The following is a 230,686-nucleotide window of genomic DNA, read 5'->3' as shown; positions in this document are numbered from 1 at the left end:
GGAGGCGGCAAGGGCAGTACTGCTGAGCACCAGGCTCAGCAGTAGGAGAAGAAAAGCACGCACGGCAGGGGTTCTCGGGTTAGTCGGCGAGCGGGGCGCTGTCGCCAGGTTGCGGCAGGGCGATGGCCAGCGGCTGACCCAGACGGGTTTTGCTTTCCGCTTCCAGGCTTTCAGCCAGTTTTACGCGGCCAGGCGCGAACAGGTTGATCACCGTTGAGCCCAGTTTAAAGCGGCCCATCTCCTGGCCTTTCAGCAGCACAATCGCGCCGTCATGCTCGGCGGAGGGATAACGCCAGCGTTTGATCACGCCTTCACGCGGTGGCGTGATGGTGCCGGCCCATACGGTTTCGATACTGCCGACAATGGTCGCACCAACCAGAATCTGTACCATCGGGCCGTGATCGGTATCAAAGACGCAGATCACGCGTTCATTGCGCGCAAACAGGTTAGGGATATTGCGCGCCGTGAGCGGATTCACCGAGTAAAGATCGCCTGGCACGTAGATCATTTCACGCAAAATGCCGTTACAGGGCATGTGCACACGGTGATAGTCGCGCGGTGCGAGGTAAGTGGTCACAAACTCACCGTCGACAAATTTCTCAGCCAGATCGTCATTGCCAGCCAGCAGCGCCTGCAGCGTGTAGTAGTGACCTTTGGCCTGGAAGATCTGATCGCCGGCGATGTGGCCCAGCTGGCTGATGGCACCGTCAGCGGGCAGCGCCAGCAGTGAGGCATCCGGATCAATCGGGCGCGCGCCCTCTTTCAGCGGACGCACAAAGAAGTCGTTGAAGGTGCGGTAGCTGCCGGTATGCGGTTTGCTGGCTTCCGCCATATCGACTTTGTAGAACCAGACAAAAATGTCGATGACCGCTTTGGTCAGCCAGCCACCACGGCGACTGGCACCCCAGCCGGCGAGTTCGGTCAGCGCCTTTTTAGGCAGAATATGATTCAGGCCGAGTTTTAAACGATCGAACACCGTTGCCTCCTGGCGAATAACATGTGGTTTAGACAAAAAGGGGGCGGATTGTAACAGCGCCCCGGTCGGTTGGCGAATGTGCCGTTGTACGCGTTAATCTTCGCTGGCGGAAAAGTTTTTACGCGTTTTTACCTGCGCCATGCTCTCCAGAATGCGGTGGTAGTTATCGAAGCGCGAAATGGCAATCAGGTCATTCTCTACGGCTTCGCGGATGGCACAGCCGGGATCGGTATCATGCTTACAGTCGCGGAACCGGCAAGCCCCGAGAAATTCACGAAATTCGACAAATCCGCGCGTGATTTGTTCCGGCTCCAGATGCCACAAGCCGAACTCGCGCACGCCCGGTGAATCGATCACGTCGCCGCCGTGCGGGAAGTGATACAGACGCGAGGCGGTGGTGGTGTGCTGGCCGAGGCCGGAGACGTCCGACACATCATTCGTAAGAATCTCTTCCCCGGCCACATCCAGACCCAGCAGCGTATTCAGCAGACTGGATTTGCCGACGCCCGATTGTCCGGCAAAGATGCTGACGCGGCCGGTCAGCGCCGCTTCCAGATCGCGCAGGCCATCTTTGGCATGGCTTGATACCATCAGCACGCGATAGCCGATATGGCGATAGATATCCATCTGCTCGTCAACAAAGGCACGGCCTTCCTCATCCAGCAGATCCGTTTTATTCAGCACCAGCAGCGGTTCGACGCCCAGCGTTTCGCTGGCAACCAGATAGCGATCGATAATGTTCAGCGACAGCTCCGGCAGGATCGCCGAGACGATAATGATCTGATCGATGTTGGCGGCGATCGGTTTCACGCCGTCGTAAAAATCCGGGCGCGTCAGCACCGTCTGCCGCTCATGCACCGCCTCAACGATGCCTTTTCCGCCGCTTTCGCCGGCCGGACGCCACACCACGCGGTCACCGGTGACCAGCGAGCGGATAGTGCGGCGGATATTGCAGCGATGCACCGCGCCTGCGCTGTCTTCAACATCGGCATGCATGCCAAAGCGGCTGATCACCACGCCTTCAGCGGCTTCACCAAACAGGCTGTCATCCGGCTCCGGCTTTTCGTTCCGCTGCTGCAGACGGCGCTGATGATTAGCGCTGACGCGACGTTGTTGACCCTTCGACAGTTTATTTTTGCTCACGCATCCTCTCAGGCTTTCGCCAGGCTTCGCCCCGCTGGGCAAAACGTCTATGATACACCTTAAATTAGGCTAATGACGACTTTGGCAACGGGCGGAACATGCATGACAGCTGGAAATGAAAACAATCTGATTTGGATCGACCTGGAAATGACCGGGCTCGATCCGGAGCGCGATCGCATTATTGAGATCGCCACCCTCGTCACCGACGCCAACCTGAACATTCTGGCGGAAGGGCCGGTGCTGGCCGTGCATCAATCTGATGCCCAGCTGGCGCTGATGGACGACTGGAACGTGCGGACCCATACCGGCAGTGGGCTGGTGGATCGCGTTAAGGCCAGCCCGTTTGACGATCGCGCCGCGGAACTGGCCACGCTCGATTTTCTGAAGCAGTGGGTGCCGGCGAACGCTTCGCCTATTTGTGGCAACAGCATCGGCCAGGACCGCCGTTTTCTGTTTAAGTACATGCCTGAGCTGGAAGCCTATTTCCACTATCGCTATCTGGACGTCAGTACGCTGAAAGAGCTGGCGCGCCGCTGGAAGCCGCAAATTCTGCCGGGCTTTAAAAAAGCCGGTACGCATCAGGCACTGGACGATATCCGGGAGTCCGTCGCCGAGCTGGCCTACTACCGCGAGCACTTTTTGCAGCTTTAATCTGCAGCGGGTGCGCAGGAAATCATCAGGTTGCTGATTAAAGCAGCAATCGCGCAGAAAGCGCAAAATTTTGCTTTTGAACGCTTGCGGCGGAAAGGATTTCTCGTATAATGCGCACCCCGTACCGATGAAGAATTTGCAACGGTACGGACGCAGTAACAGCAACATGTTGCGGGAATAGCTCAGTTGGTAGAGCACGACCTTGCCAAGGTCGGGGTCGCGAGTTCGAGTCTCGTTTCCCGCTCCAGATTGCACAGCAGTACCAGAATCAATGTGCCAGTGTGCAGCATGCGCAACAGCCGTTAACCCGGCATGAGCCCAGGCAGCCAGCATACTGAGTTCAGTGATGATGCGGGAATAGCTCAGTTGGTAGAGCACGACCTTGCCAAGGTCGGGGTCGCGAGTTCGAGTCTCGTTTCCCGCTCCAGATTTTACAGTACACCATCCAAATCACGGATTGCGTCACCGGCAGTATCGGTTAAGACTCAAAGCCGAAGATTATGCGGGAATAGCTCAGTTGGTAGAGCACGACCTTGCCAAGGTCGGGGTCGCGAGTTCGAGTCTCGTTTCCCGCTCCAGATTTTCATATTCACTATTGTTATTTGCTCACGGGCACCTTCAGACATAAAACAGCTGCACGCTTTGCTTCGTTTAGCGGTTGGTTTATCTGGAATGTTTGCACACCGCGTTCGCCTGAGCCGGTCGGTAACCTTATGCCGTTATCAGCCAGGTTATCCACAGCGCGCACGTAACGTGTCCACGGTGTTTTACCCTATCTGCAAAACCGTTTTGAACAGAGTTATCCACAGGCTCTGGACTGACCCCTGCGCGCTATTCCACACATATTTATTTACAGCTATTGCCTAACCTGCTGTATTTAATATCTTTTAAGCTGTTTCAGCTTATTAGCGAAGCGCGTAGACGAAATAATGATCCTCGTCATTGATCGGTGACATAATTTTATTCACAGCATGTGGAAAAGGATAATATCCTGCTTCGCTGTACAATCACGCATCACGGGGCAGGCCTTTTTCGACGGCGCGCACCAGCCGCTGTTTCTGTGCAGGCTGCACCTCAATCGCCTGCGCGGCACGCTTCTGTAACTGCTGCGCAATCGCCCAGTCGATGTGCTCGTCCAGCAGCGGATGCTCGCCACGCCGCAGCGTAAGTGCCGCTACGTTATCCTCTGACCACGGTGCGTTGCCCAGCGCGACGGCCACATTGCGCAGCCAGCGCAGGTGACCAATTCGCCGGATAGCAGAGCCTTCCGTCACCCGCAAAAACTTCGCCTCGTCCCACTGAAACAGATCGATCAGCTGCGGCGCATGCAGCACGGCGCGCGGTGAAAAATCCGGCTCATCCGTCAACTGCCCATAGCGGTTCCACGGACAAATTAGCTGACAATCGTCACAGCCGTAGATGCGGTTGCCAATCAGCGGACGCAGCGCTTCGGGGATGGCGCCTTCCAGTTCGATGGTGAGGTACGAAATACAGCGCCGCGCATCCACCACGTACGGCTCCACGATGGCGCCTGTCGGGCAAATGGTCATGCAGGCCACGCAGCGCCCGCACTGCTCCTGCTGCGGCAGGTCCACCGGCAGCGGCAGATCGATCAGCAGTTCGCCGAGGAAAAACCAGGAGCCGGCTTCGCGATTCAGAATCAGCGAATGCTTGCCTGTCCAGCCCAGGCCGGCTTTCGCGGCGAGCGGGCGTTCCAGCACCGGTGCGGAGTCAACGAACGGACGAAAATTCAGTTCGCCGCAGTGCGCCTGAATCATTTCCCCGAGCTTTTTCAGTCGATTGCGCAATACTTTGTGGTAATCGCGACCCAGCGCATAGCGGCTGACATAACCCAGCTGTGGATTTTTCAGCGTGCTGGCAAACGCGGCTTTGGCTGGCAGATAGTTCATGCGAACGCTGATCACGCGCAGCGTACCGGGCAACAGTTCATGCGGACGCGCACGCATCATGCCGTGGCGCGCCATCCAGTCCATTTCGCCGTGATATTGCTTCTCCAGCCACGCCTGCAGCTTCGGCTCTTCGGCACGCAAATCTGTGTCGCAGATGCCGACCTGCTGAAAACCGAGGTCGCGCCCCCACTGTTTAATGTGTAGAGCGAGCTGTTCAAGATCGAGAGGGTATGACATGAGAAACCAGGCAATTGAAGCAAACGCGCGCAGTTTACCACACTCTGTCTGGCCTGCGCAGGCAATGGCGCAGCTGGAACGCGAGGCGGCGGATAGCCTGGGGCTGACCCTGTATGAACTGATGCAGCGGGCCGGACAGGCCAGTTATGAGCTGGCGCGGAGGCTGTGGCCGCAGGCGCAGCACTGGCTGATCCTGTGCGGACACGGCAACAACGGCGGAGACGGCTACGTGATTGCGCGCCTGGCGCAGGCCGCGGGTTTACAGGTAACGCTGCTGGCCTGCACAGGCAACAAGCCGCTGCCGGAAGAGGCGGCCCAGGCACGCGACAGCTGGCTGGCCGCCGGTGGCGTCGTTCATGCGGCGGATGCGGCGTGGCCGGAATCGGTCGACATCATTGTCGATGCCCTGCTGGGCACCGGTCTGAACCGTGCGCCCGCCGCTCCTTATGCCAGCCTGATTACCCAGGCAAATGCGCATGCCGCACCGGTGCTGGCGGTGGATATCCCCTCGGGTCTGGTTGCCGCCAGCGGCACGGCACCTGGCGCTGCCATCGTGGCCGACCACACCCTGAGCATGATCGCCCTTAAGCCCGGTCAGCTAACCGGCAAAGCGCGTGCCCATGTCGGGCAGTTACACTGCCATGCGCTGGGCCTGGAGCGTTTTCTGGCCGGAGAAACCGCCCCGATCAGACGTGTTGATGCCACCAATCTGGCCGGCTGGCTGCCGGTGCGTAATGCCACAGCTCATAAAGGCGACTTCGGCAAACTGCTGGTCATCGGGGGTGACAGCGGCACCGCCGGTGCCATTCGCATGACGGGCGAGGCGGCGCTGCGCACCGGTGCCGGACTTGTGCGCGTGCTGACGCATGAAGATAATATTGGCCCGATACTCACTGCGCGACCGGAGCTGATGGTGGATGCGCTGCACGCCGATCGGCTGGACCAGGCGCTGGAGTGGGCGGATGTGATTGCTATCGGGCCGGGCCTCGGCCAGCGTGACTGGGCGCAGAATGCGCTGAAAAAAGTCGCCGCCAGTAAAAAGCCGATGCTTTGGGATGCGGATGCGCTGAACCTGCTGGCAATCAATGCGGATAACCGTCAGAATCGCATCATTACGCCGCATCCTGGCGAGGCTGCGCGCCTGCTGGGCGTTAACATCCATGAGGTGGAAAGTGACCGCTTACAGGCGGCACAGACGCTGGCGAAGCGCTACGGTGGCGTGGTGGTACTCAAAGGTGCGGGCACGGTGATTGCCAGTGCGGCGGGCGAGATGGCCATTACCGATGCAGGTAATGCGGGCATGGCCACCGGCGGCATGGGCGATGTGCTGAGCGGCATTATTGCGGCCCTGCTGGGCCAGAAGTTATCACTGTTTGACGCAGCCTGCGCCGGCTGCGTGGCGCACGGGGCAACGGCAGATGCGCTGGCGCGACAGCGCGGCACGCGCGGCATGTTAGCCACTGATTTGTTCGAACTGCTGTGGCAGTTTGTTAATCCAGAGATGATCCAACAATAAAGCATGAAGACCTGTGTTATCCCTTTGCCCGATGAGGCGGCAACCCTGAATCTGGGTGCACAATTAGCCCGCGTTTGCAGCAGCGCGATGGTGATCTACCTGTATGGCGATCTGGGGGCGGGAAAAACCACCTTCAGCCGCGGTTTTCTGCAGGCGCTGGGCCACCAGGGCAACGTAAAAAGCCCGACCTATACGCTGGTGGAACCGTACGAACTGGGTGCGCGCACGCTGTATCATTTTGACCTCTACCGGCTTGCCGATCCGGAGGAGCTGGAGTTCATGGGGATCCGTGACTACTTCAGCGGCGATGCGCTTTGTCTGGTTGAGTGGCCACAGCAGGGCGCAGGCATCCTGCCAGAGCCGGATCTGGCGCTGAGCCTGCGCTATGCCGGCACGGCGCGGGAAGCGGAAGTGTCAGCGCTTTCCGCCCGGGGTGAACAGGTGCTGCAGCAGTTCACACAGGGCAGGGATGCGGTATGACGGCACGGATAAAAGGCCTGCTGCTGGCCGCGCTGTGCCTGTTTTCTGCCTCATCCCTGGCCGCTACGCTGCGCGATATCAAGGTAGAGAACGGCGACAGCCAGGCCACTGTGACGCTGAGCTTTAACGGCCAGCCGGTTTATGGCTTCTTTCCGCTGCACAACCCGAATCGTGTCGTGCTGGATATCCGGCAGAGCGGGGCTATTCAGGGCCTGCCGCTTAACTTCAGCGGGCAAAACATTGTCCAGCGCATTCGTAACAGCCAGCCGAAAGATAAGCAGAGTATCCGCCTGGTGTTTGAGCTGACTCAGGCAGCAAAAACCCGCGCCACAACGCAGCGCGATGGCGATCAGTACCGCGTGGTGTTTACCCTGCGTGGCACTCAGCCGGCAGGGCGTAGCACAGCTGCGGCCCCGGTCTCCAGCGCGCGGCAGAGTGACAGCGCGGTGAGCAGCCAGGGCAATCCGTTTAATGCCAGCCCGGTCACCGCCGTCACCAGCAGCAACACCACGGTGCGGCCGGGTAGTGCAGTGGCGCGCAATGACGCGATCATTGTGGCGATTGACGCCGGGCACGGTGGTCAGGACCCTGGCGCGACCGGGCAGCGCGGCCTGCATGAAAAAAATGTCACTATCGCCATTGCGCGCAAGCTGAAAGCGCTGATGGAGCAGGACCCGATGTTCAGACCGGTGCTGACGCGTAACGGTGATTACTTTATTTCGGTGATGGGGCGTTCAGACGTTGCGCGCAAAGAAAATGCTAATCTGCTGGTCTCTATTCACGCCGATGCCGCCCCCAATCACTCTGCCACTGGCGCATCCGTCTGGGTGCTGTCGAACCGCCGGGCCAACAACGAAATGGCTAACTGGCTGGAGCAGAAAGAGAAGCAGTCAGAACTGCTGGGCGGGGCGGGCGATCTGCTGGCCAACAGTCAGGCCGATCCTTACCTGAGCCAGGCGGTGCTTGACCTGCAGTTTGGTCATTCTCAGCGCGTGGGCTATGACGTGGCAGTAAAAGTGCTGCAGCAGCTGCGTGGCATTACGCCGCTGCACAAACGGCTACCGGAACATGCCAGCCTGGGCGTGCTGCGTTCGCCGGATATTCCTTCTTTACTGGTTGAGACCGGGTTTATCAGTAACCTGGCGGAGGAGCGGCTGCTGGGCAGCAGCGCGTATCAGGAAAAAATTGCGCAGTCGATTTATAAAGGCCTGCGCAACTATTTCCTTGCGCATCCGTTGCAGTCGGTCCCAAAGGAGGAAAACCGGCCGCTGGACAGCGCACCAGCGGTTAGCGTGGCCAGCAACCCGGCCAGCGGTACCGTACACTATACCGGCGCAACGCTGCGCCATACGGTGACCCGCGGTGAAACGCTCTCCGGTATCGCGGCGAGCTATGGCGTCAGCATGGCGACCCTGCGCGACCTCAATAACCTGAAGCGGGACGTGGTCTGGGTAGGGCAGCGGCTGAAAGTGCCGGCCCGCTCCGGCGTCAGCAGTACCGCCAGTGCCAGCCGGCCAACGCGTCATAAAGTGGTGCGCGGTGATTCACTGACGGCGATTGCGGCGCACTATGGCGTCAGCCCGAAAGCCATCATGCAGGCGAACAATATGAAGTCGAGCAATGTGATGCTGGGGCAAAATTTAAAGATTCCGCAGTCCTGATGATGGGCTGCCTGCAGCCCATACGTTACGAGGAACCGCCATGCCAATACAGATTTTACCGCCGCAGCTGGCGAATCAGATTGCCGCAGGCGAAGTGGTGGAGCGTCCGGCCTCGGTCGTCAAAGAGCTGGTGGAGAACAGCCTCGATGCCGGTGCGACCCGCATTGACATTGATATTGAAAAGGGCGGCGCAAAGCTGATCCGTATCCGCGACAACGGCTGCGGCATTGCCCGCGATGAGCTGGCTATGGCGCTGGCGCGTCACGCCACCAGTAAAATCGCCTCTCTGGACGATCTGGAAGCCATCGTCAGCCTGGGGTTCCGCGGCGAAGCGCTGGCCAGTATCAGCTCCGTGTCGCGGCTGACCCTCACCTCACGCACCGCCGAACAGCAGGAAGCCTGGCAGGCCTATGCGGAAGGGCGCGATATGGCGGTCACGGTGAAACCGGCGGCGCACCCGGTGGGGACATCGCTGGAAGTGCTCGATCTGTTTTACAACACGCCCGCCCGCCGTAAATTCATGCGCACCGAAAAAACCGAATTCACCCATATTGACGAAGTAGTACGGCGTATCGCACTGGCCCGCTTTGACGTGGCGATTTCACTGACGCACAACGGCAAGCTGGTGCGGCAGTATCGTGGCGTCAGTCAGGAGGCACAGCGCGAGCGGCGGCTGGGGGCGATCTGCGGCACCGCCTTTATGCAGCATGCGCTGCGCATTGACTGGCAACATGACGATCTCGCCCTGCGCGGCTGGGTGGCGGACCCTGCCGGTTCGCGGCTGGTAAGCGACCTGCAGTACTGCTACGTGAATGGCCGCATGATGCGCGACAAGCTCATCAACCACGCGATTCGCCAGGCGTATCAGACCCAGCTGGGAGACGACCAGCAGCCCGCGTATGTTCTTTATCTGGAGATCGATCCGCATCAGGTTGATGTCAATGTGCATCCGGCAAAACACGAGGTGCGTTTTCATCAGTCGCGGCTGGTGCATGACTTTATCTGGCAGGGCGTGATGAGCGCGCTGCAGAGTTGCGCGCCCGCAGAGCGGCCGCTGGCGCGGGCCGAAGAACCGGCTGCGCAGTGGCAGCCGGAGAACCGCCAGGCGGCCGGCGGCAACCATTTTGCTCAGCCGCCCGGCACGTCGCGCAGCAGCGCTGGCGACACCAGCACCAGCGGCGGTCACCGCAGCGGCAGCAGCGCGGCCTGGCAGCATAAGGAACCGGGCTACCGCGCCCGGGAAGGTGCCGCTTATCAGCAGCTGCTGCAAACGCCTGCCGCAGAGGTGCCGCGCGCCGCTGCGCCGCAGCCTGCCCCCGCGGCGGTGCCTCAGCCGGCACCGCGCGATGTTCCGCTGGCCGCGCACGCGCAAAGCTTTGGCCGCGTCCTGAGTGTGATTCAGGAGCGCTATGCCCTGCTGGAACGGGGCAGCAGTGTGCAGCTGCTGTCGCTGGCCGTGGCGGCACGCTGGCTGAAACAGGCCCAGCTGCAGCCGGGCGAAGCGGGGCTGAAACCGCAGCCGCTGCTGATTCCGGTGCGGCTGAAAATCGCCCAGGAAGAGCTGCGCGTGATAGACACCCGGCACGCGTTGCTGAGCCAGATGGGCATTGATTTACAACGGGAAGGTCAGCATGTGACCCTGCGCGCCGTGCCTTTACCGTTACGAACACAAAATTTACAAATCTTGATTCCAGACCTGTTAGGCTATCTCGCCCGGCACCAAGAGGTTTCTGCTGTTGCGCTGGCTCAGTGGCTGGCGCGGCGTGAAGAAGCAGAAGAACCTCACTGGAATCACTCGCAGGCGATTGCGTTGCTGGCAGAGCTGGAACGGCTCTGTCCGCATCTGCTGAAGTCGCCGCCTTCTGGTCTGATACAGACCCTGGATATTGAGAGCGCGATTACCGCGTTGAAGCATGAGTGAACAAAACCAGGCTAGCCGGCCAAAGGCAATTTTTTTGATGGGGCCAACCGCCTCCGGCAAGACGGCATTAGCGATTTCGCTGCGTCAGCAACTGCCGGTGGAACTTATCAGCGTAGACTCTGCCTTAATCTATCGCGGGATGGATATTGGTACGGCGAAGCCGTCAGCAGCAGAGTTAGCGCAGGCGCCCCATCGTTTGCTGGACATCCGCGATCCGTCAGAGGCGTATTCTGCCGCTGAGTTTCGTCGTGATGCGCTGGCTGAAATGGCGGAAATTACCCGAAACGGTAAGATTCCGTTGCTTGTTGGTGGAACCATGCTCTACTTCAAAGCGTTGCTTGAAGGATTGTCGCCGCTGCCCCCGGCCGATCCGGAGGTGCGTCAGCAGATAGAGCAAAGGGCGGCGGAAAAAGGGTGGGAAGCCCTGCACCGCCAGCTGTGTGAAATCGATCCGGTCGCCGGTAGTCGTATTCATCCGAATGATCCGCAGAGACTTTCGCGAGCACTGGAAGTTTTTTTTATTTCGGGTAAAACTTTAACGGAACTGACAAAAACGTCCGGTGAAGCGTTACCCTACGAGGTGTACCAGTTTGCCATCGCTCCGGCGACGCGCGAACTGCTACATCAACGCATTGCGATGCGTTACGACCAGATGTTAGCGTCAGGCTTTGAAGCGGAGGCTCGTGCCCTGTTTGCACGAGGTGATTTGCATACGGATATGCCTTCCATTCGTTGTGTGGGTTATCGTCAGATGTGGTCTTATCTGGCTGGCGAAATCGATTACGACGAAATGGTTTATCGGGGAATTTGCGCCACCCGGCAGCTCGCAAAACGCCAGATGACCTGGTTACGCGGCTGGCATGACGTCCACTGGTTAGACAGTGACGCGCCAGCGTCAGCGCGTGATGCGGTGCTTCAGGTAGTTAGTGCGCAGCAGGGATGATTGTGTACAATTGGTCCGTTATCGTGCGCAAATTTTTACGCAGTTTTTCTGAACCACGGTTCTTAAAGTAATAAACAACAAGCATATAAGGAAAAGATAGAATGGCTAAGGGGCAATCATTACAAGACCCGTTTTTGAACGCACTGCGTCGTGAACGTGTACCGGTTTCGATTTATCTGGTCAATGGCATTAAGCTGCAGGGACAGATTGAATCCTTCGATCAGTTCGTCATTCTGCTGAAAAATACGGTAAGTCAGATGGTGTATAAGCACGCCATCTCAACAGTGGTTCCTTCTCGTCCGGTTTCGCACCACAGCAATAACGCGGGCGGCAGCGGTGGCAGCAACTACCACCACGGCGGAAGCAATCAGAGCGCTCAGTCGCAGCCACAACAGGACGGCGATAACGCAGAATAATTTTGCGTTGCCGTAAAGCCAGGGCTGGGGAGCGATAAACGTTTTCCCGTCCTGGTTATTTTATTTTAGCGAGGTTATAGCTTGTTTGACCGTTATGATGCCGGTGAGCAGGCCGTACTGGTACACATCTGGTTCTCCCAAGACAAAGAGCTGGAGGATTTGCAGGAGTTTGAAACTCTTGTCTCTTCTGCGGGCGTCGACGCGCTGCAAGTGATTACCGGCAGCCGTAAAGCGCCACATCCCAAATATTTTGTCGGTGAAGGAAAGGCAGTTGAAATTGCCGATGCGGTAAAAGCGAGTGGAGCATCGGTCGTTTTATTCGATCATGCCTTATCGCCTGCTCAGGAACGCAACCTTGAACGTCTGTGCGAATGTCGCGTTATCGACCGCACCGGCTTAATTCTCGATATTTTCGCCCAGCGCGCCCGCACCCATGAAGGGAAACTGCAGGTCGAGCTGGCACAGTTACGCCATCTGGCCACCCGCCTGGTACGCGGCTGGACCCACCTTGAGCGCCAGAAAGGCGGTATCGGCCTGCGCGGTCCGGGTGAAACTCAGCTGGAAACCGACCGTCGTTTACTGCGTGGCCGAATCAGTCAGATTCTTTCCCGCCTTGAGCGCGTGGAAAAACAGCGCGAACAGGGACGCCAGGCGCGCGCCAAAGCGGACGTGCCAACGGTCTCGCTGGTGGGTTACACCAACGCCGGCAAATCCACCCTGTTTAATGCGATCACGTCAGCCAATGTGTACGCCGCCGATCAGCTTTTCGCAACGCTCGATCCTACGCTGCGTCGCCTGAATGTGGCAGACGTCGGAGAAGTGGTATTGGCCGATACCGTCGGCTTTATTCGTCATCTGCCGCACGATCTGGTGGCGGCGTTCAAAGCCACGCTGCAGGAAACCCGCCAGGCTACGCTGCTGCTGCATGTGATTGATGCCGCTGATATCCGCGTCAATGACAACATTGACGCAGTCAACGAGGTGCTGGCCGAGATTGAGGCCGATGAAATTCCGGCGCTGCTGGTGATGAACAAAATCGATATGCTGGACGGATTTGAACCGCGTATCGACCGCAATGAAGAAAACCTGCCGGTCCGCGTCTGGCTCTCGGCGCAGAACGGTATTGGCCTGGAGCTGCTCTGGCAGGCGCTGTCTGAGCGGCTGGCCGGAGAAGTGGCGCAGTATGATTTACGTCTGCCGCCTGAAGCGGGCCGCCTGCGCAGCCGCTTTTATCAGCTGCAGGCGATTGAAAAAGAATGGAATGAAGAAGATGGCAGTGTGGGTTTGCATGTGCGTTTGCCGATCGTTGACTGGCGCCGTCTGTGTAAGCAGGAGCCGTCGCTAACCAGTTATATTGTTTGACCGTTGCCCACTCATTTACCCGAAAACGTGCCCGGCACGCGGTAGGGTAAACTTATATAAAATAAATGGAGTAGAGACATGGCGTGGAATCAGCCCGGAAATAACGGACAGGACCGCGACCCGTGGGGAAGCAGCAATAACCAAGGCGGCAACTCTGGGGGAAATAAAGGAGGTCGCGATCAGGGGCCTCCTGATCTGGATGATATCTTCCGTAAGCTGAGCAAGAAGCTCGGCGGACTGGGCGGTGGCAAACAGAGCGACAATGGTCAGCGCAGCGGCGGCAGCGGTGGCAAACTGGTTGGCATTGTAGCCGTTGCAGCGGTCGTCATCTGGGCGGCCAGCGGTTTCTACACCATCAAAGAAGCGGAACGCGGCGTCGTGACGCGTTTCGGCAAATTCAGTCATCTGGTTGAGCCTGGCCTCAACTGGAAACCAACCTTTATCGATCAGGTGCGTGCGGTAAACGTGGAAGCAGTGCGTGAACTGGCGGCCTCGGGCGTGATGCTGACTTCAGACGAAAACGTCGTGCGCGTGGAAATGAACGTGCAGTATCGCGTCACCGATCCCGAGCGCTATCTGTACGCCGTGACCAGTGCCGATGACAGCCTGCGTCAGGCCACTGACAGCGCGCTGCGCGGCGTGATTGGCCGTTCCACCATGGATCGCATTCTGACTGAAGGCCGTACCGTGGTGCGCAGCGATACCCAGCGCGAAATCGATGAGACGATTCGCCCGTACAACATGGGCATCACGCTGCTGGACGTCAACTTCCAGGCGGCGCGTCCGCCGGAAGAGGTCAAGGCGGCGTTTGACGACGCGATTGCTGCCCGTGAAAACCGCGAGCAGTACGTGCGTGAAGCCGAAGCCTACGCCAATGAAGTGCAGCCGCGGGCGAATGGTCAGGCACAGCGTATCCTCGAAGAGGCGCGTGCGTATAAAGAGCGCACCGTACTGGAAGCGCAGGGTGAAGTGGCGCGTTTTGCCCGTCTGCTGCCGGAATACAAAGCGGCACCGCAAATCACCAAAGAGCGTCTCTATATCGAAAGCATGGAGCGCGTGCTTAGTCATACCCGTAAAGTGCTGGTAAATGATCGCAGCAACAGCCTGATGGTGCTGCCGCTCGATCAGCTGCTGCGCGGCGGCCAGAGCGGCAATGCCCGCGGCCAGAACAACACCAATCTGATGAAATTACCGTCTTCGCCGGGCAGCAGTGCCAGCCGTAATGACGCTTCATCTTACAGTCCGGACAGCATCATGGATCAGCGTCGCGCGAATGCGCTGCGCAACGATACCCAGCGCGAAGGGAGGGAGTAATCGATGCGTAAGCCAATCATCGCCGTAATTATTGTAGTGCTGGTGGTGCTGTACGCGTCACTGTTCGTGGTGCAGGAAGGCCAGCGTGGCATCGTGCTGCGCTTTGGTAAGGTTCTGCGTGACAGCGAGAACAAACCGCAGGTGTACGCGCCGGGTCTGCACTTTAAGATCCCGTTTATTGAAACCGTCAAGTCGCTGGATGCCCGTATCCAGACCATGGATAACCAGGCCGATCGCTTCGTCACCAAAGAGAAGAAAGACCTGATTGTGGATTCCTACATTAAGTGGCGCATCAGCGATTTCAGCCGTTACTACCTGGCGACCGGCGGTGGCGATGTTTCACAGGCAGAAGTGCTGCTGAAACGTAAGTTCAGCGACCGTCTGCGTTCTGAAATGGGGCGGCTGGATGTGAAAGACATCGTCACCGATTCCCGTGGCCGTCTGACCACCGACGTGCGTGATGCCCTGAACACCGGCAGCGCGGGCAACGATGATGAAGTGCAGACACCGGCGGCTGACGATGCGATCGCCAGTGCGGCGGCGCGCGTAGAGCGCGAAACCAACAGCAATGAACCGGCGCCAAACCCGAACAGCATGGCGGCACTGGGTATTCAGGTAGTTGATGTGCGCATTAAGCAGATCAACCTGCCAACCGAAGTTTCTGATGCCATTTACAACCGCATGCGCGCAGAGCGTGAAGCAGTAGCGCGCAGCCAGCGTTCACAGGGTCAGGAAGAGGCAGAAAAACTGCGCGCCCAGGCGGATTATCAGGTGACGCGTACGCTGGCAGAAGCCCAGCGTCAGGCACTGATTACCCGCGGTGAGGGGGACGGTGAAGCGGCCAAACTGTTTGCAGATGCATTCAGTCAGGATCCCGATTTCTATGCCTTTATCCGCAGCCTGCGCGCCTATGAAAGCAGCTTTGCTGATAATCAGGACGTCATGGTGCTGAGCCCGGACAGCGATTTCTTCCGCTATATGAAAGCGCCGACTAACGCCGCGCGCTAAGACCTGTTATAACCTTGAGGCCGACACTGTTGTCGGCCTTTTTTTTGGGAAAATGCAATGAACACAACCATCTGGATGGCGCTGGCGCTGGTATTAGTGCTGGAGGGATTAGGCCCGATGTTACTGCCGCGTCTCTGGCGCCGTATGATCCTATCGATGGCGCAGTTGCCCGACCGTATTTTGCACCGTTTTGGTGGCGGGCTGGTGGTGGCCGGCGTGGTGATCTACTACATGCTGAGCACGCATGCCGGCAGCTGACCGCAAAATATCTGGCTGGTGCCGGCTAAATTGTGTCTCGCTTCGCCGGGGATACCAACATATTGTGAGCTGCGCAAAACCCAGGCAAAAAACAGCGCAATCGTGTGCTAAAAGTGCTGAAAGTGTGAAAATCCGATGGTAGAATCCATTTTTAAGCAATCGGTGATTTTAGAAAATGGGTAAGAACGTCGTCGTACTGGGCACCCAATGGGGTGACGAAGGTAAAGGTAAGATCGTAGACCTTCTGACTGAACGCGCGAAATATGTTGTGCGTTACCAGGGTGGCCACAATGCAGGCCATACACTTGTCATCAACGGTGAAAAAACCGTCCTCCACTTAATTCCCTCTGGCATCCTGCGTGAAAACGTCACCAGCATCATTGGTAATGGTGTTGTGCTGTCGCCTGAAGCACTGATGAAAGAGATGAACGGTCTGGAAGCGCGCGGTGTGCCGGTACGTGAACGTCTGCTGATCTCTGAAGCCTGTCCGCTGATTCTGCAATACCATGTGGCAATGGACCTGGCGCGTGAAAAAGCGCGCGGTGCCAAAGCGATTGGCACCACCGGTCGCGGTATCGGTCCGGCCTACGAAGACAAAGTTGCCCGTCGCGGTCTGCGCGTCAGCGACCTGTTTAACAAAGAAACCTTTGCGGTGAAGCTGAAAGAGATCGTTGATTTCTACAACTTCCAGCTGGTGAACTATTACAAAGAAGATGCGGTTGACTACGAAAAAGTGCTGAACGATGTGCTGGCAGTGGCCGACATCCTCACCGGCATGGTGGTTGACGTATCTGAACTGCTGGACGGCGCGCGTAAGCGTGGCGATCTGATCATGTTCGAAGGTGCACAGGGCACGCTGCTGGACATCGACCACGGAACTTATCCGTATGTGACCTCCTCTAATACCACAGCAGGTGGCGTGGCAACGGGTTCCGGTATCGGTCCGCGCTATGTCGATTACGTGCTGGGTATCGTGAAGGCTTACTCTACCCGTGTGGGTGCGGGTCCGTTCCCGACCGAACTGTTCGACGAGACCGGCGAGTTCCTGTGTAAAAAAGGCAATGAGTTCGGTGCCACGACCGGACGTCGCCGCCGCACCGGCTGGCTGGATGCCGTTGCCGTGCGCCGTGCCGTGCAGATCAACTCCCTCTCTGGCTTCTGCATGACCAAACTGGACGTGCTGGACGGCCTGAAAGAAGTGAAAATCTGTGTGGGCTACCGCATGCCGGATGGCCGCGAAGTCACCAGCACGCCGCTGGCGGCAGAAGGCTGGGAAGGCATCGAGCCGATTTATGAAACCCTGCCGGGCTGGAGTGAAAACACCTTTGGTGTTAAAACACTGGAAGGCCTGCCGCAGGCAGCGCGTGACTATATCAAACGTGTTGAAGAAGTGACCGGTGTGCCGATTGATATTATTTCTACCGGCCCGGACCGTAGTGAGACTATGATTCTGCGCGATCCGTTCGACGCATAATAACGCTCCTCAGGCCGGACACTGTCCGGCCTCTGTTTATCTGCTCTTTGATTCCGCTCACTCTATTTTTTCCGGCAGAAATGGTTCGCTGCGGAAAAAAGCGCTCCGGGTTCTCCACACTGGTTTATCATCTTGTTAATCGAAGCGTGCTAACACAGCGCAATAACAACAAAATCGATGATTCACTGAGGTAGATGTGCAGCTAACGAGTTTTACCGATTATGGTCTGCGCGCGCTGATTTACATGGCGACGTTGCCAGCAGGCATGCAGACAAACATTACCGAAGTCACCGATACCTACGGGGTATCGCGTAACCATATGGTTAAAATCATCAACCAACTTAGCCGGGCTGGCTTTGTCGCCGCGACACGCGGTAAAAACGGCGGAATTCGTTTAGGCATGGACCCGGAACACATCGTGATTGGCGACGTGGTGCGAAAAATGGAACCTTTACAGCTGGTAAACTGTGAAGAGTGTGCCATCACACCGGCCTGTCGTCTGCGCAGCGTATTGAATAATGCCGTACAGTTATTCCTGAAAGAGCTGGATAACTATACGCTGGCCGATCTGGTGCAAAACAACGATTCGCTATACCACATTTTATTGTCCGAACCGCCGGTGGCAATCCAAAATAAATGACATCGGAGGAACCGTAATGTCAAAAGATCCTTTTCAGGATAGAGAAGCTGAAAAATACGAAAACCCTATTCCCAGCCGCGAGTTCATTCTGGCGCTGTTAGAAAAACGTGAGAAACCGGCGAGCCGCGAAGAGATCGCCGAGGCGCTGAATATCACCAGCGAAGATCAGCTGGAGGCGCTGCGCCGTCGCCTGCGCGCGATGGAGCGCGACGGGCAGCTGGTGTTCACCCGTCGTCAGTGTTATGCCCTGCCGGAGCGGCTGGATCTGCTGCGCGGTAAAGTCATTGGCCATCGTGATGGCTACGGCTTCCTGCGCGTGGAAGGGCAGAAAGACGATTTCTACCTGTCAGCCGAGCAGATGAAGTTCTGCCTGCACGGCGACGTAATTCTGGCGCAGCCGGGCGGGGCCGATCGCAAAGGCCGGCGCGAGGCGCGCGTCGTGCGCGTGCTGGAGCCGCGCAACAGCCAGATTGTGGGCCGCTACTTTACGGATGCCGGTACCGGTTTTGTCGTCCCGGACGACAGCCGCCTGAGCTTTGACATCCTGATCCCCCAGGATGACACGCTGAATGCGCGTATGGGCTCGGTGGTGGTGGTTGAGATTATGCAGCGCGCCACGCGCCGCACCAAAGCCATCGGTAAAATCACGGAAATTCTCGGTGATAACATGGGCACCGGTCTGGCCGTGGATATGGCGCTGCGCACCCATGAAATTCCGCACGCCTGGCCGGAAGACGTTGAGAAAGAGATTTCGAAGCTGAAAGAGCAGGTCCCGGAAGCGGCGAAGAAAGGACGCGTCGATCTGCGTCAGCTGCCGCTGGTTACCATTGATGGCGAAGACGCCCGTGATTTCGATGATGCCGTGTACTGCGAGAAAAAACGCGGCGGCGGCTGGCGTTTGTGGGTCGCTATCGCGGATGTCAGCTACTACGTGCGTCCGGGCACCGCGCTGGATACCGAAGCGCATCAGCGTGGCACCTCGGTCTATTTCCCGTCGCAGGTTGTGCCAATGCTGCCGGAAATTCTGTCCAATGGTCTGTGCTCGCTGAATCCGCAGGTGGATCGCCTCTGCATGGTGTGTGAGATGACCATCTCCGCCAGCGGCAAGCTCACCGGCTACAAGCACTACGAAGCGGTGATGAACTCCCATGCGCGCCTGACGTACACCAAAGTGTGGAACATTCTGCAGGGCAACCCGGAGCTGCGCGAGCAGTACGCTGCGCAGGTTAAACATCTGGAAGAGCTGCACCGTATGTATCAGGTGCTGGAGACAGCGCGCGAGCAGCGTGGCGGTATCTCATTTGAAACCGAAGAAGCGAAGTTTATCTTCAACGCAGAGCGCCGTATTGATCGCGTTGAGCGCACAGTGCGTAACGATGCGCACAAACTGATTGAAGAGTGCATGATCCTCGCCAACATCGCCTCTGCGCGCTTTGTGGAGAAGAATCAGGAGCCGGCGCTGTTCCGCGATCACGATCGTCCCAGCGAAGACAGCATCACCAGTTTCCGCACGGTGCTGGGCGAGCTGGGTCTGAGCCTGCCGGGCGGCAGCAAACCGCAGCCGATCGATTACGCTGACCTGCTGAAGCAGATCGCCGATCGTCCCGATGCGGAAATGCTGCAAACCATGCTGCTGCGCTCCATGAAGCAGGCGGTATATGACCCGGAAAACCGCGGCCACTTTGGTCTGGCGCTGGCCTCGTATGCCCACTTTACGTCGCCGATTCGCCGCTATCCGGATCTGCTGCTGCACCGCGCCATCAAGTATCTGCTGGCAAAAGAGCAGGGAACGCTGAAAGGCAACACCACGCCGACCGGTGGCTACCATTATGATATGCAGCAGATGCTGCAGCTCGGACAGCACTGCTCCATGACTGAACGCCGCGCCGATGAAGCAACGCGTGATGTCGCTGACTGGCTGAAGTGCGATTTCATGCAGGATCAGGTCGGGAACATCTTCAACGGTGTGATCTCCAGCGTTACTGGCTTCGGCTTCTTTGTCCGCCTTAACGATCTGTTTATTGATGGCCTGGTGCACGTCTCCACGCTGGACAATGACTACTATCGTTTCGATGCGGTGGGGCAGCGGCTGATTGGTGAATCCGGCGGTCGCACCTACCGGCTGGGCGATGCCGTGGAAGTGCGTGTGGATGCCGTGCATATGGATGAGCGCAAAATCGACTTTGCGCTGATCTCCAGCAAGCGCGTGCCGCGTGGCGAAGGTAAGACCGCGCGTGAACGGGAAAAACGCGGCGGTAAACCGGCAGGCAAGCGTCGTCGTGATGCCGGACGAAAAGGCAACTTTGAGCCGGATGCCGCTTTCCGCAGCGAGAAAAAGAAACCCGCTGCGGAGAAAACCGAGAAAAAAAGCAAAAAAGTCTCGGAAAAAACCCGTAAAATCGCCGCCGCCACCAAAGCTAAGCGGGCCGCGAAGAAAAAAGCCAGCGAGGCGTGATCGCCGACCTCAGCACGCGGCACCGCTGCGGCTGAGTGCCGCAATTTGCAGGGGGCGCATGCGTGCGCCCTCTGACATCGGTTGCAGAATTCATTGATAGTTATCCAACCTTGAGCAAAGTAATGAGCGAAATAATTTTTGGCATTCATGCCGTGCAGGCGCTGCTGGAGCGCGATCCCCAGCGTTTCCAGGAAGTGTTTATTCTCAAAGGCCGCGACGATCGACGCCTGCAGCCCCTGATCGCGGCACTGGAAGCTCAGGGCGTGGTCATCCAGCTGGCGAATCGCCAGTGGCTGGATAGTCAGGTGGAAGGCGGCGTGCATCAGGGGATCGTGGCGCGCGTGAAGCCGGGTAAACATTATCAGGAAGGCGACCTGCCGGATCTGCTGCAATCGCTGGAAAAACCGTTTTTGCTGATCCTTGATGGCGTGACCGATCCACACAACCTCGGTGCCTGCCTGCGCAGCGCGGATGCTGCTGGCGTGCACGCGGTTATCGTGCCGAAAGATCGCGCTGCCCCGCTCAACGCCACGGCGAAAAAAGTGGCCAGCGGCGCGGCAGAGAACGTCCCGCTGATTCGCGTCACCAACCTGGCGCGCACCATGCGTCTGCTGCAGGAGTACAATGTCTGGATCGTCGGCACGGCCGGTGAAGCGGACCACACGCTGTATCAGAGCAAGATGACCGGCCCGATGGCGCTGGTGATGGGGGCGGAAGGAGAAGGGATGCGGCGTCTGACGCGTGAACACTGCGACGAGCTGATCAGCATTCCGATGGCCGGTAGCGTCTCTTCCCTTAACGTTTCCGTGGCAACCGGCGTGTGCCTGTTCGAAGCGGTACGCCAGCGCCTGGCGTGATCCGCGCCGCAAAACGTTTGCCGTACCAGGCATAACAATACAGCCGCTCCATACTTATACCCTGATAATTCAGACTGCAAAGGTTGTTCTGCAGTCTGAAGAATGACGGGAGAGGAGCGTTTATGACCTGGTCCACGCACAATGTTGTTAATCAGCCACATCCACTCAGCAACAGCAATCTGTTCACCCGTGACGTCGCCCTGTGCGAGGCCGTAGCCCGTGAAGGCGCGGGCTGGGATCGCGAATGGCTGGCTTCTGTTGGCCTGCAGCTGGGCAGTGCTGAATCCCTCGAACTGGGCCGCCTGGCCAACGCACAGCCGCCGGAACTGCTGCGCTACGACGCGCGCGGCGAACGCCTTGACGAAGTGCGTTTTCATCCGGCCTGGCATCTGCTGATGCAGGGCGTGTGCGCCAGCCGTCTGCACAATCTCAGCTGGCAGCCCGACGTGCCGCCCTGCGCCATGGTCGCGCGCGCGGCGCGTTTTATTCTGCATGCGCAGGTCGAAGCCGGCTCGCTCTGTCCGGTTACCATGACGCACGCCGCGATTCCTCTGTTACAAACGCATCTGCCGCCGCCGTATGCCGGCTGGCGCGACAGCCTGCTCAGCGATCGCTATGACGCCCATCATGTGCCCGGCTCGCAAAAACGCGGTTTGCTGATTGGCATGGGAATGACAGAGAAACAGGGCGGGACGGATGTGTTGAGCAACACCACGCGCGCTGAGCCGCTTGGTGCGCGTGGCCCCGGCGAGGCGTACCGCATTACCGGGCATAAATGGTTTTTCTCGGTGCCGCAGAGCGATGCCCATGTGATCCTGGCGCAGACGCCGCAGGGCATAAGCTGCTTCTTTCTGCCCCGCCTGCTGCCGGATGGTACGCGCAACGCCATCCGCCTTGAACGGCTGAAAGACAAACTCGGAAACCGCGCCAACGCCAGCGCGGAAGCCGAGTTTCAGGACGCGATTGGCTGGCTGATGGGCGAAGAGGGAGAAGGCGTAAGGCTGATCCTGAAAATGGGTAGCATGACGCGTTTTGACTGCGCGCTGGGCAGTCATGGCCTGATGCGCCGCGCGCTGGCGATTGCATTACATCATGCCCGACAGCGGCAGGTCAGCGGCAGAAGTCTCAGCGATCTGCCGCTGATGCGTGCCGTGCTGGCGCAGCATGCGCTGCAGCTTGAAGGGCAGACCGCACTGCTGCTGCGGCTGGCGCGTGCCTGGTCTGCGCCGGCCAGCGAGCATGAGCGGCTTTACGCCCGCCTGTTTACGCCAGCGGCGAAGTACGGACTGTGCAAGGCGGGCATCCCCTTTGTCGCCGAAGCAATGGAAGTGCTGGGCGGCATCGGTTACTGCGAAGAGAGTGAGCTGCCGCGGCTGTATCGCGAAATGCCGGTCAACAGCATCTGGGAAGGGTCGGGCAATGTCATGTGCCTTGATGTACTGCGCGTGCTGAAGCGTCAGCCCGGCGTGCTCACCATGCTGCATGACGAATTCGATGCGGTGAAAGGCTGTAACCGTCATTTCGATCGCCGCTGGCGGCAGCTGCGCCTGCAGCTGGCGCGTCCGCAGGAAGCGATGGCGCGCGATCTGACGCAGGATCTGCTACGGCTGGCTGAAGCCGCTGTACTGCTGAAAGTGGCGGAACCGCCGCTGGCAGACAGTGGATGTGCCCGGCTGCTGGATGCGCGCGGGCAGCGTGTGCTGAGCGAGGATCTCTGCAGCCGTTTACTGCTGCGTGCCAGCGCGGCCTAAAGGGGCGCCATACAGAATGGCAGTGGCGTACCACTGGCCCGGCAGCGTGGTATCGTCCAGCATCACAATCTGGTAATAGACTGCACCCGCCTGACTGGCGCGCGCGGCGATGGCGCGCTGGACATCGTCCGGGGAACCGCGTGAGGTGGCGGTAACATTGCCCAGTTTTGGCAGGCCAGCGCTTTGCGCCCGGGTGATCTCCTGCGCCTGCTGCGCGGGCGGCGGAGGCGGTTGCGGCGTGGTGTGCAGTGCGGCACAGCCGCTCAGCAGCAGGCTCAGGATCAGCAGAAGAGAACGCATGGCAGCTCCGGAAAAAGGAAGATGACTTAAGTGTAAGCCATCTTCCGATCCGCATTAGTCGTTAAGACGGAAAATGCTGACCAGCTGGGTCAGGTGATGGCCTTTCTGACTCAAATGGTGGGCCGTGCTCTCGGACTGGCTGATCATATCGCTGCTCTGATGCGTGGCCTGGCTGATGTGGTTCATCGCCAGGTTAACCTGACCAATGCCCGCCGCCTGCTCCTGCGCGGCAATGTTGATTTCACCCATCAGGGTTTTCACCTGCTCAATATGGCTGACAATGTGGTTCATGGCATCGCGCGTTTGCTCCGACAGCGCATGGCCGGCCGCGACTTTATCGATGGAGCTGGCGATCAGCCCGTCGATCTCTTTTGCCGCATTGGCGCTGCGCTGTGCCAGCGCCCGTACTTCCGCTGCCACCACCGCAAAGCCTTTACCGTGCTCGCCGGCACGCGCCGCTTCGACGGCAGCGTTCAGCGCCAGAATATTGGTCTGGAAGGCAATCGACTCAATGACTTGGGTGATATCCGCAATGCTTTGCGACGCGACGCGGATCTCAGACATGGTCTCTACCGAGCGGGCAACGGTAGTGCCGCCGTGGCTGACGGTGCTTGCTGCCTCGCTGACCAGCGCCATTGCCTGGCGCACGTTGGCTGCCGTCTGCGCGACGGTGGCACCAAACTGCTCCATACTGGCCGACGTCTCCTCAACGCTGCTGGCCTGTCGCCCAATCTGTTCACTGATGCTGGAACTGCCGGCGGCAATGCTGTCGGTGCCGCTGCTGATATCGCGGGCCGCCACGCGTACCTGGCTGACCACTTTTTCCAGACCGTCACCGATGCCGTTGATCGCGCCGACCAGCTGACCAATCTCATCATGACGGCGTGAATCGAGGTGCGCCTGCAGATTACCCGCCGCGTACTGCTCCGCCAGGTGAATAACCTGCTGCAGCGGACGGGTAATGGCGCGGCGGCTGTACAGCACAAAGCCCACGGCGAACAGCAGCACCAGCACCAGGCCGGTGACCATAAACAGGTTACGACTATGGTTGATTGGCGCCAGCAGGCTGGCGCGGCTTACCTCACCCGCGATGATCCAGTTCCAGCCCGGCAGTTGCTGCCAGGCCAGCAGACGCGTTTCGCCCTCGTGCGTAATCTCCAGCAGGCCGGCCGGCTGCGTCAGTAACTGCTGCTGCACCTGCGCATCCCAGTCCGGCAGCTTGCCCTCATTGTGCTTATCAAACAGGTATTTGCCCTGACTGCTGCCCGGAGTGCCGTTCAGGACAAAGAAGCTGCCGCTGTCGCCCAGACGGCGCGCCAGCACTTTGTCGCGCATCAGCGCATACTGATTGTCGATTTGCACGCCGACAAACAGAATGGCAATCACATTGCCGCCGTCATCTTTTACCGGCTGATACTGCGTGATATAGCGGTGCCCGAACAGCGTGGCGAGGCCGCGGTAGGTTTCGCCCTTGCTGACGCTGCGCCAGGGCGCGCCGCTGGCGTCAAGCTTTGTGCCGATCGCACGGCTGCCATCCTCTTTTTTCAGCGAGGTGGCGATGCGGATAAAGTCTTCGCCATCCCGGACGAAAATCGTGGTGACCGCGCCAGTACGATCAAAAAAATCATCCACGGCCACCTGGTCGAGGTTCAGTGTTTTCAACCCGGCGCGCAGCGTAGGCGTGCTGAAGTCACCCACCTGAATACGCGCACTCTCGTCACGGCTAAAGCGTTTGGGTAAAAAGCTCTGGAACAGCCGGGTGTAATTTGCCACTTCTTCAGACAGGGTGGCGTTGAACATGGTGGCCATTTCATTAATGCCCAGCACCTGGTTTTGCATATCGTCAATGGCCAGCTGTTCCAGCTGACGTGCTGCGTTATGGCTCAGGGTTAACGTCAGGGCAAACAGCACAATTGCCACGCTAAGAGACGTCAATACAGACAGCTTAATTCCGAGACCCATGGCGCTGAGAGAAAGACGCTTCATAAAGTACCTTTTAATAAAATTGGAGGGATACCGGATCAACGGCAGAAAACGGCAAAGGTTTAGTCCGGCGTTTCGCAGGATGGCAGGGGGAAGCCGCTCGCATTTTCAGGTGCAGTACGTACACTGAGAACAGTGATAATGATTCTCAACGGAGACGGTATGATTGAACTGGCAACGGAGCGTCTGGCGGGCATTGAATGTATTCATGCGGCGCCGGCCGGACAGCGACAGGCACGCTTACCCACGCTGCTGTTTTACCACGGCTTTACCTCTTCGAAAGAGGTCTACAGCTATTTTGCGGTGGCGCTGGCGCAGGCCGGTTTTCGGGTCATTATGCCGGATGCCGATATGCACGGCGCGCGCTACAACGGCGACAGCGACCAGCGCATGACGCACTTCTGGGAGATCCTGCAGCGCAATATCGACGAAGTGCCACAGCTGGAAGCTGTTCTGCATGAAAAAGAGTGGGTGGCCGAAGGACGTTTTGCCGTGGCGGGTGCATCAATGGGCGGCATGACGGCGCTGGGCGCTATGGCGCGCTATCCGCAGATTCAGAGTGTTGCCTGCCTGATGGGTTCGGGCTCGTTTATGACGCTCAGCCAGACGCTGTTCCCGCCGCTGGTGGCGCACACGCCCGCGCAGCAACAGGCGCTGGCGAACCGGCTGGCACCGCTGGCCGCTTATGATCCCAGCCAGCAGCTGCCGCAGCTGGCGAACCGGCCGCTGCTGCTGTGGCACGGTGAAGCGGATGAAGTGGTGCCCTTCGCCGAAACGGAGCGGCTGGTGCGTATGCTGCGGGAGGCGCAACTGGACAGCAGGCTGACATTTTTGTCAGAAAAGCAGACTGGCCACAAAATTACGCCGTCAGCGCTTAACGCGCTGGTCAGTTTCTTTAAGCATCATCTGTAACCCTAAAACGGGCTGGCGCATAAACACCACCAGCCCGTGACGTCAGGCCCGATCACAGCTGTGATGACAAGCGATCGGCGGCGTTGAGGGGCGTGCTGACGGGGTGACTGCTGTCAGGCGCATCCAGCCGGTTAACATAGACATAGCCTGAAGCCGCTTTGCTGCTGTTACTTCTCATCTGCTGCGCATAGTCAGCGGTGCTGGCAAGAGCGGGGGTAGACAGGAAGAGACCCAGTAAAGTGGCGATAATGACCGTTTTCATAATCGACTCCTCACTCCAGGGATAACACTCTCCGGCACAGCCGGTCACAGGGATCGTTGTGCCTGAGGTTATTTTAGTTGTTTACCCGCGCGCTGCCAGCGCGTCCGCCTGAACACCCTCTTCAGTGATTTTGAACAACCTGTCGCTAACGCCCTGAATCGGAAGGCGTAGCACGAAATGCACCCTGTGCTGGCACGGCCGCCGCGATTTAACGCAATGTGCGCTTGAGTTTCCTGGCGGACGCCAGTATGATTACGCGTCAATTTTTCAGCTGCATTCAGAGGTGCGTGATCACTGTGTGATTCACCGCCTTCAACGTTCCTTGCTTCCGTGGGCCGCAGCTGACCCTGACAGGAGGCTGAATAATCCGTAAGGAGCTATCGATGCGTCATTACGAAATCGTATTTATGGTCCATCCTGACCAGAGCGAACAGGTTCCGGGCATGATCGAGCGTTACACTGGTGCTATCACTGGTGCTCAGGGCACGATCCACCGTCTGGAAGACTGGGGCCGCCGTCAGCTGGCTTACCCAATCAACAAACTGCACAAAGCACACTACGTTCTGATGAACGTAGAAGCGCCGCAGGAAGTGATTGACGAGCTGGAAACTAACTTCCGCTTCAACGACGCCGTTATCCGCAGCATGGTTATGCGCGTTAAGCACGCGGTAACTGAAGCTTCTCCGATGGTTAAAGCGAAAGACGAGCGTCGTGAGCGCCGCGAAGACTTCGCTAACGAATCGGCAGAAGACTCAGATGCTGGGGATTCTGAAGAGTAATCCACGATGACGGCAAATCGGCTGCGCCTGTCGGGCACTGTGTGCAAGACGCCAGTTCGAAAAATCAGTCCGTCAGGGATTCCACACTGCCAGTTCATGCTTGAGCATCGTTCTGTGCAGGAGGAGGCCGGTTTTCACCGGCAAGCCTGGTGTCAGATGCCGGTGATTATCAGCGGCAGCGTTCATCAGGCGATTACTCAACATATAACGGTCGGCATGCAACTCACGCTCGAAGGTTTTATCAGCTGCCATCAGGCACGCAATGGCCAGAGCAAACTTGTGTTACATGCCGAGCAGATTGAATTGATAGATTCTGGAGACTAGCCAAATGGCACGTTATTTCCGTCGTCGCAAGTTCTGCCGTTTCACCGCGGAAGGCGTTCAAGAGATCGATTATAAAGATATCGCAACGCTGAAAAACTACATCACTGAAAGCGGCAAGATTGTTCCAAGCCGTATCACTGGTACTCGCGCTAAATACCAGCGTCAGCTGGCTCGTGCTATCAAGCGCGCGCGTTACCTGTCTCTGCTGCCATACACTGATCGTCATCAGTAATTGGCAACTGTCCACACACGACTTTAAGAGGATAAGGTAATGCAAGTTATTCTGCTTGATAAAGTAGCAAACCTGGGCAGCCTGGGTGATCAGGTTAACGTTAAAGCGGGCTACGCTCGTAACTTCCTGGTTCCACAGGGCAAAGCTGTTCCTGCTACCAAGAAAAACGTTGAATTCTTCGAAGCGCGTCGCGCTGAACTGGAAGCCAAACTGGCTGACGTTCTGGCTGCTGCTAACGCACGTGCCGAGAAAATCAACGCACTGGGCACCGTTACTCTCGTTTCCAAAGCTGGCGACGAAGGTAAACTGTTCGGTTCCATCGGTACCCGCGACATCGCTGACGCCGTAACGGCTGCTGGCGTTGACGTAGCGAAGAGCGAAGTTCGTCTGCCGAACGGCGTTCTGCGCACCACCGGTGAGCACGAAGTTGACTTCCAGGTTCACAGCGAAGTCTTCGCTAAACTGGTTGTGAATGTAGTTGCCGGGTAATTCCGTTACCGGGTAATGCGAAAACGCCGGCCTTGTGCCGGCGTTTTTGTTTCCGGCGTTTACTGCGCGCGGATAAAGCTGCCGTCTGGCTGGCGGGTGAACAGCACGGGTCCATTACTGCCATCCACCGTTAAGCCTGTTACCACACCCTGCGCATTCTGCCGGATCTTCACCTGCTGACCACTCTGCAATGCACTCAGCGGCTGTCCGTCGCCTTCCACGCGCGCCATCGCAAACACATCATTCACCGGCAGGTTATTATCGCGAAACAGCTGCGCCAGCGTCTGGCCGGTGGCAACGGTATAGCTGTGCCAGGTTCCCTGCGCATCGCTTTTTGGCTGCGCGCTGTTTTGCGCTGACGATGCGTTATCGTAAATCTCAGCCTGCATGGGCACCGATTTGCCGGCGTTGTCAGCCGGACGCTCTACCGGATACTGCGGCGTGCTGGCTGGCCAGAGAAAGGCCAGCAGCATCACCAGCAGGGCGATCACAATACCGCGGCGATGAAGCGGCGGCAGCGGGTCCATCCAGCGCACGTCATCCAGCAGATGCCAGACGCGCTGCAGAGGGCCGGGCAGGCGCGATGGGGTCTCAGAAGCCATTGATGAATCCTCCTCGTGAGCAGCCGGCGGGGGTGTCGCGGGCAACCAGCGTTGTAACCTTGATAAAAGCGTACGCGGTGTGCGCGTCCTGCGGCGGCGTGGGGCAATCTGGCCCATGTTTTCTCTCTTGTTTTACAGTATGGGCAATGCGCAAAGGAAGTGCCTGCCAGCATTGAAAAATTTGACCGGGGTATTGTTTCTGTTTCGCCGGGAAATGTCATCCGTAGCGCGTGAGATTTTACGCCAGCCGCCTGCGCTGTTATGCTGCCGTTTCAATTTTTCTCCGGGATTAAGGAATCAAGATGACGACCCCTTCATTTGACAGCGTCGAATCACAAGCAAGTTACGGTATCGGTTTACAGGTTGGTCAGCAGCTGCAAGAGTCTGGACTGCAGGGTCTGCAGCCAGAAGCACTGCTGGCGGGCCTGCGCGACGCGCTGGAAGGGAACTCACCGGCGGTTCCGGTTGATGTGGTGCACCGTGCGCTGCGCGAAGTGCATGAGCGCGCTGAAGGCGTGCGCCGTGAGCGCGTGGAAGCGATGGCGGCAGAAGGGCAGAAATTCCTGGAGCAGAATGCCCAGCGCGAAGGCGTAAGCAGCACCGAATCCGGCCTGCAGTTCAGCGTGATCACCCAGGGCGAAGGCCCGATTCCATCGCGTCAGGATCGTGTGCGCGTGCACTACACCGGTAAGCTGATTGATGGCACCGTGTTTGACAGCTCCGTTGCCCGCGGCGAACCGGCTGAGTTTCCGGTCAGCGGCGTGATCGCCGGCTGGATTGAAGCGCTGACCCTGATGCCGGTAGGCTCAAAGTGGGAGCTGGCGATTCCGCACAACCTCGCCTACGGTGAGCGTGGCGCAGGCGCGTCCATTCCGCCGTTCAGCACCCTGATCTTTGAAGTGGAGCTGCTGGAAATTCTGTAAGCCTGTCGGGCGGCGCAAGCCGCCCTGTTCTTCACTTCGGCTGTAAATCCACCTGCCAGAGCGCAAAACCTGCCTCATCGCTGCCGACCGCCTTCATCGGATAATCCGCGTGCTGCGCAATAAACTGCGACGCTTTGCTGCCGGGCGCCGTCTCAAAACGAATATCCAGCGGTGTCTCGCTGTGAATCGGCGCCAGACGCCAGTTATGATCGGCCTGCGGCCTGACTTCGCCGTGCGCCTTGGTTTCGCTGCTGATATACGCGGCCACCACCGCGCGGTTCTCATCCGGGGAAGCAAAGGCCACGTAGCGATCGCCGGTGCCGGCAAATTTGCCCCCGTAAGCGCGGTAATTGTTGGTGGCGACAAGGAAAGTCGCCTGCGGGTCAACCGGTTTGCCCTGCCATAACAGCGCCGTGATGCGCGATGCCTGCGGGTTGATCAGCTTGCACTCCGCATCGTAGCGCGCGGGCTGCGTGACGTCGATCTGGTACTGCACACCATCAATCACATCAAAGTTGTAAGTGCGGAAATCCCAGTTGATCAGCGACTGTGGCCGGGTGGCGTGAGGATCAATCTGATTAAACTGCGCGGCCGAGCACTCCAGCCACTCTTTCACCTGCGCACCAGTGATCTTCATCACCACCAGCGTATTCGGGTAGAGATAAAGATCGGCGGCATTGCGGAAGGTCAGCTGACCTTTTTCCACTTCGGTATAGCTGGCGGGATCGTTATGGCGTCCGCCGGCTTTAAACGGCGCAGCAGCAGAGAGCACCGGCAGGCGGCTGAGGTCCGGATCGCCCTGAATAAAGTGCTCAACGTAAGCGCGCTGGGCATTGTTGACGATCTGCACCGTAGGGTCGTCCTGCACCAGCGACAAATAGCTGTACATCACATCGGCGGAGCGTCCGATGGGTTTTGCCACAAACGCCCGGGTGGCGCGATGATCCTGCGCCAGCACTTTTATCAGGCTGGCATCTTCCGCGGCCAGCGACTTTTTCGCCACGCTGTCATAGACAGGGCGCGCTTCGGCTTTCCCCTGCGTGACCTGCCATTGGCCGCCGGCGTTGCTCAGCACCAGATCGACCACCCCGAGGTGATCGCCCCACATGCCGGGCATCACCGCCGGGATGCCGTTCAGCGTACCCTGCGCGATATCCGCGCCCGGGATTGCAGCGAAATCTTTGCCGGGAAACACGGCGTGCGCATGGCCAAACATAATGGCATTGATGCCGGGCACCTGGCTCAGGTAGTAAACCGAGTTCTCGGCCATGGCGTGATAGGGCTCACTGCTTAAACCGGAGTGCGGTATAGCGATGATTATTTCAGCACCTTTTGCGCGCATTTCCGGCACATAGCGCTTCGCTGTTTCCGTTATGTCATCAACGTGCACTTTTCCCTGCAGATTATTGCGATCCCACACCATAATCTGCGGCGGAACGAAGCCAATATAGCCAATTTTTACCTTGTGCGTCTGGCCGTCGCGATCGATCACGGCGGTTTCCCGGATCAGATAGGGCGTAAACAGCGGTTTTCCGCGCTTTTCATCGATAATATTGGCGTTGATATAGGGGAAGTGCGCGCCGGCCAGCGCTTTTTGCAAATAGGGCAGGCCATAGTTAAATTCATGATTGCCGAGGTTGCCCACGGTGTAATCCAGCGTATTCAGCGCCTTGTAGACCGGATGCACCTCACCGTTTTTCAGCCCTTTCGCCGCACTGTAATCGCCCAGCGGGCTGCCCTGAATAATGTCGCCATTGTCCACCAGCACGCTGTTTTTGGCTTCCGCCCGCGCCTGCTGAATCAGCGTGGCGGTGCGTACCAGGCCGAATTTTTCAGTCGGCGTGTCTTTGTAATAGTCGAAGTCCATCATATTGCTGTGCAGATCGGTGGTTTCCAGAATACGTAAATCCACCGTGGCGGCCTGGGCAGAGGCAGCGCTGATGCACAGCGCCAGTAACGGGATGCGGGCTTTGAACATGGCCTGTTCCTTGTTCGTTCAATGGGCCTCTCAAAATAATGTAAAACCGTGACAAATTATCACTTCAATATGTGATGGCATTCGCGGTTTTACCTCTTTCTGCTGCCCGGTGCGGATTCAGCATCGCGCCATAGCCGCCTGCAGCAATCTATGGTATTGATAATAAAACAAATTGCCGGCGCAGCGGCCACAGCAGCAGGCGGGCTTAGCACAACTGCTAAAATGTCTGAAGATGAGCTGCAGGTGTCTGACCGGCAGAATCAGCGGAAAGGAGGTGAAGTATGCTAGATAACATTTGCCAGCTGGCGCGTGAGGCAGGCGACGCCATTATGCAGGTTTACGCGGGCGCAGCGCCCATGGACGTGACGCGGAAGTCGGACGATTCACCGGTCACGGCTGCCGACCTCGCGGCGCATAAAATCATCGTACAGGGACTGCAGGCGCTGTCGCCGGATGTGCCAGTGCTGTCGGAAGAGGATCCGCCGGGCTGGGAAGTACGTCAGCACTGGCAGAAATACTGGCTGGTCGATCCGCTGGACGGCACCAAAGAGTTCATCAAGCGTAACGGTGAATTCACGGTGAACATCGCCCTGATTGAAAACGGCAAACCGACGCTGGGCGTAGTCTATGCGCCGGCGCTGGGCGTCATGTATTCCGCGGCAGACGGCAAGGCGTGGAAAGAAGAGGGCGGCCATAAAATCCAGATTCAGGTGCGTGAAGCCCGTCCGCCGCTGGTGGTTGTCAGCCGTTCGCATGCGGATAAAGATGAAGAGCTGAAAGAGTATCTTTCCCAGCTGGGCGAGCATCAGACAACGGCAATTGGCTCATCGCTGAAATTCTGCCTGGTGGCGGAAGGAAAAGCGCAGCTTTATCCGCGCTTCGGGCCCACCAATATCTGGGATACCGGTGCCGGCCATGCGGTGGCCGTCGCGGCCGGAGCACACGTGCATGACTGGCAGGGCCGCACGCTGGATTATGCGCCGCGCGAATCGTTCCTCAACCCGGGCTTCCGCGTGTCGCTGTTTTAAACCGCGGTTGCGGTATGACGCGCAGCGGCCGGACAGCATCGCCGCTGCGCATTGTACGTGACTGGCGCCTTAGTTTTTCAGCAACGTCTGCAGCAGCGTCATGGCCTGCTGCACCTCTTCCTGCGTCAGCGCACCGTCTTTGGCAAAGCGGACGTGGGCCGTTTTATCCAGTACAACGATCGCTGACCCGCCTTTTTCCAGCTGCCAGGCTTTGCGCGCGCTGCCGTTGCTGTCGATGATGAACTGCGACCACGGATACTGCTTCTTATTGCTCTCAATACTGCTGCGCACAAACATGCCGGTGCCTGGAATCGCATCATCTGTATTCACCACGGTCGTGGTCTGATAGCGGTCATGCGGCAACTTTGCGGCTTTGATGGCTTCAATCAGCGCGGCATTCTGCTCTTTAGCCGAGGAGCGTCCGGCAATATGTAAAATCACCCGCACTTTGCCGCTGAGCTGCGCGCTGTTCCACGGCTGATAGCTGAATTTATCCTGCTGCCAGAGCAGCTCACCTTTATCATTAATGCCTACTGCCGGCACGCGTTCACCGGTTTTAAACGCATGCGCAGAGGCAAGCGTGGGAATGACGAATGCCAGGGCTAACAAAGAGCGTGCCAGACGCATGTGATTCTCCTTAGTGATCCGACCAGTTATTCATGATTCTGCAATATTAAGCGCGGATGATGCGCCTGTCGCGGTGAGAGAGCAGCTTTGCTATCCATGCCACAATTCTGTAACCCATGAAGGTTTATACTGGATTATGTGGCCGTCATGACAGACTTATCTGTAATGATGTGTCAATTCAGTAAAAAATCCATGATTCCGGCACGCAGGCACCGATTCATGTTCTATATTTATGCCTCATTTGCGCTTCATGAGTTCGTACCCCTTTTGGCAACGGCGAAGCGTATTACATCTGTTCAGGAGTTAAACAGTATGAAGATCTTCCAGCGCTATAATCCGCTGCAAATTGCGAAATATGTAAAGACGCTATTTAAAGGAAGGTTGTACATCAAGGACGTTGGCGCGTTTGAGTTCGATAAAGGCAAAGTTATGTTGCCGCGCGTCAAGGATAAACAGCATCTCAGCGTGATGTCAGAAATCAATCGCCAGGTGCTGCGGCTGCAGGCCGAGTACAACTAAGCAGTAACAGAAAGGGCGCCAGCAGGCGCCCTCAATGTTTGCGCAGCACGTCAATCGCACCGCTTACCGCTCTGGCTGAATTAAGACGCCGGATTCTCCTGATCTTCTGTCGCGCTCCGGGTCATATTCAGCACCGGGGGACGATCGTCAATGCGCGTCACCAGCAGCTGATCGATGCGATAGCTGTCGATGTCCACCACTTCAAATTTGTACCCGGAGAACTTCACGAAATCGGTACGTTTGGGGATCTTACGCAGCATATACATCATGAAGCCGCCAATGGTCTCGTAGTTGCCGGACTGCGGGAACTCGTCGATATCCAGCACGCGCATCACGTCATCAATCGGCGTACCGCCTTCTACCAGCCATGAATTCTCGTCGCGCGCGACAATCTGCTCTTCCAGCCCCTGGCCGACCAGATCGCCCATCAGCGTGGTCATCACGTCATTCAGCGTGATAATGCCCACCACCAGCGCGTATTCGTTCATGATCACCGCGAAATCTTCACCGGCGGTTTTAAAGCTCTCCAGCGCTTCCGACAGCGTCAGCGTGTCCGGCACAATCAGCGCGGAGCGAATCTGTACGCCGCTGTTCAGCGTCATGCTCTGGTTGCCCAGCACGCGCAGCAGCAGCTCTTTTGAATCCACGTAGCCGACAATGTGGTCGATATCGCCATCGCAGACCAGAAATTTCGAGTGCGGATGCCGGGCGATTTTGGTTTTCAGGCTGGTTTCATCTTCATGCAGATCAAACCAGACAATGTTTTCGCGCGAGGTCATCGACGACGGTACGGTACGCGATTCCAGCTCAAACACGTTTTCAATCAGTTCATGTTCCTGCTTGCGCAGCACACCAGCCAGCGCGCCGGCTTCCACCACCGCATAGATATCATCAGAGGTGATGTCATCTTTACGCACCATCGGCAGTTTAAAGATGCGAAAGAAGACGTTTGCCAGGCCGTTGAACAGCCACACCAGCGGGCGGAAAACCAGCAGGCAGAAGCGCATCGGATTGATGATGCGCAGGGCGATCGCTTCCGGTGCAATCATGCCCACGCGCTTTGGCGTGAGATCGGCGAACAGAATGAACAGACTGGTGACAATCGTAAAGGAGCAGATAAAGCTAAGCTGGTCGGCCAGTTCGGGTGCCATGAAGCGATTAAACAGGCCACTGAAAGCCGGTGAAAAAGCGGCATCGCCGACGATACCGCCGAGGATGGCCACCGCATTCAGGCCAATCTGCACCACGGTGAAGAACATGCCGGGCTGTTCCTGCATCTTCAGCACGCGCTGTGCATTGATGTTGCCTTCATCGGCCAGCAGTTTCAGTTTGATCTTGCGGGCGGCCGCCAGCGAGATCTCCGAAAGCGAAAAAAATGAACTGATCACAATCAGTAAAAGAATGACAAGCAGACTATCGAGCATAAAAGATCCGTTGGGTTAATAACTTGTCATTTTTGGCCTGGGCAGCGCGAAGAGGGCGTACTTCCGGTACTCACCAGTCAAACAGGGCTATCCGTGCCAAAAATGTCTGCGCCAATTCGACAAGGTTACGTTAACGTCGGGGCAGAAATGAATGCAGGCGAAGCCTGCTGGTCGCTGATTATAGCAGCAGCGCTTATCCTGCCGCCAGAGGCGCGATGTTCCGGCCAGGATTAATCCGAGTGGGCAAGCGGCGCCAGCAGAAGCGCAGCGTCGCGGTTGTATCGTTCCGCCTATTTGCCGACAATGGTGGCCGATTTGGCTTAGTGTCAGTTTTACGCAGCCGCTCGCAGAAAAGAGCGGCTATGCTGATGGGTACGCACGTCGTGGTGATACCCTTTACACCAGATTTTATGCCCCTGCGGAATGGGGGCAGGCATTATGAACAGGAGTACGCGTGCCGCGATTTCATGCTTATTGTCTGGCCAGCCTGCTGCTTGCTGCACCTGCCGTTGAGGCGGCAAAAGTGCGCCTGCAACTTGAGGGCCTTACCGGGGATTTACAGAAAAACGTCCGCGCGCGCTTGTCGACAATTGGCAGCGACGAGGTGTCAAACGATGGCCGCTTCCAGGCACGCGTTGCCGAAGCGATCAAAGAAGGCCTGCGCGCGCTGGGTTACTACGAACCACAGATCGACTTTGAATCGCGTCCGGCACCGCCCCAGGGCGGCCGCCCGGTACTGATTGCCCATGTCAGCGCGGGTGAGCCGGTGAAAATTGGCGGCAGCAGTATCGTGGTGGAAGGCGCTGCGAAAGACGATCCCGACTATAAAGCCTGGGTGAAACAGGGCACGCCGAAAGTGGGCTCCCAGCTTAATCACGGCGCTTACGATAAATTCAAAAGTGGTTTTTCCAACCTCGCGCTGCGTAACGGCTATTTTGATGGCGAATTTAAGCAGAGCCAGCTGGGCGTCTCGGTTGAGCGGCGCGAAGCGTTCTGGGATATCGATTACGACAGCGGCCCGCGTTACCGTTTCGGTGACGTCAGTTTTGTTGGCTCCCAAATCAACGAAGCCTATCTGCGTAATCTTGTGCCGTTTAAACAGGGCGATCCTTACAGCTCACGCGATCTGGCTGAACTGAACCGCCGCCTGTCGGCTACCGGCTGGTTTAACTCCGTGGTCGTGGCGCCGGAGTTTGATAAAGGCCGCGCCACCAAAGTTCTGCCGCTTAGCGCGGCAGTGTCACCGCGGGTGGAAAACACCATCGAAACCGGTATTGGTTACTCCACCGATGTCGGCCCGCGCCTGAAAGGCACCTGGAAAAAGCCGTGGATTAACGACAGCGGCCACAGCCTGACCTCCAGCGCCTATATTTCTGCGCCGGAACAGCAGCTGGACTTCGGTTATAAAATCCCGCTGCTGAAAAATCCCCTGGAGCAGTACTACACCTTCTCCGGTGGCCTGAAGCGCACCGATCTCAACGACACCAAATCCGATACCACCACGCTGGGCGTGGCGCGTAACTGGGACAGCAGCTCCGGCTGGCAGCGTGCCGTTAACCTCAAGTGGAGCCTCGATCACTTTACTCAGGGCAGCGTAACCAATACCACCATGCTGCTCTATCCGGGCGTCAGCCTGAACCGCACCCGTTCCCGCGGCGGTCTGATGCCAACATGGGGCGATTCGCAGCGCTATTCAGTGGATGTCTCTGACACCACCTGGGGTTCCGACGTCGATTTCCTGATCCTGCAGGCGCAGAACGTCTGGATCCGCACGCTGGCCGATAAACACCGCTTTGTGGCCCGCGGTACGCTGGGCTGGATCGAAACCAACAACTTCGAAAAAGTGCCGCCGGACCTGCGTTTCTTCGCCGGGGGCGACCGCAGTATTCGCGGCTACAAATATAAAGATGTGTCGCCACGCGACGAAGACGGCAAGCTGACCGGCGCGTCCAAAATGGCGACCGGCTCGCTGGAGTATCAGTACAACGTCACCGGCAAATGGTGGGGCGCGGTGTTTGTAGATTCCGGCGAAGCGGTAAATGACATCAAACAAAGTAATTTTAAAACCGGCGCGGGTGTAGGCGTGCGCTGGGCTTCACCGGTCGGACCCATCAAGTTCGATATCGCGCGGCCGATTGGCGATGACAAGGAGCACGGGTTGCAATTTTATGTCGGACTGGGGCCTGAACTATGAAGTTGTGGAAAAAGGTCCTTACAGGTGTCGTGATTTTTCTGGTGCTGCTGATCGGCAGCGTGGCGTTTCTGATTGGCACAACGCCAGGCCTGCATCTGCTGCTGAAGGGGGCCGATCGCTGGGTGCCCGGCCTGGCCATCGGCAAGGTTGAAGGGGGCTGGCGCGATCTCACCCTGAGCGGAGTGAAATATGAAATGCCGGGCGTCAGCGTGGATGCCGGGCGCTTCCATCTGGCGCTGAACCTCAACTGCCTGCTGCACTCGGCGGTCTGCGTGAACGACCTGGCGCTGCAGGATGTCAGCGTGGTGGTGGACAGCAAAAAAATGACGCCGTCCACGCCGCCGCCGGAAGAGGAGAGCGGCAGCACGAATCTCAGCACGCCCTATCCCATTACCCTGCGCCATGTCGGACTGCATAACATTAGCGTGAAGGTCGATGATACGGCAATCGCGCTGGGCGATTTTACCAGCGGTCTGCAGTGGCAGGATCGCGCGCTGACGCTGACGCCCACGCATATCCAGAGCCTGCTGATCGCGCTGCCGAAAGCGGCCAAAGTGGCAGAAGAGCAGGTGGTGCAGCCGAAAGTGCAGCAACCGCAGCCGGAAGAGAAGCCGCTGGGTGAAACGCTGCAGGCGATGTTTGCCCAGCCGCTGCTGCCGGCGCTGCCGGATTTCCGTCTGCCGCTGGATATCACCGTGCAGGATCTGCTGGGCGAACAGCTGCGTGTGACCGGCGATACCGATATTACGCTGACGCGCCTGCAGGTGAAGGCGCAAACCACCGATCGCCATCTGCAGCTGCAAACCTTTGACGTGGATTCGCCGCAGGGACAGCTGAATGCCAGCGGTGAAGCGCAGCTGGCCGACAACTGGCCGGTGAGCATGGTGCTGAACGGCACGCTTAACGTGGAGCCGATCAAAGGCGAGAAGATCAAACTTAACCTCAGCGGCGCGATGCGCGATACGCTGAAGCTGGATCTGAATCTCTCCGGCCCGGTACGTGCCCGGCTGGCGGCGGCAGCGCAGCCTGCGGTGGCCGGTCTGCCGCTGTCGCTGGCGCTGACCAGCCCACAGCTGCGCTGGCCACTGGCCGGCCCGGTGCAGTATCAGGCTGACGATCTGGATTATCAGTTCAAAGGCAAAGCGACGGACTACGTGATGACGCTGCGCACGGCGGTGAAAGGCGAGTCCGTACCGCCTGCCACCCTGACGCTGGACGGCAAAGGAAATGTGCAGCAGTTCAGCCTTGATAAGCTGCGCATAGCGGCCTTGCAGGGGCACGCCGATCTCACCGCGCTGGTGGACTGGAGTAAAGCCATCAGCTGGCGCAGTGAGCTGACGCTGGCGGGCATCAACACCGCGAAGCAATACCCGGACTGGCCGGCGAAGCTGGACGGCAAAATAGCTACGCGCGGCAGCCTGTATGGCGGCAGCTGGCAGCTCAGCGTGCCGCAGCTGGAACTGAAAGGCAACGTGAAGCAGAACGCCGTCAGCGCACACGGCTCCCTGACCGGCAACAGCTATAACCAGTGGCATATTCCCGGTATCAACCTCGCGCTGGGCCGCAACCAGATTGACGTCAAAGGTGACCTGGGCGATGCGCTTAATCTGGATGCCAGCATTGATGCGCCGCATCTGGACAATGCGCTGCCCGGTCTGGGCGGCGTGGCAAAAGGGACGCTCAAAGCGCGCGGCACGCTGCAGGCACCGCAGCTGCTGGCCGATCTTACCGCCAGCGGTCTGCGCTGGCAGCAGCTGCAAATCCGCCGCGTTATGCTGCAGAGCGACGTGAAATCCAGCGATCAGGTGGCCGGTAAGCTGCAGCTGCGCGTGGAACAACTGCAGCAGGATGCGCTGAAAGTCAGCCTGCTGACGCTCAACGCTGACGGCAACGAGAAACAGCATCAGCTGAAACTGAACGTGCAGGGCGATCCGGTCTCCGGTCAGCTGGCGCTCAGCGGCAGTTTTGATCGCCAGACGCAGCGCTGGCAGGGCACGCTGAATAATACGCGCTTCGATACGCCGGCAGGTGAATGGCGCCTGACGCGCGCCATGGCGATTGATTACCTCAATAGCCGGCAGACGGCCACCCTTGGTCCGCACTGCTGGCAGAACCCGAACGCGCAGCTGTGTGTCCCGGAGCCGATTGAAGCGGGCCCATCCGGTCATGCGCATGTGGTGCTCAACCGCTTTGATCTGGCGATGGTGAAACCGTTCCTCCCCGATGCCACCCGGCTCAGCGGCGTATTCAGCGGCGATGCGCGCGTCAGCTGGAAGGCGGATGGCGGCCTGCCGGAAGGCGCCGTGTCGCTCAAGGGTAACGGTGTAAAAGTGCAGCAGAACGTACAGGGCAATACGCTGCCGGTTGCGTTTGACACGCTGAATCTGAACGCGGCGCTGCGCAACGGGCGCGCCCAGCTCGACTGGCTGATTCACATCGTCAATAACGGCCAGCTGAGCGGCAACGTACAGATTGCTGACCCGCAGAACCGCCGCCAGCTGTCGGGCACCATCGGGATCCGCGATATCTCTCTGGCGATGCTCAACCCGGCGCTGTCGCAGGGCGAGAAGGTGCAGGGCCGTCTGAACAGTAACCTGCGTCTGGGCGGTTCGCTGCAGCAGCCGCAGGTGTTTGGTCAGCTGGGGCTGAGCGAGGTGAATGCGCAGGCAAGCTTTATGCCGGTGACGCTGACCTCCGCTAACCTCAACCTGGTGTTCAATGGGATGAGCTCGACACTGAATGGCCTGATTCAGACGCAGCAGGGCAATCTCAACCTTGGCGGCAACGCTGACTGGAGCCAGCTGAACAACTGGCGCGCGCGCGTCACCGCTCAGGGCAGCCGCATCCGCGTCACGGTGCCGCCGATGGTGCGCATGGATGTATCACCGGATCTGGTCTTCGAAGCGACCCCGGCCGCCTTCAATCTCGACGGCAAAGTGGATATTCCGTGGGCGCGTATCACCGTGCAGGAAGTGCCGGAAAGCGCGACGGGCGTCTCCTCTGACGAAGTGATGCTGGACGAAAATCTGAAGCCGATTAAGCCGAAGACCGCTGCCGTCCCGATCAACAGCAACCTGATCATCCACGTCGGCAACGATGTACGGCTCTCTGCCTTTGGCCTGAAAGCGCGCCTGAATGGCGATCTCAAACTGGTGCAGGACAAAACCGGTCTGGGATTAAACGGACAAATCAATATTCCCTCCGGCCGCTTCCATGCGTATGGTCAGGATCTGATTGTGCGTAAGGGCGAGCTGCAATTCGCCGGTCCGCCGGACCAGCCGTACGTTAACCTGGAAGCGATCCGTAATCCGGACGCCACCGAGGATGGCGTCACGGCCGGGCTGCGCGTTACCGGGCTGGCTGACGAAACCAAAGCGGAGGTGTTCTCCGATCCGGCGATGTCCCAGCAGGAAGCGTTATCGTACCTGTTACGCGGTCAGGGACTCAGCAGCGACGGAGACAGCAACGCGTTAACGTCGGCGCTGGTGGGTCTGGGGGTTGCACAAAGTGGTCAGGTTATGGGTAAAATCGGCGAGACGTTTGGCGTCAGTAACCTTGCGCTTGATACCACGGGTGTGGGCGACAGTCAGCAGGTGCAGGTGAGTGGTTATGTACTGCCGGGTCTGCAGGTGAAATACGGTGTTGGCATATTTGATTCACTGGCGACGCTCACCCTGCGTTATCGCCTGATGCCCAAGCTCTATTTGGAAGCCGTGTCAGGTCTCGATCAGGCACTGGATTTGCTCTATCAGTTTGAGTTTTAGCAATGCGAATAATTGTCTACGGCAGTTTACGGCGCAAACAGGGAAATAGTCATTGGATGACCAATGCGCAATGGCTCGGCGACCATCAGATTGAGGGGTTTGAACTCTACAATCTGGGTCACTATCCGGGCGTTATCGAAGGTGAAGGCACCGTCTACTGCGAGGTTTATCGCATTGATGCCAGCACCCTCGGCGAGCTGGATGCTTTGCGCAGCAAGAACGGCGAATATAAGCGACAGCTTATCCAGACGCCTTACGGCAGCGCGTGGCTGTATGTTTATCAGCGTTCCGTTGCCGGACGCACCCGCATCGCCAGCGGCGACTGGCTGATGCGCGATAACGAAACAGAAACATAAATAAAAACACCGCCCAAAAGGCGGTGTTTTTTTATCAGCCTGTCACCCCGGCATACGCAGCCCGACAGGATCGCCAGGCCGCCGCCGGAAAGCGGCTTATTTCTTCTGAGCGCGCTCGAAGGAGGAGATGATTTCAGCTTTGGCCGCTTCTGCGTTATCCCAGCCGTCAACCTTCACCCATTTGCCTTTTTCCAGATCTTTGTAGTGCTCGAAGAAGTGGGTGATCTGCGCTTTCAGCAGTTCTGGCAGGTCGTTCACATCTTTGATGTGATCGTACTCTTTGCTCAGCTTGGTGTGCGGAACGGCAACCAGCTTGGCATCTTCACCAGACTCGTCAGTCATTTTCAGCACGCCAACCGGACGGCAGCGAATCACTGAGCCTGGCTGCAGCGGATACGGGGTCGGGACCAGAACGTCAACCGGGTCACCGTCCAGCGACAGGGTGTGGTTGATGTAACCGTAGTTGCACGGGTAGAACATGGCGGTAGACATGAAACGGTCTACAAACAGGGCACCAGACTCTTTGTCCACTTCATATTTGATCGGATCGGCGTTGGCCGGAATCTCGATCACGACATAGATATCTTCTGGCAGTTCTTTACCTGCAGGCACCTGGTTCAAACTCATCTGGCTTTCCTTCATTAGTCATAAGTTGAGTGACGGCTATTATAGCCAACTGACTCCGAAAGTATGCCCCCTTTTTGGCGTTTCGGAATGCTCCAGATGGCTACTTAGCCGTGACAAACAGCGAGACGATCCCGGCGGCAATCAGCGGTCCGACCGGTACCCCGCGAAAGAAGGCAACGCCAATCACCGTACCAATCAGCAGGCCGCCAATTACCGAAGGCTGTACGCTCATAAAACTGACGCCGCGCCCACCCAGCCAGGCGACAAACACCCCAACCACAATGGCCACGATGGACTGCCAGTTAGCGAAGGACTTCAGCAGGGACGAGGCCGGCAGCGTGCCGCTGGCCAGCGGGGCCATCACCGCAACGGTAAGAATAATAATGCCAATCTGAATCCCCTGTTTTTCCACGTACGGGAAGAACTGCGCCAGCGGGGTCAGCTTAATTGCCAGCAGGATCAGAATGGAAATGGTTACCGCGCTGTTATGGACGAAGTAGCTGAGGAGGGCGAGGCAGACCAGAATCAGGGTTGAGGCATAAGCAGCCATGGTTTCTCCGTTAATTATGAGCGCGCTGATGATGATCAGCGCGAAGCGTTTTTCACGCCCTCATTTATCAACAATCATCCGGATTGGTGCAACCGCCTTTGCGCAGAGATTGCAACGTCAGCGCCTGATTACGTACCAGGCTGACCTGCCCGGCGCCAATATTCAGTGCCGCCACGCTGCCCTGCGTACGGCTAAAATAGCTGACGCTGGCATCGCGCCAGCTGTCGCGATAAGTCAGCCAGGCGCGCTGGGCCTGCCGCAGTTTGTCTTTGGGTTCACCGGTTAACGTTTTCATTAGCCCGGTGTACTGCGCGTTCATCTCTTTATCCCAGGCTTGCGTGGCGGTGCTGTAACACTGCGACATGCCCGCCGTGCTGGATTCTCTGTCCAGGCACTGCTGCAGCTGTTGATCGATAGGGTGTTGCTGCGCCAGCGCCAGTGAGCTGGCGAACAGGGCGGCAACCGGCAGCCATTTTTTCATCCTCTGATTCCTTTTATTCCGTTAGCGTAAACATGCATCGCGCTGAAGCGTACGCGATTGTCAACGCATTGACCATCAACGTCAGGTAAAGTTTCCCTCTGTCACTGCCGATAATCTCACCGTTTCAGGGTTACAGGATTCTCCCTTTTTTAAAGCACACGGGAATTATCATGATCAAACAGTTATCGGTACGGAATGGGATACGCGCTTTACTGACTTTTATGACGCTGCTGCTGTTGCTGGTCAGCGGTATGGGCATTTATGCCATTAACGCCGGCAATCAGTCGCTGGATACCATTAACCGCATTCAGGGCATTGAGCTGAACAAGCTGTATCAGAGTCGCTCAGAGATGATGCGTGCACGCGCCAACGCCGCACTGGCGGTGCGGAAAATTGAAATTGGCCTGCTGGACGAAGGCGCGGCGATCACGCAGCAAGCGCAGGCCGCGGTCGAGAACTCGCACCAGCTGTTTAAGGCGTTTATTGCGGCGGGCACCGTGACCACTCGCGGTAAAACGCTGGCGGACGCGATCGCAACCTCCTATGCCGCCTATGACAAACAGGGCATTGGCCCGATGATCACCGCGCTGCAGCGTCAGTACACCGACGAATATTACCAGGTGCTGGAAGGCAACCAGTCAAAACTGGCGTCGGACTATTCCAAAGCGGTAGACGATTTCAGTCAGTATGCCGATCAGGTTTCCGCCGCACGTCTGGCCGAAGCGGCGCACAATGAAACGCTGATGAAAATTCTGATTGGCGTGGCGATGACGCTGACCGTGCTGCTGATTGTGCTGTCCTGGCAGCTGCTGCGCCGCCTGCTGATTGCGCCGCTGAACGAGGCGGTCAGACATCTGGAGCAGATTGCGGCAGGGGATCTGTCACAGCCGCTGCCAGAGCCGGGCCGCAATGAAATTGGTCGCCTTAACCAGGCGCTGGCAGATATGCAGATTGCGCTGCGCCACTCGGTGAGCCAGGTGCGCGAAGCCAGCCTGCAGATTGATGTGGGCAGCCGCGAGCTGGCCGCGGGCACGGTGCATCTTTCGCAGCGCACCGAGGAATCGGCCGCTTCGCTGGAGCAGACGGCGGCCAGCATGGAACAGCTCACCGCCACGGTGCGTCTCAATGCCACCAATGCGCAGCAGGCTAATCAGCTGGCCAGCAGCGTGTCGGATACCGCCGATCGCGGTGCCGAAGTGGTGAGCTATGTCATGGAAAAAATGCAGGAGATTACGCAAAGCGCCCATCGTATTGCCGACATTCTTGGCGTGATTGATGGCATTGCTTTCCAGACCAATATCCTGGCGCTGAACGCCTCCGTTGAAGCTGCCCGCGCCGGTGAGCAGGGCCGCGGCTTCGCCGTGGTGGCAAACGAAGTCCGTACGCTGGCCGGACGCAGCGCCACGGCCGCTAAAGAGATCCGTGCGCTCATCAGCGAATCGCAGACGCGGGTGCAGGAGGGCAGCGATATGGCAACGCGCGCCGGCGAAACCATGGATGAGATCTCCGGTGAAGTGATGCGCGTTACCGCCCTGATGAAAGAGATTTCTATCGCATCGGAAGAGCAGAGCCGCGGCATTGAGCAGGTTAACCAGGCGGTAACGCAGATGGATGAAGCCGCCCAGCAGAACGCGGCACTGGTGGAGCAGGCCAGCGCCGCCACGCAGTCGCTGGAAGCGCAGTCACAGCAGCTGCAGGCCTCTATGGCGCAGTTCCGCGTCGCGGCGGGCTAAACGGCGGCGGCGTGAGGAAAAAACCGGGCATCCGGCAGCGGCGGCCCGGCAACGCACGCGGTCTTTCAGACAGCCGGGCGCGGAAACGCCAGGATCATGGCGGCCAGCTGGTCATCTTCGGCGAGGAAATAGGCGGCGGGCACATCCAGCACCTGCGCCAGCAGCTGCAGCGTCAGCAGATCGGGCTTATGCACGCCCAGTTCATAGCGATTGATGCGGGCACTGGCAGAAAACTCTTCAATACCGGCGGCAATACCCAATGCTTTCTGCGACAAACCCTTTGCCAGACGCGCTTGTTTCAGGCGTCGGCAGAACGTGTGCTGCAGCGAGGAGGTCGGTTTCATGGCGACGAGAATCGTAGATTTACCGCTTGTCAGATACTACGAGTAACGTAGTATCGTTACTGGAATGGATAAGCGGACAAAGGAGAGTGCGCGTGGATAATGCAAAAAAAGACTGGCATCCTGCGGATATTATTGCCGCGCTGCGCAAGAAGGGCACAACGATGGCAGCAGTGTCGCGTCAGTCAGGATTATGTTCCACCACGTTAGCGAATGCGCTGGCGCGCCCGTGGCCAAAAGGAGAAATGCTGATCGCCGCGGCGATTGGAATTCCCCCGGAGGAGATCTGGCCCAGCCGCTATTTTGCGGAAAATGGCGAGCGGATTAACCGCCAGGTACGCATCCGCAACCAGATAACAAAAAGCCCGCACTGAGGCGGGCTGAAGGCAGAAGCGCAGGCGTTACGCCTGATGATCTTCCGGATACTCACGAATAAAGCGCTCAACGTCATCGACCATCGACTCGTTACCGCAGAAGAACGGGCAGCGCTGATGCAGCGTTTCCGGCTGAATATCGAGGATACGGTTTTTACCGTCGCTGGCCTTACCGCCGGCCTGCTCAGCAAGGAATGCCATCGGATTGCACTCGTACAGCAGACGCAGCTTGCCTTTTGGATGGCTGGCGGTGCTTGGGTAGAGATAGATGCCGCCTTTCAGCAGGTTACGGTGGAAATCTGCCACCAGTGAACCGATGTAGCGGGAGGTATAAGGACGTTTGGTTGACGCATCCTCTTCCTGACAGAACTTCAGGTATTTTTTCACGCCCTGCGGGAAGCGGATGTAGTTTCCTTCGTTGATGGAGTAGGTATAGCCCTTCTCCGGGAAGGTCATGCGTTCATGGCTGAGGCAGAACACGCCCAGCGACGGATCGTAAGTAAAGGCATGCACGCCCACGCCGGTGGTGTACACCATCATGGTAGAGGAACCGTATACCACGTAACCGGCCGCCACCTGTTTGTGACCCGGCTGCATGAAATCCGCTTCAGTAATGGGCGTACCTGGCTCGCTGATACGGTGGTAGATCGAGAAGATGGTACCGACGGAAACGTTAACGTCGATGTTTGAAGAACCGTCCAGGGGATCCATTAAAACGACGTATTTGCCATTCTCCGATCCTTCAAAGATGACGAATTCATCTTCTTCTTCTGAAGCAATACCGGCAACCACACCGCGCGCTTTCAGGGCGGCTTTCAGTTTCTCGTTAGCGAAGAGGTCCAGCTTCATCTGCTGCTCACCCTGGACGTTTTCCACGCCGCTGGCACCCAGAATATCCACCAGACCCGCTTTGTTAATATCGCGGTGGATGATTTTCGCGCCCAGCTTGATGGAAGAAATCAGCGCCGTCAGTTCACCTGTGGCGTGAGGAAAGTCGTGTTGCTTCTCGACGATGAATTCGCCTAACGTTTTCATAACACATTCCCTGAATCTACGATGGAGTGGCAGCAGCTGTAACAAACTGCCAACGTATGCGTACGCAGTTTAGCCGATTGAACTTCAAAAACCATAGTCCTAATCCGTTTCTTCCCTTCTGACTCGGCGTTACACTGTGCGCCGAACTTTTGAGTAATGGATCTCTTTATGCGTATTCACATCCTTGGGATTTGCGGCACTTTCATGGGCGGACTGGCAATGCTGGCGCGCTCGCTGGGACACGAAGTGACCGGTTCAGATGCCAACGTTTACCCGCCGATGAGCACGCTGCTGGAGCAGCAAGGCATTGAATTAACAGAAGGTTATGATGCCGCCCAGCTGGACCCGCAGCCGGATCTGGTGATTATCGGTAACGCCATGACGCGCGGCAATCCCTGTGTGGAAGCGGTCCTGGAACGCAACATTCCTTACCTGTCTGGCCCGCAATGGCTGCACGATTTCGTGCTGCGCGATCGCTGGGTGCTGGCGGTGGCCGGCACCCACGGTAAAACCACCACAGCCGGCATGGCAGCGTGGATTCTTGAGGCCTGCGGCCTTGAACCGGGCTTCATTATTGGTGGGGTACCGGGAAACTTCGACGTTTCGGCAAAATTAGGAAAAAGTCCATTCTTCGTGATTGAAGCGGATGAGTATGACTGTGCGTTTTTCGACAAGCGTTCCAAGTTCGTGCACTACTGCCCGCGTACGCTGATCCTCAACAACCTTGAGTTCGATCACGCCGATATCTTTGACGATCTGCGCGCCATTCAGAAGCAGTTCCATCACCTGATCCGCATTGTGCCGGGCCAGGGCCGCATCCTGCTGCCGGAGCACGATCACAATCTCAAACAGGTGATGGCGATGGGCTGCTGGAGCGAGCAGGAGACCGCCGGCGATAACGGCCGCTGGCAGGCGAAAAAGCTGACGCCGGATGCCTCACGCTGGGAGATCTGGCTGGATGGCGAAAAAGCGGGTGAGGTGAACTGGTCGCTGGTCGGTGAACACAACATGCACAACGGCCTGATGGCGGTGGCTGCCGCCCGGCATGTTGGCGTGCGCCCGGCCGATGCCGGCGACGCGCTCAGCAGCTTTATCAACGCACGGCGTCGTCTGGAGCTGCGCGGGGAAGTCAATGGCATAAAAGTTTACGACGACTTCGCTCACCATCCGACGGCGATCCACGCCACGCTGGCAGCGCTGCGCAGTAAAGTCGGCGGTCGGGCGCGCATCCTAGCGGTGCTGGAGCCGCGCTCAAACACCATGAAAATGGGCGTCAGCAAAAACGATCTCGCGCCGTCGCTGGGACGCGCCGATGAAGTGTTCCTGTTCCAGCCGCATCACATTCCGTGGCAGGTGTCTGACGTGGCCGAGGCCTGCATTCAGCCTGCCCACTGGACGGCAGATATTGATACGCTGGTGGAGATGGTGGCGAAAGCTGCGCAGCCCGGTGATTCGATTCTGGTGATGAGTAACGGCGGCTTCGGTGGTATTCACCAGAAGCTGCTGGATCGGTTAGCGTAATAAAGGAAGGGCCGCGCTGGCCCTCATCCCGTCTCGCGCGCCTGCGGGAGACGCTCGGGGTGAGGGCAGTCGCGGGCGGCGGCGTTACGCCTCGGCCAGCTCGCGCAGATACTGGAAGATCTGCCGGGCAGATTTCGGTGGCTTGCTGGCCGCTTTCTCTTTCTGCGCGTTGCGGATCATACTGCGCAGCTGCTGACGGTCGGCGTGCGGATAGAGGTTCAGCACTTCCGCCACCGCATCATCGCCTTTTTCTATCAGACGATCGCGCAGTTGCTCCAGCTTGTGGAACAGCGCAACCTGCTGGTTGTGACGGTTTTTCAGCTTATCCAGCGCCTGGCGGATCGGCTCTTCATCACGCTGACGCAGCATCTTGCCGATCAGCTGCAGCTGGCGACGACGGCCTTCCATCTTAATGCGCTGTGCCAGTTCAATGGCGGCACGCAGATCCTCGTCGAGTGGGATCTTATCCAGGGAGTTTTTCCCCAGCTCTACTAACTCGGCACCAAGGCGTTTCAGCTCTTCAGCGTCGCGTTTAATTTCGCTCTTGCTGACCCAGATAATCTCTTCATCTTCTTCCTGATTATCGGGCACATCGTCGAGCCAGTCTTCGGGTTGCCTGGTCATATCTTGGCTCCTAAAAAAAAGAGGCTAATCCTACCAGTTTATCGGACGACTGCGAAATTGTTCTCTGAGTCTGATAGACTCACTACATTCATACTTAAGATTAGACGGCAGGTCGATGAACGTATCTACTCAGGTTGCAGAACAACGTAAAGTGTTAGAACAGGCTGTCGCGCAGGCGCTGGAACTGGCGAAAGCCAGCACCGATGGAGCAGAAGTGGCGGTCACGAAAACCACCGGCATCGGTGTCAGTACCCGCTACGGCGAAGTGGAAAACGTCGAATTCAACAGCGATGGTGCGCTCGGTATCACCGTCTATCATCAGAACCGCAAAGGCAGTGCTTCCTCTACCGATCTCAGTCCGGATGCCATTAAGCGCACCGTGCAGGCGGCGATCGATATCGCGCGTTACACCTCTCCCGATCCTTACGCCGCGCCGGCGGACCGCGATCTGCTGGCCTTTGAAGCGCCGGATCTGGATCTCTACCATCCGTGGGAGATCGACGCCGATCGCGCCATTGAGCTGGCGGCTCAGGCTGAGCAGGCCGCGCTGCAGGCGGACGCGCGCATTACCAATACTGAGGGCGGCAGCTTCAACAGCCACGTCGGCATTAAAGTCTTCGGCAACAGCCACGGTATGCTGCAGAGCTACTGCTCCAGCCGCCATTCGCTGTCGGCTTCGGTCATTGCTGAACAGAACGGGGATATGGAGCGCGATTACGCTTACACCATTGGTCGTTCCATTGCGGATCTGCAGAGCGCCGGCTGGGTGGGCGCGGAGTGTGCCCGCCGCGTGCTGGCGCGTCTGTCGCCGCGTAAGCTGCCGACCATGAAAGCGCCGGTGCTGTTCGCGCCGGAAGTGGCCACCGGCCTGTTTGGCCATTTGGTGGGCATGATTGCCGGCAGCAGCGTTTATCGCAAATCCACTTTCCTGCTGGATGCGCTGGGCAAACAGATTTTCCCGTCGTGGCTGAGCATTGAAGAGAAGCCGCATCTGCTGAAAGGCCTGGCCTCTACGCCGTTCGACAGCGAAGGCGTGCGCACTGAAGCGCGTGACATCATTAAAGACGGCGTGCTGCAGAACTGGCTGCTGACCAGCTATTCGGCGCGCAAGCTGGGACTGAAAAGTACCGGCCATGCCGGCGGGATTCATAACTGGCGTATCGCGGGTCAGGGCCACAGCTTTGACGATCTGGTAAAGCAGATGGGACGCGGTCTGATCGTGACAGAGCTGATGGGTTCCAGCGTCAGCGCCATGACCGGTGACTACTCGCGCGGTGCCGCCGGTTTCTGGGTGGAAAACGGCGAGATTCAATATCCTGTGAGCGAGATCACAATTGCCGGTAACCTTAACGATATGTGGCGCAATATGGTAACGGTGGGTAACGACATTGAAACACGCAGCAATATACAATGCGGTTCGGTGCTGCTCCCGGAGATGAAGATCGCCGGACAATAAGTCATCGTCTGATGAAAGCAGCCCGGGAGGCTGCTTTTTTTTCGCCCGATAATAATTAAAAGGAACACGTTATGCGTAAGCATCTGATTGCCATGTTGTCTCTGTCGTTACTGTTCTCCTCTGCCAGCGTCTTTGCGGCCGATCTGGAGCAGGATATGGATACGCTGAAAGACGGGCTGAGCGTGGTGAAGAAGACCACCAATGCTCAGGAAATGCAGACTGCCCTCGGTAAGATGCGCGCCGCGGCTCAGGATGCCAAAAAATCCACGCCGGACCGTCTGGAAGGCAAAGCGGCCGACAGCGCCGAAATCAAAGATTACCATGCCGGTCTTGATTCGCTGATCGCGCAGATTGATGTGGTCGATCAGCTGGCGAAAGCCAACAAGCTGGATCAGGCCAAAACCGAAGCGAAAAAACTGGAAGAGATTCGCAACGTCAACCATAAGAAATTCCGCTGATTTCTGAGGCCAGCCGCCGGGCTGGCCTGCCTGCTGCGCTGTCCGGCGCACACTTCGCCGTTCTCCTGCGATAAAACCTCTGCTTTGCCCGCCTGAACGCCTGTGATTGCACGCATCGTGCATCCTGCGATCTGGCGCACCCGTGCCCGCGTGATTTCCACTTTCAGGTGGAAAAGTTGCGTCTCCAAACCCGTTAGCGGAAAGCGTAATTTCTTTTCAACGCGAATTATCTGTAATTGTCCGCTGTAACAGGAGTAACGAGGTGAGGAGTGATGCTGTCCCCCTGAAACCAGGCGCACCGGAAGCGATTCAGGCGCTGGCAGATAACGTGCTGTCCCGGATTGCGGCGATCTATGCCGCCCACCATATCGAAGCCAACGCCGTGCAGCAGCAGATGCTGGCTGCGCACGTGCGGGCAATGGCGGCACGCTCTCTGACCGGCGAAGCGCTACCGGACGTCGACGCCGACCTGTTTGAGGACATCCCGCCCGCCACGCTGGCGCTGGCGCAGGAGGTGGTCGATCTGTTTGGCAATCTGCCGGTGGAAGAAGCCTGGCTGCTTTCGGTACATATCGAAGTGGCGAAATCAAACGAAGCATGATCACAGAGGAGTGGCACATGGTAACGGTAGTGATTGGCGATCGCCTGGGTAAAGGCCAGAAAGTGGCCGCAGGCATTGAGAAAGCGGGTGGCCGGGCAGTGGTGGTGCCGGGCGTGGCGGCGGATATGAAACTGGGGGATGTGATGAAAGCGGAAAACGCAGACTTCGGCATCTCCTTCTGCGGCAGCGGCGGCGCTGGGGCGATCACCGCGCAGAACAAATATGGCTATAAAGCGAAACACGGCATGCGCTCGGTGGACGAGGGCGTAACCGCGATCAACGAAGGCGCCACCGTACTCGGCTTTGGTTTTATGGATAAAGAGGAACTGGGTGAGCGCCTGGTGCAGGCCTGGAACAAGAAGCACGGCAGTTGAGTATGAAACAGCAATATCAGACGCAGGTCACCGTGCAGGGCAGCGGCGACAGTAAAGCCAAAGCCTTCGCTGATGCGCTCAGCAAGGTGCAGCAGCAGGTGCTGCGGACCAGCCAGAAGATCCTGCTGCGCATCGAACCGCTGGATGTGCGGGTGCTGCGCGCGCAGGAGCGGGTGCGCACGGAGAAATTTCTGTTTTTCTTCCTCGCGCGTGAACGGCGGCACTACAGCGTCGAACTGGACATCACTGTCAGCGTCACCGTGATCGACACCGAAGAGGTGGCTTTCACGGCGGCACCCTGAATGACGACGGCCGGCACGCTGCACCGGCTGCGGGCGAACCGACCGGCTGCCGGCGGCAACGGCCCGCGATACCCGCACCGCGCGCCTGCAGCCTGCCGCGTCAGGCCAACCATAACGACAACAAGGGTCACAGCATGTTTCTAATCATTTTGTTTAAGTCGTTGATCATCGGCGGACTGGTCGGCGTGGGCGTCGGTGCCGGTGCCGCCCGCATGTTCCACGCGCCAGTCACCCAGGGCATGGGCGCGTTTCGTACGCTGGGTGAGCTCAACGCCTGCGAGGGCGATCCGGCTTCGCATTTCTCCTTTGGGCTGGGCTTTTTCTTCAACGCCTGGGCTTCTTCAGTGGCGGCCGGTTCCTTCACGCAGGACGTTGACCACCGCATCCTGCCGAACTGGGGCGCAGCCGCGCTGATGGTGAAAAACCGTAACGTCGCGGAAACGCTGCACAACCCTAAGCGCATGGCGATTGCCTGCGGGATCATCGGCATGATCGTGGTGGCCTTTTTGAACAGTACTGCATCGGCGGTACCGGCCGCGCTGCAGGTGACGGCGGTAAAAGTGCTGGTGCCGGCTGCCAACCTGCTGGTGAACACCGTCATGCCGGTGATTTTCTGGCTGGCCGCGATTGATGCCGGCAAAAAATCCGGCTTCTGGGCCACCATCTTCGGCGGCCTGGCGCAGCTGATCATGGGCAACGCCGTGCCGGGCCTGGTGCTGGGCATTCTGATAGGCAAAGGCGTGGAAGAGAGCGGCTGGAACCGGGTTACGCGCGTGATGATGTTTGCCATTGTGCTGCTGTTTGTGCTGAGCGGCTTCTTCCGCGGCTTTGACATGAAGCTGCTGCAATCCTTCCAGCTCGGCATCCCTGGCTGGCTCGATATGATCCACAACAGCCTGAGCGGCAAATAAGGAGGCAGGCAGATGAACGAAAGCGAAAACAAAGGGTTCTGGTACGCCGACTGGTCATTTCCGATCTTTGTTGGCCTGCTGTCAGCCGGGGTCTTTGCCGGAACGCACATGTATTACCTGTATGGCATTGGCGCGTTTAACGAAGTGGCGTTTGTCTCCATGCTGCGATCCGGTATGGAAACCGGCGTCTATGGCGCGGTGGCGGCGTTTGGGGCCAGCTTCCTGTTCGCACGCATCATTGAGGGCTCGCTGGTGGGCATCCTGGATATCGGCGGGGCCATTCAGACCGGGGTTGGCCTTGGCGTGCCGGCGCTGCTGCTGGGGGCGGGCATTGTGTTTCCGGTGGCTAACTTTGCTGCCTCCCTGGCAACCGGGCTGGTCATCGGGGTGGCGATTGGCTACGTCATTATCCTTGCGCGGAAGTTCACCATTAACCAGAGCGACTCCACCTACGGAGCTGACGTCATGATGGGGGCCGGGAATGCCTCGGGCCGTTTTCTCGGGCCGCTGATTATCCTCTCAGCGATAACGGCATCGATTCCGATCGGACTGGGATCGCTGCTCGGGGCACTCCTGTTTTACCTGTGGAATAAACCGATTACCGGTGGCGCGATTCTGGGGGCCATGGTACTGGGCGCTTTCTTCCCGGTTTCGCTGTAAGCGACAGGGCGGGTGATGCATGCCCACAATGGAGGCTTTTATGTTTGACCTGATTTTGCGCCGTGCGCGGTTATGCGATGAACAGCTGGCTGACATCGCCCTCCGGCACGGCAAAATCGTGGCGGTTGGTGACGTGCAGGGGACCGCGCAGCAGGAGCGCGACCTTGGCGGGCGTTACTATGTCAGCGCCGGCTGGATCGACAGCCATGTGCACTGCTATCCGCATTCACCGATTTATCACGACGAAGCCGATGCCATCGGTGTGGCCCAGGGAGTGAGCACGGTCGTGGATGCGGGCAGCACCGGCGCTGACCATATCGACGATTTCTGGCAGCTCACCCGATCCGCCATCACCGATGTGCGCGCGCTGATCAATATCTCACGCACCGGCATCGTGACGCAGAATGAGCTGGCCGACATGGCAAAAATCGACGGTGAGGCCGTGGTGCAGGCGGTGCAGCGCCGGCCGGAATTTATCATCGGCCTGAAGGCGCGGATGAGCAGCAGCGTGGTGGGCGAAAACGGCCTTCAGCCGCTGGTGCGCGCCAAAGCCATTCAGCAGGCGGCAGGCCATCTGCCGCTGATGGTACACATTGGCAATAACCCGCCGGTGCTGGAAGAGATCGCCGCGCTGCTGACGTCAGGCGACATTATTACCCACTGCTTCAACGGCAAGCCAAACCGCATTTTATCGCCGCAGGGCACCCTGAAGGCGGCGGTCAAACAGGCGATTGCGCGCGGCGTGAAGCTGGATATCGGTCATGGCAGCGCCAGTTTCAGCTTTGCGGTGGCGCGGCAGGCGATTGCGCAGGGCCTGCTGCCCGACACCATCAGCTCGGACATTTACTGCCGCAACCGTCTGCACGGGCCGGTGCACAGCCTGGCTCACGTCATGTCGAAATTTCTCAGCCTTGGCATGACGCTGCCGCAGGTCATTGCCTGCGTGACTGACCACGCCGCGGCGAACCTGCGCCTGCACAGCAAAGGGCGGCTGGCTGAAGGGTACGACGCCGACCTGACCATTTTTACCGTCAAAGAGGAAGCCCGGCCGTTCACGGATGCAGAGGGTGAGCGGATCACGGGTGCGCAACAGCTGCTGCCGCTGGCCGTCGTTATCGCGGGCCAGTGGCATCTTACCGATGAAGGGAAAGCCAATCATGTCTTCGATTTATGAAAAATATGGTCTGAAACAGGTGATCAACGCCTCGGGGCGCATGACCATCCTCGGCGTCTCCACACCGTCTGACGATGTGGCAGAGACCGTGCGTTACGGCCTGAGCCACTATTTTGAGATGCAGGATCTGGTGGATAAAACCGGAGCTTACATCGCCAGGCTGCTGGAGGTGGAGAGCGCGGTGGTGGTGTCATGTGCCTCGGCCGGCCTTGCACAAAGCGTGGCGGCGGTGATTGTCAAAGAGGATGACTGGCTGCGGGATAACCTGCACGCTGCACCGCTTAGCGTGCCGCACGACATCGTGATGCCAAAAGGCCACAACGTGAATTACGGCGCGCCGGTTGGCACCATGGTGGCGCTGGGCGGCGGACGTCTGGTGGAAGCCGGTTACAGCAATGAGTGTTCACCGCAGCAGCTGGCGGCAGCCATTACACCGAATACCGCCGCGCTGCTCTACGTGAAATCACATCACTGCGTGCAGAAAAGCCACCTTAGCGTTGAGCAGGCAGCGGCGGTGGCGCACCAGCACGGCGTACCGCTGATTGTGGATGCAGCCGCAGAAGAGGATCTGCAGTGTTACTACCGCATGGGCGCGGATCTGGTGATTTACAGCGGAGCCAAGGCGATTGAGGGGCCGGGCAGCGGTCTGGTGATTGGCCGCAGCCAGCAGGTTGCCTGGGTCAAACGCCAGAGCAACGGCATCGGCCGCGCCATGAAAGTGGCCAAAGAGGCCATTCTGGGCCTGACGCAGGCGATTGAAAATTATCAGCTCAAAAGCAAAACCGGCGGTGCGGAGATGGTCACGCACATGACACCATTTATCGATAACCTCAATACGCTGCCAGGCGTGACCGCGCGCGTGGTGTGGGATAGCGCCGGGCGCGATATCGCCCGGGCTGAAATCGCTTTTGATGAAGCGCTGACCGGCTGGCCGACCGGCGAACTGGTGCAGGCGCTGAAAAGCGGCGACATCGCTATCTACTTCCGCGGTTACAAGGCCAACGAAGGCATTATTGAGGCGGATGTGCGCAGCGTCAGCGCCGCACAGCTGCATACCATTTTCAGCCGCATTCAGGCGCTGCTGAATGAAGGAGGCCGGGCATGAATCTTTTCCCGAATTTTTATCAGGGCCGGCTGTGCCTCAACGTGCTGGCGGGTTCAAAACAGAATGCCAGGGACATCTGGCTGGCAGCCGAAGGGCACGTGCTGGTGGGCGTATTGTCAAAGCACTACACCACCACCGAGGCGGCGATTGCCGATATGCGCGACTACGCTGCGCTGACGGATAATGCGCTGTCGATCGGGCTGGGTGCCGGCGATCCGGCACAGTCCGCGATGGTCAGTGAAATTGCCGCGGCGCTGCAGCCGCAGCACGTTAATCAGGTGTTCACCGGCGTCGCGACCAGCCGGGCGTTACTGGGCCAACCGCACACTCTCGTTAATGGTCTGGTATCACCCACCGGCACGCCGGGACAGGTAAAAATCTCGACCGGGCCGCGCAGCGCGCAGGCGGCGGATGCCATCGTGCCGGTGGATACCGCCATCGCCATGCTGCAGGACATGGGCGGCAGCGCGCTGAAGTACTTCCCGATGGGCGGCCTGCAGGCGGTTGCAGAGTATCGCGCGGTGGCGGAAGCCTGTGCGCGACGCGATTTCTGGCTGGAACCTACCGGCGGTATCGATCTCACGAACTTTGCCGCGATCGTACGGATTGCGCTGGAGGCCGGCGTGAGCAAAGTGATCCCCCACGTTTACAGTGCGATCATTGACCGCGCCAGCGGCGAGACGCGCGTTGACGACGTGCGTCAGCTTCTGGCAACGTGCAGGGAACTGCTGTAATCACTCAGCCACAGGTGAGGTTCCGTGAGATTTCCTAATCAGCGCCTGGCGCAACTTTTTGCTGCGCTGCAAAACGAAACGCTGCCGCAGGATGAACTGGCGCGGCGCTTTTCGGTGTCAACGCGCACGGTGCGCACCGACATGACCGCACTGAATGCGCTGCTGGCGCAGCATGGCGCCCGGTTTGTGCTGGCGCGTGGCGCAGGTTATCAGCTGAAGATTGATGACGCATCGCGTTTCGGCCAGCTGCAGGCTGAGCGCGCCGCCCCGCTGCGGGTGCCGCGCACGGCGCAGGATCGCGTACGCTATCTGCTGTGCCGTTTTCTTACCGCCACCTATTCGCTCAAGCTGGAAGATCTCTCTGAAGAGTGGTTTGTCAGTCGCGCCACGCTGCAGGGCGATATGGCCGATGTACGCGAGTGGCTGGGACGCTACCTGCTGACAATTGAAACCCGGCCGCGCTATGGCATGAAGCTGTTCGGCAGCGAGGCGGCGATCCGCACCTGCCTGACCGACCTGCTGTGGCAAATTGATCAGGACACCCCGGACAGCCCGCTGCTGACCGTCGAAGCGCTTGACGCTGGCCTGCTGGCGCAGCTGCAGCCGCTGCTGCAGCGCTGCTTTACCGGCCATGCCATCCGCCTGAGCGATGAGGGTGAGCGCTATCTGCTGATTTACTGTGCCGTGGCGGTGCGCCGCATCAGCGAAGGCTTCCCGCTTAATGACCCCGGCGCGGAAGAGGTGGGGGCAGAGGTCCGCGCCGCAGCGCACCATCTGGTCACTCTGCTGCGTCCGCTGGTGGGCAAACCGGTCTCGCAGGCTGAGGAGAACTGGCTGCGGGTCAACATTGCCGCGCGGCAGATCCAGGCGCAGGCCCCCAGCACCATCAACGCCGATGACGCGGATGCGCTGGTTGATTACCTGCTGAGCTATATCAATACCCATTACAACTACCGGCTGCAGCAGGACGAACAGCTGCGCGCCGATCTGCTTACCCATATCAAAACCATGATTACCCGGGTGCGCTATCAGATTCACATTCCGAACCCGCTGCTCAGCAACATCAAGCAGCACTATCCAATGGCTTATGATGTGACGCTGGCTGCCGTGACCAGCTGGGGTAAATACACGCCCTATACCATCAGTGAAAACGAAATTGGCTTCCTGGTGCTGCATATCGGCGTCGGGCTGGAGCGCCATTACGATGTCGGCTATCAGCGGCATCCGCAGGTGCTGCTGGTGTGCGACAGCGGCAACTCCACGCTGCGCATGATTGAAGCGCTGCTGTTGCGTAAATATCCGCAGCTGGTGGTGACGGCGCGCCTGTCGCAGCGCGACTACGAGAGGCGTGACCAGGTGGAAGAGGATTTTGTGATTTCCACCGTGCGCCTGAGTGAGAAAAACAAGCCGGTGGTGGTCATGGCCCCGTTCCCCACGGAATTTCAGCTGGAACAGCTGGGTAAACTGGTGCTGGTGGATCGCACCCGACCTTATATGCTGGAGAAATACTTTGATGCGCAGCACTTTATGGTGCTGGACCAGCCGGTCGATCAGTCAGCGCTGTTTCAGCAGCTGTGCGCACAGCTGGAGGCGGAAGGGTATGTGGATAGCGATTTCTGCCCCTCGGTGGTGGAGCGTGAAGCGATTGTCAGCACGCTGCTCGGAGAGGGCATTGCGCTGCCGCACGCGCTGGGGCTGCTGGCAAAAAAAAGCGTGGTCTATACCGTGCTGGCCCCGCACGGTGTCAGCTGGGGTGATGAGACCGCCACGGTGATTTTTCTGCTGGCAATCAGCAAACGCGAATATGAAGAGGCAATGGCGATTTACGATCTGTTCGTCACCTTTCTGCGCGAACGCGCCACATCGCGTCTGCGCAACTGCCGGGATTTCGCCAGTTTCAAGGCCGTGGCGATGGATTGCCTCAGCCGGCTGTAAGCCGCGTCGCGGGGCCGGCGGCTTATCCGCGCTTCGTCAGCAGCCGCGGAATTTCGCGCAGGCACCAGGCTTTGGCCTCGCCCATGCTGTCCCGGCGCCATGCCATGATGATATCCACTTCGCGGGTATATTCGGCGCTCACCACGCGCAGGCGACCTTCAGCGATATCTTTCTCCACCAGCGGATAGGGCATGGTGGCCACGCCCAGTCCGGCCAGCAGCGCACGGCGTTTGTCATCCATACTGCTGACCGTCAGGCGCTGCTGTTTATCCAGCAGCTGTACCGTCAGCACCGGGCGCTCGCGCGCGGTGTCCGCCACGGCAATGCCGCGGTACTTGACGCGCGTGACTTCTGAAAGCGGCTCCGCTTCCTGATGAATCGGGTGATCGGGGCTGGCGACATACACGCTCATGATGCTGTACAGCTTGCGTGTGTTGATCTCGGTTGAGGCGCGGAAGTGCATATCCGGCGCAATCACAATATCTGCGCGTCCCTGTTCCAGCCGCTCCCAGGCGCCGGCCAGCACTTCGGTGATCAGGGAAATCTGCGTATTGGCTTTTTCGGACAGCTTCTCCACCAGCGGGAACAGCAGTTCAGTGGGAATCAGCGCTTCGGCAACGATGGTCAGGTGCGTTTCCCAGCCGCGAGCCAGCGCTTCGGCATCGGTGGTGAGTTTATCGGCCGCTTCCAGCAGCACGCGACCGCGCTCCAGCAGCATGCGTCCAACGTTGGTAAATTTCGTGCGGTGGCCGGAGCGGTCAAACAGCACCACGTCCAGCTCCTCTTCCAGCTTCTGCATGGTGTAGCTGAGGGCGGAGGGAACGCGGCCCAGTTCATCAGCCGCGGCGGCAAAGCTGCCGCGCCGGTCAATAGCATCCATCACACGTAAAGCTTCTAACGTTAGCGCGCGCTCTTTAGCCATACCGATTCTCTGTCAGTAAATTTGAATATGCCAGGCAGATTAACTGGCTAACAATCCGGCGTCCAGCCTTTTACCATTGACCCATAAAGCCTGTGGTCGATTCTGACCACGGTGCGTCGGAGGTAAATCATGATGACAACCCGCTGCGCGTCCGCATGTGGCCAGGCCGATTTCGGTTGGTTGCAGGCGCGTTACAGCTTTTCGTTTGGCCACTATTTTGACCCGCAGCTGATGGGATACGCCTCGCTGCGCGTCCTGAATCAGGAAGTGCTGGCGCCCGGCGCGGCATTTCAGCCGCGCACCTATCCGCAGGTGGATGTGCTGAATCTGGTCCTGCAGGGCGAAGCCGAATACCGTGACAGCGAAGGCAACCACCTGATCGCCCGCGCCGGTGAAGCGATGCTGCTGTCCACCCGTCCCGGCGTGACCTACAGCGAAATCAACATCAGTAAAGATCGCCCGCTGACGCGGATGCAGCTGTGGCTCGCTGCCTGTCCGGAGCGGGAAAACCCGCTGCTGCAGAAAATGACGCTGCCGGCGCAGACGCACCTGCTGCTGGCGTCGCCGGAGGGCGCGGAGGGAAGTTTGCAGCTGCGCCAGCAGGTGTGGGTGCATCAGATCACGCTGCAGCCGGGCGTCAGCCGTACGGTGCCGCTGCACGGTCCGCGCGCCTATCTGCAATCGATTCACGGCGCCATGAATGTTCAGGCTGGCAGCGCCAGCGAGGCGCAGCTCGGCTGCGGCGATGGCGCTTTTGTCAGTGATGAGCCGCAGATTACCCTGCAGGCCAGCACGCCGCTGCGCGCGCTGGTGATTGATATTCCGGTATAAAAAAGGCGGCCCGCAGGCCGCCGTCGCTGTTTTGCTGCAGTTTACTTCAGAATCGTAAACGCCGTGGTCACATGTTTGACGCCGCTCACCCGGCTGGCAATATCTGCCGCCGCGGTCGCTTCTTCCTGAGTCACCAGGCCCAGCAGGAATACCTCGCCATTCTCGGTGGTCACTTTGACGTTTGAGGATTTCACCTGATCGCTGCCCAGCAACTGCGAACGGATTTTGGTGGTGATCCAGGTATCCGATGACGAGGTGCCGAGGCTCACTTTCTGCCCGATACGAATCTCGTTGTACACTTCGGTCGCGCCATCCACGCCCATGGCGATCTGCTTCGCACGGCTGGCCAGGTCAGCCGACGGCGCTTGTCCGGTCAGCAGCACTTTGCCCTGATAGGCGGTCACGACCACGCGCGCCTGGTTTTTAATCTGGTCATCTTTTGCCAGCGCGTTGGAGACACGCAGCTCCAGCGTACCATCATCCACCTGCGTACCGACGGTACGGGGATCGGTGGCGGTCTTGGTGGCGACTGCCGCGCCGCCAGCCACCACCGCAACGCAGCCCTGCAGCAGCAGGGCCGTTAGCAGAATGGCGATAGCGTTCAATGCTTTCATTTGAGCTCCTTCAGTCATTCCTGGTGTGGGAACAAAGTGTTATCAATCAAATCGCACAGGCAGTTCAGCGTCAGCATATGCATTTCCTGAATGCGCGCGCTGCGATGTGACGGAATGCGAATTTCCACATCGTGCGGGCCAAGCAGGCCCGCCAGCTCACCGCCATCATGGCCGGTCAGCGCAACAATGGTCATATCGCGGGTAACCGCAGCTTCCACCGCTTTGACGATGTCACGGGTGTTGCCACGGGTGGAGATAGCCAGCAGCACATCGCCAGCCTGACCAAGCGCACGAACCTGCTTGGCATAAATTTCATCGTGCAGACGATCGTTACCAATCGCCGTCAGCATCACGTTATCTGCGCTCAGCGCCAGTGCGGGCAGGCTGGGGCGCTCGGTTTCAAACCGGTTAATCATGCTGGCGGCAAAGTGCTGCGCGTTGGCTGCGGAAGCACCGTTGCCGCAGCTGAGAATTTTGTTACCGTTCAGCAGCGACTGCACCAGCGTCATCGCGGCGCGGGAAATGGCATCGGGCAGCGCTTCGGCTGCGGCGATTTGCGTCTGAATACTTTCGGTAAAACACGCTTTAATTCTGTCCTGCACAAGACCACCTGGTTCTATCCATCGGCATTAAAGGCATCGGGCAGCCACTCCAGCTCGCACCCGGTAATGGCAATGATGTCAAAACGGCAATTCACCGTATCAAAACTGCCGCCGCGCGCCAGCAACCACAGGGCGGCCGCGCGCAGCAGCTTGTGTTGTTTCTGGCGCGTCACGCTGGCTGCCGCGCCGCCATAGCGCGCATTGCGGCGGTAGCGCACTTCAACAAATACCCAGCAATCAGCATCACGCATGATGAGGTCAATTTCACCACTGCGGCTGCGCACGTTACTGGCAATCCACTGCAGGCCAGCGCGCTCAAGATAGCCGCGCGCCAGCTGCTCCTGCTCAGCGCCAATGCGCTGGCGGTTTACTGCACCGGAACGATTTGTCCCTGACGGTACTGGTTCCATGCCAGCTTCCTGTTGATCACACAATCCGTGTCGGCGCTCAGCTTACCGGTATTGCCATCAATGGCGAAGCCAGGCACCTGACGCATCTGATTAAACTGATTCGCCAGCGTCCAGGCATCAATGCCCATCGCATAGAGGCGCACCAGCGAATAATCGTTATTAAAGCTGCGCGCCGCCTGCTGCATCAGCCCCGGATTAGCGCCGGACAGCAGCGGAATGTCGCTGAACTGCAGGCCGTCCATCTCCAGACGGAAGTCCGGGCCGGCACCGGCCTGCGCGCTGCGCGAGCTGGCGTACAGGGCGATGTTATTGCGGCTGCTGGTGCGCATAGCAATCATCGGTTTAATCAGCTGCAGCTCATCCTGGCTGGCAACGATGTACACCGCGTCCGGGCTGCCGCTGCTGGCGTCCGCCGCCGGCGTGCTGGTCTGCGGTGCCGGTATGTTCAGGCCTGCCGCCGCCACACTCTGCGCGGCGTCCGGCTGCACCGTCAGCGGGGTGCCGCTCAGCGTAATGCCCGCACCGCTGTTGATACCCTGTTTCAGCTCGGCAACGCCACCAAAGCGCTGCTGCAGCACGGTACCGCCGCCCAGCTTCTGCCACTCCTGCGCAAAGGCTTTACCGATACGGTCACCGTAGTTGCTGCGCGGAATCAGCAGCAGCGGCTGGCTTTTGCCCTGTTCATGGATATGGTGCGCGGCATCGCGCGCCTCGTCTTCAGGAGAAAGCGCAAAATAGCAAATATTCGGATGGTTCTGGATCTGCTCCGGCTCATTCAGCGCCAGCACGTTCAGCGTTGTCTGGCTGTTCGCCACCGCTTCCACGTTGCTTTTCAGCAGCGGGCCGACGACCAGCGTCGCGCCGTCCTGCTGCGCCTGCTGCATCACCCGAGCGATGGGCTGGTTGCTGGTGTCGTAGACCTTGACCTGTGCACTGCTGCTGGCTTGGGCGGTGGCCGGCGGCGTTGCTGAAGCAGGCTGCGCGGTTTGTGTCGGCTGCGCCGGCTGGGCTGGCGTCGTCGTGCTGGCAGCCGGGCTGGCCGCAGTGCCGGAGGCGGTCGCCGGCGTCTGCGCGGCTGCGGTGTCGGCGGCAGGCGCGGCAGGCTGCGCTGCCGGGGCGTTCAGCACACCGTTTTTCGCGTCGTTGAAGCCTTTCTGAATGGCGCTGGCAAACACCTGGGCCTGACCGTTCAGCGGCAGCAGCAGGGCGATAGTGCTGGTTGACGCGGCCGTGAAATTCTTCACCTGACTGAGCTGGGTAGGCAGCGTTTTCGCGCCCGGGTTTTGCGGATAGCGCGTCTGCCAGTCGGCAATCGCCGCTTTCAGCATTTGCGGATCCTGACTATTGGCGTGCCAGGTATTGAGCAGATCGAGCCAGCCCTGCAGCGTATTTTCGTCGGCGTTAATCACCAGGCTGTTGAGCTGATCCTGCGTCAGCTGCGTCAGCGCCTGCCAGGTGGCGTCGATATTGCTCTGGTGATCGGTGCCCTGCAGCAGCGGCTCCTGAGCAATATAGGCGCGCAGCAGCGCCAGCGAAGGACGATTTTGCGCGGCGGCGATCTGCAGGGCATAGAAGCGCACCTGCTGATCCTGCGACAGCGCAGCCGGTTTCACCTGGGTAAGCTGCTGCTGCGCGCCGCTGAAATCCTGCAGGGCAATCTGCATCTGCGCGCGCAGTAACAGCAGCTCCTGCTGTTGCGTATCAGACAACTGCTGCGGCAGCTGGCTCAGTTGCGTCTGCGCCTGAGGATACTTTCCTTCCTTCAGCAGGGCACGGATGGCAAGTAATTGCCAGTCGGTCTTGCTATCATCGCTGCTTTGCTGCGCCTGTTGCAGATAATAGTCAGACTGGCCAGTAGCAGGGCCCTGAATATTGACGTTTGACGTTTGCTGCGGTCCCTGACCACTACAGGCGGCTAAAATCAGTCCAGCGAGAAGAACAGGTACAAAGCGTCCTGCTTTATGACGTACGACTTTTGAAGGAAGCATACTGTATCCAGTGATGTTTTTTTCAAGATGCTCAATATTAAATCGGCAATTCGGATGAAACAATGAAACAACTCGATCGGGCAGAGATTTCTGCCAGCACGCTCTATATCGTTCCTACCCCGATCGGTAACCTGGGTGATATCACGCAGCGTGCGCTGACGGTGCTTGCCAGCGTCGATCTGGTCGCAGCGGAAGATACACGTCATACCGGGCTGTTGCTACAACATTTCGCCATCAATGCGCGACTGTTCGCACTTCACGACCATAACGAACAGCAGAAAGCCGAGGTGCTGTTAGCGAAGCTGCAGGAGGGCCAGAGCATTGCGCTGGTCTCAGATGCGGGCACGCCGTTAATCAACGATCCGGGCTATCATCTGGTGCGTCGCTGCCGTGAAGCAGGGGTGCGCGTCGTGCCGTTGCCAGGGGCCTGCGCGGCCATCACAGCATTAAGCGCGGCGGGGTTACCGTCCGATCGTTTCTGTTACGAAGGGTTTCTGCCGGCGAAAAGCAAAGGGCGCTGCGATACGCTGCGCGCGCTGGGCGAAGAGCCGCGCACGCTGATTTTCTATGAATCCACCCACCGCGTGCTGGACACGCTGCAGGATATGGTCAGCGTCTGGGGCGCCGAACGCTACGTGGTGCTGGCCCGCGAGCTGACCAAAACCTGGGAATCGCTACACGGTGCGCCGGTGGCAGATTTGCTGGCGTGGGTGCAGGAAGATGAAAATCGCCGTAAAGGCGAGATGGTGCTGATTGTGGAGGGCCATAAAGCGAATGAAGAAACGCTGCCAGCGGATGCGCTGCGCACGCTGGCGCTGCTGCAGAGCGAACTGCCGCTGAAAAAGGCGGCGGCGCTGACGGCAGAAATTCATGGGGTTAAGAAAAACGCCCTGTACAAGTATGCGCTGGAGCAGCAAGAGGCGTGACAAATGGCGGCGAATCGCCTATTATCCCGCGCCGAAGCTGACCAGACAGTCGCCGCTTTGTCGTCGTCCCTTTCGGGGGAGACGGGCAGAGGGGAGGAAAGTCCGGGCTCCATAGGGCAGGGTGCCAGGTAACGCCTGGGGGGCGCAAGCCTACGACCAGTGCAACAGAGAGCAAACCGCCGATGGCCCAGTAATGGGATCAGGTAAGGGTGAAAGGGTGCGGTAAGAGCGCACCGCGCGGCTGGCAACAGACCGTGGCACGGTAAACTCCACCCGGAGCAAGGCCAAATAGGGGTTCACATGGTACGGCCCGTACTGAACCCGGGTAGGCTGCTTGAGCCAGTGAGCGATTGCTGGCCTAGATGAATGACTGTCCACGACAGAACCCGGCTTATCGGTCAGTTTCGACTTTTTAAAAGACGCCCGCAGGTGAAGATCTGCGGGCGTTTTACGTTCTGCGCCAGGGCGACTGTCCACGACGCTTTTTATAAAAGAACGCGGCTTACCGGTCAGCGTCGACGCCTTAAAAGACGCCCGCAGGTGAAGATCTGCGGGCGTTTTACGTTCTGCGCCAGGAGCGACTGTCCACGACGCTCTTTATAAAAGAACGCGGCTTACCGGTCAGCGTCGACGCCTTAAAAGACGCCCGCCGGTGAAGATCTGCGGGCGTTTTACGTTCTGCGCCAGGGGCGACTGTCCACGACGCTCTTTATAAAAGAACGCAGCTTATCGGTCAGTTTCGACTTTTTAAAAGACGCCCGCAGGTGAAGATCTGCGGGCGTTTTACGTTCTGCGCTAGGGCGACTGTCCACGACGCTCTTTATAAAAGAACGCGGCTTACCGGTCAGCGTCGACGCCTTAAAAGACGCCCGCAGGTGAAGATCGGCGGGCGTTTTACGTTCTGCGCCAGGGCGACTGTCCACGACGCTTTTTATAAAAGAACGCGGCTTACCGGTCAGCGTCGACGCCTTAAAAGATGCCCGCAGGTGAAGATCTGTGGGCGTTTTACGTTCTGCGCCAGGGGCGACTGTCCACGACGCTCTTTATAAAAGAACGCGGCTTATCGGTCAGTTTCGACTCATTAAAAGACGCCCGCAGGTGAAGATCTGCGGGCGTTTTACGTTGTGCGGCAGAAAAGAGTTGTCGGCCCGGCAGTTCACCTCGCTTATTCACCGTCTGCGCCTGTTGTCTGTTTCATTCGAAAATGTGTCACAGCTGAACATGTTGTGACGGCGAAAGACTATTTATCCTGCCTCACGGTTATTACCCAACAGGAGAAAACGAGAATGCGTGATTTTTTAACAATACAGCCGCACAGAGCGACTTTTTCGACCGGGATGGAGGGTGAACAGCCGCCTGCAATGGCGTGCCATCAGGTGCAGGGGGTTACAATTGATTTGCTGGCGATGGATACCCCTGACGCTGCGCCAATCGGGTGCCGCAGTGGAGGGTTATTTTACCTGCACAGCGCGACTATCTCGTTAAACACTTCTTTGGCCGTCAGGTTTTCCCGCAGCGGCAGCCCATTACCCGCGCCGTTCAGGTTGCAGCATGAATCTGCTTAATGCGCGTCTTTCACCGGCGCAGCCCGGAAAAAACCATCCCGGCGTACTGGCCGTGGTGGTTGCCCTGTTTCTCGCTGCGGTGGACAGCACCATCGTCAGTACGGTGCTGCCGACCATCAGCCAGCAGCTGGGCCATCCGGCGCTCTGGCCCTGGGTCATGTCCGCCTTTTTACTGCCGGTCGCGCTGGTGGCACCGCTGGCCGGTGCGTGCGGTGACCGGTTTGGCGTCTCCGCCATGCTGAAAGCATGCCTGCTGATTTTTCTTGCGGCTTCGGTGCTGGCGGCGGTCAGCGCCACCATGCCGATGCTAATTCTGGCGCGGGCGTTACAGGGCATCGGTGCCGGCGGGATTATTGTGCTTTCCTATTCGCTGCTGGCAGAGCTGTTCGACGCTGAGCGGCGCGGCAGGATGCAGGGAATGCTCAGCGGCGTCTGGGGGCTCTCTGCCATCGCGGGCCCGCTGCTCGGCAGCGCGCTGTCAGCGGCGTTCGGCTGGCGGGCGATCTTCTGGCTGAATATTCCGACGGGCCTGCTGGCCATGGCGCTGCTGTTTGTCGCCCCGGCGGTCAGCAAACGGTCGGGTAAGGCGCGTCTGGACGTGCCGGGGCAGGGGGCGCTGATCGTGGCCGCCTGCTGCCTGCTGCTGCTGACCGCGCTGCCGGAAAGGGGCCCCGGCCCGATCGGCATACTGACAACGGGCCTGTTGCTGGGACTGCTGGTGCTGATCGCCCGCGTGCGGCGTCAGCCGGAAAGCAGCCCGATCCCGCTGCCGCTTTTTCAGCAGCGCAGGCTGTTTCCGATTCTTGTGCTGGTGCTGCTTTCCAGCGCCGGGCTGTATGCTGCCGTCACGCTGCTGCCACTGGCGCTGAGCCAGCAGACGATCGGCGTCCCGACCGGGCTGCTGGTGATGCTGGCGGCGCTGGGCTGGGTGGCGGGCGCGGCAGTCTGCGGTGCGAAGCTGGCGGCGGCGGGTTACCGACGCATGGCCGCCGGTGGCATGCTGCAACTGGCCGCGGGTGGCCTGCTGATGGCCTGGGCCATCGCGCAGCAGCAGCCGTGGCTGATGGCGACAGCGCTGCTGCTGATCGGTCTGGGTATGGGCTTTACCGCGACCACGACGCTGGTGCTGGCGCAGAACGCCGCGCCGCCAGAGCGCCTCGGCGCCTGGACCGCGACGGTGCAGTTTTTACGTAACCTCGGCGCGGCGCTGGGCGTCAATATTCTGGCGACGGTGCAGCTGCATCTGAGCGGCATCCGCGCTTTCCCAATCTGTTTTATTATTCTGGGCGTCAGTATGCTGGCAGGATTGATCTTTACCCTGTCGCTGCCCCGCGCTTACCCGGCGAAAAAGCCAGAAAACCGAACAGATGGATACCGTGACGTTAAACAATGATGCGCTGATTATTGAGCGTGTGCTGGAGCAAATCGCGACGAGGGAGAATGCCCCTCATCGCCATCCCCTGGGCCAGTTTGTGCTGGTTAAACATGGCGTACTGCATGGCCATACGCCAGAGCAGCACTGGCTGATGAAGCCGGGGATGGCGGTGTGGATCCCGCCTGACACCGTTCACTGGGGCAAAGCCTATAGCCGTGTCGATCTGACGGTACTCTATATCGCCCCGACGCTCTGCCACGGCTTAACTTCCCGGGTGAAGCTGATTGATACGTCATTTTTGATTTCTGCGCTGTGCGAGCGGCTGGCCGATACCCGCGCTCCGCTGTCGGACACGCGCCGCAACACGATGCTGCAGCTGCTGTTTGAAGAGATCGAAGAGAAGCCCGCCAGCAACCTTACCCTGCTGCTGCCGCAGGATGGGCGGTTGAAAAAAGTCACCGACAGCCTGATTGCCGATCCGGCACAGCGCCTGAGCCTGGCGGAGTGGGGACATCGCGTGGGGGCCACCGAGCGCACTCTGGCGCGCCTGTTCCGCAAAGAAACCGGGCTGCGTTTCACCGAATGGCATAACCGCCTGCTGCTGGCAGTCGCCTGGCAGGGACTGGCAGAGGGCGCTTCCAACGAGCAGCTGTCGATGATGCTGGGCTTCTCTTCCGGCGACTCATTCGGACACTGGTTCCGGCGCGTGGCGGATAGCAGGCCTGGCCAGATACGCAGGTATCTGCAGGACCAGCGGGCGAGTACCCTGACGTAACCGGACACACTTGTCCGTCTGGTTCGATAAGATGTGTTTTGTGAACATTTTTAGCGTCCTTCACCTCCGGTAAAGTAACTTCTGTACCTGAAATAACCGGAGAAAAGTGCAGTGAGTTACGACGTTATTAAACTGTTTCACGCCCTGGCAGCAGTCGCCGCGACCGGCCCGCTGCTCTTTGCACCCTGGCTTTCGGCGCGGCTTAAGCGCTGTCAGCCGGAGGGGGCCGCGCTGCTGCTGCAGGGGCTGGCGGTCACAGACCGCTATTACAACATCGCTGGCTGGGCATTGATGCTGAGCGGCATCGCCATGTTCTGGCTGTACGACTGGCACCGTCTTTTTCAGATCTGGTTTCTGCTGAGCGTGGCGATTTTCGTGATCGATTCGCTGGCAGAGAAGCGACTGCGTGACCCGGCCAGTGCCGCACTTGCCACGCTGCGCCCTGGCGATGCGGACTGGCGTACACAGGTGGCGCGCCTGCATAAAGCTGTGGTGGCGCAGATGATCTGCACCGCGGCCATTCTGCTGGTCATGCTGCTGCACAGTCAGCTGGCGATTAACCTGCTGACCCTCGTGCCTTTCCAGCGGGGAGTCGCCTGACCCGCTGACGGGCTGCGCATTATCGCGCGTTTCACCTCAGATGACGGATGCCGAAGCCACACCGCGTCGGCAGCCGGCCGGTAAAAAAGCCGGGCCCGTCCGTCGCCTGGCCGAAAGCGTGCGCCGGCGTCAGCCACCGTTAAAAGCGCGTTTTTGTGCGGGCACGACGCTGAGGCCGCTGTGCTGTGAAGCGGGCAAGCGTCGTGTCACGGATTATGACGGGCTCAGGCTTAATGCTTATTTGCGTTGCTGCGGCTGGCGATAAGAATAATGCCTTTCTGAAATCAGGAGGGTTAAATTAAAAAGCACAAAGCGTGCTGAAAGGCTTTTTGCCAGATGTTTTTTTACGCAGGCAGGATGTAATAAAGATGCGGGCATCCGTGTGCGTAAAGAAATGAAAATTCCGGAAAAACATGCTTTCATTATGCCAGAATATGCGCGTGTTTAACTACCGGAGACAATTTTTCATCCACAACGGGAAAAGCAACAACGTGGATAAGTTGTAAATGTATGGATAAAAAATTCGCCAGGGTGCGTCTTCCAGTTCCTTCTTTCTTCAGCCTTTCTTTCTGCCTGACCAGCGATCAGCACTGGCGCTTCGCGCTGTAGTCTCTTTCTCTCCTTTTTTATTTTTTATTTCCTGATGATTTACATGCCGTAAACCGGCGTGGATGGCTTTTATTTCTCATAAAGGAGAGAACGAATGCGGTACTGGATTTTACTGGCGCTGGCAATTGTGGCGGAAATAACCGGCACGCTATCGATGAAATGGGCCAGCGTAACCGGGGGCAGCGCCGGTTATTTACTGATGCTGTTTATGATTGCGCTGTCTTATATTTTTCTGTCGTTTGCCGTTAAACGTATTGCGCTGGGCGTGGCCTATGCGATGTGGGAAGGCGTGGGCATTTTGTTTATTACGCTGTTCAGCGTGATGTTATTTGGTGAGTCTCTGTCGCCGCTGAAAATTGCCGGTTTAATCACGCTGATTACCGGTATTGTGCTGATTAAAACCGGCACCCGCAGCCGTTGTGAGGTGAAGCATGGCAACCTTTAACTGGTTACACCTGGGCTGGCTGCTGCTGGCCGTGGTGCTGGAGATTGTGGCGAACATCTTTCTTAAATATGCGAACGGCTTCCGCCGGCCCCTGTACGGCCTGTTGTCGCTGGCCGGGGTACTGGCGGCGTTTAGTGCGCTGGCGCAGGCGGTAAAAGGCATCGACCTTGCGGTTGCCTATGCGCTGTGGGGCGGTTTCGGTTTAGTCGCAACGGTCGCGGCAGGGTGGATTCTGTTTGATCAGCGGCTGAGCCGCCGGGGATGGTGCGGCGTGGCGATGCTGTTAGCCGGCATGGTGCTGATTAAATTTGCCTGATGCGCACGGCACTGGCCCTCTTGCCGTAAGCAGGAAGAGGGCCAGGCAGCGGTATTATCCGCGGCCGTGCGGTTCATCCCAGTCAAAGGCCGGGCCAAGCGAGATAACGCCATTCGGATTGATGGTTTTGTGGCTGCCGTAATAGTGGTGGCGAATGTGCGGCAGATTCACCGTTTCAGCAATACCCGGCATCTGATAGATGTCGCGCAGGAAACCGCTGAGATTGCGGTAATCACTGATGCGGTGGCGGTCACACTTAAAGTGCGTCACGTATACCGGATCAAAGCGTACCAGCGTTGTCCACAGCCGTAAATCCGCTTCTGTCAGCTGGTCGCCGGTCAGATAGCGATGCTGGCCAAGAATCTGCTCCAGCCGCGCCAGCGAATGGAACAGTGCGGTGACCGCTTCATCGTAGGCCGCCTGCGACGTCGCAAATCCGCTTTTATACACGCCGTTATTCACGGTGTCGTAAATCCAGCCGTTCAGCTCGTCGATTTGCGCCCGCAGTGCCACCGGATAGTAATCACCGGCCCGCGCGCCCTGAGCATCAAACGCGCTGTTAAACATGCGAATGATATCGGCCGACTCATTGCTGACAATGGTGTGCTGCGCTTTGTCCCACAGCACCGGCACCGTTACGCGTCCGGTGTAGTGTGGATCGGCATGCAGGTACAACTGGTATAAAAATGCATTCTGATACAGCGTATCTCCGGTCGCAGCCGGAAACGTGTCATCAAAGGTCCAGCCGTTCTCCAGCATCAGCGGATGCACCACGGAGACGGAAATCATCTCCTCCAGTCCTTTCAGCTTGCGCATCAGCAGCGTGCGGTGTGCCCACGGGCAGGCCAGTGACACATAAAGATGATAGCGATCGCGTTCTGCGGCAAACCCGGCTTTACCGTCAGGGCCGGCGCTGCCATCCGGCGTCACCCAGTTACGCCAGACGGCTTCACTACGCCTGAAGCGGCCACCGGTTGACTTCGTATCATACCAGGTGTCATGCCAGACACCGTCAATCAGCTGTCCCATAAGCCCTCCATAAAAAAACAGGGCGAGGAAAATCCCCGCCCCTGATTCAGTATATGTGCTGTGGCAACGCGTGTATGCTTAGCGTGCGGTTGCCGGCATGGCGCGCTGACGAATCAGGCGATCAATGCTGTAGGCACCCGGACCTACCAGACCCAGCACCAGGAAGCCCCCGGCAATAGAGAGGTTCTTCATGAACATCAGCTGGTTAACACCTTCCGCAAAGTTGCTGTGGAACAGGAATGCTGTCAGCAGCGTGAAGCCTGCGGTAAACAGGGCGGTAAAGCGCGTCAGGAAACCGAACAGAATCGCCAGGCCGCCACCCAGTTCCAGCAGAATGACCAGCGGCAGCAGAAAGCCCGGTACGCCCATGGATTGCATGTACTGCGCGGTGCCCGCATAGCCGGTCAGTTTGCCCCAGCCGGCCGTAATAAACAGGATGGTCATCAGTACGCGTGCCAGCAGCAGGCCTGAGTCTTCGAATTTTTTCATCATTTACTCCAACAGGATTTTTGATGCAGGCTGTTGGCCCGCGGTTTTATGTCCGGCGGTACCGCGATGTGCGGTTAACCGGGCTGATGGAGAAAGATAATAAGCGGGGCGTCGCCAGGTTGTAAGCGAGATAAACTGTCGATGTTATTCAGGAATACTGAAGGAACGAAACCGGATGGATAAGATCCGGTTTGAATAAGAGATTAGCGGGTCGCCAGGGTAGATTTGATCATGCGCCAGGTGCTCCACAGGCCAAAGCCTCGCTTGGCCCAGCGCAAAATGCGATTAGGGCTGCGCACTGACCAGATAGCCAGCGCACTGCTGCCAATCGCCAGATAGCGCCGCATACTCAGCAGCGTCAGCCAGCCACGATCGTAATGCGCCGTCCCGGCCAGCCAGTCACGCCGCGCTGCACTGAGATCGAGCCGCTGCTGCTGTACCTGGTTAAGCAGCTCGTGGATACGGGCCTCACGTTCGTGACGACTCATGAACGATGCTCCTCCAGCAATTTACGATCGGTATCCAGCTCTTTGCGCGTATGGCGCAGCAGCGTCGACTGACGGGATTTGCGTAGCGTCCACAGGCCGAAGATCAGCGCCAGCGCAAACAGCACGCCGGTGGTGACGGCGATCGCCATCAGCCGGTACTGCGCGTCTACTGCCCAGATGATCAGCACCATCAGGCTCATTAAGCCGAACGCGGTAAACAGCATGGTCAGACCCACCATGATCAGCATCTGAATCAGGTTGGCTTTTTCCTCTTCCAGCTCTGCAACCGCCAGCCGGACCCGGGTTTCGACCATACTGACCAGCGTGGTGACGACGCGCTGTCCAATGTTGAAGACCCCTTTGCCTGGGCCGTGGCTCTGACCGTCGCTCATATTAACGACGTGAAATCAGAATGCCGATCAACACGCCCACGGCTGCACCGATACCGACGCCGTGCCACGGGTTTTCACGAACATAATCGTCCGCTTTTTCCGCCGCTTCACGCGTGGTCTGCGCAAGGCGTTCGCCGGATTCGCCCAGACGTTCACGGGAACTTTCCAGTGCGCCGCGCGCTTTATGACGCAGCTTGTCCAGCTCCGATTTTGATTTGTCGGCTGAGCTGCTTAATACTTCTTCCAGGGTGTCAGCAAGGTTTTTCAGTTCTGCGCGCAGATGCTCAGAGGTGGTGTCTTTAGCCATGAAGTTCTCCATTACAGCAAGTTATTACGTCCGATTAGTAAGGCTCAGCCTGCAGCTTTTTCAGCGTGTGCTGCGCCTCTTCCAGCTTACGTTTGCGCTTGTCGATCTTGTCTTTGTCATCGCCGTCCTGGCGCTCTTCCTGCAGCTCGCGCTCGCGCTCGGCAACTTTGTGCTTTTGCGATTCGATGCGCTCAGCGTGGGCTGATTTCAGCTTCTTATCGGTGCAGCCCGCGCGAACCTCGGTTAACGCACGTTCCAGACCGGTGACCCGGCGCTGGTTATTGTGCTGTTTCGCCATCTCAATTTCGCGCTGGATGTCATGCTCTTTCTGCTGGCACAGGGACTCTGCTGCCAGCAGTGAACCGGAGAGAGAGAACAGCACCGCACTCAGCAGTAATTGATGTTTCATCAGGTATTTACCTTCCATTGTTGATGACCTGTCGCAAACCGGACAGGAGGGGCATCCCAGCTCGCGCTACCTTTAAGGATAGACAGCCGTCGAAAAAATTCAAAGAACACGCGGAGATAGCGGAGAATATCGGCCGTCTGGCGGGTGGCCAGACGGCGGGGATTAGCTGTAAGTGGGGCGGTTAGGATCAATCACCTGCTGTGAAGCCTGCGGGCCCGCTGCGACCACCAGCCCCTGCGGCAGCAGACGGCGCAGCACCTTCTGCGCGGCCAGGCTTTGCTCTTCATTTTCAAAATGAATAACCAGCGCGTCGCCTGCGGTTGTGATGCTCTTAATGTGCACCCCCTTCGCCGAAAGCTGCTGGTAGAGATAAAAGCCGTCCGGCAGGTTGGTGCCGCTCTGCGCCACGCGAATTTTTACCACCGTTTCATGCTGCATGACGCGAGGAACAAGGCAGACTGCCAGCAGCAGCAGCACGCCACCGCCCAGCCAGGGAAGAAATCGCCTGGGGAAACCACGAAAACGCCTCATTACTGTGATTTCCCATCCTGACCGGCCTGGCGCTTGCGCCACAATACCACCAGCGAACCCACCAGTCCTACCACCAGCAGCACCAGCGGCAACAGCATCAGGCAGAACATCAGCTCATCTTCATAGCGGCGGAAAAGCGGTGTTTTCCCCAGCGCGAAGCCGATGGTAGTCAGAATCACTACCCAGAGAAAGCCGCTGATCCAGTTAAAAAACTGAAAGCGCGCATTATTGAGGCCGGAAAGTCCGGCGATGGTAGGCAGCAGGGTACGCACGAAAGCGATAAAACGGCCAATCAGCAGCGCAGAGAGGCCGTGGCGATGAAACAGGCTGTGGGCGCGCTGGTGATACTGCGCCGGCAAGTGTGACAGCCACTTTTGCACTGTCGGCGTATTACCCAGCCAGCGGCCCTGAATGTAGCTTACCCAGCAGCCAAGGCTGGCACCGGTGGTCAGGATAAACAGGGTCATCGGGAAACTCAGGGTGCCTTTGGCGATCAGTACGCCAACCAGAATCAGCAGGCTGTCACCCGGCAGGAAGGCGGCCGGCAGCAGGCCATTTTCAAGGAACAGAATCATGAACAGCATGCCGTAAATGGCCCACACCAGGGTGGGGTCGGAGAGCATTTCGTAATCCTGCTGCCACAGGGCGTGCAGCAATGCTTTCAAAATATCCATCAATCATTCCCGAACATCATTGTTAAACGTGCCCAACAGGGCGCAGGCGCAGGCGAGGAAGAGTTATACATTTTAAGGTTTGCCGCCTGAGCAGGATTTCCCGGTTCCGTCCGGAAGTGAACGTTAAATCTGCAACTTTTTAATACCCTGTCGCAAAGGGTAAGAAAAGGGCGCTAACTGTAACAAAAATCATGGGGTACAGACAGTGTAAAGTCACTGCCGCACAGGAGTTTTACCTTTTGACGCCAGTGGTCCAAAGAGGCTTTACATGAGCTGACACTATTGCAGATTAACTGACTTTTGGCGCGGCTGGTGCCGCAGGGTTGCCGCAAACCGCCGTCGGCTCACGGCAGAATGACCGGATTTTCCGCAAACATGTAACGGTCGACGTTGAATTCAAAGTCATCGGCGGTGGCGTCAAACAGCATCTGTTTAGTATTTTCAAGATGCTGCCACATTGCCAGCTTGCTGGCGGCGGGATCTTTGCGCATCAGCGCACGGAGAATCTGGTCGTGATCGTCACACCAGCTGGTGATATGACGGGCGTCTATGTGCTCATGCAGCTTCAGCCAGTAAGGGTTATGCAGGCGGTGACGCCACATTTTTTCCACGATTTCGGCCAGCACGCTGTTGCGCGTGGATTGCGCAATGCGCACGTGAAACTCCATATCCCAGGCGGAATCGCGGGCATGGTCATCCGCACGGGCTTTTTCCTGAATGGCCAGCAGCGCCATAATATCCTGGGCGCTGACCTGCGTAGCGGCAAATTCGGCAACGTTACTCTCAATCAGCTGGCGCGCCTGTAAAAGTTCAAACGGGCCGTAGGCAGCAAATTCCAGCTGCGCCGGTGCCGCCGCCGGATGCTGCGGTTGGGCGCTGATCACATGAATACCGGATCCTTTGCGCACTTCTACATAGCCCTCGACCTCCAGCATGATAATCGCTTCACGCACCACCGTGCGGCTCACTTCGCGCTCTTCGGCGATCAGGCGTTCGGCGGGCAGTTTATCGCCCACGCGATAGGTCCCCGCCTCAATGCGGCGCTTAAGCTCGCTGGCGAGTTGTTGATAGAGACGTCGGGATTCGGTGAGATCCATTGCGCGCTCCGCAGTCGTGGTGAAAGTTGAGTTGTTATACCACTTCAGCGGGACGGAAGATACGGGCTGAGCTGAGCCAGCCCGGTGAGCTTAACTGCCAGCCGCAGCGGGTTCGGCCACCGCAGCCCGGTCCGGTTCGGATCGTATACCGGCTGATTCTTCAGCCGTGCCCGGATGATGCAGGCACCCGGCAGATTACCTGCCACCAGCACAGTAAACGGCGGAGTGATGCCTGTCCGCCAGTGCGGTGAGCTTAACTGCCAGCCGCAGCGGGTTCGGCCACCGCAGCCCGGTCCAGCTCGGATACCGGCTGATTTTTCAGCCGTGTCCGGATGATACAGGCGCCCGGCAGATTACTTGCTACCAGCACAGCAAACGACGGAGTGATGCCTGTCCGCCAGTGCGGTGAGCTCAGCTGCCAGCCGCAGCGGGTTTGGCCACCGCAGCCCGGTCCGGTTCGGATACCGACTGATTCTTCAGCAGTGTCCGGATGACACAGGCGCCCGGCAGATTACCTGCCACCAGCACAGTAAACGGCGGACCGCCAGTGCGGGGAGCTTAGCTGCCAGCCGCAGCGGGTTCGGCCACCGCAGCCCGGTCCAGCTCGGATACCGGCTGATTTTTCAGCACCGTCCAGATGACACAGGCGCCCAGCAGATCAAATACCGCCAGCGCAGCAAACAGCGGACTAAAGCCAAGCGTGTCCGCCAGCGCGCCTACCACCAGGGCAAACAGGGTGCTGGCAGTCCAGGCGGCCATGCCGGTTAAGCCGTTGGCGGTGGCCACTTCATTACGGCCAAACACATCGGAAGAGAGGGTAATCAGCGCGCCGGACAGCGCCTGATGGGCAAACCCGCCAATGCACAGCAGCCCAATCGCCACATACGGGCTGGTGAACAGGCCAATGGTGCCCGGGCCGATCATCAGGACAGCACCCAGGGTGACCACCATTTTACGCGAAACGATCAGATTGACGCCAAACCAGCGCTGAAACAGCGGAGGCAGATAGCCGCCCACAATACAGCCCAGATCGGCGAACAGCATGGGCATCCAGGCAAACAGCGCAATCTCTTTCAGGTTGAAGCCATACACCTTAAACATAAACAGCGGGATCCAGGCGTTAAAGGTGCCCCACGCGGGTTCGGCAAGGAAGCGCGGCAGCGCAATGCCCCAGAACTGGCGATTACGCAAAATCTGACGCGCAGACAGCTTGCTGTGGTTACCGGTCTGATGCTGCACCTCCTGGCCTGAAATAATGTAGTGACGCTCCTCGTCGCTGAGTTTGCTTTGCTGTTTCGGATGCTTATAGAACACCAGCCAGCACAGCGCCCACACCAGGCTGAGCACGCCGCTGATAATAAAGGCCATCTGCCAGCTGTGCGCCACAATCGCCCACACCACCAGCGGCGGAGCCAGCATCGCGCCAATGGAGGAGCCGACGTTGAAGTACCCCACGGCGACAGAACGCTCTTTCGCCGGGAACCACTCACTGCTGGCTTTCAAACCGGCGGGGATCATCGCGGCTTCTGCCGCACCGACGGCACCACGCGCCAGGGCAAAGCCGCCCCAGCTGCCGGCCATGGCCGTCGCGGCACAGAACAGCGCCCACAGCACGGCGAAAACGGCGTAGCCAATCTTGGTGCCAAGCATATCCAGCACGTAGCCGGCCACCGGCTGCATCACGGTGTAACACGCCGAATAGGCGGCCACGATATAGGAGTATTGCTGGGTGGTAATACCCAGCTGGGTTTCCAGCGTGGGTGCGGCTACGGCAATGGTGTTACGCGTTAGGTAACCCAGCACCGTACCGATTGTCACCAGCGCAATCATGTACCAGCGTAGCCCTTTAATCTTACGCATCATTAACCTCTTCCAGTTTGTCGTCCTGCTTGCCAGTTAATTAGTGGGTGCACCGGGGTGTCCCCATGAGCGGGCGGAGTGTCTCTTTAAGAGGTCGGCCAGCCGCGTGTTGTTATTAGCTGTGCCATTACCGCTGGCAACAATGAGGCGAGAGGTTAACTTGTTATACAACTTTATAATTTGAATGCCATCACAAAACCCCTGCATCGCCTGTGCGCTTGCTTTTAAAGCGGATAAAACAGCAGGTTAATGCAGGTTTACAGGAAAAGTCGTCCATATAGCCGCTGTAAAGCTGTCATTAATGTGAGCTGTATCGCAAACAATTTTGCCGTTTTTAAAAATTGGTATGATAACTTTCAGGTCAGAAGCCCACAGGCACCTAACATAAGGATGCAGGTATGTTACGTTTTATGAGTGAGGATTTTTTACTCGACACGGAGTTCGCCCGCCGTCTGTTCCACGATTACGCCAAAGACCAGCCCATTTTTGATTACCACTGTCATCTGCCTCCGCAGCAAATCGCTGAAAATTATCGTTTTGCGAATCTGTATGACATCTGGCTGAAGGGCGATCACTATAAGTGGCGCGCAATGCGTGCCAACGGCGTGCCGGAAGCGCTCTGCACCGGTAATGCCAGCGATCGTGAAAAATTTGACGCCTGGGCACGCACGGTGCCGCACACCATCGGCAATCCGCTTTACCACTGGACGCATCTGGAACTGCGTCGTCCGTTTGGCATTCAGGATGTGCTGCTGGATGAACGCAGCGCCGATCGTATCTGGCAGCAGTGCAATGCCCTGCTGGCGCAGGATGACTTCACGGCGCGCGGCATTTTGCAGCAGATGCGGGTGAAGATGGTCGGCACCACCGACGATCCGCTGGACGATCTGCAGTATCACCGTCAGTTAGCCAGCGATCCCGGCTTTACTGTCAGGGTGTTGCCAAGTTGGCGGCCGGATAAAGCCTTCAATATTGAACTGGACACCTTTGTGCCGTGGATTCAGCGGCTGGAACAGATCACGGATATCAGCGTGCAGCGCTTTGACGATCTGCGCCGCGGGCTGATGCAGCGCCTCGATCACTTCGCGGCACACGGCTGCAAAATCGCCGATCACGCACTGGACGTGGTGCTGTTTGCCGAAGCGGATGAGGCCACGCTGGACGGTATCCTGGCGCGACGTCTGCAGGGAAGGGCACCCTCGCCTGAAGAAACCGCGCAGTTCAAAACGGCGGTGCTGGTGTGGCTGGGCAGTGAATACGCCCGGCGCGGCTGGGCGCAGCAATACCATATTGGCGCATTGCGCAATGCCAACCGCCGCCAGTTTGAACGGCTGGGTCCCGACGTCGGCTTTGACTCGATCAATGATGCGCCGCTGGCGATACCGCTGGCACGGTTGCTGGATGCGCAAAACCGGGATAACGCGTTACCCAAAACCATTCTTTACTGCCTGAACCCGCGCGATAACGAAGTGCTTGCCACGATGGCTGGCAATTTTCAGGGAGAAGGGGAACCGGGCAAAATGCAGTTTGGCTCAGCCTGGTGGTTCAACGATCAGCTGGATGGCATGCAGCGCCAGATGACGCAGCTGGCGCAGATCGGCCTGCTGAGCCGCTTTATCGGCATGCTGACCGACAGCCGCAGCTTCCTCTCCTATACCCGCCACGAATATTTCCGCCGCCTGCTTTGCCAGATGATCGGTAACTGGGTGGCGCGCGGCGAAGCGCCGGCAGACGAAGCGTTGCTGGGACAAATGGTAGAAAACATCTGTTTCAACAATGCGCGCGATTACTTCGCTATCGCATCAGGAGTGTGAGGATGCAGCGGCTAAACCGGCACAACTTCCCGGGCGCGCACTACAGCGAACGGGTCATTCAGTTTGGTGAGGGGAATTTCCTGCGCGCCTTTGTTGACTGGCAGCTTGACTGGCTCAATGCCCATTGCGGCACCGATGCCGGTGTGGTGGTGGTACGGCCGCGTAATCGTGCGGTGGCAACCTCACTGAATCAGCAGGACGGTTTATACACCACCCTGATTCGCGGCCTCAACGAAAAAGGCGAGCAGGTCAGCGAAACCCGGCTGATTCGCAGTCTGAATCGTGAAATCCAGCCGGCACAGCAGTTTGAGGCATTCCTGGCGCTGGCACGCGCCCCGCAGATGCGCTTTGTGTTTTCCAATACCACCGAAGCCGGCATTACCTTTGCCGCGCAGGATCGGCTGACTGACCAGGCCGCTTCCACTTTTCCCGGCAAGCTGACGCAGCTGCTGTGGGCGCGCTTTGAACACTTTGCCGGGGCGGCCGATAAAGGCTGGCTGATCGTGCCATGCGAGCTCATCGATCATAACGGTGATGCGCTGCGCGCTGCGGTGCTGCGCTACATCAGCCACTGGCAACTGCCGCCGGCGTTTGCTGCCTGGGTTGACGATTGCTGTGTGTTTTATAACACGCTGGTGGATCGCATTGTCACGGGCTATCCCGGGGACGCCGAAGCAATCACTGCCCGGCTCGGCTATGAAGATCGCTACCTGGTTGCCGCTGAAGTGTATTCACAATTTGTGATTCAGGGGCCGGAAGATCTGGCACGTGAGCTGCAGCTGGATCGGCTGGCGCCCGCCGTGAAGCGGGTGAAAGACATCACGCCTTATAAAGCGCAGAAAGTGGCGATCCTCAATGGTGCGCATACGGCGATGGTGCCGGTCGCCTTTCTGGCCGGGCTGGACAGCGTGGGCGAGGCGATGGATGACCCGGCGATCGCCGGATTTATCGCGGCGCTGCTGCGGGATGAAGTGATTCCTGTGCTCAACCTGCCACGCGAGGAGCTGATCGCCTTTGCGCAGGCGGTGGAGCGGCGTTTCCGTAATCCCTTTATTCATCATGCGCTGCTGGCGATTGCGCTCAATGGCATGACGAAATTCCGCACCCGTCTGCTACCGCAGCTGCTGTTAGCGCAGCAGCAAACCGGCGAGTGGCCCGTGCGCCTGACGTTTGCCTTCGCGGCGCTGCTCGCTTTTTATCAGGGCGAACAGGGCGATCGGCACTGGCCCCTGCAGGATGATGAACAGTGGCTGCACTACTTTGCGCAGCAGTGGCCCGCCGTCAGGCAGAACCCGAACACCCTGGAACAGCTGGTGCACGGGGTACTGAGCAACAGCCAGCACTGGGGCGAAGATCTGACGCAGCGGCCCGGACTGGTAGCCGCCATCAGCCAGCACCTGCACACCATCACCGTCCACGGCATGCGGGCGGCGGTGACTCAACTGAGATAACGCTATGCAAGATGCAATAAAAATTCATTCACGCGATAACGTCGCCGTGGCGTTGCGCGATCTGCCTGCGCACGCCCGGGTTGAGATTGATCATCAGCTTATTACGCTGCAGCAGGCGGTGGCACGCGGGCATAAGTTTGCGCTGCAGCCGCTGGCCACCGATGCGCTGGTGATCAAATACGGCTTACCGATTGCGCACGCCACGCAGCCGGTTGCAGTGGGTGAATGCCTTCACTCCAGCAACGCGCGCACCAATCTGAGCGACGTCGACGACTACGACTATCAGCCGGCCTTCACCGAACTCCCGCCGCAGGCGGCCGATCGGGCGGTACAGATTTACCGCCGCGCCAGCGGTGAAGTAGGCATTCGTAATGAGCTGTGGGTGCTGCCCACCGTGGGATGCGTCAACGGGATTGCCCGCCAGATTGTGGCGCGCTTTCTGCAGGAGAGCGGCAACGCAGAGGGCATTGATGGCGTGCACCTGTTCAGCCACCCGTTTGGTTGTTCCCAGCTGGGGCAGGACCATGAAAACACCCGCACGATACTGCAAAATATGGTGCGTCATCCCAACGCCGGCGCCGTGCTGGTGATTGGTCTGGGCTGTGAGAACAATCAGGTCGATCAGTTTCGCGCCACGCTGGGCCAGGTTGACAGCCAGCGCGTGCACTTTATGGAGTGCCAGAAACAGGATGATGAGGTGGAAGCGGGGGTGGTGCACCTGCATGCGCTGTACCAGGCGATGCGCGCGGATCGGCGCGAGGCCGGCCGGCTCAGCGAGCTGAAATTTGGTCTGGAGTGCGGCGGTTCGGATGGCTTGTCGGGCATCACCGCCAACCCGCTGCTGGGCTGTTTCTCCGATCAGATGATCGCCAACGGCGGCACCACGGTGCTGACCGAAGTGCCTGAAATGTTTGGCGCTGAGCGCATCCTGATGAGCCGCTGTCGCGATGTCACCACCTTCGATAAAACCGTGGCGATGATCAACGACTTCAAGCGTTACTTTATCGATCACCAGCAGCCGATTTATGAGAATCCTTCACCGGGCAATAAAGCCGGCGGCATCACCACGCTGGAGGAGAAGTCGCTGGGCTGCACGCAGAAAGCGGGGCAGAGCCAGGTGGTGGACGTGCTGAAGTATGGCGAACGGCTGACTACCCCGGGGCTGAATCTGCTGAGTGCGCCGGGCAATGATGCGGTTGCAACCAGCGCGCTGGCCGCCGCCGGCTGCCATATGGTGCTGTTTACTACCGGACGCGGGACGCCCTACGGCGGCTTTGTGCCCACGGTAAAGATCGCCACCAATACACCGCTGGCAGAAAAGAAACCGCACTGGATCGATTTTAATGCCGGGCGTTTGCTGGAAGGAACCGACATGGCGGCGCTGCTGGTCGATTTTGTCGATCTGATCGTGGCAATTGCAAACGGTGAGCCCGCGCGCAATGAGGTCAATGATTTCCGTGAGCTGGCGATCTTCAAGAGTGGCGTCACGCTGTAATCGGCGTGACACGCAGCGGCGCATGGTGCGCGCCGCTGCGGCAGGTTATACGGCGGTACGCGGTGCGCGTTCCGCTTCCGCCTGGCAGACCGCGGCGGTAAACAGAATGTCGGTGGAGGAGTTCAGCGCCGTTTCTGCAGAGTCCTGCAGAACCCCGATGATAAAGCCGACCGCGACCACCTGCATCGCCAGATCGTTCGGAATGCCGAACATGTTGCAGGCGACCGGAATCAGCAGCAGGGAGCCGCCCGCCACGCCGGAAGCACCACAGGCGCACAGCGAGGCCACCAGGCTCAGCAGGATCGCCGTCGGCACATCCACCGCAATACCCAGCGTATGCACCGCCGCCAGCGTCAGCACGGTAATGGTGATCGATGCGCCGGCCATACTGATGGTCGCGCCCAGCGGAATGGAGACGGAATAGGTGTCCTCATCCAGATTCAGCCGTTTCGCCAGCGCCATATTCACCGGAATGTTAGCCGCGGAGCTGCGGGTGAAGAAGGCGGTAACGCCGCTTTCCCGCAGGCAGGTGAACACCAGCGGATAGGGATTGCGGCGGATCTTCTGCCACACCAGCATCGGGTTAATCACCAGCGCCATTACCAGCATACAGCCCAGCAGCAGCGCCAGCAGGCTGGCATATTCCCACAGCGCATCGAAACCGGTGGAGGCAAGAATGGATGCCACCAGACCAAAGATCCCCAGCGGCGCACAGCGAATCACACAGCGCACCACCCAGGTGACGGCATGGGAGGCATCGTTGAGAAAGGCCTTGCTGCCGGGGCTGGCGTGCCGGAATGCCAGGCCCAGGCCCAGCGCCCACACCAGAATGCCGATGTAATTCGCGTTCATCAAAGCATCAATCGGATTCGCCACCATGCTCATCAGCAGTCCGTGCAGCACTTCGGTGATGCCGGAAGGGGGCGTGATCTGCGTGGTGCCGGCATTCAGGGAGAGCGCCTGCGGGAATAAGTGGCTGAAGATTACCGCGACCACGGCGGCAAAGAAGGTACTGAGCAGATACAGCATAATGATAGGGCGAATATTGGTCTTCTGCCCCTGCTGATGGTTGGCAATCGAGGCGATCACCAGCACCAGCACCAGCAGCGGTGCGACCGCTTTCAGCGCCCGCACGAACAGCTCGCCCAGCAGGCCTACGGCTAACGCGGTATCGCGCGAAAACCACGCCAGCGCCACGCCAGCCACCAGGCCAATCATGATTTGTTTTACCAGGCTGCCTGCAAGCAGAGAACCCAGACGTCGGGAAAGGTTGTTTTGCATAGTACGGTCTTTTTATGGCGGTAATGAGTGTGGTGCGCGGATACAGCGCGCCTGACGGTTTGCCCGGCGGAGTATAAGGAAAAGTGTTAGCGAGAAAAGAGATAATTCTGTGCGTGGGCGTGGGATCGGTTTTTTGATCTGCTGATGATGGGAAGTGTGACAGACATATGAAAGGTGAAGATTGCAACTGGCAAAACAAAGCAGGGGCGATTAGCGCCCCTGCAGAAGATTATTGTGAGATGCCTTTCTGGTCATTCCTGCGGTTAACCCAGGCATTAATCAGCAGCGTACTGCCCAGAATAACGCCGACCACCGTTAGCGAAACGGCAACCGGAATGTGGTAGAACTCCACAATCAGCATCTTAATCCCGATAAACACCAGCACTATCGCCAGGCCATATTTCAGCATGGAGAAGCGCTCGGCAACGTTCGCCAGCAGGAAGTACATGGCGCGCAGGCCGAGGATCGCGAACAGATTCGACGTCAGGACGATAAAGGGATCGGTGGTGACAGCGAAAATCGCCGGAATACTGTCGACGGCGAAAATCACATCGCTCAGTTCCACCATAATCAGCACCAGCAGAAGCGGTGTGGCAAACAGGACACCGTTCTGGCGGGTAAAGAATTTTTCACCGTCGAGGTTATCGGTCATGCGCAGGTGCTTACGCAGCCAGCGCACCACCGGTTTATCACCGACCGCGCCGTCGTCCTCTTTGGCCAGTGCCATCTTAATGCCGGTGAACAGCAGAAAAGCCCCGAAGATATAGAGGATCCAGCTGAACTGCGTCACCAGCCAGCTGCCTGCAAAAATCATGATGGTGCGCAGCACAATGGCGCCCAGCACGCCGTAGATTAGGACCCGGCGCTGTAGCGTGGACGGGATGGCAAAATAGCTGAACAGCATCAGCCAGACAAAGACGTTATCCACCGCCAGCGCTTTCTCCAGCACGTAGCCGGTCAGGAACGCCAGCGTTTGTGTCGTGGCGACTTCACGGCCGGACGTACTGTCGAGATACCACCAGAAAGCGGCCGCAAACAGTAAAGAAACGGAGACCCAAATCAGCGACCAGACGGCGGCCTGACGGAAAGACATGGTTTGTGCGCCGCGACGCCCCTGTAGCAGGAGATCGATCGCCAGCATGATGAGCACGACAACCGCGAAGCTGACCCAGAGTAACGGTGTGCCTACAGTGTGCATAGTCGTATCCTGTGCAAAATAAAAAACGGCTAAGTCAGAAGACGTTAGCCGCTTTTTAACGCTGCAAGCAGATCTCGCCTTCCGGCAAGGTCTCACTTACAACACAGAATAGATCCGGGTTGCCTGATGACCGGATGCGTTAAGCATCGTAGTGACGATCAATCAGCGTAGAAGTTACTCCCCTTTGCAGCGGTCAACATACGTTCAATCGCCAGCGGATTCAATCGGACCGCCGAAATATTTTGCAATATTTACACTTCCTGCGCATCCGCCGGGAAGATCACGCCGGTCTGGCGACGAATCTCTGTCAGCAGCTGCGCGGTCACCCGTGAGATCGCCAGGGCCGGATGATCGACCGCGCGCGCGGCAACCAGCCGGGCAAAGGTTTCTGCTTCATACCGCATGGTGTTGCTGTGGTGCGGCCGGGTCAGATCCTCCGGTTCGCCATTGCGCGGTATCCATCGCAGCTGCTGGCATTCTGCGATTTTCTCAATAACCAGCGAGCCGGCTTCGCCCTGAATTTCACTGGGGATGGCCGAATCACTGACCTTGGAGTGCAGTAGCGTCACGTCAAAATCGCCATAGTTCAGCACCACCGTGCCGTGCGCGTCCACGCCGCTCGCCAGCAGAGCGGCGCTGGCACTGACCTGCTGCGGTGCGCCCCACAGCGTGACGGCGGCCGCCAGGCAGTAAAAGCCGATATCCATCACGGAGCCGTTAGACCAGCGCGGATTAAATGTATTGGGATTTTCCCCGTCCAGATAGCGCTGGTAGCGCGACGAGTACTGGCAGTAGCTGAACACGGCCTTGCGCAGTTTACCCACCTGCGGCAGCGCTTGTTGCAGCTGCAGAAAGGTCGGCAGCGAGGCCGTCTTAAAGGCTTCAAACAGGACAACCTGATGCGCCCGGGCGCAGGCGATCATCGCTTCGGCTTCCTTCAGGTTAGATGCCATCGGCTTTTCACATATCACATGCTTGCCGTGCGACATAAACAGCATTGCCTGTTCCGCATGCAGGGCATTCGGGCTGGCAAGGTAAACCGCCTCAATGTCGGGGCTGGCGGCCAGCGCCTCCAGTGAGGTAAAGGTGGCATCACAGGGGTAGTCAGCGGTGAAGGCATCCGCCTGCGCCTGGCTGCGGGAGTAAACGGCGCTGAGTTTCATTTTGCCGCTCTCGTGGGCGGCATCAATAAACTGACGGGTAATCCAGTTGGTTCCCACAATGGCAAAACGTATCACGGCCTGCTCTCCTGTTATCACAAAGCGGCAGAGTAGCATGCCCCTCCGGCGGTGCGGCAGCGGAGATTTGATCCTGCGATCCCCATTCCAATATGATGATGCGGCACAGAAGATTAACCAACGAGCGGGGACGCCGGGTGAGCGCAAGCAAACACGCACTGAACTGGACTACATTGCTGATCGCCATCCCCGTCGGGCTGGTGGCTTCGCTGGTCACGCTGGCATTTCGCGGCGTCATTGACCTGATCAACCATTTATTGTTTGGCAGCGATGGCGAAATTACCGTTGCCATGCACGTCTGGCCATGGGTTTTCTGGCCGCTGCTGGTAGGGGCCGGCGGATTGCTGGCCGGTACATTTTTACGCTATGCGGTAGCCATCGAGAAACAGGAGACCGTCCAGACGGACTACCTTGAAGTGATCAACGCCCGGCTGGATGCCGTACCGACCAAAACCTCGCTGTTCCGCGCGCTCTCGTCCATCGCCAGCATCGGCAGCGGCGCATCCATCGGGAAAGAGGGGCCCATGGTGCAGCTTTCCGCCCTGAGCGGCAGCCTGCTGGGGCGCTGGTTACCGAACGCCCTTAACCTGCGTAACAGCGATATCGTGGCGATGGCTGCCGCGGCGGGCCTGTCGTCGGTCTATCATGCACCGCTGGCCTCGGCGATTTTCGTGGCCGAAATTGCCTTTGGCATTTCGGCGTTACAGCGGCTGATTCCGCTGATCGTGGCGTCTGCGGTGGCCGTGATGACGATGTGGTCGCTGGGTTTCCGCAGTGCGCTTTATCCCCTTTCCGACGCGCTTTTCCGCATGGATGTCAGCAGCCTGTTGATGACCGTGATCATCGGCTTTGCCGCCGGCATGGCAGGATGGCTGCTGATCACGCTTATCGCCCGCAGTAAAGCGCTGTTCAGCAAGGTGCGCTCGCTGCCGCTGCGGCTGGGCGCGGGCGGATTCGCCGTGGGCTTACTGGCGCTGATCTCTACTGATATTCTGGGAAATGGCTATGAAGTGATTGTCAGGATTATTGGCGGACACTATCTGCTGGCCGGGCTGCTGGGACTGCTGGTGCTGAAGATGCTGGCCACCACACTGTCGGTGGGCTCGAATGCGGTTGGCGGTCTGTTTACCCCGTCCCTGTTAATTGGCGCGCTGCTGGGCGCGGCGCTGGCGCACATCGCGGGCGCGCTGCAGTTGCCGGTGGGCAATCCGCTACTCTATGCCGCCGTTGGCATGGCCGCTGTGCTGGCGGCGGTGAGCCAGGCCCCGCTGATGGCGATGCTGATGGTGCTGGAAATGACGCTCAACAGCAGCCTGCTGTTTCCGCTGATGATCGCCTCCGTACTGGCCTCAATGCTGGTGTATCGCCTGCAATCAGCCAGTACTTATCCGGTGGTCGGCAGCCACTTCAGCCGTTCAGAAGCCAAATATGATTTCGATAACATGCGGGTTGATCAGCTGATCATCCCCGGTGCAGCGCTGCAGCCGGATGAGTCGGTGGGCCAGGCGCTGGCGGTCAGCTCGCTCAAGCGCGAACGCTACGTGTATGTGATTAATCAGGCGGGGCAGTTCCTGGGTGTGGTCTCGATACACGAGATCGCGCGCAAGGTGCTGGCGCAGGAGATCACGCTGGATTCACCGGTGAGCAGCGTTATGGATGACAACTTTCCGTGCATTTTCCAGAACCAGAGCATGCGCGAAGGCTGGGAAGCCTTTGCCCGCGTCACGCTGGAGCGTCTGCCGGTGCTGAATAATCCGCAGGAGCGGCGCTTTCTTGGCGCGCTGACCAAAACCAGTCTGATTCAGAAAGCGCAGGAGTTTCTTTAAGCCGCGTTGCCGCGCAGCGCCTGGTCGGTCATCCACAGCCGGGCGTCAAACTCCAGCTGGTGATAATCGGGCTCCATGTGGCAGCACAGCTGGTAAAACGCTTTGCTGTGATCTTTCTCTTTCAGGTGCGCCAGTTCATGCACCACAATCATGCGCAGAAACGGTTCCGGCGCCGCCCGAAAGAAAGTGGAAATACGAATTTCCGCTTTGGCTTTCAGGTTGCCGCCCTGTACCCGGGAGATGGCGGTGTGCAGGCCAAGCGCATGTTTCATCACTTTGATTTTATTATCCCAGATCACTTTACTCACCGGCGGCGCGCTGCGCATAAAGCGATTTTTCAGCGCCTGCGTGTAGTCGTAAAGCGCCCGGTCGCTGACCACCGCGTGGCTATCGGGATAGCGCTGCTGCAGAAAGGCACCTAATCGCTGCTGATCGATCAGCACTTGTACCTGTTCGAGGAGGTTTTCAGGATAACCCTGCAGATAGATTAATGACATTGGGATTCCCGGCGAAAGACAGTATACTGCGCCCCCTTTTCAGGGCGAAAATCGCGCAAAGTGTACCACGCCGGAGATTCCATGAGCCAACTTGAACTGACCGATCGCACGCTGACGCTGCACCGTTTCCCGCCGATGCGCGAAGAGAGTCCGCTACAGGCGTGGGATGCCGCCGACGAATATCTGCTGCAGCAGGCACTGCCTGAAGGGCCGGTGCTGATTTTTAATGACAGCTTTGGCGCGCTGACCTGCGGGCTTAACGATCGTGAAATCTGGCACGTCAGCGACTCCTGGCTGAGCCAGCAGGCGGCGAAGCAGAATCTGCGCCTGAACGGCTTTGACGCAGATCGGGTACATTTCCTCGATAGCCTGGCGGCACTGCCGGCCGCACCGGCCGCTGTACTGATTAAACTGCCCAAAGCGCTGGCGCTGCTGGAACATCAGCTGCGCGCGCTGCGCAAGGTGGCAACGCCGGAGACGCTGATTCTGGCGGCGGGCAAAGCCAAAGACATTCACAGCTCCACGCTGCAACTGTTTGAGCGCATTCTGGGCAGCAGCAAAACCTCGCTCGCGTGGAAAAAAGCGCGTCTGATCTACAGTAGCTACAGCGCGCCTGCGCTGCCTGATGCGCCGGAAACCACCGTCTGGCCGCTGGACGATGCGCCGTACCAGATCCATAACCACGCCAACGTCTTTTCCCGCACTTCGCTGGATATCGGCGCACGATTATTTATGCAGCATTTACCGCATGATATTGACGGCGAAATTCTCGATCTTGGCTGCGGCAATGGGGTGATTGGCCTGCTGGCACTCGAACAGAACCCGCATGCGGACGTCCTGTTCTATGACGAGTCTTACATGGCGGTCGCTTCCAGCCAGCTGAACGTGACGGTCAACCGTCCGCAGGATCTGGCGCGCTGCCAGTTTCGCGTCAATAACGTATTGAGTGGATTCCCGTCCGATCGCCTGCATGCGGTGCTGTGCAACCCGCCGTTTCATCAGCAGCACGCGGTGACCGATCATCTTGCCTGGCAGATGCTGCGCGATGCGAAACGCTGCCTGCAGTATGGTGGCGAGCTGCGTATTGTCGGCAACCGCCATCTGGGGTATCACCAGAAAATGAAAAAGCTGTTTGGCAACTGCGAGCTGATTGCCTCCAACGCCAAGTTCGTGGTTCTGCGTTCGGTCAAGCTGCGCTGATTCAGATGCGCAGCGCCAGTTCGGTGGCCTGCGCAATGGCGCGGCGGGCATCCAGCTCCTGCGCCACATCGGCTCCGCCAATCAGCCGTACCGCTTTACCGCGGGCGGCCAGCTCATCCGCCAGCGTGCGCAGCGGTTCCTGCCCGGCACAAACCACAATGTTATCCACGGCAAGCGTCAGCGCTTCGCCCTGATGACGCAGATGCAGGCCGGCATCATCAATCTGCACATACTCCACATCGCCCCACATCTGCACGCCGTGCGCCTGCAAACTGGCGCGGTGAATCCAGCCGGTGGTTTTCGCCAGGCCTGCGCCGGGCTTGCCGGATTTACGCTGCAGCAGCCAGATCTGGCGGTCAGCGGGCTGCGGTTGCGGGCGAACCAGCCCACCGCGTGTCTGCAGACTGCGGTCAATGCCCCAGCGCTGATAGAAATCTTCAGGCTGGCCCGGCTGGTGCAGCAGATACTCAGCGGTATCAAAGCCGATGCCGCCGGCACCAATAATGGCCACGCGTTTGCCCACCGGCTTTTTCTCACGCAGCACATCAAGGTAGCTGAGGACGCTGGGATGATCGATACCGGGTATCGTTAACTGACGCGGCGCGATGCCGGTGGCGATAATCACGTCGGTCGCCGCGTCCAGCTCACCGGCAGTAACGCGGTGGTTGAGGTGAATCGTCACGCCCGCAGCGGCCAGCTGATGGCGGAAATAGCGCAGCGTTTCGCTGAACTCCTCTTTGCCGGGGATCTGGCGGGCGATATTGAACTGGCCGCCGATCTGCGCATCCGCCTCATAAAGCGTCACCTGATGACCGCGCTGCGCCGCCTGCAGGGCAAACGCCATGCCTGCCGGTCCGGCACCAATGACCGCCAGCGCTTTCGGCATCGCGCTGCGCGTTACCGGCATCTGCGTTTCATGACAGGCGCGGGGATTCACCAGGCAGGACGTCACCTTGCCGGCAAAAATCTGATCGAGACAGGCCTGATTACAGGCGATACAGGTGTTGATGGCCTCCGCCTGACCCGCCTGCGCTTTGCTGACAAACGCCGCGTCGGCAAGAAACGGACGCGCCATAGAGACCATATCCGCCACGCCGTCACGCAGCAGCGTCTCTGCCACCTGCGGATGGTTGATGCGGTTAGTGGCGATCACCGGGATGTTCACCCGCGCGCGCAGGCGCTGCGTTACCCAGGCGAAGGCGGCACGCGGCACGCGGGTAGCGATGGTGGGAACGCGGGATTCATGCCAGCCAATGCCGCTGTTAAACAGCGTCACGCCATCCTGCTCCAGCGCCGTCGCCAGCGCCAGCGTCTCATCCAGCGTGCTGCCGTTGTTGATCAGATCGATCATCGACAGCCGGAAAATCACAATAAAGTCGTCGCCTGCCGCGGCCCTTACCGCCTGCGTAACTTCACGCGCAAAGCGCTGCCGGCGGACCACATCGCCGCCCCAGCCATCGTCGCGCTGATTGGTGTGCGCCACCAGGAACTGGTTAATCAGGTAGCCTTCCGACCCCATAATTTCAACGCCATCGTAGCCCGCCTGTCGGGCGAGGCTGGCGCAGCGGGCAAAATCGGCGATGGTTTGCCGGATGGCGCTTTCGCTCAGGGCCTGAGGCGTGTAGGGGTTAATGGGCGCCTGCAGGGCAGACGGTGCCACCAGATCGCGCTGAAAGCTGTAGCGTCCGGCATGCAGAATCTGCAGGGCAATTTTGCCGCCCTGCGCGTGTACGGCCTCCGTCACTTCCCGGTGCCAGCGGCACTGACTTTCCGCTGTCAGCATGGCTCCGCCCTGTGCCACCACGCCCTGCGCGTTTGGGGAGACCCCGCCGGTGACAATCAGCGCAACGCCTTCCCGCGCCCGCTCAGCGTAAAAGGCGGCCAGCCTGGCCGCGCCGTCAGGGTGTTCCTCCAGGCCGGTGTGCATGGAACCCATCAAAAAGCGGTTTTTCAGTTGCGTGAACCCCAGATCCAGCGGGGCAAACAGGTGAGGGTAGTGATCGGTCATGATCGCTTCCTGGTAAGTGGTCGGATGAGTGAACTCTAGCGGGAAAAAAGCGGGATGGAAATGGCAGGCGTTCAGCCTGTGAGAAGCATCAAAAAAAGCAGGGCGGCAAGTCGCAGACGAAAGCATCGGACCGCTTTCGCCAGGCACGGGAAGAAACCTGCGCGCCCTGTAATGGCATGAAGATTCGGGCTAATACGTTAGCTCTGTAGTTGTTAATTCCTGTAAAACTCAATCCTGAGTTACTGTCCCGGGTAAGGACGCGAGTGATAATGCCACCGTACTCTTTTCATCCTCCGCAAGACTGGTCTTAATTTTCAGCAGGCGCCGTTGCGGCGTGCCAGCTCGATGATATCCACGAGGTTTTTCGATTCGAGCTTCTGAAAAATTTTCGTTTTATACGTGCTGATGGTTTTATTATTTAAGCCGAGTTCACCGGCAATGATTTTATTTGATTTTCCCTGCGCCAGCTGACGCAGAATTAATGTTTCACGTTCCGTTAAGCGTGACAGCATATCCTGCTCAGTGACATAACGCTGGCGGCGATCCAGAATATCGCCCGGCAGATAATTGACGTTATTGAATACGCAACCAATCGCGGCGATCAGCGTCTGGATAGGATCGTTCTTAGAGACAAATCCATTCGCGCCCTGGCTCAGTGACTGAATAAGCAGTGGGTTATTGCTGCTCTGACTGAGCAGAATGATCTTCATCCAGGTTTTCGATTTAACGATATCACGTAAAAAGGCAATGCCATTTTTCTCTTTGAAATCAGGGTCTAATATCAGGATGTCGATGTGATGGTGAATAACATCGTCAATGGCATCATTAATGGTGTTTGCCGTGCTGACATTATTAAAGCCATTCATTAATAATAAAGCCTGCACCCCGGCAGCAACCAGTCGATGCTCATCAACGATGAGAATTTTTGCATTAAACATATCTCTCCCTTTTACGACACCGCAATGAGGGTGCTGGCGGACATTATGTCCGGCAGGGCCGGGCAGCGAACCGAGAAATGTCTTGATAAGATTGTGTTTTTATTACAGCGGCGGAATATTAAGCCGGTTCTGTGCGAATAATATAAGTGTTCTGTTTAGTTGATTTATTTCTTCTTTAATTGCGGTAATTAACTCGCCGGGATCGCAGGGATCCTGACGATGCAGCTCCAGCCTGCGGCCCAGCGTGACAAGCTGCGTAGCGTTGAGCATGGCCGCGCCGCCTTTGATTTTATGGCCCAGCTGTGCAAGCGTTTCCGCATCGGTGGTGTGTTCCAGTGCGGCGAGCAACTGCTCATGACTTTCGCGGATGCTGTCGAGCAAAACGCGGCAGCTGGCGGGATCGTGTTGTGCCAGCTGCATCAGCAGCGGAGAAAATACCGGTAGTGCGCTGTCGGGCACCGGCCGCTCTGTTGCCGCTTCTGACGCCGCCGCCGATGCCGCTTCTGCGCTGCGTCGCGGACAATAGGTGATCTGCGCCAGCAGCGTATCAAGATTCAGCGGCTTAAACAGGCAGTCATCCATGCCGGCCTGCAGACAGCGCTGCATAATGTGCTGCTCGGCTGATGCCGTCAGGCCGTACAGTCTGACGGGCGGCAGCTGATGCTCGCGCTCATAGCGCCTGAGCGCTTCGGCGAACTGAAAACCGTTCATGCCCGGCATGTTGCAATCGGTGATGATCAAATCAAAGCGCAGCGGATCCTGCTGCCACAGTGAAAGCGCTTCTGCTGCACTTTCGGTGACCACCACCTGATGCCCCGCCAGCTCCAGCTGTTTACCCAGCAGCAGCCGATTCGGCGCATGATCGTCAATCACCAGCACCGCCAGCTTATCATTCAGCGGTGGCTGAGAAAGATGCGGCTGGGTCTGATCGCGCGGCTCGCCCGGCGGCGCGCGGAAATAGAACGAGAAGACGGAGCCTTCGCCCGGCGTGCTCTCCACGATCAGCTCGCCATCCAGCAACTGCGCCAGATTGCGGCAAATGCTCAGGCCAAGGCCGGTGCCGATCTGTTGCTGATGCCGCTCACCGACCTGTACAAAGGGTTCAAAGATGGCCTGCTGCTGCTCTTCGCTCATGCCGCAGCCTTCATCACTGACTTCAATGACAAATTCGCATCCCTCTTCGTCCTGCGCAATACCCTGCATCAGCACCACCGTGACGGTGCCGCGATCGGTAAATTTAATGGCATTGCTCAGCAGGTTAGAAAGGATCTGATTGATCATCAGCGGATCGGTTCTCACCCAGTAAGCGGCAATGTCCATCTCGACGCGTAGCGCAAGGCCCTTGCTCTCTGTCTTATTGCGAAACAGCGTGACGGCCTGATCGATCACATCCGGCAGATAGACATTCTCCGGCGTGGGCTGATACAACCCGGATTCGATCTTCGACAAATCCAGGATGTCGCCAATCAGCGATAACAGCGCGCGCGCTGAACTGTACGCAACGCGAATGTTCTCGGATAACGTCTCCTCCGGCTGCGAACGCGTTTCCAGTTCCAGCAGACCAATAATGGCGTGCAGCGGCGTGCGAATTTCATGGCTCATGCTGGCAAGGAACTCGCTTTTCGAGCGGCTGGCCTTATCGGCGGTATCTTTGGCCAGCTGCAGCTCCTCCAGCAGCGCGTTGCGTTCGGTAACGTCCAGCCAGCCTCCGATCACACCGGCTACGTCGCCCAGCCGGTCGCGAAAGGGCAGCGTCCAGTGGTAAAGGTGATAGGAGCGCTGACCAAACTCCAACTGGATATCGCGCATCACCGCTTCACCATTGAGCAGCGTTTGCTGATAGCCATCCTCAATACTGTGCACGCTGTCATTGTTGTCGGCAAACACATCCGACAAACGTTTGCCGATCACCGCTTCACGCGTAAAGTGCATAAATCGCAGATAGGCATTATTGCAATCCACCAGCCGGGTCTGCTTATCGCGAATGTACATCGCAACAGGTGAGTCATTGAACAGCGTGTGGGTGAAATTAAGCTGGTTTTTCAGCGCGTTCTCCGCCTGAATGCGCTGCTGAATCACTTTTCGCAGATGGTAATTCCACAGCAGCGTCAGCAGAATCAGCCCGGCGGAGACAATCACGATCAGCAGAATGGTTTGTTTATAGTTCTGCCATGAGGCACGTAAAAAAGGGCCTTCGGCCTGACGCCACTGCGCCTGAAGTTTGAACAGCGTTTCCGGCGGGATAGCCAGCAGGGCTTTATCCAGAATATCGATCAGCGTTTCATTACCCGGCGTGGTGCGCATCACAAAACGTGCCGGTTCCGCCCCCAGCGTTCCCTCTATGACCAGTCCTTCACTCCATGGATCGCGCAGGTGGTAGTCGGCGAAAATTTTAGGCAGCACCACCGCATCGGTTTTATGCGCCCGCAGCTGGCGCAGCGCATCCAGCGGACTTTGGCTTTCGCTCACCGACAGGTGCGGATAGTGCTGCTGCAGCCAGCTTTTCATCCGCGGACTTTTCATCATGATGGCGGAGCCAAAAGGAAAGGTATCACGGGCAATAAGCGTCTGCGGTGGCCGGTTGCGTATGATGACCCAGTGCGAAACCAGCCAGGGGCGCGTGACCTGCTGCGGCTGTGCTTCATCCGCCTGCTCCAGCATCGCCAGCGGCGACAAATGCGGCAGGGCTTCGCTGTCGGGCGCATCCGGCTCTTTCGGGGGTCGGTGGGTAATAAAGTGCAGCCCGGTCTGGCTGGCGATCAGCTCCAGCACATCCTGGGCCATACCGCGCTGTTCACCAGAGGGGGTGCGGCTGCTCAGCGGAGCCTGAGCCAGCGGAAGCTGCGTTGCAATACGGGTATGTGACTGCAGCCACAGCTCTTCATCAGCGGTCAGCGCCAGCGGGTTACGCTGCAGGACATGACGGGGATCGAGCTGCCAGCGTTTAGCAATCTGCAAACGCACGGACAGCGGAACCTGTGTCAGGGCCTGATTCACCGCATCAGTAAGGCGCGGATAACGCGGGCTGATGCCAAAGCTCACGTTCAGCGGAATTGAATGCTGATCCGGCCTGAGCGTCAGCGCACTGGCAAAAACATAGCGATTGAGATAATTAAGCGTTGTTGCGCTGCCCCACACACGGCTGGCCTGACCAAACACCGTGGCCGCCACGGCGTCATAGGCGGAAGGGAAGCGCATCAGCTGGGCGTTTTCATAGGTTTCTTCCAGATGCGGGCGCAGTGACGGCGGCCCGGCCCAGGCCATACGCGGCGGTAACTCCGCTGACAGGAAAACATTACGCGGATTTTTATCGCCGACCACGCTGTAGTCCAGCATCCAGGGGTCGCTGGCCAGCAGCAGCGCCGGTCGCACTGACGGCGCAGGGACAAAGATAGCCAGCATATGCATTTCACCGCGCAGCACCGCCTGCTGTGCCAGCTGATAGCTGGGAAAATGATACACCTCAACGGTCGATTCCAGCATGCTCTGCAGCAGAGAGAGATAATCCGCACTCAAACCCTCAAAGCGTCGCTTGTCAGTATCCATATACAGCGGCGGCTGCGGTTTGCCGCCGACAGCGACTTTAATGACTTTATGACGAAAGTCTGAGGCAACAGGCTCCGCTAACTGCAGCGTGGGTTGTGCAGTATCGTAACGCGCCAGCAGCTGTAATGGTTTCGGCGTGGCGGCTACGCCTGCCGAAAATAACAGGAAAATAAGGAATCCTGCAATTTGGGAAAACAGAACAGGATTAAACACAATATTTTTCCGAAACGTTAAAGGTATTAGTCGGCATAACGGAAGGTGAGTATATGACGATTTACTTTGTGCGCTTGATCTATTTAATCCCTGCTGTTATTTTGCGACCATTCTCAAGTTATTAGCGCATTATGGACTGTTTTTGCGCCATTTCTTACCGAAAATTGTCTATCTCTTTGTTTTTATTCATTGACCTGCCTTTAAGGTTGCCTTTCAAGACGATTCTTATGTGGTCACTTCATCAAGTTACGTCAGAATTTTCTCAGTTTTCTGGAGCGAACAGGATGAATTTAATGATGTCCTGAATAAAAAGAGAAGCGGAAAACAGCACGGCAATTAAGTAAATATTTTACGTATTTTTTAAATTTTAAGGCACTGCGCGGCTTTCGATATCACTGCCGGTTACCGAAGAATGTCATCAGGTCTTTTTAACTGGTGTGGTTATCAGTACTGGACAACATTAAGATTGCAATAAGGGAATGTTTTAAATGATCTATGCACATAATAAACAGGTGCGTGTCGCTGTCCTTGATGATCACCCGATGGTTCGTACCGTCTTTGAATTGTGTCTGAAACACGAGCCCGATATTCATCTGGTGGGAACCTGGTCTTCAAGCAATGAATTATTCAATCAGCTACGTAACACCACTGTGGATGTGCTGGTGCTGGATTTTCTGCTGGGCGAGCGGGAGCTCGACGGACTGGCGCTGGTCAAGCAGTTGCGTAACCACTATCCGCAGCAAAAGATTTTGATCTCCTCATCCATGGAGAGTCCGGCGATTGTCAAAATGGTACTGAGCGCGGGCGTAAAAGGCTTTATTGGTAAAAGCCATAATATGCAGGAAATTGTGCATGCCATTCGTCAGGTGGCGCAGGGGCGTCTGTTCCTGTCGCAGGAAGTGGCCTATGAAGTGGAAAATCTCTATGTCATGAGCGAAGACGCCATTACGGAGAATCTGGATTTCAGCAGCAAAGGCAATATGTATGAAAAGGTGAAAACCCTGAGCCCGCGTGAAGTGGAAGTGGTGCGCTGTTTCCTTGATGGGCTGAGCGTGTCACAAATTGCCGTCAAATTTAAACGCAGCCGCAAAACAGTCAGCGGACAAAAACAGTCAGCGCTGAAAAAACTCGGTCTGCGTTCTGATTCTGAATTGTTTAAATACAGCCATGATTTAATGTCGGGCAATTGAAACACGGCGTAAGGCCATATCCGGTCTTACGCGGGTTTGTTCGCTGGCGTCCTGCATAAGGCTGGCGACAGCGCAGTACCTCTCCGGCTTCACGTTCCCCGTAACAGCCTTTTCGTAACACGCTTTAGAGTGATGTTCATCACAGTTTTACCGCCGCAATCCCGCTGTGATAGCCCCCATCGCAACCGTACTGAATGGGGACGTTATGAATATCGAAACGCAATCCTGCGTTATCACGGGCAAACAACAGGTCAGCGTCACGCAGCAGCAGGTGGAGTGGGACGGCAAAGGCACGCTGGTGCGCATTACGCGCGGCGGCATCTGCGGCTCCGATCTGCACTATTACCAGGAGGGCAAAGTCGGCAATTTCGCCGTCAAAATGCCGATGATCCTCGGTCATGAAGTGATTGGCTATGTGGCTGAAAGCGATCATCCCGATCTCAAACCGGGCCAGAAAGTGGCCGTTAATCCGTCAAAACCGTGCGGCAGCTGCAAATATTGCCAGCGCAACCAGCAGAACCAGTGCACCAGCATGCGCTTTTTTGGCAGTGCAATGTACCTGCCGCATGTTGACGGCGGCTTTACGCAATACAAAGTGGTCGACAGCGCGCAGTGCGTGCCCTTTCCTCAGGAGGCGGATGAAAAGGTCATGGTGTTTGCGGAACCGCTGGCTGTCTGCATTCATGCCACGCATCAGGCGGGCGATCTGCACGGTAAACACGTTTTCATTTCCGGCGTGGGGCCGATTGGCTGTCTGATTGCTGCTGCCGCCAAAGCACGCGGCGCCGCATCGGTTGTCTGCAGTGACATCAGCGAACGTTCGCTGCGTATGGCGCAGCAGATGGGCGCGACAGCAACCCTTCATGCCGCCGACGGCGATTTCGCCCCTTATCTGGCGGACAAAGGTTACTTTGACGTTGCCTTTGAAGCCGCCGGTCATCCCGCCTCACTGCAGCGCTGCCTGGACGTCGTCTGCGCCCGCGGCACGCTGGTTCAGGTGGGCATGGGCGGGGCCATCCCGGATTTTCCCATCATGGCGCTGATTGCCAAAGAGATAAACCTTGTGGGGTCTTTCCGTTTTACGCACGAATTCAATACCGCCGTTGAGTGGCTGGCCGGTGGCGTGGTCAATCCGCTGCCGCTGTTCAGTGGCGAATACGATCTGCGTGAGATTGATGCCGCACTGCAGTTTGCCAGTGACAAAACCCGCGCGGCGAAGGTTCAGTTAACGTTTTAAGGAGCAGTGATGAGTCAGTTATTTTCTCTGACCGGGAAGCGGGTTCTGCTAACCGGTTCGGCACGCGGCATCGGCTTTCTGCTGGCGCGCGGGCTGGGTGAAGCCGGGGCGGAGGTGATTATCAATGCCACCACGCAGGAGGGGGCGGCGCAAAGCGCCGAAAAACTGCGCGCGCAGGGAATCAACGCGCGCGCAAAAGCGTTTGATGTCACGCAATCGCAGCAGGTACAGCAGGCCGTTGAGGAGATTGAAGCCGAATGGGGGCCGATTGATATTCTGGTGAACAACGCCGGCATTCAGCGCCGCCGCCCGTTTCTCGAGTTCCCGGAACAGGACTGGCATGACGTGATTGCCGTAAACCAGACGGCGGTGTTCCTGGTGTCGCAGACCGTGGCGCGCAACATGGTGACGCGTCAGCGCGGCAAAATTATCAACATCGGCTCCATGCAAAGCGAGCTGGGTCGCGACACCATCACGCCTTATGCGGCATCCAAAGGGGCGGTCACCATGCTGACGCGCGGCATGTGCGTGGAGCTGGCGCGGCACAATATCCAGGTGAACGCCATTGCACCTGGTTATTTCGTTACCGAGATGACGCAGGCGCTGGCAGACGATGCGGCCTTCACCAGCTGGCTGACCAAACGCACCCCCGCAGCGCGCTGGGGTAAACCGGAAGAGCTGATTGGCGCGGCGGTGTTCCTTGCTTCGGGCGCATCCGATTTCGTGAATGGTCATCTGCTGTTTGTCGATGGCGGCATGCGCGTCGCCGTGTAACGCTGGCGTGGCTGGCGTAAAACGTCGGCCGCGCCTACACCTTAATCACCCCTCTGTCTTCCTAAGGATAATAAAAATGCCAATAACCATCATTGTGCTGGGCGTGATACTGCTGCTGGTCCTGATGATTGTGTTCAAGGTTAACGGCTTCATCGCCCTGGTGTTTGTCTCGGCGGTGGTCGGTATTGCCGAAGGCATGACACCGCTGAACGTCATGGCTTCGATTCAGAAAGGTATCGGCGCGACGCTGGGCAGTTTAGCGATGATTCTCGGCTTTGGCGCCATGCTCGGGCGGCTGGTATCCGATACCGGCGCCGCGCAGCGCGTAGCGACCACGCTGATCGCCGCCTTTGGCAAACAGCGTCTGCAGTGGGCGCTGGTGGTGACCGGGCTGGTCGTAGGCCTGGCGATGTTCTACGAAGTGGGCTTTGTGCTGCTGCTGCCGCTGGTGTTTACCATCGTGGCTGCCGCCGGTCTGCCGCTGCTGTATGTCGGCGTACCCATGGTCGCGGCGCTTTCGGTAACGCACTGCTTTCTGCCACCGCATCCCGGTCCGACCGCCATTGCCACCATTTTTGGCGCGAACCTGGGCACCACGCTGCTGTACGGCATGATCATTACCGTTCCGGTGGTTATCGTTGCCGGGCCGCTGTTTTCCCGATTCCTTAAAAGCTTTGAAAAGACGCCGCCGGAAGGGCTCTACAACCCTAAAATCTTCTCCGACGCGGAGATGCCCGGCTTTGGCCTCAGCATTTTTGCAGCGGTGATTCCGGTGGTGCTGATGGCGATTGCGGCGGTATTCGAACTCACCACGCCCAAAGAGAATCCGCTGCGTCAGTTTTTCGAATTTATTGGCAATCCGGCGGTGGCGCTGTTCATTGCGGTGGTGATTGCGGTGTTCACGCTTGGCCTGCGCAACGGACGTAAAATGGAAGAGGTGATGGAGATGTGCGGCGAATCGATTGCCGCGATCGCCATGATTATCTTCATCATTGCCGGTGGCGGTGCATTCAAACAGGTGCTGGTTGATAGCGGCGTGGGCAATTACATCGCGGATATGATGAAGGGCTCGTCGTTGTCACCGCTGCTGATGTGCTGGACGGTAGCTGCAATGTTGCGTATTGCGCTGGGGTCAGCCACTGTGGCGGCAATCACCACCGCCGGGATCGTCACGCCGATCATCGCCGCCACGCATGCCGATCCGGCACTGATGGTGCTTGCAGTAGGCGCTGGCAGCGTCATCGCCTCACACGTTAACGATCCGGGCTTCTGGCTGTTCAAGGGCTATTTCAACCTCAGCGTGACGGAAACCCTGAAAACCTGGACGGTGATGGAAACACTGATCTCGATCCTCGGTCTCGGCGGTGTGCTGATCCTCAACGCAATCATTCATTGAGGGCGCAGGCTTCACAGGGAAGTGAAGCCAGTGTCATGCCCGGCGGCGAATCCATGAAAACCGCGACTGATAGCCGCTGGCAAAATGGGTGTTGTAGCGATAGCTCGATCCCGCCTCCGCCATACAATAGGTACAGACATTCAGCACCTCGATCTGCCGGTCCGGGATCCCGCACTGTAACAGTAATGACCGCGCCAGATGCGCTAAATCAAACCACACGCCCTGATGATGCGCCTGCGCCTGCGGCCGGACCGCCAGGGGGTTGTGCGGCTGTTCCGCTGACCAGCGCAGCGGCGGCAAATCCGCACGCGCTGCCATCTGCTGCACCCGGTCATGGCCCAGCTCATAGCAGCACGGGCCAATAGCCGGACCGATTGCCACAAAAAGTCCGTCAGCCCGGGCACCGCGCGTCAGCAGACCTTCGGTTGCGCTGTTCAGCACCCCGGCCAGCGTGCCCTGCAGTCCCGCATGCACTGCCGCGACCTGCCGGGTCAGCGGATCGGCAAACAGCACCGGCAGGCAGTCAGCGGTGTAGACCGCAACCGGCTGAGTATCATCAGCGATCACGCCGTCAGACTCACAGCTCTTGGGTGGCCGGTTTTGCCGCGCCGGCACCACGCGGGCGCTGTGGCGCTGCTGGCCGTACGCCGTCTCCGCAGGGGCGGGTTGTCCGGCAGGCTGAAACGCATAATCCAGCCATGTCAGCGTATCCAGCAGTGCTGAGCGCGGCCCGCGTGGCAGATAAGTGTCCATAAGTCTCTCCTGTGAACGGAAGGGCGCCTGGTGCTGCCCACAGCTTACGTTAACTGCTACATTTTTAAAGCTTTACAAAAACTGACGCTAACCCTTGAGGATAACAGGATGAAAAACACCACCTGGCTGGCCGCCTCTGGCCTGATTGCGCTGACACTTACTGGCTGTGCCCGGACACCGCACCCGCAGGCGCAGCAGCAGCTTAGCCAGCAATCGGTACTGGCACTGAACTGGTTTCAGCAATCCGGTGAGTATCAGGCGCTGAGCTGGCAGGCTTTCAACACCGCGCGTATGGCATTCGATCAGGCGCCTTCGTTAACCGGCAAACCCAAAGCGGTGATTGTCGATCTGGATGAAACCATGATCGATAACAGTGCCTACAGCGCCTGGCAGGCAAAACACAACCAGCCTTTTTCTGCGAAAACCTGGTCAGCGTGGACGCAGGCACGTCAGGCCACTGCCGTGCCGGGCGCGGTGGAGTTTGCCCGCTACGTCAACAGCCACGGCGGTACCCTGTTTTATGTCTCCAACCGTGACCAGAAAGATTACGCCGCAACGGTGGATAATCTCAACCAGCTGGGTTTCACCGGCGTCAGTGAGAAAACCGTACGCCTCAGCACCGGCAATTCCAATAAACAGGCGCGTTTCGATGCCATTAAAAACGCCGGTTATAACGTGGTGCTGTATGTCGGCGATAATCTGAATGATTTTGGCGGCGCGACCTGGCATCAGGGCAACGCGCAGCGCCAGCAGTTTGTCAGCCTTAACCATCAGCGTTTTGGCACGCAGTTCATCGTTCTGCCTAATCCGCTCTATGGTGACTGGGAGAGCGGCATGGCGGAAAATTACAATAAACTGACGCCGGAGCAACAGCTGCAGGTGCGGGAAGCGCATATTAAAGCGTGGAACGGTAAATAATTCGTCAAGCGAAATAGCGCCTGCGCTGGCCGGCGCTATTTTTTCTACTTCAGGTCCAGCGATATTTACGTTTCTGCGTAACTATTACTCTCCTTATTAATTTCCTGATCTCTCACTTAATAGCAGGCAGACTTTTAGCGGAATATCGCGTAACTGGCCGATACAGCCAGTGAATAACGCTATTCATAAATATTATAATTAAGATTATTCTCACCGTTAAGCCAGGGGTATATTTCATAATGCCCCGAAATTTTATCAATGAAACGTAGAGTTATCTTTTTAAGACAAGTGTGAGAAGCAAAGTTACATATTTAATTTATTGATTTTAATTATTAAATTATGAATTATCTTTTATTTCCCGACTGACATAACCTTGCATTTTATTGACATTATCTGAAGTTAATTTTACACAACAAGCCTGTTTCAACCCGCCGGAATATTTCAGGTGCATCCGCAAGCTTAAGTGTCTATAAACAATTTCTGTGAGGAAGCTCTGCTTTCCCCGCCTCTGACAGGTTCGCAGCCATTTTCACCCGGCGGCAACCCGCCCGCCTGCAGGAATTACGGATACAGAGAGAAGAGTATTGTGACGACCCTTAAACCCTTATTAGCGAAAAATCGCAGCTGGGCCTTACAGCGCCGCGCGCGTAATCCGGATTACTTTGCCCGCTATCTGCATCAGCAAAAACCGCATTCATTGTGGATCGGCTGTTCAGACAGCCGTGTCCCGGCGGAAGTGCTGACCGGTTCTCACCCGGGCGAGCTGTTTGTGCATCGCAATATCGCCAACATGGTGGTGCCGGATGACGACAACCTGATGAGCGTGCTGCAGTACGCCATTTTTTACCTCAATGTGCAGCGCGTTGTGCTGTGCGGTCACTATGGCTGCGGTGGCGTGCAGGCGGCGCTGGGGTTACCCGCCAGCCCGCTGGCGCGGGAAGAGTCTGCGCTCGCCAGACGCATCGCCGCGCTGCGCAGCGCGCTGCATCCGGCTCTGACCGCCAGCCAAAACGCGCAGGAAGATGAGAGCAGTCGCCTTAATCGCCTCGTGGAAGCGAACGTTATCGCGCAATTTGCCGGGCTGGTGGCCAGTGAACCAGTGCGCCAGGCGTGGCAGGCCGGGCAGGGACTGGATGTCTTCGGCTGCGTGTATGATCTGCAGTCAGGCCATCTGAAAGAGTTAATTCAGCAATCAGCAGAGGAAGTAAAGCCATGAATCTGAATACGCTGCGCCAGGATATTCCGGCGGGTCTGGTGGTTTTTCTGGTGGCGCTGCCGCTGTGTCTGGGTATTGCTCAGGCCAGCGGGCTGCCACCTTTTGCCGGTCTGCTTACCGGCGTGATTGGTGGCCTGCTGGTCACGTCACTGAGCCCGTCGCGGTTTGCGGTCAGCGGCCCGGCGGCGGGCCTGGTGACGATTGTCGTGGCATCCATTCAGACGCTCGGCAGTTTTTCTGCTTTTCTGACCGCGCTGGTTCTGGCGGGGCTGCTGCAGTGCCTGCTCGGACTGCTGCGCGCCGGACGCTTTATCTCACTGGTTCCGGGCAGTGTGATCAAAGGCATGCTGGCGGCCATCGGACTGCTGCTGATTATGCAGCAGATCCCGGTAGCACTGGGCACGACAGGCGATACGCCCTGGAGCGCGCTGATAAACGGGGCGTTCCGCTTCTCGGCCAGCGCCATGCTGGTTGCCGTCAGCGGCCTGCTGATTTTGTGGCTGTGGACCACGCCAAAGGTGAAAGCGATGAAAGGGCTGGGCTGGATCCCCGGCCCGCTGGTGGCGGTGCTGTTTGGCTGTGCAGCCACGCTCTGGGGCGATCGCCTGCTGCCGGGCGGAGAGCTGCCGCGTATTACGCTGCCGGCATTTGACAGCCTGTCGGCCCTGGTCGCCGGGCTGGAGACGCCGGACTGGCTGGCATGGCAAAACCCGTCCGTCTGGGTGGTAGCCATAACGCTGGCGCTGGTGGCCAGTCTGGAAACGCTGCTCAGTCAGGAGGCGCTGAAAAAACTGCGGCCGCAGCACCCGGCACCGTCACCCGATAAAGAGATGTTTGCACAGGGCATTGGCAATCTCACTGCCGGCTTTCTGGGCGCGATGCCAATTACGGCGGTCATCGTGCGCAGTTCGGTGAATGTCAGCACCGGGGCGCAAACCAAACTGTCGATTCTGATCCACGGCGTGCTGCTGCTGATCTGCGGGCTGTGGTTCAGTGCGCTGCTGAACACCATCCCGCTGGCCAGCCTGGCGGCGGTGCTGCTGTACACCGGTTATAAGCTGGCGACGCCACGTCTGTTTGTGGAACAGTTTCGCATGGGCGCACAACAGTTTATTCCGTTTCTGGCCACCATCGGCGGCATCATCGTGTTCGGGATGCTGGCGGGCATTGGTATCGGCATCGCCACGCAGATTGCGTGCAGCCTGTATAAGAGCCATCGCAATGCGCTGCAGCTGACGCGTTACGACGATCACTACGTTCTGCGGTTTCAGCAAAACCTGACGTTTATGCATAACCCGGCACTGCAGGGTCTGCTGGCTGAGATCCCGGAAAACAGCGTGGTAATCGTTGACCACGATAATGCGGAATACCTCGACCCCGATATCAAAGCGGTGCTGCAGGATTTTGGCGAAAGCGCGCCGGAACGCGGCATTCGCCTCAGTCAGTGGCCGGTGGCCGTGAAATAACCCCGCCGCGTTACCGCTGCTGCTCAAAAATCGGATATCCCGGATATCCGATTTTTTTATTTGCAGGGCATAATCACGGTGATGCTTTTCTGCCAGACGCTGCGCTGGCGACCGCTCGCACCGTTCAGGCGCAGAACAGAATAAAGAACGGATGCTTAATTACCGAATCATGGCACGGTTATTTCAGGTTTAATGGTTGCTGATGCCCGGAGCGGATGGCAGCGATTTCAGGTACAGGGTTCAGACGTATGCGCGTTAAGCTGTTCGAAGAGCAGAGTCTCAAAAAAAATACTCTTTCGCTGTTCCTCATCACGTTATTTTTCTGCTTTATGGGCAGCCACCTGCGCTTTCCGGAAGAATTGTCGCTGTTCTGGCCGGTAAATGCGCTGATCGCCGGGTTAATGGTACGCAATCCCTGGCTGCATAAAGCCTCCAGCTATCTGGTGTGCTTTGCCGCGATGGTGTTCAACGACACGGTCTTTTCCGGCTGGGCACTGCCTGCGGTCACCCTCAACGTGGCCAATATCCTGTTTACGCTGGTGGCGGTCAGTATGCTGATCAAGCCGCTGCAGTCCCCCTCTGCCAACAGTCAGGTATTTAACGCCATGCGCATTTTTCCAGCCTGTCTGCTGGGGGCGGCCACCTGCGCCACCTGGGGTGCCTGGGCGCAGGACATCGATTTCAACGCCCGTTTCGTGGTGGCGTGGGCTGACTGGTTCAGCGAGCAGTTTTCAACCGCGCTGATGCTGTTGCCGGTAATGCTGACGCGCCCGCTGCGCAGCGTGCCGCTGCGGACGCTGCTGCGAGCCGGCCAGTTACTGCCGCTGCTGGCTGTGCTGCTTTCGCTGCTGGGGGGCGCGCTGATCGGCGGGGCAGGCAGCCTGACATTCCCGGTGCCGGCGCTGATCTGGTGCGCCATCGTGCTGCCCATGCCGGTGACCAGTCTGATGATCCTGCTGACCGGCATTACCGAGATCGTGCTGGTTTCGCACGGCGTAATGAATATTCAGGGTGACGATTCGCTGTTGCCGATTGGCCACCTGACATCGGCGCGGCTGGGCGTGGCGACGGTGGCGCTCAGCCCGCTGCTGGTGGCTGTCAGCATGGACGCCATTCGCCAGCTCAATCATCGTCTGGCGTTACGCGCCAACTTCGATTTTCTGACCCAGCTGCTGTCGCGCTCCGGGTTATATGAACACCTGAGGCAAACGCCCTTTTCGCTGCAGCGCGAAGCCGGCGTGATGATGCTGGATGTCGACTACTTTAAAGCTATTAATGACAATTTTGGCCATGATGCCGGTGACGGCGTGCTGGAGGAGATTGCGCGTCGCATCCGCCAGGTGGTGCAGTCGCGCGGCCTGGTGTGTCGCTTTGGCGGAGAAGAGTTTGTGGTGGTGGTTTTCGACTGTGACCCGGCGTCGCTGTATCAGCTGGCAGAGTCGATTCGTCAGGCGATGGTGAAAGAGAAATTCTGGATTCAGGGCAACACTGTAACGGTCACCGCCAGTCTCGGGCTGGCGCGCGGCAGCCCCGCGGCGCATGAGCGCGAATGGCCGGCGGTGATTAACCGGCTGGTGTCAGCCGCCGACAAACATCTGTATGCTGCCAAACGCAATGGCCGTAATCAGACCGCCCCGGCGCTGGAGGCGCGCAGCACGCTGACGGACGTGGCCTGAACCCCTCCGCGCGCCGGTTATACGCTGCTTTTCAGCTGACGATTTTGCTGGTGACGCTGCTGTGCCAGCTCAATCAGTCGGGTGATTAACGCACTGTAGCTGAGACCGGCGGCCTGCCACAGCTTGGGATACATGCTGATGTTGGTAAAGCCCGGCAGCGTGTTGACTTCATTAACAATAATCTCGCCGTTTTCAGTGAGAAACACATCAACACGCGCCATGCCAAAGCACTCCAGCGCCTTGAATGCCTTAATGGCCACGGCGCGAATCGCCTCGCTGGCCTGGGCGTCGATTGCTGCCGGCACCACCACCTCCGCACCGCTTTCGCTGATGTATTTGGTGTCATACGAGTAGAAGGCATCGTGCACCACAACTTCACCGCACGGACTGGCTTCCGGTTCATCATTGCCCAATACCGCGCACTCGATTTCACGGCCTTTAATGCCCTGCTCAATCAGTACTTTGCGGTCAAAGGTAAAGGCCAGATCGAGCGCGGCCTCCAGGTCTGCCAGCTTGTCCACCTTGCTCACGCCCACTGAAGAACCCTGATTAGCCGGTTTAACAAACAGCGGCAGACCGAAGCGCGTCACCAGCGCCTGCGCATCCAGGCTGGCACGCTGCGCCTGTGTAATGCTCAGCCACGGTGCCACCTTCAGGCCGGCATCGCGCAGCAGGCGCTTGGTCACATCTTTATCCATGCTGACGGCCGAGCCCAGCACATCGGAACCGACAAACGGCAGGTTCGCCATGCGCAGCAGCCCCTGCAGCGAGCCATCTTCGCCCAGCGTACCGTGCACTATCGGGAAAATGACATCCAGCTGCGACAGCGGCTGAGCCTGCTGGCGGCTGATCAGCTGCTGTGATGCGCTGCCCGGCACCAGCGCCACGTTTTCACCAGAGCGGTTCAGGGCAATCATTGCCGGGTTTTCCGCATTGAGCAGAAAACCGGAGGCATCATTCAGATGCCATTCACCCTGTTTATCAATCCCCAGCAGCGTGACCTCGTATTTGGTCCGATCGATGGCTTCAAGGATGTTTTTTGCTGACTGTAACGACACTTCGTGCTCGGCTGATTTGCCACCAAACACAATTCCTACACGCTGTTTTGCCATTGCTTATTATCCGGTTGCAGTAAAGCGAACAGGTAAGATATCACGCGCCGTACGGCCCCGACAGCCTCGCTTTTCGCTCAGGCTGAACCGGCTGGCAGCGCCCGTTCTGACGCCTTTTGTCATGATTATTCATAAATAATCGTCAGCGTTTGAGACAAGTCTTGAACGGCCTCAATCCCGGCTTCTGTCAGAATTTTCCCAATTCTAAAAGTCTGCGGTGGGCGATGAGCCCGCCGCTTTTTGTCAGGTGTACAGGAGTCGGGAAATGGTCGACCAGAAGCAGAATGCAGTGGAGCAGGATGCGCGTTCTGTTGCTCGTATTGAAACTACGGTAGATGACACGCTGCTGAAAAGCGTGGCATGGATCTGCAAACACTATAAACGTGAAAAAAGCGAAGAAGCGCTGGTGGCCGGATTGCCAAAAGCCACGCTGCTTTCGCCATCGCAGGCCATGACAGCCCTGGAAAATGCGGGCATCACCGGCGGGATGGTAGAGCGCCGACTGCAGGATCTGCCGCAGCAGCTGATGCCAATGATCCTGCTGCGTAACGAAGGCGGTGGCTGCATTGTGCTGTCACGCCGCATCCATACAAACGAAGAGAATCAGCGCGAGCTGCGCTTCCAGCTGATTATGCCGGAAGTCAGCGAGGCACCGGTTGAGATGAGCCTTACCGATCTCAACGCCATTTACGCCGGTTTCGCCGTGATGGCCAAACCCACCGCCGTGGTGGATGAGCGCGCCAGTGAAATGCTGCCGGAAGTGAACGGCCACTGGCTGTTTACCACGCTGTGGCGCTATCGCCGCTACTACCGCAGCGCGGCGATTGCCGCCGTGCTGATCAACATCCTGGCGCTCTCCAGCATCTTTTTTACCATGAACGTGTACGACCGCGTCGTGCCAAATCAGGCGTTTGTGACGCTCTGGTCGCTGGCGATTGGCGTCACCATCGCCATGATTTTTGAAGCGGTGACGCGCTTTGTGCGGGCGCACCTGCTGGATATGGCCGGTAAAAAAGCCGATCTGGTGCTGGGCAGCCTGCTGTTTCGCCAGGCGCTGTCGATCCAGATGGAGCATAAGCCTGCTTCCTCCGGCACCTTCGCCAACCAGATCCGCGAATATGAATCGGTACGTGATTTTGTTGCCTCCGCCACGCTGGCTGCCATTTCCGATCTGCCTTTTATTCTGATGTTTGTTGGCGTGATCTTTTTCATCAGCGGCCCGCTGGCGATCATTCCGTTAATGATGATCCCGCTAATCATCATCGTCAGTGCAGTGATCCAGTGGCCGCTGGCCCGCATCATGAAGGAAAACCTGCGCGACGCCTCGCTGAAGCAGGGCGTGCTGATTGAATCCGTTGAGGGCATGGAAACGCTCAAAGCGGTCGGCGGCGAAGCGCATATGCAGCGGCGCTGGGAAAACTTCAGCGCCCTGCAGTCAGCCAACTCGATGAAATCGAAGCGCTATTCAACGCTGGCAACCGGGGTGGTCACCTTTCTGCAGCAGTTCCAGACGGTCATGCTGGTGGTAGCAGGCGTGTACCTGATCAACGAAGGCACGTTCACCATGGGGGCCATGATCGCCACCGTGATGCTGGCCAGCCGGGCAACCGGCCCGCTGGGGCAGGTGATTGGCCTGGCGGTGCGCTACCAGCAGGCGAAAGCCGCGCTGACCTCCCTGAATAAACTGATGGAGATGCCGGTCGATCGCGACAGCAGCAAAACCTATCTCACCGATCCGCCGCTTAACGGTGAAATTTCGCTGAGCAACGTCAGCTTCTCCTATCCGGCGCCGCCGATGAAGCCAAACCCGGAGATCCTCAAAGACATTTCCCTGACCATCAAAGCGGGCGAGCGCGTGGCGATCCTCGGCCGTATCGGCAGTGGAAAATCCACGCTGTTACGGGTGATGGCTCGCTTGTATCAGCCAGTGAAAGGGCAGCTTGCTGCGGACGGACTGGACGTAAACCAGATCGACCCGGCGGACTGGCGTAAAGCGGTTGGCTTTGTCGGCCAGGATGCGCGCCTGTTCTATGGCACGCTGCGTGAAAACGTGATGATTGGCCGCCCGGACGCCACCGCGAAGGAGCTGCTGCGCGTACTGAACCTGACCGGGCTTGATCATGTCGCCGCCCGCCATCCCAGCGGCATCAACCTGATGGTAGGCGAAGGCGGGGAAGGCCTGTCAGGCGGTCAGCGTCAGCTGGTTTCGCTGGCCCGAACCCTGCTGACGCGGCCGAAGGTGCTGCTGATGGATGAGCCGACCAGCGCCATGGACAGCATGACGGAAAACCAGTTCCTGGCGCACCTGAAGCGCGCCAGCGAAGGGCACACGCTGGTGGTGGTTACCCATCGTCCCTCCATTCTGGCGCTGGTGGACCGCATCATCGTGGTGGAAGAGGGCAAGATCGTTGCTGACGGCCCGAAAGAGCAGGTGCTGGCCGCGCTGGAAGGAAAAAATAAAGCCCGGGCGCAACCGCGTCAGGTAGCGGAGCAGGCAGCACAGGCCCCTGCGCCAGCAAACGATGCATCAGCCACGCCGGTGCAGCCGCAGGCGGATGCTGAGCCAGCGCAAGTCGCGGCAGAGGAGGCCGCAGTATGAGCAAATTAATGCCATGGCGTAATCGCGCCAGAACCCTTTCTGCGGCCGACGCAGAGTTTATGAATGACGTACAGGCCTCCCTGCTGGCCCAAACCACGCCGGGATCAAAGCTGGTGATGTGGATCATCATCGCCGTGCTGGGCGTTGGCCTGACGTGGGCGAACTATGCCCGGGTGGAAGAGATCACCAAAGGCGATGGCAAAGTGATTTCCCGCAGTCGCGAGCAGGTGATCCAGAGCCTGGAGGGCGGCATTCTCGCTGAGATGAACGTGCGTGAAGGTACGGTGGTGAATCGTGGTGATGTCCTGCTGAAAATTGACCCGACGCGTGCCCAGTCCAGCTATCGCGAAGCCCTGAGTAAAGTGATCGGTCTGAAAGGCAGCATTGCGCGTCTGCGCGCCGAGGCGTATGCCCAGCCGCTGGAGTTTGATGAGCAGGTCAGAAGCGATCCCGCCGTGGTGGCGCAGGAAACCAAAGCGTATGAATCACGCAAACGTGCGCTGGATGACAGCATCACTTCGCTGCAGCGCAGCTATGCCTTATCCATGCGTGAAATCCGCCTGGCGGAACCGCTGGCGGCCAAAGGATTACTGTCTGAAGTCGAGCTGCTGCGCATGCAGCGGCAGGCGAATGATATTCAGGCCCAGATTGTTGAGCGGCGTAACCGCTATCAGTCGGACGCTAACACGGAGCTGGCGCGCCTGGAGCTGGAGCTGAGCCAGGTCAGCGAGAACCTGATTGGCCGTGCAGACGTAGTGGAACGTACCACCATTACCGCACCCGTGCGGGGGACGGTAAAGAACGTGCGCGTCAACACCATCGGCGGCGTGATTCAGCCGGGCGAGCACATTCTGGAGATCGTTCCGCTGGAGGAGCAGCTGCTGGTCGAGGGCAAAATCCGCCCGTCTGATGTGGCCTTCCTGCGGCCGGGCTTACCGGCCAAAGTGAAAATCACAGCCTATGACTTTGCCATTTACGGTGGTCTGGATGGGCACGTGGAATATATCAGCCCGGATACGCTGAAGGACGATCAGAAGGCCGCTTCCGGACGTCCGGATGACACCTACTATCGCGTGTTGATCCTGACGGATAAAAGCACGCTGCATGCGGGTAATAAAGACCTGCCGATTATCCCGGGCATGATCGCTACGGTGGAAATCCGTACCGGCGAGAAAACCATTCTCGACTACCTGCTGAAACCGGTTCTCAAGGCTAAAGAAGCATTCCGCGAGCGTTAATTATCATGAAAAATAATAATCAGCTGCGCCGTACACCGGCGCGGCGTCTCTCTTTGCTTGCCGTTTGCATCACGATGGTGATGACACCTGCGATGCAGGTCATAGCGGATTCCACCAGTGAACTGATGATGTTTGCCGAAATGAGCGGCCATCGTCCGGCGACCCCTGCGGTTCCGGTGCAGCGCGCACCGACTGTTCGCGCGCCGGTGCAGACTTACGCACCGCCTGCCGTGCCGGTTGCGCCATCGCAGCCGCTATTCACGTCGCCGCCTTCTGCCGTGCCGGCGGCGGTACCTGCCGCGCCAGCGCGCGCGGTTGTCCAGCCGGTGCCGGAGCAGCCCGCGCCGGTATCCGCTGCGCCGGCTCATGCTTTTGTGCAGCCTGTACCGGAGCAATCCGCGTCAGTCCCTGCCGCGCAGTCGCACACGTTTGTGCAGGCTGCACCGGTGCCGTCCGCTACGCCCGGGCAACAGACGCAGCAGGGCGGTCGCTTCCTGACCGAAGCGCAGCGACAGCCAGCCCCGCCGCGCAGTGAACCGGTACTGCAGGCGGTACAGGCATTTACGCCGCCGCCCGCTACGCCGCGTCCGGTAAGTGACAACCGCGCCAGCACAACAGCCGGTTTTCGCTATGTCAGCCCGCCGCCAGCGGCGGCAGCCAGCACGACGATTGCGCAGTCGCCGGTCAGCCTGAGCGGGGGCAGCCGTGAAACCGTGGCAGAGAGCGAGTTACGCCAGAAGCTGCTCTCTGCCGTCCGGATTGCCTGGCGTATCAGCCCGGTGCTGAAATCCTATGTCGCGCAGACGGATGCCGCGCTGGCCAGCATTGATGAAGCCAAAGGGCAGCGCTGGCCGCAGCTGGATGTCGGTGCCAGTTCGCCCACCAAAGAGTTTGGCAGTGGCGTGAAAAGCCATGAAAAACAAAGCAATATCCCTTCACTCAGCGTCTCGGTGGCGACGAACCTGATCGACTTCGGTCAGACCAGCCGCACCATCGAGAGCCGTGAGCAGCGGGCCATTTCCGCGCAGCAGGCTGTTCAGGCACAGCGTGAAGATCTGGCGATGCAGGTCACCAATGCGCTTATTGAATGGAATAAACAGCAGCACGTCATCACCATCAGCCAGCAATTTGTGGCGCGCATGAAAGAGCTGACCACCATGCTAAGCGGCATTGTGCAGTCTGACGCCGGCCGCCGCAGCGAGCTGACGCAGGCGAAAGGGCGCCTGCTGCAGGCGCAGAGCTACCTGGAAAATGCCCAGTCACGCGCACGTGACGTAGAGATTACGCTGCAGCGCCTGATCGGCGATAACCGCATAACGCTGCCTGCCAGCCACCGCTGGGCGATGAATTTTGGCGATCTGCATCACCAGCTGGCCAGTCTGGACCGTCATCCACTGATCCTCCGGGCGAAAGCCGAAGAGCAGGCCGCGTTTAAAGAAGCTCAGGCGATTAAAGCCTCCGGCCTGCCTAAGCTGAACTGGACGGTGAATAAAAGTACGCGTGAAGACCAGCTGGGCCGGCAGCAGGCATGGCAGACCGGACTGAACGTCAGCTGGGGACTGTTCCGCGGCGGCTCGGTGACGGCGCAGGAAATTGCCGCCATCAAGCGCGCGGAAGCCAGCCGTCAGCAGGTGCAGGAGCAGCGGCGCGATCTGGAAAACCGCGTGCGTGCGGCAAATCAGGATGCGCATGCCACGGCAGAACGCGCAGAGCTGTATAAGAATCTGATTGCGGAGTCCGATCGCATTCGTAAAGACTTCTTTGATCAGTGGTATCACCTTGGTCGCCGAACGCTGCTGGACGTGCTGAGTGCGGAAAGCGATCTGTATAACAACCAGGTGAATGAGGTGAGTAACCGCTTCGACAGCTATGCCGCGATTCTGCGTGGCTACTCCAGCGCAGGCACGCTCAGTCGCTGGCTGACAACCGGACGCTGATAACCAACCCGCTGCGGCGGGTTCTCTTTTGCGGGCGGGCAGGACGTGCGGAGCAGCCCGCCTCTCCGTGGGGCGCCGCGCCAGCAGACAGGAAAATAGCGCACGTCTTCTGTTTGCTGGCGCGATCTGGCGAATGGATTGAAACCTTTTTACAGGATGAAATCCTGATATTTTTCGCGGTTCTCCACCAGGTAGCGGGGAAATTTCTCCACGCACAGTTCCTGTTTAATCAGCTTCCGGTCACGGTTCCACAGGTCTTTTGCGCTGGTGAGCGCGGCAACAATATGCGCTTTATTGTTCAGGTGCGGCAAATCGTATTCTGTGTGGGAAATGGAAGACATTTTTTCTGAAATACGCTCAGGGGTCATGATCCAGGAGAAATGCCAGCCTGCATTTTTAATCACCGAGCTGCGCAATTTAAACCAGTTGCGGCTGATAAAATGGTTATAGATGCCCGATTTTTTTATATTACGAAAAATCTCAGGCTGGCCACCAAAATACTGACGTAAATTGCGCATCCGGGTAGCGCGGGGCAGCCGGCACTGCCGTGCAGAGCCATCAGGATTAAACACCTGCAGATTAAACTGATAGTTATAAAATGGCATATGCAAAATCGTGCACAGCCGGCCGGGGTTGATGGTGTTAATGACATCCGGATTAAAGATTTCGTCAACGTCCGAAATCAGCACCAGATCGTTATCCTGCGCCTGTTCCAGCCCGCGCATTATCGCGTTTCGGGTCGCCGCCTCGTTGGCCCAGGCATCGCATTGTCCGTCTTTAAGCAGCGGCGGTTCATCGAAGATGACATAGATAATTTTGTCTTTGAACTCTGCATACTTATCTGCATCAAAATTCAAATTTTTAGGCTTACCGGTAAAGGTATGTGTTGATTCAACAATGACAAAACGATCGACCGCTGCGTTTAAGGTGTGCAGCCGGATATCCAGCAGCATGTCTTCGTCATAATATAAAAAACAGTCGTAAATCAACGTGCGTTCCTTTCGCTTTGATCATAATGAGGCTGGGTTGCCTGAACGTGGCATTATCATTCATTTCATGCCCGAATACCCGGGCGCGTTTAACATTGTGATATTGTCATCAAAAAAATTGCTGAGTAAAGCGGCGTAATGCATGGTTAAAAATCACTGATTCTGATGGCCCCGGTTGGGTTGAACCCGCGATCGGGCGATTATGAGTCCCATTTCTATGCGAGGGAAATAAGCAAATTACTGATTTTTAAGCTTTCTCTGGGCCGAATAGTAATGAAAAGTGGCACATAGCGTTGAGATCTGCTGCCACTTTGCTGCTATTGCTACACAAAAATTTATCTGGCTAAAATTCCCATACAGTCACAGTTGTGCAACTTCCTGTAGAGGGGGGCGAGACGCTCTTTAACATGCAAAATGAGTTCGTTTTCACTCATCTCAGAGGCTCTTGAATAAAATATTTGTATTGCTACGTCAACCAGTTCCCAATAGAAACTGGAGAGTATATTCGTTGATCTGGCGAAAGCTCCTGGCGGAAAATCTAAGCCTTTCCTGGTTGATGGCAGCTCAGCCTGTAATTTTTCAGTTATCGGCACCGCAAGGTTTTTCTTGCCTTTAGTTTTCACGTCGATGATTTGACTGGCGCGGATTTGTTTTCATCTTTCTGAGGTATATCCTCAATTTTTTTGTCAACTGTGGTCCTGAAAACGGGCCTGTAGTGAAGGTCTGAGATCTTCTTTCTGTCTTTTACGGGCTTTTTCTCTCGCCGCTCTCCCGATATCAAAGGCCAGTTAGAAAGTAGCTCTGAAAATATTTCCAGAAAATGATGCATTTACCTCTTCCTCCCTTTCGCTGATGCTGTGAATGGTAAGTTTTTTGATGGATTTTATCGTCCAATGTGTTGAATTAAAAATATAATACTCATGGTCAATAGGATAGGCAGCATAATGAAAATCGGGTCATTACCGCACTGCTCAGCGGCGATTTTCTTACAGCGATTTTTTTGAAACCGCCCGCCATTTCTGCATCATAGCGCCAGGCCTGTCGTTGGTAAACTGGTATAGCTATCGATTGATCAGATATCAGGATTGTAGAAATTTTACGATATGGAAACAATGTTGTTCGGCTTTAATAAACATTATTAGCTTTCTCATAGATTGACCAGAACTGCATAATTTTTTCTGCAAGCTAGTGCTCTGAAATTCTCGCAATCTTACATTTAAGCGCGACAGTTTTACTGTTAAATTTTAAGGGTATTCACCTATTCTTCAATGGCTAGTTCTGCCGCCATATACTAAGACATCGCAACCATATACAGGGCATCTTCCGATTGTGCATTCCCCGGCGACTGATAAATAATTTTTATTGTGGCTATTAATTCATTACAAAATTACTTCATCATCTTATATTATTAATATAGGTCTATTGGTGTATTTTTTAATGCGGAAATCATTTAAGGTAACCATTGCATTCTAAAAATCGGAAAATTAAAATTCCTCAGAATGCAGTCAAACAACTTTCGGCAAGATTACGCCCGCTTCATTTGAAAGCTAGTTATGAAAGATATCAGATTTTCATTAATACCATTTGTTATATTTTATATATATAAATGAAACGACAGTGATCCATAATAAGCTAAGAATTCCTGCATGGCTCGGGACGAATCGTATAAATACATATACGCCTGCCCCAATGATTGCGGCTGGTATCAAATAAAAAAAAGACTGGAGTAACCATACAATTGCACGTTTCATTTGCTTAAAATCTCATACAAAGCGTTTGCGATTTTTTCTTCGTTATTGTCTCCAGAATTTACCTGGTAAATTATTTCAGACATTTTAGGTTCAATAAGAAAGTAAAGCATTTCAATATTTTCCTTAGATAGAGCCTGGTAATATGAAGGATCCTGAAATTTAAGTCTGTTTGCGGCTGATGCGGCTACTTGTGCTTTTGCATAAAGTGTGGTCGCGTTTATGAACCACGTTGAGAAGGAGTTAACAAGCTGGATATGTTTTTTTTTGAAATCGGCGCTACTAAGCACCAGATTAGCCATTGTAAAAGAAAGAGCCAGTTTGCTGGTTTTCGTTGATGCATGCTCTGCTGCTTTACCTAACAATTTTTGAACGTGAGATATAAGATTATTGCTTTTTTCGTCTCCAAGCCTTGTTAAGGTTTTACGGAAGTAAATTTCAACCATATCCAGAGCTATATCCTTCCTTCTATATATCTCACCCAAAGAAAGGACTAATCTTTTATCCTCTCTCCAGGTATCACGACATGAACTACGATAATAATCATTTGGGACAAGACATGAGCCGTAATTGATAAGCCGCTGCCCACCAAGTTTTATTTTCTCAATAGTGGATATATGATCTGCATGGATGTCATTAAGTGAATTCGTTAATGCAACAGCTAATTTCTTGTTAGCCTGCATTTTTAATTGTAAATAGGGTTGTGACATAACTTCATTCCTTGTTGTATCATTTATCCAATTTTTGATCATGTTCGCCAGCGAGGGCAAGAAAGAAGATGGGCAAAACCAAAAAAACAATAATTTATGTTCCGGTGGTTATTATTTTCTTTCTAATTATACCGGAAGTGGTTCTTCGTATATTGACGCCTGAACAGCTAGCGAGGATGAGTGATTTTACGAGCTTAGGAGGACTCTTAAACCCTTTGCTCTCGCTAATAATTTTTCTCGGCATTTTCTCTATTTTTCTGGCTGTTCTCACTGTCTCCGCTGTGCGTAAAATCTATCACTTAAACTCCCGTTCTGAGAGTAAATGAAGCCAGTAACTACCTGTATAAGCCTCTTCAAAGCCATGCATTGAGTACATTCTGTTTCATGCGTTTTGCTCTCTCATTTTTTATGTCCTTGCCTGTTCTGGTGCGGTTTTGGTGATTGGATGCAGCTGCACGTTTATCGAGGCACAAACCAGTAAGTGGCGGGGATAGCATTGCGCGTTATAAAAAAGATGATGGCTGGCTGGCGGCATATGATGATTGGGAAAAACGCGCAAAATCATACTGGTCAATTATAAGGTAAAAACTGAGGGGACAAAAAGGGGACATCAAAAGAAGTAGATGGAAAAAGCAGATTCTAATTTCGAGTTTAATTATTTGATTTATAAGATTAAATTTGGTGGCCCCTGCTGGGTTTGAACCAGCGACCAAGCGATTATGAGTCGCCTGCTCTAACCACTGAGCTAAGGGGCCAGCGGAGCGGGGATTATAAAGTATCTCGGATGGGTGATCCAGCCTTCAGTATCCGGTTGGTGAAAATTAACGCAATCGCTGACCCATTGATCTCACAGCAAAAAATGCCGACCACCCGGTTTAAGTAGGCTGTTCCGGTACGCTTCCAGACGCTTTTGAGACCAGGCTTAGTCTGCGGCAAGTGGGCTAGACCTGCGTGACCGACAACGTGATTCAGGGCGGTGCGAAATTAATAAATATCCCTGTTGCACCGGGATATAGGGTGTTAACACCTGCAGAGCAGAGCAGAGCAGAGCAGAGCAGAGCAGAGCAGAGCAGAGCAGAGCAGAGCAGAGCAGAGCAGAGCAGAGCAGAGCAGAGCAGAGCAGAGCAGAGCAGAGCAGAGCAGAGCAGAGCAGAGCAGAGCAGAGTAAAGAGCAGGGCAGATCCAAAGCAGGGCAACTGTCCATGCGACCGATGAACAGCACTGTTATTTACCTGCCGCGGTGCATTGCATGAAAGCCGCTATAGTAAGGGGGCGTACCAGCATCAGGCTGCACGCCACTATCAGGGTCAGTAAACAGGGAGCAGGCTGAGAAAGGCATGAGCGATCACGATATTCGCGACATTATCGCGCCGGATTTACAGGTGCTGTTCTGCGGCATCAATCCCGGCAAATCATCGGCGCACACCGGGTTCCATTTTGCACATCCCGGTAACCGTTTCTGGAAGGTTATTCATCAGGCCGGCTTCACGCGCGAACAGCTGAAACCGGAGCAGGAGCAGCGGCTGCTGGAGACCGGTTGCGGTATTACTATGCTGGTCGAGCGGCCTACGGTACAGGCCAGCGAGCTGGCCGGCAATGAACTGCGGGACGGCGGTGAACGGCTGCAGCAGAAAATATTGCGCTATCAGCCGCAGGCGCTGGCGGTGTTGGGTAAAGATGCCTTTCAGAAGGCGTTCCGGCAGCGTAAGGTGGCGTGGGGCCAGCAGCCGCAAACGCTGGGCGAGACGCAGATTTGGGTCTTACCCAATCCCAGCGGGCTGAACCGAGCCTCGCTGGAGGAGATGGTAGCCGCCTACCGTCAGCTGTATGAGCAGCTGTCACACATAGCCTGAGGTAGAAGTGGCGGCATGCCGTCAGCGGTATGAGCGGCTGTCATACATAGCCGGAAAAGTGGGTGGCGGCATACCGTCAGCGGTATGAGCGGCTGTCACACATAGCCGGAAAAGTGGGTGGCGGCATACCGTCAGCGGTATGAGTGGCTGTCACACATAGGCGGAGGAGAGGGTAGCGGCATATCGCTAGCGGTATGAGTGGCTGTCACACATAGCCTGAGGTGGAGGTGGCGGCATGCCGTCAGCGGTATGAGCGGCTGTCACACATAGCCTGAGGGCCAGGATGTTCTGCGAGACATAAAAAAACCCCGGCAGGCCGGGGTTTTTTAACGGGATGACGCGGATTAATCGTCGAGGAAGCTACGCAGCACTTCGGAGCGGCTTGGGTGACGCAGCTTGCGCAGCGCTTTGGCTTCAATCTGACGAATACGTTCACGCGTAACGTCAAACTGTTTGCCCACCTCTTCCAGCGTGTGGTCGGTATTCATATCGATACCGAAACGCATACGCAGGACTTTCGCTTCACGCGCGGTCAGCCCAGCCAGCACGTCATGCGTGGCAGAACGCAGGCTCTCTGAGGTAGCGGAATCCAGCGGCAGCTCCAGCGTGGTGTCTTCGATAAAATCGCCCAGATGTGAATCTTCATCATCACCAATGGGCGTCTCCATTGAGATCGGCTCTTTGGCAATTTTCAGCACTTTGCGGATTTTATCTTCCGGCATCAGCATACGCTCTGCCAGCTCTTCCGGCGTCGGCTCGCGGCCCATCTCCTGCAGCATCTGGCGCGAAATACGGTTGAGTTTGTTGATAGTCTCAATCATATGCACCGGAATACGGATGGTACGCGCCTGGTCGGCGATAGAGCGGGTGATCGCCTGACGAATCCACCAGGTAGCATAGGTAGAGAACTTATAACCACGGCGGTATTCAAACTTGTCTACCGCTTTCATCAGGCCGATGTTGCCTTCCTGAATCAGATCGAGGAACTGCAGACCGCGGTTGGTGTATTTCTTGGCGATAGAAATTACCAGACGCAGGTTCGCTTCAACCATCTCTTTCTTCGCACGACGCGCTTTGGCTTCGCCGATCGACATACGACGGTTGATGTCTTTAACCTGTTCGATGGTCAGGCCGGTTTCTTCTTCAATCTGCAGCAGTTTCTGCAGCGAGCGCATCACATCTTCTTCGACGTCGCGCAGCTTCTCTGACCACGGCTTATTCATCGCCAGCGCCGCTTTGAACCAGCTCTCACTGGTTTCATTGCCGGTGAACAGGGTGATGAAGTTTTTCTTCGGCATTTTGCACAGTTCAACGCACAGCTTCATGATCAGGCGCTCTTGCGTACGCACGCGCTCCATCATTTCACGCATGTTGTTGACCAGGTAATCGAACTGCTTCGGTACCAGGCGGAACTGCTTGAACACTTCAGAAAGATTGTTGATCTCGGCTACGGCGTCAGCGTGGCTGCGGCCTTTGGCTTTGATAACGGTGCGCGTGACTTCGTACTGCGTACGCAGTTCAAGGAATTTCTCGCGCGCCAGTTCCGGATCGATAGAGTTATCGTCGTCTGAACTGTCGTCATCGCTCTCTTCGTCTTCATCTTCGTCGTCGTCGCGGTCTTCTTCAGAGAGCTCAGAACCTACGTGCGTTGCGGTAGGCGCGAGATCTTCTTCCGCGTTCGGATCGACGAAACCGGTGATCAGGTCAGACAGGCGCGACTCGCCGGCTTCTACGCGATCGTACTGATCGAGCAGGTAGGTGATCGCTTCCGGGTATTCGGCAACGGAGCACTGAACCTGGTTGATACCGTCTTCAATGCGCTTGGCGATGTCAATTTCGCCTTCGCGCGTCAGCAGTTCAACAGTACCCATTTCGCGCATGTACATGCGCACCGGATCGGTGGTACGGCCAATTTCAGATTCAACGCTGGATAATACCTGAGCGGCGGCTTCCGCGGCATCTTCGTCAGTATCGGCGCTGTTCTCATTCAGCATCAGATCATCGGCATCCGGGGCTTCTTCTACCACCTGGATACCCATATCGTTGATCATTTGGATGATGTCTTCGATCTGATCGGAGTCGACGATATCTTCCGGCAGATGGTCATTGACCTCAGCATAGGTCAGATAGCCCTGCTCCTTACCACGGGTGACAAGCAGCTTCAGCTGTGACTGCGGGTTTTGCTCCATAAGACGGTATCCACACTTCTGTTAATTAGATTGGTGTCGGTCGGCAGCGAGCCAACTATAACAGTGAAGGCGTTGTGTTTTTGCCGCTGCCTTCAACGCGGCCAGGGTTGCGACCCTTCATATATCGGCACTTAAGCCGCTTGAATGCGTTACGGGCCAGACGTAATCACCCTTGTATAACTGGCCGTGTCTGCACACGGGCGGCAATAAAACGGGCGGCAACGCCGGATGCCCTGATATCGGTACATTTCTCCGGCTTCGCTAAAAAACCGGGTACTGACAGGCCAGAAGGGCGGTGTAACATGCTCGTCCCTGCTGGCGGTTAAAATCTTATTTCTTTGCTAATGCCTGGCTTAAGGCCCAGAATTCGCGGCGTTCGGCGGCGCTGAGGCCCTCGGTGCGATCGCGTGCAATTAAGGCTTCGAGACGCTGTTCCAGCGCCGTGTCATAAATGCTGGCCAGAGAGTCCTGAAACACGGCTTCGGCCTCTTCATCCACTATCATGTGGTTCCAGGTAGCCAGTGTTTCAAGGGGCTGGCTAAATTCTGTCCCGCGATATAACTCTAGTAGCTGTCCCGTCGTCAGGCCAGGATTCCCGGTACAACGACTGACCAGCTCCATAAACAGCGGCAGGCCCGCCAGTTTTGACCCCTGCAGCCCGTCCAGCGTTGGCACCATAGCCGCGAACTGCGGATTCTGCACCAGCAGGGCGATCAGTACGCGCATGGTGGTGCGTTTTAACGGCGGTGCCGCAGGTGCCGCCGTGCTTTCCGCCTGTTTCGGCATCAGCTTGTCTAACTGGTTATCGTCCAGAATGCCAAGTTTATTACCCAGCGTCTGGCGCATATAAATGCGCAGCGTTTCGCCCGGTATCTGGCTGATCAGCGGCAGCGCCAGCGTCGCCAGTTTCGTCCGGCCATCCCGCGTGCTCAGATCGACCTGCGGCATCAGGCTGTCGAACAGAAACGTGGAGAGCGGCATTGCCTGCTCCATCCGCGCTTCAAACGCCGTTTTGCCCTCTTTGCGCACCAGCGTGTCCGGATCTTCGCCGTCGGGCAAAAACATAAAGCGTAGCTGACGCCCGTCATTCATGTAGGGCAGCGCGGTTTCCAGCGCACGCCAGGCCGCCTCACGTCCGGCACGGTCGCCATCGTAGCAGCAGATAACCGTGTCGGTGGAACGAAACAGCAGCTGGATATGTTCGGCAGTGGTAGAGGTACCCAGTGAGGCTACCGCATAATCAATCCCGAACTGCGCCAGCGCCACCACGTCCATATAGCCTTCCACCACCAGCAGACGTGCAGGCTGGGGATGATTTTTTTGCGCTTCATACAGGCCGTAGAGCTGGCGGCCTTTATGGAATATCGGTGTTTCCGGGGAGTTCAGATACTTGGGCGTGTCGTTGCCCAGCACCCGTCCGCCAAAACCAATTACGCGGCCCCGCTTGTCGCGAATCGGGAACATCACGCGATCGCGGAAGCGATCGTAGGTGCGGCCAGCGTCATTGCTGACCAGCATGCCCGCTTCCATCAGCGATTCGCGATCGTCCTTCTGCTGGCCAAAGCGTTTCAGCACGTTATCCCAGCCCGCCGGGGCATAGCCGATCGCAAAGTGATCAATCACCTGCTGGCTCAGCCCGCGCGTAGCGAGATACTGTTGGGCGGCTTTAGCCTGCGGATTACGCAGGCTCTGCTGATAGAAATCATCAAGGCCTTCCAGCAGCTGGTAGAGACTCTGGCGCTGATGGCGCTCCATCGGGCTGGGGCCATTACCGGCTTCGTATGGCACTTCCAGACCATGCTGCGTCGCCAGTTCTTCCACCGTCTCCACGAAATCCAGACGATCGTGATTCATCAGGAAATCAATGGCGTTGCCTTTGGCACCACAGCCGAAGCAGTAATAGAACTGCTTCTCACCGCTTACGGTAAAAGAGGGGGTTTTCTCGTTATGGAAAGGACAGCACGCGTGATAGTTCTTACCCTGCTTCTTCAGCTTTACGCGGGCATCGATAAGATCCACGATGTCCGTGCGGGCAAGTAAATCATTGATAAAAACGCGTGGGATTCGTCCAGCCATAAGCCCCGATTTTTCAGCTCATAAACGGCAACAAGCCGCGCTTCCTTTCGGAAAGCACGGCCTCTTACTTGACTCTGTCTGCGTTTAACACGCGGCGGAAGCGAACTTCCGAAAGAAATTAGTACAGACGAGTGCGGCGTGCGTTTTCGCGAGCCAGTTTCTTGGCATGACGCTTAACAGCAGACGCTTTAGCGCGCTTACGCTCGGTCGTTGGTTTTTCATAAAACTCACGACGACGAACTTCAGCCAGAACGCCTGCTTTTTCGCAGGAACGCTTGAAGCGACGCAGTGCTACGTCGAACGGCTCGTTTTCACGTACTTTAATTACCGGCATGTAACTCTCACCTCGATAAAATTCGGTTTTGCTGCTGACTGCGGCGTCAGCACATTTCAAAATGGTGCAGCATTTTACTCCAGGCGCGGCTGGCTTGTAAAGCACCATGGACAATTTAGAACCAACAGGAGCGTTTGCCTGTGCGGCTGCCGGTTTTTTCAGGCCCGGGAGTATAGCGCACTCTTTGTGCGACACAAAAACACTTTTTCGCGGGCAAAGTTGCGCTGGCGGTGATTCGCCTGTGCTACACTGCGCGCCGCAAGAAGAGGGTATGAAAGCTATGCGAGTTCTGGGTATTGAAACGTCCTGCGATGAAACCGGCATCGCGATTTATGACGATGCGTCCGGTCTGCTGGCGAATCAACTGTATAGCCAGGTCAAACTGCACGCTGATTACGGTGGTGTGGTGCCGGAGCTGGCATCGCGCGACCACGTGCGTAAAACCGTTCCGCTGATTCAGGCCGCAATGAAACAGGCGGGCCTGCAGGCAAACCAGATCGATGCGGTGGCCTATACAGCCGGTCCGGGTCTGGTAGGCGCATTGCTGGTCGGCGCTACTATCGGACGGGCGCTGGCCTTTGCGTGGAACGTCCCGGCGGTACCGGTGCATCATATGGAAGGCCACCTGCTGGCACCGATGCTTGAAGAGAATCCGCCCGCGTTTCCGTTTGTGGCGCTGCTGGTTTCCGGCGGTCACACGCAGCTGATTAGCGTGACCGGCATCGGTGAGTACACGCTGCTGGGTGAATCCATTGATGATGCCGCCGGCGAAGCCTTCGATAAAACGGCCAAACTGCTGGGGCTGGATTATCCGGGCGGCCCGATGCTGTCGCGGATGGCGCAGCAGGGCACGCCGGACCGCTTCCGTTTTCCGCGTCCGATGACCGATCGTCCGGGGCTGGATTTCAGCTTCTCCGGCCTGAAAACCTTCGCCGCGAATACCATCCGTGAACATGAAGGCGACGCGCAGGCGCGTGCCGATATTGCCCGCGCCTTTGAAGATGCGGTAGTGGATACGTTAATGATCAAATGCCGGCGCGCGCTGGAGCAAACTGGCTTTAAACGGCTGGTGATTGCCGGCGGCGTCAGTGCGAACCGCACGCTGCGGGAACGCATGGCGGAGATGATGACGGCCCGCGGCGGCGAAGTGTTCTATGCCCGTCCTGAGTTCTGTACCGACAACGGTGCGATGATCGCCTATGCCGGCATGGTGCGGCTTAAAGGCGGCACGCGCGGCGAACTGGGCGTGACCGTGCGGCCACGCTGGCCGCTGGCCGAATTACCGGCCATCTGAAAAGCAAAAACCGGCTTCGCGCCGGTTTTTTTATTTCTGCTTTTTCTTCCGCTTCCACACGCGGTTTTCCTGACCACGCCACAGGCGCTGAATATTGTCATGATGCCGCAGCAGTATCAGGCAGCTCAGCATGGAAACCGGGAAAGTAAACTGGGGCTTAAACCACCAGACATAAAACGGTGCTATCAGCGCGCTGACAATGGCACCGAGGGAAGAGTAGCCGCTCAGCAATACCGTCAGCAGCCAGGTGCCGGTCATCAGGCCGGTCAGGTCCCAGCCTATTGGCGCAATGGCCCCAAACGCGGTAGCAACGCCTTTCCCGCCGCGAAAACGAAAAAACACCGGATAAATATGACCCAGACAGGCCGCAATGGCCGTCAGGCCCAGATACATCGGCGTAACATGCAGTAGCCAGGCAATCCACACCGGCAGCATGCCTTTCGCCACGTCAAAAATCAGTACCGCCGCCGCCGCCGCTTTGCCGCCGATCCGCAACACATTCGTGGCCCCGGGATTACCTGAACCGGCGGTACGGGGATCGGGCAGACCCGCGAGTTTACAAACCAGGATCGCACTGGAAATCGAGCCGCAAAGATACGCGAAAATAATCATACCAAGCGCGATAGCACTCATAGCGTCGTACCGTTCCTTTTGGGTCGTTTTGTTCTCGATAAGCGTGGATAATACGCATAATCCGCCGGAAGTGGTATCCGGCTAAGCCAAAAACAGAGACTGTCATCATGGATATCGTATTTATAGAACAACTCACTGTGTTCACCACCATTGGCGTTTACGACTGGGAACAGGGCATGCAGCAGAAGCTGGTGCTCGATGTCGAAATGGCGTGGGATAACCGGCGGGCCGCGGTCAGCGATAATGTGGATGACTGTCTGAGCTATGCCGAGGTCACGGAGGCGATCCTGGCCCATCTGCAGGGGCAGCGTTTTGCGCTGGTTGAGCGCGTGGCGGAAGAAATCGCCGATCTGTTGATGAATCGTTTCAAAACGCCCGGTGTACGCATCAGAGTAGGAAAACCGGGGGCTGTAGCGCAGGCGGCGACGGTTGGCGTACGGATTGAGCGCGGGACTATTCCTAAATAAATTCTGCGTGATTGCCATCACAATGAAACCAAACCAAATTATGGTGTGTCTCAGCTGAGGCCGTTGCGTTAACGGGCAAGAAGTTACCGAAAATCCTAAGGTTTCCTTCAGCCACACGCAGGCATAATTTCAGGCGGTAGCACTTTGCGACCGCCTTTTTACTGTTTAAAACGGATAGAGGAAAAAATTTGATGGCAGACATTCATCAGCTATGGGTAGCTGCAATCCTGGGGATTGTGGAAGGCCTTACGGAGTTCCTGCCGGTCTCTTCCACAGGCCACATGATTATTGTTGGCCATCTGCTGGGGTTTGAAGGGGATAAAGCGGAAACCTTTGAAGTGGTGATCCAGCTGGGTTCTATTCTGGCCGTGGTGGTGATGTTCTGGCGCCGGTTGTTTGGTTTGATCGGCATCCATTTTGGTCAGGAACGTCACGAAGGCGTGGGCACCGGTAAACTGACGCTGATTCATATCCTGCTGGGTATGGTGCCGGCGGTGGTGATTGGTCTGGTATTGCATGACCAGATTAAAACCCTGTTTAATCCTATCAACGTGATGTATGCATTAGTGGTGGGCGGCCTGCTGCTGCTGGCAGCGGAATTCCTGAAGCCAAAGCAGCCGAAAGCCGTCGGCATTGACGATATCACCTATCGTCAGGCATTTATGATTGGTTGCTTCCAGTGTCTGGCGCTGTGGCCGGGCTTCTCGCGCTCGGGTGCCACCATCTCCGGCGGTATGCTGATGGGCGTGAGCCGCTATGCTGCTTCTGAGTTCTCCTTCATTCTGGCCGTACCCATGATGATTGGCGCGACCGGTCTGGATCTCTACAAGAGCATGGGCTTCCTGACAATGCAGGATTTGCCGATGTTTGCCGTCGGCTTTGTCACCGCATTCATTGTGGCACTGCTGGCAATTAAAGTGTTCCTTGAATTGATCAAGCGCATTTCGTTTGTGTCGTTCGCTATCTACCGCTTTATCGTCGCGGCAGCGGTTTACGCACTCTTCATGTAATGCCTGAGGCGCGGCCGGTTACGCTGGCCGCGCGTCAATCACCCCTTCCTGGACCGCCTGCACGCGACGTCGCGTCAGCTCTTCCCGCACTTCCAGCCCGGTGAAACCGGCAGCCACCACCTCTTTTGCTGAAACCGCCTGCGCCAGCGCAAATGCCCGTCGCAGATAATCGCCCTGTGGATACGCCATGGATTCAAGCGTTGCCCGTCCGCGTGCGTCAGCCTCGCTGGTCAGCGCCATTTTTTCTACGCGATCCGGTTTGCGCCAGGCATCAATGCGATCAAACAGCGCAACCAGCGCAGAAGCAGACTGCCGCTCAATGGTGTGTACGATGTCATGGAACTCGGTGACAACCAGCGCCAGATCGCGCACCGGATTCGGCACGCGCAGCCGCTGACACAGCGCCGCGACGATCGGCACGCCCGCCATACCATGCCCGTGATGGCTGGGCCACTTCTCCGGCGGCGTAAGCGCTTTACCCACGTCGTGAAATAGCGTGGCAAAACGCACATCAAGCTGGTCTGAGAGGGCAGCGGCCATGGTCAGCGTCATCAGCGCATGCACGCCGGTATCGATCTCCGGGTGCCATTTAGCGGGGGCCGGAATGCCATAAAGGTTATCGATTTCCGGAAACAGCACCTGCAGCGCACCGCAGTCGCGCAGTACCTGGAAATAGACCTGCGGATTGCGCGTCAGTAGCGCGTTTTCTGTCTCTTTCCAGACGCGCTCGGCGGTCAGCGCGCTCAGCTCACCGCTTTCCGCCATCTGGCGCATCAGCGCCTGCGTCTCCTCAGCGATGCGAAAATTAAGGTGAGCGAAGCGTGCGGCAAAACGCGCCACGCGGAGGACGCGGAGCGGATCTTCATTAAACGCTGCAGAAACATGGCGCAGGGTGCGCGCCGCCAGATCCTGCTGCCCGTGGTAAGGATCAATCAGCGTGCCGTCATCCGCCTGCGCGATGGCATTGATGGTGAGATCGCGGCGCTGCAGATCCTGTTCCAGCGTCACGTCAGGCGCGAACTGAGTCAGAAAGCCGGTGTAACCCTGGCCGTTTTTGCGCTCGGTACGCGCGAGGGCGAACTCTTCTTTAGTGTGCGGATGCAAAAAAACCGGAAAATCGCGGCCGACCTGCTGATAACCCTGCGCCAGCATGGCGTCCGGCGTGGCGCCAACCACCACCCAGTCTCTATCTTTTACCGGCAGGTGCAGTAAGGCATCACGCACTGCACCCCCGACCAGAAACGTCTTCACTCAACCACTCCAGAGGACTTTATTATTGCGCAGACAACGCGCCTGTTACGTCAATGTTACATGCTATCGCTAAATAGCGGACATGCCAAAAGGGGCATCTTACGATCCCCTTAAAGATAAACCTAAAACCGCGTGCTGGCTTAGTTCATCCAGCGATCGTTTTTTTTGCGGCGCGGCACCATGTGTGGCAACAGCAGACCCAGCAGCAGGCCCACACCCAGTACGCCACCGCCATACATGAACCACTGCATGATGATGGTGCGCTGTTTATCATCCAGCTGAACATTGGCCGCGCTGACCTTTTTCTGCGCAACAATCAGCTCATTTTTCAGCTTCTGATTTTCATCTTTCAGGCCGTTAATGGTGCTGTCACTGCTGGCCACTTTGTTCTGCATCTCAGCGGTGCGCTGATTCCAGCTGTTGTCGATGTTGGCCAGTTTGTCGGTGAGATCTTTCACCTGCTGCTCAAGCTGCGGCACGCGGGTGCGCAGGCTCGGGCTGGCGCTCAGCTGAGACAGCGGAATCCAGTTAGTTTTGCCTTCGGCATCGCGAATCTGCGCATACTGGGAATCACTGTTGGTTTGCAGCAGCGTGACTTCTTCACCAGCATTCAGCTTGCCTACCAGGCGATACTGATCGCCGGGGCCGCTGCGCACCCAGGTGGATAATTCGTCGGAGATGTAACGCTTTTCATCAGCCGCGTGGGCTGGCGCGATGGCGCTGAAAGCCAGCAAAGAGAGGGCGGCAAGGGTGATTTTTTTCATTCGATGTCGTTATGTCTAAATGGGCGTAAATTTACCGGCACAGTCTGGAGTCGCTTCGCATAAATCTGAATGAGAACTATCCTGGTCTCAATCCGGTGCGAAATGGGTCGTAAAAGCACAAGAAAGCAGAGACAGCGGGCTTGCGGTGCATTACTCTTCGCCAGATTAAACTCGTAAGTGCCAGCAGCGTATTGAATAAAAAATTATGACCATCGAAATCGAATTAAAGTTCATTGCCACTCCGCAAGCCGCCGAAAAACTGGCGGAAACCCTTGCCGCCTGGCCACATCAGCACAACGCCGCGCGCGAGCTGAGCAACACCTACTATGAAACAGACGATAACCAGCTGCGCCGCTGGGATATGGGGCTGCGCATTCGCGGTGTGGACGGGCGTTATGAGATGACGCTGAAAGCCGCAGGAAAAACGGTCGGTGGCCTGCATCAGCGCCCGGAATACAATGTTGATCTGGACGCCCCGCAGCTGGATATCGCCCGCCTGCCGGCAGATATCTGGCCCCAGGGCACCGACATTGCCGCACTGCAGCAGCGTCTGCAACCGCTGTTCAGTACCCACTTCCGTCGCGAAACCTGGCGGGTGACGTTCCGCGAGAGCGAGATCGAAGTGGCATTTGATTGCGGCGCAGTCGCGGCCGGTGAGCTGAGTGAGCCGCTGTATGAAGTCGAGCTGGAGCTGAAAAGCGGCCAGCGTGCTGACCTGCTGCAGTTTGCCGAAGCGCTGATCGCGATGGGTGGCCTGCGCCTGGGAAGCCTGAGTAAGGCAGCACGTGGGTATCAGCTGGCGCAGGGAAATCCAGCGCGTCCGGTGCGGCCGCTGCCGCTGCAGAACATTGCCGCCAAAGCCACGGTTGAGCAGGGCATGGTGCAGGCGTTCAGCGCTGCGCTGGCGCACTGGCAGTATCACGAAGAGGTCTGGCTGCGCGGCAATCCCGATGCAAAAGCGGGTGTGCTGGAGGCCCTGGAGACGCTGCGTCAGGCGTTCTCTTTATTTGGCGCGCTGGTGCCGCGCAAAGCAAACAGCGAACTGCGCCAGAAGCTTACCCGGCTGGAAGAGCTGCTGGCAGACAGCGGGATTGAAGCCGATACCGCCTGTTTCTCGTCAGTCTCAGTTGAAGCGCAGTTAGCGCTTACTCACTGGCTGGCAGAGTCGCTGTGGCAGCCCTGGCTGGATGAGAAAAGCAAAACCAAGCTGCAGGGCTCTTTCAAACGTTTTTGCGACATCATGCTGGGCCGCATCGGTGCGGATTTGAAAGAAACGTTTGCCGACGTACAGCTGTTTAATGAATTCCAGGACAAGGCGACGCGGCTCAACCGTCAGCTGCTGGCGGTGCACCTGCTGGCCGGCGCGTATCCGGCGGAAGAGGTGCATAGCTGGCTGGCAGGCTGGCAGGAGCTGCAGCACGCCATCCGCGAACAGCAGGAGCGGGGCCTGATCCCGCTGGCCAACATGGCCATACGCCAGCCGCCTTTCTGGCTGAGCAGCGGCGCAAAACGCTAAGCTGTTTCAATTCATCAGGGAGAGAAGATGATGTTACCGTTACCGGCGCTGATGCAGGCGCAGCTGGCCAGCGTGGCAGAACGACTCGCTCTGCCGCTGTCAGCGATAACGCCTGAGCAGGCGGGCGCGCTGACCTTCAGCGACTTTATCGTCGATAACCTGCAGCAGTATCCGCAGTGGTGGCAACAGTTACAGCAGCAGCCGCCGCAGCCGGAAGAGTGGCAGCAGTATGCGGCGTGGCTGGCTGATGTGCTGCAGACGGCCGACAGCGAAGCCTCCCTGATGCGCGAACTGCGCCTGTTCCGCCGGCATATGCTGGTGCGCATCGCCTGGATGCAGACGCTGGCACAGGCCAGCACGGAACAGAGCCTGACCCAGCTGAGCACGCTGGCCGAAGTGCTGATTGCCGCCGCGCGTGACTGGGTGTGGCAGGCGTGCTGCCGCGATTTTGGCACGCCCTGTAACGCCGCCGGCGAAGCCCAGCCGATGCTGATTCTGGGCATGGGCAAGCTGGGTGGCGGTGAGCTCAACTTCTCTTCTGACATCGATCTGATCTTTGCCTGGCCGGAAAATGGCGTTACCCGGGGCGGACGGCGCGAGCTGGACAATGCCCAGTTCTTTACCCGCATGGGACAGCGGCTGATCAAAGTGCTGGACCAGCCGACGGTCGATGGCTTTGTGTATCGCGTGGATATGCGGCTGCGCCCGTTTGGCGACAGTGGCCCGCTGGTGCTGAGCTTTGCCGCGCTGGAAGATTATTACCAGGAGCAGGGGCGCGACTGGGAACGCTATGCGATGGTGAAAGCGCGCCTGATGGGGGACGATCACGGTCACTGGAGTCAGGAACTGCAGCAGATGCTGCGGCCTTTTGTCTACCGGCGCTACATTGATTTCAGCGTGATCCAGTCGCTGCGTAATATGAAAGGCATGATTGCGCGGGAAGTGCGTCGGCGCGGCCTGCATGACAACATCAAACTCGGCGCGGGTGGCATTCGTGAAACCGAGTTTATCGTGCAGGTGTTTCAGCTGATTCGCGGCGGACGTGAGCGCTCACTACAGCTGCGATCCCTGCTGCCAACGCTACAGGCCATCGGCGACCTGGCGTTGCTGAATGAACGGCAGGTCACACATCTGCACGACGCTTACCTGTTTTTGCGTCGGCTGGAAAACCTGCTGCAAAGCATCAATGATGAGCAGACCCAAACGCTGCCCGCTGATGAGCGCGATCGGCAGCGTCTGGCCTGGGCAATGGGGTGCGCCAGCTGGTCCCTCCTGACCACACAGCTGGAACAGCACATGGCCGGCGTGCGTGCCATTTTTGACGAGCTTATCGGAGACGATGCGCCGGATGTGGACGATCAGCCCCAGCTGGCGGAGTTTGCCGGGCTATGGCAGGACGCGCTGGAAGAGCGTGACCTGATTCCGCTGGTTCCTCAGCTGAGCGACACGCAGCGACACGCGCTGTATCACGCACTGAACGATTTCCGCCAGGATGTCAGTCGCCGCACTATCGGCCCGCGCGGGCGGCTGGCGTTGGATCAGCTGATGCCGCGTCTGCTGAGCGAGGTGTGTCCGCGCCCGGACGCCGACGTGCTGCTGCAGCGTCTGACTCCGTTACTGCTGGGCGTCCTGACGCGTAGTACCTATCTGGAACTGCTGACAGAGTACCATGGCGCCCTGCGGCACCTGATTCGCCTGTGCGCAGCTTCGCCGATGGTCGCCAGCCAGCTGGCGCGCTATCCGCTGCTGCTGGATGAGCTGCTCGATCCCGCTACCCTCTATCAGCCGACAGCGACCGATGCCTATCGGGATGAGCTGCGTCAGTATCTGCTGCGTATCCCCACGGATGATGAAGAGCAGCAGCTGGAGGCGCTGCGCCAGTTTAAACAGGCGCAGCTGTTGCGCATTGCGGCAGCCGATATCGCTGAAACGCTGCCGGTCATGAAAGTGAGCGATCACTTAACATGGCTGGCAGAAGCGATTATCGAATCAGTGGTGCAGCAGGCATGGCAGATGATGGTGCAGCGCTATGGCCGCCCTTCGCACCTTACCAGTGACAGCGAGCGCGGTTTTGCCGTCATCGGTTATGGCAAGCTGGGCGGCTGGGAGCTGGGATACAGCTCTGATTTGGATCTGGTGTTTTTGCATGATTGTCCGGAAGGCGCTGAAACCGACGGTGAGCGGGTGATTGATGGCCGCCAGTTCTATCTGCGTCTGGCACAGCGCATCATGCATCTGTTCAGCACCCGCACTTCATCCGGCATATTGTATGAAGTCGATGCGCGGCTGCGTCCTTCCGGCGCGGCGGGCATGCTGGTCAGTACCTTTGCCGCTTTTGATGATTATCAGCGTAATGAAGCCTGGACCTGGGAGCATCAGGCGCTGGTCCGCGCGCGCATCGTGTTTGGTGAGCCGGCGCTGGGTGAACGGTTTAATGCCATCCGGCGCGGTATTCTCCGCCTGCCGCGAGAAGTGCATCGGCTGAAAACCGAGGTACGTGAAATGCGTGAAAAGATGCGTGCGCATCTCAGCAATAAACATAAAGGCCGCTGGGATATTAAAACCGACGAAGGCGGTATCACCGATATCGAATTCATCGCGCAGTATCTGGTTTTGAAGTCTGCCGCCAGCCAGCCGGCGCTGACGCGCTGGTCGGATAATGTGCGTATTTTTGAGCTGATGGCCCGTTACGGCATGATGCAGGAAGAGGAAGCCCAGGCGCTGACCCACGCCTATGTCACCCTGCGTGATGCGCTGCATCATCTGGCGCTGCAGGCGCTGCCGGGCCATGTGGAACCTGATGCTTTCGCCAGTGAGCGTGCCGTGGTGCATGCCAGCTGGCAGCGCTGGCTGGCAGCGGAAGACGCTGGCAGCGCAGAGTAAAGAACGCGCCGGGGCAGCGAAGCACCCGGCACGGCTATGCCCGCGGCGTTCTGCTGCGCTGGCCTGCGCCTGCAACTCGAAGTATGACGGCGGTATGGTATTATCCGCGCAATATTTTTGACTTTAGTCTGGAGTTCCTGGAATGAAAGTAACACTGCCTGCGTTTGGCAAGGCCGCTGTGCTGGTGGTCGGTGACGTCATGTTAGACCGCTACTGGTATGGCCCCACCAGCCGTATTTCACCTGAAGCGCCGGTGCCGGTGGTGAAGGTCGATACGATCGAAGAACGTCCCGGCGGTGCGGCTAACGTCGCCATGAACATTGCGGCACTCGGCGCTGAATCGCGTCTGATTGGATTAACCGGTGAAGATGACGCGGCGCGCGTGCTGAGTGAAACGCTGGCACAGGTAAAAGTCAGCTGCGATTTTGTTGCCGTTAAAAGCCATCCGACCATTACCAAGCTGCGCGTGCTTTCACGCAATCAGCAGCTGATCCGCCTCGATTTCGAAGAGGGATTCGAGCAGGTTGATCCGCAGCCAATTCACGATCGCATGCGTCAGTCGCTGAAGCAGGCCGGTGCGCTGGTGCTGTCGGATTATGCCAAAGGCGCGCTGGCCAGCGTGCAGACCATGATTCAGCTGGCGCGTGAAGCCGGCGTGCCGGTGCTGATCGATCCAAAAGGCACAGATTTTGAGCGTTACCGCGGTGCTACCCTGCTGACGCCAAATTTGTCAGAGTTTGAAGCGGTGGCAGGCAAATGCAAAACCGAAGAGGACATTGTCAGCCGCGGTATGCAGCTGATCGCGGATTATGAGCTTTCCGCACTGCTGGTTACCCGCTCTGAAAATGGCATGACGCTGCTGCAGCCGGGCAAAGCGCCGGTGCATCTGCCGACGCAGGCGCAGGAAGTCTATGACGTGACCGGTGCCGGCGATACCGTGATCGGCGTGCTGGCCGCCGTGCTCGCCGCGGGCGAAAGTCTGGAAGACGCCTGTTTCCTTGCCAATGCAGCGGCAGGCGTGGTGGTTGGCAAGCTGGGCACCTCTACTGTCAGCATCGTCGAGCTGGAAAATGCGATTCATGCGCGCCCGGAACGCGGATTTGGCGTAATGAGTGAAGCCGAACTGAAAGCGGCTGTCGAACTGGCGCGTCAGCGGGGGGAAAAAGTCGTCATGACCAATGGCGTGTTCGACATCCTGCACGCCGGGCACGTCTCTTACCTTGCCAATGCGCGCAAGCTGGGCGACCGGCTGATTGTGGCGGTAAACAGTGATGCCTCCACCAAACGGCTGAAAGGTGAAACCCGGCCGGTGAATCCGCAGGAAAACCGCATGATCGTGCTAAGCGCGCTGGAAGCGGTGGACTGGGTAGTGCTGTTTGAAGAGGACACGCCACAGCGTCTGATTGCTGAGGTGTTACCGGATTTGCTGGTCAAAGGCGGCGACTATAAGCCGGAAGATATCGCAGGCAGTAAAGAAGTCTGGGCTAACGGCGGCGACGTGCGCGTGCTCAACTTTGAAGACGGTATCTCCACCACCAACATCATCAAAACCATTCGCAGTCACTGAGAACAGGCAGCGGGAGGCGCTTACCTCCCGCCGTATCGGGCGACTTACTGTGGGGTGTCGATCTTGCCTGCCGGATCGGGCGTGATAATAGCCGGGGCGGGTGCGGCCGGGCTTTCACTCTCCAGCTTCGCCAGACGCTGCTCCAGCGCGGCCAGCTTCTCGCGCGTGCGCAGCAGTACCTGCGTCTGCACATCAAACTCTTCACGATTAACCAGATCCATGCGGGTTAACTGCGCCTGCAACACCTGACGAATTTTCTTTTCCACATCGTCGCCAAAGTCACGAATGCCTTTTGGCATCGCTTCATGGACCTGGCGTGCCAGTTGTTCAATTTTTTTCGTGTCGATCATGGTTATTTCCTGGTTACGGTGGCTGATAACAGCGCGTGTTCCGACTCAACAAGCATTAAGTGTAATGCCAGAAACGAAAAGGTTAAACCTGAAATCGGCGCCGCATGAAGTGCAAATGCATTTGCACTTTTGTTGATTGCCCGACCAGATGATTGGCGCTATAGTGATTTTGCTTATTCTCAGGGCGGGGCGAAATTCCCCACCGGCGGTAAATCAGCATCAGCTGAAAGCCCGCGAGCGCTTTCACCGCAAGGTGGAAGGTCAGCAGATCCGGTGTAATTCCGGGGCCGACGGTTAAAGTCCGGATGGGAGAGGGTAACGACATCAGCCGGGCGACTGCGCCCGCGTCACGTTATTGCCATGTGTATCTTCACGCACTCCTAAGCTCGCCCTGGTTCTGGTAACTCATATTTTTATAAGGTTTTTTACCATGAATCAGACGCTTCTTTCTGAATTTGGCACGCCGGAACAGCGTGTGGAACGTGCCCTTGAGGCGCTGCGCAACGGCCAGGGTGTTATGGTGCTGGATGACGAAAATCGTGAAAATGAAGGCGATATGATTTTCGCCGCCGAAACCATGACCGTTGAGCAGATGGCGCTGACGATTCGCCACGGCAGCGGGATTGTCTGTCTGTGCATCACTGAAGAGCGCCGTCAGCAGCTGGACTTACCGATGATGGTGGAGAACAACACCAGTTCATACGGCACGGGTTTTACCGTGACCATTGAAGCGGCAAAAGGCGTGACAACCGGCGTATCCGCGGCGGATCGTATTACTACCATCCGTGCCGCGATTGCCGACGATGCCCAACCCGCCGATCTGCACCGCCCCGGACACGTTTTTCCTCTGCGCGCACGCGAAGGTGGCGTTCTGACGCGCGGCGGTCATACCGAAGCCACGCTTGATCTGGTGACGCTGGCGGGTTTCAAACCTGCAGGCGTGCTGTGTGAGCTGACCAACGATGACGGCAGCATGGCTCGCGCGCCAGAGGCGATTGCCTTTGCGAAGCAGCATGCCATGCCCGTGGTGACCATTGAAGATCTGGTGGCTTACCGTCGTCAGCGTGAAACGCGCCAGGCCAGCTAACGCCGCACCAGCCGGGTTTGCAGTGGCAAAAAAGGCCGGATGCCAGAGCATCCGGCCTTTTTGTTTATCGCGTGGCATAGAACACGTGATTACCAATGGTGACCGTACGCTGAAAGGCATGGCGCCACGCGGGCTTTACGTTATGCGCGTGAAAATAGGTTGCGCCTTTCGTCACGTCTTTCAGCTCACCCTCCACGATACGCCAGGCCAGTGCTTTTGCCCGCTGCCAGCTGCGATCGTCGTGCGGTGGATAACGGTGAGGATGCTGCTTCAGAGACGTCCACGAGAACTGTTTTGGCGCATACACCACCGGACAGATCGCGTTAACATCCCAGTTGGCGCGATTCATGGTGACAGTGCCTACAGCAATTTGCCCCTTCACCGGTTCGCCGCGCGCTTCATGGTAAATGTTCATCGCCAGGCATAGAACGGCGCTTTGAATTAACATAACACTCCACGGCTTATAAGAATCGCGTGGAGTGTAGGCAGTCACCGTTTGCAGGTTAACAAGACCGGTCTCAAGTCAGATTTAAACGTTTCCTTTCCCTTATTTATCAGGCATTAACCCCTTTTTCAGACCTGTCGTCTCCTTAACCCGCACCGCTGGTTTGCAGCAGCGTCAGGCTCAGCCCCATGACGGTCATTCCGCACAAAACGCCATAGCTGGGGTTGTTGTGAGGATCGATCTCGCGCGCCAGCGGCATCAGTTCATCAACGGAAAGTGCCACCATGATACCGGCAACGGCCGCCATGATCGCCGCGATGGTTACCGGTGAGACAGCCGGCCCGAGCAGCGCGTACGCAAGCAGGCCACCCAGAATCTCAGCCATCCCGGAAAGACACGCCCAGAACAGCGCGCGGGCTTTCGATCCGGTCGCTGCATACATCGGACCCGCTACCGCCAGCCCTTCCGGCAGGTTGTGGATCGCGACGGCGAGCGCAATGCCCAGCCCCAGCTCCATATCGCTGCTGGCCGTCACAAAGGTGGCAATACCTTCCGGAAAATTATGCAGGCTGATGCCCAGCGTCAGCAGTATGGCCGTGCGTCGCAGGCTGGCAGGACGACGGTTAACGGCCATCAGATCCTGCGGATGCTGATGCGGCAGCAAGCGATCCATCGCAAAATAGCCCAGCAGTCCCAGCATAAACATGCCATAGCCCATGACCGGTAACATGCCGGCGGTATGCAGCGCAGCGGGCAGCATCTCCATCAGCGAAATCAGCAGCATAATGCCGGCGGCAAACCCGAGCGCAAACGCCAGCACGCGGTTGGAAGGCTTCTGGCCCAGTACGCCAAACAGCGCGCCAGCAAAGGTAGCCCCGCCAGCCAGCAGGGTTAACAATAAGGGAACCGACATCGCCATCTCCTTAATGATAATGATTCCCAGTTAACATATAGTTAACCCCATAAAATATCGAGTTATTTAGCGTAAAGTTGTGTCGGGGGAATCTTATTCAGTTTCCCTGACAGAGATCATCATGGTTATCCGCGTTTACGCTGCAGGGAAAGGGGGTATTGTGAGTGCAGATACGTCGCCTTATCTGAGGATGCACCATGAGCTCTGTTCGTATGCCAGCCCTGTTCCTGGGTCACGGCAGCCCGATGAATGTACTGGAAGATAACCGTTATACCCATGCATGGGAGCAGCTGGGAAAAAACCTGCCGCGACCACGTGCTATCCTGGCGATCTCGGCACACTGGTATACGCGCGGCACCGCGGTGACAGCGATGCAGAACCCGCGCACGATTCACGATTTTGGCGGCTTCCCGCAGGCGTTGTTCGATGTGCGTTATCCGGCGCCAGGTTCGCCGGCACTGGCGCAGCGCATTATCGATTTGCTGGCACCTCTCCCGGTACAGGCGGATCAAACATGGGGCTTTGACCATGGCGCGTGGGGCGTGCTGGCCCGGATCTACCCGGAGGCGGATATTCCGCTGGTGCAGCTGAGTATTGACGGCTCGCAGCCTGCTGCATGGCACTTTGAACAAGGCCGCCAGCTGGCCGCGCTGCGGGATGAAGGGGTGATGATTATCGCCAGCGGAAACGTAGTGCACAATTTGCGTATGCTGCGCTGGCAGGGCGCGGACAGCGTCTACCCGTGGGCAGAAAGCTTCAATCAATTTGTACGAGACAACCTGGACTTTTATGGCACTGCGGCGCAGCATCCGCTGGTGAATTATCAGCAGCATGAAGCAGCACTGCTGGCGAATCCGACGCCGGAACACTATCTGCCATTGCTCTACATTCTGGGGGCCCGCAGGGAAGAAGACGCCGTGACCATTCCGGTTGAAGGCATGGAGATGGGCGCAATCAGTATGCTGTCAGTTCAGGCAGGGTAAACGGCTAAGGCTACGCCGGAAGAAAAGGCTGTTGCCGGCAGGGAACGCTGGCGAGCCGGGGAACAGCCGATCGCCAGCGTAAGGGCACTATTCAATAAAGGTGTGCGGATAAAAACGTGACAGATCCTGAGTGATCAGCGCACGATCTTCACGCAGGCCGATACCGGCAGGCTGATCGTCAATCAGCCAGCTGCCAATCAGGGTATAGCTGTCACCAAATTTCGGCAGCGCGCAGAACTGCTGTACGATCATGCCCTCTTCGCCATAAGGGCCGTCTGCCCGCGCGATTTCCCTGCCATTTTCGATGATGGTAATGTTGGCTCCTTCACGGGAAAACAGCGGCTTAACCACATATTTTTCCAGCTGCGGTGCTGATGCATCATCGGCAAACCAGGCCGCCAGCAGGTTCGGATGATCAGGAAACATTTCCCACAGCAGCGGTAGCAGCGCCTTATTAGACAAAATGCTTTTCCATGCCGGCTCCAGCCAGCGCACGCCTGCATCTGCCAGCTTGGTGGAGAACACCTCACGCAGCATAAATTCCCACGGATAGAGCTTGAACAGGTTGCTGATGATCTGATCGTGCTGATCGGTAAACTGGCCTTTTTCGCCCAGACCGATCTCATCGATATACAGAAACTCGCCGGGCAGGCCGGCTTCTGTCGCGCAATCCTGTAAATACTGCACCGTGGCACGATCTTCTTCCGTGTCGCGGCAGCAGGCGAAATGCAGCCAGTTGAACCCGTGCTGCTGATGCAGGTCGGCAAAGCGCGCGATCAGTTTCTCCTGCAGGCTGTTGAATTGATCGCTGCCCGGCGGCAGTTTGCCGGCATTCAGCTGATCCTCCAGCCAGATCCACTGGAAAAAGGCCGCTTCGTACAGGGAGGTTGGCGTGTCGGCATTGTTCTCCAGCAGTTTGATCGCGCCCTGGCCGTCCCACGCCAGATCCAGGCGTGAATACAGCGAAGGCTGACGCTGCTTCCATGCGTCACGCACAAAATCCCAGGTGTGCTTTGGAATGCAGAACCGCGTCAGCAGCGCTTCGCTGTTAACCACTTTCTCCACCGCCTGCAAACACATCTGATGCAGTTCAGCCGTGACCGATTCCAGCTGCTCAATTTGTGCCAGCGTGAACTGATAATAGGCATCTTCACACCAGTAAGGTTCGCCATACATGGTGTGAAACTGGAAACCATATTCGGTGGCTTTTTCACGCCAGTCCGGACGTTCGCTGATAGCAATACGTTGCATGTGACGGTTTAACCTCCCAGCGAACGGCTGCCACTGCTGGTGGCGCTGCTGCGCTGCATGGTATTCTGCTTCGCCACGGTTTCACCAAAGCCACCGCGGGTGATAGTGGAGGTGGTAGCAGGTTTCGGCGCCATCGCGGTTTTCGGCACGTTCATGGTGCGGCCGGACGTGGCCGCGCCATAGTTTTTACCCGAAGCATCTACAAACTGCCCGTTTGCCGGACTGTTAGGCGTTTTCGGTGAGAACAACGGCTGCTGGGCAAAGCCCGCACCGCCGCCCATCAGCCGGCCCATCATGTAGCCCGCCATCAGCGGCATCCAGAAGCTGCCGCTCTGTTGCGCTTCCGCATTATGTGCCGTGGTGCCTGCACCGGCCTGTGCCGGCGTCTGCTGACACTGGTTCTCGCCAAATTCCGCGACGCAGTCTTCGCGTGTGGCGTATTTCGGCGCCGTGCGCTCCGCTTCTTTCAGCGCATTGTTATAGGCCGTTTTACACTGTGCGCTCTGGTCCGGATTGGCCTTCGCACAGTCATCAGCATTCTGATAAAGCGCGACTGTTTCATCGCTTTGTTCGCAGCCTGCCAGCATAAATACCGCAGTGACCGCCAGGGCGACTGGCGTTAAATGGCGTGCCTGCCAGCTTTTACGAAAAGCGGCATGGCGAATATTTTTAGTCCGTTTCATTATGTTCATCCTGTGCCCAAAGGTGGGGCTTAGGATAGGTGATGAGGGGTTGAAATTGAAGCGTGGAGCCGGAAGGGAGAAGGATCTTTACGTAGCTATACGTTGAAGTGCGAAAGGGGCTGCAGCCAGCCCCTGACGGAATTAATTCGCGAACGGATTTTTGCTGCTGCGTGCTGCCGCCGGACGCGGCTGCGCGGCTGCAGGTGCAGAGGCCATCGCCGGGCCATTATCCACGCGTGCCGCCTGCTGGCTGTTTTCCGGCGCCACGGTTTCCGGCGAAGTCGGGATCTCTTTGCCCAGCGTGCTGTTCAGCTGCTGCAGATCCTGCTCATTCAGCGTACCCAGCGCATATTTGATGTTCAGCTGGTTGATCAGGTAGCTGTAACGGGCGTTAGAAAGCTGCTGCTTCGCGTTATACAGGGTGGTGGTGGCATCCAGCACGTCCACGATAGTACGCGTACCAACCTGATAACCTGCTTCAGAGGCATCCAGTGAGCTTTGCGCTGAAATCACCGACTGCTTATAAGCTTCAATGCTGCTGATAGACGCATTCACGTTATTGAATGAAGAGCGCACTGTCTGCACCGCGCTGCGGTGCGCGCCTTCCAGCTGTTCGCTGGCGGCGACAAAGTTGTACTGCGCCTGTTTCACCTGTGAGGTCACGGATCCGCCGCTGTAGAGCGGCAGCGAGAAGCTCAGCCCCACCTGATTTGAACCGGTAATGGAATCGGTGGTGCCTGCGCTCTGGTTCGCGCGGCTGCCGCCGTATTTGCTGTTAGACAGGCCGGTTGACGCCGTCAGGTCCAGCGTCGGCAGGTGGCCGGATTCCGCAGAGCGAATCTGCTCACGGGCCAGGTCCTGGTTCAGACGCGCGGATAACAGGTTCAGGTTACGGCTTTCTGCCTGCTTCAGCAGGGAAGAAACCGCTTCCGGGCGGGCCGTTTTAAAGCGATCAATATTCAGCGAAGCGAGTGACAGATAATCCATGCCGGTGATCTGACGCAGGGACTCCACCGCGTTATCCAGATCGTTACGGGCCGTGACTTCGTTCGCCAGCACGGTGTCGTACTGCGCGCGGGCGTTCTGGACGTCAGTGATCGCCACCAGACCGACGTTAAAGCGCTGGGTGGTTTGATCCAGTTCGCGATAGATCGACTGTTTTTGTGCTTCTGCGTAAGAAAGCGTATCAATCGCCTTCAGCACATTAAAATAGGCGGTTGCGGTATTCAGGATCAGATCCTGCTGGGCAACCTGATAGGTGACATCCTGAATGCCGGCGGTTTTTTCCTGTAACGTCAGCGCGCGCCATTTCGACATATCGAAAATAGTCTGGGTCAATTGCAGTGAGGCGCTGGTCGTGTTGGAATGGAGGCCGCTGTTATCGCGGTAACCGCTGTTGTAAGTGTAATCTGCGCCCAGACCTAGCTGTGGCAATAACGGGCTGCGCGCTTCGTTAATTTTCTCAAAGGCAGCATCACGGTCAGCGGCGGAAGCACGCAGATCCGGGTTGCTCAGGCGCGCCTGCTGGTAGACCTGCAACAGGTTTTCTGCCTGGCTGGCAAGGCTGAATCCGCCCAGGCTCAGTCCAATAAAAAGTGGGAGCAGTTTTTTCATTTGCATTCCTTTTGATGCAGCCAAATGCATGTGTTGTGCTGCAGGTAAGCCCAAAAATAATCGCCGATTCTACAGAGGCGGCGTCAGAGATAAGTTGGCTGAACGTGCCTTCTTCCCCTAATTTACGTAAATAATTCAGAAAGAACCACTCGGACGGAGCACAAGGGTTGGCTTTTCTACGCTCCATCCCAATCTGCATAAGGAACCAGATGATGGCGGGCAAAAAAAATTCCCCTGTGACTTTCACAAAAAACGATGTAGAAATTATTGCACGCGATACCCGCTACGATGGTTTTTTTTCCATCGTCAGCTACCGCTTCCGCCATCGCCGTTTTAATGGCGAAATGAGCGGTGAAGTGGTACGCGAAGTTTTTGAGCGCGGACACGCTGCCGTGCTGCTACCCTATGATCCCCTGCGCGACGAAGTGGTGCTGATCGAACAGATTCGCATCCCGGCTTTTGATTCCAGCCCCACGCCCTGGCTGCTGGAAATGGTGGCTGGCATTATCGAACCCGGCGAAACGCCGGAGGCGGTGGTGCGTCGCGAGGCGATGGAAGAGGCCGGCCTCACCGTGGGCCGCGTCAAACCCGTTGTAAATTATTTAGCCAGCCCCGGCGGAACGTCTGAACGTTTGTCGGTGCTGGTGGGCGAAGTGGATGCCAGCCTGGCAGAGGGAAATCACGGGCTGGAGGAAGAGAATGAGGATATTCTTGTCCATGTGGTAAGCCGGGAACAGGCTTACCGCTGGGTGGAAGAGGGGATAATTGATAACGCGGCATCTGTCATCGCCCTGCAATGGCTGGCGTTGCACCATGAGAAACTACGAGAAGAGTGGAAGCTAAAATGAAACAGCGCTATATCCCTGACTTTCCCGAAATGATGCGGCTGTGCGAAACCAATTTCGCCCAGCTGCGTCGCCTGCTGCCGCGAAGCGATGAGGCAGGCGCGTCGGTGACATATCAGGTGAACGGCGCCAGTTACCGGCTGACGATTGAAGAGTCGACGCGCTACACCACGCTGGTGGAGATCCGCCAGGTTGCCCCCGCAGTCAGCTACTGGAGCCTGCCCTCCATGTCGGTCCGGCTCTACCACGATGCGATGGTGGCTGAAGTGTGTTCCACACAGCAGATCTATCGCTTTAAAGCGCGCTATGATTATCCTAATAAAAAACTGCATCAGCGCGATGAAAAACATCAGATTAACCAGTTCCTTGCTGACTGGCTGCGCTATTGTCTGGCGCACGGAGCCGTGGCGCTGCCGGTCTGCTGATAGCATATAATGCGATAACGGCGTGGAGATGAAGGAAACGCTTTGGATAGCCTGCTAACTCTTCCTGCGGCAAATGGGTCCGCTATCAGGATTTTGCAAATTACGGATACCCATTTATTCGCGGGAAAACATCAGTCGCTGCTGGGGGTCAACACCTGGTCGAGCTTTGATGCTGTACTGGACGCCATTGCGGCGCAGCAGCGGGAGTTCGATCTGATTATCGCCACGGGCGATCTTGCCCAGGACCACAGCGTCGAAGCGTATCAGCATTTTGTAGCGGGCATCGCGCGCCTGCCAAAGCCGTGCGTCTGGCTACCAGGCAACCATGATTTCCAGCCGGCCATGGTTGATACCCTGGCACAGGCCGGTATTGCCGCCGATAAACACGTTTTGCTGGGTGAGCACTGGCAGCTGGTGCTGCTGGACAGCCAGGTCTCTGGAGTGCCACACGGTATGCTGAGTGACTATCAGCTGGAGTGGCTGGAGAGAACGCTGCGTCAGTTTCCACAGCGCCACACGCTGGTGCTGTTGCATCATCATCCGCTAGCCTCCGGCTGCACCTGGCTGGATCAGCACAGTCTGCGCAATCCGCATCAGCTGGCTGCGGTGCTGCAGCACTTTCCGCTGGCGCGCCATCTGGTGTGCGGCCACATTCATCAGGAACTGGATCTCGACTGGCAGGGGCGTCGCGTGCTGGCGTCACCTTCCACCTGCGTTCAGTTCAAACCGCACTGCACAAATTTCACCATTGATACCGTTGCGCCGGGCTGGCGCTGGCTGACCCTGCAGGCCGATGGCGCACTGGAGACCGAAGTCAACCGGCTGCAGAGTGAGATGTTCCGGCCGGATCTGGACGCTGAGGGTTACTGAAGCATGGCGGCGCTGATCTACCTGCATGGCTTTAACAGCTCGCCGCAATCGGCGAAAGCAAGCCAGCTTCAGCAGTGGTGCCAGCAAAACCATCCGCACATTCATGTGATGGTTCCGCAGCTACCCGCTTTTCCCGCCGAAGCCGCCAGCATGCTGGAGGATCTGGTGATGGATCATGCCGGGGAGCCGCTCGGACTGGTGGGCTCTTCGCTGGGCGGTTATTTTGCTACCTGGTTGTCCCAGTGCTTTATGCTGCCTGCCGTGGTGGTCAATCCGGCGGTGCGGCCCTTTGAACTGCTGACGGATTACCTTGGCGAGAACCGGAATCCCTACACCGGCCAGCAATATGTGTTAGAGTCTCGCCACATTTACGATCTGAAAGTCATGCAGATTGACCCGCTGGAAGCGCCCGATTTGCTGTGGCTGCTGCAGCAGACCGGCGATGAAGTCCTCGACTACCGCCAGGCGCTGGATTACTACCGCGCGTGCCGCCAGACGGTCGAAGAAGGCGGCAATCATGCCTATATCGGATTCGAACGCCATTTTACGCAGATCATTGATTTTCTGGGATTAAACCCACTCTGATGCTGCGCAGTGGACTCCTTTTCCTATTGCTAATCAGACAGTTACGATGAGCCAATCAAGCTATAATGCCGATGCCATTGAGGTCTTAACCGGCCTTGAACCGGTGCGTCGTCGTCCGGGGATGTACACCGATACCACGCGCCCTAACCATCTGGGCCAGGAAGTGATCGATAACAGCGTCGATGAGGCGCTGGCGGGTCATGCAAAACGTGTGGAAGTCATTCTGCATGCCGATCAGTCGCTGGAAGTGATCGACGACGGTCGCGGTATGCCGGTGGATATTCACCCGGAAGAGGGTGTGCCGGCGGTTGAGCTAATCCTGTGCCGGTTGCACGCGGGGGGTAAGTTCTCCAGCAAAAACTATCAGTTCTCCGGGGGGCTGCACGGCGTTGGTATTTCCGTGGTCAACGCCCTGTCAAAACGCGTTGAAGTGACCGTGCGCCGCAACGGTGAAATCTATCAAATTGCCTTTGAAAATGGGGACAAAGTGCAGGATCTGGCGGTTATCGGCAGCGTGGGTAAACGCAACACCGGTACAAGCGTGCACTTCTGGCCAGACGAGCATTTCTTCGACAGCCCGCGCTTTTCGGTTTCACGTCTCAAGCACCTGCTGAAAGCCAAGGCCGTGCTCTGTCCGGGTGTGGAAATTGTCTTTAAAGACAAGGTTAATAACACCGAACAGACCTGGATGTATGAAGATGGCCTGACCGATTACCTGAGTGAAGCGGTGAATGGCCTGCCGGTATTACCGGAAAAACCCTTTGTCGGCAGCTTTGCCGGTGATGTGGAAGCGGTAGACTGGGCGCTGCTCTGGCTGCCGGAAGGCGGTGAACTCCTGACGGAAAGTTACGTCAACCTGATTCCTACCATGCAGGGCGGCACCCACGTTAACGGTCTGCGTCAGGGGCTGCTGGATGCGATGCGCGAGTTCTGCGAATACCGCAATATTCTGCCGCGCGGCGTGAAGCTGTCGGCGGAGGATATCTGGGATCGCTGTGCGTATGTACTGTCGGTCAAAATGCAGGATCCGCAGTTTGCCGGTCAGACCAAAGAGCGTCTCTCGTCACGCCAGTGTGCCGCTTTTGTCTCTGCGGTGGTAAAAGATGCCTTTAGCCTGTGGCTGAACCAGAACGTGCAGGCGGCAGAAATGCTGGCGGAACTGGCGATTGCCAGCGCGCAGCGTCGCATGCGCGCCGCGAAAAAAGTGGTGCGGAAAAAGCTGACCAGCGGGCCGGCACTGCCGGGCAAACTGGCCGACTGCACCGCGCAGGACCTGAACAAAACCGAACTGTTTCTGGTGGAAGGGGATTCTGCAGGCGGTTCGGCAAAACAGGCGCGCGATCGTGAATATCAGGCGATCATGCCGCTGAAAGGAAAGATCCTCAACACCTGGGAAGTCTCTTCGGATGAAGTGCTGGCCTCGCAGGAAGTGCACGACATTTCGGTGGCGATCGGCATCGATCCTGACAGCGAAGATCTGAGCCAGCTGCGTTATGGCAAGATCTGTATCCTCGCGGATGCGGATTCCGACGGACTGCACATTGCCACTCTGCTGTGCGCGCTGTTTGTGAAGCATTTCCGCTCGCTGGTGCAGCAGGGCCATGTCTACGTTGCGATGCCGCCGCTGTACCGCATCGACCTCGGCAAAGAAGTCTATTACGCGCTGGATGAGGATGAAAAAGAGGGTGTGCTGGAGCAGCTGAAGCGTAAAAAAGGCAAACCCAACGTACAGCGTTTCAAAGGTCTGGGCGAGATGAACCCGCTGCAGCTGCGCGAAACCACGCTTGATCCGAACACCCGCCGTCTGGTGCAGCTGACGGTGGAAGATGAAGATGTGGAGCAGACGCTGCGCGTGATGGATATGCTGCTGGCGAAAAAACGTTCTGAAGACCGCCGCAACTGGCTGCAGGAGAAGGGCGATCTGGCCGATCTGGAAGTCTGATATCGTTTAAGGGGCGCTGCAGCGCCCTTTTTTATCCGTCTGAATCTTCTCTGATGTACTTACCCCCGTTTACAGCGGCTGCAGGCGGTAAATCTGCGCATACTTCAGCGATTATGCAGGCAACCGGCGTGAAAACAGCGCGCAACAGAGGATACGTGAAAATTACCCTGGAAGAATTACGTGCCTGGGTTGCGGTCGTGGATACCGGCTCCATCACCGCAGCGGCAGAACAGCTGGAACAGACCAGTTCGGGCATCAGTCGTGCCCTGAGCCGGCTGGAAAGCAAACTGCAAACCACCCTGCTGCACCGGACGACGCGCCGCCTGGCGCTGACCGAAGAGGGGCTGGTTTTTCTGGATCATGCCCGGCAAATTCTCGCTTCCGTTGAGCAGGCCGAAGAGCATATTGCGCAGCGCCGTGATACCCCTGCTGGCCGGTTACGCGTTAATGCCAACACGCCCTTTATGCTGCACGTTATTGTGCCGCTGGTGGCGGAGTTTCGGCAGCGCTACCCCCATATTCAGCTGTCGCTTAATACCGATGACATCGTTATCGATTTACTGGAGCAGCAGACCGATATTGCCATTCGGATTGGCGAGTTGCGCGATTCCACGCTGCGCGCGCGCGTGCTGGGCAGCAGCGCCATCCGCCTGCTGGCCAGTCCGGCTTATCTGCAACAGGCCGGAATGCCGCAGTGCACCGAAGATCTGGCCGGTCATCAGCTGCTGGGATTCAGCCAGCTGGACGCGCACAATGTCTGGCCGGTGCGGCAGCCCGACGGCGAATTTTTACGCATCCAACCCGGATTATGTGCTTCCAGCGGAGAAACGCTGCGTCAGCTGGCATTAGCCGGGCAGGGCATCGTGCGCCTTTCTGATTTTGTCAGCCGTGAAGATCGCGCCAGCGGGCGTCTGGTGCAGGTGCTGGCAGCGGAAACGCGTGACATGCAGCTGCCTGTTCACGCCGTCTATTATCGTAACCAGTCTCTCAGCGCACGTATTACCTGTTTTCTGGATTTTTTACGCGAAAAAATTCAGGAAAATCAGCTGTTATAAGCCTATTTCAGCTAAATAAAACGCCTTTTTTCGCCACCCCCTCTCTGCTATTCCTTCTGTAATTCAAACAGTTAATTGAACCGTTAATTTACCGGTAATCCCGTAAATTATTTTTTTCTTACGGGACATTTCTTATGTCTCAGATTTCGCTGTTTTTGGAATATGTCGCCACTTTAGGCCTGCCTTCGCGGGCCAAATCAGGGAGATTGCCGTAATGCCTTACGGTTACGCGATCAAAAAACAGTGAATGAAAAGGGAATAACAATGAACGTTTCGCCCGTAAGTGTTGCAGTTATCGATAAAAAAACGATAACCAAAGCTGAAGTGCTGCGCGCCGGTAAAGAGGGTAAGGCGGTGAAAGTACAGGCCATTGCAAATGGCAAATATTTACTGAGTCAGGGTAATGATGGCATGGCACCGGAAAACATTACCGTCCGGCGTTCAGGCAAAAACCTGCTGGTGATGCTGGAGGGCCGTGAAGGCAGCGAGCCGGACCTTATTATTGAGGACTTTTTTGATAAATCCGGCACCCTGATTGGCAAAGCAGAAGACGGAAATATGCACGCTTACGTGTCTACTGACGGCGATGCTGAACATGAAGCGGCGGCGCTGGAAGACGGTGAAACCGCAGCGCTGGCGCTGAGCGAAGGCGTTGCAGACAGCGACAGCGGCTATGTACTGGCCAGCGGTTTTGAGTGGTCACCTGCCCTGATCGCGCTGGGCGGCCTGGCGGCGATTGCCGCAGCGGCAGGTCTGGGGTATCTGGCAGCAAAAGAACAGTATCAGGACGATCATCACAGCAATAGCAGCGGTAGCGAAGGTGGCGCGGGCGGTGGTTCGGGTGGCGAAGGCGGCGATGCTGGCGGCGATGCTGGCGGCGGAGAAGGCAGCGGTGGCGCTGGCGGTGGCGATGTAAAAAAACCCACCATCAGCGGTATGACGGATAACGTCGGGGATGTTACCGGCCCGGTGACCAACGGTGGCAGAACCGATGACACCACGCCGACTTTCGCCGGAACCGGCACGCCAGGCAACACCATTGAGGTGTGGGATGGCGAATCTAAAATCGGCGAGGCAAAAGTCAACGCTGACGGCAGCTGGAGCTTTACCCCGCAGAAAGCCCTGACTTCCGGCAAACACAGCATTGTGACTAAAGAACGCAATGACAGCGGTATAGTCAGCGAACCCAGCGAAAAATGGGAATTTACTGTCGATCTGACCGCACCAGCCCGCGGTACCATTGGCAGCATGGTAGACGATTCCGTCAGCCCGGCTCTGCCGATTGAGAAGAATGGTATCACCAAAGACAACACGCCAACGCTGGCGGGCAAAGCGGAAGCCAACTCCACTGTTCAGGTATGGGATAATGGCAACCTGCTGGGGACGGCGAAAACCGACAAAGACGGCAACTGGCGTTTTACACCGACAAAGCTGGAGGACGGTAAACACGATATCAGCGTCATTGTCGTGGATGAAGTCGGTAATAAATCCCTGCCTTCAGAGGCTTTCATTGTAGAGGTTGATACGGTCGCGCCTGAAAACAGCGGGATTGGTAAAATCACCGACAGCAACGGCGACCCGATTGATGACGGTTCAACCACGCAGGAGCCGCGCCCGACACTGGAAGGCACCGGTGAAGACGGCGAAACAGTGCTGATCATCGACAACGGTCAAATCATCGGTTCGGTAGTGGTTGAAGGCGGTACCTGGACCTATACGCCAGAGAGAGATCTGAGCAGCGGGCGCCATGAGCTGGAAACCGTAGTGCGCGATCAGGCCGGCAATGAATCTGCGCCCTCCGATAAAATTGTGATTGATCTGGATACCGGTGTTAATCCGGTAGACCCGGGCGAAGAGTTGCCGGATCCTGCCGTACCGGTTGCAGGCACTATCGGCACTATTTTCAAAGACAACAACCCTGGCGGCATTCCCGTACCGGTAGATAATAACGCCTCAAATGATGAAAGCATCCTTATCACCGGTACCGGTGTGCCAGGCGATGTCATCTTCCTGTATATGGTAGGTGTAAGTCATTCCTATGTATTCAGCACCACGGTAGGGGAGGATGGAAAGTGGGAGTACAGTACGCCGGATCTGCCGGATGACGTTTATGATATGCGCGGCGTATTTCAACGCGATGGTGAAATAATCGGTAAAACTGACGTATCCGTTATCGAAATTGATACCATTCCGCCGGAAATCCCGGATGTCGGTATCAGCAGCATCATTGAAGAGCTGTCTGTTATCGATCTTTTAGCGATTGAGGAAAACACGCTTTTTGCTGAAGAAAAAGGCGCAGAGGAAAATAGCGAAATCGACCAGGCGCGCCTGAGCGATATGGTCTTTGAGGAAGTGACGCCTGCGCTTTCAGCGAACGGTGTGGCGGTTCACGAAAATATCAGTGAAGCAGATTTATCGCTGCACTACACCACGCAGGATATTTAACGGATTAACTTAATAACATAAAGGGACATACAGGCGCACTGCGCGCCTGTGAATATATTATGAAAAAAATCTCTGCTTTTATTTTCGCGGCGGTAACTGGTGTATCCGCCGGTGCCACGCTGCACGCCCAGGCGGCAAATAATTTTGGCCAGACCTGGCATTCGATGTCCGCTTCCGCAGCCGATCAGGTGCGCATTGTGTATTATCGTCCGGTTGAAGCCATGGGCAGCCAGCCGGCCCATATTTATGTTGATGGCGAATTCCAGACGGCGTTGCTTGCTGGCGGCTATACCGTCTTTTGCCTGGCGCCAGGCGTGCATTCTCTGGGCAGTTTCGTCAACGATGCTCCAGCGTATGCGGGGAAACAAAAACAGCCGTGGCGGGACAGTCTGGCCGCTGGCAAAACCTACTATATTCGCGCCAGCCTGGATAACTCCGGCCGTCCGCTGGTGATTCCGGCAGAACAGGCACAGCAGGAGCTGGCGGGGACACGCCAGCAGACCCATCTGAAATCGCGCGCTTCTGCAGTAATAGCCTGTAAAGCAGGAACCATGCAATCTTATGACAACTATGCGTTTTCATCGGATCTGCTGTTCCGCTTCGGCAGCGCCAGCAGTGCAGACATTTCCCGTGAAGGGCGTGAGGCTATTGCACAACTGGCCAGCAGCCTGAAGACACCTTCAGCGGCACAGCGCCGTATCGTTGTCACCGGCTTTACCGATCCGATTGGCACGGAAGAAAGCAATATGCGCCTCGGGCAATTACGTGCTGATGCGATTAAACAATTATTAATTAATTATGGTATTTCAGCAGAGCTGATTACTGCCCAAAGTATGGGGGCAAGCCAGGTCAATAAACAGTGCGACGGGCCCCGGAAGAAACAAATCAGCTGCTATGCCAGCGAGCGTCGCGTCATTATCAGTGTTGAGAAATAAACACCTCGAAAGTGATTCCTGAAAACTAACGCAATGCCTCCATATTTTACCTGGAGGCATCTTTACGCCTGCTGTTTAGCGTTAGTGATAAAAGTAAATGGATGATTTAAGACGGGTCTCGTGTGCGATAAATCTCCGGTCTCAACATAATGAACGGGCTCAGAAGGATAGATCTGAGCGAATTAACCCAACATTAAAGGAATGAAAAATGGCGAATGAAATCGGTGACGTAATAGTTCTGAATTCTGGAAATAGCAGTGCTGCTATCAAGGGTACAGATGCAAAAAACCCGAATAGTCTGGTCCGCATTTATTTAGATGGCGTAGCGTACTCTGTGGTGACAGATGCAACAGGCGCCTGGTCTTTCACACCGGCGGGTGGCTGGGATGAGGGCCGTCATGTTGTCTCAATTGAAATTGTTGACCGTGCTGGTAACGTAGGCACACCGAAGTTCGAAATCGTTAATATCGATCTCACTGACCCGGCTAAACCGGAAATTTTCCGCGTTATTGCTGGTAATGATTACCTGACGCCGGGAGAGGCTACAGGTGAAAAAATGCCGGAAATTTCTGGCGTAGCGGATCCGAACGGTATCGTATACCTGTACGGTGGCGCGAATGGTGACACGCTGATTGGCTCGACCAAAGCCAACGCAATGGGCGCATGGACCATCACCCCCAACCTTACAGACGGCAAGCATACGCTGAATGTTAAAGTAAAAGACGCCGCTAACCGCGAAAGTGAAAGCTCAGACAGCTTCGTGGTGGATATCGCCAACGGGGTAGTAACGCACGCAGTAAAACACGTGACAGAAACCGCAGAAATCGCAGAAACCGCCACGCAGGCAGCAGAAATACAGGCTGGCGAGATCGGTACCAGCTCACTCCTCCAGCCAAGGCCTGTCTATAAAGACAGCATCGCCATTAACGCGCAGACAACCGCAGGCAACCTGGTTCAGGTGCTGTTTAACAATGCGGTCTACACCATCATCGCTGACGCAGAAGGGAAGTGGTCTTATAAAGCCGAAGATCTGAGCGAAGGCACCTATATTGCGCAGTTCCGTTATCAGGATCGTGCAGGTAACTGGGGCCCTGTTCAACAGCTGCTGTTTGAAGTGATGCCGCAGGAACCGGAAGCGCCACAAATCATGCGTGTAGTGGACGATGAAGGCGGGCTGGATTATCTCACGCCTTACAACTACACCAATGATAAAACGCCAACCCTGTCAGGCGTCGCGATGCCGGGCAGCACCGTGCACATTTTCGATAATAATATCGAGGTTGGCACCGTTGTGGCCGGTCCGGATGGGCGCTGGACCATGACGGTTTCGTTGAATGAAAACCTCATTACTCACAACCTGACGGCAAATTACGTTGATGTACACGGGAAAACCAGTAAGACGTCAGAAATCTTCAACCTGTCGCTGGATCTGACTACCCCAACGAAACCGGAAATCAGCGAAGTGCTGGATGACGAAGGCCGCGTTACCGGTCCGCTGAACTCTGGCGATACCACCGATGACACCACGCCTACTTTCAAAGGCATCGCGGATGCCGGTACCCTGGTGCGCATCTGGAATGGCACTGAGCTGCTGGGTAGCGCAGTCGCGGATTCGCGCGGTAAGTGGGAGATCGAACTCCAGCTGACGGATGGCGAAACCTACAACCTGGTGGTCGATTCCGTGGCAAAAGGCGGCAATGTTTCAGAACAGACCGATCCCTTTACGTTGAAAATTGACGCCAGCGTCCTGCCGCCAGCGGAAATTGGTGGAGTTTATAACAACAATGATTCCCAGCTGGTCGAGATCACCAATGGCGCTCAGACCAATGATAAAACGCCGCTGCTGAAAGGCACCGGGAATGATGGCGATATCGTACGTCTTTTTGTGGACGACAAGCTTGTTGGAACTGTCATTGTCGTAGATGGCAAATGGGAAATTGAAACGGATGAGCTGTCAGAAGATACTCACGAGCTGAAAGTGGAGATTGAGACGCCGGACGGCAAAGTTTCTCCGCCTTCTGATCCGTATATCGTCGTGGTAGATGTTACAGCGCCGGATAAACCGGAAAAGCCAGAAAAAATCATTGATGACGAAGGCGATGTGCAGGGTGAAATTGCCGAAGGCAAACCCACCGATGACAAAACCCCGACCATCGGTGGTTCCGGTGCCGAGCCGGGTGATACCGTTGAGCTGGTCATCATTGATGAAAACGGCAATGCGGGCCCGGCTATTGGTACCGCAATCGTTGACGAGAATGGCAACTGGACTGTCACGCCAGGCCAGGAGCTGGATAACGGCGAATATGACCTGGGCGTCGTGATTACCGATCCGGCGGGCAACAAGTCTGAACCGTCTGATCCGATCAAAGTCATCATTGATGATACCAAACCGGCCGATCTGACAAACTTTGATCTGTATGACGACGTGGGACCTGAACAGGGGATTATCACTGCGGGCGGCATCACAGACGATAAAAACCCAACGCTGAAGGGCACCGCCGCTCCGGGAACGTCGGTGGAGATTATCCTCAACGGTAACGTGATAGGTACAGCCACCACAGGCAGCGATGGCAAATGGAACTATGAGTTTACTAACCTGAGCGATGCCAGCTACACATTCGCGTTACGCCCGATCAGCGAAGCGGGTGTGAAAGGCGATATGACGGCACCGATTTCGTTTATTGTCGATACCACACCGCCGACCGCCGGTACCTTTGATGGTGTTTTTGAGAACAATAAAGGGAGCGAACAGCTTGTACCAGTAGTCGGAGGTGAGCGACTGACCAACGACGGTGACCTGATCCTGAAAGGAACCGGCGTTGCAGGCGATATCGTCATCATCTACAGCGACGCTGCGAAAACGCAGGAAATTGGCCGCACCACTGTCGACGCCCAGGGTAACTGGCGCTTTGAAACGTCTGAGCTGGTGCAGGACGGTGAGGATAAAACCATCCACCTGAGCGTTGCGATTCGTGATGCTGCCGGTAACCAGCTGGATATTCCAACCAGCTACGATATTCATATCGACCGTGAAGCACCAGAGATCCCGGACGTTGGTATCAGCTCTTTCGGCGAAGTGGAAGATCTGCAGGATCTGGCGTTCAGCGATGTGATGGCGCTGAACAGCGAAGGCCTGTTTATCGACAACGGCAAAACTCAGCTGGTAATCACCGGCAACGAAGGTGACGAAGTGAAACTGGAAGATATTCTGCCGGAAGGTGAGGATATCGCTAACTGGAGCCAGGCAAACGGCACGGTGACCGTGGCGGGCGTAGAGTATAACGTCTACCAGAACACCGCAGGTGACGCAGAAGTGCTGGTACAGAACAACCTGCAGGTTGAGCAGCACTGATCCCTGATTAAGCAGTAATAAAAAGCCCCGGTGTCACAACCGGGGCTTTTCTGTTAAAGCAATAAATTACTTCGCGGGTTCCAGCACCAGAATTTTGACGTCAACTACGTCATCTTTGATCACCGCACGGTGTGCATCCATATGCGGCATCTGCTGATGCTGCTCCAGATGACGCAGCGAGGACCACTGCTCCAGCATAAAGATCGAATCCGGAGAGTTCTGCTTCCACGGCACCTGCGCCTGATGGTCAACCAGCGCATCGTACTGATGGCAGCCATCCTCTTCGAGCACGACAGGAATCAGCTTGTTGATCGCTTCCAGCACGGCCTGACGACGGCCCGGTTTGACGCAAATTTCTGCAACCACAGTTAACATCATGCTTCCTTCTGTTTTTCCCGTTGTGCTTATAGTTAAGCAAAGATCGCGTTCAGATGCGTCCGATAACGCGCAATATCGCGCGGCACGTCCGGCAGTTTGATCACGTCGTTGCAGATAAAGGTCGGCAGACTTTCCATGCCAAGGAACTGGTTAGCCTTGTGGAAGTGCAGATAAAGGCCATCCACGCCCACGCCTTCAAAGAACTGCTGCGGATCGGTAAAGGCTTCCAGCGGCGCGTTCCAGGTCAGAGAAAGCATGTACTTTTTACCCTGAATTAATCCGCCTGAACCGTACTTTTTGCTGGCGTCACTGCGGGTGCGGCCATCGCTGGCATACAGGGCGCCGTGGCCTTCTGTGAACACTTCATCAATGTATTTTTTTACGGTCCATGGCTCGCCCATCCACCAGCCCGGCATCTGATAAATGATCACGTCGCTGTCGAGATATTTCTGCACTTCGTCTGCGACGTTATAGTCGCTATCCGCAACGGTGACCTGCACATCATGGCCAAGGTCGCGCAGCTGGCTGACGGCCACTTCGGTCAGCGTGTGGTTAAGTTCACCTTTAGAGTGCGCGAAGGTCTTACCGCCGTCGATAATCAAAATCTTACTCATAAAACGTTTTGCTCCATTCTTCGTTAATGGCCGGTACTGTACGCGCGTACGCGAGCGGGAAAAACGTGTGATTGATCACAAGACTTTTGCTTTTAACGCAATAATGGCGCGGTATATGAAACACTCTGTGCTCTAAACAACTCCGGCATAAGACACCATCCATGATGAAAACCCTGATTCTGAGTGTATTACTTCTGACAGCGGGCGCAGCGCAGGCGCAGTCCCGCCTTGATGACGTGCGGACCAGCAAGGCGCTGAAAGTCTGCACCACCGGCGACTACAAGCCTTACAGTTTTCTGCGCAGTGACGGGCACTACGAAGGGCTGGACATCAGCATGGCGCAGTCGCTGGCCGACAGCCTGGACGCGAAAGTCGAGTGGGTGCCAACAACATGGAAAACCCTGAGTGAAGATTTCGTGGCAAAACGCTGTGATATCGCGCTGGGAGGCGTCTCGGTCACGTTGAAACGTCAGCAGATTGCCTGGTTTGCGCAGCCGCTGGGCGTCGATGGTAAAATCCCGCTGGTGCGCTGTGCGGATAAAGATCGGTATCAGACGCTGGCGCACATTAACCGGCCATCGGTACGCGTGATTGAACCGGCAGGCGGCACCAATGAGGCCTTTGTCCACGCGCATCTGCCGCAGGCCACGCTGCAGCTGGCAGAAAATACCGGTATCTTTCAGCAACTGGTGGATAAGAAAGCGGATGTGATGATAACCGATGCTTCGGAAGCGCTGTTTCAGCAGCAGCACTACCCGACGCTGTGTGCCATCAATCCGGACAAACCGCTGCAGTACGGCGAGAAAGCGTACATGATCCCGCGTGATGACATGAGCTGGAAGCTATACGTAGATCAGTGGCTGCATCTGAGCACCGCCACCGGCGAATACGCGCAGATTGCCGCGCAGTGGCTGGGCGCGAAAAAATAGTTTCCGCGTGCTTAATCATGCCGCTGCGTGGTGTGCCGCCCTTCGCAGCGGCGCAGTATATTGCGCCATAAACCCTATTCCGCCCCCGCACCGCACGTGCCTGAGAAGCCCTGCTGCGGTATGGCGAATGACCGCGCGCTCATGCTGTTTTCTGCCACTGGCTGCAGGCGCGTGATGTCACGCCAGAGGATTCGCAACGCGCGCCGCGCGCCCTGTGACTAAATCGCACGGATAAGGTACTATCCTCGCCAAATGAGCGCCGGATGACCCGCCGTTGCGGGCCACGAAGTGAGGATGCAAGCTTAATGAGCGAATTGACGCAGGATGGTGCAGAGCGTCTTGCCCTGCACAAGTTTACTGAAAAGGCGTACCTGGATTACTCTATGTACGTCATCATGGACCGCGCACTGCCGTACATCGGTGACGGTCTCAAGCCCGTGCAGCGTCGCATTATTTATGCGATGTCAGAGCTTGGCCTGAACGCCAGCGCAAAATTCAAAAAGTCCGCGCGCACCGTGGGTGACGTGCTGGGTAAATACCATCCGCACGGCGACAGCGCCTGCTATGAAGCGATGGTGCTGATGGCGCAGCCCTTCTCTTATCGCTATCCGCTGGTTGACGGGCAGGGCAACTGGGGCGCACCGGACGATCCGAAATCCTTCGCCGCGATGCGCTACACCGAATCGCGCCTGTCAAAATATGCTGAAGTGCTGCTCGGCGAACTGGGCCAGGGCACGGTAGATTACATCCCGAATTTCGACGGCACGCTGCAGGAACCTAAAATGCTGCCGGCGCGTCTGCCCAATATCCTGCTGAACGGCACCACCGGGATTGCGGTGGGTATGGCCACGGACATTCCGCCGCATAACCTGCGCGAAGTCGCCGAAGCCGCCGTGCGCCTGATTGAAAAGCCGAAAACCACGCTGGATGAACTGCTGGATATCGTGCAGGGACCGGATTTCCCGACCGAAGCGGAGATCATTACGCCGCGTGAGGAGATCCGCAAAATCTACCAGAACGGCCGTGGCTCAATCCGCCAGCGTGCCGTATGGAAGAAAGAAGAGGGTGAGGTGGTGATCACCGCGCTGCCGCATCAGGTTTCCGGTGCGCGCGTGCTGGAGCAGATTGCCGCGCAGATGCGCAATAAAAAGCTGCCGATGGTGGAAGATTTGCGCGATGAGTCGGATCACGAAAACCCGACGCGGCTGGTGATTGTGCCGCGATCCAATCGTGTGGATCTCGATCAGGTGATGAACCACCTGTTTGCCACCACCGATCTGGAAAAAAGCTACCGCGTTAACCTGAATATGATCGGACTGGATAACCGTCCGCGGGTGAAAAACCTGCTGGAGATCCTGTCGGAATGGCTGGTCTACCGCCGTGATACCGTGACGCGCCGTCTGAATTATCGTCTGGAGCGCGTGCTGCGCCGCCTGCATATCCTCGAAGGTCTGCTGGTGGCGTTCCTCAATATTGATGAGGTCATCCATATCATCCGCAGCGAGGATGAGCCGAAGCCGGTACTGATGTCGCGCTTTGGCATCAGCGAAACGCAGGCGGAAGCGATTCTGGAGCTGAAACTACGCCATCTTGCCCGGCTGGAAGAGATGAAAATTCGCGGTGAGCAGGCTGAGCTGGAGAAAGAACGCGACCAGATCCAGGCGACGCTGGCGTCTGAACGGAAGATGAATAACCTGCTGAAGAAAGAGCTGCAGGCAGACAGCCAGACCTATGGCGACGATCGTCGTTCACCGCTGCACGAGCGCGAAGAGGCCAAAGCGCTGAGCGAAAATGAACTGGTGAGCGCTGAGCCGGTCACTATCGTGCTGTCGCAGATGGGCTGGGTGCGCAGCGCCAAAGGCCACGATATCGATCCGGCTGGCCTGAGCTACAAAGCGGGCGACAGCTATCGCGCGGCGGCACGCGGCAAGAGCAATCAGCCGGTGGCCTTTATCGACTCAACCGGGCGCAGCTATACGCTGGATCCGACCTCGCTGCCGTCGGCGCGCGGCCAGGGCGAGCCGCTCACCGGTAAGCTGACGCCACCACCGGGTGCGGTGATTGAACAGGTGCTGATGGAAGCCGACGATCAGAAGCTGCTGATGGCCTCTGATGCCGGCTACGGCTTTATCTGTACGTTTGCCGATCTGGTGTCGCGTAACCGCGCCGGTAAAGCACTGCTGACGCTGCCGGAGAATGCCAGAGTAATGACGCCGCTGGCGGTGCACTCCGGTGATGACATGTTGCTGGCGATTACGCAGGCCGGGCGCATGCTGATGTTCCCGGTGGCGGATCTGCCGCAGATGTCAAAAGGCAAAGGCAACAAAATCATCTCCATACCGCCAGCGGATGCCGCGAGCGGTAAGGATAAACTGCAGTGGCTGCTGATTCTGCCGCCGGGCAGTTCCATTACGCTGTATGTTGGCAAGCGCAAACTGATTATGCGTGATGACGATCTGCAGAAAGTGCGCGCCGATCGCGGCCGCCGCGGCAGCGTGTCGCGCGGGCTGCAACGTATTGACAGCGTGGAAGTGAACGCGCCCGCGCGGCCGAAAGCGGATGCCAGTGAAGAATAACGCCATTACAGGCGAAGGAATGCCTTATCTGAGGAAGCTATGTTATTAATTATACGGTCGATTATTGTCATCATTTATTCGATTCTGGTGTGTGTGTTTGGCAGCATCTGGTGTCTGTTTTCGCCGCGTAACCCGCGGCATGTTGCGACATTTGGCCATCTGTTTGGCCGCCTCTCTACCGTGTTTGGCGTAAAAGTCGAGCTGCGGAAACCGGCAGATGCCGCCAGCTACGGCAATGCGATTTATATCGCTAACCATCAGAACAATTACGACATGATCACGGCGGCCAATATCGTGCAGCCGACCACGGTGACGGTCGGGAAGAAAAGCCTGCTGTGGATCCCGTTCTTTGGTCAGCTCTACTGGCTGACCGGAAACCTGCTGATTGATCGCGATAACCGCGCCAAAGCACACGGCACCATTGGCGAGCTGGTGGCGCAATTCAAAAAGAAAAAGATCTCTTTCTGGATGTTCCCGGAAGGCACGCGCAGCCGCGGCCGTGGCCTGCTGCCGTTTAAAACCGGCGCATTTCACGCCGCCGTGGCCGCCGGTGTGCCGATCATTCCGATCGTGGTCTCTAACACCCACGACAAAATCAAACTGAACCGCTGGAAAAACGGCCTGGTGATCGTCGAGATGCTGCCGCCAGTGGACACCAGCCAGTTTGAAACCACTTCCGTGCGGAAACTGGCCACCCACTGCCGGGAAATAATGTCTGCTAAGCTGGAAGAATTAAACGCCGAAGTCGCCGAACGCGAAAAAAACGGTAAAATCTGACCGGCAAACCTGCGCAAGCTGCCGGGTGCACCTCAGGCTGCATCCGGCCGTTTTGCCTGCTCTGTTTGCGGGCGCAGATTCCAGTGCCGCCGTTGCGCCATTGACCGGCGGATACGGTGGTTTGCCCGCGCAGGTGCAGCTTTAATGCGCCCGCGGCCGTGACCCGACACGCAGCAATCCGCTTCGGGCGCCAGATACGATTAAAAAGAACAACATGGACACGGCGCTGTCGCGCCACGCTCAAAAGGTCTGAAGTTTTATGTCTTGCAGCAGACGTCAGTTTATTCAGCTTTCTGCCGGTGTTGCACTGGCGACCAGTGCTATGCCTTATGCCGCCCGCGCCGCCGCGCCGCCGGGTGATGTTCCTCTGCCGGTACCGCCCTTAATCGAATCGCGCCGCGGTCAGCCGCTGTTTCTGACGCTGCAGCGCAGCCACTGGTCGTTCAGCGGCAACAGCAATAAAGTGCCGGTATGGGGCATCAATGGCCTCTATCTGGGGCCGACCGTGCGCGTTTACAGCGGCGATGACGTTAAGCTGATCTACAGCAACCGGCTCAATGAGCCAGTGGCAATGACGGTCAGCGGACTGCAGGTGCCGGGCGCGCTGATGGGTGGCGCTCCGCGCATGATGTCGGCAGGCGTGGACTGGGCGCCGGTGCTGCCGATTCGCCAGAGTGCCGCCACGCTGTGGTATCACGCCAATACGCCAAACCGCATGGCACCGCATGTCTACAACGGCCTGGCCGGCATGTGGCTGGTGGAAGATGACATCAGCAAAACGCTGCCGCTGCCGAAGCATTACGGTGTCGATGACTTCCCGCTGATTATTCAGGATAAGCGGCTCGATAACTTTGCAACGCCGGTCTACAACCCGCCTGCGGACGGCGGTTTCCTCGGCGATACGCTGCTGGTCAACGGTGTGCAGAACCCGTATGTCGATGTGTCGCGCGGCTGGGTGCGGTTGCGCCTGCTGAATGCGTCAAACGCACGCCGTTTCGATCTCAGCTTCTCTGACAACCGGCCGTTTACGGTGATCGCCAGCGATCAGGGCTTCCTGCCCGCGCCGGTCGCGGTGCAGACGCTGTCACTGGCACCGGGCGAGCGCCGGGAAGTGCTGGTCGATATGTCGCAGGGCGATGAGGTGTCGATCACCGCCGGGACGGCCGCGGGCATTATGGATCGCCTGCGCGGACTGTTTGAGCCTTCCTCTATCCTCACCAATACCCTGGTGCTGACGCTGCGTCCCACCGGCCTGCTGCCGCTGGTGACCGATAATCTGCCGATGCGCCTGCTGGCAGACCAGATCCTTGACGGCGTAGCGGTACGCACGCGCGAATTCCGTCTGGGCGATAACGTGCCCGGCATCAACGGCGTACTGTGGGATATGAATCGCATTGATACCACTGTGCAGCAGGGCACGTTTGAGCGCTGGATCATTCACGCCGATCGTCCGCAGTCGCTGCACATTCAGGGCGTCATGTTCCTGATTAAGAGCGTTAACGGGGCGCAGTCGATGGGCGAAGATCGCGGCTGGAAAGATACCGTGTGGGTCGATGGCGATGTGGAACTGCTGGTGAGCTTCCCGCAGAGTGCGTCCGACCATTTCCCGTTTGTTTATTACAGCCAGACGCTGGAGCTGGCGGACCGCGGTACCGCCGGACAGATGGTCGTCAATCCGGTCGGCTGACGCAAACCCGCCCCGCAGCCGCAGAGGCAGGTAGAGGGGCGGGGTACACCGACGCTTATCCGTTAAACTCTTCCGGATTCGGACCCAGGCGCTTGCCCTGATCCAGCTTCGCAATCTCACTCACTTCGGCTTTATCCAGACGGAAATCAAACACCTGGAAGTTTTCGTGAATGCGTGAAGGCGTGACCGATTTCGGGATCACCACCAGGCCGCTATCCAGATGCCAGCGAATCACAATCTGCGCCGGCGTCTTGCTGTACTTCTTCGCCAGCTGTTTGATGATCTCCTGATCGAACACCCCTTCGCCGCCCTGTGCCAGCGGGCTCCAGGATTCGGTCTGAATCTGATGCAGGGCGTTCCATGCATGCAGCGTGCGCTGCTGCAGCATCGGGTGCAGCTCAATCTGGTTCACGACCGGGGTCACGCCGGTCTCGTCGATCAGGCGCTTCAGATGCACTTCGTGGAAGTTACACACGCCGATACTTTTGGCTAAGCCCTGCTGCTGCAGCTCAATCATCTTTTTCCAGGCCTCGACGTAGGTGTCTTTTTCCGGGCATGGCCAGTGCATCAGGTATAAATCCACCTGATCCAGCTGCAGTTTTTTCAGGCTGGTTTCCAGCGCCTGCTGGCCATTCTGCTGGTCATCATTCCACAGTTTGGTGGTAATGAAGATCTCCTCACGCGCCACATCGGTCTCCTGCAGCGCCTGGCCAACCGCCTCCTCGTTCTTGTAGATGGCGGCGGTATCAATGGAGCGGTAGCCAACTTTCAGTGCCTCAACAATGGCGTTACGCGCATCATCAATACTCGCCTGCCATACGCCAAGGCCCAGCTGCGGCATCATGTTGCCGTCGTGCAATTTAATAATCGGTTGATCTGCCATGGTTGCTCCTTATCTGTTGCAGTGACTTACCGTAGAAACGATGTGCTTAAGTCTAGACAACAAACTTAACCCGCGGATCATTGTGGCAGGGGCGGCGCACTTTCGCCCGGTGCATTTCTGCCGGAATCTTGCCTGATTCTCCAGCCAGGTGGAGATTTTTGCAGCGATACGGCACACTGCAGGCTTTGCCGTCAGGGAGAAAAACCATGCCGCACGACGCCCTTTGCCGCCAGCTGGCGCAGCGCGTAATTGCGCTGATGAGTCAGCCCCATAAGCCGCCGTGTGCGGTGGAACATGTCAGGCTGATTTACGCCTGCGATCCGCTGCCGCGCACGCCAATGATGTATCAGCCGGGGATTGTCATTCTGTTCCAGGGGCAGAAAACCGGCTATCTCGGCAGCACGGTGTTTCATTATGACGCCACCAAATACCTGATGATTACCGTGCCGCTGCCGGTGGAGTGTGAAACCAACGCCACGCCGCAGACCCCGCTGGCCGGAATGTGCCTTAACGTTGACACCGCCAGCCTGCAGGATCTGCTGATGAGCATGGGCGACGACGACCAGTTTCAGCCACAGCCGCAGACCTCCGGCATTCATTCCGCCTTTCTCAGTGAAGAGATGCTGTGCGCCGCTGAGCGTCTGCTGGATGTGATGGAGAAACCGCGCGATGCGCGCGTGCTCGGGCCGCAGCTGGTGCGGGAGATGCTCTACTACGTACTGACCGGGCCGATTGGCGGGGCGCTGCTGGCACTGGTCAGCCGTCAGACGCAGTTCAGTCAGATTGCCCGCGCGCTGCGCCGCATCGAAAATCAGTTTGCCGAAAGCCTGAGCGTAGAGATGCTGGCCGCCGAGGTGAACATGAGCGTGTCAGCGTTTCATCACAACTTCAAAGCGGTGACGCAGACCTCTCCGCTGCAGTATCTGAAGCGCTATCGCCTGCATCAGGCGCGGCTGCTGATGCTGCAGGATGGGCTGAAAGCCAGCGCGGCAGCGGTGCGCGTCGGCTACGAAAGCCCTTCGCAGTTTTCGCGGGAGTTTAAACGCTATTTTGGCGTGACGCCGGGGGAGGAGATCAGCCGGGCGCGTCAGGCATTGCCGTCCGCGCCGGTTGATGCGGCATAAGGCAGGCGAGCGGTGCCGCACCGCCTGAAGGGGATCAGGACGCCTTCTGACGCCGTTTCTTCCAGATCACCACAATGCTGCCCGCCAGGCCAATAAACAGCAGCGCAATCGGCAGCACCATCAGAAACGCCATCACCTGGTCTTCGTGCCGTTTGATAAACGGCACCTGGCTGATGCCATAACCCATCGCTACCACAATGCCGACCCACAGCACGCCGCTCAGCCAGTTGAACAGCTGAAAGCGGCCATTCTGCAGGCCGGAAATGCCCGCCATGGTCGGCAGCAGCGTGCGGACAAAGGCAAGGAAACGGCCCACCAGCAGCGCCATCAGGCCGTGACGGTTAAACAGATGCCAGGCCCGCTGGTGATACTGCGCGGGCAGATGCATCAGCCAGCTTTTGACCAGCTTCGTATTGCCCAGCCAGCGCCCCTGCAGGTAGCTCAGCCAGCAGCCCAGGCTGGCGGCGGTGGTGAGGATGACCATCGTGGGGACAAAATCCATCACGCCTTTTGCAATCATGGCCCCGGCCAGCAGCAGCAGACTGTCGCCCGGTAAAAATGAGGCGGGCAGTAAACCATTTTCCAGGAACAGCGTCAGAAACATCACGCCGTAAACAATCCATACGACTTCCGGATTGGCCAGCGCAGCAAAATCCTGATGCCACAGCGCCTGGACAATCTCATGTAAAACACCCATCAGCTATCCCATCGAGTCACAAGGCTTCTATGTTAACCCTCTGGCGCGGCGTATTCGTTGATCGCGAACCCGTCGTGCCGGATGGTTTATGTTTTGTTTATTATTTTACGCTTTCAGGCGCGCAAAGCCGGCTTTCAGGTCGTCCAGCAGATCGGTCACATGCTCTAATCCGATATGCAGCCGCACCAGCGTGCCGTCGAAATCAACGCCACCGGCCGGGCGAATCGCCGCCAGCTCTTCCGGCTGATTCGCCAGAATCAACGATTCATATCCTCCCCACGAATAAGCCATGCTGAAATGGTGGAAGTGATCGAGATAATTTGCCAGTTGTTCACGGCTAAGTTTTTCCTGCAGGACAAAAGAGAACAGCCCGCTGCTACCGCTGAAATCGCGCTGCCAGAAAGCGTGCCCCTTGCTGTGTTCCAGCGCCGGATGGTTAACGCGCGCCACTTCCGGCTGTGCGGCCAGCCAGTGCGCGACCTCCAGGGCGCTCTCTTCATGCTGACGCAGTCGCGTGCCCAGCGTGCGCAGGCCGCGGCTGGCCATATACGCCGTATCGGCATCCACCATCTGCCCCATCAGATAGGAGTTTTCACGCAGCTGCGGCCAGCAGCGTGCGTTCGCCACCGCGGTGCCGATCATGGCGTCGCTGTGACCGATGATGTATTTGGTGCCGGCCTGAATCGAGATATCAATATCGTATGCCAGCGCGTTAAACAGCACGCCGGCCGCCCAGGTATTATCGATCATGATGATGGCGTCCGGCGCTTTGGCGCGGACGGCAGCGACGATCGCCGGGATGTCCTGCACTTCCATCGTGATCGAGGCCGGAGACTCCAGGAACACCACGCGGGTATTGGGCTGCACTAATGCGCCAATTTCGCTGCCGATGCAGTGATCGAACCAGGTCGTGGTGACGTTGAGTTTGTGAAGAATTTTGCTGCAGAAATCCTGCGTGGGTTCGTAGACGGCACCGCTCATCAGAATGTGGTCGCCGGCTTCCACAAAGGCGAGGATGGCATTGGCGACGGCGGCAGCGCCGCACGGGTAGAGCACACAGCCTGCACCGCCTTCCAGCTCGGTCATCGCATCCTGCAGCGAGAAGTGGGTCAGGGTGCCGCGCCGGCCATAAAACAGTTCGCCGCTGGCGCGTCCGGCGGTGGCGCGTTTTTTATCCGCAACGGTATCAAACACCAGCGACGATGCGCGCTGGATGACGCTGTTCACCGCGCCCTGGGTGTAACGTTTGCTGCGTCCCGCACTGACCAGCGTGGTATCAATTTTTTTCGTTGCCATCACTGCCTTTCCTGACACGTCTTACAAAACATCCAACTTACCACGAATCGCCGTGCGGGGTTGAGCCTGTTTGCCGAATATCAGAGTGACGCCAGTCCGCAGGCCGGGCGGCACCGATCGCCACGCGCCATCAGCGCAGCCAGCCAGCTCACCGGCACGCTTACCCGCACCGCAGACAACCTTGCGCTGCGTCAATCCGGCGGCAACGGGTTTGTAAATAGTAATGAGAACCACTATCACTTCGCTGGTTTTCTTTGCTATGATCGGTGATTCAATCGTGAACTGTGCAACAGAAGTTGGAGACGCAGCGTGGTAGCCAGTGATTTGATGCAAACAGACCTGTCTGTCTGGGGCATGTATCAGCATGCCGATATCGTGGTGAAGATCGTGATGATTGGCCTGTTACTGGCCTCGGTCGTGACCTGGGCGATTTTCTTCGGCAAATACGCGGAGCTCAGCGCAGCCAGACGCCGTCTGAAACGTGAACAGCAGGCGCTGGGCGAAGTCCGCTCGCTGACTGAGGCGTACCGCGCGGCGGAAAACTTCAACAGCAACAGCCACAGCGCGGTTCTGCTGCGCGATGCGCAAAACGAGTGCGAACTCTCCGCCGGCAGCGAAGATCCTGACGGCATCAAAGAGCGCACCAGCTTCCGCCTTGAGCGCCGCGTGGCGGCCTTCAGCCGTCATGCTGGTCGCGGCAACGGTTTCCTTGCCACCATCGGTTCCGTTGCGCCCTTTGTCGGCCTGTTCGGCACCGTGTGGGGCATCATGAACAGCTTTATCGGCATTGCCAAAACCCAGACCACCAACCTCGCCGTGGTTGCGCCCGGCATCGCCGAAGCCCTGCTGGCAACCGCCATCGGGCTGGTCGCCGCCATTCCGGCGGTGGTGATCTACAACGTCTTTGCCCGCATGATCGCCAGCTATAAAGCGTCGCTGGGCGATGTGGCGGCACAGGTGATGCTGCTGCAGAGCCGCGATCTGGATCTCGGCCGGCTCGATACCGCGAAAGACGTGAACCGTCCGGCGGCGGCACAGAAGCTGCGTGCAGGGTAACCATTATGGCGATGCGTTTAAACGACGATACCGCGGGCGACGGTGAAATGCATGAAATCAACGTGACGCCGTTTATCGACGTCATGCTGGTGTTGCTGATCATCTTTATGGTGGCGGCCCCGTTAGCGACGGTGGACGTGCGCGTCAATCTGCCGGCCTCTACCAGCACGCCACAGCCGCGTCCGGAAAAACCAGTGTATCTGTCAATCAAAGCGGATAAGCAGATCTACATCGGCAATGATGCGGTAAGCAAAGAGACGCTGGTCAATGCGCTGAGCGCACAAACCGGCGGCAACAAAGAGACCACCATCTTCTTCCAGGCGGATAAGTCCGTGGACTATGCAACGCTGATGGCGGTGATGGATGAGCTGCGTGCCGCTGGCTACCTGAAGATTGGATTGATGGGAATGGAAACCGTGAAGCGCTGAGTGCGCACTGCGTATGCCTGACAGGCCGCTGAGACAGCGGCTTTTTTTATGGCGGTGACAGCCTGCCCGCCACACCCTTCCTGCGAACCCCTCTCCGCGCAATGTTAATGTCTTGTTACTTTTTGTCTTATGTTTGTAAACTGCAATGGTGAGCGCGATCACATCTATTCCTGGCGGAGCAGGCTACAACTGCCTGAAAAACCAGGAAGGATACTATGAGCGCGCAAACCTCTTTACAAAAGCCACCCCGCAGCGGGGCCAGAACCATCTTCAGCGTTACCAGCGGTAACTTTCTTGAGATGTATGATTTTATGGTGTTTGGCTATTACGCCACCGCCATCGCGAAAACCTTTTTCCCCGGTGACGATCCCTTTGCCTCACTGATGCTGACATTGATGACCTTCGGCGCGGGCTTCCTGATGCGCCCGCTTGGTGCCATCGTGCTGGGGGCGTATATCGACCACCACGGACGCCGCAAAGGGCTGCTGCTGACGCTGGGCCTGATGGCCCTTGGCACGCTGACCATCGCGCTGGTGCCAGGTTATGCCACGCTTGGTGCTGCCGCCCCGATCCTGATTCTGCTGGGCCGCCTGCTGCAGGGCTTTTCTGCCGGGGTAGAGCTGGGCGGCGTGTCGGTTTATCTGTCAGAAGTGGCGCCAAAAGGGCGCAAAGGGTTTTACGTCAGCTGGCAGTCCGGCAGCCAGCAGGTTGCGGTCATCTTTGCCGCACTGCTCGGTCTGGGCCTGAACCACCTGCTGGCGAAAGACGCCGTCACCGAGTGGGGCTGGCGTATTCCGTTTGTGGTGGGCTGTCTGATTGTGCCGTTCCTGTTCTGGATCCGCCGCATGCTGGAAGAGACCGAAGCCTTCAGCCAGCGTAAAACCCATCCATCCATGGGGCAGATTGTGCGCTCGGTGGGCCAGAACTGGGCGCTGGTGCTGGCGGGCATGCTGATGGTGGTGACCACCACGGTCATGTTTTACATGATCACCGCCTTTACCCCGACGTTCGGCAAAACCGTGCTGATGATGAGCGACAAGCAGAGCTTCCTCGTCACGCTGTTTGTCGGCATCTCTAATCTGTTCTGGCTGCCGGTCATGGGGGCGCTGTCAGACCGCGTGGGCCGTCGCCCGCTGCTGATCACCTTTACCGTCCTGATGATCCTCACCACCTGGCCGGTGCTGCACGGCCTGGTCGGGTCGCCCACTTTTGCGCATCTGGTGGAAGCCGAACTGTGGCTGTCGTTTCTGTATGCCAGCTATAACGGCGCGATGGTGGTGTATCTGGCGGAGATCATGCCGGCGGAAGTGCGTGCCTGCGGCTTCTCACTGGCGTACAGCCTGGCCACCGCGCTGTTTGGTGGCTTTACCCCGGCGGTGTCCAGCTACCTGATTCATGCCACCGGCGACAAAGCGATGCCGGGGGCGTGGCTGTCGTTTGCCGCCGTATGCGGATTAATCGGTACCCTGCTGATTGGCCGCATGGTGAAGCAGTATCAGGCCCGCCATCGCGCCGCGCCGGTCAGCGCTTCTCTGTAATTCCGCCGGTGGTTGCAGCGGTGCGCGTGACGGCGCGCCCTGCAACCCCAGGCCGCCCGCCTGCATAACTGCCACGCCTGTCCCCGGCTAAAACGCCACATCCACCACCACGCTGTCGCTGTAACTGCCCGCCGCCGGCGTGGCCTGCGTGGTAAGAATCTGCGCGGTATAGGTGAAGTTACGCGTCACGGTATCAGTGTTGAGCGAGGTAGACGCGCTACTGCTCCAGCGATCGGTGCCGGTGGGGCCCCAGCGCGCGGTGGTGGTGGTGCCCTTATAGATATCGTACGCCAGCCGGTTCGTGCCGCTCGCCATCTGGCGCGTCGTGCCGCTGTAGTAGCTGCCGTTGCTCAGCCCGACGGTATAACTGCTGCCTTTCGAGCACACCACATTAATCGTCTGCTGTACGGTAGCGAAACTGCCCACCAGCGGTGCGCTGCCGAAGCTGACGTTAGGCGCCGTGATGGTGGTGCAGTCATTAGTGACAACCATGTTAACGGTGATCGGCAGCGCCGTGCCGCTGCTGCTCTGTACGGTGCCAATACATGCTCCGGCCACGTTTGCCCCGGCGCAGACGTTATAGCTCACCGTCAGCGTCAGCGTCGTGGTGTAGCTGCCGGCGGCGATCACCTGTCCCGGCACGGTGCGGTAATAGAGCGGAATAGTGAAGTTCTGCGTGGTGCCCAGTCCCAGCAGCGCGGCCGAGTTGTAGGTATGCGCACTGCCCTGGCGCAGCTCAGTGGCGCAGCTGCTGTCGATGCACAGCTGAATCGGCACGTTATCGGTACCGCCCGCTGTCGCTTTCAGGGTGGCGCGGGTACCGCTCAGGTTGCTGGCAGTGGTGAAGGCGTAGGTCACGAAATCGCTGCCCAGCAGGCTCAGGGTGCCGGAGCCGCAGTTAACGTTCGTGTTGCCGGAGGTCGGCACCGCGGTCGACTGAATGTAGAAGGTGGTCTGCGTCCCGAAGCTCACCGCCGGTGCGGCGAGCGAACAGAGCGCATAGCTGCTGCCAGGCAGCAGAAACAGCAGTAACAACAGCAGTTGTCTCATGGTGTGATCCCTGACTGAGAAGAGGTGGCCGCACCTGCCGGCGCTGGCGGCAGCGCACAGGTCAGCGGGCCGTAGGTGTGCAGTGCTTTGGGCTGGCCGTCGGCAATGCGCAGCGTAGTGGTGCAGCGGCGGCCATCCGGCGTCACGACGCGCAGCGGGTTGCTGGCGCGCAGGTTCTCCATCCAGACAATGCCGTCCCAGCCGACATACTCCGTGGCCTGGCCGTCGCGCAGCACCTGGCTGGAGAGCGGCAGCGGCCGATCGTTGCTGTCGTGCAGCACCACGCTGGCGGCGCGCAGTCGCTCAACCGGAAAATCGAGCAGATAGCCGCTTTTGCGCTTCACGGCAAAACGCTGCTCCACCTGCGGCGCGGTCATGTCAGCGGGCAGATCGAGCGTATCAATGGTGTATTTCGCGCCATAGTAGCTGCTGATGGAGGGCACCAGCAGATATCCCGCCCGATCGGTGCGGCCCATGGTCTGGTTTTCATAGCGCACCGTGACATCCGGGTAGCGGGTTTTTACCACCACAAACGCGTCGGTGATGTCGTTGGCGACAAACAGCCGGTTATCCATCAGCACCAGCGCGCCGCTGAAGTCGGCCCACTGCGTGCTGTTGTCGCGGTCGCCGTAAAAGCCGGCGGAGGTGTCAATGCGGCTGTTGCGATAGCGCAGGCTGCCCTGACGATAGTCGCCGCTGTCGCCGCCCTGATGCGCCCATGAGGCGTCATAGGCGAGGCCACCGTCAGTGGGCATGGCACGCGACAGATAAACCCGCTGACTGTCGCGTCCCTGCTGGTCGCGCTCCACGCTGACCGACGCGCTGCTTTGCTCGCCAAATGGGATCACCAGCGCAAGCGCGCCGCTCCATTCACCCTGCTGCTGGTCGCGACTGGCGGAGAGGTACAGGCTGCTGTTGCCCCACAGATTTTTACTCCACGACACATTCCACAGCCGGGTGTGATTGCCAGGCCCCCCGGCGATATCCAGATACGCCAGTCCGACGCTGCCATACTCACTCAGCGAGACGCTGGCGGTATACTGGGCGCTGCGGCGCGCCAGTGAATAACCGGTGTTCGCGCTGTCACCCCGGCTGTCTGCCAGCGCGAGATTGCCAAAATCAGCGCTGCGCAGCGTGTGCTGCGTGCCCAGGCTGAACCAGCTGGTGTTGTACTGATAGCCCCAGCTGTATTGCATCCCTGCATGACCGTCCATCTGGCTGCGCGCCAGCGCACCGTTAATCACGCCCAGACTGCCTGCCTTCAGCAGCCCACCGGCACCGCCCATGGCGACGGCGCGGCTGCCTTCCGCATGGGATTCCAGCGTCAGCCAGTCGTTCACGCCATAGCGGTAGGAGCCACTCGCCGCGGCCGCGCCATAATCGGCATTTTTCACGCCGTAATTTTCGCGTACCGCACCCGCCGAAAAGGCGTAATCCGACAGGCCGGGTTTCAGCAGGCTGCTGGAGACATAAAACGGCAGCGTGGTGGTCACCTGCCGTCCCACCGCATCGGTCGTGGTGATTACTGCGTCCCCGGCACCGTTAACAAAGGGCACATTGGTCAGCGACCACGGGCCAGGCTGCACGTCGGCACGGGCGCTGCGGTAGCCATTGATAAACAGATCGACGGCGGACGGCACTGCCGCCTGGCCGTTAAAAGCGGGCAGGGGATAGGTCACCAGATCGGGCCGTACGCTAAAATCACGCGCAATCTGCAGCCCGCCGAGGCGTACGCTGTTGCTCCAGCTCAGCGCGTCGGTAATCACGTCGCCGACGCGCCAGCTCAGGGCGGCATGCTCATTTTCATTACTGAACCAGGTATCGTAGCGGATATATCCCTGCTGCTGGCCGCGCACGCCGCCCGCCAGCGGCTGGGTGTAAACGCCATTGGTCGAGAACTGCCCGTCCGGGCCAAACAGGCGCAGCTCATTCCAGCTGGAGAGGCGCGAACCGGCGTTATCTGTTCGCGTGGCGTAAAAATCGTAGTTGAGCAGTGCGCCATTGCTGGCGCGCCCCGGATAGCGCGGGCCCTGCTGCGCCTCACCCAGGGTTTGCACCGGCAGCCACGCCGGCGGCACCGTCAGCAACAGCCGCTGGCGTGGTTCATCGTATTCCACCCGCACGCCGGGCAGCTGGTTAACATCAATCTGCTGCCCCTGCAGCTTCTCCGCCGGAAGACCGGCGCGCTGTAAATCGCCGCTGCGCAGCCAGAATTCACCGTTGCGGCGTTCAGCCGGCACGATGTTGCCGTTTGCACGCTGGTTCACTATCAGTTCCAGCATATATTGCTGACCACTGGCGCTGCGCTGCAGCGCAGGCGGGGGCGGCAGCTCGGAGAAGGTTTCCGCGCTGCTGTTGAGGGCGATCAGCGACAGCGCGCTGGTGACCGCCAGCGCGCACCGGTGCGGCTTACGCTTCATCAGCGCGCGGCAGCGCTGCGCCAGGGACGTTTATTCACTTCGGCCGCCAGCTCGCCCTGCAGGTTGCTGGTCAGCGGCCAGCGATTGCTGCTGTTGGCCAGCACGTAGCCGAACAGGCCGTTGCCGAGCGCGCGTCCGCCAAGGGTGACATTACTCAGGCGCGCATGGCCGTTGCCGCGGTTGGTCAGCTCCAGCCAGCGTTTGCCGCCGCTGCTGACCGTGTGCCAGCGCAGATCGGCGCGGGCGCTGTCGCGGGTCAGGCCGTCGCCGTAGACAAACAGCGGCACGGAGTAGCGCATCTGAAAGTTGAGCCCGGCCTGGTTTTCACCCGGCGTGCGGGGCGTCGGGATCTCGTCCAGCACCACGCGGTACGCTTTTTCCTGTCCCGCCGCCGGCGGCGTCTGTTTGATCAGGCGCACCAGCTGTTTCTGTCCCGGCTCCAGGCGCACCATGGGTGGGCTGGCCACCACCTGCTGCTGTGTCTGATACTGATCTTTCCCGCTGACCTGCTGCCAGTCAAAGATGCGCACCTGCATGATGGTGGAGGCATTACCGCGATTCTCCAGCCACAGTTCGCTGGCTTTGTCGTCCGGATTGATTGCCGGATCGATCGGCCAGATCATCAGCGAGTTAGCGGCGAATACCGCGGGCGTCAGTACCAGACAAAACACCGTAAACAGGGCGCGCAGGCTCATCATCATTCATCCTTTTTGTGTGCTGCGGTCACCAGCTCAGCGTGACGGTCAGCGTATCGGTGTAGGTCCCGGCGCGCGTCGGGCCGGGCAGGGTTAACAGGCCGTAAATCGGCAAAACTATGTTGTTCGCATTGCTGTAGCTCAGCGCCACCGGGGTATTAACCGGAATCGGCACTGTGTGCGCCGCGTTGGTGTACAGGCTGTAAGCCACGGTGTTGGTATTGCTGGTGTGTTTGAGGTTGCGCGTGCTGGTGTAATTGCTGCCGCCGTTGATGCTCATGCTCAGCGCGGTGCCCGGCGTGCAGGCCAGGGTGAGGGTAGTGCTTTGCGCCAGCGCGGCGCTCGCGCTGCTGCTCGCCACGCCGGACTGCGTGCCGAAATTCAGCGTGCCAAAGACCCCGGTGTTGGTCCCGGAGACAACGCAGCCTGCCACCACTGATGCAGAGACCTGAAAGGTTGCCGTGGGCAAACCCCAGGCAGAGACGCTCCCTATCAGCAGGGCAAGGCCGCAGGCTGTGTGCATTCCGCGCTGCACGGCGGCCATCCTGATTAACGCAACGCCGGTGTCAGTAATTCACCGCCACGCTGATGGTATCGGTGTAGGTGCCCGCCGGGATCAGCGGGTTAAAGCCGCCGCCGACCACCCGACCGTAAATGGCGTAGTTGGTGCCCAGCGTCGGGTCCGTGGTGCCGCTGGGGGCGATATTGGTGTTATTGGCAATCGCGGTGGTGAACGCCGCATCGCTGTACAGCGTATAAGCAATGCCCTGCGTATTATTTGATCCGAGGATCAGATAGCGCGGCTGGCCGCTGACCGTACCGTAAATGGTGGCCGGTGCCGGGCTGCTGCTGGTGACCTGCACGTTAAAGGTCTGGCCGGTGGTACAGCGCACAAAGATCCCGTTACCGGACGCGCCCACCAGCGTGGCATTTAAAGTGTCAAAGGTGGCGGCGCTGCTACCAAAGTTCAGGGTACCGAAGTTGACCCCGCTGGTGGCGGACTGACCGTTCACCAGACAGCCGGTGGTGAGGTTTAAGGTGGCATTGATGGTTCCCGTTGTGGTGGCGGCAAAAGCAGCAACCGGGGTGAGCGCGGCGCTCAGGCTGGTAGCCAAAAGAAAAAGCTTGCGTTTCATAATCATTCCTTACTGATTATCAGGGACAAGTGCTTTTTCACCTGGTGGTCCATTTATGAAACGAACCCGGAAGTAATAAGACGCCGCGATCGGCAAACAGAGGCAAAGTCCGATCTTCTAAGAAAATTCTGAGAGGTCGGTTAAATGATTTATATCAGTTTTCTTTACTATAGAACACCCTTTTGCCGCTTGTCGCGGGCGCGACAGATTTTCACCTAATCAATTCCCCGTTTTTGCCGATAATGCAGTCATGACAAGGGCTGCAGGCCGGTTAAAAAAAACAAATAGCAGAAAGGGAAAGCCTCTGTCGCGATTACCGGTTCAGTGATATGTTCATGCATTAATCAGATATCATTAATTTTCCGGCGGCGACCGACAGCGGATAAAGACCAGAAATCGTGCGCAGGGACCAGATTTGTCTGGTCCTGATTCTGTCGTGCGGCCAGCGGCCCGCGCCGCCGTTAACGGATGTTTGCCTGTTTCATTTTGACGACACCGCCCCCGCGCCGCAGCGGGTTGAGCTGAGGAACACACATGTTGCTGGTTACCTGGGATAGCGGGCTGATTGCCGTCTCGCTGATCGTGGCGTTTATTGCGGCCTTTACCGCGCTGGACACCGCCGGGCGGGTCGCCGTTTCCCGTGGCATGCTGGCAAAACTGTGGCTGACAGCGGGCGGCATGGCAATGGGCATCGGGATCTGGGCGATGCACTTTATCGGCATGCTGGCGATGATGATGCCGATGACCATGCGTTACGATACCCGGCTGACGGTTATTTCACTGCTGGTGGCGATTGTCGCCAGCATCTTTGCGTTTGCGCAGGTGGTGCAGGGCAGCCAGCTCACGCGGCGGCGGCTGAGCAGCGGCACGCTGATTCTCGGCAGCGGCATCGTGGCCATGCACTATCTGGGTATGAACGCGCTGCTGATTGAGCCCGCCATCCGCTGGAATATGTTGCTGGTGGCGATCTCGGTGCTGATTGCCTGTGCTGCTTCCGGGGTCGCGCTGTGGCTGGCTTTTCATCTGCGGCAGGGCGAAAGTCTGCTGCTGCTGCGTCTCTGTGCGGCGCTGGTCATGGGCATGGCCATCGCCGGAATGCACTATACCGGCATGGCGGCCGCGCAATATGGCATGCCCGGCGGTATGGCACAGCACCGGGGCATCAGTGAAGATGGCCTGGCAGTGTGGGTGACCATCATTACGCTGAGCATTCTCGGCCTGACGCTGCTTATCTCGATGCTGGATGCCCAGCTGCGCGCCGCCCGGCTCGCCGCCCGACTGAAACATGCCAACAGTGAACTGCGCCAGCTGGCGCTGCATGACAACCTCACCGCACTGCCCAATCGCGTGCTGCTGGAGCAGCAGCTGCAGGCGCAGATCAAACATGCCACGCTGCACAATGAAAACTTCGCGCTGATGTTTATGGACCTCGACGGCTTTAAAGCGGTTAACGACAGCTGGGGCCATCACGTTGGCGATCGGCTGTTGATCGCCGTAGCCGGGCGGCTGCGCAGCCCGCTGGCGCCGACGATTCTGCTGGCGCGACTCGGCGGTGATGAGTTTGTGATGCTGTGCCCGCAATACGGTGTGCTGCAGGCCGAAGCGCTGGCGCAGCGTCTGGTGGACAGCATCAACACCCCGTTTGAGCTGGATCGCTACTCGCTGCGCGTGTCGCTCAGCATTGGCATTGTCATCTTTCCGTATCACGGCCGCGGCCAGCAGGAGATGATGTTTAATGCGGATTCCGCCATGTATCACACCAAACACAGCGGCCGTAACGGCTGGAGCCTGTTCGAACCGGTGATGAGCGCCGTGGCGCAGCATCAGCTGGCGCTGGCAAACGATCTGTGGAACGCGCTGGAACATCATGAGATGCGTCTCTACTACCAGCCCAAGTTTCGCGCTGGCGGCACCCTGCTGATGGGCTTTGAAGCGCTGCTGCGCTGGCAGCATCCGCGCCGCGGCCTGCTGATGCCGGATATGTTTCTGCCGCGCGCTGAAAAAACCGGACAGATTGTGGCGCTGGGCAACTGGGTGATCCACGAAGCCTGCCGCCAGCTGCGGCAGTGGCACGATGCAGGGCATGGCGACTGGAGTGTCTCTGTGAATCTCTCCGCCCTGCAGTTTCATCAGCGCGATCTGCCTGACAGCCTGCGTGACGCGCTGCAGCAGTATCAGCTGCCGGAAGGCGCGCTGATGCTGGAGATCACCGAAAACATCGCCATGCGCGATCCGCAATTCAGCCAGCAGCGCATCGCAGAGCTGCACCGGCTGGGCGTGCGCGTAGCGATTGATAAATTCGGCATTGGCTATGCCAACCTGCTGCACCTTAAGCATCTGGAAGCCAGCGAGCTGAAGATCGATCGCGTATTCATTAACAGCCTGCGCGCGGACAGCGAAGACGCCACGGTGGTGAGCGCCATGCTGACGCTGGCGCAGAGCCTGAACCTGCGCATGGTGGCAGAAGGGGTGGAAACCGAAGAGCAGCAGCGCCTGCTGACCCGTCTCGGCTTTGATACCCTGCAGGGTTACCTGCTGGGCAAACCGACGCCTGCCGATCGCATTGGTGAGTTTACCGCAGCGCCAGTGCGGCCCGGCGTGTTTAGCGACAGCGCGCTGCCGCTGACCGGTGCCTGAGCCGCGCGCTATCTCGCGTCGGAGACTTTCATCGAGCAGCGGCTCATCCCGGCGGCATTGCTGCCGATAATTTCAGTGAATAACCGTTTCCATTTTTTACCCAAGCTGTGTTAACCCAGCTTTTGCTATGGGCAATCACTATGTTAGTGACTTCATATGATGCGTTTATCGTCGTCGTTTCTGTTCTGGTGGCGATGCTGGCTTCCTATACCGCGCTGGACATGGCGGGACGGGTCGCCTCTTCCAGCGGGCGCGTAGCGCTGGCCTGGCTGTTTGGCGGCGGCTTCGCCATGGGCGTCGGAATCTGGGCCATGCACTTTATCGGCATGCTGTCGATAAACCTCGACATGATGATGAGCTACGACCCGCTGCTGACCGCCACCTCGATGGTGGTGGCGATTTTCGCGTCGATTTTTGCCCTGTGGCTGGTGTGCTCGGCGGTAGCGCTGCCGTGGCGACGGCTGGTGTGCGGCGCGCTGGTGCTTGGCTCCGGCGTGGTGGCGATGCACTACACCGGCATGGCGGCGCTGATGTTTGTGCCGGGCATTGTCTGGAACTGGGGCTGGGTGGGGGTGTCGGTGCTGATCGCGCTGGTGGCTTCCGGGGCCGCACTGTGGCTGGCGTTCAACCTGCGCGAAGGGCAGGGGCGCGTGGCGCTGCTGCGGCTGGGCGCGTCCGTGGTCATGGGCTGTGCGATCGCTGGTATGCACTACACCGGCATGGCGGCAGCCAGCTTCCCGATGCACAGCCACAGCACGCACCATGGCGTCAACAGCGACTGGCTGGCGATTCTGGTCACCGTGGTGACGCTGGCCATCCTCGGTATCACTTTGCTGGTCTCCATGCTGGATGCGCGCATGCAGGCGCGCACCTCGATCCTCGCCCGCTCGCTGGCGGAGGCCAACCGCGAACTGGCGCAGCTGGCGCTGCACGATAACTTAACCCGCCTGCCAAACCGCATTCTGCTGGAAGATCGCCTGGAGCAGGCGCTGAACAAAGCCGACCGGGAACACTCACAGTTTGCGCTGATGTTTATGGATCTTGACGGTTTCAAGGCGGTAAACGACGCCTTTGGCCACCATGTGGGCGATAACCTGCTGGTGGCGGTGACCGAGCGCATGACTCACCAGATGAAAGGGCACTACACGCTGGCGCGGCTGGGTGGCGATGAGTTCGTGCTGCTGATTGAGATAGACGAGCCCAACGATGCCGCTGCGGTGGCGGATGCGCTGGTGAAAGCGGTGGATCGTCCGTTCAGCGTCTCGCGTTACGAGTTGGTGGTCTCACTGAGTATCGGCATCGCGGTCTATCCCGGCGATGGCAAAGACGAACGCGAACTGATGTTCAACGCTGACGCCGCCATGTATCACACCAAAAACAACGGCCGCAACGGCTATAACTTCTTCCAGCCCTCCATGAACACGCTGGCGCAGTCGCAGCTGCAGCTGAATAACGACCTCTGGCAGGCGCTGGACAATAACGAACTGCAGCTGTTTTATCAGCCAAAATATTGCGCGCCGAGCGGGCCCATCATTGGCTTTGAAGCGCTGCTGCGCTGGCAGCATCCGACGCGCGGCCTGCTTTCGCCGGACACCTTTCTGCCGATTGCCGAGAAGACCGGCATGATCGTCAACATCGGTACCTGGGTGATCAACGAAGCCTGCCGTCAGCTGCACAGCTGGCATCAGCAGGGGCATCCGCACTGGTCGGTGGCGGTGAACCTCTCGCCGCTGCAGTTTGAGCAAAGCAACCTGGTGGAAACCGTCACCCGGGCGCTGGCACAGCATCATATTCCGGCGGAACTGCTGACGCTGGAAGTCACGGAAACCACCGCAATGCGCGATCCGGAAGAGAGCGTGCGTATTCTGACCGAGCTGACCAACATGGGCGTCCGCGCCTCGATTGACGACTTCGGCACCGGCTACTCCAGCCTGCTGTATCTCAAGCGTCTGCCGGCCAGCGAGCTGAAAATTGACCGCGCCTTTGTCAACGAGCTGCAGGCCCACTCGGAGGATGCCACCATTGTGTCTGCCATCGTGGCGCTGGCGCAGTCGCTGAATCTCAAGGTGGTGGCCGAAGGGGTGGAAACCCAGGATCAGCAGGCATTTCTGACCAGCCTGGGCTGCGATACGCTGCAGGGCTACCTGCTGGGCAAACCGCTGCCGCCGGAGAAAATCAGCGCCCTGCCAAACTTTGTGAAAAATCATGCCGCCGCGCTGGCCAGCACGGTGGAATAGCGCGGAAACGTGCGCAGCACAGGCGCGGTGCAGCCTCGCGTCACGCCGGGTGTGGATGAATGCGGAAAGGGGAAAGGGCAGGGAGAGCCGCGCAGCCGCGTAAACCCGCAGATCATCCTTGTGGCGCGGCGCTATCCGGCGGGTTTTGGCTTGTCACAGCAGTGCGTCGCTAACGCCGGGTCGGCACCACAAAATCATAGCTCCACACAATAAAAAAGCCGCAGCATAGCGGCTGCGGCCTGAAGTTAAATCAGTTTTTCTTTAAAAAGGAATCTTTCACTGGCAAAAAACGCAGGCTGCAGGCGGGCCGCTATTACGAGGTAAAAGCGCTGTTTTCCACGTGCAGTCAGTGCAAACGGCTTTTTATACCAGTTCAGTTTTCACGCCCTCCTGCACCAGCAGTTCGGCCTCGCCGTTGCTGTAGACGTTATAGGCCACACCCGCCACCGTCACGGTGCCCGCTTCCTGCGTCCAGCCGGAGAGTGCTTCACCCTCTGGCAGGATATCCGCCAGCTGCACCACGTCACCCTCGTTGCCGTTGACCATCAGCTGGGTTTTGCCGTCTTCGATGAACACGTCTTTCGCACCGTGCGCCAGCAGGCTTTCCGCATCGATGCGCAGTGTGTTATCGCCGCTGCCGGTGATATCGAAGATTTCCACCGACTTCACCTTATCGCCAGTCAGGCTCAGATCCAGCAGTTGGTTTGCGCCTTCAATATAAAGCGTGTCGACCATGTCCTCACGGCCTGCAACCGGCGATTGATCGAGATCTGCCACCTCTTTCACAATCAGCGCGGCAGATTCCTCTGTTGCACTGTGCTCGGTATAGCCATCAAAGATATAGGCATTGCCGGCGGCATTCTCCACCGGATGCACATACTCACCCCATTTGATGTCATCTATATAGAAACCAATATCGCTGTCGGTTGCTGTCGTCTCCTGTCCCAGCACCAGCTCGATATAGCCAATTTTTTTACCTGCGGGCGCAATAAACTGATAGAGATCCGGCACAATGTCATTGGCAATACTGCCCACCGTGGCGATATTGCCCCGATATAAAATCTCCCCTTCCGGCGAATAGGCAATGAACTGATGCGCATCCGCCGTGTGCACGGCGGAAAGCCGGAACTCCACTTTCTCCGTCGCACCAAAATCAAATTTATAGATGGTGTTGTCACCCAGTATTAACGATCTTTTTTTTCCATTCCCGTTATAGATGCGCGTCTGATCGGCATTTGAATCCGCGAGTTTCACCGCCGAAATTTTCAGCCCGCCGCTCAGGTCGGTGACCCGGTTGAGGTCAAATTTTTTACCTGCGTCGTAACTGTCAAAGGATTCCAGGCCAGAATGAATATTTACGCCCCAGGCGATATTATCGATCGTGAAACCAGCATCATTATACGTTGGGTTTTCTGGTGCCAATTCGTCCAGAACCTCTATTTCGATATAATCAATGAATTTTCCAGCCGGAGCGGTATAGCTGAATTTTTTACAGTTAATATCAGCTGAACTAAGCCGTATTATATCCAGAATATTACCCTCGGTATCATAAATCCTGACATTGTGGCCCCCATCAAGAAATACGTTATTATAATCAAACGTAACCGCCTCGGTTTTGCCGAATTTCAGCTCGTAGAGGGAATTGTTTCTGAGAAACAGTGCATTGTGCGCATTATAAGATTCGACGTTGTGAATCGTTGCCGCTGTCCCATCAAGGGTTGTAAATAAAATCCCCCCCGGCAGACGGGTTTGCGTGCCTTTACTGAAAGAGGTGCCACTAGTCAAAGTGTCCAGATTTTCATAGCCGTGTTCCTCAATTACGCCTGTAGGACGAAAGTCAGATTTGGTTAAAATATTATCAATGAAAAATTCTTCCAGATTGCTAACCAAATGAATTTTAGCATGGCTTATATGAATGTCTTTGGAGAAGAAACGTAGCACTTCTCGCGTGTTATTACGAATGTCTCTGGCATAGACCCGGCCGATTTCTTTGTCACTGGCGTCATAGAAGCTGATATAAGAGTTTGCCCCCTCCCAGTCCATCGCCGTCAGCTCGAAATAATTAATCTTATCATTGAATTTTATTAACATCTCAATCGGGTTGCTGATGTTGCCATTTTTAACCAAAAGAGATTTGCCAAAAATAGTGTGATCCACAATGGAATAGGCCACATTATTTTGGAATAGAGGCTCAAACGTCAGGCCTCGATAAATATATTGCGAAGTAAATGTCTGTGGGGCGAGATCTTCGAAATCATAACTGGTGAGAGTCACATACTCGGCGACCGTAATGGGATAGACATTGCCAAAATCCGCGCCGCTCCCGGCCTTCGCCTTAAATTGCCAGTCGCCAGATTCCAGCGGTTGTGCCGGCGTAAACGACCAGTTACCTTTTGTATCGGTCGTGGCAAAACCGGTTAGCCAGGTCTGACCATCCTGTGAGTACTGAATTTCTACCTGGCTATTGGCTTCCGCCTTACCGCGCAATTCAGGCTGGGTATCATTGGTTTTATCTCCCGGTTTGACGTTACCAATTATATTACCGACATCATCCCAGATGGTATGAATCTGCGGAAACAGCTCAGCCGGTGCGCCGATTTTAAGTGTAAAGCTTTCACCGCTGACAAGACTGCTGTCTGCTCTGTCGCTTGCCAGGAATTCAAACATTCCCGCTGGCAGCGGTGGCGGCTCTAGTGCCCACGTACCGTCAGGACCGGCGATGGCGCTGCCCAGCAGTGCCCAACTGCCTGACTGGCTGCGGTAATGCACATACACCAGGCTGTTGGCTTCAGCGCGACCGCGCAGTGATGGCGTGTGATCGTCAGTCAATGCGCCGTTATCCAGTTTCCCGGTATAGTCACCGAAATCATCCCAGGCATGTGTAATCTCCAGTTCGCTGCCCGGCGTCAGGTCAATATCCAGTTTGAATTCATCGGTCCAGCCCGCACCGGCGTTGGCACGGAACTCCCAGTGCCCTTCGCTCAGCGCCGGGTCCGGCGTCCAGCTCCAGTCCGTGCCGTTCAGCGTGGCCAGCCCGCCATCAGCCCACTGCCCGTCGCCGGTGCGGTACTGTATGCGCACGCTGCTGCCCGCCGGCGCGGTGCCGTACAGGGTTGGGGTGATGTCATCGGTCAGCGCGCCGCTGGTCAGGGTGCCCTGAAACGTTCCCGCATCGTCCTCCGCGTGAGTAATGAGAACCACGCGGGGAGCATCGGCGCCGATGGTCAGCGTAAAAGCGTCCGAGGCGGTGCTGACGTGGCCGCGGCCGTCGGTGCTGGTGACGGTAAAGGTATGCCCGCCCTCCGGCAGTTCCTGTACCGGCGTAATTTCCCAGCCGCCGGTGCTGTCGGCGATGGCGCTGCCAATCAGCGTTCCGCCATCATAAAGGTGCACTACTGAACCGGCTTCCGCGCGGCCGCTGAAGGCTGGTCTGGTATCATCGGTGCGTGCCCCCGGCGTCAGCCAGCCCTGCTGTGCGCCCTGGTCATCAATCACGCGCAGAATTTCCGGCTTGTCCGGTGCGGTGGTGTCGATATGCAGGATAACCTGTTTCGGGATGCCAACGTTCTGCGCCTGGTCAACGATATAAATTGAAAGTGAATACTCGCCGTCGTTCAGCTCAAACGGCGGCGTCCACTCGTAATAACCGTTCTCATCAATAGCGACAGTGTATTCCTGATCATTCAGGACAAACTTTACGGTGTTGCCTTTTTCCTGCGGACTGGAGCCGGAAAGCGTTGGCTGTTTCCTGGTGGTCCAGAAATGGGTGGTCGGATCAATAACGCTGTTCATAAAGGTATTCCTCTGGTTTTCAAACGGAAAGAGCGTCAAACGGTTTATCGCCGGACAGCTGGCTGGCGTTGATAGTAAGAGAACGGGTAAAAGAGCCTGAACAAGACCTGTCCTGAAGCAGGAAAAAACTGAGCCAGTAACCACCAATAAAAAAGCCGCAGTATTTCTGCTGCGGCTAAGCTGATGTAATTAAGTGATAAAATGACCATGCGTGCACAATTCACAATGGATGTTGAGATGAATTGCGACCAGAATTGTCCCGCTTATTATCGGCGGCTTACGCCAGTTCGTTTTTTACTGTTTCGGGTATTAGCAATTCAGTGTCACAGCCAGTCTGGCTGTAAACCTGATACTGCTGGCCTCCCACGGTCACGCTACCTGCCTGCTGCTCCCAGCAGCTGTCGGCTGCATTCAGCATCGCGTGCAGGGGAGCCAGATCCACTTCATCGCTGTTAAGCAGTAACTGCGTTTTGCCATTTTCAATAAACATGCCTTCGCTGGCGTCATGCAGTAACGCGTTGATGCCGGGATTCGGCACATCCGGACGCTGGGTATCGACGTTAAAGGCCCATGCCGGGGACTGCGCACTGCTGCCCTGGTGCGCCACGGTGATAACATGGTCGCCATCCGGTAATCCCGTGGCGGGAGTGAAGCGCCAGTCACCGCTGGCATCCACGCCCGCAGCGCCAATAGCGCTGCCATTATCAAAGATGATCACGGTTTCCCCGGCAATGCCGGTACCGGAAAAGGTTGGCATATTGTCATTGGTATGCCCGTCCTGACTGATGGCGCCAATGCCGGGTCCCACATCGTCCCAGATGTCGTTCAGCACCGGCGGGTTATCAATGCCTTCTGCGGGGGCATTGACAGTAAGCATAAAGGGATCGGATTTGTCACTGACGTGATTGACGCTGTCAATCGCTTCGGCGCGCAGTTCATGGGTGCCATTTTCCAGCTCTACCTCCAGCTGCCATAGCCCGTTGCGGTCTGCGGTGGTTTCACCCACCAGCTTGTCGCCGGCATAGATTTTCACCGTGCTGTTGGGCTCGGCGCTGCCTTTCAGCGTGGGCGTTTTGTCATCAGTGGTCTCACCCGGACGCAGGATACCGGTGCTGGCACCAAAATCATCGCTGGCTTGCAGAATCACCGGGGCATCCGGCGGCAGAGTATCAAGCGTCAGCAGATACTGTGACGAAGGCCCGACGTTCCCTGCGCGGTCAACGAGGAAAAAGCTGAATACATGATCGCCCTCGTCCAGCGCTGACTCTGTCTGCCATGACCATTTGCCGTCGACAACGGTGGTGGTGAAGGTCACACCGTCAGCGGTAATGTACACGGTGGCACCTTCATTGCGGGGGGCATTTCCCCTGATGGTGGGAAACGGATTGGTAATGGTCTGGCGTATCAATTTATTGATTGTCTGGGTCATGTTGACTTTCCATGTTTATATGGCGCGGGAGGCGCCTGTCGTTGTTAAGACTCATCACCGCTGCGCGGGGAGTGACCTGGTGCACTATGCTGGCTTCGCGCATGGTAGAGGATGCGTTAATCGCCGCTGTACAAGACCTGTCCCGAACCCGGTTGCGCCAGCCATACCCAGCCTGCGCCAATCCATGTAAACTGGCGCGCGACATTTCCGCATCGGAGGCGCAGTGGCGAAATATCAGCAATTGGTGGATCAGCTTCGTGAACAGATCGAAGCGCACATCTGGCCGACGGGTGAAAAGCTGCCCTCGCTGCGCCAGCAGGCGGAGCAGAGCGGCCTGAGCCTGATGACGGTGATGCACGCCTATGAAGTGCTGGAGAGTCAGGGCTGGATTGTGTCGAAGCCGCAGTCGGGCTATTACGTCGCGCCGCGCGCCGCCAGCAGCCGTGCGCGCCCGCCGGTGCAGGCCATCGCCAGAACCGATCAGGCCGATACCAACAGCTTTGTTTTTGACGTGCTGCAGGCCACGCGCGATCCGGCCATCATGCCGTTTGGTTCCGCCTTTCCCGATCCGGAGCTGTTCCCGCAGCGCCAGCTGATGCGCTCGCTGGTCAAGGTGTCGCACACCCTGCGGCCGGGCGATGCGCTGAACAACCTGCCGCCCGGCAACGAAGCGTTGCGCAAGATCCTCGCCCAGCGCTATGCGCAGCAGGGGATTACGCTGTCGCCGGACGATATCGTCATTACCAACGGTGCGATGGAAGCGCTGAATCTCAGCCTGCAGGCGGTCACCGAGCCGGGCGACTGGGTGGTGATTGAAAATCCCTCTTTCTACGGCGCGCTGCAGGCGATTGAGCGCCTGAAGCTGAACGCCATCGCCATCGCCAGCGATGTGCAACAGGGCATCGATCTGCAGGAGCTGGAGCAGGCCCTGCAGCGCTGGCCGGTAAAAGCCTGCTGGCTGATGACCAACCGGCAAAACCCGCTGGGATACACCCTGAGCGCAGAGCGCAAACAGCAGCTGGTGGCGCTGCTGGCGCGCTATGACGTGGCGATGATTGAGGACGATGTCTACAGCGATCTCTACAGCGGCCAGGATAAGCCGCTGCCGGCCAAAGCCTTTGATCGCGACGGCCGGGTGCTGCACTGCGGCAGCTTTTCCAAGAATCTGGTGGCGGGGTTTCGCGTCGGCTGGGTCGCAGCCGGGCGCTATGCGCAGCGGGTGCAGCGGATTCAGCTGATGAGCACGCTCTCAACCAGCGCGCCCATGCAGCTGGCGCTGGCCGATTTCCTCTCCACCCGCAGCTACGACACCCATCTGAAACGGCTGAGGCAAACCTTAGCAAAGCGCAAACAGCTGGCACAGCAGGCGCTGCGCCGCGTCCTGCCCGCCGATGCGCACGTCAGCGATACGCCGGGCGGCTATTTTTTGTGGATCGCATTGCCGGAGCACATCAACACCACCGCGCTGTACCATCTGGCCTTACAGGCCGGCATCAGCATTGCGCCGGGGCAGCTGTTTTCCAGCGGCGATCAGTTCAGCCACTGCTTTCGTTTTAATACGGCCTGGCCGTGGGACAGTCGTGCCGAAGCGGCAGTTGAAACGCTGGGTCAGCTGATTGCGCAGCTGGCAGGCGCGCGGCGCTGAGCGTTCGCGCGCTCAGCGCCAGCCTGCCATCGGGAAGGGGGCAAAAGCAGGGCGGGAATTATACCGTGGCAGCCTGCTGATGGCCCCAGGTCAGGTAGTAGACATCATAGAAGTCCACTTCGCCTTTCTGTTTCATCAGGCGATCAATGCCGCTGCGCACGCGTTCCGGCGTGCCGGGATTGGCCAGAATTTTATTCAGCGCCTGCTGTGACACCGGCTGCACGTAGTACCATTCGCCGTTGTAGCACACGCGTAAATCCAGCGTATCAATGTCTTCAAAGCGGTATTTCGGGTTGATGTCCATCAGCATCAGCACGCTCATGACCAGCACGAACACCGTGGCGAACCAGAAAGCAGGCCAGCCAAGCATTTCGGTGGAAAAAATCAGCGCGACGCACAGGCCATAGCACAGGTACATCACCGCCCACAGTCCCGGATGGGTTTTCAGGAAGTTAAAGCTAAAACGCGGCAAATTGTCGCGCCGCTCTTCGCGGTTGAGCGTGTCGATTTCATCGATCAGGATTTGTTTAATCGCGTCCATTATTCACCTCTGATTTTCACTGCCTGCCAGTAAACCACATCACAGTGAAGGAAATCAGAGACAGATAACCGCTGTTTTTTTATAACAGTTGCCGCAGTGTGGCGCCGCTTAGCCGCTCACCTGGCCGACAATCTGCAGATTGGCATCATCGGGCACCTCATTGTAGGACAGTACGTTCAGCCCTTTGGCAAACAGCCGCGCATAGCGGGCAATCAACGGACGCAGCTGCGGCGTCACCAGCAGCACCTGCGTCAGGTTTTGCGCTTTCAGCTGCTCGACAATCACCGGCAGCGTGCTCTGCAGCTGGGTCAGGATATTCGGATCAACCGGGAAACTGTCCAGCGCCACTTTGCCGCTCTGCTGTGCCTGGTTGAGGGCGGCCAGCAGCAGGTTTTCCAGCTCGTTATCCAGCGTATAGGCGGAGAGCGGCTTGTGATCCGGCGCGATCGCCGCCACCATAGCCCGGCGCAGGGCATAGCGCACATCGGCGGTCAGCAGGATCGGATCTTTGGTCACCGCTACGCTCTCCAGCAGCGTGGTGGCAATGGTGGTGATGTCCTTGAGCGAAACCTGATCGGTAAGCAGCAGCCGGTACACCCGCAGCTGCAGGCTGTAATTCACGGCGGCGTTGAGATCGTCAGAGAGCTTCGGCGCCACGCCCGCCAGGCGCTGATGCAGCGAGGTGATGTCGTCATAATTAAACAGTTCAGGCAGATGCTCGCGCACCACTTTATTCACATGGGTGGCGATCACGCTGGCGCAGTCCACCACCTGATAGCCCAGATTCAGCGCTTTGGCTTTCTGCTCCGGCAGGATCCAGGTCACCGCCATACCGTAGGCGGGATCGGTATCCAGCAGGCCGTCGATCTCGCCGTACTGATCCGGCCCGGGGATCGCCATCAGACGATCGGCATGCACCTCACCCACGGCGGTACGTACCCCATTGATCTTGATAGCGTACTGCGCGGGTTTGAGGTGAAAATCTTCGCGCAGGGCAATCTCCGGCAGCAGCACGCCGCTGGTTTCCGATACCACCTGCCGCACGCCGCGCATGCGCTGGGTCAGCGGGGCGCCTTTGCCTTTATCCACCAGCGTGACCAGCTTATAACCAAGGTTCAGGCCAATCGGTTCCACCAGCGGAATGTTTTCCCAGCCGATGGCGGGCTGCGCGTCCGGCTGCGCCAGTGCCTGCTGGATGGCTGCTATCTCCGCCTCATCCTGCACCGGTGCCTGCACCCGGCGGCTCTGCCGCCATGCCGCAAACAGCAGCAGGGCAGTAAAGGCCAGGAACACCAGGTGCGGCATGCCCGGCACCACGGCCAGCACAAACATCACGCCCGCCGCGGTATACAGCGTGGCGGGTTTGGCCAGCAGCTGTGCTTTTACCTCGGCACCCATATCGGCACCGTCGCTGATGCGCGTCACGATGATCGCCGCTGCGGTAGAGAGCAGCAGCGACGGGATCTGCGCCACCAGCCCGTCACCGATGGTCAGCAGCACGTACTGTTCGAACGCCTGGCCCGCCGGCAGGCCGTGACGGAATACGCCAATCAGAATGCCGCCCAGCACGTTGATCAGCAGGATCATGATGCCGGCGACGGCGTCGCCGCGCACAAATTTCGAGGCGCCGTCCATCGCGCCGTAGAAGTCCGCTTCGTTACTGACATCCTGCCGGCGGGCGCGCGCCTGCTCCTGGTTGATCAACCCGGCGTTGAGATCGGCGTCGATCGCCATCTGCTTGCCCGGCAGCGCATCCAGCGTAAAGCGCGCTGAGACCTCCGAAATACGCTCCGCGCCTTTGGTCACCACCACGAAGTTAATTGTCGGTGCGGTCAGCGAGGAGGAGCGGCGCGAGATTGTGGCGCAGCTGCACGGCACCTCGATCTTCAGCGGCTCCGGCTTTGATCCCTTTGACGTGGAGAATCGTCATGGCAGCGCCATTATCGGCGAGACGCTGGCCAACACGCCGCCGACGCAGAACGCCACGGTCAGCCCGCCGGCACCGGCGGACACACCGAGCCGTCCGCGTCGCGAGGGCGAGCCGCTGGAAGCGGTGCTGTCACGCGCGGATGCAGAGCTGGCGCAGCTGCAGGCACTGATCCAAAGCATCATTGATAACCATCATGCGCAAAATCATCTGACGCTGGTGACGCTGCCGCAGGGGCTGCGCATTCTGATTCAGGACGATCGCGAGCGCATGATGTTTCCCCGCGGCAGCGCCGTGCTGACGCCCTTTTTTCAGCGCCTGCTGACCGAGCTGGGGCCGGTGTTCAACCGCATTGATAACCGCATCATGATCAGCGGGCATACCGACGCGGCCCCTTACAGCGGCAGCGCCATCTACAACAACTGGAACCTCTCCGGCGACCGGGCGCTGGCGGCACGGCGCGCGCTGGAGCAGGGCGGGCTGGAGAGCACGCGCGTGCTGCAGGTGAATGCCATGGCCTCCCGCATGCCGCTGGATAAAGACCATCCGCGCAGCGCGCGCAACCGGCGTATCGAAATCATGGTGTTAACCGATGCGGCGGCAGAAACCCTGTATCAGTTTTATGGCCGCGATGGGGAGAATGTTGTGAAACCTATTGCTGAACGTCTGCGATAACCTGTCAGTGCCTTTGAATCAGTGATTGATTCAGCCGGTGGCGAACGCTACCGGTTTTTTTTTGCCTGCGCGCCGCACGAAAAGCAGGTGCCGATCGCCGGCAGTCTCAGGCTGGCAAACGCCGCGGCACAAAATGTTAAAGATGTTAACAACTAATTTGGCTTTAGAACGCTAAATCCTTCTTTTTTGGTAATTTTGCTGCGATGCGCACATTGCATTGGCGTGTGGCTTTGCCACAATAAAGCAACATCGCTTTCCGGAGAAAGAGTATGACTGTCCAATCATCCAGCCTGCTGTTACTGATGTCTTTCGCCGCAGGCACCTTTTCAGCAGGTGCATCCAGCAATCCGCAGCATCTGATGCTCTCGTTGCCGTCTGGCGGCGTGCCGAATAATCCGCTGCCGCTGATTATCTGGCCGCAGGTGGTGCCGGATGAAGAAGAGGACAGCGCGGCCTGGTTTGAACGCACCTTTACCGCCAGCGGCTGGCCCGCGGCGTGGCGTGCGCCGATCTTCCCTTATACGCACTACCACCCGAATACCCATGAAGTGCTGGGGGTTGGCGCAGGCTGGGCGGAAGTGCTGTTTGGCGGCGACAGCGGGCGCATGGTGACGCTGCGCGAAGGCGACGCGGTGCTGATTCCGGCGGGCGTCGGCCACAAACAGGTGTTTGCCTCTGACGACTTTTTTACCGTAGGCGCCTATCCGCAGGGCTTTGCGCCGGAAACGCTGCGCGATGAACCTGCTCACCTGCGTGAAGCAAAACTGCGTATTCAGCAGGTGCCGCTGCCGGCGCACGATCCCTTTACCGGTGGCGAAGGGGCGATGACGGAAATCTGGGGCCCGATTGCGCATCAGCTGCTGCCCTGACTGGGCCATGCCCCTGTTCCGGCTCGCTGCCGCAACAGGGGCGCGTCGCTCACACCAGCTCGTTTTCCCGGGCGGCGGTATTTATCCCGCTGACCCCTTTCAGGCCCAGCTTGCGCAGAATTTTTATTTTATAGGTGCTGACGGTTTTACTGCTTAGCTGCAGCTGTGAGGCGATCTGCTTATTGCTCATGCCGGAAGCTAATTTCACCAGCACCATTAATTCCCGCCGCGTCAGACTCATCAGTTTTTCACTGTCTATCAGCTCCTGCACATTGGCCGATGCCTGGGTTATCGGATAAAAGCGCTGGCCGCGCTCCACGGCTTTGATCGCTTTAAGCAGTGTATTCAGCTCGCCGCGTTTACAGACGTAGCCCTCCACGCCCAGCTGCAGGCAGCAGCGCTGATAAAACAGGCTTTCAGAGGCGGTAAAGACGATGATTTTCTGCTGCGGCAAAATGCGTTTGATATCGGCAATCAGCGGGATACCGGCGCGGCCCGGCATGGTGAGATCCAGCAGCAGGACGTCCGGCTGCCGCTGATGCAGTTGCGCGATCAGGAAATCGCCGGAATGGGCGATAGCCGCGACGGAATAATGGTAAGTCGTTAAAAGTGCCTCAATAGCGGTACAGATCAGGGGATGGTCATCAACAATAAATACCGAATGAATCATATATGTAGTCCGAAAATAAACAAAAAGAAGCCAAAAATAAAAACGGATGAAAATAATGAAGCAGAGGTGTGACCCGATTTATCCATGCGTCTTAGCGGGAAGATTTAAGGTCTGTCTGAAAATTCTGAGAGGGGGGCAATAAACTATTACCGGTATGGCTTTGTCATGAGGCGGGACTTTTTCTGCATCAGCGCGGCCCGATCATAAATCTGAAAACAAGCCGTTTTAACGTCGGAGCCATTCCTCGCTGCGCATAAAAAGGTGAATGATGTTTTCTGTTGATCAGCTTCTGACAACTTACTGGCCAGGACATCAGCCCGCCGGCTGGCAGAAAAGCCTGCTGAAATGGGCGGTACGCGAACAGGAGTTTCAGTGTTTCGCCGCGCGCTATCCGCATCTGAAAGGGGTGGATATGGTGGAGCAGGTGCTGGAGCACCTGAATGTGCGCTGTGAGCTGAGCGAGCGCGATCTGGAGCAGATCCCCACGCGCGGCCCGGTGGTCATCGTGGCCAACCATCCGCTGGGGGCGCTGGATGGCCTGGCGCTGCTGGCCGCGGTGTCGCAGGTGCGGCGCGACGTCAAAATTGTCGCCAACCGCATGCTGATGCTGCTGGAACCCCTCAATAACCTGATGCTGCCGGTGGACAATATGGGCAACCGCACCAGCCGCGAGCAGCTGACCCGCATGCAGCAGCATCTGGACAATCAGGGCGTGCTGATTGTGTTTCCGGCGGGCGAAGTGTCGCGGCTCTCCAGCCGCGGCGTGCGCGACAGCCAGTGGCATCACAGCTTTCTGCGCCTTGCCGCCCGCGCCCGCGCGCCGATCGTGCCGGTGCATGTGGCGGGCCGCAACAGCCTGGCGTTTTACGCCGCGGCAAACATTGCGGCACCGCTGGCGCTGCTGATGCTGGTACGCGAAATGTTTCGCCAGCGCGGGGCGCGCATCAAGCTGCACATTGGCGAACAGATCCCGTTTGCGCACTGGCACGACGGCCATACGCCGGGCAAAGCGCTGGCGAAGCGCCTGCGTAAACACCTTTACCGCATCGGCCAGGGACGACGCGGCCTGTTTCAGACCGAAGCCGCCATCGCCCGGCCGGAAGATCGTGCCGAACTGAAAAAGGCGCTGCTGGAGAGCGAGCGGCTCGGCACGCTGCCGGACGGCAAGCAGATCTACCTGTGGCGGCGCAACGGCGCCAGCTGGGTGCCGCTGCTGCGCGAGCTGGGCCGCCTGCGTGAGATTGCGTTTCGCGCGGTAGGGGAAGGCAGCGGACGCCGCCGCGATCTGGATAAATATGATGATGACTACTATCACCTGATTTTGTGGGACGACGAGGCGCTGGAGATTGTCGGAGCTTACCGCTTTATTCCCGGCGCGGAGCAGCTGGCACGGCGCGGGCTGGAGGGCATCTACAGCGACAGCCTGTTCCACTACGATGAACGCATGCTGCCGATTATCCATCAGGGGCTGGAGCTGGGACGCAGCTTTATTCAGCCTGCCTACTGGGGCAAGCGCGGGCTGGATTATCTGTGGATGGGCATTGGCGCATATATTGCGCGCTATCCGCAAACCCGCTATCTGTTTGGGCCGGTCTCTATCTCCGGCGGTATGCCGCTGGCGGCGCGGGATTTACTGGTGGCCTTTTACCGTCTCTACTTCCCGACCGAACTGCCGCTCGCCACGTCACGACGGCCGTATCCCGCCTCACTGCCTGAAGTACTGGCCCAGTTCACCGGGGATAACTATGCCGAGGATTTACGCCGGCTTAAGCACCTGCTGGCCAACCTCGGTACGGCCATTCCGACGCTGTATAAACAGTATTCCGAGGTCTGCGAGCCGGGCGGGGTGCAGTTTATCGATTTCGGCAGCGATCCGGATTTCAATCACTGCATCGACGGGCTGGTTTTAGTGGATCTGACGCGCATTAAGCCGTCGCGCTATGCGCGCTATATCGGGATGCATTTACCGCTGGATCAGGCTGGCTAAGCGCCGGGCCGGGCGGCGCACGCCCGGCTGGCCACCCTTTTGCAGCCACTCCTGCTGCTGAACCGCTCTCCTCTTAACACACCGTCACCGCACTAAGCTGCTGGCAGCGTCAATGCCGGTTCGCTGATTAACTTTTCAACTGAACGTTTTCTCGCCACAGCCGATAACCCTACTACCAACTTTTGTCTGCGGGCGATTTGCGCTTGTAAGCTATGCGCTTTTACGTTTAAGTCTGCAGTACAATTAAGAATATTCTGAAGTGCCGGGATCGGCCAGGCCAGAACAGGCGAATAAAAATGAATAATAACTCTGACGTGATGTACCGGTTACTGGTGCAGAGCGTGGTGGATTACGCCATTTATATGCTCCAACCGGATGGCACCGTGGCGAACTGGAATGCCGGGGCGCAGCGCGCCAAGGGCTATACGCCTGACGAAATCGTCGGGAAAAATTTTGCGCTCTTTTACAGCGAAGAAGATCGCAAAAATGGTGCGCCGCAGCGCGGGCTGTCGGTGGCAACGGCGGTGGGGCGCTATGAAACCGAAGGCTGGCGCTATCGCAAAGATGGCAGCGCCTTCTGGGCACACGTGGTGATCGATGCCATCCGCGATGAAAGCGGCCTGCTGCTTGGGTTTGCCAAAATCACCCGCGACTGTACGCAGCAGCAGGCGCTGCAGCGCAAACAGCGTGAACAGGAGCAGCGTTTCCGTTTATTGGTGGAAGGCGTAACGGACTACGCCATCTATATGCTCGATCTGGACGGCAACGTCGAAAACTGGAATGCCGGTGCGCAGCGTGCCAAAGGTTACGTGGCCGAAGAGATTGTAGGTCAGCATTTCTCACGCTTTTACAGCGCGCAGGATCGGCAGGCGCGCATTCCGGAGCGGAATCTGGACACCGCCTTCAAAACCGGCCGTTTTGAGGATGAAGGCTGGCGTTACCGCAAAGATGGCAGCGCGTTCTGGGCACATGTCATCATTGATGCTATTCGTGACGATGCGGGCAAACTGATTGGCTATGCCAAAATCACCCGTGACTGCACCGAACAGCAGGCGCTGCTGCGCCAGCAGCGCGAGCATGAAAAAACCTTCCGCCTGCTGGTGGAAGGGGTAACCGATTACGCCATCTACATGCTGGACGTGCAGGGCCGCGTGGTGAACTGGAACGCCGGAGCGCAGCGTGCCAAAGGCTATGTGGCGGAGGAGATTGTCGGCCAGCACTTTGCGGTGTTTTACGGCGCGCAGGATCGCCAGGCGCATACGCCGGATGCCAATCTGGGGATTGCGCTGAAAACCGGCCGTTTTGAAGATGAGGGCTGGCGCTATCGCAAAGACGGCTCCGCCTTCTGGGCGCACGTGGTGATTGATGCCATTCACGATGAAAACGGCAAACTGATTGGCTTCGCCAAAATCACCCGTGATGTCACCGAGCGCCGCGAGCAGGAACAGCAATTGTTACGCGCACGCGATCTGGCCCAGGCGCAAAGCGCGAAAATGTCCGAGCTCTCCAGCTTTCTGGAAACCATCATCAGCAATATTCCCTCCTGTGTCATTGTCGAAGACGCCATCAGCCGCGAAATTCTGATGGTGAACGACAAGGCGCAGCAGCTGTTTGGCGTCAGCAAATCCCTGCTGATGCACAAGCGGCCGCACGAGTGTATGTCGGCCGAGCTGAGCGACTACTTCAACAGCCTGGCGGATATTGCGCTGCGCAGTGAAGGCATTCATGCGCGGGAGCAGATGCTGCTGACGGCCAGCGGTGAGCGCATCCTGCATACCCGCGCCACCACCATCAGCGGCAAGGATATGCGGCAGAATTATGTGATGCTGATTGTGGAAGACGTCACCGACCAGCGCGAAGCCGACGCGCGTATTCACCATATGGCGCATCACGACAACCTGACCAGCCTGCCGAACCGTATTCTGTTCCGTCAGCGGCTGAGCGAAGCGCTGCGCGTGGATAACCAGCACCGCCAGATCAGCGCCACGCTGTGCCTCGACCTTGATAACTTTAAAAATGTGAACGATGCGCTGGGTCATCAGATTGGTGACGAGCTGCTGCGCGTGGTCGCGAAGCGCCTGCGTAACGTCCTGCGCGATCACGACACGCTGGCGCGCATCGGCGGCGACGAGTTCGCCATTGTGCTGCCAAACATCCGCATGGCCGATGAAGCCGCCATTGTGGCGCAGCGGCTGATAGAAGCGATCCGTCCTCCGATCAATGTCGAAGGACATAACCTCTCGGTGGGCCTGAGCGTGGGTATCGCGCTGACCTCGCAAACCACCAACACGCCGGAGCATATGCTGCGCTGCGCCGACATGGCGCTGTACGAAGCCAAGCGCAACGGCCGTAATCGCTACGAACATTTCACGCTGGAAATGGACGATCTGGCGCGCAGCCGGCGGGTGATTGAAAACGATCTGCGTGAAGCGATCACCGGACGCCAGCTGAAGCTCTATTACCAGCCTATCACCAGTGAAAACGGCATTATCGGCTATGAGGCTCTGATGCGCTGGCATCATCCGGTTAAGGGGTTAATCATGCCGAATGATTTTATTCCGATCGCCGAAGAGACCGGGCTGATCCATATGCTGGGTGCTTACGCCCTGTATGAAGCCTGTCGTGAAGCGCAAAGCTGGGAGACGGCGCAGTCGGTCTCGGTCAATCTCTCGCCGCTGCAGTTCAAGAACAGTTCGCTGGTGTCGGTGGTGGAGGGCGCGCTGCGCGAATCCGGCCTTGCGCCTCAGCGGCTGGAGGTGGAGATCACCGAGTCGGTACTGCTGGACGATACGCTGGGCAACATTCGTACGCTGCAAAGCCTGAAAACGCTGGGCGTGCAGATTGCACTGGATGATTTTGGCACCGGCTACTCTTCCCTCAGCTATCTGCGTTCGTTCCCGTTCGACAAGATCAAAATTGATAAGTCCTTTATTAACGACATGGCTGACAGCCGTGAGGCGCTGGCGATCATCCGGGCAATAACCGGCATGAGCCGCAGTCTGGATATTCAGATTACGGCGGAAGGGGTGGAAAACAGCGAGCAGTTTGCAAAGCTGCGTGAAGAGGGCTGTACCCTGTTCCAGGGCTATCTGTTTGGCCGCCCGCAGCCGTCCGAACTGCGGCTGAAGCAGCTGGAGTAAGGTTTCCCTGAGTACGGTGTGAGCGGAATCTTCTTTTCCGCTCCCTGTTTTAACGCATTGAAAATCAGCGATAAAATATCTGGCACGTGTTTTGCTCAAAAGGTTTTTTTCCTGAGAGCAAAAACGAATGGGCACTTTAAAACGTTTTAATATTAAACAGCTGGCGGATACCCACCAGGTGACGCACGTCATTGAAACCGGTTTTGGCCGCGGCGCTTCCAGCCGGTACAGTATCGATTGCGGTATGCAGGTGCTGTCATGCGAAATCTACACGCCGCTTTATGATGCGGCCCCGGACTGGCCGGCATTACAGCTGTTTAATCATGACAGCCTGACATTCCTCGGCCAGCAGGCCGTCAGAGAGGTGATTAACAGTACGCGCACGCTGATTTTTCTGGATGCGCATTTTCCTGGTGCCGACTTTCAATTCGAAGCCTACGACAGCGATAACTATGATGAAGAGACGCGTTTACCGCTGATCGGTGAAATGGCGCTGTTGCAGGATAACGCCGCGAATGCCCTGATTATTATTGATGATACGCGGGTTTATCTGCGTAATGCCTACCGCGCCTTATCAACTGATCTACTGGGGGAACCGCCTGCCGACCGGGAGCAAGCCTTTCTGCTGGCGCTGGGCCAGTTTCAGAAAACGCATAAAATTCAGTTCCTGCAGCAGGATACCGGCTATGCCATTCTCTGGCCGCGTCGCTGGGGCGAGTTTGCGCTGCCGAAAAACATTCTGGCGGGCGACCTGACGCAGAACTTTATCCTGCAAAGCGAAGTACCGGGAACCACCTGTATGTCCATAAATCGCCGTTTACTGGACGCCCGTTTCAGTCTGCGCTGACTGCGGGGCCGCGGACTTGATATTGGCGGTGGTCACGACAGTATTGGCGTTTACCAGTCGCTGTTTCCCCTGATAACCAGTGTCACCGTGTTCGATTTGCCACAGGGTGACGCGCAGGATCTGGCCTGCGTGCCGGATAACGAATTTGATTTCGTCTATTCGGCACATTGTCTGGAACATGTGCGCGATCCGTTTATCGCGTTGCCAAACTGGTTACGGGTGGTGAAACCGGGCGGTCATCTGGTGCTGACGGTGCCTGATGAAGATATGTATGAACAGGGCGTCTGGCCCTCCACATTCAATGACGATCACAAATCCACCTTTACGCCGTTTAAACACCGGAGCTGGTCACCGGTCTCGGTCAATGTGCTGACATTGCTGCAAACGCTGCCAGGCACATTCAGCATTGAAAAGATCGAACGGCTGACGCACAGCCATATGCCGCTGGCGGGTCGATTTGATCAAACCCGCACAGCTTTCGCAGAGAGCGGCATTGAGATCATTATCCGTAAAGAGGCGTAACGCGCGTCATAAAAAACGCCCGACAGGATCGGGCGTGATAGGTGTTGCGGTGTGTTTGCGGGCGTATTTTTACTGACCGTGGCCTTCGGCATTCATGCGGCCCAGATCTTTATCCACCAGGAACAGGCCTTCGCCTTTATTGCCCACCAGCGCCAGTTTATCCAGCACGGTTTTAAACAGTTTCTCTTCTTCATGCTGCTCGGCGACATACCACTGCAGGAAGTTAAAGGTTGAATAATCCTGTGAGGTCAGCGCGGCATGCACCAGCTCGTTGATTTTACGCGTGATCAGCTGCTCATGCTTCAGCGCTTCTTCCAGCACATCGTTCAGTGAGTTCCAGCTGATGGCTGGCGCGGCAATGCTGCCCAGCACCGGCAGGGAACCCGCATCGCTGACGTAATCAAACAGGCGCTGCATATGCTCCATCTCTTCACGCGAGTGCATTTTCAGGAATGAAGCGGCACCCTCGAACCCTTTATCGCTGCACCAGGCGCTCATTTGCAGATACAGGTTGGCAGAGAAAAATTCCAGGTTCAGCTGGTCGTTCAGGCGTGAGGTCATTTCAGCAGTTAACATGGCTGAGTCCTATCAGTTGAATGGGGTAAAGTGCGCAAAATTATGCCTCAGAGCGGACTTTTTTGTGAAGGCTTTTTCGCAAAAATGTGCAATTTATCTCATTGATTATAAATGGAATTATTCCATTTGTTGAATGCGAAGGATTCTCAGGTTTGACTGATTTTCATTCACGGCAGATTGCGCCGTGCGGCGTATCGGTGGATGCTGGAGAGACCTTTATCTGTCAGGAGCTTAGCGGTGCCGAACGTTCAGGAACACTACCATTTTCTGCATGACATCCCGGAGCTGGGATTTCAGGAGTTCAAAACCTCTGCGTATATCGCCAGCCAGTTGGCGCAGGCGGGCATCCCGCTGACGCAGGGCGTCAACAATACCACCGGCATCGTGGCGGAAATTGACAGCGGCGTGCCGGGGCCGGTGCTGGCGCTGCGCGCTGACATGGATGCGCTGGGGCATGTGATTGACGGCGTGGCCTGTGCGCGCCACACCTGCGGACACGATGCCCACTCTGCCGTGGTGCTCAGCGCCGCACAGCAGCTGATGCAGGAAGGCGCGATTAAAAAAGGGCGGCTGAAGCTGCTGTTTCAGCCAGCGGAAGAGCTGGGCACCGGAGCACTGGCGATGCTTGAAGGCGGCGCGCTGGCGGATGTGGAGATGATTTTAGGTTTTCATTTGCGGCCGCAGGAAGAGTGTCGCCTGGGACAGGCCACGCCGGCGGTGCTTTACTCGGCGTGCAGCACGCTGGAGGCCACCATCAAAGGGGTACCGGCGCACGCGGCGCGTCCGCATCAGGGCGTTAACGCGCTGGATGCGGCGGTGCAGGCAGTGCAGGCGGTCAACGCGCTGCATCTGGCACCAGGGCTGAGCTGGAGCGTCAAGGCCACGCGTTTTCTCTGCGATGCGGGCGTGACCAACTCTGTGCCGGACGAAGCGCGTGTGGTGTGGGATCTGCGTTCACAGGAAAATGCGCCGATGGCGACGCTGAAGCAGAAAGTGACGCAGGCGATTCAGCACAGCGTGGCGGCGCTGGGCGCGCACGCGGAAGTGGTGGTGCTGAAAGAGATGCCGGCCGCAGACATCCACGAGGACGCCACGGCGTTAATCCGCGCGGCCATTGTCGATGTGCTGGGCGAGGAGGGCCTGCTGTCCGCCCGCACCACGCCGGGCAGCGAGGATTTCTTTTTCTATCCGGTGCAGCTGCCGCAGCTAAAAGCGGGCTTCTGGGGGCTGGGCTGCGATCTGCTTCCCGGCCTGCACCATCCGGATATGCGCTTTGATCGGCGTGCGCTGGAGCAGGGCGTGCACATCTTCAAAGCCGCCGTGGTGCGTATGCTGGGCTAGCGCTGCGGCCTGCCGCAGGCCGTATGTGACGATTTCCCCGGTTGCTGAAATATTGTATGCTATGCCGCCTCAACGCTGACTGGATAACCGGACTGCCACCGATGTAGACGTACACACTCTGTTGTGCGCCGACGCTGTTGCGTCACGACGGGCGCCGTTATCCGCTGGCGATATGCCGGCACGATTTATCCGCAGCGCGCGGCCTGCGCGTTGCCCTGAAGAAGAATGCATACATGTCTATTGCTCCCTTTTTAGAAGAAGTGGCGCGCCGCCGTACCTTTGCGATCATCTCGCACCCGGACGCCGGTAAAACCACAATCACCGAAAAAGTCCTGCTGTTCGGACAGGCGATTCAGACCGCCGGTACCGTCAAGGGCCGCGGCTCCAGCCAGCACGCCAAATCTGACTGGATGGAGATGGAAAAGCAGCGTGGTATTTCTATTACCACCTCGGTGATGCAGTTCCCTTACCGTGACAGCCTGGTGAACCTGCTGGATACACCGGGGCACGAAGACTTCTCCGAAGATACCTACCGCACGCTGACGGCGGTGGACTGCTGCCTGATGGTCATCGATGCCGCCAAAGGTGTTGAAGATCGTACCCGTAAGCTGATGGAAGTGACGCGCCTGCGCGATACGCCGATCATCACCTTTATGAACAAACTCGACCGTGACATCCGCGATCCCATGGAGCTGCTGGATGAAGTGGAGAGCGAGCTGAAAATCGCCTGTGCGCCGATCACCTGGCCGATTGGCTGCGGCAAGCTGTTCAAAGGCGTTTATCACCTCTATAACGATGAGACGTACCTGTATCAGAGCGGCAAAGGCCACACCATCCAGGAAGTGCGCGTGGTGAAAGGCCTGAACAACCCGGATCTGGATGAGGCGGTAGGCGAAGAGCTGGCGCAGCAGCTGCGTGACGAGCTGGAGCTGGTGCAGGGTGCCTCGCATGAGTTCGATCAGGCACTGTTCCTCAGCGGCGAGATTACGCCGGTGTTCTTCGGAACCGCGCTGGGTAACTTTGGTGTGGATCATATGCTGGATGGCCTGGTTTCCTGGGCGCCGGCGCCGATGCCGCGCCAGAGCGATACCCGCACCGTTGAAGCCAGCGAAGAGAAGTTCAGCGGCTTTGTGTTTAAGATTCAGGCCAACATGGACCCGAAACACCGTGACCGCGTGGCCTTTATGCGTGTGGTTTCCGGTAAATATGAAAAGGGCATGAAGCTGCGCCAGGTTCGCACCGGTAAAGACGTGGTGATCTCGGACGCGCTGACCTTTATGGCGGGCGACCGTTCGCACGTTGAAGAGGCGTACCCGGGCGATATTATTGGTCTGCATAACCACGGTACCATTCAGATCGGCGATACCTTCACCCAGGGTGAAAACATGAAGTTCACTGGCATTCCGAACTTCGCCCCGGAACTGTTCCGCCGTATTCGCCTGCGCGATCCGCTTAAGCAGAAACAGCTGCTGAAAGGGCTGGTCCAGCTGTCTGAAGAGGGCGCGGTGCAGGTATTCCGTCCGGTGCACAACAACGACCTGATCGTCGGGGCCGTCGGTGTGCTGCAGTTTGACGTCGTTGTGGCGCGTCTAAAGAGCGAGTACAACGTTGAAGCGATTTATGAAGCGATCAACGTCTCGACGGCGCGCTGGGTCGAGTGCAGTGATGCGAAGAAGTTTGATGACTTCCAGCGTAAAAATGAGATCAACCTGGCGCTGGATGGCGGCGATAATCTTACCTATATCGCGCCGACCATGGTTAACCTCAATATCACCCAGGAACGCTATCCTGACGTGACCTTCCGTAAAACGCGCGAGCACTGATTTCGCCGCGCCAGCCGGGCCAGTGATAATCACTGGCCCTGTTTTTTCTGTTACAGACTCCTCCTAATTGCGCTGCCTTTATCGCTTTTTGGCGATATATCAACCACAAAAGCCAGCAAAACCTCTAATCCCTACTATGATTATTCTGTCGGACGAGAAAACAGCATGCGCTGATTACGTCCATTAAGGCAGCAACGCGGTTTGTTGCTGACGCATTCGCGGTTGCGGGTGAGTTAACTGATAGAAGGATGATATCGATGAATAAGACTAAGATTGCTAAGACCCTGATTGCTGCGCTGGCAGGTACGGCGTTACTGAGTGGTGCGGCGTTTGCAGCAGACACCAGCAGCACGGGTTCCAAAATCGATAGTTCTATGAAAAAAGTCGATGGTTTTATGGATGACAGCGGCATCACCGCCAAAGCCAAAGCGGCGCTGGTTGATGACGACGCGATTAAAAGCACGGATATCTCGGTGAAAACGCAGCAGGGCGTCGTGACGCTGAGTGGTTTTGTTACCTCTCAGGATCAGGCTGAAAAAGCCGTCGCGCTGGTGCAGAAAGTCGAAGGGGTAAAATCCGTCAGTGACAAACTACACGTACGAGACAGCAAACAGAGTTCGCTAAAAGGTTATGCCGGTGATGCAGCAACCACCAGTGAAATTAAAGCTAAACTTTTAGCAGATGACATTGTGCCATCGCGCAACGTGAAGGTGGAAACCACGGATGGCGTAGTACAGCTGTCAGGAGAAGTGGCGAATCAGGCGCAGTCCGATCGTGCAGAAAAGATCGCCAAAGCCATTGAAGGCGTGAAAAGCGTGAAGAATGACCTCAAGGTGAAATCTTAACGCGTCAGCAACGGCATCATCCGGTGCCGTTGCGCTTTAAAAACAATGATGTGAAAGAAATAAGCAGTTCGATTTTCACTATGGTAAAGGAGAGGCTTATGTTTCGTTGGGGTATTATCTTTCTGGTTATCGCGCTGATCGCTGCAGCACTGGGATTCGGCGGTCTGGCAGGTACGGCAGCATGGGCAGCTAAGATTGTCTTTATTGTTGGTATTATTCTGTTCCTCGTTAGCCTGTTCACCGGGCGCAAACGCCTCTGACCACGCGTTAAAACGGTAACCCGCGAGTCACGTAAAGCGGAGACCAGTCATATGCGGCACGCCGGATAGCCGCAGCGACGGCACCATGCGGTCGGTCAGGGAGTGACAATGACTGGTTCTCCGGGATGCAACTGTGACAGCTTCCCTCAGAGCAATAACATTCACTGAGGGATCACCATTGGGAACGCGTATTCCGATGTCGCTGGACACCTTTGAGCCACTGGCGCTCACGCCCTTTAAATCCAGGAAAATTGCCTTAGTCTGCGAAGGCGGCGGCCAGCGCGGCATTTTTACCGCCGGCGTGCTCGACGAGTTCCAGCGGGCAGGCTTTAATCCCTTTCATCTGCTGCTCGGCACCTCGGCCGGCGCACAAAATCTCTCGGCTTTTGTCTGCGGACAACCCGGCTATGCCCGCCGCGTGATTACCCGTTACACCACCAGCAAACTGTTTTTTGATCCCCTGCGCTTTGTGCGCGGCGGCCACCTGATTGATCTGGACTGGCTGGTGGAGATCACCCGACAGGAGTTTCCGCTGGCGCTGAGCAGTGCGCAGAAGCTGTTTGCCAATGGCAGTGAGTTTTACATGTGCGCCTGCCGCAGCGATGACTACAGCGCACACTACTTCAATCCCACCGATCTCACCTGGCATGACATCATCAAAGCCTCCAGCGCCATTCCCGGTTTTTACCGCAGCGGCGTGCTGATGGATGGCATCAGCTATCTGGATGGCGGCATCAGTGATGCGATCCCGGTTCGCGAAGCGGCGCGGCGCGGTGCCGATACCATCGTGGTGATCCGTACGGTGCCGTCGCAGATGTTCTACACGCCAAAATGGTTCAAACGCATGGAGCGCTGGCTGAGCGACGGCGCGCTGCAGCCGATGATTAACGTGCTGCATCATCATGAAGAGAGTTACCGCCAGATTCAGCAGTTTATTGAGCAGCCGCCGGATGACCTGCGCATCATCGAAATCTATCCGCCCAGGCCGCTGGCCAGCATGGCGCTGGGCAGCCGGATCGCCTCGCTCAATCAGGATTATCATCTGGGACGGCGCACCGGGCGTTATTTTCTCGCCACGCTCGGCCAGTGGCTGAGCGACGCCGAGCCGCTGCTGCGTCCGGCGCGGGTCACGCCACCCGCTGCAGTGGCAAACGAGCCGGATATCGTCCGCACCGTCAACACGCCACCGCTGGCGGACAATGACGCCGATCTGGATACCGGGTCGCTGGCATGAGGTTTATCGATACGCACTGCCACTTTGATTTCCCGCCGTTCGTCGACGACGCAGAGAACAGCATCGCGCGTGCGGCGCAGGCCGGGGTAGAAAAGATCATCGTACCCAGCGTCGATGCCAGCCGGTTTGCGCGCGTCAGCCAGCTGGCGCAGCAGCATGACGCGCTGTTTTCTGCGCTGGGCCTGCATCCGATCAACATTGCGCTGCATCAGGATGCGCACCTTGACCAGCTGGAACAGCGGTTACAGACGCCCGATGCGAAACGGGTCGCCATCGGCGAGATCGGACTGGATCTCTATATGGCGCAGGCCGATTTTCCGCGCCAGACTTATCTGCTGGACGCGCAGCTGAAGCTGGCGAAACGTTACGACCTGCCGGTCATTCTGCATTCGCGCCGCACGCACGATCAGCTGGCGCAGCATCTGCGCCGGCACGCGCTGCCCCGCTGCGGCGTGGTACACGGCTTTGCCGGCAGCCAGCAGCAGGCGGAGCGTTTTATCCAGCTGGGTTATGCGATTGGTGTAGGCGGCACCATCACCTATGAACGTGCCAGCAAAACCCGCCGCACTATTGCCAGCCTGCCGCTGACGGCGCTACTGCTGGAAACCGATGCGCCGGATATGCCGCTGCAGGGCTTTCAGGGCCAGCCTAACCGGCCTGAGCAGGCGCGCCGGGTGTTTGAGGTGCTGTGCCAGCTACGCCCTGAGCCGCCGGATGTGATTGCCGATGCGCTGTGGCAAAACACGCTGCGTCTGTTTGCCTTTCCCGCCTGATTCCGCGCCATGCGGTGCGGCTGCCTCACCGGCGTTGTAGCGCACAGCCATGGCGATTCGCGATACACTTTTTCGTCATCTTTTGTGATAATAATCACAACGCCCGTGCCGGCGCAGAACCGGCATGCTGGCGGTAATATGTGACCTTTATCACTAAATTACTGCACGATAGCAACGGGTTTTCTATTTCTGTGTGATATAGCGCGCAATTTCCTGCTGCAGGAATTGTTAGAATTATCACATTCCCCGGCGGCTGAACCTGCCGGACTGACTTCCGGAGACTGACATGACCGATCTGAACGCTGCTGCACAACGCGCCCTGCGCCTGATGGACCTGACCACCCTGAATGAAGACGATACCGATGAAAAGGTGATCGCCCTGTGTCATCAGGCAAAATCACCGGCGGGTAACACGGCCGCTATCTGCATCTATCCGCGCTTCATTCCGATTGCGCGCAAAACGCTGCGCGAGCAGGGCACGCCGGATATCCGGATTGCCACCGTGACTAACTTCCCGCACGGCAACGATGATATTGAGATCGCGCTGGCGGAAACCCGTGCCGCCATTGCCTACGGCGCGGACGAAGTGGACGTGGTATTCCCGTACCGTGCGCTGATTGCCGGTAACCGCGAGACCGGTTTTGCGCTGGTCAAAGCCTGTAAAGAAGCCTGTGCGGCGGCGGGCGTGCTGCTGAAAGTCATTATCGAAACCGGCGAGTTGAAAGAGGAAGCGCTGATTCGCGCTGCGTCGGAGATTGCCATTGATGCCGGCGCCGACTTCATCAAAACCTCTACCGGCAAGGTGCCGGTGAATGCCACGCCAGAAGTGGCGGCGATCATGATGCAGGTGATCCGCGAAAAGGGCGTACAGCAGCAGGTTGGCTTCAAACCGGCCGGCGGTGTGCGTAGCGCTGAAGATGCCGCCATCTATCTGCAGCTGGCGGACGACATCCTCGGCAGCGGCTGGGCCGATGCACGCCACTTCCGCTTCGGCGCATCCAGCCTGCTGGGCAGCCTGCTGAACACCCTCGGTCACGCCACCACCAGCAGTAAAGCGGGTTATTGATCCTGTCGCGGCCGCCCTGCAGGCGAGCCGCGGCGCGTGTTTCGTCATGGCGCACCCTGCGGCGCCGTGACGGTTACCGATACCCGTCATTCCATTCCTTTTTTAGCGGAGGCAACGGTGTTTCTGCCACAAGAAATCATTCGTAAAAAGCGCGACGGCCAGGCGCTGAGCGAAGCGGAGATTCGCTTTTTCATCAATGGCGTACGCGACAACAGCGTCACTGAAGGCCAGATCGCCGCGCTGGCCATGACCATCTGGTTCCATGATATGACCCTGCCCGAGCGCGTGGCGCTGACCATGGCTATGCGCGATTCCGGGACGGTACTCAACTGGCAATCGCTCAACCTTAACGGCCCCGTCGTTGATAAACACTCCACCGGCGGCGTCGGCGATGTGACGTCGCTGATGCTTGGCCCGATGGTGGCCGCCTGTGGCGGCTATGTGCCGATGATCTCCGGCCGCGGTCTTGGCCATACCGGCGGTACGCTGGATAAGCTGGAGGCGATTCCGGGCTTTGACATTTTTCCCAGTGATGACCGTTTCCGTCAGATTATCAAAGAGACCGGCGTGGCGATTATCGGGCAGACCAACTCGCTGGCCCCGGCGGATAAACGGTTTTACGCCACGCGCGACATTACCGCCACCGTCGATTCGATTCCGCTGATTACCGCCTCGATTCTGGCGAAAAAGCTGGCGGAAGGGCTGGATGCGCTGGTGATGGATGTGAAGGTGGGCTCCGGCGCGTTTATGCCGACGTATGCCGCCTCAGAGCAGCTGGCGCAGGCGATTACCGGCGTGGCAAACGGTGCCGGCTGTAAAACCACGGCGCTGCTCACCGACATGAATCAGGTACTGGCCTCCAGCGCCGGAAACGCGCTGGAAGTGCGGGAAGCGGTGCAGTTCCTTACCGGTGCGGCACGTAATCCGCGGCTGCTGGAAGTGACGCTGGCGCTGTGCGCAGAGATGCTGATCTCCGGTAAACTGGCGGCCAGCGAGCAGGAAGCGCGGCAGAAACTGCAGCAGGTGCTGGATAACGGCAAAGCGGCTGAGGTGTTCGCGCGGATGGTTGCCGCGCAGAAAGGGCCGGCTGATTTTATCGAGCGCATGGACAGTTATCTGCCTGCGCCGGTACTGAGCAAAGCGGTTTATGCCGATGCGCCAGGTATCGTCAGCGCGATGGATACGCGGGCGCTGGGCATGGCGGTGGTGTCACTGGGCGGTGGCCGCCAGCGCGCCAGCGATGCGATTGATTACAGCGTGGGCCTGAGCCAGATGATCACGCTCGGCAGCCACGCAGACGCGCAGCAGCCGCTGGCGATCATCCATGCGGCGTCCGAAGCGCAGTGGCAGCAGGCGGCGGAAGCGGTCAAAGCCGCCATCACCCTCAGCGATACGGCACCGGAAGCAACGCCGGTGGTCTATCGCCGCATCAGCGAATAGTGGCGTAACTTCGTGCCAGGCAGCGGCCGTTCGGGTATACTGATCTGATCGCTTTTTTTTGACTTGTCATCGCGCTGTGGCGCAGGAGACTTGCATGAAACGTGCTTTTATTATGGTTCTCGACTCTTTCGGTATCGGCTCCAGCAAAGACGCCGATAAATTTGGTGACGCAGGATCGGACACCCTCGGCCATATCGCCGAAGCGTGTTTTGAAGGCCGCGCCAATGAAGGGCGTGAAGGGCCGCTGCATCTGCCGAACATGAACGCGCTCGGCCTCGGCAAAGCGGCTGAACTCTCTACCGGCCGCGTGCCGCCCGGGCTGGACCCGAATGCGGAAATCATCGGCGCTTACGCCTGTGCCAGCGAACTCTCTTCCGGCAAAGATACGCCGTCCGGACACTGGGAAATCGCCGGCGTACCGGTGCTGTTTGACTGGGGCTACTTTACTGACAAAGAAAACAGCTTCCCGCAGGAGCTGCTGGATACGCTGGTCAGACGCGCCGATCTGCCGGGCTACCTCGGTAACTGCCACTCTTCCGGTACGGTGATCCTGGATCAGCTGGGTGAAGAGCATATGAAAACCGGCAAGCCGATTTTCTATACCTCGGCGGATTCGGTGTTCCAGATTGCCTGCCACGAAGAGACCTTTGGCCTTGATCGCCTGTACACACTGTGTGAAATCGCGCGTGAAGAGCTGACCAACGGCGGCTACAACATTGGCCGCGTGATCGCGCGTCCGTTCGTGGGCGATAAAGCCGGCAGCTTCCAGCGCACCGGTAACCGTCACGATCTGGCCGTGGAACCGCCTTCACCCACCATGCTGAAAAAGCTGGTGGATGAGAAGGGCGGCGAAGTGATCTCCGTCGGGAAAATCGCGGATATCTACGCCCACCAGGGCATCACGCAGAAGGTCAAAGCCACCGGGCTGGACGCGCTGTTTGATGCCACCATTGCGCAGATGAAGCAGGCCCCGGACAATGCCATTGTGTTCACGAACTTCGTGGATTTCGATTCCACCTGGGGACATCGTCGCGATATCGCCGGTTATGCAGGCGGACTGGAACTGTTTGACCGTCGTCTGCCGGAGCTGATGGCGCTGGTGAAAGAGGGCGATATTCTGATCCTCACCGCAGACCACGGCTGTGACCCAAGCTGGCGCGGAACGGAACATACGCGTGAGCACATTCCGATTCTGATCTACGGCCCGGGCGTGAAGCCAGGTTCGCTGGGGCATCGTGACACCTTTGCCGATATCGGTCAGACCATCGCGCACTATTTTGGCCTGTCCAGCATGGACTACGGCAAAAGCTTGCTGTAAAACAGCGACCACTTTTTTCATAAGGAAGAACAACCATGGCAACTCCTCATATTAATGCCGAAATGGGCGATTTCGCGGACGTCGTACTGATGCCAGGCGATCCTCTGCGTGCAAAACACATCGCGGAAACCTTCCTCGAAGACGTCGTGGAAGTGAATAACGTGCGTGGCATGCTGGGTTTCACCGGCACCTATAAAGGCCGCAAAATCTCCGTGATGGGCCACGGTATGGGTATTCCCTCATGCTCGATCTACACCAAAGAGCTGATTACCGATTTCGGCGTGAAAAAAATCATTCGCGTGGGTTCCTGCGGTGCGGTGCGTGCCGATGTGAAACTGCGCGACGTGGTGATTGGACTGGGTGCCTGCACCGATTCCAAAGTGAACCGTATGCGCTTTAAGGATCACGATTTCGCCGCCATTGCGGATTTCGACATGGTACGTAACGCGGTTGACGCAGCGAAAGCGCTGGGCGTTGACGCACGCGTGGGTAACATCTTCTCGGCTGACCTGTTCTACACGCCAGACCCGCAGATGTTCGACGTCATGGAGAAGTACGGCATTCTCGGCGTGGAGATGGAAGCGGCCGGTATCTACGGCGTGGCCGCTGAGTTCGGGGCGAAAGCGCTGACCATCTGTACCGTGTCGGATCATATCCGCACTCACGAGCAGACCACCGCCGCTGAGCGTCAGACCACGTTCAACGATATGATCAAAATCGCACTGGAATCGGTGCTGCTGGGCGACTAAGCGCCCGGCGCGGCGGGCTCACCTGCCGTCACCGCACGAGCGACTGCGCGGGCGTTAATCGCCGCGCAGTTCGCGCTCCCCGCCGTTCTGCCTGCCGTAAACATCTGACACACTTTTGCCCAGGCTTGTGCATCTTCCTGCTGGCTATGATGCGTTCTCTGCTTATCATTAGCGTGATAACGAAGAGACTAAACGCCCCTGATGAATTTCCGAAATTTCGAAGCCGAAGAGAAACTGTTTGTCCGCCGCGCGCTTGTCGCTTTTGCCCTGGTTGTCATCTGCTTCACGATTCTTGGCATTAACCTGTATCGCTTACAGGTCGATCAACACAGCTATTACCAGACGCGTTCCAACGAGAACGACATCAAAATGATCCCGATCGCGCCGACGCGCGGGCTGATCTTCGATCGCAACGGGATTCCGCTGGTACGCAACGTCACCTGGTACGACATTCTCGTCACGCCGTACAAAATCAGCGATATGCAGGCCACGCTAAACGCGCTGAAGCCGATTGTGGATCTCACGCCCGACGACATCGACAATTTTCAGCACGCACTCAAACAGAGCAGCCGTTATAAGCCGGTTGAGCTGAAGGCCGAATTGACCGATGAGGAAGTCGCGCGCTTTTCAGTCAATCAGTTCCGCTTCACCGGCGTCACCATCGACACTTATCAGGATCGCGAATACCCCTATGGGGCCGATCTGGCGCATGTGGTGGGCTATGTCTCGAAGATCAACGACAGCGACTTTAAGCGCCTGAACGCCGAGGGCGTCGGGGAAAACTACGCCGCAGACCATAACATTGGCAAGCAGGGTATCGAAGGCTATTACGAATCGCTGCTGCACGGTAAAACCGGCTATCAGGAAGTCGAAGTGGATAACCACGGCCGGATTGTGCGCGTGCTGAAAGAGGTGCCGCCGGTGGCCGGTAAAAACCTCTACCTGACGCTTGATCTGCACCTGCAGCAGTATGTGGAAAGCCAGCTGGCCGGACAGCGTGCGGCGGCGCTGATTGAAGATCCGCACGACGGCAGCGTGCTGGCGATGGTCTCGGCGCCCAGCTACGATCCCAATCCGTTCGTCAAAGGCATCAGCTATAAAGCCTATAAGGCGCTGCTGCAGGACAAAAACCTGCCGCTGATCAACCGTGTCACCCAGGGGCTGTATCCGCCGGCCTCCACGGTTAAACCTTATATGGCGATGTCGGCGCTGCTGACCCACGTGATCACACCCGGCACCACCTTCTTTGGCGCACCGACCTGGACGCTGCCCGGCACCGACCGTAAATACCGCGACTGGAAGAAATCCGGGCACGGCATGCTGGATGTCACCAAAGCGATTGAAGAGTCAGCCGATACCTTCTTCTACCAGGTGGCGTTTATGATGGGCATCGACCGCATTCACACCATGCTCAGCCAGTTTGGCTATGGCAAACCCACCGGTATCGATCTTAACGAAGAGTACAGCGGCCTGCTGCCGAGCCGCGAATGGAAGCAGAAGGTGCATAAGCACAGCTGGTATCAAGGCGATACGGTGTCCGTTGGCATCGGGCAGGGATACTGGATCGCCACGCCGATTCAGATGGTGAAAGCGATGGTGGCGCTGATTAACAATGGCCGCGTCATCAGCCCGCACCTGCTGGAGAAAGCGCAGCGCGGCAACTGGCAGCAGCCATACCAGCCAACGCTGCCGCAGCCGCAGATTGGCGATGCCAAATCCCCCTACTGGTCACTGGTGCGGCATGCAATGTTTGGCATGGCCAACGCGCCAAACGGCACCGGCTATAAATATTTTCACACCGCGCCTTACGGTATCGCGGCAAAATCCGGGACTTCTCAGGTATTCAGCCTGAAACAGAACCAGACCTACAACGCGAAGATGATTCCGGTGCGGCTGCGCGACCACATCTTTTATACCGCTTTCGCGCCGTTCAGCGATCCGAAAGTGGCGGTGGCGCTGATTCTGGAAAACGGCGGCAACGAAGGGGTGACGGCTGCGCCGGTGATGCGCAACATTCTGGACCATATCTTCCTGCCGCCGGCCACCACGCCGCCGCTGGAGACGGCGCAGAAGGGCACAACCGGTCCGTCAACCTGACGCGCGCCCGGTCAGCGGAAAAACACCCGGTTGCGGCCGTGGTTTTTAGCATCGTAGAGCGCGGCATCGGCGTTGCTGTACAGCGCGTCAAAACCGGAACCCGGCTTACCATAGCTGACGCCCAGGCTGGCGGTGACCAGCTGTCCGGGCAGCACCGCCAGCGGAGCGGCGTTGAGCGAGGCGTGAATCGCGCCCGCCACAATCACCGCATCTGCCAGGCGATAGTGCGGCAGCAGTACTGTGAACTCCTCGCCGCCGATGCGGCCAATGCTGGCGGCCTCCGGGCAGTGCGCCTGAATGCGTGCCACCAGCGCGCAAATCACCCGATCGCCCATGGGATGGCCATGCTCATCGTTGATCTTCTTGAAGTGATCGATATCCAGAATGATCAGCGCCGCCGCGCCGTGCTGCAGGGTCTGGCTGATGCGCTGAATAATGGCGCCACGGTTCCAGACCGCGGTAAGCGGATCGTGGCTGGCTTTATATTCCAGCGCCTGCGCCAGCTGTTGCAGCTGCTCATTGGCCCGGTTCAGCTCGCGTTCGGCGCGATCGCTGCGGGAAATCATGCGGTAGGTTTCGCGCATCAGGCGCTGATAATCCCGGCTCAGCAGCAGCAGCGCGTCACGGTAATCCCCGGCGCTGAGGGTGCTCTGTGCTGCCACAGCCTGGGAGCGGGTGAGCACCTCGCTCTCTTCGCGAAACAGCTCAGGCAGGCTCATCATAAAGTCAGCTCAGCCTGCAGCCTGACCTGCAGCGCGGTGAAGTCCAGCGCCAGCTCGTGACCAAACTCTTCCGACACATCATCTTCGGCATCATAAAACCAGTTCAGCGTCACCTGCTGGCCGTTTTGCGCCAGCTGATCAAACAGTGCAAACAGGCTGAACAGCATCTTGGTGCTGGAGCTGTTGAAGTAGCGCAGCGCAATGTTCACGTCCAGCGCGCGTGGCTGCAGCGGCTGCCACTGCTCCAGGGCGGACAGCAGCGGACGATAAAAGGCCGCCGCATTTTCCGGCCAGGATTCGCCGCGCAGGGCGAAGCGGCAGGCAGCAAAATCAAAACTGACTTCCGGGGTACTGTCGGTCGCGGCAATAACAAGGTTTTGCATAACAGCATCATTCCTGGTGAAGGGTGGCTTTCAGCCAAAAGGTGGCGTAACCGCGGGTCGCCAGCGGACGCAGTTCATACTCCAGCGGCTCGCTGACATCCCGCGCCAGCGTCAGTAAACCAATACTGGCCCCTTTGCTGGTGGCGGGGCTCTCGGCGCGCAGGCCGGCGCGATACGCCTGGCGGATCTCTTCCTGACTCATGCTGCGCAGCGATTCCAGCCAGTCACGCAGCTGCTCACAGGCGGCTTCTTCCACCTGGTTGCTGCTCTCCAGCACCCAGCTGTCGCTGCTGACGCGCAGCGTGACGGTGCCGAAACGAAAATCCTGCTCAGGGTGCAGCACAACGCGGCAATCCTGTGAATAGCGCAGAATGTTCTGCACCATCTCCACAAAACTGGAAAACAGGCGCCGCCGCAGCCTGAGCGGCGCCTGCTGATTTTCCAGCAGGGCTTTGATCACTTCACCCATGGCCGTGATGTTCTGCGGCGAAAAAAAGCCGGTATAGTGCAGCGCCACATCGTCGGCGGGCAGCGGACGGCAGCCGGAAGCTGAATGCATAACGTGCTCGTTAATAACGGAAGCCAAACCAGGTGACGTCGTCGCGTCTCGGCTGGTTGCCTTGCCAGTGGAGTAATTCCTGCGCGAAGGCAGCAGACAGCGCGGGCATCGGCAGGGCGGAAAAGTGGCTGATCAGCGCCTGGATGCGCTTTTTGCCAAACATAATCTGACGCGCGCCGCCGGGTTGATCGGTAACGCCGTCAGTCATCACCAGCAGCATGTCGCCGCGCTGCAGCGTCAGCTGTTGCTGCGGCCACGCATAATCCTGCGGCGTCCCGGTGTAGCCCACGCCGGTGCGATCGCTGCTGAGTGTGTGCTGTGTGCCATCCGCGCGCTGCAGCAGGGCGTGCATGCGCGCGCTGGCCCAGCTCAACTGGTGAGTGGCACGCTCCAGCCGCAGCGCAATGGCATCACAGCCATCATTGGACAGGGAAGTCTGCTGTGACGCATTCAGCTGGCCGAGGGTTTGTTTGATGTGGTGATTCAGCGACTGCAGCAGCGCCGCCGGCTCATGACACTGCTGCTGCAGCGCTTTTTCCAGCGCGGATTGCAGAATCACCGTCATAAAGGCGCCGGGAATGCCATGGCCGGTGCAATCGGCAATCAGCGCCAGCCAGCCGTGTTCGTCGCGGTGAAAGGCATAATAGTCGCCGCCCACGCCATCGCGCGGCTGCCAGTGCAGGCACCAGTCGCTGAACTGCTGCGCCATTTGCTGTTTTGAGCGGTCCAGCATCGCATCCTGGATCACGCGGGCGTAATCAATGCTCTGCAATATCTGCTGATGCTGCTGCGCCTGCAGATCGGACACGGTGCGGATCAGATCGATGCCCAGTCCGATACCGATATAGCGCCCCTGTTCCGTGATAATAAAGCCATCGGTCACGGACTTATCCCCGCTGGCCACCACCTGCTGCGCCACCTGATCCAGCCCGGTTTCGGCGTCGATCACCAGCGGTGCCTTATCCATAAAAGCAATGCAGCTTTTGCGGTCATACAGCTCGCGGAAGAACGGGCGTGTCATCTGTGACAAAAAGATATGCCGGTTGATCATGCCAAACGGCGTGCCGTTTTCGACCACCGGCAGGCCAATCAGATCTTTATGCTCGCTGAACAGCGCCATCACCGCGGTGTTATCCATGGCGGGGCTGACAAAGGGCACGGCAATGCACAGTGAACGCGCACGGGCACGGCTCGACAGGGCGGGAAGCCCTGCGTGCAAATCAGGCAGTTGCATAAGGTGGCTCGGGATAAACCAGGAATATTCTTAGCGTACTGCGCGGCTGTGACACTTTTATGTCACTACGGGGTGGGCAGCAGAGGGCCCGGGGCCCTCTGCCTCAGGCACAGCTAGTTCTTTTCCAGGGTTTCCGTGACGTGACTGATGGCGCGTACCACTTCACGGGAGCTGCCGCGAATCTCCGCCATCATACCGCCGGCTTCCTGTGCCAGAATGACGCCCTGATCGGCGCGTTTCAGGTTAGATTCAATGCCCTTCAGCGCTTTTTCTGCCAGCGTGTGGTTATGCTCCATGCGTTTTTCAATCTCGGTGGTGGCGCGGTTGATGTTTGCCGCCAGCGCGCGCACCTCATTGGCGACCACGGCAAAGCTACGGCCGTGCTGACCGGCACGCGCCGCTTCAATCGCCGCATTCAGCGCCAGCAGGTTGGTCTGCTCGGCAATCTGCCGGATGCTGGCCACAATAGCACCAATCTGCTCGGAAGAGTCGCCGAGGTTGGTGATATCCCCGGAGATGCCGTGCAGCTCACCGGCCAGGGCATTGATGGTCTGCACGCTGTTCTCGATGACCGTCGCGCCAAGGCGCGTGCTTTCGCTGGTCTGCAGCGCCGTCTGGTAAGCCTGCTGTGCGGCCTCGCGCTCCTGCTGGCTCTTTTCCACCTGTGCGGTAACGTCGGTGGCGAATTTCACCACTTTGTACAGCTGGCCGGATTCACTGAACACCGGGTTGTAAGTGGCGCGCAGCCAGAAGGTGTTGCCCTGTTTATTGATGCGCTGGAACTGGCCGGAGATAAATTTTCCCTCATTCAGCTGCTGCCAGAACTGGCGATACGCGTCGCTCTCGCGGATTGCCGGCGGGCAAAACAGGCTGTGATGGCGGCCGAGGATCTCATCCGCGCGGTAGCCGGTGGTTTTCAGGAAATTGTCGTTCGCCATCAGCACTTCACCTTTGAGGTTAAAGGCAATGACCGCCATGGAGCGATCGATGGCGCTGGTCATGGCGCGCTGCTCCTGCGCATCGATGATGCGCGCGGTGATATCGCTTGCCAGCTTGACGATTTTCTTAACCCGCCCGTGGCGATCCTGCACCGGGACGTAGTTGGCTTCCAGCCAGATTGGATGGTTGTGCTTTGTCACGCGCAGAAACTTATCGCTGAAGCTCTCGCCGCGCTTTAGCCGCTGCCAGAAATCGCGATAGCGTTGTGACTGCACCGTATCCGGCGTGCAAAAGATACGGTGATGCTGGCCAACAATCTCCTCAAGGCGATAGCCCATGCGCTCAAGGAACAGATTGTTGGCGGTGAGGATATGGCCATCCGGCGTGAATTCCACCATGGCGATGGCCTTCTGCAGAGAACGGAGCGTGGCGGACCGGCTGCTGTGTGTCAGCCGGGTGAGACGGGAAAAAAGACCTGGTGTGGTGGTGCTGAACATGGGGAAACCTTTTTATTGGTATACGTTTTCACCACGGTTATCGGCACAAGCGTTTAAAAATTCAGCGCACACGCCGGGGCAAAGCGGCAATTTTTTCACCGTTCAGCGCGCGGTTGCTGCAAAAGGCATCAGTCAGCGGATTTTTGCCGAAAAGCGTTTGACGGCCCGGCCCGGGTAGGGTTTAATGCGCCCCGTTGCCCGGATAGCTCAGTCGGTAGAGCAGGGGATTGAAAATCCCCGTGTCCGTGGTTCGATTCCGCGTCCGGGCACCAACATTCCAAACCCTCGCTTTATGCGGGGGTTTTTGCTTTCTGCTCAATAACTTCTTGGTTTGTCAGTAGTTACCTCCTAATTTTCTCCATCGGCCTCGCTTCCCGGTGGTACAGAAAGGTGGTACAAAATGGGCATTATGATACAACCGACAAAGAACCGATTCGGCGTTTACCACGTTCGTAAAGCCGTACCCAAACACCTGATCGCTATCCTCGATAAACGTGAAATCAAGTTTACTCTTGATACGAAAGACGTTAATGAGGCCAGAACGCGTGCGCCCGCCAAAATCATCCAGATCGACATGATACTCCGACTGGCTGAAAAACAGCTTGAAGCAGAACAATCGTTAACCGATGCGGATATCGAGCTAATTGCTGGCGTATGGGCGTCAAAGACCATGCAGAGTGACGAACTAATCCGGGAGCGGTACGTTGTTGAAGAGCAGCACGATGATAAAATGGGGCTGACTCACTCGCCAGAAAATGTGCTGATTCACGACTGGCTGGAAGACCGCCAACGTAAGCCCAACTATAAGTCACAGACATGGCAGGAAGAACGTGACGTATCCATTGATAAACTGATGGCCGTCGAGCTTGAGGAAGCTCTCGAATACACGCCTACTGTCCTCACTCCAGTCTGGAGAAACCGTCTGGCCTGGCGTCTAGCTGAACGCCGTAGCGATCTGACGAATGCATATCTTATGAGCCTCCGCCCACGACTCTACGCTAAAAGCAAAGGGTTGGATTCATTGCCGGAAGAAAAGCCTCTAAGGCTCACCTTCGCAGACCTGTTCGCACGTTATAAAGAACACGTTCGGCGTCATGAGCCATTACGTGCAGAAAGTCGGATTATCGCCTATACGACATCGGTTAACCGTTTCATCGAGTTTATCGGCCAGAAGGCTGTCAAAGATATCACCGTTACAGACCTCGCAGACTTTCGTTCGCTGATTGAAAAGCTTCCATCCCGTCCATCGAAGGCTGTTCGCCTAATGCCACTGCAAAGCCAGGTTAATGCCAAAGGTGCGAAAATTAGCCCTACTCGCGTCGAGAACATTCTGAAGGAGTTATCTTCGATCTTTCGAGTTGCGGTTGAAGACGGCAAGCTCGCTGAGAATCCACTTAATAAGTTGAAGAAACGCAAGGTTGTTGCAGGCCCGGCAGTGGTCAGGTCTTTCAGCCCGGATGAAATCCGCCGCATCTTCTCATTGCCCGTATTTGACGGTGAAACGACGCCTCATGGTGCAATGGCTTACTGGATACCTGTAATTCTGTACTACTGCGGCGCTCGCGTTGAGGAAATAGCTCAGCTTCGTAAGAGCGACATTGTGGAAGTAGATGGAATCCCCTGCATTAGGCTGGCGATGGGTGAAGGCCAATCGATCAAGATGGGTAACACAAGGCAATTCCCAATACACAGCCACCTGATCGAGCTAGGTTTCCTTAATTTCGTCCAAGCTCAGACCTACCAATTGTTTGCCAAAAAGTCTGAAGTGAACCGGAAATATTCATACAACTACGCTCGGTGGTGGGGTAACTACATTCGTGAACACGGCCTGATTCGGGAAGGGATCAAACCGACCCACAGCTTCCGGCACACTCTCGTTACCCTGTTTCGCGACCTGAACATTCGTGAAGAAATCCAAGACAGCATTCTCGGACATAACGAAAATTCACCCGCTATGGCAAAGGCCAGTCACGGTTACGGAGAGAAGTCTGTCGAGGCCCAACGTAATGCCATTGAGCAAATCCCCAGATTGAACCTTGAGCGGCTGGAATCGCGTTTCCCTGCGGTATAAGGCAAATAATTCATCTGGAGATCATCAATATGCAAATTCCCGATTCTGCATTTCGCATCGTCGCTGGGACCCCGCAGGTTTCTGTCGCATTTTTGAGAGACAAAGTCCCTGCAACTAAACGTTTTAGCCAGTGGATGCAGCGTACTCATTCAAAGCTATGCCAGGCTCCGCCCGAAATCCTCAAGTGTTGTTCTGACGAGCTAATTTGTGGACGGTTCCCTGGTCCAACCGGATGGCTTGACGCGAGTGACGCTCTCGCTTTACTGACTTACAGCATATACAGCAGTCGAAACACACATCTTGTCGCAGCTATTAAGGAAAAAGCAGGGGTAACTTTACCCGTTGCCAATCATGAAAGCACTTTTGCAGGGCAGTTCTTCGATGCACTTAGCCCTCTTCTGGCGAGTTTCTGGAGGGATACAAGAAGGTACTATGAGATTCAGCGTGAGAAGGTTATTGGCCCTTACCGGGTTGATTCGCTCATCGTGGAGAAAAGCTCAAATACTGATGGTTCAACAATAATTCGTCATTATGTAATTGAATTTGATGAGAAAGCTCATAAATCAAAGAGGTATCGCTTTAATGATTTGAAGAGAGACCGCTGGTTTCGTAAAAACTGCCCTGAAATCAAGTTAATCAGAGTAAGGCATGAAGAGCAGGAGCTTTGGTTAGAAGCAATCAGTCAGCTAAGGATGCTGAAAAGTCTTGAAGATTGTTATGTTCATTGTCTGAGAACAGCGTGTGAACCTCTTCAATCCTCAGAGCTTTTGATAACCAGCCAATCGTCACAATCTGCCTATGAATCTGAACATAACATTTGCTGGTTCATGCTGAAACGTCCAAAACAGAGGCTGAGAGAGCTTAAGGAGCTTCTGGAGAGGCTTGGAATACCTTGCCAAGGCGGTAGAACGATCAGATTTAAACGAGCTTGTCTCCGCCGATACGGATTCTAAGTCGTTCCGTAGCAGAAACGTTCCAACAATATCAGCGTCGTAACAACGATAATGGCATTTTGGAACGTTTAAACGTCGAATACGCCCCCCAACACACCCTCTTATAGCCAATCCATACCCATACATACTTTAATACTCAAATTCATCTCTGAAATTACATGTTGATTTACAAGATGGTTTAGATGCTAGCTAATACTCAAAATCCCTTCATCCAGTAAAGTTGCACGAGAACTGTGTGCCTACCGCCAGAAATTCTTCATAAATCAACAAATTAAGCGCAATCGGTATAAGGAAGTTGAATTAATCACAATGGAGGTAAATATGCAGTGCAAGTCATTCCCTTTCCAATTTAAAAACATCGCTTACAGAGGCTCTGAGAACGTCCACGAGGCACTAGCTGAAGAGCCTTCAATACCTCACCGCTCTGGTTTGGGAGGTCGGAAGAAATGAACTATTGGAGAATGTTGAAAAAGGCTTTATTCACAGCACTCAGTGCTTTTCTGGCTGCAATCCTTGAGGAAATGGCATCCGCTTATCCAAAGACTGGGGCTGCTTAAGCTAAGCCTCTACTTCATCATCCACCTCAATTGCCCCCTGCCAACAACCATGCCCTAAAGATCTGCCACTGCCGTAACGGTAGAAAGCCTCATTCGGCCCTGCCACAGGGTGGTTTTGGGGTTTTGGCAGGCTTTTGCAGCATAGCATGGTCTATTGGCAGGGTAAGGAGTTCTCATGGCTACAGTCGGTTACGCTCGCGTCTCAACAAACGGGCAAAGTCTGGATACTCAACTCGAAGCACTATCCGGCTGCGAAAAGATATTCAGGGAGAAAATTAGTGGGGCTAAAGATGACCGCCCGGAACTACATGCACTGCTGGATTTTGTCAGGGAAGGTGATGTGGTGCAGGTCACCAAACTGGATCGCCTAGCACGTAACACACGCCATTTGCTTGAAGTGTCGGAATATCTGCAAGTGAAAGGTGTTGCCTTGAACATACTGAACATAGGAATAAATACTGCAACGCCGACAGGCAAGCTCATGTTGACTATGATTGGGGCAATCGCGACCTTTGAGCGAGAGATGATGCTTGAACGGCAAGCAGAGGGAATCGCACTGGCAAAACAGAAAGGGAAGTACACTGGACGAAAAGCTACAGCGAGGATAAAAACTAAAGAAATTATTGATTTGGTCGAAAAAGGTTTAAGTAAGGCAGAGATTTCACGGCAACTTGGAATCGGAATCACCAGCATCTACAGAGTCATTCGTGCTAACAGGCCGGATTTACTAGGAAATGGATTATGAGATTAATAAAAGGATTCGTATTAACTGCACTTTCATTCAGCACAGCCAGTGACCTGCCCCCAGGATTAGATACAACCTTCAGTTAGTAATGTCGGTTGGTTTTTCTTCATATTTCCCGTCTCGCCAGCCTGCTGCAAATTCAGCTGGCGTCTGGTAATCCAGAGATGAATGTGGTCGACACTCGTTATAATCCTGCCGCCAGTCATTAATGATTTCCCGGGCATGAAGAATATCGCTGAACCAGTGTTCATTCAGACATTCATCCCGGAAGCGGCCATTGAAGCTCTCAATAAATCCGTTCTGCGTTGGCTTGCCTGGCTGGATTAAGCGCAACTCAACACCATGTTCAAAGGCCCATTGATCCAGCGCACGGCAGGTAAACTCCGGACCCTGATCAGTTCTTATCGTTGCAGGATAGCCACGAAACAGCGCAATGCTGTCCAGAATGCGTGTCACCTGAACGCCTGTAATCCCGAATGCCGTGGTGATCGTCAGACACTCCTTCGTGAAATCATCCACGCAGGTCAGACACTTAACCCGGCGGCCGCTGGCAAGAGCATCCATGACAAAATCCATTGACCATGTCAGGTTCGGCGCATCCGGACGAAGAAGCGGAAGCCGCTCAGTCGCCAGCCCCTTGCGGCGTCGCCTGCGCTTTACACCCAGGCCGTTGAGATGATAGATGCGGTATACCCGCTTGTGGTTGACGTGAAGGCCTTCCCGGCGCAGTAACTGCCAGATGCGCCGGTAGCCAAAGCGGCGGCGTTCAAGTGCCAGCTCTGTAATGCGTAGGGACAGCAACGCGTCAGCAGCCGGACGCTGAGCCGAATAACGGCAGGTCGACAGGGGCAAGCCTGCCAGCCTGCAGGCACGACGTTGCGACAGACCTGCGGCCTCACACATGACTTCCACGGCTTCCCGCTTCTGGTCTGTCGTCAGAACTTTCGGCCCAGAGCCACCTGAAGCGCCTCCTTATCCAGCATGGCTTCAGCGAGCAGCTTCTTGAGGCGGGCATTCTCCTCTTCAAGCGACTTGAGCCGCTTCACTTCGGGGACTTCCATGCCGCCAAACTTCTTGCGCCAGGTGTAGAAGGTGGCGTCTGAAATAGCATGCTTGCGGCAGAGTTCCCGGGCCGAAACCCCGGCTTCTGCCTCGCGGAGAATACTGATGATCTGTTCGTCGGAAAATCGCTTCTTCATGGGGACGTCCTCATGTGACTTATGAAGACATTACTAACATCACGGTGTATTAATCAACGGGGAGCAGGTCACCAGCATTGCAGCCTCGCCAAATGATCTGTTTCTACAATGCACCAATGGCATACACGCAACACTTAAAAAAGATGTGCTTAATGTGGAAGGGTTATTCAATCTGCCGTTTACGCATATACAAAGTGATGATGAGGATAAGGTAGTGCTTGTCTTTGCAGACACAAAAACGGAGGCAAAGATAATGATGAGGTATTCCGATGCCAGATGGTTCCTTCAGAATACTGATGGGAACTGGATACCCTGTTCAGCCAGAAAAATCACACTTTAATTACCTGATAAATTCTAAGCAGGAGTAATAAATGACTACCGGGATTAAATTCCTAATAATGTCTATCATAATAAGCATCCTATCACTAACATATCCGTTGAATGTGACTAATCTCATTTGGATTAATGATCAGGGTTACAGCTTCCTTTTCCAAGTAGTCTTTCCCAGACTCGGGTTGGTATGTGGAGGCATTATTGGTGGTTATGCTGGTACAATGATAATTCTTCAAAATAAGAATCAAGAATTAAATAACATTGCCATACCCTCTTCATTGATAGCTGTTGCGTTGTTGATTCTAGCTCTATTCAAAGGAGGGAGTAATTATAGCGTTTTTGTGTACATGTATTCAGTGATTTGTCCCGTATTTATAGGCTTTGGCATAGCACGCTGTCTACATCTAAAAACCAAAGGGTTGATGTTAGCTATGATTATCGCACTGGGAATAGGAAGTTTAGCGCTACTTATAGTTGGTGCAACATCACGGGACTTCATAATAATCATAGACTTAATCACTAGCATGAGGGTTCTTCTGGCGGCATGCATCGGTGGGGCTATGTTCATCTACAGAAGGATCAACTAGTGAAGCGGGTACCTGTAACCAGGTGCCCACATCATCAAGTAAAACATAAGGTTATTTGTATAATCTTATCAAACCGCCAATATTCATCTCACCTGCTAAAAAGTTATGATATCTTAAGCAACCAACTAATAATAACTCGGGGTTGCAATAGGTTATGATCACTTTATCACTTTTTAATAACAAAGGTGGTGTGGGAAAAACCACACTGACATGGAATCTCAGTGTATCTTTAGCCGCTAAAGGCAAATCAGTTTTGCTGATAGATTTTGACCCGCAGTGCAACTTATCAATTGCGACCTTAAGTGACCAAAGGTTTGCTAATCTTTTAAGAACAAATGCTCAAATTCCTTTCGGGCAAACTATAAGAGCATTTGGCCAACCTTACATACAGCAGAATAAAACAGAAGTGATTATTAACACGCCTAAACATCCAATGCCTCAAGGGTCTGGACATTTGGATATAGTTGCTGGAGATTTTTGGCTTAATAACCTTTCAGATACTTTGAGTGTTGGTACCGACCTCATAGCAGGTACTAGCGTTTATCGTTTCCTTATGCCCTACTTGATTTCCAGTGCAGCAGAGCAAGCAACCGGAAAAGAGTATGATTATGTTCTGATTGACCTTCCCCCATCGTTCAATACACTTGTTCGCTCTGCACTATATTGCTCTGATTATTTCATCGTACCTTGTACAGCAGATATGTTCTCTGCCTATTGCATTGGCTTGATTGGTGAGATGCTTCCTAAGTTTGTTACTGACTGGGAACAAGGTGTTGCAAGATACTTGAGTGGAAATCCACACGATCCAGTTTTACCACTTAAAGGCAAACCAAAATTTGCAGGCTGGGTGTTCAACGGATTCGATATGAGAAAAAAACAAGGTGCTACTGTCGCCACCGAAGTTGGGGCGGACCTTGCTCACAGAAATGTGATTAGTAGTGCAGTACAGAATGCTTTGTTACCCAGTCTGCAATCTATAAATTCATACAACGCAGTGCCTGCCTTCGTTACTAATGCTCCAGTAGCTAAAGTGGAAGATATGAACGTTATGGCTCCAGACAGTATTATTCAAAGCGTACCTCTCAAATATCTTAAAACTGTACGTCCTACACAACATGTTTTAGTAAGAGGGCAATGGGCTAAAAACCAGCTTGATTTGATGGATAAAATGGATGCGGAGCACGACAAACTCGCAGATCATGTGATAGCAAATTGCATCTAAACTTATTTGCAGAATGGTACAGATTGATGGTACATTCGGAATCGAAGCGAATAACTAACTGTCTAACAATCATCAAGTTAGGAAGCTAGGAATCGTGTCCGTGGTTCGATTCCGCGTCCGGGCACCAACATTCTGAAAACCCAGCCTTTATGGCTGGGTTTTTGCTTTTCTGCCGTCAGGCTTTTTTCTGCGGATGCCGCGCGGACTTTTCCGGCTGCCGCAGGCGCCTCACGCCTCTCTGCACGCCGGTGGTGGCAAAGAGCCGCTGCCGTCCCGCACGTGCAGTGCTGTCCTCCTGCCGCTGGCCCATCCGCAATGCGCTTATCAGGCAGGCGCCGGCGGACGATCGCAGAGACATTGCTGCCGGTCCGTTTCAATTCGTTACTTTTTCCTGTCGTGACTTTTCGCGGTTTGTCACCCTAACTTATCCTCAGCGACTTGCATGAAAATCAATACATAACAGGAACTCCACGATGCGACTTAAATCGTTACAGGCGCTTTGTCTGGTGAGCTTTTTCCTTGCCGATGTCCGGGATGGACTGGGACCTTTTCTGGGCATTTTCCTGACGCAGCGCCACTGGCAGCCCAATGATATCGGCTTTGTCATGACCGCCGGCGGGCTGGCCGGATTGCTGGCAACGCTGCCGGCCGGCATCGTCACGGACGCCACGCGCCACAAACGCACCCTGCTATTGCTGGGCTGCGCGCTGATTACGGCCGCGACGCTGGGGCTATGGTTTTTCCAGCAAACGCTGATTGTTGGCATGACGCAGGTGGTGAGCGGCGTCGCCGCCGCCTTTATTGCGCCGGTGCTGGCCGGGATCACGCTGGGGCTGACCGGCCGGCAGGGATTTAACCGGCAGATGGGCCGCAATGAGGCATTTAACCATGCCGGTAATATGAGCGCGGCGGTGCTGGCGGGGGCCTGTACCTGGTACTGGGGCACCGGTTCGGTGTTTGTCCTGATGACGATGATGGCGGTGTTCACGGCAATTTTTGTGCTGGCGATACGCGGCAGCGATATCGACCACGACGCGGCACGCGGGCTGGAGAGCGCGGCGAATCAGGATATGCCGCGCCTGCCGGCGCTGCTGGGCAACCGCGCGCTGATGACCACCGGCATCACGCTGCTGCTGTTTCACCTCGCAAATGCGGCGCTGCTGCCGATGCTGAGTATGCGCGTGGCGGCACAGCCGGGCGGGCTGAATCCGGGTCTGTATGCAGCGGCAACGGTGGTTATCTCGCAGGCGGTGATGATCCCGGTGGCATTGTGGACCTCGGCCCGGGCAGAGAATAGCGGCTATGCACGCCTGATCCTGCTGGCGTTGCTGCTGCTGCCGGTGCGTGCCATGCTGGCGGCAAGCTTTACCGGCACGCTGGCGATGGTGCCGGTGCAGGTCATGGACGGTCTGGCGGCGGGCATTCTGGGCGTTGCGGTACCGGGTTATATTGTGACGCTGCTGCGCGGCACCGGGCACGTGAATGCCGGTCAGAGTGCGGTGATGCTGATGCAGGGCGTTGGCGCAGCGTTCAGCCCGGCCTTAACCGGTATGATCGCCAGCCGCTACTCCTGGGGTGTGGCGTTTACGGTGCTGAGTGTGATTGCGCTAATGGCGCTGGCGCTCTGGTGGCAGGCCAGCCGGCCTTTTGCTCCCCGTACGGCATAGCGAAAAAAAAGCCAGTCGTGCCCAGCGTGACACGGCTGGCTGACCATCAGGTCATCTTAAAGCTCTCGCAATATTGAACGTCTCCAGGGAAATCACCAGGCGTTGCGCGAAAACTTACTTCTTCGCTTCCACGCCTGGTGTGTCTGAACGAATCAGGAACTGTTCCGTCACGTCCGGCAGGTGGGCCAGTGTCCACTCCGCCATAGCAATCTCCTGCTCACGAATCCGGGTAAAGATCGCCACGCTTTCGCTGTCGTTCAGCTTCTGCGCAGCAGCAATCAGTGAGGTGTAGCTGGCAATTTCGAAGTTTTCGAATACGTTGCCGCTGATAGCGCCTTTTACCACTTCGTCTTACCACTTCGTCTTCGGTCATCATGCCGCCCATGGCCTGGCCAAACGCAGAAAGTTTGCCTGCGGTGTCTTTGATCACCGAACGGGAAGTGTCATAGCGATCAATGACGCTCTGTACCAGCGTTTGCTGTTCGCGGGTTTCTTCAATGTGCTGTTCAATGCGCTGCCGGAGATCCGGATAGTGTTCCAGTCGGGCGGCCATTTTTTCCAGCATGCTTTCGGCCTGCTTTTCCATGGCATGGGCATCTCTGACCCAGTCGAGAAAATGTTCCTGGCTGTTCATGATGTTCTCCTTCGTTGACAGAGGTTTAACGGTTACTGACTGGCAACTTTCGCTACCGTACGACGACTCTTTTTACCGCCTTTGCGGCCAGCTTCAATGGCCCGCTCCGGGTTATTACGAAAATTCCCGCCGCTGACTTGTCCGCCTTTTTTGCCCGCTTCGCGAGCGCGTTCAGGATTCATGGCGAAATTACCTGCACCACCACGTGGATTGCTCATCATTAACTCCTCAGAGGTTCAAGATAATAAGTATTTCGAGTGCATGTTAAGGCTAGCGGTAATTTGATAATTAACAAGCTGGCTATTCAGGATTATTCCTAAGCTGCGTTTTATTAATCGGTTTTGGTTTTCAAAAAAATATTAACGACTGGTTTTTACAATTAATTTTTATACAAGCTAAAAAATACTGTACAACTATTTTACGGTTTCGCTTATAGCATTTTTGCTTTTTAGTTGTATGATTTTTAACGTTTATTTTTAAGGGTGATAAACGTGATTCATTCTCACTCTATGCGTTTGTACAATTTTTATCAGGTATTATTCTTAATACAGAAATTTAATTTTATTTTTTTATGAGAGGTGATTAATGTCGCAGCGTAACTTTTTATATGGACTTTTCTTTGCTGCGTTTTTCGTCAGCGCTCAGGATAAAGGCGGATTTAATCCGCATGGCACGCCGCCCGCACCGCAAGACCAGAAAAGTGGCTATCGCGCAATCACGGATGGTCAGCAGCAAATTATGAGTGGCACGCTGGCAAAAATACCCGATAACACATCGGTTTCCATGAAAGGAAATATTATTAAGCAAAGCGGCAAACAGCACTACCTGCTGCGCGATGAACAGGGCACGGTAATGTTACATATTGCGGATGCGCTGTGGAAAGGGCAGGAAGTGAAGCCGGACGATCTGGTGGCGGTGCACGGAACGCTGCAGCGCTCGGCAGGACGTATGCTGGTTCAGGTCACAGCGATACAGCGTTTATAGCACCCGACGGGTATCGCTGGGCACGTAAAAGCGGCGGCTTTCCTTCTGCCGTCCGCTGCGCTGGCGGGCTGCACCGCGCCACCCGCCGGCAAGGGCGCAGGCCAGTGTCTCCGGCCCCGGGTTAGCGTTTAGTTAAGGCTTCCCACAGCCCCAGCAGATAGGTGGTGCCCAGCGCGCGGTCATACAAGCCGTAGCCTGGCCGGCCGGTTTCACCCCAGATAAAGCGGCCGTGATCGGAACGGATATACCCGGTAAAGCCATTGTCATACAGCGACTGCAGCACCTTATACATATCCAGCGATCCGTATTCCGTGGGGTGCGCGCACTCGTAGAAATCTTTGTCCTGAATGATTTTGATGTTGCGTACATGCGCAAACGGAATGCGTCCGCGCGCCGCAAATTCGGCCAGAATGGCATACACATCGTTTTGCGGATCTTCTGCGATTGAACCGGTGCACAGCGTAATACCGTTGGCCTCCGAGTCAACCGCACGACAGATCCAGTCCAGATCGTCGCGATTCTTTACGATGCGCGGCAGGCCAAAGATCGAATACGGCGGATCGTCCGGGTGGATGGCCATCTTCACGCCGACCTCCTCGCACACCGGGATCACTGCCTTAAGGAAATAGGCCAGATTGGCGCGTAGCTTCGCTTCATCCACCTCTTTATAGCGGGCAAACAGCGTCTGAACCTGCGCCAGACGTTCTGGTTCCCAGCCGGGCAGGGCAAAGCCGTTGGCGCTGCCCAGCACCTCCTGCACCACCTCATCAAGGCTTTTATCAATGCCTTTCTTTTCAAAGGCCATAGTGACAGAGCCGTCCGGCAGCACGTAGTGCATATCGGTCTTCATCCAGTCAAAAACCGGCATGAAGTTGTAGCAGATCACTTTAACGCCAGCGGCGGCCAGATTGCGGATCGTCTGCTGATAATTGTGGATGTAGCGATCGCGGCTCGGCAGGCCGATCTTGATGTCATCATGGATGTTGACGCTTTCAATCACTTCCACCGTCAGCCCGGCCGCCTGCACCTGATCCACCAGCGCGCGGATCTTCTCCGGCGGCCAGATCTCGCCAGGCGGCACATCGTACAGGGCGCCCACCACGCCGCGCACGCCCGGCACCTGCCGGATATATTCCAGTGAAATCTTGTCTTCTTTCGGACCAAACCAGCGCATTGTCAGCTGCATCGTGTTCTCCGCCGTTAAGCTGCGTATCGGGTAACTGCCAAACTACCATACTAGAATTCATGATGGCAGTCGGACACCGTCTTCCCGTGATGATCCCGATCACAGAACAGCGTTTCTGCGCCGCGCCATCGTCAGTGCGTGATCACCAGTTCGCTGAAATGCTGCTTGTAGTTGAACAGTTCCAGATCGGATCGCAGTCCCAGCTTGCGCAAAGCCGCCTGTTTCTGGCCGCTGATGGTTTTACGGCTGCGCGCATATTTACAGGCAATCTGTGTGATGCTCAGGCCATCGAGATAACAGCGGATCACCTCAATTTCACGCGGGCTCAATTCACGCAGCAGGGGCGTGATATCGTCACCGTTCTGGCGCGGCGTCAGGTAATCGTGCATCTCCCGATCGCTCTCGTTGAATTTTTCCAGCGCCAGCAGCATGTCCGCGGTCAGAAAACGCTTGCCGCGACAGATCTGATGAAGCGCCGCGACCAGCACTTCCTGCGGCTGGCTTTTGCCCACAAAGCCCTGCACGCCCTCTTTCAGCAGCAGTTGAACGATGGCCGGTTTCTCCACCGCCGAAGAGACCAGAATGCGCAGCTGCGGATAGCGCAGGCGCAACTGCCTGACCATCTGCAGACCATCCAGCTGGTCTTCTCCCAGCATATAATCCAGCACCAGCACATCGACCGGCTGCTGCTGCAGAAAGGTCATCAGCGGCTGACGCTGGGCAAAGGCGCCAGCCAGCACCAGCTGCGGCTCCTGCGCTAAAAGATACTGTATGGCTTTGCCAATCAGCGGGTGATCATCCAGCACGGCAATCTGCCAGACAGTGCAGTCCTTCATGATATTTCCTCTTCAGTTTGATGCGTGTTGAGCGCATGGTGAAACAGCGCTTCCAGCTGTGTCACGGCGGTTGTGACCTCAGGCAGGCACTGCCGCAGCTGCACGATCTGCTGCTGTGCGGCCGCCTGCTCAGCGGCGTGGCAGGCCTGTTGTAAGGCGTCGGCCCGCAGTAAGCGGGCGCTGCCCAGCAGCTGATGCGCGGCATGGCGGGCAGCGGCAAAATCCTGCTGCGCCACAGCCCGGGTCAGCTTTGCCAGATCCCAGGCGTTTTGCTGACCGGCGGTGACGATTAAATCGCGCCACGCCTGCGGGTTATTGGCGGCGAGATTGTCCAGCGTTAACAGCGCCTCATTGCGTGCCGGGCTGACCGGGGCGCCGGTGATGACCTGCAGCAGGTGGCTGCGCTCCAGCGGTTTAAACAGGCAGCCATTCATGCCCGCTTCCTGTGCCTGCAGGGCGATGCGCTCTTCCGCCATCGCTGTCAGGCCATACACCGGCACCGCACGGCGCACCAGCCTCTTCTCTTCGGCCCGCAGGCGGCGGGTGAATTCAAAGCCGTCCATCACCGGCATGTTGCAGTCGGTGATAATGCGGTCAGGCTGGTTTTCCCGCCACAGCGCCAGCGCCGCTTCGCCGCTGTCGGCCACCAGCACATGATGACCGGCATACTGCAGCTGCTGCGTCAGCAGCAGGCGATTGGTGGCGTTGTCATCAACAATCAGAATGCGCAGCGCCACGTTTTCCGGCGTCGGCGCTGCGCAGGGCGACTCCTGCAGCAGCAGCGCCGGCTCCGCGCGAAAGCGCAGCATGAATACGCTGCCTTCACCAGGGGCGCTCTCCACCTGCAGTTCGCTGCCGAGCATCACCGCCAGCCGGCGACAGATATTCAGGCCAAGGCCGGTGCCGCTGACGCGATTGCTGCCCTGATCCACCTGAATAAAGGGTTCAAAAATTGCCTGCTGCTGCTCCGGCGTCAGACCGCTGCCGCTGTCGCTGACTTCCAGCACATACACCGGCTCGTCGTCCGCCTGATACAGCGCAATCTCCACTTCACCGGCGTGGGTGAATTTAAGGGCATTGCTCACCAGGTTAGAGAGGATCTGCTTCAGGGCCACCGCATCAAAACAGACCTGATCCTGCTGCAGTTCCAGCCGGGTATGCAGCGCCAGCCCTTTGTTTTCTGCCACCTGACGGAACAGCGCTTCGCAGTCCCGCACCACTTCGCTCAGCGACATGGGCGCTAAGCGCACGCTGAAATGGCCGGACTCGATTTTGGCCAGATCCAGAATGTCCCCCACCAGCGACAGCAGCGAGCGCGACGAAGCCCAGGCCACATCAATGTTTTTCTGCCGCTGTTCCGGCGTGCTCTGACCGAGGTGCTCAATCTCCAGCAGCCCGATCAGCGCCGCCAGCGGCGTGCGGATCTCGTGACTCATGTGCGACAGAAACGTGCTTTTTGCCTCGCTGGCGCGCACCGCCACCTCATTGGCTTTGCGCAGATCAGCCATCAGCGATTCGATATGCCGCAGCTGCTGGCTGATCTCCTGCTCATGCTGACGCTGCTTAATCAGCGACGCTTTCAGCAGATGGTTACGCCACAGGAAAAACAGCAGCCCGAGTCCGGCCACCGCCACAATGCGCAGCAGATAGCGGTGATAGCTCTGCCAGGCGGTGGTGGTGGCCGGCGGCGTGTATTTAATCCAGCGATCCCTCAGCGACTGCAGGGTGGGCTGCGGAATATCGGACAGCGCTTTATTCAGGATCGACAGCAGTGGCCGATCCTGCGCATTAACCGCCATGGCCATGCGGAACATCGGCAGCGGCGCGACAAACGCCACTTTGAAGCTGTCACCCAAATGGTTATTCAGCAAAAACAGGGAGGACTCATACGGCACGATAAAACCGTCGATTTGCTTCTCCTGCAGCTGCGCAACCGAATCGGCCGCGACCCGGTTCTCCTGAAACGTCATCTGCGGCCAGCGCTGACGCAGGCTGTCGCGGTAATACGCACCTTCATAGATAGCGAGGCGTTTGCCTGCCATCTCGTCAAAGCTGCGCCACGCACTCTCTTTACGGGTAATAACCACCCACGGCGAGTAAAGGAAATTGCGGCTGTAGCGGAGTGTGTCGTCAGGAGCCGCTGCATCACTGACCGCAATCAGCGCGTCCCGCTGCTGCCTCAGCTGCGCTTTCAGCCGGGGCAGCCCGTGCTGCGCCTGATAGTGGAAACGGATGCCGGTGCGCTGCGCGATCAGCTTCAGCAGATCCACGCTCAGCCCGGTCACGCGCTGGCGGTCGTCGGTAAAGGTAAACGGCTGATGCGTCGGGTCGTATTTCACCGTAATGTCGCGGTGCGCTTCCAGCCAGCGGGCCTCCTCGTCGCTGAAATCCAGCGGATGGTTCTTAACCACCGACTGATAATCCAGGCTCCAGGCTTCGGCAATCTGCACCGCG

General features: G+C 57.4%; 198 protein-coding genes, 5 tRNA genes, 1 other RNA gene, 3 pseudogenes and 1 riboswitch (2 of these 208 only partly in view). Of the genes and pseudogenes, 122 read left to right on the top strand and 85 right to left on the bottom strand.

All coding sequences use genetic code 11. The annotated features are described in order from the left end of the window. The 3 genes from mscM to rsgA form a co-directional block, all read right to left on the bottom strand. Positions 1-63, bottom strand: partial view of a miniconductance mechanosensitive channel MscM gene (gene mscM, locus D8B20_RS15375; RefSeq protein ID WP_145889667.1) — the beginning only. Its footprint begins 3,273 nt before the window's first position; only the first 63 of its 3,336 coding nucleotides appear in the window; it begins with the start codon at positions 61-63; its stop codon lies off the left edge, out of view. Positions 64-79: 16 nt separating this feature from the next. Continuing rightward, positions 80-976 (bottom strand): archaetidylserine decarboxylase, encoded by an 897-nt coding sequence (asd, locus tag D8B20_RS15370; protein ID WP_145889666.1) that lies wholly within the window; start codon positions 974-976, stop codon positions 80-82. Positions 977-1,069: 93 nt separating this feature from the next. Next, entirely contained in the window at positions 1,070-2,119 is a 1,050-nt protein-coding gene (rsgA, locus tag D8B20_RS15365; protein ID WP_145889665.1) for a small ribosomal subunit biogenesis GTPase RsgA, read from the bottom strand. A gap of 102 nt (positions 2,120-2,221) precedes the next feature. Here rsgA and orn point away from each other — a divergent pair, with 102 nt between their 5' ends. From orn to D8B20_RS15345, 4 genes are all read left to right on the top strand, one after another. Continuing rightward, on the top strand, positions 2,222-2,770 hold the full coding sequence (gene orn / locus D8B20_RS15360; protein WP_145889664.1) for an oligoribonuclease: 549 nt from the start codon (positions 2,222-2,224) through the stop codon (positions 2,768-2,770). A 171-nt stretch (positions 2,771-2,941) separates the two neighbouring features. Beyond that, a tRNA-Gly gene (locus D8B20_RS15355) sits at positions 2,942-3,017 on the top strand. A 104-nt stretch (positions 3,018-3,121) separates the two neighbouring features. Further along, positions 3,122-3,197 (top strand) — tRNA-Gly (locus tag D8B20_RS15350). A gap of 75 nt (positions 3,198-3,272) precedes the next feature. Continuing rightward, positions 3,273-3,348, top strand: a tRNA-Gly gene (locus tag D8B20_RS15345). 429 nt (positions 3,349-3,777) lie between these two features. Here D8B20_RS15345 and queG read toward each other — a convergent pair. Beyond that, positions 3,778-4,917, bottom strand: coding sequence for a tRNA epoxyqueuosine(34) reductase QueG (gene queG / locus D8B20_RS15340; protein ID WP_145889663.1), 1,140 nt, complete (start codon positions 4,915-4,917; stop codon positions 3,778-3,780). Between queG and nnr the strand changes: the two genes are divergently transcribed. The 15 genes from nnr to D8B20_RS15265 all read left to right on the top strand — a co-directional run bounded on the left by nnr (position 4,916) and on the right by D8B20_RS15265 (position 22,973). Then, a complete protein-coding gene (gene nnr, locus D8B20_RS15335; protein ID WP_145889662.1) occupies positions 4,916-6,433 on the top strand; it encodes a bifunctional ADP-dependent NAD(P)H-hydrate dehydratase/NAD(P)H-hydrate epimerase in 1,518 nt (505 codons plus the stop codon). The two genes, queG and nnr, sit on opposite strands and share 2 nt — an antisense overlap. Positions 6,434-6,436: 3 nt before the next feature. Further along, positions 6,437-6,913, top strand: coding sequence for a tRNA (adenosine(37)-N6)-threonylcarbamoyltransferase complex ATPase subunit type 1 TsaE (tsaE, locus tag D8B20_RS15330; RefSeq protein ID WP_145889661.1), 477 nt, complete (start codon positions 6,437-6,439; stop codon positions 6,911-6,913). After that, positions 6,910-8,574: an N-acetylmuramoyl-L-alanine amidase AmiB gene (gene amiB / locus D8B20_RS15325; protein ID WP_145889660.1), complete on the top strand. Its 1,665-nt coding sequence runs from the start codon at positions 6,910-6,912 to the stop codon at positions 8,572-8,574. Before tsaE ends, amiB begins: the two co-directional genes overlap by 4 nt. A gap of 40 nt (positions 8,575-8,614) precedes the next feature. Beyond that, the gene (gene mutL / locus D8B20_RS15320) at positions 8,615-10,495 is read left to right on the top strand and encodes a DNA mismatch repair endonuclease MutL (RefSeq protein ID WP_145889659.1); all 1,881 of its coding nucleotides are present in this window, start codon (positions 8,615-8,617) and stop codon (positions 10,493-10,495) included. After that, complete coding sequence (gene miaA / locus D8B20_RS15315; RefSeq protein ID WP_145889658.1) at positions 10,488-11,438, top strand: tRNA (adenosine(37)-N6)-dimethylallyltransferase MiaA; 951 nt, start codon at positions 10,488-10,490, stop codon at positions 11,436-11,438. The genes mutL and miaA overlap by 8 nt, the downstream gene beginning before the upstream one ends. 101 nt (positions 11,439-11,539) lie before the next feature. Further along, on the top strand, positions 11,540-11,854 hold the full coding sequence (gene hfq, locus D8B20_RS15310) for an RNA chaperone Hfq (protein ID WP_145889657.1): 315 nt from the start codon (positions 11,540-11,542) through the stop codon (positions 11,852-11,854). An 81-nt stretch (positions 11,855-11,935) separates the two neighbouring features. Then, positions 11,936-13,216, top strand: a complete 1,281-nt coding sequence (hflX, locus tag D8B20_RS15305) for a ribosome rescue GTPase HflX (protein ID WP_145889656.1) — start codon at positions 11,936-11,938, stop codon at positions 13,214-13,216. A 78-nt stretch (positions 13,217-13,294) separates the two neighbouring features. Next, entirely contained in the window at positions 13,295-14,530 is a 1,236-nt protein-coding gene (gene hflK, locus D8B20_RS15300) for an FtsH protease activity modulator HflK (RefSeq protein WP_145889655.1), read from the top strand. Positions 14,531-14,533: 3 nt separating this feature from the next. Beyond that, entirely contained in the window at positions 14,534-15,538 is a 1,005-nt protein-coding gene (hflC, locus tag D8B20_RS15295) for a protease modulator HflC (RefSeq protein WP_145889654.1), read from the top strand. A 57-nt stretch (positions 15,539-15,595) separates the two neighbouring features. Beyond that, the gene (locus D8B20_RS15290; protein WP_145889653.1) at positions 15,596-15,796 is read left to right on the top strand and encodes a DUF2065 domain-containing protein; all 201 of its coding nucleotides are present in this window, start codon (positions 15,596-15,598) and stop codon (positions 15,794-15,796) included. 175 nt (positions 15,797-15,971) lie between these two features. Beyond that, positions 15,972-17,270: an adenylosuccinate synthase gene (locus tag D8B20_RS15285; protein ID WP_145889652.1), complete on the top strand. Its 1,299-nt coding sequence runs from the start codon at positions 15,972-15,974 to the stop codon at positions 17,268-17,270. Between the two features lie 196 nt (positions 17,271-17,466). Further along, positions 17,467-17,910, top strand: coding sequence for a nitric oxide-sensing transcriptional repressor NsrR (gene nsrR / locus D8B20_RS15280; protein WP_145889651.1), 444 nt, complete (start codon positions 17,467-17,469; stop codon positions 17,908-17,910). 16 nt (positions 17,911-17,926) lie between these two features. Continuing rightward, positions 17,927-20,365, top strand: coding sequence for a ribonuclease R (gene rnr / locus D8B20_RS15275; RefSeq protein WP_145889650.1), 2,439 nt, complete (start codon positions 17,927-17,929; stop codon positions 20,363-20,365). Between the two features lie 122 nt (positions 20,366-20,487). Further along, a complete protein-coding gene (gene rlmB, locus D8B20_RS15270) occupies positions 20,488-21,222 on the top strand; it encodes a 23S rRNA (guanosine(2251)-2'-O)-methyltransferase RlmB (protein WP_145889649.1) in 735 nt (244 codons plus the stop codon). Between the two features lie 122 nt (positions 21,223-21,344). Continuing rightward, on the top strand, positions 21,345-22,973 hold the full coding sequence (locus tag D8B20_RS15265; RefSeq protein ID WP_145889648.1) for an isovaleryl-CoA dehydrogenase: 1,629 nt from the start codon (positions 21,345-21,347) through the stop codon (positions 22,971-22,973). On the opposite strand, the gene bsmA is transcribed toward D8B20_RS15265, so the two are convergent. Both bsmA and D8B20_RS15255 read right to left on the bottom strand, forming a co-directional pair. Continuing rightward, entirely contained in the window at positions 22,947-23,273 is a 327-nt protein-coding gene (bsmA, locus tag D8B20_RS15260) for a biofilm peroxide resistance protein BsmA (protein WP_145889647.1), read from the bottom strand. The two genes, D8B20_RS15265 and bsmA, sit on opposite strands and share 27 nt — an antisense overlap. A 54-nt stretch (positions 23,274-23,327) precedes the next feature. After that, a complete protein-coding gene (locus D8B20_RS15255; RefSeq protein WP_145889646.1) occupies positions 23,328-25,259 on the bottom strand; it encodes a methyl-accepting chemotaxis protein in 1,932 nt (643 codons plus the stop codon). Between the two features lie 159 nt (positions 25,260-25,418). Between D8B20_RS15255 and yjfP the strand changes: the two genes are divergently transcribed. Continuing rightward, a complete protein-coding gene (gene yjfP, locus D8B20_RS15250; RefSeq protein WP_145889645.1) occupies positions 25,419-26,168 on the top strand; it encodes an esterase in 750 nt (249 codons plus the stop codon). A 52-nt stretch (positions 26,169-26,220) separates the two neighbouring features. On the opposite strand, the gene D8B20_RS15245 is transcribed toward yjfP, so the two are convergent. Further along, complete coding sequence (locus D8B20_RS15245) at positions 26,221-26,430, bottom strand: hypothetical protein (RefSeq protein ID WP_145889644.1); 210 nt, start codon at positions 26,428-26,430, stop codon at positions 26,221-26,223. A 383-nt stretch (positions 26,431-26,813) separates the two neighbouring features. Between D8B20_RS15245 and rpsF the strand changes: the two genes are divergently transcribed. From rpsF to rplI, 4 genes are read left to right on the top strand one after another with little or no spacing between them, the layout of a single operon-like run. Beyond that, positions 26,814-27,209, top strand: coding sequence for a 30S ribosomal protein S6 (gene rpsF, locus D8B20_RS15240; RefSeq protein ID WP_145889643.1), 396 nt, complete (start codon positions 26,814-26,816; stop codon positions 27,207-27,209). Positions 27,210-27,215: 6 nt separating this feature from the next. After that, complete coding sequence (priB, locus tag D8B20_RS15235) at positions 27,216-27,533, top strand: primosomal replication protein N (RefSeq protein ID WP_145889642.1); 318 nt, start codon at positions 27,216-27,218, stop codon at positions 27,531-27,533. Between the two features lie 4 nt (positions 27,534-27,537). After that, positions 27,538-27,765, top strand: coding sequence for a 30S ribosomal protein S18 (rpsR, locus tag D8B20_RS15230; protein ID WP_000135199.1), 228 nt, complete (start codon positions 27,538-27,540; stop codon positions 27,763-27,765). 39 nt (positions 27,766-27,804) lie between these two features. After that, on the top strand, positions 27,805-28,254 hold the full coding sequence (gene rplI, locus D8B20_RS15225; protein ID WP_145889641.1) for a 50S ribosomal protein L9: 450 nt from the start codon (positions 27,805-27,807) through the stop codon (positions 28,252-28,254). 59 nt (positions 28,255-28,313) lie between these two features. On the opposite strand, the gene D8B20_RS15220 is transcribed toward rplI, so the two are convergent. Next, a complete protein-coding gene (locus tag D8B20_RS15220; RefSeq protein WP_186454384.1) occupies positions 28,314-28,973 on the bottom strand; it encodes an OapA family protein in 660 nt (219 codons plus the stop codon). Positions 28,974-29,158: 185 nt separating this feature from the next. Between D8B20_RS15220 and bamJ the strand changes: the two genes are divergently transcribed. After that, entirely contained in the window at positions 29,159-29,779 is a 621-nt protein-coding gene (gene bamJ / locus D8B20_RS15215; RefSeq protein WP_145889639.1) for a BamJ family beta-barrel-assembly machinery protein, read from the top strand. Positions 29,780-29,810: 31 nt separating this feature from the next. On the opposite strand, the gene D8B20_RS15210 is transcribed toward bamJ, so the two are convergent. Continuing rightward, entirely contained in the window at positions 29,811-31,757 is a 1,947-nt protein-coding gene (locus D8B20_RS15210) for a bifunctional 2',3'-cyclic-nucleotide 2'-phosphodiesterase/3'-nucleotidase (RefSeq protein ID WP_145889638.1), read from the bottom strand. Between the two features lie 281 nt (positions 31,758-32,038). Here D8B20_RS15210 and cysQ point away from each other — a divergent pair, with 281 nt between their 5' ends. After that, positions 32,039-32,785, top strand: a complete 747-nt coding sequence (gene cysQ, locus D8B20_RS15205) for a 3'(2'),5'-bisphosphate nucleotidase CysQ (protein ID WP_145889637.1) — start codon at positions 32,039-32,041, stop codon at positions 32,783-32,785. Between the two features lie 69 nt (positions 32,786-32,854). Here cysQ and D8B20_RS15200 read toward each other — a convergent pair whose 3' ends face one another. Further along, positions 32,855-33,412 (bottom strand): YtfJ family protein, encoded by a 558-nt coding sequence (locus D8B20_RS15200; protein WP_145889636.1) that lies wholly within the window; start codon positions 33,410-33,412, stop codon positions 32,855-32,857. Between the two features lie 312 nt (positions 33,413-33,724). Here D8B20_RS15200 and D8B20_RS15195 point away from each other — a divergent pair, with 312 nt between their 5' ends. Continuing rightward, complete coding sequence (locus D8B20_RS15195) at positions 33,725-33,931, top strand: DUF1107 domain-containing protein (RefSeq protein ID WP_031280153.1); 207 nt, start codon at positions 33,725-33,727, stop codon at positions 33,929-33,931. Positions 33,932-34,011: 80 nt separating this feature from the next. On the opposite strand, the gene paeA is transcribed toward D8B20_RS15195, so the two are convergent. After that, positions 34,012-35,355: a polyamine export protein PaeA gene (gene paeA / locus D8B20_RS15190; protein WP_145889635.1), complete on the bottom strand. Its 1,344-nt coding sequence runs from the start codon at positions 35,353-35,355 to the stop codon at positions 34,012-34,014. Positions 35,356-35,809: 454 nt separating this feature from the next. Here paeA and tamA point away from each other — a divergent pair, with 454 nt between their 5' ends. The 3 genes from tamA to D8B20_RS15175 are packed head-to-tail and all read left to right on the top strand — an operon-like array spanning position 35,810 to position 41,669. Beyond that, a complete protein-coding gene (gene tamA, locus D8B20_RS15185; protein ID WP_145889634.1) occupies positions 35,810-37,549 on the top strand; it encodes an autotransporter assembly complex protein TamA in 1,740 nt (579 codons plus the stop codon). After that, the gene (gene tamB, locus D8B20_RS15180; protein WP_145889633.1) at positions 37,546-41,313 is read left to right on the top strand and encodes an autotransporter assembly complex protein TamB; all 3,768 of its coding nucleotides are present in this window, start codon (positions 37,546-37,548) and stop codon (positions 41,311-41,313) included. The genes tamA and tamB overlap by 4 nt, the downstream gene beginning before the upstream one ends. Before the next feature lie 2 nt (positions 41,314-41,315). Continuing rightward, a complete protein-coding gene (locus D8B20_RS15175; protein ID WP_145889632.1) occupies positions 41,316-41,669 on the top strand; it encodes a gamma-glutamylcyclotransferase family protein in 354 nt (117 codons plus the stop codon). Positions 41,670-41,765: 96 nt separating this feature from the next. Here D8B20_RS15175 and ppa read toward each other — a convergent pair whose 3' ends face one another. The 3 genes from ppa to D8B20_RS15160 all read right to left on the bottom strand — a co-directional run bounded on the left by ppa (position 41,766) and on the right by D8B20_RS15160 (position 43,327). Then, entirely contained in the window at positions 41,766-42,296 is a 531-nt protein-coding gene (gene ppa, locus D8B20_RS15170) for an inorganic diphosphatase (RefSeq protein WP_145889631.1), read from the bottom strand. Positions 42,297-42,396: 100 nt separating this feature from the next. Next, positions 42,397-42,846 (bottom strand): DUF441 domain-containing protein, encoded by a 450-nt coding sequence (locus D8B20_RS15165; protein ID WP_145889630.1) that lies wholly within the window; start codon positions 42,844-42,846, stop codon positions 42,397-42,399. Positions 42,847-42,913: 67 nt separating this feature from the next. Further along, complete coding sequence (locus D8B20_RS15160) at positions 42,914-43,327, bottom strand: lysozyme inhibitor LprI family protein (protein WP_145889629.1); 414 nt, start codon at positions 43,325-43,327, stop codon at positions 42,914-42,916. 173 nt (positions 43,328-43,500) lie between these two features. On the opposite strand from D8B20_RS15160, the gene D8B20_RS15155 reads away from it, so the two are divergent. Further along, positions 43,501-45,060 (top strand): methyl-accepting chemotaxis protein, encoded by a 1,560-nt coding sequence (locus D8B20_RS15155; RefSeq protein ID WP_145890624.1) that lies wholly within the window; start codon positions 43,501-43,503, stop codon positions 45,058-45,060. Positions 45,061-45,125: 65 nt separating this feature from the next. Here D8B20_RS15155 and D8B20_RS15150 read toward each other — a convergent pair whose 3' ends face one another. Next, the gene (locus D8B20_RS15150) at positions 45,126-45,404 is read right to left on the bottom strand and encodes a helix-turn-helix domain-containing protein (protein WP_145889628.1); all 279 of its coding nucleotides are present in this window, start codon (positions 45,402-45,404) and stop codon (positions 45,126-45,128) included. 92 nt (positions 45,405-45,496) lie between these two features. On the opposite strand from D8B20_RS15150, the gene D8B20_RS15145 reads away from it, so the two are divergent. Further along, the gene (locus tag D8B20_RS15145; RefSeq protein WP_145889627.1) at positions 45,497-45,775 is read left to right on the top strand and encodes a helix-turn-helix domain-containing protein; all 279 of its coding nucleotides are present in this window, start codon (positions 45,497-45,499) and stop codon (positions 45,773-45,775) included. A 27-nt stretch (positions 45,776-45,802) separates the two neighbouring features. On the opposite strand, the gene fbp is transcribed toward D8B20_RS15145, so the two are convergent. Further along, positions 45,803-46,810: a class 1 fructose-bisphosphatase gene (gene fbp, locus D8B20_RS15140; protein WP_145889626.1), complete on the bottom strand. Its 1,008-nt coding sequence runs from the start codon at positions 46,808-46,810 to the stop codon at positions 45,803-45,805. A gap of 168 nt (positions 46,811-46,978) precedes the next feature. Here fbp and mpl point away from each other — a divergent pair, with 168 nt between their 5' ends. Then, on the top strand, positions 46,979-48,331 hold the full coding sequence (gene mpl / locus D8B20_RS15135; protein ID WP_145889625.1) for a UDP-N-acetylmuramate:L-alanyl-gamma-D-glutamyl-meso-diaminopimelate ligase: 1,353 nt from the start codon (positions 46,979-46,981) through the stop codon (positions 48,329-48,331). Positions 48,332-48,415: 84 nt separating this feature from the next. On the opposite strand, the gene yjgA is transcribed toward mpl, so the two are convergent. Continuing rightward, a complete protein-coding gene (gene yjgA / locus D8B20_RS15130; RefSeq protein ID WP_145889624.1) occupies positions 48,416-48,955 on the bottom strand; it encodes a ribosome biogenesis factor YjgA in 540 nt (179 codons plus the stop codon). 115 nt (positions 48,956-49,070) lie between these two features. On the opposite strand from yjgA, the gene pmbA reads away from it, so the two are divergent. From pmbA to D8B20_RS15075, 11 genes are all read left to right on the top strand, one after another. After that, positions 49,071-50,411, top strand: coding sequence for a metalloprotease PmbA (gene pmbA / locus D8B20_RS15125; protein ID WP_145889623.1), 1,341 nt, complete (start codon positions 49,071-49,073; stop codon positions 50,409-50,411). A gap of 71 nt (positions 50,412-50,482) precedes the next feature. Then, positions 50,483-50,869: a cytochrome b562 gene (gene cybC, locus D8B20_RS15120; RefSeq protein WP_145889622.1), complete on the top strand. Its 387-nt coding sequence runs from the start codon at positions 50,483-50,485 to the stop codon at positions 50,867-50,869. Positions 50,870-51,131: 262 nt separating this feature from the next. After that, positions 51,132-51,470: a glycine dehydrogenase gene (locus tag D8B20_RS15115; RefSeq protein WP_145889621.1), complete on the top strand. Its 339-nt coding sequence runs from the start codon at positions 51,132-51,134 to the stop codon at positions 51,468-51,470. A gap of 17 nt (positions 51,471-51,487) precedes the next feature. Beyond that, the gene (locus D8B20_RS15110; RefSeq protein ID WP_010256477.1) at positions 51,488-51,844 is read left to right on the top strand and encodes an SFCGS family glycine-rich protein; all 357 of its coding nucleotides are present in this window, start codon (positions 51,488-51,490) and stop codon (positions 51,842-51,844) included. Positions 51,845-51,846: 2 nt separating this feature from the next. Further along, positions 51,847-52,146, top strand: a complete 300-nt coding sequence (locus D8B20_RS15105) for a DUF4312 family protein (protein WP_145889620.1) — start codon at positions 51,847-51,849, stop codon at positions 52,144-52,146. A gap of 134 nt (positions 52,147-52,280) precedes the next feature. Beyond that, a complete protein-coding gene (locus tag D8B20_RS15100) occupies positions 52,281-53,057 on the top strand; it encodes a DUF4311 domain-containing protein (protein WP_145889619.1) in 777 nt (258 codons plus the stop codon). Positions 53,058-53,069: 12 nt separating this feature from the next. Next, the gene (locus D8B20_RS15095; RefSeq protein ID WP_145889618.1) at positions 53,070-53,717 is read left to right on the top strand and encodes a DUF4310 family protein; all 648 of its coding nucleotides are present in this window, start codon (positions 53,070-53,072) and stop codon (positions 53,715-53,717) included. Positions 53,718-53,757: 40 nt separating this feature from the next. Then, complete coding sequence (locus tag D8B20_RS15090) at positions 53,758-54,891, top strand: amidohydrolase/deacetylase family metallohydrolase (RefSeq protein ID WP_145889617.1); 1,134 nt, start codon at positions 53,758-53,760, stop codon at positions 54,889-54,891. Next, complete coding sequence (locus D8B20_RS15085; RefSeq protein ID WP_145889616.1) at positions 54,875-55,996, top strand: DgaE family pyridoxal phosphate-dependent ammonia lyase; 1,122 nt, start codon at positions 54,875-54,877, stop codon at positions 55,994-55,996. Before D8B20_RS15090 ends, D8B20_RS15085 begins: the two co-directional genes overlap by 17 nt. Then, positions 55,993-56,730: a 2-dehydro-3-deoxy-phosphogluconate aldolase gene (dagF, locus tag D8B20_RS15080; RefSeq protein WP_145889615.1), complete on the top strand. Its 738-nt coding sequence runs from the start codon at positions 55,993-55,995 to the stop codon at positions 56,728-56,730. The genes D8B20_RS15085 and dagF overlap by 4 nt, the downstream gene beginning before the upstream one ends. A gap of 24 nt (positions 56,731-56,754) precedes the next feature. Beyond that, positions 56,755-58,665, top strand: coding sequence for a BglG family transcription antiterminator (locus D8B20_RS15075; protein ID WP_145889614.1), 1,911 nt, complete (start codon positions 56,755-56,757; stop codon positions 58,663-58,665). Positions 58,666-58,687: 22 nt separating this feature from the next. On the opposite strand, the gene D8B20_RS15070 is transcribed toward D8B20_RS15075, so the two are convergent. After that, on the bottom strand, positions 58,688-59,587 hold the full coding sequence (locus D8B20_RS15070) for a LysR family transcriptional regulator (RefSeq protein WP_145889613.1): 900 nt from the start codon (positions 59,585-59,587) through the stop codon (positions 58,688-58,690). Positions 59,588-59,716: 129 nt separating this feature from the next. Here D8B20_RS15070 and D8B20_RS15065 point away from each other — a divergent pair, with 129 nt between their 5' ends. Further along, entirely contained in the window at positions 59,717-60,418 is a 702-nt protein-coding gene (locus tag D8B20_RS15065) for a pirin family protein (RefSeq protein ID WP_145889612.1), read from the top strand. Between the two features lie 41 nt (positions 60,419-60,459). On the opposite strand, the gene dolP is transcribed toward D8B20_RS15065, so the two are convergent. The 4 genes from dolP to D8B20_RS15045 are packed head-to-tail and all read right to left on the bottom strand — an operon-like array spanning position 60,460 to position 64,032. After that, positions 60,460-61,032, bottom strand: coding sequence for a division/outer membrane stress-associated lipid-binding lipoprotein (gene dolP, locus D8B20_RS15060; RefSeq protein ID WP_145889611.1), 573 nt, complete (start codon positions 61,030-61,032; stop codon positions 60,460-60,462). A gap of 14 nt (positions 61,033-61,046) precedes the next feature. Further along, positions 61,047-61,634 (bottom strand): DnaA initiator-associating protein DiaA, encoded by a 588-nt coding sequence (gene diaA, locus D8B20_RS15055; RefSeq protein ID WP_021509716.1) that lies wholly within the window; start codon positions 61,632-61,634, stop codon positions 61,047-61,049. A gap of 14 nt (positions 61,635-61,648) precedes the next feature. Next, a complete protein-coding gene (locus tag D8B20_RS15050; RefSeq protein WP_145889610.1) occupies positions 61,649-62,044 on the bottom strand; it encodes a YraN family protein in 396 nt (131 codons plus the stop codon). Further along, the gene (locus D8B20_RS15045; protein WP_145889609.1) at positions 62,002-64,032 is read right to left on the bottom strand and encodes a penicillin-binding protein activator; all 2,031 of its coding nucleotides are present in this window, start codon (positions 64,030-64,032) and stop codon (positions 62,002-62,004) included. Before D8B20_RS15045 ends, D8B20_RS15050 begins: the two co-directional genes overlap by 43 nt. A gap of 62 nt (positions 64,033-64,094) precedes the next feature. Here D8B20_RS15045 and rsmI point away from each other — a divergent pair, with 62 nt between their 5' ends. From rsmI to mdtI, 7 genes are all read left to right on the top strand, one after another. Further along, positions 64,095-64,958 (top strand): 16S rRNA (cytidine(1402)-2'-O)-methyltransferase, encoded by an 864-nt coding sequence (gene rsmI / locus D8B20_RS15040; RefSeq protein ID WP_145889608.1) that lies wholly within the window; start codon positions 64,095-64,097, stop codon positions 64,956-64,958. A 33-nt stretch (positions 64,959-64,991) separates the two neighbouring features. Continuing rightward, positions 64,992-65,368: RNase P RNA component class A (gene rnpB, locus D8B20_RS15035), an RNA gene on the top strand. Positions 65,369-66,509: 1,141 nt separating this feature from the next. Next, complete coding sequence (locus D8B20_RS15030) at positions 66,510-67,916, top strand: MFS transporter (RefSeq protein WP_145889607.1); 1,407 nt, start codon at positions 66,510-66,512, stop codon at positions 67,914-67,916. Beyond that, on the top strand, positions 67,891-68,673 hold the full coding sequence (locus D8B20_RS15025) for an AraC family transcriptional regulator (protein WP_145889606.1): 783 nt from the start codon (positions 67,891-67,893) through the stop codon (positions 68,671-68,673). The genes D8B20_RS15030 and D8B20_RS15025 overlap by 26 nt, the downstream gene beginning before the upstream one ends. Before the next feature lie 111 nt (positions 68,674-68,784). After that, positions 68,785-69,273, top strand: coding sequence for a hypothetical protein (locus D8B20_RS15020; RefSeq protein ID WP_145889605.1), 489 nt, complete (start codon positions 68,785-68,787; stop codon positions 69,271-69,273). A 703-nt stretch (positions 69,274-69,976) separates the two neighbouring features. Continuing rightward, positions 69,977-70,327: a multidrug/spermidine efflux SMR transporter subunit MdtJ gene (mdtJ, locus tag D8B20_RS15015; RefSeq protein ID WP_145889604.1), complete on the top strand. Its 351-nt coding sequence runs from the start codon at positions 69,977-69,979 to the stop codon at positions 70,325-70,327. Then, a complete protein-coding gene (gene mdtI / locus D8B20_RS15010) occupies positions 70,314-70,643 on the top strand; it encodes a multidrug/spermidine efflux SMR transporter subunit MdtI (RefSeq protein WP_145889603.1) in 330 nt (109 codons plus the stop codon). Before mdtJ ends, mdtI begins: the two co-directional genes overlap by 14 nt. Positions 70,644-70,697: 54 nt before the next feature. Here mdtI and D8B20_RS15005 read toward each other — a convergent pair whose 3' ends face one another. From D8B20_RS15005 to D8B20_RS14960, 10 genes are all read right to left on the bottom strand, one after another. Beyond that, positions 70,698-71,672, bottom strand: a complete 975-nt coding sequence (locus D8B20_RS15005) for a glutathione S-transferase family protein (RefSeq protein WP_145889602.1) — start codon at positions 71,670-71,672, stop codon at positions 70,698-70,700. Positions 71,673-71,750: 78 nt separating this feature from the next. Further along, positions 71,751-72,161, bottom strand: a complete 411-nt coding sequence (locus D8B20_RS15000; RefSeq protein WP_145890621.1) for a DoxX family protein — start codon at positions 72,159-72,161, stop codon at positions 71,751-71,753. Positions 72,162-72,364: 203 nt separating this feature from the next. Further along, positions 72,365-72,649 (bottom strand): YqjK-like family protein, encoded by a 285-nt coding sequence (locus tag D8B20_RS14995; RefSeq protein ID WP_145889601.1) that lies wholly within the window; start codon positions 72,647-72,649, stop codon positions 72,365-72,367. Next, a complete protein-coding gene (locus tag D8B20_RS14990) occupies positions 72,646-73,041 on the bottom strand; it encodes a phage holin family protein (protein WP_145889600.1) in 396 nt (131 codons plus the stop codon). Before D8B20_RS14990 ends, D8B20_RS14995 begins: the two co-directional genes overlap by 4 nt. Before the next feature lies 1 nt (position 73,042). Next, positions 73,043-73,348 (bottom strand): ElaB/YgaM/YqjD family protein, encoded by a 306-nt coding sequence (locus D8B20_RS14985; RefSeq protein ID WP_145889599.1) that lies wholly within the window; start codon positions 73,346-73,348, stop codon positions 73,043-73,045. Positions 73,349-73,382: 34 nt separating this feature from the next. Next, positions 73,383-73,757, bottom strand: a complete 375-nt coding sequence (locus D8B20_RS14980; RefSeq protein ID WP_145889598.1) for a DUF1090 family protein — start codon at positions 73,755-73,757, stop codon at positions 73,383-73,385. 162 nt (positions 73,758-73,919) lie between these two features. After that, a complete protein-coding gene (gene mzrA, locus D8B20_RS14975; RefSeq protein WP_145889597.1) occupies positions 73,920-74,288 on the bottom strand; it encodes an EnvZ/OmpR regulon moderator MzrA in 369 nt (122 codons plus the stop codon). Next, positions 74,288-74,962 carry a DedA family protein gene (locus D8B20_RS14970; RefSeq protein WP_145889596.1) on the bottom strand — a complete coding sequence of 225 codons (675 nt, stop codon included), beginning with the start codon at positions 74,960-74,962 and terminating at the stop codon, positions 74,288-74,290. The genes mzrA and D8B20_RS14970 overlap by 1 nt, the downstream gene beginning before the upstream one ends. A 344-nt stretch (positions 74,963-75,306) precedes the next feature. Beyond that, a complete protein-coding gene (exuR, locus tag D8B20_RS14965) occupies positions 75,307-76,059 on the bottom strand; it encodes a transcriptional regulator ExuR (protein ID WP_145889595.1) in 753 nt (250 codons plus the stop codon). Between the two features lie 558 nt (positions 76,060-76,617). Beyond that, positions 76,618-77,919: an MFS transporter gene (locus tag D8B20_RS14960; RefSeq protein ID WP_145890619.1), complete on the bottom strand. Its 1,302-nt coding sequence runs from the start codon at positions 77,917-77,919 to the stop codon at positions 76,618-76,620. A gap of 398 nt (positions 77,920-78,317) precedes the next feature. Here D8B20_RS14960 and uxaC point away from each other — a divergent pair, with 398 nt between their 5' ends. Genes uxaC through D8B20_RS14945 form a run of 3 tightly spaced genes read left to right on the top strand, consistent with a single transcriptional unit; the run spans position 78,318 to position 82,679 of the window. After that, complete coding sequence (uxaC, locus tag D8B20_RS14955; RefSeq protein WP_145889594.1) at positions 78,318-79,733, top strand: glucuronate isomerase; 1,416 nt, start codon at positions 78,318-78,320, stop codon at positions 79,731-79,733. Positions 79,734-79,735: 2 nt separating this feature from the next. After that, on the top strand, positions 79,736-81,184 hold the full coding sequence (locus tag D8B20_RS14950; protein WP_145889593.1) for a tagaturonate reductase: 1,449 nt from the start codon (positions 79,736-79,738) through the stop codon (positions 81,182-81,184). A gap of 4 nt (positions 81,185-81,188) precedes the next feature. Further along, the gene (locus D8B20_RS14945) at positions 81,189-82,679 is read left to right on the top strand and encodes a UxaA family hydrolase (protein ID WP_145889592.1); all 1,491 of its coding nucleotides are present in this window, start codon (positions 81,189-81,191) and stop codon (positions 82,677-82,679) included. Positions 82,680-82,724: 45 nt separating this feature from the next. Here the strand turns inward: D8B20_RS14945 and sstT are convergent, their stop codons facing one another. The 3 genes from sstT to D8B20_RS14930 form a co-directional block, all read right to left on the bottom strand. Next, on the bottom strand, positions 82,725-83,960 hold the full coding sequence (sstT, locus tag D8B20_RS14940) for a serine/threonine transporter SstT (protein ID WP_145889591.1): 1,236 nt from the start codon (positions 83,958-83,960) through the stop codon (positions 82,725-82,727). 229 nt (positions 83,961-84,189) lie between these two features. Next, on the bottom strand, positions 84,190-85,158 hold the full coding sequence (locus tag D8B20_RS14935; protein ID WP_145889590.1) for a TerC family protein: 969 nt from the start codon (positions 85,156-85,158) through the stop codon (positions 84,190-84,192). A 251-nt stretch (positions 85,159-85,409) separates the two neighbouring features. After that, positions 85,410-86,396: a Gfo/Idh/MocA family protein gene (locus tag D8B20_RS14930; protein WP_145889589.1), complete on the bottom strand. Its 987-nt coding sequence runs from the start codon at positions 86,394-86,396 to the stop codon at positions 85,410-85,412. A gap of 137 nt (positions 86,397-86,533) precedes the next feature. Between D8B20_RS14930 and D8B20_RS14925 the strand changes: the two genes are divergently transcribed. Continuing rightward, a complete protein-coding gene (locus tag D8B20_RS14925; protein WP_145889588.1) occupies positions 86,534-88,222 on the top strand; it encodes a chloride channel protein in 1,689 nt (562 codons plus the stop codon). On the opposite strand, the gene D8B20_RS14920 is transcribed toward D8B20_RS14925, so the two are convergent. Beyond that, positions 88,219-88,719 carry a M48 family metallopeptidase gene (locus D8B20_RS14920; protein WP_145889587.1) on the bottom strand — a complete coding sequence of 167 codons (501 nt, stop codon included), beginning with the start codon at positions 88,717-88,719 and terminating at the stop codon, positions 88,219-88,221. The genes D8B20_RS14925 and D8B20_RS14920 overlap by 4 nt on opposite strands. An 81-nt stretch (positions 88,720-88,800) precedes the next feature. On the opposite strand from D8B20_RS14920, the gene rlmG reads away from it, so the two are divergent. Then, positions 88,801-89,919 carry a 23S rRNA (guanine(1835)-N(2))-methyltransferase RlmG gene (gene rlmG / locus D8B20_RS14915; protein WP_145889586.1) on the top strand — a complete coding sequence of 373 codons (1,119 nt, stop codon included), beginning with the start codon at positions 88,801-88,803 and terminating at the stop codon, positions 89,917-89,919. Between the two features lies 1 nt (position 89,920). Here rlmG and D8B20_RS14910 read toward each other — a convergent pair whose 3' ends face one another. From D8B20_RS14910 to D8B20_RS14900, 3 genes are all read right to left on the bottom strand, one after another. Further along, positions 89,921-91,927, bottom strand: coding sequence for an NADPH-dependent 2,4-dienoyl-CoA reductase (locus tag D8B20_RS14910; RefSeq protein WP_145889585.1), 2,007 nt, complete (start codon positions 91,925-91,927; stop codon positions 89,921-89,923). 314 nt (positions 91,928-92,241) lie between these two features. Beyond that, positions 92,242-92,865: a response regulator transcription factor gene (locus D8B20_RS14905; protein ID WP_145889584.1), complete on the bottom strand. Its 624-nt coding sequence runs from the start codon at positions 92,863-92,865 to the stop codon at positions 92,242-92,244. Positions 92,866-92,967: 102 nt separating this feature from the next. Further along, complete coding sequence (locus D8B20_RS14900) at positions 92,968-96,624, bottom strand: ATP-binding protein (RefSeq protein WP_261388038.1); 3,657 nt, start codon at positions 96,622-96,624, stop codon at positions 92,968-92,970. 488 nt (positions 96,625-97,112) lie between these two features. Here D8B20_RS14900 and D8B20_RS14895 point away from each other — a divergent pair, with 488 nt between their 5' ends. The 4 genes from D8B20_RS14895 (at position 97,113) to D8B20_RS14880 (ending at position 101,221) form a co-directional block, all read left to right on the top strand. Next, a complete protein-coding gene (locus D8B20_RS14895; protein WP_145889582.1) occupies positions 97,113-97,814 on the top strand; it encodes a response regulator in 702 nt (233 codons plus the stop codon). Positions 97,815-98,019: 205 nt separating this feature from the next. Further along, the gene (gene idnD, locus D8B20_RS14890) at positions 98,020-99,051 is read left to right on the top strand and encodes an L-idonate 5-dehydrogenase (protein ID WP_145889581.1); all 1,032 of its coding nucleotides are present in this window, start codon (positions 98,020-98,022) and stop codon (positions 99,049-99,051) included. A 9-nt stretch (positions 99,052-99,060) separates the two neighbouring features. Beyond that, complete coding sequence (gene idnO, locus D8B20_RS14885; protein WP_145889580.1) at positions 99,061-99,825, top strand: gluconate 5-dehydrogenase; 765 nt, start codon at positions 99,061-99,063, stop codon at positions 99,823-99,825. 76 nt (positions 99,826-99,901) lie between these two features. Further along, positions 99,902-101,221: a gluconate:H+ symporter gene (locus D8B20_RS14880; protein WP_145889579.1), complete on the top strand. Its 1,320-nt coding sequence runs from the start codon at positions 99,902-99,904 to the stop codon at positions 101,219-101,221. A gap of 33 nt (positions 101,222-101,254) precedes the next feature. On the opposite strand, the gene D8B20_RS14875 is transcribed toward D8B20_RS14880, so the two are convergent. Then, complete coding sequence (locus D8B20_RS14875; RefSeq protein ID WP_370664116.1) at positions 101,255-101,974, bottom strand: purine nucleoside phosphorylase YfiH/LACC1 family protein; 720 nt, start codon at positions 101,972-101,974, stop codon at positions 101,255-101,257. A gap of 108 nt (positions 101,975-102,082) precedes the next feature. Here D8B20_RS14875 and D8B20_RS14870 point away from each other — a divergent pair, with 108 nt between their 5' ends. The 4 genes from D8B20_RS14870 (at position 102,083) to D8B20_RS14855 (ending at position 107,250) form a co-directional block, all read left to right on the top strand. Continuing rightward, positions 102,083-102,892 (top strand): 5'-nucleotidase, lipoprotein e(P4) family, encoded by an 810-nt coding sequence (locus tag D8B20_RS14870; RefSeq protein WP_145889578.1) that lies wholly within the window; start codon positions 102,083-102,085, stop codon positions 102,890-102,892. 586 nt (positions 102,893-103,478) lie between these two features. Next, positions 103,479-104,108 carry a carbonic anhydrase gene (locus tag D8B20_RS14865; RefSeq protein WP_145889577.1) on the top strand — a complete coding sequence of 210 codons (630 nt, stop codon included), beginning with the start codon at positions 103,479-103,481 and terminating at the stop codon, positions 104,106-104,108. After that, a complete protein-coding gene (locus D8B20_RS14860; RefSeq protein WP_186454383.1) occupies positions 104,105-105,574 on the top strand; it encodes a SulP family inorganic anion transporter in 1,470 nt (489 codons plus the stop codon). The genes D8B20_RS14865 and D8B20_RS14860 overlap by 4 nt, the downstream gene beginning before the upstream one ends. Before the next feature lie 248 nt (positions 105,575-105,822). Beyond that, the gene (locus D8B20_RS14855) at positions 105,823-107,250 is read left to right on the top strand and encodes a GGDEF domain-containing protein (RefSeq protein ID WP_145889576.1); all 1,428 of its coding nucleotides are present in this window, start codon (positions 105,823-105,825) and stop codon (positions 107,248-107,250) included. Between the two features lie 17 nt (positions 107,251-107,267). On the opposite strand, the gene ddlA is transcribed toward D8B20_RS14855, so the two are convergent. Further along, positions 107,268-108,362, bottom strand: coding sequence for a D-alanine--D-alanine ligase (gene ddlA / locus D8B20_RS14850; RefSeq protein WP_145889575.1), 1,095 nt, complete (start codon positions 108,360-108,362; stop codon positions 107,268-107,270). Between the two features lie 265 nt (positions 108,363-108,627). On the opposite strand from ddlA, the gene D8B20_RS14845 reads away from it, so the two are divergent. From D8B20_RS14845 to D8B20_RS14835, 3 genes are read left to right on the top strand one after another with little or no spacing between them, the layout of a single operon-like run. After that, the gene (locus tag D8B20_RS14845) at positions 108,628-110,961 is read left to right on the top strand and encodes a type I secretion system permease/ATPase (RefSeq protein WP_145889574.1); all 2,334 of its coding nucleotides are present in this window, start codon (positions 108,628-108,630) and stop codon (positions 110,959-110,961) included. Then, positions 110,958-112,199 (top strand): HlyD family type I secretion periplasmic adaptor subunit, encoded by a 1,242-nt coding sequence (locus D8B20_RS14840; RefSeq protein WP_145889573.1) that lies wholly within the window; start codon positions 110,958-110,960, stop codon positions 112,197-112,199. The genes D8B20_RS14845 and D8B20_RS14840 overlap by 4 nt, the downstream gene beginning before the upstream one ends. A gap of 5 nt (positions 112,200-112,204) precedes the next feature. After that, the gene (locus tag D8B20_RS14835; RefSeq protein ID WP_145889572.1) at positions 112,205-114,136 is read left to right on the top strand and encodes a TolC family protein; all 1,932 of its coding nucleotides are present in this window, start codon (positions 112,205-112,207) and stop codon (positions 114,134-114,136) included. A 149-nt stretch (positions 114,137-114,285) separates the two neighbouring features. Here D8B20_RS14835 and D8B20_RS14830 read toward each other — a convergent pair whose 3' ends face one another. The 4 genes and pseudogenes from D8B20_RS14830 to D8B20_RS14815 all read right to left on the bottom strand — a co-directional run bounded on the left by D8B20_RS14830 (position 114,286) and on the right by D8B20_RS14815 (position 118,338). Continuing rightward, positions 114,286-115,125, bottom strand: a complete 840-nt coding sequence (locus tag D8B20_RS14830; RefSeq protein WP_145889571.1) for a glycosyltransferase family 17 protein — start codon at positions 115,123-115,125, stop codon at positions 114,286-114,288. Positions 115,126-115,670: 545 nt separating this feature from the next. Then, a pseudogene (locus tag D8B20_RS21865) lies at positions 115,671-115,775 on the bottom strand (site-specific integrase); the annotation flags it as partial. Between the two features lie 1,097 nt (positions 115,776-116,872). Further along, the gene (locus D8B20_RS14820; RefSeq protein WP_186454382.1) at positions 116,873-117,583 is read right to left on the bottom strand and encodes a hypothetical protein; all 711 of its coding nucleotides are present in this window, start codon (positions 117,581-117,583) and stop codon (positions 116,873-116,875) included. A gap of 679 nt (positions 117,584-118,262) precedes the next feature. Further along, positions 118,263-118,338 (bottom strand) — tRNA-Ile (locus D8B20_RS14815). A 582-nt stretch (positions 118,339-118,920) separates the two neighbouring features. On the opposite strand from D8B20_RS14815, the gene mug reads away from it, so the two are divergent. Continuing rightward, a complete protein-coding gene (gene mug / locus D8B20_RS14805) occupies positions 118,921-119,436 on the top strand; it encodes a G/U mismatch-specific DNA glycosylase (RefSeq protein WP_145889569.1) in 516 nt (171 codons plus the stop codon). Positions 119,437-119,780: 344 nt separating this feature from the next. On the opposite strand, the gene rpoD is transcribed toward mug, so the two are convergent. The 3 genes from rpoD to rpsU all read right to left on the bottom strand — a co-directional run bounded on the left by rpoD (position 119,781) and on the right by rpsU (position 124,035). Further along, on the bottom strand, positions 119,781-121,625 hold the full coding sequence (rpoD, locus tag D8B20_RS14800) for an RNA polymerase sigma factor RpoD (protein WP_145889568.1): 1,845 nt from the start codon (positions 121,623-121,625) through the stop codon (positions 119,781-119,783). Positions 121,626-121,955: 330 nt separating this feature from the next. Beyond that, the gene (gene dnaG, locus D8B20_RS14795; RefSeq protein ID WP_145889567.1) at positions 121,956-123,701 is read right to left on the bottom strand and encodes a DNA primase; all 1,746 of its coding nucleotides are present in this window, start codon (positions 123,699-123,701) and stop codon (positions 121,956-121,958) included. A 118-nt stretch (positions 123,702-123,819) separates the two neighbouring features. Next, positions 123,820-124,035 (bottom strand): 30S ribosomal protein S21, encoded by a 216-nt coding sequence (rpsU, locus tag D8B20_RS14790; RefSeq protein ID WP_001144069.1) that lies wholly within the window; start codon positions 124,033-124,035, stop codon positions 123,820-123,822. A 280-nt stretch (positions 124,036-124,315) separates the two neighbouring features. On the opposite strand from rpsU, the gene tsaD reads away from it, so the two are divergent. Continuing rightward, complete coding sequence (tsaD, locus tag D8B20_RS14785; protein ID WP_145890611.1) at positions 124,316-125,329, top strand: tRNA (adenosine(37)-N6)-threonylcarbamoyltransferase complex transferase subunit TsaD; 1,014 nt, start codon at positions 124,316-124,318, stop codon at positions 125,327-125,329. Positions 125,330-125,359: 30 nt separating this feature from the next. On the opposite strand, the gene plsY is transcribed toward tsaD, so the two are convergent. Continuing rightward, on the bottom strand, positions 125,360-125,962 hold the full coding sequence (gene plsY, locus D8B20_RS14780; protein WP_145889566.1) for a glycerol-3-phosphate 1-O-acyltransferase PlsY: 603 nt from the start codon (positions 125,960-125,962) through the stop codon (positions 125,360-125,362). A 107-nt stretch (positions 125,963-126,069) separates the two neighbouring features. Between plsY and folB the strand changes: the two genes are divergently transcribed. Further along, a complete protein-coding gene (gene folB / locus D8B20_RS14775) occupies positions 126,070-126,429 on the top strand; it encodes a bifunctional dihydroneopterin aldolase/7,8-dihydroneopterin epimerase (protein WP_145889565.1) in 360 nt (119 codons plus the stop codon). Between the two features lie 191 nt (positions 126,430-126,620). Then, positions 126,621-127,439, top strand: a complete 819-nt coding sequence (gene bacA / locus D8B20_RS14765) for an undecaprenyl-diphosphate phosphatase (RefSeq protein ID WP_145889563.1) — start codon at positions 126,621-126,623, stop codon at positions 127,437-127,439. Between the two features lie 18 nt (positions 127,440-127,457). Here the strand turns inward: bacA and D8B20_RS14760 are convergent, their stop codons facing one another. Beyond that, the gene (locus tag D8B20_RS14760; protein ID WP_145889562.1) at positions 127,458-128,690 is read right to left on the bottom strand and encodes a multifunctional CCA addition/repair protein; all 1,233 of its coding nucleotides are present in this window, start codon (positions 128,688-128,690) and stop codon (positions 127,458-127,460) included. Between the two features lie 140 nt (positions 128,691-128,830). Continuing rightward, entirely contained in the window at positions 128,831-129,454 is a 624-nt protein-coding gene (locus D8B20_RS14755; RefSeq protein ID WP_145889561.1) for a TIGR04211 family SH3 domain-containing protein, read from the bottom strand. A gap of 205 nt (positions 129,455-129,659) precedes the next feature. On the opposite strand from D8B20_RS14755, the gene D8B20_RS14750 reads away from it, so the two are divergent. The 3 genes from D8B20_RS14750 (at position 129,660) to hldE (ending at position 135,420) form a co-directional block, all read left to right on the top strand. After that, the gene (locus D8B20_RS14750) at positions 129,660-130,970 is read left to right on the top strand and encodes a CYTH domain-containing protein (protein ID WP_145889560.1); all 1,311 of its coding nucleotides are present in this window, start codon (positions 129,660-129,662) and stop codon (positions 130,968-130,970) included. A 27-nt stretch (positions 130,971-130,997) separates the two neighbouring features. Then, on the top strand, positions 130,998-133,853 hold the full coding sequence (glnE, locus tag D8B20_RS14745; protein WP_145889559.1) for a bifunctional [glutamate--ammonia ligase]-adenylyl-L-tyrosine phosphorylase/[glutamate--ammonia-ligase] adenylyltransferase: 2,856 nt from the start codon (positions 130,998-131,000) through the stop codon (positions 133,851-133,853). 142 nt (positions 133,854-133,995) lie between these two features. Beyond that, positions 133,996-135,420 carry a bifunctional D-glycero-beta-D-manno-heptose-7-phosphate kinase/D-glycero-beta-D-manno-heptose 1-phosphate adenylyltransferase HldE gene (hldE, locus tag D8B20_RS14740; protein WP_145889558.1) on the top strand — a complete coding sequence of 475 codons (1,425 nt, stop codon included), beginning with the start codon at positions 133,996-133,998 and terminating at the stop codon, positions 135,418-135,420. Between the two features lie 44 nt (positions 135,421-135,464). On the opposite strand, the gene ubiK is transcribed toward hldE, so the two are convergent. After that, positions 135,465-135,770, bottom strand: a complete 306-nt coding sequence (gene ubiK, locus D8B20_RS14735) for a ubiquinone biosynthesis accessory factor UbiK (RefSeq protein ID WP_008103418.1) — start codon at positions 135,768-135,770, stop codon at positions 135,465-135,467. Positions 135,771-135,941: 171 nt separating this feature from the next. After that, positions 135,942-136,091, top strand: a riboswitch (FMN riboswitch). Positions 136,092-136,200: 109 nt separating this feature from the next. Between ubiK and ribB the strand changes: the two genes are divergently transcribed. Continuing rightward, the gene (gene ribB, locus D8B20_RS14730; protein WP_145889557.1) at positions 136,201-136,857 is read left to right on the top strand and encodes a 3,4-dihydroxy-2-butanone-4-phosphate synthase; all 657 of its coding nucleotides are present in this window, start codon (positions 136,201-136,203) and stop codon (positions 136,855-136,857) included. 64 nt (positions 136,858-136,921) lie between these two features. On the opposite strand, the gene D8B20_RS14725 is transcribed toward ribB, so the two are convergent. Together D8B20_RS14725 and zupT are read right to left on the bottom strand one after the other, a co-directional pair. After that, the gene (locus D8B20_RS14725) at positions 136,922-137,305 is read right to left on the bottom strand and encodes a cell wall hydrolase (protein WP_145889556.1); all 384 of its coding nucleotides are present in this window, start codon (positions 137,303-137,305) and stop codon (positions 136,922-136,924) included. 142 nt (positions 137,306-137,447) lie between these two features. Next, a complete protein-coding gene (gene zupT / locus D8B20_RS14720; RefSeq protein WP_145889555.1) occupies positions 137,448-138,215 on the bottom strand; it encodes a zinc transporter ZupT in 768 nt (255 codons plus the stop codon). Positions 138,216-138,412: 197 nt separating this feature from the next. On the opposite strand from zupT, the gene ygiD reads away from it, so the two are divergent. After that, positions 138,413-139,198, top strand: a complete 786-nt coding sequence (gene ygiD / locus D8B20_RS14715) for a 4,5-DOPA-extradiol-dioxygenase (RefSeq protein WP_145889554.1) — start codon at positions 138,413-138,415, stop codon at positions 139,196-139,198. Positions 139,199-139,285: 87 nt separating this feature from the next. On the opposite strand, the gene D8B20_RS14710 is transcribed toward ygiD, so the two are convergent. The 3 genes from D8B20_RS14710 to tolC all read right to left on the bottom strand — a co-directional run bounded on the left by D8B20_RS14710 (position 139,286) and on the right by tolC (position 142,746). Next, positions 139,286-140,449, bottom strand: a complete 1,164-nt coding sequence (locus tag D8B20_RS14710) for a glutathionylspermidine synthase family protein (protein WP_145889553.1) — start codon at positions 140,447-140,449, stop codon at positions 139,286-139,288. An 8-nt stretch (positions 140,450-140,457) separates the two neighbouring features. After that, positions 140,458-141,132, bottom strand: a complete 675-nt coding sequence (locus D8B20_RS14705) for a DUF1190 family protein (protein ID WP_145889552.1) — start codon at positions 141,130-141,132, stop codon at positions 140,458-140,460. A gap of 141 nt (positions 141,133-141,273) precedes the next feature. Continuing rightward, positions 141,274-142,746: an outer membrane channel protein TolC gene (gene tolC / locus D8B20_RS14700; RefSeq protein WP_145889551.1), complete on the bottom strand. Its 1,473-nt coding sequence runs from the start codon at positions 142,744-142,746 to the stop codon at positions 141,274-141,276. A gap of 212 nt (positions 142,747-142,958) precedes the next feature. On the opposite strand from tolC, the gene nudF reads away from it, so the two are divergent. From nudF to D8B20_RS14650, 9 genes are all read left to right on the top strand, one after another. Continuing rightward, on the top strand, positions 142,959-143,594 hold the full coding sequence (gene nudF, locus D8B20_RS14690; RefSeq protein WP_145890609.1) for an ADP-ribose diphosphatase: 636 nt from the start codon (positions 142,959-142,961) through the stop codon (positions 143,592-143,594). Then, a complete protein-coding gene (locus tag D8B20_RS14685) occupies positions 143,591-144,016 on the top strand; it encodes a DUF1249 family protein (RefSeq protein ID WP_145889550.1) in 426 nt (141 codons plus the stop codon). Before nudF ends, D8B20_RS14685 begins: the two co-directional genes overlap by 4 nt. Positions 144,017-144,058: 42 nt before the next feature. Beyond that, positions 144,059-144,886 (top strand): 3',5'-cyclic-AMP phosphodiesterase, encoded by an 828-nt coding sequence (gene cpdA, locus D8B20_RS14680; protein ID WP_145889549.1) that lies wholly within the window; start codon positions 144,059-144,061, stop codon positions 144,884-144,886. Positions 144,887-144,889: 3 nt separating this feature from the next. Further along, on the top strand, positions 144,890-145,471 hold the full coding sequence (yqiA, locus tag D8B20_RS14675; RefSeq protein ID WP_145889548.1) for an esterase YqiA: 582 nt from the start codon (positions 144,890-144,892) through the stop codon (positions 145,469-145,471). Between the two features lie 46 nt (positions 145,472-145,517). After that, positions 145,518-147,413: a DNA topoisomerase IV subunit B gene (gene parE / locus D8B20_RS14670; RefSeq protein ID WP_145889547.1), complete on the top strand. Its 1,896-nt coding sequence runs from the start codon at positions 145,518-145,520 to the stop codon at positions 147,411-147,413. A gap of 155 nt (positions 147,414-147,568) precedes the next feature. Then, positions 147,569-148,468: a LysR substrate-binding domain-containing protein gene (locus D8B20_RS14665; protein WP_145889546.1), complete on the top strand. Its 900-nt coding sequence runs from the start codon at positions 147,569-147,571 to the stop codon at positions 148,466-148,468. A gap of 264 nt (positions 148,469-148,732) precedes the next feature. After that, on the top strand, positions 148,733-150,913 hold the full coding sequence (locus D8B20_RS14660) for an Ig-like domain-containing protein (RefSeq protein ID WP_145889545.1): 2,181 nt from the start codon (positions 148,733-148,735) through the stop codon (positions 150,911-150,913). A 59-nt stretch (positions 150,914-150,972) separates the two neighbouring features. After that, a complete protein-coding gene (locus D8B20_RS14655; RefSeq protein WP_145889544.1) occupies positions 150,973-151,848 on the top strand; it encodes an OmpA family protein in 876 nt (291 codons plus the stop codon). 208 nt (positions 151,849-152,056) lie between these two features. Continuing rightward, positions 152,057-155,200 carry an Ig-like domain-containing protein gene (locus tag D8B20_RS14650; RefSeq protein ID WP_145889543.1) on the top strand — a complete coding sequence of 1,048 codons (3,144 nt, stop codon included), beginning with the start codon at positions 152,057-152,059 and terminating at the stop codon, positions 155,198-155,200. Between the two features lie 66 nt (positions 155,201-155,266). Here the strand turns inward: D8B20_RS14650 and D8B20_RS14645 are convergent, their stop codons facing one another. Next, a complete protein-coding gene (locus D8B20_RS14645; protein ID WP_145890607.1) occupies positions 155,267-155,575 on the bottom strand; it encodes a putative quinol monooxygenase in 309 nt (102 codons plus the stop codon). A gap of 35 nt (positions 155,576-155,610) precedes the next feature. Next, positions 155,611-156,192 (bottom strand): NAD(P)H-dependent oxidoreductase, encoded by a 582-nt coding sequence (locus D8B20_RS14640; protein WP_145889542.1) that lies wholly within the window; start codon positions 156,190-156,192, stop codon positions 155,611-155,613. Between the two features lie 164 nt (positions 156,193-156,356). Between D8B20_RS14640 and D8B20_RS14635 the strand changes: the two genes are divergently transcribed. The 4 genes from D8B20_RS14635 (at position 156,357) to ftsP (ending at position 162,161) form a co-directional block, all read left to right on the top strand. After that, positions 156,357-157,121: a transporter substrate-binding domain-containing protein gene (locus tag D8B20_RS14635; protein WP_145890604.1), complete on the top strand. Its 765-nt coding sequence runs from the start codon at positions 156,357-156,359 to the stop codon at positions 157,119-157,121. A gap of 305 nt (positions 157,122-157,426) precedes the next feature. Next, entirely contained in the window at positions 157,427-159,697 is a 2,271-nt protein-coding gene (gene parC / locus D8B20_RS14630) for a DNA topoisomerase IV subunit A (protein WP_145889541.1), read from the top strand. A gap of 39 nt (positions 159,698-159,736) precedes the next feature. Then, positions 159,737-160,474 carry a 1-acylglycerol-3-phosphate O-acyltransferase gene (locus D8B20_RS14625; protein ID WP_145889540.1) on the top strand — a complete coding sequence of 246 codons (738 nt, stop codon included), beginning with the start codon at positions 159,737-159,739 and terminating at the stop codon, positions 160,472-160,474. Positions 160,475-160,733: 259 nt separating this feature from the next. Next, on the top strand, positions 160,734-162,161 hold the full coding sequence (gene ftsP, locus D8B20_RS14620; RefSeq protein ID WP_145889539.1) for a cell division protein FtsP: 1,428 nt from the start codon (positions 160,734-160,736) through the stop codon (positions 162,159-162,161). A 55-nt stretch (positions 162,162-162,216) separates the two neighbouring features. On the opposite strand, the gene dkgA is transcribed toward ftsP, so the two are convergent. Beyond that, complete coding sequence (gene dkgA, locus D8B20_RS14615) at positions 162,217-163,044, bottom strand: 2,5-didehydrogluconate reductase DkgA (protein ID WP_145889538.1); 828 nt, start codon at positions 163,042-163,044, stop codon at positions 162,217-162,219. 206 nt (positions 163,045-163,250) lie between these two features. Between dkgA and D8B20_RS14610 the strand changes: the two genes are divergently transcribed. Next, positions 163,251-164,168: an AraC family transcriptional regulator gene (locus D8B20_RS14610; RefSeq protein ID WP_145889537.1), complete on the top strand. Its 918-nt coding sequence runs from the start codon at positions 163,251-163,253 to the stop codon at positions 164,166-164,168. Between the two features lie 34 nt (positions 164,169-164,202). Here the strand turns inward: D8B20_RS14610 and D8B20_RS14605 are convergent, their stop codons facing one another. From D8B20_RS14605 to D8B20_RS14595, 3 genes are all read right to left on the bottom strand, one after another. After that, on the bottom strand, positions 164,203-164,865 hold the full coding sequence (locus D8B20_RS14605) for a DedA family protein (protein WP_145889536.1): 663 nt from the start codon (positions 164,863-164,865) through the stop codon (positions 164,203-164,205). A 105-nt stretch (positions 164,866-164,970) separates the two neighbouring features. Continuing rightward, positions 164,971-166,161, bottom strand: a complete 1,191-nt coding sequence (metC, locus tag D8B20_RS14600) for a cystathionine beta-lyase (RefSeq protein ID WP_145889535.1) — start codon at positions 166,159-166,161, stop codon at positions 164,971-164,973. 21 nt (positions 166,162-166,182) lie between these two features. Then, the gene (locus tag D8B20_RS14595; RefSeq protein ID WP_145889534.1) at positions 166,183-166,494 is read right to left on the bottom strand and encodes a hypothetical protein; all 312 of its coding nucleotides are present in this window, start codon (positions 166,492-166,494) and stop codon (positions 166,183-166,185) included. Here D8B20_RS14595 and exbB point away from each other — a divergent pair. The 3 genes from exbB (at position 166,489) to D8B20_RS14580 (ending at position 169,183) form a co-directional block, all read left to right on the top strand. Further along, the gene (exbB, locus tag D8B20_RS14590; protein ID WP_186454381.1) at positions 166,489-167,217 is read left to right on the top strand and encodes a tol-pal system-associated acyl-CoA thioesterase; all 729 of its coding nucleotides are present in this window, start codon (positions 166,489-166,491) and stop codon (positions 167,215-167,217) included. The genes D8B20_RS14595 and exbB overlap by 6 nt on opposite strands. Before the next feature lie 5 nt (positions 167,218-167,222). After that, a complete protein-coding gene (gene exbD, locus D8B20_RS14585; RefSeq protein ID WP_145889532.1) occupies positions 167,223-167,645 on the top strand; it encodes a TonB system transport protein ExbD in 423 nt (140 codons plus the stop codon). Positions 167,646-167,860: 215 nt separating this feature from the next. Continuing rightward, positions 167,861-169,183 carry an MFS transporter gene (locus D8B20_RS14580; RefSeq protein ID WP_145889531.1) on the top strand — a complete coding sequence of 441 codons (1,323 nt, stop codon included), beginning with the start codon at positions 167,861-167,863 and terminating at the stop codon, positions 169,181-169,183. Positions 169,184-169,270: 87 nt separating this feature from the next. Here D8B20_RS14580 and D8B20_RS14575 read toward each other — a convergent pair whose 3' ends face one another. From D8B20_RS14575 to D8B20_RS14555, 5 genes are read right to left on the bottom strand one after another with little or no spacing between them, the layout of a single operon-like run. After that, on the bottom strand, positions 169,271-170,233 hold the full coding sequence (locus D8B20_RS14575; protein ID WP_145889530.1) for a Csu type fimbrial protein: 963 nt from the start codon (positions 170,231-170,233) through the stop codon (positions 169,271-169,273). Beyond that, positions 170,230-172,653: a fimbria/pilus outer membrane usher protein gene (locus D8B20_RS14570; protein ID WP_145889529.1), complete on the bottom strand. Its 2,424-nt coding sequence runs from the start codon at positions 172,651-172,653 to the stop codon at positions 170,230-170,232. The genes D8B20_RS14575 and D8B20_RS14570 overlap by 4 nt, the downstream gene beginning before the upstream one ends. Then, positions 172,653-173,351: a fimbrial biogenesis chaperone gene (locus tag D8B20_RS14565; RefSeq protein ID WP_186454439.1), complete on the bottom strand. Its 699-nt coding sequence runs from the start codon at positions 173,349-173,351 to the stop codon at positions 172,653-172,655. The genes D8B20_RS14570 and D8B20_RS14565 overlap by 1 nt, the downstream gene beginning before the upstream one ends. A gap of 25 nt (positions 173,352-173,376) precedes the next feature. Beyond that, positions 173,377-173,892 carry a Csu type fimbrial protein gene (locus tag D8B20_RS14560; protein ID WP_145889528.1) on the bottom strand — a complete coding sequence of 172 codons (516 nt, stop codon included), beginning with the start codon at positions 173,890-173,892 and terminating at the stop codon, positions 173,377-173,379. Positions 173,893-173,914: 22 nt separating this feature from the next. Continuing rightward, positions 173,915-174,484: a spore coat protein U domain-containing protein gene (locus D8B20_RS14555; protein WP_145889527.1), complete on the bottom strand. Its 570-nt coding sequence runs from the start codon at positions 174,482-174,484 to the stop codon at positions 173,915-173,917. Positions 174,485-175,018: 534 nt separating this feature from the next. Here D8B20_RS14555 and D8B20_RS14550 point away from each other — a divergent pair. Next, positions 175,019-177,121, top strand: a complete 2,103-nt coding sequence (locus D8B20_RS14550) for a putative bifunctional diguanylate cyclase/phosphodiesterase (RefSeq protein WP_145889526.1) — start codon at positions 175,019-175,021, stop codon at positions 177,119-177,121. A 140-nt stretch (positions 177,122-177,261) separates the two neighbouring features. Next, positions 177,262-179,358, top strand: a complete 2,097-nt coding sequence (locus D8B20_RS14545; RefSeq protein ID WP_145889525.1) for a putative bifunctional diguanylate cyclase/phosphodiesterase — start codon at positions 177,262-177,264, stop codon at positions 179,356-179,358. 363 nt (positions 179,359-179,721) lie between these two features. Here D8B20_RS14545 and D8B20_RS14540 read toward each other — a convergent pair whose 3' ends face one another. Both D8B20_RS14540 and D8B20_RS14535 read right to left on the bottom strand, forming a co-directional pair. Further along, positions 179,722-183,294 carry an Ig-like domain-containing protein gene (locus D8B20_RS14540; RefSeq protein ID WP_261388101.1) on the bottom strand — a complete coding sequence of 1,191 codons (3,573 nt, stop codon included), beginning with the start codon at positions 183,292-183,294 and terminating at the stop codon, positions 179,722-179,724. Between the two features lie 133 nt (positions 183,295-183,427). Further along, the gene (locus D8B20_RS14535) at positions 183,428-184,579 is read right to left on the bottom strand and encodes an Ig-like domain-containing protein (RefSeq protein ID WP_145889523.1); all 1,152 of its coding nucleotides are present in this window, start codon (positions 184,577-184,579) and stop codon (positions 183,428-183,430) included. 223 nt (positions 184,580-184,802) lie between these two features. Between D8B20_RS14535 and D8B20_RS14530 the strand changes: the two genes are divergently transcribed. Continuing rightward, positions 184,803-186,224: an aminotransferase-like domain-containing protein gene (locus tag D8B20_RS14530; RefSeq protein ID WP_145889522.1), complete on the top strand. Its 1,422-nt coding sequence runs from the start codon at positions 184,803-184,805 to the stop codon at positions 186,222-186,224. Positions 186,225-186,282: 58 nt separating this feature from the next. Here D8B20_RS14530 and D8B20_RS14525 read toward each other — a convergent pair whose 3' ends face one another. After that, positions 186,283-186,765, bottom strand: a complete 483-nt coding sequence (locus tag D8B20_RS14525; protein ID WP_145889521.1) for a YlaC family protein — start codon at positions 186,763-186,765, stop codon at positions 186,283-186,285. 108 nt (positions 186,766-186,873) lie between these two features. Next, positions 186,874-188,586 (bottom strand): annotated as a pseudogene (locus tag D8B20_RS14520) (flagellar biosynthesis protein FlhA); the annotation flags it as partial. Positions 188,587-188,623: 37 nt separating this feature from the next. Here D8B20_RS14520 and D8B20_RS14515 point away from each other — a divergent pair. Beyond that, positions 188,624-189,367: an OmpA family protein gene (locus D8B20_RS14515; protein WP_261388036.1), complete on the top strand. Its 744-nt coding sequence runs from the start codon at positions 188,624-188,626 to the stop codon at positions 189,365-189,367. 269 nt (positions 189,368-189,636) lie between these two features. Further along, entirely contained in the window at positions 189,637-190,236 is a 600-nt protein-coding gene (locus D8B20_RS14510) for a hypothetical protein (protein ID WP_145889518.1), read from the top strand. Between the two features lie 49 nt (positions 190,237-190,285). Here D8B20_RS14510 and D8B20_RS14505 read toward each other — a convergent pair whose 3' ends face one another. After that, positions 190,286-190,906 carry a response regulator transcription factor gene (locus tag D8B20_RS14505; RefSeq protein ID WP_145889517.1) on the bottom strand — a complete coding sequence of 207 codons (621 nt, stop codon included), beginning with the start codon at positions 190,904-190,906 and terminating at the stop codon, positions 190,286-190,288. A gap of 268 nt (positions 190,907-191,174) precedes the next feature. Between D8B20_RS14505 and olsF the strand changes: the two genes are divergently transcribed. From olsF to D8B20_RS21855, 4 genes are all read left to right on the top strand, one after another. Beyond that, on the top strand, positions 191,175-192,893 hold the full coding sequence (gene olsF, locus D8B20_RS14500; protein ID WP_145890600.1) for a bifunctional ornithine lipid synthase OlsF: 1,719 nt from the start codon (positions 191,175-191,177) through the stop codon (positions 192,891-192,893). 296 nt (positions 192,894-193,189) lie between these two features. Then, on the top strand, positions 193,190-196,033 hold the full coding sequence (locus tag D8B20_RS14495) for a bifunctional diguanylate cyclase/phosphodiesterase (RefSeq protein ID WP_145889516.1): 2,844 nt from the start codon (positions 193,190-193,192) through the stop codon (positions 196,031-196,033). A 127-nt stretch (positions 196,034-196,160) separates the two neighbouring features. Continuing rightward, positions 196,161-196,880 (top strand): hypothetical protein, encoded by a 720-nt coding sequence (locus D8B20_RS21860; protein WP_261388035.1) that lies wholly within the window; start codon positions 196,161-196,163, stop codon positions 196,878-196,880. After that, positions 196,881-197,402 carry a methyltransferase domain-containing protein gene (locus D8B20_RS21855; RefSeq protein ID WP_315901155.1) on the top strand — a complete coding sequence of 174 codons (522 nt, stop codon included), beginning with the start codon at positions 196,881-196,883 and terminating at the stop codon, positions 197,400-197,402. It abuts the gene before it with no gap. Positions 197,403-197,471: 69 nt separating this feature from the next. Here D8B20_RS21855 and ftnA read toward each other — a convergent pair whose 3' ends face one another. After that, a complete protein-coding gene (gene ftnA, locus D8B20_RS14485) occupies positions 197,472-197,978 on the bottom strand; it encodes a non-heme ferritin (protein WP_145889515.1) in 507 nt (168 codons plus the stop codon). Between the two features lie 237 nt (positions 197,979-198,215). On the opposite strand from ftnA, the gene D8B20_RS14480 reads away from it, so the two are divergent. The 11 genes from D8B20_RS14480 (at position 198,216) to mrdA2 (ending at position 210,924) form a co-directional block, all read left to right on the top strand. Beyond that, positions 198,216-199,319 (top strand): amidohydrolase, encoded by a 1,104-nt coding sequence (locus tag D8B20_RS14480; protein ID WP_145889514.1) that lies wholly within the window; start codon positions 198,216-198,218, stop codon positions 199,317-199,319. Positions 199,320-199,552: 233 nt separating this feature from the next. Then, positions 199,553-201,142: a peptide chain release factor 3 gene (gene prfC / locus D8B20_RS14475; RefSeq protein ID WP_145889513.1), complete on the top strand. Its 1,590-nt coding sequence runs from the start codon at positions 199,553-199,555 to the stop codon at positions 201,140-201,142. A gap of 257 nt (positions 201,143-201,399) precedes the next feature. Beyond that, complete coding sequence (gene osmY / locus D8B20_RS14470) at positions 201,400-201,987, top strand: molecular chaperone OsmY (RefSeq protein ID WP_145889512.1); 588 nt, start codon at positions 201,400-201,402, stop codon at positions 201,985-201,987. Between the two features lie 98 nt (positions 201,988-202,085). Further along, the gene (locus D8B20_RS14465) at positions 202,086-202,247 is read left to right on the top strand and encodes a DUF1328 domain-containing protein (protein WP_145889511.1); all 162 of its coding nucleotides are present in this window, start codon (positions 202,086-202,088) and stop codon (positions 202,245-202,247) included. A gap of 178 nt (positions 202,248-202,425) precedes the next feature. Next, entirely contained in the window at positions 202,426-203,481 is a 1,056-nt protein-coding gene (locus D8B20_RS14460; protein WP_145889510.1) for a patatin-like phospholipase family protein, read from the top strand. Next, positions 203,478-204,254 carry a TatD family hydrolase gene (locus D8B20_RS14455; protein ID WP_145889509.1) on the top strand — a complete coding sequence of 259 codons (777 nt, stop codon included), beginning with the start codon at positions 203,478-203,480 and terminating at the stop codon, positions 204,252-204,254. The genes D8B20_RS14460 and D8B20_RS14455 overlap by 4 nt, the downstream gene beginning before the upstream one ends. Positions 204,255-204,540: 286 nt before the next feature. Beyond that, the gene (gene deoC, locus D8B20_RS14450) at positions 204,541-205,320 is read left to right on the top strand and encodes a deoxyribose-phosphate aldolase (RefSeq protein ID WP_145889508.1); all 780 of its coding nucleotides are present in this window, start codon (positions 204,541-204,543) and stop codon (positions 205,318-205,320) included. Positions 205,321-205,437: 117 nt separating this feature from the next. Continuing rightward, on the top strand, positions 205,438-206,760 hold the full coding sequence (deoA, locus tag D8B20_RS14445) for a thymidine phosphorylase (RefSeq protein WP_145889507.1): 1,323 nt from the start codon (positions 205,438-205,440) through the stop codon (positions 206,758-206,760). A gap of 94 nt (positions 206,761-206,854) precedes the next feature. Continuing rightward, positions 206,855-208,078 carry a phosphopentomutase gene (gene deoB, locus D8B20_RS14440; RefSeq protein ID WP_145889506.1) on the top strand — a complete coding sequence of 408 codons (1,224 nt, stop codon included), beginning with the start codon at positions 206,855-206,857 and terminating at the stop codon, positions 208,076-208,078. A gap of 35 nt (positions 208,079-208,113) precedes the next feature. After that, a complete protein-coding gene (gene deoD, locus D8B20_RS14435) occupies positions 208,114-208,827 on the top strand; it encodes a purine-nucleoside phosphorylase (protein ID WP_145889505.1) in 714 nt (237 codons plus the stop codon). Between the two features lie 201 nt (positions 208,828-209,028). Then, a complete protein-coding gene (gene mrdA2 / locus D8B20_RS14430) occupies positions 209,029-210,924 on the top strand; it encodes a peptidoglycan DD-transpeptidase MrdA2 (protein WP_145889504.1) in 1,896 nt (631 codons plus the stop codon). Positions 210,925-210,935: 11 nt separating this feature from the next. Here the strand turns inward: mrdA2 and D8B20_RS14425 are convergent, their stop codons facing one another. The 5 genes from D8B20_RS14425 to D8B20_RS21965 form a co-directional block, all read right to left on the bottom strand. After that, positions 210,936-211,646, bottom strand: coding sequence for a GGDEF domain-containing protein (locus D8B20_RS14425; RefSeq protein WP_145889503.1), 711 nt, complete (start codon positions 211,644-211,646; stop codon positions 210,936-210,938). Next, entirely contained in the window at positions 211,643-212,029 is a 387-nt protein-coding gene (locus tag D8B20_RS14420) for a DUF1987 domain-containing protein (protein WP_145889502.1), read from the bottom strand. Before D8B20_RS14420 ends, D8B20_RS14425 begins: the two co-directional genes overlap by 4 nt. 7 nt (positions 212,030-212,036) lie before the next feature. After that, complete coding sequence (locus D8B20_RS14415; protein WP_145889501.1) at positions 212,037-212,588, bottom strand: SiaB family protein kinase; 552 nt, start codon at positions 212,586-212,588, stop codon at positions 212,037-212,039. Positions 212,589-212,598: 10 nt separating this feature from the next. Continuing rightward, the gene (locus tag D8B20_RS14410; protein ID WP_145889500.1) at positions 212,599-213,822 is read right to left on the bottom strand and encodes a SpoIIE family protein phosphatase; all 1,224 of its coding nucleotides are present in this window, start codon (positions 213,820-213,822) and stop codon (positions 212,599-212,601) included. A 113-nt stretch (positions 213,823-213,935) separates the two neighbouring features. Continuing rightward, positions 213,936-215,258 (bottom strand): methyl-accepting chemotaxis protein, encoded by a 1,323-nt coding sequence (locus D8B20_RS21965; protein ID WP_145889499.1) that lies wholly within the window; start codon positions 215,256-215,258, stop codon positions 213,936-213,938. Between D8B20_RS21965 and D8B20_RS21655 the strand changes: the two genes are divergently transcribed. The 5 genes from D8B20_RS21655 to D8B20_RS14385 all read left to right on the top strand — a co-directional run bounded on the left by D8B20_RS21655 (position 215,158) and on the right by D8B20_RS14385 (position 219,584). Further along, entirely contained in the window at positions 215,158-215,436 is a 279-nt protein-coding gene (locus tag D8B20_RS21655; protein WP_186454443.1) for a hypothetical protein, read from the top strand. The genes D8B20_RS21965 and D8B20_RS21655 overlap by 101 nt on opposite strands. Positions 215,437-215,454: 18 nt before the next feature. Further along, positions 215,455-215,530 (top strand) — tRNA-Phe (locus D8B20_RS14400). Between the two features lie 128 nt (positions 215,531-215,658). Then, positions 215,659-217,329, top strand: coding sequence for a site-specific integrase (locus tag D8B20_RS14395; protein WP_145889498.1), 1,671 nt, complete (start codon positions 215,659-215,661; stop codon positions 217,327-217,329). Positions 217,330-217,358: 29 nt separating this feature from the next. Further along, entirely contained in the window at positions 217,359-218,282 is a 924-nt protein-coding gene (locus tag D8B20_RS14390) for a hypothetical protein (RefSeq protein ID WP_145889497.1), read from the top strand. Between the two features lie 732 nt (positions 218,283-219,014). Continuing rightward, entirely contained in the window at positions 219,015-219,584 is a 570-nt protein-coding gene (locus tag D8B20_RS14385; protein ID WP_145889496.1) for a recombinase family protein, read from the top strand. A gap of 78 nt (positions 219,585-219,662) precedes the next feature. Here the strand turns inward: D8B20_RS14385 and D8B20_RS14380 are convergent. Beyond that, a protein-coding gene (locus tag D8B20_RS14380; protein WP_145886803.1) for an IS3 family transposase occupies positions 219,663-220,783 on the bottom strand; the annotation gives its coding sequence in 2 pieces (ribosomal slippage) (positions 219,663-220,525 and positions 220,525-220,783; 1,122 coding nt in all). Between the two features lie 1,074 nt (positions 220,784-221,857). On the opposite strand from D8B20_RS14380, the gene D8B20_RS14375 reads away from it, so the two are divergent. Beyond that, positions 221,858-222,925 (top strand): ParA family protein, encoded by a 1,068-nt coding sequence (locus D8B20_RS14375; protein ID WP_145889495.1) that lies wholly within the window; start codon positions 221,858-221,860, stop codon positions 222,923-222,925. 473 nt (positions 222,926-223,398) lie between these two features. Next, positions 223,399-224,592, top strand: a complete 1,194-nt coding sequence (locus D8B20_RS14370; protein ID WP_145889494.1) for an MFS transporter — start codon at positions 223,399-223,401, stop codon at positions 224,590-224,592. A gap of 114 nt (positions 224,593-224,706) precedes the next feature. On the opposite strand, the pseudogene D8B20_RS14365 reads toward D8B20_RS14370, so the two are convergent. Together D8B20_RS14365 and D8B20_RS14360 are read right to left on the bottom strand one after the other, a co-directional pair. Then, a pseudogene (locus tag D8B20_RS14365) lies at positions 224,707-225,226 on the bottom strand (ferritin-like domain-containing protein). Positions 225,227-225,258: 32 nt separating this feature from the next. Continuing rightward, complete coding sequence (locus D8B20_RS14360; protein WP_145890598.1) at positions 225,259-225,444, bottom strand: con-10 family general stress protein; 186 nt, start codon at positions 225,442-225,444, stop codon at positions 225,259-225,261. 367 nt (positions 225,445-225,811) lie between these two features. On the opposite strand from D8B20_RS14360, the gene D8B20_RS14355 reads away from it, so the two are divergent. Further along, on the top strand, positions 225,812-226,210 hold the full coding sequence (locus D8B20_RS14355; protein ID WP_145889493.1) for a NirD/YgiW/YdeI family stress tolerance protein: 399 nt from the start codon (positions 225,812-225,814) through the stop codon (positions 226,208-226,210). A 121-nt stretch (positions 226,211-226,331) separates the two neighbouring features. Here the strand turns inward: D8B20_RS14355 and uxuA are convergent, their stop codons facing one another. The 3 genes from uxuA to D8B20_RS14340 all read right to left on the bottom strand — a co-directional run. Then, on the bottom strand, positions 226,332-227,396 hold the full coding sequence (uxuA, locus tag D8B20_RS14350) for a mannonate dehydratase (protein WP_145889492.1): 1,065 nt from the start codon (positions 227,394-227,396) through the stop codon (positions 226,332-226,334). A 131-nt stretch (positions 227,397-227,527) separates the two neighbouring features. Further along, positions 227,528-228,232: a response regulator gene (locus D8B20_RS14345; protein ID WP_145889491.1), complete on the bottom strand. Its 705-nt coding sequence runs from the start codon at positions 228,230-228,232 to the stop codon at positions 227,528-227,530. Further along, positions 228,229-230,686, bottom strand: partial view of a response regulator gene (locus tag D8B20_RS14340; RefSeq protein WP_145889490.1) — the 3' portion only. Its footprint extends 779 nt past the window's final position; the window shows 2,458 of its 3,237 coding nt (coding positions 780-3,237); its start codon lies beyond the right edge, outside the window; the stop codon is at positions 228,229-228,231. The genes D8B20_RS14345 and D8B20_RS14340 overlap by 4 nt, the downstream gene beginning before the upstream one ends.

The sequence above is a fragment of the Candidatus Pantoea soli genome (assembly GCF_007833795.1).
GTDB classification, from domain to species: Bacteria; Pseudomonadota; Gammaproteobacteria; order Enterobacterales; family Enterobacteriaceae; genus Pantoea; species Pantoea soli.
Note: the sequence above shows the minus strand (reverse complement) of the source record. Positions and strands in the feature narration are given on the sequence as shown.

Bases quoted from the DNA above. Each gene is read 5' to 3' on its own strand.
- orn (WP_145889664.1), top strand. From the start codon at position 2,222: ATGACAGCTGGAAATGAAAACAATCTGATTTGGATCGACCTGGAAATG.
- nnr (WP_145889662.1), top strand. From the start codon at position 4,916: ATGAGAAACCAGGCAATTGAAGCAAACGCGCGCAGTTTACCACACTCT.
- queG (WP_145889663.1), bottom strand. From the start codon at position 4,917: ATGTCATACCCTCTCGATCTTGAACAGCTCGCTCTACACATTAAACAG.
- tsaE (WP_145889661.1), top strand. From the start codon at position 6,437: ATGAAGACCTGTGTTATCCCTTTGCCCGATGAGGCGGCAACCCTGAAT.
- amiB (WP_145889660.1), top strand. From the start codon at position 6,910: ATGACGGCACGGATAAAAGGCCTGCTGCTGGCCGCGCTGTGCCTGTTT.
- mutL (WP_145889659.1), top strand. From the start codon at position 8,615: ATGCCAATACAGATTTTACCGCCGCAGCTGGCGAATCAGATTGCCGCA.
- miaA (WP_145889658.1), top strand. From the start codon at position 10,488: ATGAGTGAACAAAACCAGGCTAGCCGGCCAAAGGCAATTTTTTTGATG.
- hfq (WP_145889657.1), top strand. From the start codon at position 11,540: ATGGCTAAGGGGCAATCATTACAAGACCCGTTTTTGAACGCACTGCGT.
- hflK (WP_145889655.1), top strand. From the start codon at position 13,295: ATGGCGTGGAATCAGCCCGGAAATAACGGACAGGACCGCGACCCGTGG.
- hflC (WP_145889654.1), top strand. From the start codon at position 14,534: ATGCGTAAGCCAATCATCGCCGTAATTATTGTAGTGCTGGTGGTGCTG.
- D8B20_RS15290 (WP_145889653.1), top strand. From the start codon at position 15,596: ATGAACACAACCATCTGGATGGCGCTGGCGCTGGTATTAGTGCTGGAG.
- D8B20_RS15285 (WP_145889652.1), top strand. From the start codon at position 15,972: ATGGGTAAGAACGTCGTCGTACTGGGCACCCAATGGGGTGACGAAGGT.
- rnr (WP_145889650.1), top strand. From the start codon at position 17,927: ATGTCAAAAGATCCTTTTCAGGATAGAGAAGCTGAAAAATACGAAAAC.
- rlmB (WP_145889649.1), top strand. From the start codon at position 20,488: ATGAGCGAAATAATTTTTGGCATTCATGCCGTGCAGGCGCTGCTGGAG.
- D8B20_RS15265 (WP_145889648.1), top strand. From the start codon at position 21,345: ATGACCTGGTCCACGCACAATGTTGTTAATCAGCCACATCCACTCAGC.
- bsmA (WP_145889647.1), bottom strand. From the start codon at position 23,273: ATGCGTTCTCTTCTGCTGATCCTGAGCCTGCTGCTGAGCGGCTGTGCC.
- D8B20_RS15255 (WP_145889646.1), bottom strand. From the start codon at position 25,259: ATGAAGCGTCTTTCTCTCAGCGCCATGGGTCTCGGAATTAAGCTGTCT.
- yjfP (WP_145889645.1), top strand. From the start codon at position 25,419: ATGATTGAACTGGCAACGGAGCGTCTGGCGGGCATTGAATGTATTCAT.
- D8B20_RS15245 (WP_145889644.1), bottom strand. From the start codon at position 26,430: ATGAAAACGGTCATTATCGCCACTTTACTGGGTCTCTTCCTGTCTACC.
- rpsF (WP_145889643.1), top strand. From the start codon at position 26,814: ATGCGTCATTACGAAATCGTATTTATGGTCCATCCTGACCAGAGCGAA.
- priB (WP_145889642.1), top strand. From the start codon at position 27,216: ATGACGGCAAATCGGCTGCGCCTGTCGGGCACTGTGTGCAAGACGCCA.
- rpsR (WP_000135199.1), top strand. From the start codon at position 27,538: ATGGCACGTTATTTCCGTCGTCGCAAGTTCTGCCGTTTCACCGCGGAA.
- rplI (WP_145889641.1), top strand. From the start codon at position 27,805: ATGCAAGTTATTCTGCTTGATAAAGTAGCAAACCTGGGCAGCCTGGGT.
- D8B20_RS15220 (WP_186454384.1), bottom strand. From the start codon at position 28,973: ATGGGCCAGATTGCCCCACGCCGCCGCAGGACGCGCACACCGCGTACG.
- bamJ (WP_145889639.1), top strand. From the start codon at position 29,159: ATGACGACCCCTTCATTTGACAGCGTCGAATCACAAGCAAGTTACGGT.
- D8B20_RS15210 (WP_145889638.1), bottom strand. From the start codon at position 31,757: ATGTTCAAAGCCCGCATCCCGTTACTGGCGCTGTGCATCAGCGCTGCC.
- cysQ (WP_145889637.1), top strand. From the start codon at position 32,039: ATGCTAGATAACATTTGCCAGCTGGCGCGTGAGGCAGGCGACGCCATT.
- D8B20_RS15200 (WP_145889636.1), bottom strand. From the start codon at position 33,412: ATGCGTCTGGCACGCTCTTTGTTAGCCCTGGCATTCGTCATTCCCACG.
- D8B20_RS15195 (WP_031280153.1), top strand. From the start codon at position 33,725: ATGAAGATCTTCCAGCGCTATAATCCGCTGCAAATTGCGAAATATGTA.
- paeA (WP_145889635.1), bottom strand. From the start codon at position 35,355: ATGCTCGATAGTCTGCTTGTCATTCTTTTACTGATTGTGATCAGTTCA.
- tamB (WP_145889633.1), top strand. From the start codon at position 37,546: ATGAAGTTGTGGAAAAAGGTCCTTACAGGTGTCGTGATTTTTCTGGTG.
- D8B20_RS15175 (WP_145889632.1), top strand. From the start codon at position 41,316: ATGCGAATAATTGTCTACGGCAGTTTACGGCGCAAACAGGGAAATAGT.
- ppa (WP_145889631.1), bottom strand. From the start codon at position 42,296: ATGAGTTTGAACCAGGTGCCTGCAGGTAAAGAACTGCCAGAAGATATC.
- D8B20_RS15165 (WP_145889630.1), bottom strand. From the start codon at position 42,846: ATGGCTGCTTATGCCTCAACCCTGATTCTGGTCTGCCTCGCCCTCCTC.
- D8B20_RS15160 (WP_145889629.1), bottom strand. From the start codon at position 43,327: ATGAAAAAATGGCTGCCGGTTGCCGCCCTGTTCGCCAGCTCACTGGCG.
- D8B20_RS15150 (WP_145889628.1), bottom strand. From the start codon at position 45,404: ATGAAACCGACCTCCTCGCTGCAGCACACGTTCTGCCGACGCCTGAAA.
- fbp (WP_145889626.1), bottom strand. From the start codon at position 46,810: ATGAAAACGTTAGGCGAATTCATCGTCGAGAAGCAACACGACTTTCCT.
- mpl (WP_145889625.1), top strand. From the start codon at position 46,979: ATGCGTATTCACATCCTTGGGATTTGCGGCACTTTCATGGGCGGACTG.
- yjgA (WP_145889624.1), bottom strand. From the start codon at position 48,955: ATGACCAGGCAACCCGAAGACTGGCTCGACGATGTGCCCGATAATCAG.
- pmbA (WP_145889623.1), top strand. From the start codon at position 49,071: ATGAACGTATCTACTCAGGTTGCAGAACAACGTAAAGTGTTAGAACAG.
- cybC (WP_145889622.1), top strand. From the start codon at position 50,483: ATGCGTAAGCATCTGATTGCCATGTTGTCTCTGTCGTTACTGTTCTCC.
- D8B20_RS15110 (WP_010256477.1), top strand. From the start codon at position 51,488: ATGGTAACGGTAGTGATTGGCGATCGCCTGGGTAAAGGCCAGAAAGTG.
- D8B20_RS15105 (WP_145889620.1), top strand. From the start codon at position 51,847: ATGAAACAGCAATATCAGACGCAGGTCACCGTGCAGGGCAGCGGCGAC.
- D8B20_RS15100 (WP_145889619.1), top strand. From the start codon at position 52,281: ATGTTTCTAATCATTTTGTTTAAGTCGTTGATCATCGGCGGACTGGTC.
- D8B20_RS15095 (WP_145889618.1), top strand. From the start codon at position 53,070: ATGAACGAAAGCGAAAACAAAGGGTTCTGGTACGCCGACTGGTCATTT.
- D8B20_RS15090 (WP_145889617.1), top strand. From the start codon at position 53,758: ATGTTTGACCTGATTTTGCGCCGTGCGCGGTTATGCGATGAACAGCTG.
- D8B20_RS15085 (WP_145889616.1), top strand. From the start codon at position 54,875: ATGTCTTCGATTTATGAAAAATATGGTCTGAAACAGGTGATCAACGCC.
- dagF (WP_145889615.1), top strand. From the start codon at position 55,993: ATGAATCTTTTCCCGAATTTTTATCAGGGCCGGCTGTGCCTCAACGTG.
- D8B20_RS15070 (WP_145889613.1), bottom strand. From the start codon at position 59,587: ATGGCTAAAGAGCGCGCGCTAACGTTAGAAGCTTTACGTGTGATGGAT.
- D8B20_RS15065 (WP_145889612.1), top strand. From the start codon at position 59,717: ATGATGACAACCCGCTGCGCGTCCGCATGTGGCCAGGCCGATTTCGGT.
- dolP (WP_145889611.1), bottom strand. From the start codon at position 61,032: ATGAAAGCATTGAACGCTATCGCCATTCTGCTAACGGCCCTGCTGCTG.
- D8B20_RS15050 (WP_145889610.1), bottom strand. From the start codon at position 62,044: ATGGAACCAGTACCGTCAGGGACAAATCGTTCCGGTGCAGTAAACCGC.
- D8B20_RS15045 (WP_145889609.1), bottom strand. From the start codon at position 64,032: ATGCTTCCTTCAAAAGTCGTACGTCATAAAGCAGGACGCTTTGTACCT.
- rsmI (WP_145889608.1), top strand. From the start codon at position 64,095: ATGAAACAACTCGATCGGGCAGAGATTTCTGCCAGCACGCTCTATATC.
- D8B20_RS15030 (WP_145889607.1), top strand. From the start codon at position 66,510: ATGAATCTGCTTAATGCGCGTCTTTCACCGGCGCAGCCCGGAAAAAAC.
- D8B20_RS15025 (WP_145889606.1), top strand. From the start codon at position 67,891: ATGGATACCGTGACGTTAAACAATGATGCGCTGATTATTGAGCGTGTG.
- mdtJ (WP_145889604.1), top strand. From the start codon at position 69,977: ATGCGGTACTGGATTTTACTGGCGCTGGCAATTGTGGCGGAAATAACC.
- mdtI (WP_145889603.1), top strand. From the start codon at position 70,314: ATGGCAACCTTTAACTGGTTACACCTGGGCTGGCTGCTGCTGGCCGTG.
- D8B20_RS15005 (WP_145889602.1), bottom strand. From the start codon at position 71,672: ATGGGACAGCTGATTGACGGTGTCTGGCATGACACCTGGTATGATACG.
- D8B20_RS15000 (WP_145890621.1), bottom strand. From the start codon at position 72,161: ATGAAAAAATTCGAAGACTCAGGCCTGCTGCTGGCACGCGTACTGATG.
- D8B20_RS14995 (WP_145889601.1), bottom strand. From the start codon at position 72,649: ATGAGTCGTCACGAACGTGAGGCCCGTATCCACGAGCTGCTTAACCAG.
- D8B20_RS14990 (WP_145889600.1), bottom strand. From the start codon at position 73,041: ATGAGCGACGGTCAGAGCCACGGCCCAGGCAAAGGGGTCTTCAACATT.
- D8B20_RS14985 (WP_145889599.1), bottom strand. From the start codon at position 73,348: ATGGCTAAAGACACCACCTCTGAGCATCTGCGCGCAGAACTGAAAAAC.
- D8B20_RS14980 (WP_145889598.1), bottom strand. From the start codon at position 73,757: ATGAAACATCAATTACTGCTGAGTGCGGTGCTGTTCTCTCTCTCCGGT.
- mzrA (WP_145889597.1), bottom strand. From the start codon at position 74,288: ATGAGGCGTTTTCGTGGTTTCCCCAGGCGATTTCTTCCCTGGCTGGGC.
- D8B20_RS14970 (WP_145889596.1), bottom strand. From the start codon at position 74,962: ATGGATATTTTGAAAGCATTGCTGCACGCCCTGTGGCAGCAGGATTAC.
- exuR (WP_145889595.1), bottom strand. From the start codon at position 76,059: ATGGATCTCACCGAATCCCGACGTCTCTATCAACAACTCGCCAGCGAG.
- D8B20_RS14960 (WP_145890619.1), bottom strand. From the start codon at position 77,919: ATGCGTAAGATTAAAGGGCTACGCTGGTACATGATTGCGCTGGTGACA.
- uxaC (WP_145889594.1), top strand. From the start codon at position 78,318: ATGTTACGTTTTATGAGTGAGGATTTTTTACTCGACACGGAGTTCGCC.
- D8B20_RS14950 (WP_145889593.1), top strand. From the start codon at position 79,736: ATGCAGCGGCTAAACCGGCACAACTTCCCGGGCGCGCACTACAGCGAA.
- D8B20_RS14945 (WP_145889592.1), top strand. From the start codon at position 81,189: ATGCAAGATGCAATAAAAATTCATTCACGCGATAACGTCGCCGTGGCG.
- sstT (WP_145889591.1), bottom strand. From the start codon at position 83,960: ATGCAAAACAACCTTTCCCGACGTCTGGGTTCTCTGCTTGCAGGCAGC.
- D8B20_RS14935 (WP_145889590.1), bottom strand. From the start codon at position 85,158: ATGCACACTGTAGGCACACCGTTACTCTGGGTCAGCTTCGCGGTTGTC.
- D8B20_RS14920 (WP_145889587.1), bottom strand. From the start codon at position 88,719: ATGTCATTAATCTATCTGCAGGGTTATCCTGAAAACCTCCTCGAACAG.
- rlmG (WP_145889586.1), top strand. From the start codon at position 88,801: ATGAGCCAACTTGAACTGACCGATCGCACGCTGACGCTGCACCGTTTC.
- D8B20_RS14910 (WP_145889585.1), bottom strand. From the start codon at position 91,927: ATGACCGATCACTACCCTCACCTGTTTGCCCCGCTGGATCTGGGGTTC.
- D8B20_RS14905 (WP_145889584.1), bottom strand. From the start codon at position 92,865: ATGTTTAATGCAAAAATTCTCATCGTTGATGAGCATCGACTGGTTGCT.
- D8B20_RS14895 (WP_145889582.1), top strand. From the start codon at position 97,113: ATGATCTATGCACATAATAAACAGGTGCGTGTCGCTGTCCTTGATGAT.
- idnD (WP_145889581.1), top strand. From the start codon at position 98,020: ATGAATATCGAAACGCAATCCTGCGTTATCACGGGCAAACAACAGGTC.
- idnO (WP_145889580.1), top strand. From the start codon at position 99,061: ATGAGTCAGTTATTTTCTCTGACCGGGAAGCGGGTTCTGCTAACCGGT.
- D8B20_RS14880 (WP_145889579.1), top strand. From the start codon at position 99,902: ATGCCAATAACCATCATTGTGCTGGGCGTGATACTGCTGCTGGTCCTG.
- D8B20_RS14875 (WP_370664116.1), bottom strand. From the start codon at position 101,974: ATGGACACTTATCTGCCACGCGGGCCGCGCTCAGCACTGCTGGATACG.
- D8B20_RS14870 (WP_145889578.1), top strand. From the start codon at position 102,083: ATGAAAAACACCACCTGGCTGGCCGCCTCTGGCCTGATTGCGCTGACA.
- D8B20_RS14860 (WP_186454383.1), top strand. From the start codon at position 104,105: ATGAATCTGAATACGCTGCGCCAGGATATTCCGGCGGGTCTGGTGGTT.
- D8B20_RS14855 (WP_145889576.1), top strand. From the start codon at position 105,823: ATGCGCGTTAAGCTGTTCGAAGAGCAGAGTCTCAAAAAAAATACTCTT.
- ddlA (WP_145889575.1), bottom strand. From the start codon at position 108,362: ATGGCAAAACAGCGTGTAGGAATTGTGTTTGGTGGCAAATCAGCCGAG.
- D8B20_RS14845 (WP_145889574.1), top strand. From the start codon at position 108,628: ATGGTCGACCAGAAGCAGAATGCAGTGGAGCAGGATGCGCGTTCTGTT.
- D8B20_RS14840 (WP_145889573.1), top strand. From the start codon at position 110,958: ATGAGCAAATTAATGCCATGGCGTAATCGCGCCAGAACCCTTTCTGCG.
- D8B20_RS14835 (WP_145889572.1), top strand. From the start codon at position 112,205: ATGAAAAATAATAATCAGCTGCGCCGTACACCGGCGCGGCGTCTCTCT.
- D8B20_RS14820 (WP_186454382.1), bottom strand. From the start codon at position 117,583: ATGTCACAACCCTATTTACAATTAAAAATGCAGGCTAACAAGAAATTA.
- mug (WP_145889569.1), top strand. From the start codon at position 118,921: ATGAGCGATCACGATATTCGCGACATTATCGCGCCGGATTTACAGGTG.
- rpoD (WP_145889568.1), bottom strand. From the start codon at position 121,625: ATGGAGCAAAACCCGCAGTCACAGCTGAAGCTGCTTGTCACCCGTGGT.
- dnaG (WP_145889567.1), bottom strand. From the start codon at position 123,701: ATGGCTGGACGAATCCCACGCGTTTTTATCAATGATTTACTTGCCCGC.
- rpsU (WP_001144069.1), bottom strand. From the start codon at position 124,035: ATGCCGGTAATTAAAGTACGTGAAAACGAGCCGTTCGACGTAGCACTG.
- tsaD (WP_145890611.1), top strand. From the start codon at position 124,316: ATGCGAGTTCTGGGTATTGAAACGTCCTGCGATGAAACCGGCATCGCG.
- plsY (WP_145889566.1), bottom strand. From the start codon at position 125,962: ATGAGTGCTATCGCGCTTGGTATGATTATTTTCGCGTATCTTTGCGGC.
- folB (WP_145889565.1), top strand. From the start codon at position 126,070: ATGGATATCGTATTTATAGAACAACTCACTGTGTTCACCACCATTGGC.
- bacA (WP_145889563.1), top strand. From the start codon at position 126,621: ATGGCAGACATTCATCAGCTATGGGTAGCTGCAATCCTGGGGATTGTG.
- D8B20_RS14755 (WP_145889561.1), bottom strand. From the start codon at position 129,454: ATGAAAAAAATCACCCTTGCCGCCCTCTCTTTGCTGGCTTTCAGCGCC.
- D8B20_RS14750 (WP_145889560.1), top strand. From the start codon at position 129,660: ATGACCATCGAAATCGAATTAAAGTTCATTGCCACTCCGCAAGCCGCC.
- glnE (WP_145889559.1), top strand. From the start codon at position 130,998: ATGATGTTACCGTTACCGGCGCTGATGCAGGCGCAGCTGGCCAGCGTG.
- hldE (WP_145889558.1), top strand. From the start codon at position 133,996: ATGAAAGTAACACTGCCTGCGTTTGGCAAGGCCGCTGTGCTGGTGGTC.
- ubiK (WP_008103418.1), bottom strand. From the start codon at position 135,770: ATGATCGACACGAAAAAAATTGAACAACTGGCACGCCAGGTCCATGAA.
- ribB (WP_145889557.1), top strand. From the start codon at position 136,201: ATGAATCAGACGCTTCTTTCTGAATTTGGCACGCCGGAACAGCGTGTG.
- D8B20_RS14725 (WP_145889556.1), bottom strand. From the start codon at position 137,305: ATGTTAATTCAAAGCGCCGTTCTATGCCTGGCGATGAACATTTACCAT.
- zupT (WP_145889555.1), bottom strand. From the start codon at position 138,215: ATGTCGGTTCCCTTATTGTTAACCCTGCTGGCTGGCGGGGCTACCTTT.
- ygiD (WP_145889554.1), top strand. From the start codon at position 138,413: ATGAGCTCTGTTCGTATGCCAGCCCTGTTCCTGGGTCACGGCAGCCCG.
- D8B20_RS14710 (WP_145889553.1), bottom strand. From the start codon at position 140,449: ATGCAACGTATTGCTATCAGCGAACGTCCGGACTGGCGTGAAAAAGCC.
- D8B20_RS14705 (WP_145889552.1), bottom strand. From the start codon at position 141,132: ATGAAACGGACTAAAAATATTCGCCATGCCGCTTTTCGTAAAAGCTGG.
- tolC (WP_145889551.1), bottom strand. From the start codon at position 142,746: ATGAAAAAACTGCTCCCACTTTTTATTGGACTGAGCCTGGGCGGATTC.
- nudF (WP_145890609.1), top strand. From the start codon at position 142,959: ATGGCGGGCAAAAAAAATTCCCCTGTGACTTTCACAAAAAACGATGTA.
- D8B20_RS14685 (WP_145889550.1), top strand. From the start codon at position 143,591: ATGAAACAGCGCTATATCCCTGACTTTCCCGAAATGATGCGGCTGTGC.
- yqiA (WP_145889548.1), top strand. From the start codon at position 144,890: ATGGCGGCGCTGATCTACCTGCATGGCTTTAACAGCTCGCCGCAATCG.
- parE (WP_145889547.1), top strand. From the start codon at position 145,518: ATGAGCCAATCAAGCTATAATGCCGATGCCATTGAGGTCTTAACCGGC.
- D8B20_RS14660 (WP_145889545.1), top strand. From the start codon at position 148,733: ATGAACGTTTCGCCCGTAAGTGTTGCAGTTATCGATAAAAAAACGATA.
- D8B20_RS14655 (WP_145889544.1), top strand. From the start codon at position 150,973: ATGAAAAAAATCTCTGCTTTTATTTTCGCGGCGGTAACTGGTGTATCC.
- D8B20_RS14650 (WP_145889543.1), top strand. From the start codon at position 152,057: ATGGCGAATGAAATCGGTGACGTAATAGTTCTGAATTCTGGAAATAGC.
- D8B20_RS14645 (WP_145890607.1), bottom strand. From the start codon at position 155,575: ATGTTAACTGTGGTTGCAGAAATTTGCGTCAAACCGGGCCGTCGTCAG.
- D8B20_RS14640 (WP_145889542.1), bottom strand. From the start codon at position 156,192: ATGAGTAAGATTTTGATTATCGACGGCGGTAAGACCTTCGCGCACTCT.
- D8B20_RS14635 (WP_145890604.1), top strand. From the start codon at position 156,357: ATGAAAACCCTGATTCTGAGTGTATTACTTCTGACAGCGGGCGCAGCG.
- parC (WP_145889541.1), top strand. From the start codon at position 157,427: ATGAGCGAATTGACGCAGGATGGTGCAGAGCGTCTTGCCCTGCACAAG.
- D8B20_RS14625 (WP_145889540.1), top strand. From the start codon at position 159,737: ATGTTATTAATTATACGGTCGATTATTGTCATCATTTATTCGATTCTG.
- ftsP (WP_145889539.1), top strand. From the start codon at position 160,734: ATGTCTTGCAGCAGACGTCAGTTTATTCAGCTTTCTGCCGGTGTTGCA.
- dkgA (WP_145889538.1), bottom strand. From the start codon at position 163,044: ATGGCAGATCAACCGATTATTAAATTGCACGACGGCAACATGATGCCG.
- D8B20_RS14610 (WP_145889537.1), top strand. From the start codon at position 163,251: ATGCCGCACGACGCCCTTTGCCGCCAGCTGGCGCAGCGCGTAATTGCG.
- D8B20_RS14605 (WP_145889536.1), bottom strand. From the start codon at position 164,865: ATGGGTGTTTTACATGAGATTGTCCAGGCGCTGTGGCATCAGGATTTT.
- metC (WP_145889535.1), bottom strand. From the start codon at position 166,161: ATGGCAACGAAAAAAATTGATACCACGCTGGTCAGTGCGGGACGCAGC.
- exbB (WP_186454381.1), top strand. From the start codon at position 166,489: ATGCAAACAGACCTGTCTGTCTGGGGCATGTATCAGCATGCCGATATC.
- exbD (WP_145889532.1), top strand. From the start codon at position 167,223: ATGGCGATGCGTTTAAACGACGATACCGCGGGCGACGGTGAAATGCAT.
- D8B20_RS14580 (WP_145889531.1), top strand. From the start codon at position 167,861: ATGAGCGCGCAAACCTCTTTACAAAAGCCACCCCGCAGCGGGGCCAGA.
- D8B20_RS14575 (WP_145889530.1), bottom strand. From the start codon at position 170,233: ATGAGACAACTGCTGTTGTTACTGCTGTTTCTGCTGCCTGGCAGCAGC.
- D8B20_RS14570 (WP_145889529.1), bottom strand. From the start codon at position 172,653: ATGAAGCGTAAGCCGCACCGGTGCGCGCTGGCGGTCACCAGCGCGCTG.
- D8B20_RS14565 (WP_186454439.1), bottom strand. From the start codon at position 173,351: ATGATGAGCCTGCGCGCCCTGTTTACGGTGTTTTGTCTGGTACTGACG.
- D8B20_RS14560 (WP_145889528.1), bottom strand. From the start codon at position 173,892: ATGGCCGCCGTGCAGCGCGGAATGCACACAGCCTGCGGCCTTGCCCTG.
- D8B20_RS14555 (WP_145889527.1), bottom strand. From the start codon at position 174,484: ATGAAACGCAAGCTTTTTCTTTTGGCTACCAGCCTGAGCGCCGCGCTC.
- D8B20_RS14550 (WP_145889526.1), top strand. From the start codon at position 175,019: ATGTTGCTGGTTACCTGGGATAGCGGGCTGATTGCCGTCTCGCTGATC.
- D8B20_RS14545 (WP_145889525.1), top strand. From the start codon at position 177,262: ATGTTAGTGACTTCATATGATGCGTTTATCGTCGTCGTTTCTGTTCTG.
- D8B20_RS14535 (WP_145889523.1), bottom strand. From the start codon at position 184,579: ATGACCCAGACAATCAATAAATTGATACGCCAGACCATTACCAATCCG.
- D8B20_RS14525 (WP_145889521.1), bottom strand. From the start codon at position 186,765: ATGGACGCGATTAAACAAATCCTGATCGATGAAATCGACACGCTCAAC.
- D8B20_RS14510 (WP_145889518.1), top strand. From the start codon at position 189,637: ATGACTGTCCAATCATCCAGCCTGCTGTTACTGATGTCTTTCGCCGCA.
- D8B20_RS14505 (WP_145889517.1), bottom strand. From the start codon at position 190,906: ATGATTCATTCGGTATTTATTGTTGATGACCATCCCCTGATCTGTACC.
- olsF (WP_145890600.1), top strand. From the start codon at position 191,175: ATGTTTTCTGTTGATCAGCTTCTGACAACTTACTGGCCAGGACATCAG.
- D8B20_RS14495 (WP_145889516.1), top strand. From the start codon at position 193,190: ATGAATAATAACTCTGACGTGATGTACCGGTTACTGGTGCAGAGCGTG.
- D8B20_RS21860 (WP_261388035.1), top strand. From the start codon at position 196,161: ATGGGCACTTTAAAACGTTTTAATATTAAACAGCTGGCGGATACCCAC.
- ftnA (WP_145889515.1), bottom strand. From the start codon at position 197,978: ATGTTAACTGCTGAAATGACCTCACGCCTGAACGACCAGCTGAACCTG.
- prfC (WP_145889513.1), top strand. From the start codon at position 199,553: ATGTCTATTGCTCCCTTTTTAGAAGAAGTGGCGCGCCGCCGTACCTTT.
- osmY (WP_145889512.1), top strand. From the start codon at position 201,400: ATGAATAAGACTAAGATTGCTAAGACCCTGATTGCTGCGCTGGCAGGT.
- D8B20_RS14465 (WP_145889511.1), top strand. From the start codon at position 202,086: ATGTTTCGTTGGGGTATTATCTTTCTGGTTATCGCGCTGATCGCTGCA.
- D8B20_RS14455 (WP_145889509.1), top strand. From the start codon at position 203,478: ATGAGGTTTATCGATACGCACTGCCACTTTGATTTCCCGCCGTTCGTC.
- deoC (WP_145889508.1), top strand. From the start codon at position 204,541: ATGACCGATCTGAACGCTGCTGCACAACGCGCCCTGCGCCTGATGGAC.
- deoB (WP_145889506.1), top strand. From the start codon at position 206,855: ATGAAACGTGCTTTTATTATGGTTCTCGACTCTTTCGGTATCGGCTCC.
- deoD (WP_145889505.1), top strand. From the start codon at position 208,114: ATGGCAACTCCTCATATTAATGCCGAAATGGGCGATTTCGCGGACGTC.
- mrdA2 (WP_145889504.1), top strand. From the start codon at position 209,029: ATGAATTTCCGAAATTTCGAAGCCGAAGAGAAACTGTTTGTCCGCCGC.
- D8B20_RS14425 (WP_145889503.1), bottom strand. From the start codon at position 211,646: ATGATGAGCCTGCCTGAGCTGTTTCGCGAAGAGAGCGAGGTGCTCACC.
- D8B20_RS14420 (WP_145889502.1), bottom strand. From the start codon at position 212,029: ATGCAAAACCTTGTTATTGCCGCGACCGACAGTACCCCGGAAGTCAGT.
- D8B20_RS14415 (WP_145889501.1), bottom strand. From the start codon at position 212,588: ATGCATTCAGCTTCCGGCTGCCGTCCGCTGCCCGCCGACGATGTGGCG.
- D8B20_RS14410 (WP_145889500.1), bottom strand. From the start codon at position 213,822: ATGCAACTGCCTGATTTGCACGCAGGGCTTCCCGCCCTGTCGAGCCGT.
- D8B20_RS21655 (WP_186454443.1), top strand. From the start codon at position 215,158: ATGGCGATGGCCTTCTGCAGAGAACGGAGCGTGGCGGACCGGCTGCTG.
- D8B20_RS21965 (WP_145889499.1), bottom strand. From the start codon at position 215,258: ATGTTCAGCACCACCACACCAGGTCTTTTTTCCCGTCTCACCCGGCTG.
- D8B20_RS14395 (WP_145889498.1), top strand. From the start codon at position 215,659: ATGGGCATTATGATACAACCGACAAAGAACCGATTCGGCGTTTACCAC.
- D8B20_RS14390 (WP_145889497.1), top strand. From the start codon at position 217,359: ATGCAAATTCCCGATTCTGCATTTCGCATCGTCGCTGGGACCCCGCAG.
- D8B20_RS14385 (WP_145889496.1), top strand. From the start codon at position 219,015: ATGGCTACAGTCGGTTACGCTCGCGTCTCAACAAACGGGCAAAGTCTG.
- D8B20_RS14375 (WP_145889495.1), top strand. From the start codon at position 221,858: ATGATCACTTTATCACTTTTTAATAACAAAGGTGGTGTGGGAAAAACC.
- D8B20_RS14370 (WP_145889494.1), top strand. From the start codon at position 223,399: ATGCGACTTAAATCGTTACAGGCGCTTTGTCTGGTGAGCTTTTTCCTT.
- D8B20_RS14360 (WP_145890598.1), bottom strand. From the start codon at position 225,444: ATGAGCAATCCACGTGGTGGTGCAGGTAATTTCGCCATGAATCCTGAA.
- D8B20_RS14355 (WP_145889493.1), top strand. From the start codon at position 225,812: ATGTCGCAGCGTAACTTTTTATATGGACTTTTCTTTGCTGCGTTTTTC.
- uxuA (WP_145889492.1), bottom strand. From the start codon at position 227,396: ATGCAGCTGACAATGCGCTGGTTTGGTCCGAAAGAAGACAAGATTTCA.
- D8B20_RS14345 (WP_145889491.1), bottom strand. From the start codon at position 228,232: ATGAAGGACTGCACTGTCTGGCAGATTGCCGTGCTGGATGATCACCCG.